The following is a 230,686-nucleotide window of genomic DNA, read 5'->3' on the forward strand; positions in this document are numbered from 1 at the left end:
GTTCTGGCAGATCGATGAAATAGTACCCGTTCTCGATCTCGTACTGTGTCTTACCTAGAACAACACAGCAACGGAGCACGAAATCATCATGGGTTATTGCTCGCCGGCCCGATTCATCCGCTTGACTATCGACTGCACGAACTGCTGCGCCACCGGGGGAATCAGGCCGCCTAAGTTTTTTAGGGCTTCGTTCATGTCGTTTCTCTCCCAGGTGAGCCGGAGGAACTCTGTGCATTCAGCAAAGCCAGCGTGTTCGTCCAAGTACTCGATCGGCAGGTCGCTAAGCAACGAAGTCAATTCATAAATCTCATCTATGGAAACGTCAGCGGCGGCCACGATGAACACCGCGCGATCTTTTTCGGGAGTCAGGAAAAGCTTCACAAGGTAATCGCCGATCGATCCGATGTGATCGGTCAGCTTTTTCAAGCGGTTTCTGGTCAGTTTCGGGATCTGAACTCGTTTATTTCCGAGCGTTACAACATCCTTCTTAGCGAAGTTAAACATCTTCGATCATTCCTCTCAAGGAAATAGAAAAAAGGAGAAGGCGCCTGCCTCCCCCTTTGCTTTGATTCGTATAATTAGACCGTAACGGCGATGTCGCCCCAGGTATAGAGTAAACCTTTCGGAGTTGCTTTCAGAGACGGATAAGCCGCAGCTGAAATAGGGAAACGGCGATTGTTATCGAGGCCGTAAAACGCGTTCAAATCAAATTTAATGCCAACCGACTCGATATAGATGTACTGACTGGGATCAGAGACGCCTTGCGGCATAATAACTGCTCGCTTACGGGGCAATCTTTTGCCGGCCAATCCTGTTACTTGATATTTAACTTTAGTCGGATCGGTTGCATTCTGAACCTTCAAGGCGTTCGGGTTATATTTCAGCACTTTCTCAAAGTCCATATCCGGCGTTTCGAAGTTGATCGCTCCGGTCGTACCTGTAGTGAAAGAATCGACCGCTGCAGTGCCCGTTTGATCCGTTGTTGGCTCGTAATAGGTTGTCGTGGTAGTAAAAGTGATACCACCTTGTGTTTGGTCGATTGTGATAGCGTCAGCTTCTTCCTGACCGTTCTCATCAATACCCCAAACGAAGATCCCCGGGCCAGCATAAATCGCGATATCGTCCATTGATTATTCCTCCTTCGTATAAAACATAAAATTTGTCGAAAACGTTGGTCTATCTGCATCATCGAGACCGAGTGAAATCGGCGATGGTTGTGCGGCGGTGCTGGAGATTACCCAAGCAGATCCGGCTTGATAGTTCACTCGGCGGTGCAGATGTTTAATAAGCTTTTTCCCTAGCGCTTCGGTCGCGGCCATGTTAGCCGGCAGCGTCTTGTAAGACTTTCCTTTGATGATCACCTGGAATGTCGGCCGTTCCGTTGGTACATACTCGTGGGGAGCATACCCGCCGGTACCGAAGACGAAGAGGCAAGGGAGTTTATTCTCCGGGATTTCTGCCGGGAGAAAGTTGGGATCCGGATAAACGGTGAAGCCCGCGCCAGTAAGATAGGTGATCAGATCATTTGCAAGCATAACGTTATCCCTCCAATACCTTCGAAAGCTCCTCGAGGATATGCTGCTCGTTCATCTTCAAGGCGTTCTCCAGGAACTTTTTCCCCGGCATGTAGCCGTTGTAAGCTCCCTTGCTGATTGTCTTTTCACCCGGGGTAAGCTCCACCAACCGGCCGTTCTTTGTCTTGCGGAAGCCCTCATGCTGCACGACAGCATAATCGTCAACCTCCGGGCTTGCCCCGAGGTCAATGTACATACCAGCAATGGACCGTTTCACCTCACCAACGACCAACGCGGCCTCCAGGTCGCCGGTGTCGATCGGAGCGAGCCGTTTCGCATCAGCAATAACCTTCAAGGCCAACCTAGTGAGGGTTTCATCCAGCCGGCGATCCAAGTCCTTCTCCAGCCTGTCCAAGCGATTGACCATCGCCTCAATACCTTCTAGGCTGAAGCTAAATATTTTGCGGCCGCCCATAGACGACGACCTCCTTCACATCGTCGGTGCCAAGATACTTCCGAACCTCGATATGAGCGATTTCGCAGCGGATCGTCACGCCAAGCTTATTGACGTAAACGATGTAATCATCGAAGCCTACAGCATTGAGACCTGGGAGATAGATCGTATAAGCGATCTGGACTTCCTCACCGCGGCCATTGCGGATGAGACGCTGCTCCTCGATAACCTTGGTCGATTTTTCGGTAGGCGAAGGCGGCAGTGGGCGTCCCCAGTCGTCCACCTCAGAATGCCAATGGACCACTTTTGCCGGATAACCGAAGATGCTCATATAAGACACCCGCCAAACTGCTGCTGTGCGGTCTGCTCCGCCTCTTCTGCCGCGATCTCATCAGCCGTAGGCCCGAGCAACTCCCGCACGTCAGGAGCAACCGCAGGCCGCTCGCCGTCCTTATAGGAGACAGATTCACCGTTGTCCGTGATCGTTTTGACGTTATGCTTCAGGTACTTGAGCGCTGGGTCGATGCCCTGTAGCTCCCAGACCGCCTGAAAAGCAACGATCGAAACGGCCATAGGGCTGATTTCCGGGTACCAGCGAGCGAGATTCCGTTCTGCCTGAACGACGGCCACGGCCTGCTTCTGCTCACTCGCCCGGTCCCAGGCATCGGTGTCCAACATGTTTGCGGCGATCCAATCAGCCACTTCTTGACGATCCATCAGCGATCACCTACTTTTGCTCTTTGGCTGCGATCTCCGCGGTCAGCGTTTCAGCGTCCTTCTCATCAGCCCCATCGATTCCGAGTTCGGCGGCCTTTTTCCGGAGGGCTTTCAGTTGCTTCTCAGCGTCCTTCCTGGCTTTTTCCTCGACTGCTTTACGCTCAGCTTCCTCCGCTTCAGCCTTTGCTTTAGCCGCTGCCGCTTCTTCTGCTGAGATCTGCTCATGTGTCTTTTCGACTTTGATGCCGGCGCTGATTTTGACGATACGCTCGCCCTCTGCCTCTTCAACATCATTGATGACTTCATTCGGGCCGTACCATTTACCACCGTATTTCACGGTACCAGTTACCTTAATGTCCACGCTTACCACCCTTTCAATAATGATAAGCGCCCCGAAGGGCGCCTCTGTTAGATAACCGTTGCCGAAATGACACTGTCAGCGTACGGGAATACTGGGAACGCCAGGTTAACGCCCACCGTACGCACGCGCAGCGGATGCCGACTTGCAACGTCACGGAAGACGAAAATCCCATTATCCCCGGAACCAACGCTGTCGTAACCGCCCATCAGTTCCTCCGTCGTCGTAGCCCAGAGGTAGTTGCCCAGCGGGTCGGACGGAAGCATCACAAAGCGATCAACTGGCGCCATGCGGACGTTTGTGAACGCCAGCTTTCCGCTGGAGAGAGTATCGTTTTCGACGCGCGCCTGCGTATCGTAGGCCACGATGCGAGGAAGCTCCAGCGAATCGGTCACAGCGTCCAACTGCGTCTTTGTAAGCTGAGGAGGATTTGCGCTACCGGACGGATCGCCGTGGTAAGCAATTCTGACGGACTTGTTCTGCAGCAAGAGTGCAATGATTTTTTGCGTCGTGAACGCCCGCGTCAGTTTGACACCGCGGTCAGATTGGATTTCGTACCAGGTCTGCATATCAGCAAGAGGTGTCGAGTTTTCCGTATCCGACCACTTGTCCGTACCGGACAGCACCGGCTTTTGCTCGGACGTGTAGCCGTAGTCGACGGAGAGTCTGACATCTCCCTCGGCGTAGGATACAGCTCCGGTCGATACGGCCTGCATAGCGATCCACTCACGCCGAGCGTTGATGGAATCGACAGCATATTTGGCATCGTCAAGTTGATCCCGGATGATCGATTGGATCTCTTGCTGCCGGAGGCCTTGGCTACGGCCAGCGATCAGCAGCAGGCGGATCAGTTTCTCATCCATCCAACGGCCGCGCTGGATTTTCGGGATTTCCACCCGGTCACCCTTCACCCCTTCACGGGAGCCGTACCGTGTTTCGGTACCAAGCTCTGCAATTTGCGCCATAACCGGCAAGCGAGAGGAGGATTTGATCACGTCAACCGTGAGCTCGTCCGTCTGGCGTGCTGGGAACAGCAGGTTCTGCCAGTAGTCGTTCGGGACGGTGAGGTTCGACGCGTACGTCAGCAGCTCTTCTCCGGAAAGTGCATCCTCCAGCATGCTGATTTCATCTGGATCCGCAAACGTTTGGAGATTCAACTTATAGCGAAATTTTTGCGTAGTCATGATATCGTATCAGTCCTTTCGAAATGAATTATTGTCGATTAGGCAAAAGTGATTCCCGGCATCTTCCCCTTGAGCGTTGCATCAACGGCAATCGGGAGACGTGCAGTAATGACCTTGGCGACCTCGTATCCGCCCACCACGGCGTCGCCATCTTTCACGTTGACGGTACGCTTAATGATCACCGTCGGGTTCTGGCTGCCGTCGGTGCCATCGGACTTATATGGCACGTACTTGCCGGTCGCAGTCACCTTCGCCATCGGCATTCCCTTCTTGATGATCTTGTCCCCGTTGACATCGGCGGTGATCGCCGTGGAATCAATCGTGATCCCATTCGTTACCTCGCGGACAACTTCGAGCGATGCCAGGATTTCATAGTCGTCCTGGACTTCAAATAGCGGTTTCGGTTGCAAACGCATGATTCATTTCCTCCTTATTTGCGGCCCCACGGGTCATTGGCAGACACGGCGTGAGTACCTTCCTTTTTGGCCAAATCGGCCATGCGTTCCAGCGCTTTCTTCTTGTCGTCAGGGGAGCCACCGCCCCGTACATCCGCCCCAAAAGAACCGCCGCTTTGCTTTCCTTTGAGCAGATGCGGCTTCTTCTTGGCCAACGCTTCGAGGGCTTCCTTCACACCCTCCAACTCTCCCTTATCGTTCTCTTTGACAGCGGTCAGGTCGGCCAGCGCGCGGGCATCCTCCCAATCGGCAAACCCGAGTTCATTCGCCAAAACCTTCACCTCGGCATTAAGCAGGCGATTGAAGGTCTTCTGGTTCTGTTCCTTCTCACGCTCCTTGATTCGCTCGTCGAGCAACTTCTCGACTTCTGCAGGATCAAGTGAATCCTTTTTGTCGCTTCCCTTGTCCTTTTTCATGGCGGCCTGCATGGCTTCGACCGAGTCAAATCCCAATTCCTTGGCCAGCGCCTTCTTAGCATCTTTTTCAGCCCGAGATAGGCGCGATTGTACAGCTGCGTCTAGTTCTGCCTGTGTGAAGGTCTTCCCTTTATTCGGATCAGGATCTTGGTTAGGATTAGGATCCGGATTAGGGTTTGGATCTTCAGCAAACAGTTGCAGATTCAACTTCAAGGGAAACCGTCTTGCGATATATTCGTACATCTTTTTTCCTCCTATTTTACGTCCGGGTGGACATCCTCGAGTGCAGTTTTGCGTCATGCCACGGTTTGGACAAAAGAAAATGCCGCTCGTGTGAGCGACAATTTAGGTGAGTTTGGTAACCAGTGATTTCCATTGGGCATATAACTATAACAAATAATTCCGAAAGAAGGGGCTTAAATGATTACTGAAATCGAAGATCTAAGCACACCAGTTAGTAGACAACAAAACGTTTCGTTACAACAAGTATTAAAATGGGCTAAGTATTATAATGATAACCCTCAGCTAAGGGACGCTCTCATCCAGGAACAACAATCAGGTCGAAATCCTCGTGTTCCAATAGAAGTAGATCCGCCCCATCCATTTTCGAACAACTTGAATTTTCAAATCAGACAACTTCCTGACCTCAGCATGTGTTTATTTAAATGGACTCTTGCGGTAATAATTTTCCCTGGAATTGGCAATCAGGCAGTAGCAATAAATATCGTTGGTTTTTCAGGGGTCCCCACTACTACACATGTTCATGCTTACTTAGGGACGGTTGGCGGCCCAACTCCTACTCAACCTCAACCAATACACATATCTCGTTTAGCATTTGTAAATCCATGTTAGTTTTTTTCGACCGCCTACTTTGGCGGTCGTTATTTCGCTATCATCTACTTCTTAGTCGGAACTGTTTTTTCCAATCTTGATAGTTCGAAGTATTTCGAGCCTTGTGAAATGAAAACCGTCTCAAATCAGGCAAATCAGAAATTAATGTCTTATACCTAATCCATTGCTTCCGCGTCTCGTTCTTCCGGGCCTTGTCTCGCTGGATCTCGTTGTACCTTTGGATGTTTGCCTCCGTCCGGTTGTCGGTAAACGGACGATTAGAAGCGGCAACCATACGCTCCACCTCGTCTGCCGGCTGGTACTCCTCGATCCATGCCGACAGGGAATGAACGCAGTGCGAGTGATACGGTGGCCGAACATCCAACCTCGGGAAGCGCGGGTGCGTACCGCTGATCGAATACACACGGCCCTGGTACTTAGCACAATATTCGCAGGTGATACCCACGTAATTCACGTAAACCAGGTCGAGACCGTTCTGCACGATCATGTTTTCAGCCCCGGTGACATGTGCCTTTCGAAGATTGTACTGCACCACGCCGTTCATATACTTGTCAGCCGGGATCCGGGCACCGTTCTTGGCCACGATCCCCGTGATCTCCTGTTGCGTTAGCCGCGCAACCGCTTCTTTCGTCGCCTGTCGCCGGTTGACACCTTCGGTGAGCATCCGTTCCGTCGCCTCGCGAACGGCATCCTCCACTCGACGCTTTGCGTCCTGGGACATGTTATCCGTCGCCTCAAGGATCCGTAAGAAGGAATCATCCATGATCGCCTGTACGGCCTGCTGGTGGATAAGAGGCTCCAGTACGGTATTGATTTGCTCGTCTGGCACGCCCTGGGCCCGCATGCTGTCCGCCGCCTCCCCGACGCCCTCCTTGTAGGCCTCTACCAGCAGCTCGGCCATACTTTGCGCGGCACCATCGGTTAGGCCGGCGAGGATCTCGTCGATTTGCTGCAGTAGTTTCTCTTTCCGGCGCCGCGAATTACTCCCGGATTCGAGCAATCGTATCAGCTCTAACAGTTTCTCTCCGGCTCTTGTGTACAGAGCAATCAGCTTTTCAGCGTCCGCCATTAGCTACCACCCAAATTTACCCGCGGCGGCTGCGCGAAAGTCGGGTTCATCGTGCTAGCCGCCTGCTCGTCCAGAATCTTCTGAACCTCTTCTTCAATCGCTTCTTCCGACCAGTCAGGATGAATGCGTCGCACCGTGGTCTCAAGCGATTGAACGCCGCCAGAATACTTCTCGATTTCCTCGGTATCCTTCTCGCTGTCTGCCTTCGGTAGCATGTCGCGCCATTCAATAACCGGATTAGACACCTTGAGGCCGCCGGTTCCGAGTGCGTTTTCCAAGAGCATGCACTTCCGGATCGCGTCCTTCAGGGCCGCATCGAACTTATCCTTGATCGCCTCGGCCTTGATAACCGATTGAATCCAGAGATAAAGCAGTGCAACGCCGGAGTCTCCCTTTCCTTCCTCGAGACCAGCCGCCTGCGGAGATGTTTTGCTTATGGCCAGCATGTACTTGATAAGCCGGGCGACGTGCTCAAAGCTCTGCTGTACCTTAGCATCCCAGGTGATGTATTGCGGAACTGCGCCCGTTTTATCGTCGAATGAAACAACCTCCAAATCAGCGTTTCGGACGAAGCGTCCACCATAATCCCGCTGGTTCTGGTTGGCCACAGTGTCCCAAAGGGCCCGTGGGATCGCAAGCTTCGGCTTTCCATGCTTCTCGAACACGATTGAATCTCGCGTGATCGTCCAGTTGATTTCCTCCTGCAGCCCGTCGATATTCCGCAGCGCCGATCGCCCCCGGGGATAAACCAGCGTCTCGTCGTTGGTAACGGCACCACAGAGCAACTCCTTTACGCCTTGGAACTCGGCATCTTCCGGAATGTCCAGCTCGTGAGCCGCGGCGTAATCCTTGATGTCGATTTCATCCATCACGGTATCGGCTTCCATTCCGTACACGATCTGCTTGACGGTCAGACCGTTAGCGTCGAGTCGCTGCCGCTCTACCCGGAGGAACCGCTGTTTCCTCGTTTCCTCGCCCCATTCCTCGATCCAGGCGATGTCGGCGCCGCGGCCGTCGGTGTGCGGGAAGTACAGATCACCAAGCACCCACTCGAACCAAACCGCCCCAGTGGAATCACGGCGCGCTCGGTATGCGATCCGCCCATCTACCTGATGTTGTGTTACCGCCGCCCAAATCTTCTCATTCGGCTTGCTGGCTTCTACCAAGCTGGCAACAAACTCAAGTTCCGGGCCCGTCTCCGAGTCGGCTGAAATATTGCCAAGCGAACGGTTAAGGAGATCCGCAGGGACCTCAGCGACCAGGCTGCTGAAGTTGACCACGATGTACTGATTGTCGGGGCTAACCACCTTCTCAGCGCGTCGCCAAGATCGAATTCCGACTCTCCTGTGAACCACTCGTTTCTCCTGTGTAACCTGTCTGGCCCGCGGGAAGATCTCGGCGTGATCTCCGTCATACAGCAGCCGGTAATACTGCATCGCTTCAACCTCTTGGTCAAAAGGAGGAGGTGGAAAGCTCTTTTTCGTATAAACGATCGTCAGGTTCATCACCTTCTTTCAAAGCAAATAAAATGCCGCTAACTATCCAGCCGTTAGCGTTCCATCGGGAGCAACCGAGAATTTTTCCCCAGCATCACTCATGAGAATAATCGTCCCGCATTCAATCTCTTCCTCGAAGTCGTTCCGGGTTCTGACAAAGCGATCTGCAGCGTACACTTGCTTGCCGTTTATATTTACAGTTTCACTGGCTACGAAGTAAGCTGCTTCATTATTTGAAGAGAATATCGTCATCGCGTCAGAATAGCTATCGATTGTGACAATAGGATTTCCCTCGTAATCGTACACGGCGAAGGTTGTTTGTTTCTGGATCATGATCACCTCTCCTTTCTTACCAGCCCGCAGGCCGCTGATTCGTGTATTGCATCTCTGGACGCCGCAAAGGCTCTGCCGCATACCGCAGCGCAGCCATAGCATCATCCATGAAGTTTACTGGCTCGTCCAGGTAAAGCCCCGTCTTCTTGTCTTTCCGCCACGACCACTGCTGGATTTCCTTTATCGTATTGACGCAATCCGGATGAATGTGTATCTTCCGTTGCTTCAGGTAATCGATCTGCGCCTGCACGCTGCCTGGCTCTTTGACTACTGCCGTCGCGTTGTACCCAGCGTTCTGCCACATCTGGATGCGATCGGGCTCCGCGGAGTCGCAATACATGGAAAGATACTTGCTTAATCCCTTGCGGTCGGCAATCTCAATGATCTGATCCGTCGGCAGCTCATGAACGTAAATCTCGTCGCAAATAAAAAACTCACCATCTTTGACGCCGACGGTGAGGATCGCATTCGCATGGTTAAAGCCGAAATCTTGTCCGTGATGCATGGAATCAAACATCTCGAAGGACGTATCAAAGTCATGAATGACGAAGTTCTTGAATATCAGGCCGCCCAGCTCGCCCCATTCACCTTCACCATAGATCGCATACCCTTCTGGGTCCTCGATTTTCCGGCGCTCCATCCGGCGGAAATAAGCCGGGTCAATGAACCGGTTGGTTCGGTAGGTGGAATGGTGTGTCAGAACGTCCGGGCTTTCCCTGTCAAAGTACTTCCGCTTGATCCAGTGCTGGGCAGATACCGGGTTAAAGGTGAATGTGATCTGATAATAGAGATTCGGATTCAACAGCACGCCGCGCAGCCGGTCATCGAGGATATCGATGTCCGATTCCTGCAGCTCCGTTGCTTCCTCAACCCAGATCCAAACCAACTTGCCATGATTGAAGGTGATTGACTTTACCTTTTCACGGTCTCGCACATCGTTCATGCCGCGGAAGATGATTTCATTGCCCGTGACTTTGCTTTTGATGTTGAAAGGCGACCGAGTAATTTCCCAATATTCTTCTGCCCGTTCCCCGTAAATGCGATTGATCGCGCCGGTGAGCTCCGCAAAGGTACTATTCCGGTTCGTCTCGTTAACCTTACGAACGCAAAGAAGGTTCGCGCCGGCATATTTTGGATCACCGAGCTTCAGGATGTAGTCCTGGGCAATGTTGACCGACTTGCCGGAGCCCGCGCTACCGCGGAGCGCACGATAACGGCGCCGCGTGCGGTTAACCTCTCGGAAATGGCTGTTGAACTGGACCTTTACAGCTGCTGCCGCACTCATGATGCATCATCCTCTTCGCTGTCATCTCCGTAGTCGACAACGATATGAAGCGGCTCTTTGCCGGCAGAGTCTTTTTTCAACTTATCTGCCTCGGCGGATGCCTTCTCGACTTCGACCTTCGTCTTCTCGATGTTAAGCTGCATCTGCTCCAGCTTCAGGCGACGCTCGTCATCCTCGTTAGCCAGTTCAATGAATTGCTTGATGGAGCTGCGCAACTCGGCCATTGCCCGGGTCTGAGCCGTGAGGAACGTAGCGTGACGGTCCCAAGAGAATTGAAACTCGTATTCTTCCTCGGTGACGACCTGTTCAAACGAGTTCCTATCCTCCGTGCTGGTATCTACTATCTCGTATTTGCTTTTCTTGAGTTCTTTGATCATTTCATTTTTGGATTCAACGAACATAATCTGCTGGGCTGAAATGATGGCCGTATACTGGATCATGATCTGATCCCAAAGCATGTCGATCGGTGAACGCTCGGCGATCTGCTCCATGATTTCCAGAGTGCGTTCAGGGAGGAACTTTCTAAAGAACCCATGCGTCACGGCGTGATCGTTCTTGAATGGGCCGCCCGGGCCGCCGCGGTTACCGACGGCGTTTTTGTTGCCTGGTGGAGCTCCACCACGATTGCCAACCGCGTTTTTATTCCCCTTCGGCGCGCCGTACCTTTGTTGTACAACATTTGGTTTCGTCTGTTGTACAACGTTCTCGCTCGATTGTTGTACAACATTCCAATTGTCCCGCTGTTTCCAGACAGCGACCTTCTTTTCGTCAACGTCCAACAACTCAGCGATCTGCCGGTTTGTTATGTCACCGCCGTGTTCCAACCATATCTCCATGGCTCGATCACGATTTGGATCCCTCGCTCTTGGCATTACATCATCACCGCCTCCCAACAAAAAAAGAGCCCAGAGGCTCTTTTAAAACTTACTCGTACTATCAATCATCCGTTTATGATACTCTGGATCTTCTTCTTCGACATCGTATATTACAGTTCTATCAATATAAGGGGCTAACCAATCATAATCGTAGTTATCGGTCCAACTAGCAAGAAACATTTTCTTTGTTGTTCTTCTCTTCAGATCGTCCATTATTCTTTCCTTGCTGTTACTTCTACAAATAGAATCAATCGGATATATCACCGAATAATCCACATTAACGGGTGTTTTACGCCAAGATGTTGTGTTTATCGAGTCAATATATATCGTATGGTTGCCTATTTCATATCCCGTTCCTGTTTTATACGTTGTTGCATGATCTTCAAGGATAGTTCCTAAATTCCTCATACTGTTAACCCTCAACAAGATAGTGGAAGGCCCTTTAAGTTGCGCTAGCGTTTGTAAGGCAAGGACGTGCTTTTGATACTGATGTGTTCCAATGATTAATACGCCCGACTCTTTAGAATTAACAAAATCCACAAGTGACGTTATCGCTTTTTGTCGAGTATTCATTAAGTATCACCTCAAACTATTAAATTCGACCATTAGAGGCAATATCCCTTTTTTCCCTGAGTTGAGTTGGTTTTGCTAATAGGTAATGTTTCAATTCATCGCCACACGCACAGAACGGCACCGTCCTAACGTTTTCTGGCGCAGTCGCTGTAACCACGCTCACCAGAACATATGTGCTTGTTAGGCAAAATAAAAAGCACCCGAAGGTGCTAAAAAAGCTTCTCAACAGTATTCCAAACTGTGGTTGCATAGTTGATCAACTTTGTTATGGTCTCAACGTTACCTTTAAACTCAGTAGCTTTCTTCATAATCTTTCGATATTTGCTTTCAGCCTCTGCTTTTGACTTAGATTTGCTAATGCTCAATATCTCAACAATGATCTCAAAAATCTCATCTTGCTTATCGTTACCCTGTTGGATTAACCCTAGCATCTCTGGAAGAACAGCAGTGTTTTTTGCAGTTTGCTCAGTAGCTTCTAATAGCCTTATTTCCCTTTCTTCTTTCCTTCTGTTTTTTTCTTCAATGGATCGACTGACCTCATGTATCATTCTTTCTGTAGCTCTGACTTGATCGTTTATCCCGCTTAAGGCATTTTTAAACAAATCGTCACTCATGTTTGTCCCCCTTGGTTCTAGTCACTAATTCAAACCTAATTTTTTTAAGGCCCACACTTTTGCCATTTCAGCAGTTACCGTTGCTAACACTGTGAATGGAACAGTCGAGAGGTTTTTACCTAACGATTTTTTCACTTTTTCCCAAGCATCGCTATCTCTTATTGAATCCAACAATTCGTGTCCAGCCCAAGTTAAAGAGTAGGGAAAGTATCTTTCAACCAAATCATCTAGATTGGGTGGAGGGGACAAAGATTCGATATATCCAGCCTCGTCCAATAATTTTACATGATAAAAGAAAATATCATCTTCAACACCATCGAACCATGAGTTCAAATAAGTTCTGTTATACCTATCTCCGTCATAACCCAAATTCTCGGTTTCCAGTAATAGGCGACGTATTAAGTCCATATCTCTCTTCACGAAGACTCCCCCCTTTGTCTTCACAATTCGACATCAGGAAGATTTCCCCTGCTTCGCGCAACACTGCTTCGAACAAAATTGTTTTGTCCCTGTCCAAGTTCCCCAAATGCATGTTTTACATTTCTCAGGCTGCTTAGGCCTCCGAATAGGGATCAATGGTTTATTACTCTTCCCGGCCATGGCGCCGTTCACCTCGATTCCTTGGCGGAAGTTCCGATCTGCCATAAGTCGTCCTGACCAACCAATTGATAATTTTCACGATCGCCCAGCTCCATTTCGGCAAAATAAAAAAGCCGCCCAGAAATGAGCGACTTTCGATTATGTATTGAGTTATTACGAGCAAAGAGATCAGTTCGATCATTGCGTCCGCGCGCGGCCGCCGCAAAAACGCTTCGCTCTTTGCTTAAAAGATAACGTACTTAGTTACTAGAGAGGAATGACAAGACCATTTTAACGATCTGCCGAAATTGAGGTCAAAGGACCAAATTATCAATTACAGCCGATTTTTCCGAAAAATATCAGTTAATCTTGAATTTCCTCACTTTTTCGATACAAAGCCCCCCGCCACTTTAACCTACGTATAACGTAAGCCGGTTATGACAGAGGGCCGTCACCATCATCCCCTCGCAATAGAAAGTTTGCACACAATATATTGCGATTCAGGGACATTAGCTGGGAGTGCGCATCTGGCAAGAAGAGTTACGCCCCGGTTGTAAACGCCGCATTCATGCGGCCGTGCGTGTCATTCTCGCCCGATTTCCACAAATTCATGTTACCACTTATATTTGCTCAATAGATGCTCAACTTGGGTTCATGTTGTGGTCAGTTTGTGGTCAAAAATCAGTTTTCAATCCAGCTCTCATCCCAAATAATATAGCCTGCACCTACACTTAAAGTGCTACCAGATTCAAATACGACTTTAAATTCTGTTTCTCCGTTGGTTACAATCTCATTTGATAGCACCTTTCCATCTTCAACCTTACCAGTTGAAACAGATGCACCTTTTGAATCCAAAATGGTGTAGTTAGCCTTTCTATCAATATGATCTTCATTGTCCTTGTAACCAATCAACACCCCAATACGCTTGGTCCCTGATGGAACTGCAAATGCGAAATCTTGCTTTGCCACGTTCACTTCGTTTACAACAAACGCTTCTTTATACTGCGTTTCTCCGAACAATAATTCTTCCTTATTCCGTGTAACACCGCTGTTTGCGTAATTCTTAATATGCTTCACTGTTTGATCGCTGAAAGCTCTTCTTTGACCTGGTTCAAGTTGACTACCTTCTTGATCTTTGGAGACATTAATGACAATTTGCTGCTTAGATTGGTCAAATGATACTTCCGCGCCGGTAGCCTCTGCCACAGCCCGAAGAGGAACGTATGTAGTGCCTTGATAGCTAATAGGAACCGCCTTATTCCCGTTTGCATCTTTTGGAACCCAGGCAGATCCGTTCAACAAAAACGAGATCCCGTGATTCAAGTTGGCTTGGATGCGTTCAAGAGTCGATGCTGCTGATGCCCCTGCTGAATAAGATAGCAACACCATACTGAATAATCCGATTGTAATTAACCATTTTTTCATTTTAAACCACCGTTCCCTTCTATTCGACATATTATGTATTTCATACTTTATGATATAATGGTTGTAAAAATAATACAATATATCTAATTTAGACCTTTTATGAGGGAGGAGATTTCATTGCAGGCACTTACGACTGATTTGGAACTGCTTTATGCTGCACTTACTCAGATGGATGTTAAAGTATGTTATGAAGGTGTCATTCAGGAGATTGGTATCATTGATAAGGTGACTCCAATTAGTATCCGTTTAAAATCACAGAGTGAACGTGCCTATTTTATCAGAGTAGGCTATTCTTTTTTTGTAGCCTAATACATAAAAAAAGCCACTCAAAGTGAGTGACCATTTTGTCAAAAAATGCTAATTACAGCTAACTTAATCAATCTTCTACTTCAAAAATAAATTTCAAACGATGTTGAAGTAATTTATCGGTTTTACTAATTTGCTGATCGCAAACAAAGGATTTAAACTCTTCATAATAGTATGGAACATTCCATTGCTGTGCTATTTCCTTAATTAAGTTATTTATAAGATGACACCAGTTCCACTGTGATTCCGATATTTTTTTTGATGGAATAGGAAAGAAAAAATTAGAACCAGATATTCTTTCTAGAATTAAAGTTCTTAGTGTTTCGTCTGTTATATAGTATAACGACTCTTTAAATTGTTTTACAAATGACTTGAAATATGTTTCTTTATTATATTCAATATCTATATGATTCAATAATTCCATACAGTATTTGTGTTTTATAGTTTCATTGATCTGTTTAATTAGTTTCGCTATTCGCTCGTTAGAAAACCTATGATATATTGTAATCTCGTGCTCATATAAACTTTTTGTAACATCAAGCTTTATTAAATTACTATTTTCAAGTAATTTTACAATATCGTCGTCATTTATGCCAAAATCAATAGACAAAACTTCACACCAGTCAAATGTATTTGATATTTTATTGATAATATATTCCAAATTTTCATCACCATTTAAGCTTGTTATTTGATTTTTAGTATTTTCAATGGTAGCAATAATCTCAGGCTCTGATGAATAAAAATTATGTGGCTCTTCTTTATTTGCACTAATGGAAGTAATTAAACTTAATAACTCATTTTTGTTATAAGTGCCTGTTTCATACCACTTTTTTATATGAAGAAGTAAACTAGTACTCATTACATTGTCAAGCGAATTTTTTAATATATATCGATTAAGGTATTCAACAACTCCACTTTCGCCTGCAAATTGAATGGCTCTTCTCATTGCAGCATTTTGGTCATTAGGGTCGTTATTCATCAGCTTCATTTCACAGTTATGCTCAACGATAAAAAAAACTGAAGCAAAGCACATTCGATAAAGATCAGACTTTGTGAACAGATCGCTAAAAATATCTTCCCCCAGAGTTTTTATCACTTCTTTTATGAATAGGCTTGTTTTTTCAAATGTTCTTAAATTACGAAATTGGAAGTCTTCAGCGAGAGGCTCTATAGTCGCCCACACTGATTCACCCAATATTTGAATTGGTGCTTCGTCGGCAAATTTCTCAATCTTATAGGAGCGATCAATAGCTTTTTCTTGATAACTCTGAAAAGTCTTCTCATCCTCTGGATCAAATTGCTCTAAAGCGGACACAAGGATAATCTTTACTTTTTCAATCTTGGAAAGGCTATCTACTATACCAAAAACTTCCCTTATATCCAGATTCCTGTGTTTTCGTTCCAAATCATCAAATACAATTATAAACTCATCTTTTCGATTCAGTTCCTTATCTAACGTTTTATGTAGGTTTTCAATTACTGGAATAGAAAGCGAAACACCATACACCGATACATCAAATTTCCCCATTTTTTCTCTAATTGTGTTCATAAATTTTTTAATATTTCCTCTCGGTGCTTTCTCAATAATACGAAAATAAATTTCTTGAATTATGCTGTTAACATCTTTTTTTCCAAACAATGAAACGTAACATGAATTTTCATAATTTTCCAATGTATCTGTTATGTATTTTGTCTTTCCGATTCCCCAATTTCCATTAATTAATATCTTTTTATAGGTAGAATCTTTAAATTGATTTAGAATATTTGGTATTTCATTTGCTTTCATATATTCGCCCCCAATATTTTTTTAACACGAACATGGTAACACATTTAAAAGTACAGCAATAATAGAAAAAAATCACCGTAATTTATGCTATAGATGCAGAAAATACGGTGATTTTTGTTTTTAATAAACAGTATTGTCTTGCTCGAAAAATCCCATCAGCTTTAGCGTGTTCGCGATGCTCTCCTCCCCCTCCTCGATCCGCCGGCGAATCGTGCTATCGCTCATACTGCGCCGGAAGAAGAGTAGGGTTTCCTTGGCCGAATATCCTTTAAGGTACCGATAATCGACTGCAGCCTTCGCGTCAGGGTCCTGAATCAATGCCCACGCCCTCCGGATCTGGTTCGTGTAGAACTTATACTGCTTGTAGACCCAGCGTTGTTTCTCGACGAGAACTGCCGCATTCGCGGTCTTGTCTGCGTGCAGCTCATCCTGATCGATCCGGCGAGCCGCTTCCCCATCCACAGCGACTTGGCTCAATTCAGGCTCGTTCTCTTCAAAATCCCTCATCAATGAAACCATCTCTGTATATTTACCGAGAAGGAATTTGGTCCGCTGGATCTCAACTTCATTCGCCGAAGGAAAAAGTTCTTCTTGTCCCCATACCATTGTCATTCCCCTCATTCCCCTTTATGGTATAATGTCAAGAGGTATGGTTTTCCAATTAAGACCCCCGCGCCCGCCAAGGATTGGGGGTCTTTTCATTACCATTTCAGATATTTGCCCCACCGGCCCTGCCTAGGAGCTATAATTTGCGAAGCAAACTGGTTCCGAGGATCTGGAGGTTTCTCCGCTCCGATTCGGCGGATATGTTCAGCGACCTGCTCCGGCGTCCAATACTTCACATCAAGACCCTTGTCCAGCATCGAGATCACCCTCATCCTCTGAATCATCAGCATCTGGCCCCTCCCCGTACATTTCAGCGCACGCCTTGGAATCGGGGAACATAAACATGCAATCGTCACCTGTAACACAATAATATCTGTTTGTATCGGGATCGTACTTCCCAGCAGATTTACAAGCCATATTTATCACCCTCCCAATTCCAAATCCCCTGCTGCCCCTTTGCCGGGATCGGATCCGGCAGATGGCGGACGTCGGCGAGCTCCCAAGCGAAACGGCCACTGTCGTACCATCCGAAATGGAATTCATTATCAAATATGTTGAAATGGGTTTTGCGTGTTTCCGATTCCAACAAAACCATGCCGCCTAGCACATCTCGTTTTACCTCGAAACATTCCTTCAGTTCTGCCACGGCCACCACCGCCCCGGTAGGCAGATTGTTCGCCGTATAACCGTGCTTGGCTAATGTTGATTTGAAAGGCTCCAACTCGCAGGCATTCCGGTCTACCTTCTTGCCGGCATGGATCGCGAGCGGGCCGCGGTGCTTCGTGGCCCATCCTCTCGTTTCATACTTCTTCTCCCCGATGGCGATCAGCGTCGCCCAAGGTTGGAGGATCGTTATGGCTTTCATTCCGTCGTCACCTCTTTCTTAGCCCAGATGGCAAATGATTTAAGTGGAAGCACTCTCTCCTTGCCTACATTAGGGGCTTTACCATTAACTTGAAGATACCGGACGCCAGTATAGCTGATCGTACCAGCTATGTCGTAGTGTCTGACTTGCTCCCCCATGGCGATGACTTTGCGGACGCTTCTCCCTGTCTTGTTTTGATAGGTCATACCAACCTGGATTCCAGACTCCTTCATCGTGTACATCCTCCCCTTAGGTTATTGGAAAAACAGAATTCAATCTCTCAATCTCATGCTTTTTGATGATCCGAAAGTAACCAATCAACGCAGCGTCATGTTGCTCTCTGATTCCCTCCGAGAATAGCCCGCAGAGATGAAGCATCAGCTCGATGTCGGCCCGGTTGTTAGCGAGCAGGTAGAGCCTTATCTTGCCGTCACGTCCAGTGTTCCATTTAATCCGAGGGATTTCCGGTATCATGATTTTTCAACCACCCGCAGCATCCGCGGCCCTGGTCCCTTTGATACGTATCCTTTCTTGACCAGTTGCTCCAACAAGTTAAAGGCGGTTGATGAAGATTGTAGTCCTAGGTTTTCACCGATCTCCCTAACTGTCGGAGGATAGCCGTTTTGGGCCACGAATGATTTTATGATTTCAAGCGCCTCAGTTTGGCGCTGGCTAAGTGGTTTGTCGTTCATTCTGTCACCTCCCAACATTTTCAGATTCTCATTGATTAAAGAAACAGGTATACTACTATCTGTCGACTCAAACCGATAAGTACGAAGCCTGTGGTTGTCAAGTACGACCTAGATGGTGGAGAAAAAATATCATATAAGAGTTCTGACAACTGAAGAGGCGCTGCAGCCCTCTTCTTTTTACTTTGTCAACCCCTATCTCCAAACCGCACTCCGCGACCGCCACTTTACCCCCCTACCCTATCCATAAAAAAATATGTGATATACTCCCCTTAATCTTATTAAAGGAGGGGAAAAACGAATGAGTAAAACGTATATCCATGTGGATGATGAGGTTATTGAAAGGGTTAAATTTGGTGTTGAAATGAAAGATCCAGATGCAATTTTAGCTAAGCAATGGGCTGATGAATTCTACTTAGAAAAAGGTAATTACTCAGGTATTGATGGCCATTTAAGCTCGAAGTTTGTAAAGAACAGAAACCCGGACGCTGTAAGAAAATTTGTTAATTTGAAGTAAACCACTGTGCGCCGTTAATTCGGTGCACGTTTCTTTTTCACACAGAGAATTCTAACTGACCAGCCCCCACCGCTTGCTTGTACCTTTCAAAAGTAAGGTTCATTCCGGATCCCACGCACATTTCCGGCAGATTCGCCCGAACCAGCGCCGCCGCGAATGGCGGAGGAACTGCATTTCCGCATCTTGCAACCTGGGCGCTTTTCGGATACCGGACACCGTCCGCATCCACGTCGATGATGTAGTTCGGAGGGAAGCCTTGGGCGGCGAAAAGCTCGTGAGGCTCCAGCATCCGCATGCCGATGTCAACGATCTGATAGTCGATGCCCTCGATCGTAACAAGGCCGAACCGGTCTTTGGTGGTGATCGTGTGCAGCGGCTCATCGAGCTGCTTGCCGTTGTCAGCCGAACCATAATACTTGAGCAAAAACGCTCTGACCTCTCCGACATGCAGCCCGCCTGCGGTAATCGTTGGCATGGGCTCCGTTACTGGCTGGCCATCCTGGCATGTACCCCGTAGTTTGACCAGGTGCGATGTTACCAGCCCGCTCTTTCCTCCGCCCCCGGCGGTCACTGTTCCGAGTGGTTCGCCCACGGAACTGCCAACCGACTCCCCGAAATGACGTACTACGTGAGCAGCTACAAGGCCATATCTATTGCTGGTATCCTGCGTCAGTAATGGCCGATCCATCGTTTGCCCGCGGGCGCTGTCGTCGTAAGAGTGGTACTGCGTCAAGAAGGCTGTAACCATACCTAGCGCATGGGCGGCTCCTGCCGGGCGACTCGCTCCCGCACCGGATGTTACCGTGTGAAGTGGATCAGAAACCGGATGCCCCGTTGCTCCCCCACGGAATTTCGTAATATGTGGAGTGATTAGCATATGGTGGCCCCCCGTCGTCACCGTACATAGCGGTTCCTCCGCGGTGCTTCCTGGGTGACGCGTATTATTGACGCCTAGCACCGGCGTAACCAGCAGATGTTCTGCTTTGGTTGTGATAGTAGTCAAAGGGTCGTCCAGCTCGTACTGCAACCTGTCTCCGCCGAACCCTGTCTGGCCAATCCGAACCACAAAAGGCTGCGGATTGTCGATTACGAAACGTTGTATTCCCCGTGCGATTCGGCGCATCGTGTTCTCGGCCAAAGGCCGGACTCGCTCGAAGATGCTCGGGCATGGTATCGACCAGTCGATGATCTCCGCTGCCGTTCTCCAAGGTTTGAGCTTCCCGGATTTGACATCCTCGCCCTCCGGATCTCCGTGCGTTGGCTCCGGCCAGACAATCGGTCGGTCATCGCGGCGAGCGACGAGAAAGAACCGTTTGCGGATCGTCGGAGCGCCGTAATCGCAGGCCCGAAGCTCCCGCCAGTCGACCTGGTATCCTTGCCGACGCAGCGCGTTCACGAAGCTGTTGAACGTCCGCCCCTTCTGCTTGGGGTCGGGCCATTGTTTCCCATCGGCTCCGACAACCAGCGGCCCCCACGTCTTGAACTCCTCGACGTTCTCTAGCATGATAACGCGTGGCCGCACCGTCGCCGCCCATCGGAGCGCAACCCAAGCGAGCCCGCGAATCTTCTTTTCGACCGGTTTCCCGCCCTTGGCCTTGCTGAAGTGTTTGCAGTCCGGGCTCAGCCAGACCAATCCAACCGGACGACCGCGGGTGACTTCCCTTGTATCAACATCCCAAACGCTTTCACAGTGGTGGTCCGTTTCTGGGTGATTAGCCCGATGCATGGCGATCGCTGCGGGGTCGTGGTTGATGGCGATGTCTACGCTACTGCCGGTTGCCAATTCGATTCCTGTACTAGCCCCGCCTCCGCCGGCGAAATTATCTATGATAAGCTCTCTCAAACATTACACCCCCACAGACTGAAGATTCGCAGCTTCTGTATCACCCATCGTTATTGTCGCCATACCATCCCATGTCTCCCGAATCTCGAGTGCCTTCGCTTTGACGGCAGCAGCTTGCTTCGGCTGTAACTCGATAGCCATGGCCTCTTCATAATGTTGTGCTGCTTTGGCGTAGGCTCGGGAGTGGATGAAATTCATCCAGTTCCAAAACCTTTCATTCGACATGGATTTGACCTTTTGAAAAGCCCGGCGCCGTTCTTGCTCGGTCATTATTAGTCACCCTTTCACGTAAGATCACGTACCAACTTCTTGCCATGCAATTGAAGCAGTCCACCTACCGGGCATTCCCGGTTACAATATCCGTCGATTTTTGAAAAGACTGAGCCATGAATGCGGTTAAGCTCTGCGCGCTGCTTGCACTTTTCGCAGTAAAGAAGAATATCATCGATTGATCTTACCACTTGTAATCTCACATTCATGGCAGAAACTCCTTTCAAATAAGATCATATGTTTGGTCAAACGGCCGAGCTGGGCTCATCCAGATCTCCTTCTACGGGGATGGACAACTGTTCCACTCCAAACCCGCAACCAGGGCACCGGAATTCATTTGTTTCCGCTTGTTCCATGTCTCGGCCGCATTCAATACAAACTAGGATCATCCAGCTCGCTCCGGAGCGACCTCCATAAGCTCGACCTCAACACGAGGTTTATGCTTATCAACTGCGAAGTCATGTGTGATCCGCCCAATATGCTTCCACCCATCATTACCGATGACCCCTGCCTCCTTCAGACCGTCTAAGATGAATTTCTGCCCGGCCATGATGTTATCTTTGTCCGTTCGGCGGTCTCTGCGATACCAGGTTATAGAGATGTCTACTCTTTTACATTCCGGAAGACGTCTTGCGACTAAGGTAACAAGCAGCGTGTTATCCTGCTTCATTTTTCGGTAACCATTCCAGTGCGTTTTTGCCGCGTCGATGATTTGATTCATGGTCGGTAGTTCGCCGGGAATAACGATTTTCATAGAGCATCCCCTCCCTCTTTGACTCGCCAAATAGCATGTACACCTCTCCGATTTGCCGACCGTTATCGTCATAGACGATGTCCCAAGGAACATCCTGATAATATGGATCCACCAAAGCTTCACTGCGCATGCCGGCCGCCCCCGATCGTGAGCGTCTTCTCGAATTCCTTCATGCCATCCTTGATCTCTGCCAGCGGTGTCGACGGAAATTTATCCAGCAGCTCGGGGAGGTTCGGCCAGCGCCCGGCGCGCATGTAGACGTGCCGCATGTACTCGTAAACGCTCCATTTACTCCATGGACTACTCATGCGCCCCACCGGAGCCGTCGGACCTGCCCCTTTTCCTTACTCACGACCACCATTTGGCTTCCGTCATCCCGTTCAACGAGCCAGTTGTCAGGCTTCAATTTCTGCCTGCCCAGCTCCACTTTTTGCTTCCGTGTCGGCTTTCTAAGCTGCTTCATCCCCGTTTCCTCCCCTCACGCCCAGCGGCGTTTGTGAATATCCGTTACATTCTGAGGCGGCGGCCCCGGATCACTATGCCCCCGGTCGTAATTTACGAACTTGTTGAAGTTTTTCATGAACACCAGCTCCACGGTCCCAACCGGTCCGTTCCGCTGCTTGGCAATGATGATCTCGATAATGTTCTTCTTCTCGGACTCAGCATTGTAGTAGTCATCCCGGTATAGGAAGGCTACGATGTCGGCATCCTGCTCAATTGCACCAGATTCACGGAGGTCTGACATCATCGGTCGCTTGTCCTGCCGCTGCTCGACACCGCGGCTGAGTTGGGAAAGCGCGATTACCGGAACGTCCAGCTCCCTGGCAAGATGTTTCAACGTCCGGGAAATCTCAGACACTTCCTGTTGCCGATTCTCCGATCCGCGGCCCTTACCGCCGGTGCTGGCGATCAACTGCAGATAATCGATAACGACCAGGCCGAGCCCACACTGCTTCTTTAGCCTCCGGCATTTAGCGCGTATGTCATGGACCGTTATACCCGGAGAATCATCGATTCGGATGTTTGTTTCCCCCAGCACGCCCGCAGCAACAGACATCTTGCTCCAATCATCATCGTTCATGTCACCCATCCTCAGCCGGCTGGCTTCGAGGTTTCCTTCAGCGCTAATCATCCGGGCAACGAGCGACGGGGCAGACATTTCAAGGCTGAAGATCGCTACGGGTTCATCGCTTCGGACCGCCACGTTCTGGGCAATGTTCAGGGCGAAAGCCGTTTTACCGACCGATGGCCGGGCCGCGACGATGATCAAGTCGCTTTTCTGCAACCCTCCGAGCATCTTGTCCAGGTCTGTGTATCCAGTTTTAATTCCCGTGATTTCGCCCCTTTTGAACGCATCGGCCTTGATCTCAGTCGTTTCGACAACTTCTACTAGCACATCATTGATCCGCTTAAAATCCTGCGGAGGGGCAGCCTGATCTGTCAATTTTGCGGTCGAAACCTGCATCTCTGTCAACAGCGCCTGGACGTTTTCCCCAGAGGACGCTGCCGCGATCTGCGTTTGAGCTGCATGAATGATCTCCCGTAGCAGGTACTTATTCTTCACCGCAGCGACGTAACTCTCGACGTTCTCTGCCGTAGGTACCGAATGAGCCAGTCGTGACAAGTAGCTCACGCCGCCGACATCCTCCAACTCGCCGTGATCCTTAAGCCGCGATGTCAATGTCACCAGGTCGATCGGTTCACCTTCGCCTGCGAGCTCCATCATTCTTCGGAAAATGATCTGGTGGCCGGCGTGATAAAAGACTTCCGGCTGCAGGCCTTCCGCGTACTCAATTGCTTCCGGCTTGATGAGAACAGCACCGATTACCGAGCACTCAGCCGCCAGATCATGAGGTAGATCAGCAAATTGGTCGACCGAGTTTTGCATAGATGGCCTCCTTCCAGCCCGGCGGCGGCGGACAGGCGTTTTTCGCGGCCTCCTCCCGCGCAGCAAAGTATTCGGCCGTCGCCGCCTTCATCCGGTCACGTTCGATCTGTTCACCTAGGCTCCCGCGGATCTCCGCAATGTTTGGCGGATACTTGCTCGTCCGGATGTGTTCCTCGACATTCCTAGATGCAATCTCGTAAGGCAGATCGTGAAGGTACTTAAAGTGGCGATCAATACTCTCATCGCTTGTATCGAAGTTTGGGTAATTCTCCTTGATTGCTATGAGCAGCTCAATAACTTCTGCTCTATCCATGCTGGCGCTCCTCCTTTGCTCGTCTTCGGAGTTTTTCTAACTCTTGCTGAAGCTTGGTCATTCGCTTCGGATGCTCTGGAGCTCCCGGGGCGACTCCAGCCATCAGTTGACTGGTAGTTTGGGAGTTAACCCAGGCTTCTTCGATTCCGTCCACGTAGTACAAAAAGCTGGTCGGGTACTTAAAACTTTCACCCTCCCGTTCACGCTTTGCCTGAAGCAGGCTCTCCATAGTTCGGATGGTAAAGGGTACCGGCATCCCCCCGGCGACCATCTTACCCATGGCTTCGCGCTCTTTTGGCTTAACATGGAAATCTAATTTTTTGTTGAGTTCGCAGTAAGCGTTCAAAATGGAAATCATTCCATCTGCCTGAGGATCAGGTTCACCTTGTTCAGGCCAATCCTCAGGAGTAGTAGTGATAGTAGTAAGATTTTTAATATCTTTTAGATCAGACATTTCTGTCCGATCACTGATTGATTTTTGCTCATGATCGGACAAATTTGTCTTATCACTTGCTGACTGATCGGACATATTTGTCTTATCATTTTTTAGTGATAGGACATTTTTGTCCGTCCACTTCTTTGAATTTCGAACTGATAGGATTAAACCGCGTGCAGCTCTGGTCACTCGTATGTACTCATGTTGTTCTAATGCATCCAACCAGCGGCTGACGGTCTTGTTATTAACCCCGAAATACTCTGCTATCTCAGACAACTTCATTGGCCGACCACCTAGGACACTGCCCCAGACCGTCCCCTCCTCCTCGAGCTCCTTCGTTGTGGAGCTGATGCACCAGAGGAAAAGCCAAATCGCGCTGCCTATTTTCTTGTAGTGTTCTGGCTCGAGTAATCCGGAATACATCGGAAAAGGGTAACTGCCTTCGGGCATTCGCTCATCCCCTAAACTTGCTTTCTATCGTCTCGCAAATAAACGATGGGATACTTCACTCGGACTACAGTCCATCCCGGATAAGCCCGAGCAAAGTAAGCCCGCGTCTCCCGTTGGAACGCTTCCGGATCCGACTTCATCAGCCGCCAAATCCGGTCACACATCATGCTTTGAAGCATCTTCCCTTGATCATCGATCATCGGTTAGCTACCATAACCATCTTGCCGGTGGTCTCTTGAATTTCCCGTTTAAACCTAGCGGCATCTGAGTTTCCGTCGGATAGATGTAGAAGCCAAATCTCTTCGACCCTACTGATGTCGTTGGCCTTGAGAAAGTCTTTGACGTGCTCAAGACCGAAGTGAGATCGTAAGAGCCGCTTCTTCTGCGCCGGATGCAACTGGCCGTCGGCCACGCGCTGATTCACGATGTCCAGCGAGTAATTTGCTTCCACCATGATGTGAGTTAGGCCAGCGAAGCGGTAGCGGCAATAATAGGTGTCCGTCAGGAATACCAGCTTGTCCCCCGCGGTATTCGCCAGGATAAAACCTAGCGGCTCTGCGGCATCGTGCTCAATCTCGAACGGCCGTATGGACCATGTACCGATTTCAAATTGCTGATGTGCCTTAATTGGCTTCAAGCGATGACCAGCGAGCCCCAGGGCGTTCGCCGTGCCTTGACTGGTATAGATGGGTATCCCAGCCTTCATCACGTCCTTAGCTGCCTTGCTGTGGTCCCCGTGCTCGTGACTGATCAGACAACCCGCAATGTCCGACATCCGGAACTTCAGCTCCCGCTGAAGTGATTTATAAGGGAACCCAGCCTCCAGCAGGAGAGCGGTACGCCCGTCCGTGATCCGGTAGGCGTTGCCCGCGCTGCTGGAGCCGAGGCACTTGATATCGATCATTAGAAGTCAGGCTCTTCGGCGCCCGCCGGCGGAATGTCATCCGGGTTTATCTCGAATTCCATTTCACCCTGCCCATCCTGTTCCACTTTCGGCTTGGATGAATGTTGTTCCGGTTCCAGTTCGGGCTCGTTGGAAGCAGGAGGCGTAATGTCGATGACGTTTTTATTGGCATTGGCGTTGATTTCCCGTTCAACTTCCGACTCAACAAAGTCGCTCTCCATCTGTTTCAGGCGCAAATAATCGTCGTCGATCTTCTGGCTATCAATGGTGATGTCGCTGTGGGCAGCTCGGTAAACGGTTTTCCAACACATTTTCTCGTACCAGCCTTCAACGGTTTCGGTTCCGACCTTCTTACCGTTCTCCCACTTATCCTTTTCACCACCCCAGAATTCGGGGCTGGCATGATCCGGTTTCCGCTTCTCGATATCTTTGATTGTCATCATCACCAGCTTGTTTTTTTCAGGGTTCTTTGTGTAGGAATGGTAGTAGAAGCCGCCAAGGATTTTCCCCCGATCAAACGGGTTTTTGATCTCAAATTCATATCCTTCGTACGGATGGTTCGCATCCTTTTTGATGGGTGCGAAATAATCATTAGAGTATACAAGTTCTACCGTTACATGGTCCGGAACATCCAAGCCATACTTGACCGATTTAAGCTCAAGTCCGCGGTATCCCTCAATGAAGCCGATGTCATACTTACCGAGAGAGTTGTTTTTGAATGGAATCAGGTTAATATGGTTCGGTTGCGAAGGATCGAACCCGATTCTCGCGTAGGCCACAACATCTCTGGCCAGCTTGTCCATATTGACGTTTGCCCATGTCACCGGCAGCGGGTCACGGTACTTCTCCGACTTCTTCAGCCGCTTTTCTTCGGTAGTCTTAAGCACGGAATCCAGGGCAATGAAGTAATTCTGAGCAAGGCGCTTCTGGAAGTTCGTAAGAGCCACTTCACCGACGCTGGAACCAAACTCCGCAATAACTTTGGCCATAAATCGTTCGGATTGCGTTGGTTCCTTCTTGGCAAGCGCTCCTTGATTTGTGGTTGTCAATTAAATCGCCTCCTGCATGGTTTTGTTTTGCGTAACGACTCGAAGCCTCTTGTCTGGCTCAGACACGATCAGTCGGATCACCTGAGCATCCGTATCGATCAACTGGGTAACGGCTTCAGCGTTGTCAATAAAGATTGGAGCCGAGAAGCCATAGTGCTCAGACAGCGTGTTGATGATGTCCAGGCCGACGTTGATCCGGGCCGCATTGTTGAGCCCTCCATCGTACGGAACTCCGTTATAAAGCGTGTCGCAGAGTTCCTTCAGTCCACCGTTTATCTGTTCTTCAAACAGCCGGAAACGAGCATATTTGAATTTAGAATTGATCTTGGAGTCGAGCAAGGCCACCTTGGAGCGAGTGAACTCTTCGGTTAGGAAAAGCTCCTCCTGCAAGCGTTCATATTCGGCAGCGAGACTTCTCTCCTGCCCTTCGAGCTCAGCTATTCGATTCTCAGACTCTTTGTAGGCAACAAATTTATATCTGTCTAGTTCCATCTCACGGAGTCGACTCTCCAGTTCGGAAACCTCTCTTTCCAAACGAGTTACTTCCCCTTGAGCGGATTCTTTGAGCCGAGCGATTTCATCTTGAATCGATGCTTTCTCGCGAAGGAGTTCTTGGTACCCGGGATCAGATTTCGGATCCTGAATGCCTGACCGAAGCTGATCAAGCTCTTGCTCGGCAGCGGCCAGTTTACTTTGGCAATCGGTTAGTTGATCGTTAAGCCGTTCAATTTCTTGACTCAGCCGCTCATTCTCGGTTTGCAGCCGGATAATCTCTTCCTTAGCGGCCCTCCCGCGAATACTGACCTGTTCAAGCCGCTGAGCTTTATCCCGGTTAAACGATGCCTCTGCCTTCGCTTGAGCCTCCTGGACCTGCTCGGATGGAAGAGCTTGACCGCAGGCTGGGCAATTTTCGTCATGATGTTGCCCTTCTAACACTTTGCCATTGATTTCCGTCCACTCGGCGCGGAGCCGATCTGCCTCTCGGCTCTTCAGATCGATGCTCTGCTCATTTTGCTGGACCTGATATCGCTTACCGTCAATTTGGCGTCGAACCACATCGAAGTCCTTCTGGAACAAGCTAACCTCATTACGTTTGGATGCAACATGATCTAGGGCGGCCGACTGTAACCTGCCCTGAATAGCCAATAGTTCTGTCTCGATCTCCTGGAGCCGCTTCTCCTTTACTGCCGTTTCTCCGCCGTGTTTAATGCGAAGAATCTCCTCTTCCTTGGCCTTGATTTCCGATCGAAGCTTTGCAATTTGACCATCAAGCTGATTCTCATCCAAACCATGGATATCCGGCTGATTCCGTTGAGCTTCGTCGATTCGGTCAGGAATACGCTCGATCTCCTTGTTGATTTCTCTGCAACGATTTCTAACAAATTCCTTATGTTTCTCGATATCTCGTTCTCCCAAGATGACCGGCAGCTGGCTGAGCGCCGGATTAGAATGAATAACTTCAGCGTCCGTAACATCACCACAGATTTCGAGCAGCACCTTCCGGCGTTCTTCCTTTTTAAGCTGTTCATTAAAATATGAAGGGCTGGTCAGGAGACGGAAGAGATCCTCTTTAATGAGGGAATCCACTTCGGCTTGATACTCGGAAAGCTTTACGGGCACGCCGTCAACGTAGTAATCTGTGGAGTGTCCTTCGAATGAATCCGTAACAGATCCGCGCTTCTTGGTCCACTTTTCGGAGTAGACTCGCCGGAATGTCCGGCGGCGTCCGTTGACCAGGATGTCCGCTTCCACTTCATGCTCCAGCTTGTGCCGAAGTACCTTTCCAGCAGAGTCCAACTCCTTGATTTCAAACTTTTGCTCTGTGCGGTTGGCGCTATCCTTTCCGAACAAGAGCCAGATAAATGCATCAAATATCGTCGTTTTTCCCGTGCCATTGTCCCCGTAGATGTCAACATTACCGCCATTTGTAGTTAAGCCAAAGTCACGAAAACCTTTAAAGTTGCGTGCGCCCAAACGCTCCAGAATGATACTGTTCAAGCGATTCCCTCCTCAATGTAATGATTGATTTCATGGTTTAAGATGGATTGCTGGTCCGGCGTTTCCGGGTAGCGGATCCCGTACAGGTAAGTCCGCAGGGCATATTCGATCTCGGCCAGATGTTCATTTGTCGCGATTAATTGCAAGCTGCCGAATGTACCGCGGATACAAAGAGCTGGGGAGCAGTATGGTTTTTCTGGATTAACCTCTACAGCCACGTTCTGATCCGTCACATCCACGGAATAAGCACTGCCCATCTGAATCCCTCCCTCTTGTTTGATTCGCCCCATTTTGATACGATAAGGGCAAGTGAATTTGTTAAGTACCAGATACGACCTGTTCCCGCAGGTCGTTTTCTTTTTCATCGTGAACTGCGATTGCCTTCCAATCCACGATGACTGGGCAGTTCTCGATGCTGGAGATTGGGTTATCGTTTTCATCCAAGACCAAAAACTCCGAGAAATCGTCATTACAGAACTGCTTGATCTCAATGACCTCCCGACCTTCGATCTCCGTCCCGACTTCAAAAACCCGAGTCGGATTGCTGACTACTGTCAGCCGCTGAATCACCTGCTGCATGGCTTGTCCTCCTCTCTTTTGGATTGATGCGTTCAGCCGCATCTCACCGCCTACGAAACGGGAGTAGGTTATGAAACCGTCCCGTAGGCAGTGAGACGGGGCCGAAACCCTGTCTATTCCTTGCTATTCAATCTCTTCTCTAGTCGCCCATTCAGATACGCCGTCTTGATCAGATGAGCGATCGTGCCACTCGTATCCTTTTCCCAGCCGTTAAGCCACTCAATGGTCCGCAGCTCCTTGTCCGTCAATTTTCGGCCAATCAGGCGCTCAATGTTGTCCTGGTTGATCAAGCCGTTCCCTCCTTGCGTTTCCGGCGTTCATCAGATAAAATAGACGATAAGAGACTCATTAGACGTGATCTCAACCGAAGCGTCCGGCCTGCCCGCCGGGCGCTTTTTTGTGCTTTCAGATCGGCTTTGTTCAAACGGATCATCATTTTGAGGTAAGCGATGTTGTTCTGGAGCTTATCCGCTGACACGCTTTCTGGATTCCGTCGGATCGTCCGAAGGTTACGAGCTGCGTTACGCGCTACGAACCGCGCTTCTTCTTCCAATGTCATGTTGGTTTCCATTACAATCCCTCATTTCATATATTTTTTGGCCTTCAGCTCCGAGCGATGTTCTCGCCATGCTCCAAAGTAAGAGAAGCAATATTCCCGGCATAAGACCGTCACATAATGCATCAGCGCTGTTATGGCTTCGATGCTCTCCATAATGGCTGCCTTGATCCTAAGCAGCTCCTGCTGCCCCAGTTGCTCCCTAGTCTTGGTGATCGGTGCCCGTTGCAAAGCCTCCTGTGCTTCTCCGATTTCCTCCAAAACCTTGATATGAACGCTCGTCCTATGTAAATCAACACCGTTTAGCCATGGGACGAATGCCCCGTCCGTTATCTCTCCAGCTGCTGCAATGTAGAGCCTACCGTCATCGTAGTGCTGTGCCGCCGCTTTCATTACCGGCTCCGTCGGTTTACGGCTACCTTTGAGGATTTTACCTATAAGCGATCCATCAACATGAGCTGCCTTCCCCGCCTTAGCCAGGGTATCCCCGGTTTGATCAAGCACCTCTTCGAGTGCTGTTGAAAAATGTCCAACTGCCAATTTACATTTACCTCCTTTGTCCAATTAAGAGGGATGCTTTTGGACATGGGGCTGTTGTAATATGGTTTTGTGAGAAACAACATTCCCCATGTCATCCCCTCATCCGCCGGCGGCCGGTACCGCCCCGGCGGGTTTCTTCTATTCTCTTAATTCCTTCCCGGGCATCCCGCAGGATCCGCTTCCGTTCCAACTGTGATAGAGCACCAGGATTAACCGAATAGTGTGGCAATGATACATCTAAGGCTTCTTCCATCGATAATCCCTTGACCATTGCCCGCGTAACTATCGCGGCGATCAACCCAGAACGAGAGCTTTGCCGCATCCATCTGAATCGCATCCCATCACCCCCGAGATTTAAGCCATTCGTAGAACTCCCATTTCAAACACCGGATGCCATCTCCCTTTTTACGAGAACCATCCAAATGCGGGAAGGTAGGATCGTTTGCCGCGAATGTCAGTGTTGGTCTCGACCATCCCATCAGTTCAAGAATGTGTTTTGATTGAAGAACTTCTGGATATTGCGATGATTGCAGTTCCTTCAGTTCTTTCTCTAACTTTTCATTACGCTCGGCCAGTTCGGCGGCCAGCCTTAATGCTTCAGCCAGTGTAGAAGGTGTTTTTAGCGCTCTTGCCATGATCTCCCTCCTATTCAAATTTCACGAGTACGTACCGGCTACGGCTTGGTTCGTGGCTACAATAATCAAGTACCCAGCCCTCTCTCAGTAGTTGGTTGACCTCAGCAGCGTCCTTCGTTTCGCGGATCTCCTTGATGTCTTGCAGGTTGTGGTCCACCGTGTGACCTCCCTTCGTGTTGTACCTCCTAAAATCTGTTAGAATGAGATTGTCCAGATCACATCGCAGAAAGGAGGAAATGAAATGATTGATGATTTATACAAAGTGACCTTCAAATGTGAAGAATGTGAATCGGTTATAAAAGTTGATTTCAACAGCTTGATTAAGGCAAAAACATTGGTCTGTCCTGGGTGTTCATCGCACTTGCCTGATGAAGCCCTTAGCCATTTAAGTAAAGGCCTTCAGCACTTCAAATCAGCAGTACAAGCGCTTAACTTAAATCAAGAAGCTACCGGTGATAGCCAATGGACATTCTCATTAGAAATTGATTACATCACCAACCGCTAGGTCGTTCAGGACTTTTTGTATTCCCTGTCTGAGTAAGAGGGTTAATGCCATCGAGAGTTTCAATTGCCTTGGAGATAGCCACCACGATCTCCGGGGCAATTGGATCTCGACTCAGCTCCTTGACCAGTGCTTCTATTACCGCCTTCATTGCTTCATCCCGCTTTTCCACCTATCCCACCTCCTTCCGTGCAAATCGAGTAGTTTCCGTCATCAACTTCGCGTACTGCGTAGCGACTGGGCAAAAAAATTTCTTCTCTTGGTACCTTATATAGATTAGCAATCTTTTCGGCACGATCAGAATCAACCTGCCTTTGTCCATTTTCAATCTGAGACAAATAGCCAACCGGTATTTCAAGTTCTTTTGCTGCGCCTCCAAGACTATATCCGGCTGATTTTCTCGCTAGTTTGATAAGGTTGACCACCTCTCTCACCTCCATAAACTATTCGATTTGTGAAGCTACCCATATATTACATCGCGTTTCGCGAAGTGTCAACGCATTTTGCGAAGTTTTCTATTTTTTATTTTTCAATATGCAAAGTGCAAAGTATAATGATTTTAGGTGATTAATATGTTCAGTGGGTCTCGACTGCGCAAATTGCGCAAAGATAGTGGTCTTACGATGAAGGATTTTGGGGCGAAGTTTAGCTTAGCCGAATCCACGATCTCTGGGTATGAGAACGGAAGTCGCAATCCTGATTTGGAGACAATCGATAAGTTTGCAACATTCTTCAATGTTTCTGTCGATTACTTAATGGGACGTACAATTGTGCCAACTGTAATTGATGAAAACAGTTTGTCCTTTTTTGGCGGGCCGGAGAAATACACGCCGGACGAGATCGCTGAAATGGAGGCTGCTTTGGAGCGATACCGTGAGATGAAACGGAGAGCTGCAGAAGCAGCTGCAAAGGAAAAGGACCAAAATAAATAACAAGTTCTCCAACCGATGGTGAAAATTTCTAAGGTGGTAGTATGAAGAAATGCCCTTAGTGGCATGGCGTTAACTAGGCAATAAATTCGAGCCCAGAGCGGCTCTAATTTTCTATCCATAAACCGAACATACATTCCTCATAAGGAGGTTAATACCATGATTCGTATCGGTGTATTTAACGGAAGCGGTAGCCGAGAAAAACCACAGCCGATGATCATCAAATCAGAAGGTCCACCACCAGATTCAAGCATTGTGAGCTTTGTCGCATCGAGTCAGGACAAGCCCAATGGCAAGAACTCATAACTTTATAATCAAGCCGGAAACGGCTTTTCTTTTCCACCATAAACAGAACATACATTCCTATCACAGAGGTGCTTGCTCATGAAATTTTCCCATTATCATGAAACCGTACTCGAGCAATGGATTAATGATCAGTATCGATCTAACCACATAAAATCCCCAGAAGATCTCGATATCGTCCGCATTGCTGAAATGTTTGGTGTTGGACTGAACTTCGACTCGTGCAAATCCTTCTCAGACAATAACGAAGGTGTCATCATCCTCGATAAGCGAGAAAGTATAATTCGCTCTCGAATGGTATTCTTTCATGAGCTTTGCCACGTGCTTCGACACGTTGGGGATCAGCGCAAGATGCCGGATCTATTCAGGGATGCTCAGGAGGCCGATGCAAACGTATTTCTCCTCTACGCCTCGATGCCATTTTACATGATAAATAAACTCAACCTGCCGGTACACCAAAACGACGTCATTGACTTTCTCGCTTCAACCTTTGACGTGCCTATGAAGCTGGCGAAGGAACGTCTGGAGCAAATTCAACGCCGGGAGTTTCAAGGGATCATGATGGCTGCTGCGAAGCAACACGGCCTACGGAAACATACCGAGTCGGCCGGCACCACCCCGCCTCCTGAAACGAAAATCTATGCTTATTACGATCCAACCGGTGAATTCGACGCTCCCTCTCAGTTGATCGTAGAGGTTGATACCGAAACGATGCTGAACCATGACGAAATCATTTTTGCACCTGACGGACCATTCGAACGCATTGAAGAGAACCAGTTGGATGTTTTCGATGATAGCAAACCTGTCCTTTTCGCCGACATGATCGTCCGGGACGATAAAATCGGCGTACGATTGAGTAATCTGGCGGCAAGGTACCGGAACGCGGTTCATAAGTTTGTGATTCAAAAGAAAGAGATCGAGGAAGTCTTGCACTTCCATGGTGCATTTTAGGAGGAGGCTGTATGAAAGGACGTACTTTTAAAAGAGGATCGACCTGGACATTTGTAGTTGACATCCCTCCTGATCCTGTAACCGGTGCACGTAGACAAAAGAAAAAGGGTGGATTCCCAACTCAACAAGCAGCCGAGTACGCTTGCGCAGAGCTGATCGCTTCGATGAGCAAGAACACCTATGTACCGGATAACAACATTACAATTAAAGAACTTCTGGTGACATGGCTTGAAGAATACGCAAAACCTAATTACAAACCAACAGTGTATGATGTCGAGTCTACCATCGTAAACAAGCGGATCATCCCGGTCATTGGGAAGCAACGGGTGCAGCAAATCAAGCCTTTGACAATCGCTCGTTTCTACAATGACTTATCCAAAAAATATTCACCAGACTATGTAAGGCATATACACGCAATCCTAAGGAAAGCTTTCCGATTGGCGAGTAAGTGGGAGATGATTTCAACAAACCCAATCGAGAAGGTAGAAGCTCCAAAATTACGGAAAACCGAGATGAAAATCTGGACGATGGAGCAGTGCATGCACTTTCTAAATATTGCTGAAGGGCATGTTCATTATATCGTCTACTCATTAGCCATCCACACAGGGATGAGAAAAGGCGAAATACTCGGGTTAAGGTGGAAGGATATAAATATGGAGGGGAAGTCGTTAACGATCCAACAGACAGTAAACTGGACACCTTCAGAGGGTATTATTATTCAGGATACCAAGACAGCCAGCTCAACGAGAAGGATCTCAATCGGTTCCCTTCTCATAAATGACCTGGAACAGCAGAAAGAGGTCATAGAGGCAAACAAAGAGCGGTTCGGCAACAAGTATCAGGATAACGACCTAGTTTGCTGCTACGAGAACGGGGAACCGATTAAACCTCGTCGTATTACTGAAACATTTGCCTACCTAACAAATAAATCCGGGTTACCTAAAATTCGTTTTCACGATCTCCGTCATTCTCACGCATCTATGCTTCTGAATAATGGAGTTAATCCGAAAATTGGGGCTGAACGACTCGGTCATAGCAGTGTTCAAATTTATCTTGATCGTTACTCGCACCTTCTTCCGGATATGCAACGCGATGCTGTCGACCTGGTCGAAGAAAAGATGAAAAGTATCAAAAATCCTGTGGATAAACCAACTTCGTGACCATTTGAGTGACCAAAACAGTATTTCTTCCTCTTCCCAAACTTGCCCCCTACCGCTCAACTAACCCCGAACAAAGCAAAAACCCCTTGATAATCAAGGGGTTTCGCGCATATGGGCCCTACAGGACTCGAACCTGTGACCAATCGGTTATGAGCCGACCGCTCTAACCAACTGAGCTAAGGGCCCGGGTAAAACTTGGATTGCGGGGGCAGGATTTGAACCTGCGGCCTTCGGGTTATGAGCCCGACGAGCTACCGGGCTGCTCCACCCCGCGTCAGTAAATAGCGACAATTAATAATATACACGATTCCCACAGGGCGCGTCAAGCCGTAAGTTATGGAATAAAACGCACGCCGTATTTGCCCTTACGGGAGCGAAAAATTTCGATTTGCCGCATGTCGTCAAAACCGTAGATCCAGCCGTCTTGCTCCAATCTTCGAGCCAGGCAGCCGGCTTGGAATTTGGTTCTGTACAATTTATTGAAATAGACCCAACGCATGACTGAATCGTCCATCCTTTCGTCAATTAGAGCAATTTGTCCTTGCCTATAGAATACCCAACCTTAACAAAAAAAGCCGCCGGATTCCGTCCGGCGGCCCTTGATTGGTCTGGTAATTTTTACACGGTTTGAATTCCGCGGCTTAACCTTTATAAACGGCTCCGTCCGCGGAAGCCCCTTCCTGAGGAACATACGGTGTGCCATCCTCCTGGAATTGGGTTTTCGGGTTGTTTTTAATCTCCAACAACATCTTGTTCCCCTTCTCTTCCCATTCCTTGAGCGCTTCCGCCGGGGTTTTCTTATTCTCCAGTACCTCCTGGAAGTACTTACGTCCGCTGTCGTTCACGCTGTACAGACCCGGTTTTTCGCTCATCAACTTATCCTGCTTCGGATCGGTTGGCGGCGTCGGCTTCAGCATATAAAATGCTTGAATGTTATAATCCAAGCCCATTTTCGGTTGGATGTACGATTTGCGGGCCAGCATTTCATAGGAGTTGCTGCGGGATTTCAGCTTCGCCCAATCCGCGCCGTTAATAAATTTAATGAAGTCCCAAGCGGTTTCGGCGTTTGGAGCCGTGCTGTTAATCGAAAACGTATTACTCAGCCAGATATTCCCCCCAACGCCCGGTTTTTCGGGATGAACCGGAACGGTTACGATGTCCCAATCCACGGGGTTGAAGTTTTTGATTTTCGAAGCGTTGTTGTTTGCGTCGGTAATTTCATTAACGTAGTAGTTCTCGCCGATCGTCATCGCCGCTCTACCGGAGAGGAATAAATCGCTGGTTACCGGATTCCATTCCCCATCCATCATCCCACTGTTGCTGTCTGGGATAATTTTGTCCTTGGCCAGCTTGCTGATCGTTTCCCAAACCTTGGTCCATTGCGGTGTATTCACCGTCATCGTCTCGGCTTTGTCGTCAAAGGTTTTGAGCTGCAGCGCGCTGACGTAGTTGTTCTGCATATCCCAGAACGGATCGCTTCCGAGGTACCGGTTAAACGCAAAGCCGTAAACCCGGTCCTTCCCTTCCCCTTTGGCCAAGCGGCGAGCCAGATTAAAGATATCGTCCCAAGTCATGTTATCGGTAGGCGGCTCCACTCCGGCATCCGTAAAGATCTTCTTGTTATAATACAGAGCGGAGGAAGAGAACGAAGGTGTTAACGCGTACAGGCTGCCTTCCCCAAGATCCTTGATCCCGTCAAGCACAGCCGGTACAAAATCCGACGTATCGAATTTATCCTCTTGGATCATCGGATCAAGCTGTTTCACCATATTCTCCTTGATCAGTTGATTTAATACGGTAGTGTCGGTCACCACCACGTCCACCGGATTGCTGCCGGTCATGATTTTCTTCATGCTTTCCAGGTAATCCGGCTGCACGTATGGCTGCGAGCTGTCCTGGTAACGGTATTGACTTTGGTCGATGGCCGGTACGATCTCGATTCGGATATTCTGGTGTGTGAATTCGTACACATCGGTATATTGTTGGCGGAAATAAGAATCGTCGTATCCCCCGTACAGAACGCCGATACGCAGCACTTTCTCCTGATCAGGGTCTGCCGCCTTGCTGCCGTTACAGCCGGCCAACAAGCCCAACGACAGCGTAGCCGCTAACGCTACGGATAATAATTTTTTAAACCTCATGATGTTTCCCCCTCTAATGATTTAGGTGCTGTAATAATGATTTTCTCCCCGTCAAACTCCATGCTCGCCCGTCCGTTGATCCCGACGGATTCCAGATATTCCTTCGGAACCTGTAAACGTCCGACGCGGTCAACCACAACAAAAGCTTCGTGAACCTCCTGCAAGCCTCCGGCACCAAGCTCCGCAGCCGCCAAATCCAGATTCGGATTACGCTTCAAGAACTCGGTGCTCGTTAATCCGTCACGGATGGCGACCACACGGTCTACCTTTCCAGCCAACGTCAAATCGTGCGTGACGATAACAACGGTGATGCCCAGCTCCCGGTTCACCTGCCGAAAGATTTGCATGATCTGGTCAGAGGTGGCCGTGTCCACCGAACCTGTTGGTTCGTCGGCCAGCAGGAGCTTCGGGCGGTTGGACAGCGAGATGGCAATCGCAACCCGCTGCTGCTCCCCGCCGGAGAGCTGATGCAGCTTGTTGTGCATCCGCTCCTTCAAGCCAACCCGCTCCAGTAGTTCTTTCGCATACGCTCGGTCCAACTTCCCGGTGAGCAGCATCGGCATTTCCACATTTTCCAGTGCCGTCAAGTACGGAAGCAGGTTGCGGGCGTTGTTCTGCCAAACGAAGCCGACGGTGTTGCGCTTGTATTCCACCAGCTGGTCATCGCGGATCTTGAGCAGATCCCAGCCCCCGACGTTAACCTGGCCGGCCGATGGGCGATCCAGCCCGCCGAGGATATTCAGCAGCGTGGATTTGCCGCTGCCGCTGTTGCCGATAATCGCCATCATCTCGCCTTGTTCAACGGTCAAGTTCAAGCCTTGGAGCGCCACAACTTCGATATCTTCGGATTTGAAAATCTTGACAAGTCCTTCGCAATGAATCATCCCTTAGCGCTCCTCTCCCATTTTTACCGCCTGATGCACGCGGAGGCGTCGGATTTGCCAGAAGAGCAAGCCCGCTCCCATCAGGAGCATCACAAACACCACGACATAGAGCTGAAGCGTGTCCTGGTTATCGAACACGATCCGGAACGGCGGCACTTGCGTCGTCACGTTATCGGCCGTTTGCAGGAACGGCAGATACAGCTTGCCGGCAATCTTTCCGATCACGATTCCCAGCACGATCGATAAGCCTGCTGTCAAGATTTGCTCGGCCAGCAGCATAAACGTCAATTGCTTGCGGGATAAGCCCATCGCCCGCAAAATCCCGAATTGGACAACCCGGCCGGACAAATTGAAAAACCAATACAACACGTAGCCGATCAGCGATACGATCACCGAAACGAGGAAGCCAAGACTCAATATTCCAAAGACCCCGCCCCGGGTTGGGTGCTTGCTTTGCGCCGCCAGTTCGCTGCGCACATCGTCAACCGAATAAAGATCGATTCCTTCCTCCGCCAGCTTGGTGATCAGCGGTGCCACCTTGGCACCCGGTTTCATTTTCAGCCACACCTCGTAAGGAATGAGCGGAACCTGATCGTAGATATAATCTAAATTCGCGATAATAAACGGTGTCTGGTCTGGATATTGGCTAGGCCAATACGGCAAAATCCCGTACACCGCAAATTCCACCGTTTGCTCGCCTAATGCTACCGTAAACACATCGCCCGGCTTCAATTTGTATTTCTCCGCCAGGGTAGACGGTACCAGAGCTGCGCTTTCATTCATCCCAAGAAAGTTCAAATAATTGTACGGATGCGTTGGGAACAGGTCGTTGCGGAACCAGGCGACTTTAGCAAAATCGACGTTGTCGATCCCCATCACGTTGCCTTGCCCTGCTGAGCGGCCGGAGACAATGATATTCCCCTTCGTCTGCAGTACGCGCGCCGCATGTTCGACCCCCTCCAGCTTCCGGAAGATCTCGAACGGAGGTTCGGAATAAATCAGTTTGGATGGCGTTGGATTTTGCCCGCCGCCTCCCGAACCGCCTCCGGGTGCTCCACCCGGGTTCCCACCGCCGCCCGGTGCTCCCGAGCCGCCGCCTTGGCCTTGGCCGGAGCCTCCTTGCGAAGGACGGGTGATCTCTGGAGTGCCTTCCCACACCGTCTTCATGATCACGTCTGAGCCGTATTTGTACAGCGTTCGTTCCGTCGAGTTCAAATCGATGGTCCGGGCCGCGGAGGCGTTATAAACGCCAAGGCCCAGCGTCAGAACGAGCAGGATCATCAGCGGATAATAGGACGACGACGATCTGGACAGTTGCGTCAAGCTTAGGTAGTACGGAACCGGCAGCCACTTTTTGCCGATCCAGCCGATCAGCTTCAGCAGCCATGGGAACACCCGCAGGAAAAACAACCCGATCGAGAAGATCGCCAGCGCCGGAACGAAGAACAGGAACGGCTGAACCTGCAGTTCATCCGTAGTCATCCCTGTCTGGAACGTCAGCATCTGCCGCTGATTAAACAAGTAGTAGCCGTAACCCGCGATCCCCATCAAGACGATATCCAGGAACCAACGTTGCCAGAACGGCGCCCGATCGGAGCGCGCTTGCTTCTGCTTGGTCTTGACGATCGAGGACCGGGCGAACGAAACCGCCGGCAGCAACGTCGCCAAGATGGCGATGATCACCGCCGCCGCTCCTAACGCCAATGCGTCGAAATTGAATCCCACCGGAATGGACTTCCGATTCACGAAGGTCAGGAAGCCGTCCGCCGAGCCAATGCTCTTGGACATAAACCAACCCAGTAAAGGACCCGCGATTAAGGCGATTATGCCTAGGATCAAGCTTTCAAAGAAATAGATCAAGATGATCTGGTTCGTGGAAGCCCCGCGGCTGCGAAGCACAGCGATGTCGCTCTGCTGCTTGTCAAGCGCTTGGCGGGCGTTCATGACGATATAATAGAAAACCATGGCAATCATCGGTGCCGCTAAGGTAAACAGCAGCGTCTGCATTTGCAAGCTTTGCTTGCGGAAATCATTCAGCAGACTGCCGAAGGAAACATCCACTTTCGTGTCTTTGAGCTTCTGGTATAACTCCACGTTCAGCCGCTCCAGCGTATCCGACAGCGGCGACAGCTGACTCGTCTTGATCTCGCCGAGATCAAAGGCGTAATACCAGCTGGAATTATGCAGCGGAATCGATAATCCATTCAGCAGTTGTTCGTTAAAGACTTGGTCCGAGACGTAGAAGTTGTTCATCATCCCTTCAAAGCCTTGGTACCAATACGGATCATTCTCGTTCGACGGCTGGAAGGTGCCGACGATCTTCACTTTGAGCGTCACGTCGACTCCGCTGTATACCGGATACTCCATCACGTCGCCAACATGCAGATCCTGGCGGTACATCGCCTCTTCCAGCATCAGTGCTTCCAGCGTATCGCCGTTAGCTTGATCGGAATATTGCTGGCCGCCGGAGATGGAGATATGATCCTTCAAACCACTCATGGACACGATTGACATCGTCCGAGTCCGACTCGCATCCACTTTGGTTGGATCCTCCGGGAACACTTCTGTACTGCGGATCGACCGCGTATTCACGTAGGCGTCATACGGGAAGCCGATTTTTGCCGGAACTTCGTCTACGATATATTGATTGACGGCGGTCAGAGCGCCCGCATCCGTCTTCGTGCCGCCCGGTGCCTGGTAGCTCATGATCAATGAGCCTGCGGGAAGCCCCTCGCTTTCGGCCTTCAGCGTGGTCGCGACGACCCGTTTCAGCGACCCGTCGGAATACATCGGGATGCTGACCGTAAACGAGACGGCGACGATCAGGCCCAGTAAAGTACTCAACGTCAGCCATTTCGTGTTCCACATTTTGCGGAACAGCAAGCGTAATAAAGGTACTCCCATTAACGACCCACTACTTTCTGCCCCGGCGTGAGTCCTTTAACGATTTCCACATCGGTTGAGGTTTGCAAGCCGACTTCAACATCGGCTTCGCGTTTCGAGCCGTCCTCCTCCACAACCTGGACGTAAGTCCGAGAACCAATGGTCCGCAGCGCGGAAATCGGAATCAATACGGCGTTCTCCTTACGTTGGGTCACGATCGAAACGCTAAGCGGGCGGCCACGTTCAACACCCTCCGGCCATTTGTCCAGCTGGACAATCAGATACTTATCGATCGTATCTTTCTCCGGAGCGTTGCCACCGTTGCCATTCCCGTTATCGGACGAACTGGTCTCGACCGGCATCACTTTGACTTTACCTTCGAACACGCCGGCCGCATTGATGTCGACCTTCGCCTTCATGCCAACGGCGACCTTCGACAAATCCTCCTTGGCAAACTGAGCCGCCACCACTAGCGATGACGTATCGGACAGTACGGCTACCGTGTCATAAGCTTTGATGGCCGCACCTTTCTGGGCGGTGACGGAAACGACCGTGCCGGAGAACGGTGCGCGCAAGGTGCCGTCCGCAATCGTTTTCTCCAAATCCTCGAGCGCTTGGCGCTGTTCCTCAAAGACGATAGAGGCCTCCTCAAATTCGATGGGGTCCTTCTCGTCCTTCGTCCGCAACAGCTCTTTCATCGAGATTTCCTGTTTGCGGAACTCCAGCTTCTTCTTACGCAAGTCCTTCTGCAGGTCCTCTACATCCAGCTGAATGAGAGCATCGCCCTGTTTGACCTTGTCTCCCGCCTTCACCATCACTTCTTTGACGTGCAGATTATCCTCCGTAAAAAATAACGGTTCCTCCCGCTGGCTCATGATCTTGCCAACCGCGCTGACGTTGATCTCGATCGTCTCTGTGCGCACCTCGTACTCCGGCTTCTTCGAGATCGTCGGCGGCGTGATCACCGGCAGGTCTTCCTCCGCCTCTTCATCCGGCAGCAGGGCGCAGCCCGTGGATACCGTCAAAGCCAGGCATACGGACAAGATGCCCAGCGTTCGGATCAGCCTAACCTTCCCCCTTTTAGTTGATAAATTTGCCATCCACCATTTCGTAAACATGGTCCGCTACCTCCAGGATTGTAGGATCGTGTGTCGTCATACAGATCGTCACGCGTTCGGTCTGTATGATGTTCTTGAATACTGCCATGACTTGTGCTCCCATTTGCGAATCGAGATTGGCCGTTGGTTCGTCCGCCAGCAACAGCTTCGGACGGTGAGCGATCGCTTTGGCGATGGCCACCCGCTGCTGTTCCCCCCCGGACAGCTCAAACGGACGGTGAAACATGCGTTTCCCCAACCCTACGAGCTCCAGACAGTGCGTAACGCGCTTCTTCCATTCCTGGGGCGGAACGCCCGCCATCCGCAAGGACAGCTCAACATTCTCCCAAGCAGACAACAGCGGAAGCAAGGCGTAAGCTTGGAAAATAAAGCCGATCTGATCCCGCCTCAGCAACGTCCGCTTATCATCGTTCAGCTCATGCAGCGCCTGGCCGCGGAACCATATCTCACCCGACGTCGGTTGGTCCAATCCGCCGAGCATGTTGAGCAGCGTCGTTTTACCCGAGCCGGAGCGCCCTTTGAGCATCACCAGCTGGCCGGAAAGCACTTCCATGTCGATTCCCTTCAAAACCTGGATTTCTCCTCCGCCGACCGGAAACGAACGGCGAACCTCTTTGACCGACAGGATCGGTCCGGTCTCCTTCTCCGGTTCCTCCTCTTGCGCACGGGCTGCAATGACCTCGACGGCTGCATCCTCTAAGACCGTCTTCTCTGCAGCGGCAGCGGCTTCCGCTTCCGCCTCAAGGACCGGAGTTTCCGCTCCGGACGGAACTTCGACTTTTTCTTTTTTGCGAAGCCATCGCATCATCGTGTATCGTTCTCCCATTTCCCTAATTTGTGATTCTGCCTCTTCTTGGTCGTCTTGGCCTTGTCTAGCAATTCATTTACGTCTTGCATTATAAACGAAATACTATGGCAAAAAGTTACAACGGAATTAACGAATTCGTTCTTTTTCTTTCCAGATTTTAAGCGCTGATGATAGGTTACAATCCTGTTAGAATTAAGGAGAATTCTACTAGAATCGGCAAGGAGAACTACTTCATGAAAAAAATGATTCCCACTCTGCTCGCAGCCTCGCTGCTGCTCGTTACCGCCGTCTTCCGGCTAGAGCCGGCCGCCGCTGACAAAATGCCGTTTACCGACATCGCGTCCAGCTACGCCAAAGACGCCATTATTCGCTTAAATGCCAACAATGTGATGAAAGGAACGTCCGAAACTTTGTTTTCTCCCACCCGCTCGATTACGAGAGCGGAATTTATGACCACGTTAACGCGAATCTTTCATGTAGAACCGTCAGCATCCGCCGTCCCCGCCTATCGCGACGTACCGAAAAGCGCCTGGTATTACGGCACGATCCAGGCAGCGACCGAGCTGGGACTGACCGAAGGGCTGGGCGACGGGATTTTCAAGCCCAATCAGCCGCTAACACGTCAGGAGGCCGCCTCTTGGCTGGTTCGGGCGCTGAAACAAACCGCCACAGGCGGTACAACCTCCGTGTATAAAGATGAGGCGATGATCGCCGCCTGGGCCAAGCCCTCGATCCGCTCAATCACAGAGCTGGGCCTCATGCAGGGCAATGACGGGCGATTTTATCCGACGCAGCCGATTACCCGTCAGGAGACGGCTGTGATCCTGGACCGCCTGCTTCAGGACAACCGCTGGACCGATGCGATTGCCGCCAGCGCCACTCCCGCTCCGATCCAAATCGGCTGGCAGTTTGGTCAATCGACCGAAGCCTATCAGAAGTCCATTCTACAATCGAGTGTGAACGTGCTGGCACCAAGATGGTATTTTCTCGAGAAAACCGGCAAGATTTCTGACTCCAGCGTACCTTCCCTCATGACCTGGGCCAAAAATAACAGCAAACAGGTTTGGGTCATGGTAGGCAACCGGTTCGACCAGGAAACGACCCACAAGCTGCTCGCCTCCACCTCGCTGTCTTCGGATGCGATCCAGAGCCTGAAGTCTTACGTCCAAAAGTATGGGCTGCACGGCATCAACGTCGATTTCGAAAATGTCGCCGCATCCGATCGGGACTTATTTACCGCATTTATCGCCAAGCTGGCTAAAGAGCTTCATACCGTCTCCGCAGTGTTGTCCGTCGATCTTCCGCCGGATCTCGGCAGTGACTGGTCGGATGCCTACAATTATGCCGAATTGGCCAAGAGCGCCGATTATTTGGTCATCATGACCTACGATGAGCATTGGAGCGGCTACACCGCCGGTTCCGTCGCCTCGCTCGGTTGGGTCGAGAGCCATCTCGGCAAGCTGCTCGCCAAAGTTTCGGCGGACCAGCTGATCCTCGGGATGCCGCTGTATACGCGGGATTGGACCCTCAGCGCCAGCGGAGCCACGGTATCGTCGGAGGATCTCACGCTCCCCGAGCAGAATAACCGAGTCAGCCAATACGGCGGAACACCCAAATGGAATGCAGCGGCAGGCCAATACACGATGGAATACCGCAAGAACGGGACGCAGCATAAGATTTGGCTGGAGGATGCCCGCTCCCTTTCCGCGAAATACCGAGCAGGGGCCAAATACGGTGTGGCCGGGTACGCCTACTGGCATATCGGCGGAGACTCGCCGGACGTCTGGACCAGCTTGAAGAATGCCGTGAAATATGAAGGGTATTCGTTTAAGTAAAAAAGAGACCACCCATGAAGAAGCGATCCCGCTTCTCATCGGTGGTCTTTTCGCGTGTGGAGTTATTTAAGGGAATTAGCGATTTCGACGATTTCGCGGTCCCCGTACAAAGGCACAAATTCGCCGCCTTCAACCTTGTTGGCCAGCAATGCGTAAGTTAGTCCGTCCTGCCGCCAATACAGCCCGCTGAAAAACTCGCCCCCTTGCAGCCAGGTTGGCGTGCCGTTTTCCAGGTCAGGGCCCCGCGTTCCTTCCGGATCGGAAGTCTCCTGCGAGTTCGAGATGCTTAGCATCACCTGCATCCCTAACGTTTCGTTGGCATACACCATATGGAGTAAATCGAACGGCGCCTCGATAAAAGCGGCCGCTTTGTGAGTCACCTCAAACGACAAAGCCGGCTGCTTCACAGGAAAAGGAGCTTGCTGAATCAACTGGTCAAAAGGTGTCTTTTCCTCCCCCTCGTGCCACTCGGGCCCTCCATCCGTGATCGTTAAACCGGCCAAGTCGGGAACATCTGCGGAAGTTGGCGGCACGGTTATTTGTGGACCATTGCTACACCCGGTCATGGCGATCACAAAAACCAGAAAAAATCCTGTAATCAACCGATTCACGAAGGTCACCCCATTTAGATTCATTGACGTTTGCTTACTCGCGCTACTCACCTATTAGTCGGAATTATACAGGAAACCTGTAAAAAAAACAGCCTTCTCTCTATGAGATAGGCTGCTTCATGTTCTTGATTCGGTTTACGCGTTGCCAAACGATGCCGGATCCTTCCGCCAAGACTGCAGGAGCTCCAGGTCTTCCGACTGGATGTCGCCGCGCTTCACGGCTACATCGATCAGTGCCGAATAATTGGACAAGGTCCGCAGCGGGATACCCGCATCGGCAAACGCCTGGACCGCTTTATCCAACTGGTAACTGAAGATCGCCAGCACAGCCAGAGGCTCCGCCCCGGCGTCGCGTACAGCTTGCGCCGCCTTGATCGAGCTGCCGCCAGTGGAGATCAAATCCTCGATAACAACCACCTTTTGCCCTGGTTTGATCAAGCCTTCGATTTGATTCTCTTTGCCGTGTCCTTTGGCCTTGTCGCGAATATAAGCCATCGGCAGGCCCAGCTTCTGCGAGGTGAACGCGGCGTGCGGGATGCCGGCGGTTGCTGTTCCGGCAATTACCTCGGCTTCCGGGTACGCTTTGCGGATCAAGTCCGCAAACGATTCAGCGATCAAATCGCGGATTTCCGGATACGACATCGTAAGCCGGTTGTCGCAATAGATCGGAGATTTGATGCCCGAGGTCCAGGTGAACGGCTGATGTGGCCGGAGCGCTACCGCTCCGATGTCCAGCAGGTTTCCCGCGATTTGCGCTTCTACTGATGGTGTATTTGTCATGACTACATCATCTCCTTAATAATCGATTCCGCCGCTTCACGCGGATTGGGGGCTGCGATGATCGGCCGTGCAACAACGATATAGTCCGTGCCTTGCGCCATCGCCTCGCCGGGGGTTAACGTACGCGACTGATCGCCTTGCGGGCTGTTCGCCGGGCGAATCCCCGGCGTTACCGTCAGGAAGGCTTGTCCACACTGCGTCTTAATCGCCGTCACTTCAAGCGGTGAGGCGACAACGCCATCCAGTCCGGCTTGACGGGCCAGCTCCGCGTAGTGAACGACGGAGCTTTTCACTTCACCCGGGATGCCGATCTCCTCGTTCATTACCCGCTGGCTTGTGCTCGTCAGTTGCGTCACTGCGATGATTTTTGGCATCGTCAGCGCACGGTTGCTCTCCAGTGCCGCCAACGCGCCCTCTCGGGCCGCTTTCATCATGTCCAGCCCGCCTGCCGCATGTACGTTAAACAGATCCACACCTAGCTTCGTGACGCTGTTCGCCCCGCCTTTGACCGTATTCGGAATGTCGTGCATCTTCACGTCTAGAAAAACGGAGTAGCCCCGCTGCTTCAACTCGCGGATCAAATCCGGACCAGCCGCATAAAACAGCTGCAGCCCCACCTTCATATAGCAAGGAATCCCTTCCAGCTCCTTCAGCAGCTTCCGCGCCTGATCCGCATCGGGGAAGTCCAGGCCGACGATCAGTTTCCCGGCCGCTTCTTCAAACGAACGCAAATCCGCTCTCCTCCAATCATGCTTGCGGCTCCGAAGCATAATGCTTCCGAGCCGCCGCGTTAAGTGTATTTACTCGAAGTCCACTAACGGACCTGATAGACTCTAGTTGCCCATTTCCGGCTATTTCCCCCTGTAACGGACCCCATGGACCTTATCTAGCCTTCATGGAGCCCATTCAGCTGCTATGATGCGAAATAAGGTCTCCTCGGTCCGTCAGACTCGGAACAACGCTCATGCCCCGATCCATAACGTCTCTGGTGTCCGTTACGTGAGCGCCTGCGATTAAAGCGCGGGCATCGCTTGGGAGGAGAAGTTGATGGTCTCCAGCATCTCCAGCAGCGCGCGGACCGTATCCAGCGAGGTCATGCAGACGACGCCGTTCTCCACCGCTTCCCGGCGGATGCGGAAGCCGTCGCGTTCCGGTTCCTTCCCTTTGGTCAGCGTATTAATAACGAAGTGAGCTTCGCCGTTCCGGATCAGATCCAGGATGTTCGGCACGCCTTCCGACAGTTTGTAGACCGTCGTCACGTGAATGCCCGCCTCGATCAGCGCGGAAGCCGTGCCGTCCGTCGCGATGATCTTGTAGCCCAGGCGGTAGAAGCCGCGTAGCAGGTCAACCGCCTCCTGCTTATCCTTGTCGGCCACCGTAGCGATGATCGCACCGGTCGAAGGGATTTTCATCCCCGCACCGATCAGGCCTTTGTACAGCGCTTTGGCATATTGCGGATCGCGTCCCATTACCTCGCCGGTCGATTTCATTTCCGGTCCAAGCGTCGGCTCAACGCGGCGCAACTTCGCGAAGGAGAAGACCGGTACCTTCACCGCAACTTGGTTGCTTTCCGGCCACAGACCATCTTTGTACCCCAGATCGCTTAGCTTTGTGCCGAGGATACATTGGGTCGCCACATTCGCCATCGGAATGTTGGTCACTTTGCTCAGGAACGGTACCGTACGCGAGGACCGCGGGTTCACCTCGATAACGAACACTTCATTGTTGTAGATAACGAACTGAATGTTCACCAGGCCCACCGTTTTCAGCTCACGGGCGATTTTGATCGTGATTTCAACGATCTTCTCCTTCAGCTCTGCCGACAGGTGCTGCGGTGGATACACCGCAATCGAATCGCCGGAGTGTACGCCTGCGCGCTCGATGTGCTCCATAATACCGGGGATCAGCACCGTCTCTCCGTCGCAAATCGCGTCGACTTCCACTTCTTTGCCCAGCATGTAGCGGTCGATCAGTACGGGATGCTGCGGATTGATATTCACCGCTTCCTCCATGTAGCGAAGCAATTCCTTGTCGGAGTAGACGATCTCCATCGCCCGGCCCCCGAGCACGTAGGAAGGTCTGACCAGTACTGGATAGCCAAGGGACTGAGCCGTGCCCACTGCTTCCTCCACCGAAGTGACTGTGCTGCCTTTCGGCTGCGCGATGTCAAGCTTCGACAGAAGTGCTTCAAACTTCTTGCGATCCTCCGCTTCGTCGATACTTTCGAGCGAAGTGCCGAGGATGCGCACGCCTGCCGCTTGCAACGGCGCCGCCAGGTTAATCGCCGTTTGACCGCCGAATTGCACGATGACGCCTACCGGCTTCTCCTCTTCGATCACGTTCATCACGTCCTCGAAGAACAGCGGCTCGAAGTACAGGCGGTCCGATGTATTAAAGTCAGTGGATACCGTCTCCGGATTGTTGTTGATGATCACCGCTTCGTAGCCGGCTTTTTGAATAGCCCAGACCGCATGCACCGTCGAGTAGTCGAACTCGATCCCTTGCCCGATCCGGATTGGCCCGGAGCCCAACACGACGATCTTCTCCTTGTCGGTTTGGACAACCTCGTTTTCCGTTTCATACGTTGAGTAGTAGTACGGCGTGGAGGCTTCGAACTCGGCTGCGCAGGTGTCGACCATTTTGTACACCGGCTTCAACCCGTGCTCCTTACGGAAGCTTCTCACCTCGGCTTCGGTCCGGTGGGTGCCGGACGGCTGCCCGTCAGCGCGCAGCTCGGCGATCGCCCGATCGGTGAAGCCTAGGCGCTTCGCTTCATACAGCGTGTCATAGGAAAAGAACTCTTCTCCAGCGATCGTTTTTTCGAATTCCACCAGGCGTTCGATTTTGTCGAGGAACCACCAGTCGATCCCGGTCAAGTCATGGATTTGCTGAAGCTTGTAGCCGCGGCGGAACGCTTCGGCAATCAGGAACAACCGCTCGTCGTCCGCCTTAGTCAGCCGGTTGTTCAGCGTTTCATCGTCGATCTTCTCCGCACCTTTCAGGTACAGGCGATGCGTGCCGATTTCCAGCGACCGAACCGCTTTGTGGATCGACGCTTCAAACGTCCGCCCGATGGCCATCACCTCGCCGGTCGCTTTCATCTGCGTACCCAGCTTACGGTTCGCGTGGACGAACTTATCGAACGGCCAGCGCGGGATTTTGCTGACGATGTAGTCCAGCGTTGGTTCAAAGCAAGCGTAAGTCTGCCCGGTTACCGGGTTGACGATTTCGTCGAGCGTGTATCCCAGCGCGATTTTGGCCGCCATCTTCGCAATCGGGTACCCCGTCGCTTTTGACGCAAGTGCCGAAGAGCGGCTGACCCGCGGGTTAACTTCGATGACGTAGTATTGGAAGCTTTGCGGATCGAGCGCGAACTGTACGTTGCAGCCGCCTTCGATGTTCAGCGCCCGGATGATCTTCAGTGAAGCCGAACGCAGCATCTGATATTCGCGGTCGGAGAGCGTTTGGCTTGGCGCCACGACGATGCTGTCCCCGGTATGTACGCCCACCGGGTCAAAGTTCTCCATGTTGCAGACCACGATGCAGTTGTCATTGGCATCGCGCATCACTTCATATTCAACTTCCTTCAACCCGGCGATCGATTTCTCGATCAAGCATTGGCCGATTGGGCTATAGCGAATGCCGGACGCTACCGTCTCGCGCAGTTCCTCTTCCGTGGCACAGATCCCGCCGCCGGTGCCGCCCAGCGTATACGCCGGACGCACGATCACCGGATATCCGATCTCATCGGCGAATTGCAGCGCTTCATCCACCGTCGTGATGATAGTGCTTTCCGGCACCGGCTGCTCCAGCTCGCGCATCAGCTCGCGGAACAAATCGCGGTCCTCCGCTTTTTCGATGGAAGTCAGCTGCGTCCCGAGCAGCTTCACGTTTTCGCGTTCCAGCACACCCGCACGGGCCAGCTCAACCGCCATGTTCAGGCCGGTTTGCCCGCCGAGCGTTGGCAGCAAGCCGTCCGGCCGCTCCTGTCGGATGATTTGCGTCACGAATTCCAGGGTAATCGGTTCGATGTAAACCTTGTCGGCCATGTTGGTATCGGTCATGATTGTCGCCGGGTTGCTGTTGATCAGCACCACTTCGACGCCTTCTTCTTTCAGCGCCTGGCAGGCTTGCGTTCCGGCGTAATCGAACTCAGCTGCCTGGCCGATCACGATCGGTCCAGAGCCGATGACGAGGATTTTCTTTAGGTCTTTGTTGATCGGCATGGGTTTACAGTTCTCCTTTCGCAGCGGCCATCAGTTCGGCTTGGCGGGGCTTTTGCGGGTTCTGCCGCTTGTGCTCGCGGATCATCTCGATGAAGCGGTCAAACAAGTAGCTGTTGTCATAAGGTCCCGGAGCCGCCTCCGGATGGTATTGCACCGAAAAAGCCGGGTATTTCTTATGTTTTAATCCTTCGATCGTTTTATCGTTGTTGTTAATATGCGTCACTTCCAGCTCCGTGCCGGCGATAGACGCTTCGTTTACGGTGTAGCCGTGGTTTTGCGATGTAATGTAGCAACGGCCGGAGTCTAGCTCCTTCACGGGGTGGTTGCCCCCGCGATGGCCGAATTTCAACTTTTCTGTATCAGCGCCGCAGGCCAGGGCAAACAGCTGATGGCCCAAGCAAATCCCAAAAATCGGATACTCCCCAAGCAGCTCGGCGATCATCTTCGCCGCGTACGGAACGTCTTTCGGGTCCCCCGGTCCATTGGACAGCTGGATACCGTCCGGATGCAGGCGGCGAATCTCGTCCGCCGTCGTGTCATGCGGCACGATCACCACATCGCAGTCACGTTTGTTCAGCTCGCGCAGAATCCCGCTTTTGGCCCCGAAGTCCACTAGCACGATCCGTTCTTTGGATCCCGGGCTGCTATAGACATGGTGCGTCGAGGTTTGCGCCACTTGGTTGCGCAGCTCGGCGATGCTGGTAGCCAGCATCATTTCCTTCAATTCATCCACCGACTTGGTCGAGGTGGTCAGAATTCCTCTCATCGTTCCCTGATGCCGGATAAGGCGTGTCAGCATGCGCGTATCGATGTCGGTAATACCGGGAATGCCGTATTCTTTAAGCAGGTCGCCTAAATTGTATTGAGCCCGCCAGTTACTTGGAGTTGGTTCATAGCGGCGAACCACGAAGCCATGAATCGATGGTGCGATGGATTCGAAGTCGTCGCGCGAAATGCCGTAATTCCCGATCAGCGGATACGTCATGGTGACGATTTGCCCGCAGTAGGAAGGATCGGACAGAACCTCTTGGTATCCCGTAATTCCCGTATTAAAAACGACTTCGCCGGTCTTCTCGCCTTCCGCCCCAAATGAGGTTCCGGTGAACAGCGTGCCGTCTTCCAACAATAGTCTTGCCTGCATCCTGCAGCACTCCTTTATCCATAAGCTAAAAATACTATATTCACATCCGCCCATTAATGGGCTAGTTCAATCGTATCGTTCCACACCAGTTTGCCTTTAACGAGGGTTGCCACAGGCCAGCCCTTCAGCTTCCACCCGGTAAACGGAGTATTGCGTCCTTTCGAAGCAAAAGCAGTCGGATCCACCGTCCGTTCTGCGTTGAGATCAACGATCGTCAGGTCGGCCGGAGTCCCCGGAACCAGACGCCCCGCTTCCAAGCCAAACACGCGAGCTGGATCCGCCGTCATCCGCTGCACCAGCATCGCCAGGCTCCAGCGGCCTGTAGCGACGAATTTCGTATACAGCAGCGGGAAGGCCGTCTCGAATCCCACGATGCCAAACGGTGCCAGCTGCAAGCCTTTCGCTTTCTCCTCTTCACTGTGCGGGGCATGGTCGGTTACGAGGATGTCGATCGTTCCGTCCTCCAGCGCGGCGATGCAGGCTTCCACATCCCGGCGGGAGCGCAGCGGCGGATTCATTTTCCAGTTGGCGTCCAGACCGGGAATGTCCTCTTCGGATAAGACCAGATGGTGCGGGCACACCTCCGCGGTGACGTTGATGCCGATTTGCTTCGCCTGACGGATCAGCCGGATCGATTGCTCCGTGCTCACGTGACAGACGTGGTAGTGAACCCCGGTCGCTTCCGCCAGCAAAATATCCCGCCCAACATGAATCGCTTCCGATTCGTTGGGGATTCCCTTTAAGCCGTGCTTGCGGGCAAACTCCCCTTCGGCCACCGGCGCGCCTTCCACCAGCGAGTTGTCCTCGCAGTGGGCGATCACCGGCATTCCCAGCGATGCGGCCTGGCGCATCGCATCCTTCATCATCTGCGCGTTTTGCACGCCAACGCCGTCGTCAGTGAATCCGATGGCGCCGGCCTCTTTCAAAGCGGCGAAGTCCGTCAACTCGCGTCCAAGCTCACTTTTCGTGATCGCCGCATAAGGCAACACGTTCACCAGCCCGGCTTCTTCGGCCTTTTGCTTCACGAACCGGATGGTTTCCGGATTATCGGTCACCGGCCGGGTGTTCGGCATGCAGGCGATCGTGGTGAATCCCCCTTGAGCTGCCGAGCGTGAGCCGGTTTCAATCGTCTCTTTATGCTCGAATCCGGGCTCCCGTAAATGAACATGCATATCGATAAATCCCGGCGTAACCAGTCTGCCGCCTGCATCGATGACTTGCGCCCCGTCCGCGGCGATCGGCTGTTCGTCTTGCCCTGCTTTCTCGACCTTAGCGATGATTCCGTCCTCGATTGTAATTTGAGATAACTCCTGTTCCCCTAATTCATTTAAGATATGGGCATTGATGATGACCAGCCGCATTGTTTAATCTCCCCCCGCTGATTGAAGTTCGTACCGAAAACTCTCGTCCGCCAACTTTCCGCAGCCACTCTCTAACCGGCTACGGTTTACAGCAAAGCGCGTTCCATGACCGCCATGCGGATCGGAACCCCGTTTTGCATCTGCTTGAAGATCCGGGATTGTGAGTGCTCCACCACCGCATCGTCGATCTCCACGCCCCGGTTCACCGGAGCCGGATGCATGATCAGCGCGTGCGGTGCAAGGGCCGCAGCCCGCTCTTCCGTTAAGCCATATTGCAGGCGATATTCTTCGGCCGACTTAATCAGCCCGCCGACGTGACGTTCCAGCTGCACGCGCAGCATCATGACCACATCAGCGCAAAGCGCCTCGTCCATCGGAACGTAAGACGCATAGGCGCTTAGCTCCGGGGCTTGCATATTGTCCGGCGCGCAGAGCTTCACTTCGGCACCGAATTTTTGCAGCGCCCACAGATTGGAACGTGCAACCCGGCTATGCTTGATATCCCCGATGATCGATACCTTCAGTCCGCCGAGTTCTCCAAAATGCTGTTTCATCGTATATAGATCCAGCAGCGCTTGCGTCGGATGCTCGTTATTGCCGTCCCCGGCATTCACCAGCGGCACCGAAACCCGCTTGGCCAGCTCCTCCAGCATGCCGATCGGCTTCAGCCGGATGACGCCGGCGTCGATGCCCATCGATTCCAGCGTGCGGACCGTGTCGTAAATCGACTCGCCCTTCTCGACGCTGGAGGCGGCGGCTGCGAAGTTCAGCACCTGAGCACCCAGCCGTTTCTCCGCCATCTCGAACGAGAAGCGGGTGCGCGTACTGTTTTCGAAAAACATATTCGCGACGAAATGCTCCTTCAGCACCGGAATCATCTTCTCTTCTCTCGCGTCCCAGTAGGCGGCCCGGTCGAGAATCGCGGAGATTTCCGCTGCGCTTAAATCCTTCAGCCCGAGGAGGCTGCGTTCCTTCACTGCGGTTGCGGTCAGCGCCATCTTAGTTCCCCTCCCGTGCTTGCAGGATGCGAACCAGATCGGTGCCGTCGTGCTCCGTCAAGAGCACTTCAATTTCTTCCGCCCGCGAGGTCGGTACGTTTTTGCCGATGTAGTCGGCCCGGATCGGCAGCTCCCGGTGTCCCCGGTCGGCAAGCACCGCCAGTTGAATCGACTCCGGACGACCGCAATCCATGATCGCGTCCATCGCTGCCCGGATCGTGCGGCCCGTATAGAGCACATCGTCGAACAGGATGACTTTCTTGCCTTGAATCGAGACCGGGAAGGTGGCCTTGGCGGCCCCTTGGGCTGCCTCCTCTTTTTTATCATCGCGATAGTTCGTTACGTCCAGCTCGCCCCATGGAATGGAGGTTCCTTCAATGCTCTCCAGGCGTTCGGCCAGCCGCTTTGCGAGGTAAACCCCTCTTGTTTTGATGCCGGCCAGCACACATCCTTCGATCCCTTTGTTACGTTCCAAAATTTCATGCGCAATTCTCGTTAGTGCCCTCCGAATCGCTGTTTCGTCCATTATGATATGACTTTCGTTGCTCACAGCCTGCGACCTCCTTAAGGGATAGGGTCACCTTGCATCGGTCCGTGATAGGCGCATAAAAAAACTCCTTGCCGGAAATCCAGGCAAGGAGTCTTTAGTCACAGTTCACCCATGACTATCATGTAGGTCTTGGACATAGAGGACCGCCGCAAATATGCGTAGTCCGCCCAATTCCCCATTCACGTTACCTTGCCAGCCTCACGGGACTGAATTAAAGGTGCTTATGGTTTACATGAATTATGACAGAATGAAATTAGCCTGTCAAGACACCCTGCCCAGTTCCTTTTTCCCCGATGCTGAGGTTCCTTCCATCTCCCGAGTGGAAGCCTGCTGTGTTGTTGATGTTTATAATTATACATACTATGTTATATTTATTCAACCGTTAGTTTTCCCGGCTTATCCCTGGCTGTAGCGGGTTGATCGGTACCCAGCCCCATCCCTTATCACTGTATAAACGCCCTAACATTCTGAATATTTAACCGAGACTCTAGGTGATAGGTGATGGATGACGGCGAGGCCATAATGCAGGAACAGAGGCATGCGGACGTAAGGATGAAGGGACGAGGGGGCTTAGGGGCTTGGGAGGGAGTGGACGAGGGGACGTGATCTAACGCTGATCAGAAACGCTATTCGGGGAAAAATGGGGCCTTCGGCGACGTAACGCTTACAGGAGAGCTTATTTGCGATTTTCCGGTGCAAATCAGGTTGGTTTTGCCTAAATAAGACTGCTGGCAAGCGTTAGAATTAATAATCTGTGATTTTTGCCCATATAAGCTTTCTGGCAAGCGTTAGATCATAAAGCAGCATTGGTACCGGAACTGGCACATGTACTAGCGCGGGCACTTTAAATAGCAACAGTAGCAATAGCAACAGAAACATACAATAGCAACAGTAACGCACAATAGCAACAGTAACGCACAATAGCAACAGTAACGCACAATAGCAACCGAAACGCACAATAGCAATAGTAACTGTAACAGTATCAACAGCAACCTCATACCAACAACGAGCAGCACCAGCAATGCTAACGCCTACTGCAACATCAACATCAACAACAGCAACTAAAGCAACAGCAGCAGCAACAGCAACAGCAACAGCAGCAGCAACAGCACCATCGCCACCTACACACACTCCAATAACAACAGCTGCACCACCAACCCCAGCATCACCACATCACCACCAAACCACCAACACACCACAGCAGCATTCACGAACCACATCATCCACCCCAAACAAAAAAACACCCCTTGGGATCACCCAAGAGGCGTTAAGGTAAAATTCTGCTGTTAGAAAATAAACTTCAAATCGCCAAGACGGCGTTTGATTTCGGAAATGACGCGGTGTTCCTCGTCCTCCCCGTCGGCAATAAACGTCACGGAGAAACGGACGAAACGGCCGGCATCATCCCACGGTACAGTGGAAATAAGCTTCTCCCGGATCAGGAACTGCGAGAAGTCTTCGGCTGTCGTAAATGTGGGTCCGCCTTCCACGCCCTTCGGCGCTTCGACGTAGAGGAAGAAGGATCCCTTCGGCTTCTTCGCCTTAAAGCCCAAATCGTTGAGGGCGTTTACCAGCAGCTCGTGGCGGCGCGAATATTTCGCGGCGATCCGCTCCGTAATTTCCGGATGAGCGAGCCCGTAAGCCGCCGCTTTCTGAATCGCGATGAATTGACCGGAATCATTGTTGTCCTTCACATCGCTAAACGCCTTAACGATCAGTGGATTGCCGGCCACAAACCCAATTCTCCACCCCGTCATGTTGTACGACTTCGACAGCGAGTGCAGCTCCACGCCAACGTCCTTCGCCCCTGGAACAGACAGGAAGCTCAACGGCTTCAGTCCGTCATAAGTCAGCGCGGCATACGGTGCATCATGGACGATAACCACTTCATATTTCTTCGCCCAATCCACCACTTTGCCAAAAAACTCCTTCGTCGCGCTCGCGCCCGTCGGATTATTCGGGTAATTCAAATACATCAGCTTCGCCTTGCGTGCGACCTCTTCCGGAATCGCATCCAAATCTGGCAGGAAGTCGTTCTTCTCCGTCAACGGAACCGTATATACTTCACCGCCCAGATACTTCGTATGCGTACCGATGATCGGGTATCCTGGCACAGTCATGATCGTGATATCGCCGGGATTGATGAAGCAGGAAGGCAGCATGGCGATCGCCGGCTTGGAGCCGATCGAGTGCACCACTTCTGTATCCGGATCAATGCCTTCGACGCCAAATACATCATGAAGGTACTTTGCCGCCGCTTCCTTGAACTCGGCGATGCCGTTGTCGGCGTACCCGCGGTTCTCGCGTTTCGCCGCTTCCTCCGCCAGCTTGGCCACAATGCCGGCATCCGCCATATCGTCCGGTTCGCCGACGCCCATGTCGATCAGCTCGATATCCGGAAAATCCTTCTTCGCCGCCGCTTTGGCACGTTTGATTTTCTCGAATTTATAAATAGCGGTGTCTTTGCCGTAATTCGCCCCGCCAATGCGCTCCGCAAATTGCTGTTGAATATAAGTTTCCTGTCCATTCAGCGTACTCATCTTAAACGTCCATCTCCTTCGTATTCATGAAAAAATCCATTCTCGAATGGTTCGAACTCGCACTTTAAATATGCAGGAATTCGGCCCATTTAGAGAATGGATTAATCACCCGATCGTTTGTACTTTTTGATCAAGCTGTCTCCTGGAGATGAACATTTCACACATGGTTTCAACCGACGATCCTCAAGATCTCATCGGTTTCTCAACGATTGGAGCACATCTTCCATATTCGCCGGGATCGGTGCACTAAACTCCAAATACCGCCCATCTTCCGGGTGATCAAACCCCAGTACGGCGGCATGCAGCGCTTGTCCGTCCATTTTGATCCCTTTGCTGCGTCCATACAGCGGGTCTCCTACCAGCGGATGGCCGATAAACTTCATATGGACGCGGATTTGATGCGTTCGTCCGGTTTCCAGCTTCAGCTCAAGCAGCGTATAATCGCCAAACCGCTCGACGACCTGGAAGTGAGTGACCGCATGTTTGCTGTTCCGTTCGATCACCGTATACATTTTGCGGTCATGGGGATCGCGGCCGATCGGCGCATCCACCGTGCCTTGGTCATGGCTAACATTGCCGTGCACCAGAGCATAGTATTTGCGCGTCACGCTATGCGCCTTCAGCTGAGCTGCCAACGAAGCGTGTGCCTTATCGTTCTTAGCAGCCATGATCAATCCCGACGTGTCCTTGTCGATACGATGCACGATCCCGGGGCGAAGCTCGCCGTTGATCCCGGACAGGTCCTTACAGTGGAACATCAAGGCGTTGACCAGCGTCCCCGAGGCATGCCCGGGAGCGGGATGGACAACCATGCCGCGCGGCTTATTCACGACGATCACATCGCCGTCTTCATAATAAATATCGAGCGGAATGGCCTCCGGCACGATTTCCGTCGGCTCTGCCTCCGGGATCACCAGCATAACCCGGTCGCCGTCCGCCAGCTTGTAGTTCGCTTTAACCGGCGCGTCATTGACGACCAGGTTCCCCGCTTCAATCCACAGCTGAATCTGGCTGCGGGATACCTCTTCCCCCAGCTGCATTTTTGCATATTTATCGATTCGCTCCTTCGCGTCGGCCGGTCCGGCCACCCACTCAAGCTTCTCATCCTCAAAATCCTCTAGCGTTTGATCCAAACTCATACGTTTTCCTCATGCTCCTGATGGGCTGCGGCCTGCTTCTCCCGACGAAGCTCCAGCAGCGAATCCAAAATGATCAGCGCGACACCTACAACAATGCAAGAATCGGCTACGTTAAAAATCGGGAACGTGTACGAACCGAAATTAAACATCAGAAAATCAACGACTTCGCCGCTAACGGCACGATCCAGAAAATTGCCGATCGCTCCGCCAAGCACCAGGGACAACGCCACCGGCAGCATCTTGTTTGGCTGTTTTCTCACTTTAAGCAAATACCAGACGATCCCAACCACCACGACCGTAGTCACCACGATAAAAAACCAGCGTTGATCCTGCAAAATGCCAAACGCCGCGCCGCGGTTCCGGTGGGAGGTTATCAGGAAGAAGTCGCCGATCACCGGGATCTGTTCCCCAATCGTTAGTCCAGTTGCAATCCAGTATTTCGTGCCTTGATCGACCAGAAAAACGATTAATGCAATCAAAAAATATACCACGCGGTCCGTCACCTCGTTTTTCATTTCCCGCCCGTACAAAAGCGGCAGGATATTCCTCTACTAAGCCTTGTATATTGTAGCACAGCCGGAAATGGCCCGTCCATGCGCGAAAGGATTTTCCTTAGGTATTTCGTCATGGTTCTGCACAAAATACCGCTAGAAGAGACGTTACAAATCACCGCTCTAGATGCAGGAAGGAAGGAGCAACCACATGCCGCATTTGACGAAAGCCCAGCTCGCGGAGCTTACCGCGAAACTGCAGGAAACCAAGTCCACTTTAACCGAACAGTTGACGGACAATGACCATTATGGGATGAATGAATCCATGCGCGATAACACCAATGAGCTAAGCCCAATCGATAATCACCCCGGGGACCTCGGTTCCGAAGTGTACGAGCGGGGAAAAGACCTGGCGCTGGCCGAGCATCATGAGTTGCATTTAGCCCGGGTGGAGGATGCGCTCGAACGGATCGAGGACGGCAGTTACGGCTACTGCGCAACCTGCGGCAAGCCAATCAGCTTTGAACGGCTCCGCGCGATTCCAGAAACGGCGTATTGCAAGGATCACAGCCCGCAAACGTTCGTTTCCGCCAAACGGCCGATCGAGGAGATCTTCTTGTCCCCTCCGTTTGGCCGCACAAGCCTGGATGAACGCGAAGACCAAAACGGTTTTGACGGTGAAGACGCTTGGCAAATCGTTGAGAGCTATGGCACTTCAAATTCACCGGCGATGGCCGAGGATCGGGAAATCGATGATTACAACGATATGGAAATCGAAGCGTCCGATGAGCTTGACGGGTTTGTCGAGCCTTACGAGTCTTTTGTTGCCACCGATATCTATGGCAAAAACGTCTGCTTTTACCGTAACGGAGTTTACCGGAAACATATGAGTGCCACGGAGCATTTGGATAGCGAGGATTCGCTCGGAACCGGCCCTAATACGTATTAAGCTCCAGCTGTCTTTGCACGATTCGGACGATGTCCGCGATATAATCGCCGATGATCGGAAGGTTCAGCGCACCCAAGCCCTGCAGGATGTAGATGATCGTTGCCGCAAAAAACGTAAAGCCAATCGCCACCCCCACGCCCCGGGCCGTACCGGATAACAGGTTCAACCAAATTAAGCGCCATGGGCGGTTTAGCAATTCGGTGTACTCGGCGATCCGCGATTTTTCCAACTGCCTGGTCCAGTTTAGGGTTAGGCGGTATACGGCGTTCATCTGCTCCTCCGGCGTTTCCGGCAAGGGCTCTGCCGCAGGTTCGGGCGCCGGTTTTCGACGAGTCATTTACACCCCATCCTTTGCTCCCCAGAGTATCCTAAAACACAAACGAGCCCGTTCTCCCTGAAAGGAGACCGCAGGCTCGTTTGCTTCAATTGCTACTATTATGACCTTCCTGGAAAAGCTCCATTCAGGCGTTTACGCGTCAATCGAAATCCCAATCGATTTGCTGCCGAGATCCACCGTTTCTGCAGACCCCTGCGGTTTGCCGAAGGCGACGTCGGTGATCAAGACGTTCTCGCGCAGCACATGTTCAAACGCGGTGATGGCCGCTTTTAGCTCATCGTCAACATCCAAGGTGAGGTGCACCCGTTTCTCGATCGGCAGATCCAGCTTTTTGCGGGTATCTTGCACCGCGCGGACGACTTCACGCACCCAGCCTTCTTGCTCCAGCTCCGGCGTGATATCGGTGTTCAGTGCAACGGTTAAGCCGTAACCGGAAGCGGAAGCATAACCCGGTTTCGCTTGTTTCTCCACCAGCAGTTCGTCAGCGGTAACCGTCAGCTCTTCACCTTCCGGCGAGGTCACAGTAAATTGACCTTGCTCCACGATCGCCCGGGTTTGCTCCGGTGCCAGATTTTTCAGGTATCCTTGCAGGAAACCAACGTTTTTGCCGTATTTCTTGCCGGCGACCTTCAGATTCATCTTCAGCGTGAAATCAACAAATCCGCTGTCGCTCGTCTCGATGTCGATCGCTTTAACGTTGATCTCTTCCTTGATGATTTCTTCATATTCGCCCACCGCGAATTCCCGGTCCATGGAGACGATCAGGCTGGACAGCGGTTGACGCGTTTTGATGCCGCTCTCGTTCCGGACGTTGCGGGCCAGCTCCACGATTTGCCGCGCGCTCTCCATATCTTGTTCCAGGGCCAGATCGATGAGCGACTCATCCGCTTGCGGATAATCGGCCAAGTGCACGCTCTCCCCGCCGCCCAGGTTGGTGAAAATATCCTCGGCGATCATCGGCGCAAACGGGGCGATCAGCTTCGATACCGTCAGCAGCACGTGTGTTAACGTCTGGTAGGCGGACAATTTGTCGTCGTTCAGTCCGCTGCCCCAGAAGCGGTCGCGGGAACGGCGGATATACCAGTTGCTCAGCTCGTCGATAAACCCTTCGATCGCTTGCGAGGAATTGACGAAATCATTTACCGCCAGGCCTTTATCCACTGCCGGAATCAAGCTGTTCAAACGGGACAGGATCCAGCGGTCCAGCTTGTTCTCCGAAGGACGGTACGCGTGGTCCTCCGGCTTATAACCGTCGATGCCGGCGTAGAGCGTCAGGAACGCATGGGTGTTCACCAACGTATCGACCACTTTGGACTTGGCTTCAGCTACGATCCCCTTGGAGAAGCGTTTGCTGTTCCAAGGCGCGCTGTCCGACAAAAGCGCCCAGCGGAACGCGTCCGTGCCAAACTCGTTGATGATTTCCCAAGGATCGATGACATTCCCCTTAGATTTAGACATCTTCTGTCCGTTCTCGTCCAACACGTGACCGGTGGCGATGACGGCTTTATACGGCGCTTTACCGGTGAACAGCGTGGACACGGCCAGCAAGCTGTAGAACCAGCCGCGCGTTTGGTCGATCCCTTCGCAGATCATGTCCGCCGGGAATTGCTCTGCAAACTTCTCCTGGTTCTCGAACGGATAATGATGCTGGGCAAACGGCATCGAACCGCTGTCGAACCAGACGTCGATCACTTCGCTCGTCCGTTCCATTACACCGCCTTCGCAATGCGGGCAATGGACCTTCACTTCGTCGACGTACGGCTTATGCAGCTCCAGATCCTCGCTGACCTGACCTACCGCATGCTCCCGCAGCTCGGCGATGCTATGCGGCGCGAACTGCCCGCCGCAATCCGGGCAAACCCACACGTTCAGCGGCGTCCCCCAATAGCGGTTCCGGCTGATATTCCAGTCAACCAGCTCTTCGAGGAACTTCCCGAAGCGGCCTTCACGGACATGCCCTGGATACCAGTCCACGGAGTTGTTGTTGGCGATCAGCTGATCCTTCACTGCAGTGGTTTCGATAAACCAGCTCTCCATCGCATAGTAGAGCAGCGGAGATTTACAACGCCAGCAGAACGGATAACTGTGCTCGTATTTCTCTTTGCTGTACAGCGTGCCTTGCTCCGACAGCATCTTCACGATATCAAGGTCGCAATCCTTCACGAAGCGGCCGGCAAAATCCGTCACCACGTCCGTATAACGGCCTTGGCCGTTAACGACGCTGACGAAGGTGATGCCGTTCTCGCGGCAGACGCGGTAGTCGTCTTCCCCGTGCGCCGGTGCCATGTGAACGATCCCTGTACCACTGGCATCGGTAACGAACGAGGCGCCCACAATCACGTTGACGTTCTCAGCCTGGATATAGGTGAACGGCGGCGTATAGGTTTTGCCTACGAACTCCGAACCTTTGTGCGTCGACAAGACCGTGTAATCGCCTTTCATGACTTTTTCAACCAAATTCTTGGCCACGATATATACGCCGTCTTCCTGCTGCACACGGGCATATTCCATATCCGGATTCACAGCCAGAGCCACGTGGGACGGCAGCGTCCAAGGTGTGGTCGTCCAAGCCAGCACATATTCACCGGTGTCGTTCAGCTTAAACTTCGCCGTGGCGCTGAGATCCTTCACGTCCTCATATCCTTGGGCGACTTCGTGGGAGCTAAGCGACGTTTGGCAGCAAGGGCAATACGGGCTGACGCGATGACCGCGGTACAGCAGGCCTTTGTCATGGATCGTCGCCAGGATGTTCCACACGCTTTCGATGTAGCTGTTGTTCAGCGTGATGTACGGATCGTCGAGATCCACCCAATATGCAATTGCTTCGGTAAATTCACGCCATTGCTTTTCATATCCAAACACGCTGTCTTTACACTTTTTCACGAATTCCTCAATGCCGTATTTCTCGATCTCCTGCTTGCCGGAAATGCCAAGCTCCTTCTCCACGCCCAGCTCAACCGGCAATCCATGCGTATCCCAGCCGGCTTTGCGGACAACGCGATAGCCTTTCATCGTTTGGTAGCGGCCGACGAAATCCTTGATAACGCGTCCCAGCACGTGTCCGATATGCGGTAAACCGTTGGCCGTTGGCGGTCCTTCGAAGAAGACGTAGTTCGGCCGGCCTGCCCGATTTTCGATACTCCGCTTAAACGTATTTTCGCGACTCCATTTGTCCAGAATCCGCAGGTCGCGCGTACGCGCATTTTCTTTGACGTCAACTTTCTTCATGCTTCTCTTCCTTTCTTTGATTCAACCTGAAAAATAAAAAAGCCCCGCCCCTAAAAGGGACGAGACTTGTGCTCGCGTTACCACCCTTGTTTCATGCACTTCAAACGCAGCCGCCGTTTGGACGAGGCCGCAAATGGGCATGACACCTTGATCCCATACGCTTCATATGGGGTCGGTGTAACGGCCGACAACCGGCAAGGCTTACTAAGTCGGATTATGATCACGAGGCAGACCAAGTAGATGATTCGGCACCGAATCTTGAATTCAACCAACCTTCTCGGTGCTGAAAATCCGATTTCAAGAAGAGTTCAGCCTTGCTTCTCCGGGAGGATCTTCCGTCCGCGCATTGAACATTGGCTTTCAGCAGGATGCCAACTCTCTGGGGAACAAAAATCGCGGCGTACTGGTTCCCATCATCAAATGATTCCATTATGCAAGTACAATATGTAAATAGTTATATCGCATTGCCTTCCCCGTGTCAATATAATGCCCCAAACCGGGGATATCACGCTACGCCCGGATTTCTTTTTTTCGGGATGTCAGTTATCCCCCACCTGAGTACGTTTTCCCCTCCTCTGTATCTTCGCCTGCTCTTTTATAATGAAAGGGATATCATTTGATGCGAGAAGGAGCGAGCAAACCGATGGAGACCCTCTGGCAAGGAAAATGGATCTGGCATTCCGGCGAATCCAGCCCGCGCAACGAGTGGCGTTGTTTTCGCAAAACGTTGATGTGGCCGAAAGAAAACGGCGGACAGGCGAGGTTGAAGCTCACGGCGGATTCCCGGTACGTGCTGTACGTGAATGGACAACGGGTAGGGCAAGGCCCTCCGCGATCCTGGCCGTTTCGGTTAGCCTATGACGAATACGAAATCGGACATCTGTTAAGACCGGGGCAAACGAACGTGATCGCCGTCATGGTGATGCATTTTGGGATCAGCAACTTCTATTACCTGCGAGGACGTGGCGGACTACTGGCCCAATTGGAGCTTGGAGACCCTTCTTCTGACCAAGGCACAGACCTCCCCCCTACAGACACCAACTCCGCTCAAGGACAGGTGGTGGTAGCGACCGACTACACCTGGATCACTGCGGCCCTTGCGGGCCACGACCCGCGCTCCCCGCGAATGTCCTGTCAGCATGCTTTTGCTGAAAGAATCGACGCCCGGCTCTGGGACGACAACTGGATTCAACCGGATTACCAGCCGGGACCGGAGTGGCAGCCAGCCGCCGTGATCGGCCCAGCGGGATGCGAGCCATGGGGAATGCCGGTCCCGCGGGACATTCCTTATTTGACGGAAGAGCCCGTTTATCCTCGGCGCGTTGAACAGCTCCGCAAAGTCACACCGGTTCAATTTACCGCGGCGATTGATCTGCGCAATCATTTTTTTGAAGAGAGCACTGATACGGCGAACCCGGCCGAATTCCTTGGGTTCCTCGCCACCGTGGTTCGCTGTCGGCAGAAATGCACGGCTACGCTGGGGCTGGTCGATGTCGGCGGGACGTTCCGCGGCTGCAGTCTGGACGGGGTTTGGTATGAGGAGAAGGCGCTGACGGGCGAAGCCCCCGAACGTTTCCTTCGCCTTGAGCTGGAGCCGGGCGACCATTTTTTGCTGATCGATGTCAGCGGCGGGACGCATGGGGGTGGGTATCATTTTGCTGTGGATGCGAAGGAGCCGCTGGAGTTCCTGTCTCCCCTTTTGTTAACGCAGGCGAACAACCTTCATCACACTCGGGAAGCTGATACGTCCGCCTTTGTGACCCTCGGCCCCTTTGATGGCGGGATTCGTTACGACCACAAGCCGAGTCCCCCGATGAATAACGCCCATCCGGACTATCTGCAAGCCAAAGAAATTTCGGATGCAGGGGGACTCCTGCCGTTTGCCCCATGGCTCCGGCCCGTTCCGGATGCGCTGGTCAGCCAGGAAGACGTCTTTATCCTCTCCGTTTGGAAAAGACAAGAAACTCCCCTGTCCATACCAAATACGCTTCAACAAGCGGTGATTCCCAGCTTCGAGCTGGCGGAGGTCCCCTGGTATCCCGACGCGGATACCGAATTCGTGATTGATTTTGGCAAAGAGCTGTCGGGATATTTAGAGTTCGAGGTTGAAGCGCCGGAAGGGGCAATCCTCGATTTTTACGGATTCGAGTTTATGCATGAAGGCCAACGCCAGGATACCTATGGATTGGACCATACGCTCCGATACATCTGTGCCGGCGGACGCCAAAAGTATACGTCTCCTGTACGTAGAGGCTTGCGTTACTGCCAGGTTACCGTACGAAATGCAGCGCATCCCGTGCGCATTCGAGCCATTCGAATGCTGCAAAGCAACTACCCGATCGCCGAGATCGGGCAGTTCCATTCCTCGGATCCGCGCTTAAACGACATCTGGCAAATCAGTCAACATACGACGCGGCTCTGCATGGAAGATACCTTCGTCGACTGTCCGATGTACGAGCAGACATTTTGGGTTGGGGATGCCCGAAATGAAGCGCTGGTCAACTACTATTTGTTTGGGGCCGACCCAATCGTGGAACGGTGCCTGCGACTCGTGCCCGGTTCCAAGTTTCAGACCCCGTTTTACGCCAACCAGGTACCCAGCGGATGGAACAGCGTGATCCCGAACTGGACCTTTTTCTGGATTATCGCCTGCTTGGAGCTGTACCGCCAAAATGGGGACAAAACTTTTGCAACGGAGATCTTCCCCCACATCGAATACACGCTTCAGCATTATTTAGAGCGGCTCAATACCCAAGGATTGCTGCACATCCGCAGCTGGAATCTGCTCGATTGGGCCCCGCTGGACCAGCCAAACGACGGCATCGTATCGCACCAGAACATGTTCCTGGTCAAAGCGCTGTCATCTGCCGCTGCGTTGGCGTCAGCCCTCGGCCATGACGAGGCCGAAGCGTTTTATACCGACCAGGCAAACCGCTTGACGATCGCCATCAATACGCATTTATGGTCGGAAGAAAAACACGCCTACCTCGATTGTATCCATACCGACGGGCGGCGTTCTGACATTTTCAGCATCCAAACGCAAGTGGTGGCCTTCTTATGCGGGATCCCTGAGCAGACCGACCCACCGATCAACGCGCAGCCCCAGTCCGATCCTGCCGCAGCAGCCGCAGCAGCTCATGCTTCAAGCAGAAGCCGGCTTGCGATCGTTCAAAATACCATTCGACGGCCGCCCAGCTCCTTCGTGCAAATCGGCAGCCCGTTTATGTCCTTCTTCTATTACGAGGCGCTAGCGAAGTTAAGCGAATGGGATGTCATGATCGAGGATATGCGCCATCAATACGGGCAGATGATCGATTGGGGGGCTACGACCTGCTGGGAAATGTACCCGAACTTCACGGAAAATCGGGCGAACCCCAATCTGCTGACGCGCAGCCATTGTCACGCCTGGTCCGCAGGCCCGGCCTACTTCCTGGGCGCTTACGTCCTTGGTGTGCGTAGCCTTGAACCCGGTTGGAGCCGAGTCCTCGTGGCTCCGCAGCCTTGCGGGGGATTATCCTGGGCGCGCGGCACGGTTCCCGTTCCGGGAGGCGGCAGAATCGATATCTCCTGGCGCTTGGAGTCCCCGAGTTCCGGAGACGCACTTGCGGGAGACGGACCATCGCCACCTGCCACCGCCCGGATGCATCTGCGCGTCGTGTCCCCGGACGGGATCGATGTCGTGATTCAGCCGCCGGGAGAGGTTGATGCCGTGGTCGAGCATATTCGTTTGGCCCCAGGCGCCGTTCTTTCAAACTAGCATGTCCCCAGGCAGGCTTAGCGCGTTCGTTTGTAATTGACCCTGCCAGGACCAGCCGCCTATAATAGGGGCAAGCGCAGGGAAGGAGGGATTTCGGTTGTCTTTATACCGAGGGGAGAAGGTATTGGAAGGTACCGCCTTTTTTACGGAATCCACCCCCTTTTTCTTTAACCGGGCCGAGGAGACGTTTGATCTGCAGATGCACAGCCATCGATTTGTGGAAATCGTGCTTGTGGCCGACGGGGAAGGGTTTCATTATATCGATGATGAGGTTGTTCGCGTCGCGAAAAACGATTTGTTTCTGCTCCCCGCCGGGGCCAGGCATGTTTTTCGCCCGAGCCACGCAGGCCTGCATCAGCCCTTGATCGTATACAATTGCTTGTATGAGCCGGGGAAGCTTCGCTCCTGTCTGGAGTGCCTCCCGGGATTCGAGGAGCTGCCCCATTCCAGGCACTGCCTGTTTGGAGAAGCCCCCATGAGGTGGTTGCACTTGAAGGATAGCGGCGGCCAATGGAGCACCTGGTTTCGTAAAGCTTACCGTGAATACTCGGAAAGAAATCCAGGTTATCTTCTTCAGCTATACGGTCTGTTTATCGAGCTGGCGGTCATGCTGGAGCGGCGGCTCGATCAAGCGAACTCCCGTCCCGCCGCCGCTCCGGAAAACCGGGCCATGGAGGAGGTCGTCCGCCAAATCGACGTCTCTTTTCATACTCCTTTAACCGCCCGCAGCTTTGCGATCGCCAGCCATGTCAGCGAACGCCATTTTCATCGATTGTTCCGACAATACGCAGGCTGCACGTTTAACGAATACGTCCAAAAGAGAAGAATTGAAGCGAGCCGCGAGCTGCTTGCCTCCTCCAGACTTCCTGTCAAGGAGATCATGCAGACCGTCGGTTATGCGGACAAAAAGCATTTCCTGTCTCTCTTCAGGCATATGACCGGCGTCTCTCCTTCCGAATATCGCCGGCAGATCTCGCGACTGGATCCGCTTGATGGAGTCAAATAACAAAACGCCATTTGGCACTCCTTTACGGAAGCCAAATGGCGTTGTTTGTGATTAATACAGTTCTTGTACCTCTTGCCCTTTATCCGCCACGCGTTCGCGGTTCTCCAAGGTATCCCAGCTGTCGCTGCTAAGCAAATCCAGCTGCGCTTCCACCAGTGTCCGGAACCGAGCGCGGTAGATGGACGCCTGCTTCTTGAGCTCTTCCACTTCCATGGCGATCTTGCGCGATTTGGCCAGCGATTCGTTGACGATCCGGTCGGCGTTCTTCTCCGCTTCCTTCACGATCAACTGAGCTTCCTTCTTCGCGTTGTTCTTCACTTCATCGGCCGCTTCCTGCGCAACGATAATCGTCTTGCTGAGCGTTTCTTCGATATTGGCGAAATGATCCAGTTTCTCCTGTAAAGTCAACAGTTGGTTATGTAGCTCCTTGTTCTCCCGGATCACGATCTCGTAGTCCTTGATCACTTGGTCGAGAAACTCGTTGACTTCATCTTCGTCGTAACCGCGAATACGTCTGGAAAACTCTTTGTTATGTATATCCAGCGGCGTTAATGGCATGATCCCCACCTCCTAGAAATTTCGAAACTTCCCTTGAACGGGAAGACGTGGTCAATTCAATTACGAGATACATTAGGAAACAGTTCGAACTATCTTATTCGACAAGAATCCGCCATCTCCTGCAAAACGCCTCACACAAATTTACCGATTTTGACACGATGTCTGCCCTTTTTGGTCAAGCCGCCTGCCTCGAGCACTTTAAACCGACCGAAGCCTTGCAGCGCAACCACGTCGCCTGCCTTCAGCGGGGTGGAGGGATCCTCTTCCGTTCTCCAGTTCACCCGGCAGCGACCCGCTTTGATCGGTATCAGCACTTTGCTGCGGCTTAATCGGAAAACATCGCTGACGATTCCATCCAATCGCAAGGAAGCCACCGTCAATTCCTGCGGCTCCAGCTCCTTCTCCATCGTTCTTAGCTCACTTAGGTTCAGCAGGTCGGTGAGGACGCTGACGCGATGCACCTGATGAAGGTTCATCTGCAGGAAGGGGGCAATCTCTTCCGCGACAATCACATGGCACCCGTCCTCGCGGACATGGATGTCTCCAATCTTATCGCGTTTGAGACCCAGTCCCAATATCGCCCCCAAATAGTCGCCGTGCTGCAGGGCTAAAAACTTCTGGTCTCCCGAGGTGATATCGAGTACTTTCAACCCCATCGATTCTTGGCCGAGATCCCGGTAATCCGGAGCAATTAACGCCCGTTGCCGTTCCGCGCCTTCATAGCCGCCGTCCAGCCGGAGTTGCGTATCCGGGTGCCGATTGGCCAAAGACTCCAGGATATAACACTGCCGCGGATCCAGGAAGTCGCTTAGCTTGACCTCATGATAATCCCCGGCATTAACTACCCATTCCCAGGCCCGGTCGACGAACGGCCGTTCCTCCGGTTTAAAATGTTCATAGAACTCCACCTTCATTTCTAATACCCGAAGATATAGTGCAGAACGCTCATTAATCCGAAGGCCGCCAAGCGGAGTACGAACAGGGCAATAATCGGAGAAATGTCGATCATCCCCATGATCGGTGGGATAAACCGCCGGAAAGGAGCCAAATAAGGTTCAACCAGCTTGCCGAGTAACTCGCCGATGAAACTTTCACGGGCATTGGGCACCCATGACATCAAAATATAAACCAGGATCATATAAAAATAAATATTGTATAGCAACCCCACGATGGAATCGATATAGCCTACCAAGCTGTCATCACCTCATTTTGTTGTAATCGGAATCCTCCGTTAAAATCTCTGTGATGGACCCTTGAATCTCCACGGTATCCGGCGTGCACAGAAAGATATTCGCGCCAACTTTGGAAATGCTGCCGCTTAACGCGTAAATGGTTCCGCTCAGGAAATCGATGATGCGCATCGCCTGATCATTGCGAACCCGTTGCAAATTCACGACGACCGACCGATGGGAACGCAGATGGTCAGCGATTTCCTGCGCTTCCTCATAGGAGCGAGGTTCGTAGAGGATCACCTTGACATTCTTCTGGGAGTGAATGCTGACCACGTTGTTTCCTCTCTGATTTTTACGGGATTCAAAGCTTGGGGTTTCAATTTCCGCATCCTCTTGGCCGGAAAACCGTTCGCGTTCCACAATCTCTTCTTCCTCCTGCAAGCCCAGAAAGTTCATAAACCGGTTCATTACTCCCATTACGTCAAGTCCCCTTTCCCCACTAAAATCGTTCCAAGGCGTACCCAGGTTGCCCCTTCCTCAATCGCCACTTCAAAATCTCCCGACATGCCCATCGACAATTCTGTCAAGGGCTCCTCGGTAATCGCCAGGGCGTTGAGTTGATCGCGCAACTCGCGCAACCGGCGAAATACGGGCCTTGTCCGTTCCGCCTCCTCCTCAATGGGGGCCATCGTCATCAGCCCGACGATCTTAATATGCTTCAATTCCGCGATTTGCCGCAGAACATCCGCCGCCGTCTCCGGCGATATTCCCTGCTTGGACACTTCGCCGGATACATTCACCTGCATAAATGCAGTCACGCTCGTTCCCAGCGCCGCCGCCCGCTTCTCCAACTCCCGGGCTAGCGACAGCCGGTCCAACGAATGAATATATTGAAATTTCCCGATGACGTCCTTGACCTTATTGCTCTGCAAATGTCCGATAAAATGCCAGGTCCCTTGCCCGCCAAGCGCTTCCCATTTGGGAACGGCTACTTGCGGGCGGTTCTCGCCGATATGCTCGATGCCATGCTCCAGGACATTACGCGTATCTTCAGCCGACACATATTTCGTTACGGCGACGACATGGACCTCTTCGCGCTTCCTTCCGCTCCGCTCGCAAGCCGCAATAATCCGCTCTTCCACGTGCTGTATTCGTTCCTTCAGCGACACGGGAAGGATCACCTCTCTTTTATGCCTATCCAGCTTGCCATTCTCCCTGTGACACCATTTTGCGCCCGGTAGGAGTAGAAAACCTCCGGATGGCAGCTTGTACACCACGTTGTACATTCGATATGAGTCGGCAATATTCCTGCTTTAATCATAATGATTCGATTGATTTCTTTCAAGTTCAGCATCGTTTTTCCTGCATGTTCTGACGCGGATGCATAAGACTTCTCCCCCGTGAGCTCCTCCTCAGAGGACAACGCCTCACGAACCTTCACCATCACCTTCTCATCCACCTCGTAGCAGCAACCCCCGATGCTCGGGCCGATCGCGGTGCGAATCTCGCTCCGCTGGCAGCCGAACTCGCGCTCCATCGTTTGAATCATCTCCGCTGCGATTAGGCGGACTGTACCTTTCCAGCCGGCATGGGCCAACCCGACGACGCCCTTGCCGGGATCCGCGAAATACAGCGGGACGCAATCGGCATAAAACGAAGTCAGCAGCACTCCCGGCACGTTCGTCACCAGCCCGTCCGTTTCCTGAAAGGCACTGCTGCGATCCAGATATCCCTTGCCGCGATCTTCGGCACGCACCACGGCAACGGCATTGCCGTGAACCTGCTCACCGCAGGTCCAGGCATCGGGAGCAAAACCCAGCGCTTCGGCTAACCGGCGCCGGTTCTCCAAGACATGCTGTGGATCGTCGCCCACATGATAAGCCAGATTCAAGCGATCATACGGCGGCTCGCTAATCCCGCCTGATCTTCCGGTAAAACCAACGCTGATTCCCGGAATTAAATCCAACCACGGAGCTAGCTCGAACCGTTCCACCTGTTCATCTTTAGCATTCCTTACAAACGGTTCCATCATCCATCTCCTTCGCAACCCTGCATTTCCTTCAAGTCTACCATAAATCGACGCGCTGCCGCTTATGGATTCTAGCTCCGCCGTTCCGCCCGCCCGTCCCGGTCGATATACACGGTTGTATCATAGGCCGTCTGCACTCGGTTTTCGCGCAGCTCCTCCATTTTGACCAAAACGACATCCGATCCGATCTTCACGATATTTTTCCAAGGGATAATCAAATCGCTGCCGCTGCCGAATAACCCCATGAATTTCGCCCCAACGGGGACCACAATCGCCTCGATGACCCCTTGTCTCAAATCCAGCTCCAGGTCGCTGATATGCCCGAGCCGTTTCCCATCCACGACATTGATGACGTCTTTCGTTTGGAAATCGGATATTTTCATACTCGCCCTCACCACATTGTCCATGGTTTTACCGCCCCCGTCCCGTGTAATTCCTCCGTCCCTTTACTATATGTGCGTAGGAATCGGCGCATGCGCCCTTGGCCACAGGAAAAGAAACGCCCGCCCGACCGACCACCAACGCAAAAAAAGAACCGCCCTTCCGAAATCCGTTGGATTTCCGGAAGAAGCCGTCCTTTTTTAATCCTGCTCGATTTTTCGTTTTTATTTCCCCAGCGCCCCGGCAGCTGCACTTTCGCCGCCCAGACGTCCGGAGGTAAAGGAATACCCAATGCCTACCCCGTTGCCAACGTAGGTGTCGTTAAACAGCACGCCTTCGGATTCAAGTCCAACCGCATAAAGTCCTTTGACCGGTACGCGTTTGTCGTTTAAGACTTGGAATTTAGGGTTTACGAGCAAGCCGCCAACCGAACCCAGGTTGTTGATCTCGGCAATGATCGCATAATAAGGGCCGTCGCCCATCGGAAGCAAGTAGTCTTTGGATTTGCCAAACTCTGTGTCTACACCGGTTTTCGTCGCTTGCGTATATTTGTTGTAAGCTTCCTTAAACACCTCTACGTCCATCCCGGCGTTTTTGGCTAATTCCTCGATCGTGTTGCCTTTATACCCATCCCCGTTTTTCACCATCGAATCAAAGACGGATACGACGTTCTTCCATGGGGTATCCAGCTTAAATTGATTGGTGAAATCTGCGTAAAATTCCGGAGGAAGGCCTGGCAGCCCCGGCGCTTTAACGCCGTTCATGCCCTTGGCTTCCAAAGCTTTCAATTGCGATTGCGATACGATAACCAGATGGTAAGGCCCGTTAAACGCACTCGTATTTGCCGCCGCAACTGCCGTTAAGGTAGCTGTCTCATCTCTGAAGCGGGCTCCCGATGGGCCCACGTTCATCAAAGTCGGCAGGTAGCTCAGCATCATCGGATAGCTGGCTTCAAAAGAGGAATATTGCTTCTTCAGATTGCTGGTCCCTCTGGCCAACGTCTGATGCAGCATTTGTCCGCCGAAGTTGTCCGGCACCTTCGCACCTACCGCCCAGGACATTTTCAGGCCTTCGCCAATGTTCTGTGCGAGTCCGCCATTAACCCCCTCAAAGCCAAAAGCTTCTTTAACCATTTCCTTGTTTCCTGCATATCCGCCCGTGGCCATTACAACGCTTTTGGCGCTGATTTCCAGCGTTGTTCCGTCCGCTTTTTCCGCTACGACGCCGGTTACAGCTCCTTTAGCGTCCGTCATCAGTTTCTTGGCGGTGGTTTCGGTAATCACCTTGCCGCCGTTCTTCTCTACGGAAGCCGCCAGCATCTTGCGAAGGGTTTGTTCACGGGTATTATAGGCCGGCAGCACATGAAGCTGTTCCCCGCCAAAGTTCATATAAGTCGTGACATACCCTTTGTTCTTCAGCCAATCGTACGTCTCCCCGGATTTCGTAACGTATTGGCGAACCGCCGCTGCATCCACTCTCCAGTGATTATTTACGATCCAATTGGAGATTTCCTGTTCCACGTTCACCTTTAATCCATCGGCTACCGCGGCGGAAGAGTTATAAAATTTACCCGCCCAAGACAAGTTGCTGGCACCGCCGATCACACCGGTTTTCTCGATGATCACGACTTTGGCGCCCTTGTCCGCTGCCGTCACCGCAGCTGAGACACCGGAAGCTCCGGCCCCAACAACAACGACATCCGCTTGGAGCTTTTCCGTTTTACCAACGCCAGGCTTCTTGACGCTAACTGATTTCAAAGCATTCACATCGCCGCCCGCTTTTTTCACGGCATTCTCTACCGCTTTCAGCATGGCATCGCTGGATACGCTTGCTCCGCTGACCGCGTCAATCGCTAACGATTGATTCGCCAGGATTTGCTCCTTGATTTTGTTCAGCGCGGAATCACCGAGACCTTCGGTTTCCGTTTGGCTGACGATTTTGATGTCCTTGATCCGATCCGCTTGCTCCATCGTCACTTGCACTTTGATAACGCCGTCTTTGCCTTCGGCTTCCCCGGTATACGTCCCCGCTTTAAAAGCTGAGGCCGCCGCTACCGTCGAAGAGCTGCTTCCCAGCTTCCCGGATTGCCACCCCCAGCCGAACATCGACGCAACCAGTACGATGCAGATGGAAAACATGAGCATTTTGTTAAATCGTTTGCTGCGCATTCCCTCTTCTCCCCTTACTGCATATTAAGCCTATTTTGTGATTATTTTCACATAAAACCACAAACAAGGCCTCATCAGAAGCATAAACCTTGGTGCGGCACCAAGGTCAATAGGATTCCTCGATCGGGATATGTATTTCCAAGAACGAACGTTTTGTTCCTTCGTGATTTTCGGTCAACATCAACCGCCCGGATACTGCACCTGAGATCGTATAGCGGTGCTCATGGATGTAATTCAGCATAAATCGGAGAGCCTCTTTGGAAAAATGCTCGTTCTGCGGTGATAAAATCACGGACGACACACAACGGGATGGCGGGATATACTCCAAATGCTCGTCCAACGCAATTCCGAGCTGACGTACCTCGTCTTCGGAAATTGACAAGCCCCAGCTGTAGTCCAATGGGTCCTCCTCAGATTCGATGGATTCCCGCTCAATCCGGAAGCAATAAAACGAGTAGGGCAGCACCTCCATTAAAGCATTAATTGTGCCTTCCAAGCCTTTCGTGTTCAGCAGGTTGTTTTTCTCCGTTTGCTTCAATCGGTAGAGTCCCGGCCGGTCGCCCAGCGTGCAGCGGTAGAGCCGTCCCTCCAAGCTTTGGACTTCCCGGCTCAGTTCATCCAGCTTATGCAACAGCATCGTGCTTTTGCGAATCTCTTCCTCCAACTCCTGCTTGCTATGCTCCATTTTGTTGAGAATGTCATCCAATGAAGCATTTTGAATCAAACCGGCTACATCCTGCAACGGAATCTTCAAGCTTCGATACCACCGGCTCATCAACAGGTCCCGGGCGTCCAGGTCGTTAAAATAGCGGTAGCTGTTATGACGGTCCTTGACCGGCTTCACGATATCGTGCTTCTCGTATAGCCTCAGCGTATCCCGGGTGATGCCGAGCAGCGAAGAAAACTCTCCTATGCAATACTTCATCAATCTTCCCCCCGCATATCTCAAGTCGCAAGCCTATCGCACACTTCTATCATACCGAGGCTGGATGGATTCATGATATGGAAATGTTCACAACAAAAAAAGGTCCCCGCAGGGACCAAACTTACGACTTCACATGCTTTTGCATTTGTAAAATGGCGGATTTCTCGAGCCGGGATACTTGTGCCTGAGAGATCCCGATTTCATCGGCGACCTCCATCTGCGTTTTTCCTTCGAAAAACCGCATGGACAAGATCATCTTCTCGCGGCGGCCCAACCGCTGCATCGCTTCGCGCAAAGCGATTTCCTCAATCCAGGACACATCCTTGTTCTTATCGTCGCTGATTTGGTCCATCACATAGATCGGATCGCCGCCGTCATGATAAATCGGTTCAAATAACGATACCGGGTCCTGAATCGCGTCGAGGGCAAAGACGACATCCTCCTTCGGCAAGCCTAAGGCCTCGGAGATTTCGAATATCGTAGGTTCCCGCGAGTTCTGGTTGGTCAGGTTGTCCCGCATTTGCAATGCCTTGTAGGCGATATCGCGCAGGCTGCGGGAGACTCGGATCGGGTTGTTGTCCCGCAGGTAACGCCGAATTTCCCCGATAATCATCGGCACGGCGTAAGTGGAGAATTTGACGTTTTGCGATAAATCGAAATTATCGATGGCTTTCATGAGTCCGATGCAGCCAACCTGGAACAGGTCGTCCACATACTCCCCCCGATTGTTGAACCGCTGGATGACGCTCAGCACGAGTCTCAGATTGCCATTTACTAACTTTTCTCTGGCTGATCTTACGTGGTCCTGCTGCAACGAGTGGAACAATTCACGCATTTCCGCATTGGTTAGAACGGGCAATTTTGCGGTATCGACACCGCAAATTTCGACTTTGTTTCGGGTCATCGTGTCTAAACCTCCCAAGGAGAAACTAATGAACAGTATCTCCCGGGACTGTATTTTTATTCCGCAACCCTCTGTCCATGACGAAGCAAAATCACAAAGCCGATTCGACATCGAATCTTGCAATTCAGTCGGTCGCTCTGTTGCTCACGTACCTCATGTACATGGTTAGAACATCGCATTTAGACCATCTTGTTAAATTCCTTGCGCAGTCGTTTGATGATCCGCTTCTCCAGGCGCGAGATGTAGGATTGCGAAATCCCCAACAGATCGGCCACATCCTTTTGCGTCTTTTCGTCGCCGTCCACCAGCCCGAACCGCAGCTCCATAATCATGCGTTCCCGTTCGGTTAATTTGTCGAGCGCTTTGTGCAGCAGCTTGCGGTCCACCTGTTCTTCAATGTTCCGGTAGATCGTATCATTCTCCGTGCCCAACACGTCGGAGAGCAGCAGCTCGTTGCCGTCCCAATCGATATTCAACGGTTCATCAAAGCTCACCTCGGTACGGATCTTGCTGTTACGGCGCAGGTACATCAGGATTTCATTTTCAATACAACGGGAAGCATAGGTCGCCAGCTTAATCTTCTTCTCCGGGTCAAAAGTGTTCACCGCCTTGATCAGCCCGATCGCCCCGATGGACACCAGATCCTCGATGTTGATTCCAGTGTTCTCGAACTTTCTGGCGATATACACAACGAGCCGCAGGTTGCGCTCGATCAGCATGGCCCGAATCGCCGAATCGCCGCTGGGCAGCCGCTGCAGCAAATATTCTTCCTCTTCCCGCGTCAAGGGAGGGGGCAGCGCTTCGCTCCCGCCGATATAGTAGATTTCTTCGCTTTTTAGCCCAAAAAGAAACAGCAGCCGGTAATACTGCAGCTGCAGCATCATTTTCCACTTTACATGCATGGTTTTGTATCCTCCTAAGTTACGTTCCCGTTTTACTGATGAGGTCTGTGCCTTCCTTCGCCTCCGCCGTCTCTACGAGCGCGGGATGAACAATCGCGCGATAGGTACCTTCCGTCGATAATCGCCCCCCGTCCAAGCCGATCAACACCCGGGACGAACGGTATTCCCGTCCCTCCAGACGGACCGTCACCTCGTCGGGCTTCAGCGCCAGCATGAACTGGGTGCCTTTGTTAATCCCCCGGTATGGAACGAGCCGCAGCCGCTCCGGCCAAGGAAAATCCCCCGCCTCCGTGAGCTCCAGGATGAGGTTGTCCGCACGCTCGTCGGCCAGCTTCCCCCGATAGGACGGGGGGAGAACCTGCTCCCACAGCGAAGCTTCCATCACCGTCACCGGGAGTCGGCTAAGCGGATCAGATAATTGATTGCCCGTATCGATGAGTCCCCTGCAGGTAATCGTCGTATCGCCGACGCGCACCTCCAGCTCTGCCAAAAAGGAGTGAATCCGCTCCTGACGCTGCCGTGCGTCCATCACCCGCTTGAACCCATACAAGACGGCAAAAAAACAAACCAGGATAAACAATGCTCCGATTTTGAGCGAAAACGACAGCCCGCCGGATGCCGAATACCAAATCCCGCTCCAGATTTCTCCGGAGTCCTGAAGCAAATAATGCACACCCAGAATCCCGCCGGCCGCCGCAAAATTGACAATATAAAAAGCTCCCATATTCCGTAAGTAGTTTTGTAAACTTCCAAATCCAAACGCGATCCACAACATCGCGACAGAGAATAGAAACTTCACGAGAAACGTGTACAGAAACGAGAGCTCCGGCAAAAACATCATGACGACGTACATCGCTCCGACTCCCGCCGACAGGGCCAGCCGCCAGAGGATGATTTTTTGCTTCCGCATCCGAGCCGTAGCCAGGAGCAAGCTTGCATCGATCAATAGGTTCATCAAGAATAGGAGATCGATATAGACAACCAACGGCATTCACCTGCCTGGGTAGATGGTTATCAGTATAAAGAGAACAAACGAGAAAGTCTGTCTAAAATTGAAAGTAGAATGCCACTATTTTTGTCGACATAGCTGGAGAGATTCGCGTCCGCGGGGCATAGAAAAAAGACCTTGTCCTATACTCGGGACAAGGTCTTGGGGAAGACGTTTAAAAGACTTATAACCTATTCGTTGTTGTTCCGCGAACGGTTACGAAGAAACGTCGGAATATCCAGTTGGTCGCCGCTAGGCTGGTTGCCAAACGGTCTCAGCGTGGAAGTCGAACTCGGACGGGACTCCTGCGGTTCCGGAGTACCGGGCGCAGATGCCGTAGGCTTGCGGTTCGGCAACGGCTTGTTCTCGAAGCCAGTGGCGATGACCGTCACCTTGATCTCTTCCTTCATGTTCTCGTCGATGATCGCACCAAAGATCATGTTCACTTCCGGATCGGATGCGGAAATCACGATCTCTGCGGCTTCATTGACTTCATACAGCGACAGGTTCCCCCCGCCGGTAATGTTCATAATCACGCCGCGCGCGCCTTCGATCGATGTCTCCAGCAGCGGGCTCATAATCGCTTTGCGTGCCGCTTCGGCCGCACGATTCTCGCCGGTCGCCAGACCGATGCCCATCAGGGCGGATCCGCGTTCGGTCATAATCGTCTTCACATCGGCAAAGTCGAGGTTGATCAGACCCGGCACGGCGATCAAGTCGGAAATGCCTTGTACCGCCTGACGCAATACGTTATCCGCTTCGCGGAACGCTTCCAGCATCGGCGTCTTCTTGTCTACGATCTCAAGCAAGCGGTCATTCGGGATCACGATCAGCGTGTCGACCTTTTCCTTCAACGCTTCGATGCCCAGCTCCGCTTGCGAAGAACGTTTACGTCCTTCGAAGGTAAACGGACGGGTTACGACGCCAACCGTCAGCGCACCGCATTCTCTGGCGATCTCGGCGATGACTGGAGCTGCGCCAGTCCCAGTGCCGCCGCCCATACCGGCGGTAACGAACACCATATCCGCGCCTTTCAACGTATTCGCGATCAAATCGCGGGATTCTTCCGCCGCTTTCTTGCCGACTTCCGGATTTGCACCGGCGCCAAGACCGCGGGTCAGCTTGTCCCCGATTTGCAATTTATGTTCGGACTTGGCCAAATGCAGCGCTTGAGCGTCCGTGTTGACCGTAATAAACTCCACGCCCTTCACGCCGTTCTCGATCATCCGGTTTACCGCGTTGCTTCCGCCGCCGCCAACTCCGATCACCTTGATTTGTGCCAAGCTCTCCATTTCGAAATCAAATTCCAACATACTCTTCCATCTCCCCCTCAATATGCATGGATGGCCCGTGCATCATTCCTATACCACTATATAAATTCGCTAAACAAGTTCTTGAGTCGTTCCATCAAACCGGTTTTACGGACGGTTTCCTGCGGGCTCGGAGCTTTGCTCCGGTTCGCATTCTTCTTGGGACTAGATCCGCTGCGAATGCGCAGGCTCTTAATTACCTTATGCAAGATCCCTACGCCGCCGGTATAAGCAGGATCGCGAACGCCGATGAAATCTGGCACAGCAATCCGTACGGAAGCTTCCAGCTCCTGCTGGGCAATCTTGAGCAAGCCCGGCATGGACACCGTTCCGCCAACGAGGATATATCCCCCCGGCTGCTCGCTGTAACCAAGACGTTTCACTTCCTGGCGAATCAGCTGAAAAATCTCCTGCACGCGAGGCTCCGCAATGGCGGCCAGATCCTCCTGCGTAAACTCCTTGTCCACATTGCTTCCGATCCGCGTCACCTTGAAGGTGACATCCGACGCCGCGTCCTCGATGGCCGCGCAGCCGTATTTCAGCTTCGCTTTCTCCGCGTGGTCCGTCAACGTCCGCAAACCGTAGGCAATGTCGTTCGTTATAAATTCTCCCCCAATCGGAAGCGTGGATGTCGCTACGATCGTGCCGCTTTCGAATACAGCGATCGTCGTGGAACCTGCACCGATGTCTACCAGAACGGATCCCATCGTTTTCTCGTCTTTGGACAATGCCAATTGTCCGGAAGCAAGCGACAGCAATACCAAATCCCGAACCTTCAGTCCAGCCTTCTCCACACAGCGAAGCAAATTATGAATCGCCGTTTTGGCTCCGGTAACGATCGTCGCTTCAACTTCAAGACGAACACCGATCATCCCCCGCGGGTCCGAAATCCCTTCCAGCCCGTCCACAATATACTGCTTGGCCACCACATCGATAATTTCGCGTTCCGGCGGCAGCGCGATAACCTCGGCTGCCTTAAGGACACGTTCGATGTCCTCTTCGCCGATTTCCCGGTCTTCGTTTTGTACGGCTACAACCCCGTGGCTCGTTTGGAGTCCGATATGATTTCCCGAAATGCCGACATACACTTCCGATATTTGAATATCTACCATCCGTTCCGCATGATCCACAGCGCTGCGAATCGATTGCACCGTCTGGTCAATATCTACAATCGCGCCTTTTCGAATTCCTTCCGAGTCGGCAGATCCAACCCCAATAATATTAAAGGTTCCATTACTAATTTCCCCAATAATAGCACGAACTTTGGATGTACCGATGTCCAAACTAACAATGATGTCATTGTTGCTCAAGCCCCTGGCACCTCCTATTTCCCCATCAAAATATACTTACCGTGTTAGATGCACTAACTACTAATTCAACGCCATTTAACCTTTCCCTCTTTTTTCTACAAATTTTTTGACTTCCAAGTTTTACATCCAATAGGCAGGAAGTACTTGACCCTACGGAATTAGATCCTGGCCATATCTGCAAAATTAGAAGAAAAAAGAGGGAGAACGTCAACTAGCCCATAAAATGTATTTTAACATTGTTTTTCAATCATGAGTAGTATCATTTTGTCCGCCTTCTTCGTTCTCCGCCGCGGAGTACGGAACATAAGAATCGGCATCCAGCATCGTCAGCTTACCAGGGTCCTGTGTTTGCAGAATTTCGTTCATGTATTCGGCCTTTTTGGCCAGGAGCGAAATGGCCGAAATGATTTCAAATTTGGACCTCGTATACAGCTTGATCCTGTCCGGATAGGACATCGTCGGCGAAGGGACGATCTCGGAAATGTCAGCGGTCAGCTCGTCCGGAATTTGCGACAGCGTTCGGCATAGTTTGACCAAGCTGGCATCATCCGCTTTCCAACCGGTTAAGATCGGCTTGTCCACCGGCATTGAACCGCCCTTAAGCTCGATCCGCGTTCCGTTGGCAAGCAAACCTTGCAGCTTTCCGTCCTCTGTCAACTCGTAGGCCGCGATCGGATATTCCTCGATATGCACCTTCACGCTGCCGGGAAACGTCTTGTCCACCGTCGCCTGCTTCACCGAAGGAACGTCTTCTACCTTACGGGCAATTTGATTCGCGCTGACGGCGAAAAAGGGGGACCCGACTTGAAGACCGGTGACTTCCAAAAGCTCCGTCTCGGTAGTATACGTATTACCTTCGAACGTAATCACGGAGATTTTACTAAGGGATGAGCGAAAAAAAAGGACGCACAGCAACGCGAGGAACAGCAGGATGAGAACGGTTTTGATTTTCCGGCCGCTTTTTTTCTTGGGCGCGGGTTCTTTTAAGACGGGTACATTTGCTTTTGGCATGTCATTTCTCCGCAACTTTCTGAATAAGTATTACAAAGCCTATTATCCCCTCCGGGGGAGGGGACAAAAGTTTAGGGCTATAACCGATGAAGGTTCGCGGTACAGCCAGCCTTGCGACTTAGGCAAGATCCAGCTGCCGTAAGGCCGGAGACTCGCGTCTAACCGCGCCACCCAGACGCTGAAACATGGTTTCGATCCGATCGTAACCGCGGTCGATATGATGAACCTGCTCGACCACCGTTTGGCCTTGAGCCGCCAAACCAGCGATGACTAACGCCGCCCCTGCACGCAGGTCGGTCGCTTCCACGGTCGCACCGTAAAGGCGAGGGACCCCGCGAATAAATGCGGAATTCAGGTCAACTGTAATATCGGCTCCCATGCGGACAAGCTCATCAACATGCTTAAACCGGCCTTCGAATACGGTCTCTTTCATAACGCTAAGTCCGTCTGCCAGAGATAGCAGCACCATGACTTGGGACTGCAAATCGGTAGGAAATGACGGATAAGGTGAGGTCACGATCCGTTCCACCGCTTTGGGACGGCCTGCACTGCTCAACGTTATTATATCATCCGTAACTCCGATTTGAACACCAGCCCGCTTCAGCACATGCAGCAGAGAAACCAGATGCGAAGGGTTGCTGTGGGTAAGGGTGACGCTGCCGCGGGTGGCGGCGACGGCGATCAGCGCGGTTCCTGCAACGATACGGTCCGGGATAATCTCGTAATCGCAAGGGATGAGGCGTTCCACTCCTCTGACCGTAATCGTGTCGGTGCCGGCGCCGATAATGCTTGCGCCCATGGCATTCAAGAAGTTCTGCAGGTCCTGAATCTCCGGCTCCCGCGCCGCGTTGGTAATAATCGTGGTTCCTTCGGCCAGCGCAGCCGCCATCATAATGTTCTCCGTTGCGCCTACGCTGGGGAAATCCAGATGGATGTCGGCGCCGACCAGCTTGCTGGCTCTGCACCAAATTTGCTGATCGTACTCCTCAATTTTCGCACCTAAAGCTTCAAGTCCCTTCAAATGCAGATCGATTTTCCGTTCCCCGATCGCACAGCCGCCCGGCTGATAAATGCACACTTCCCCAAAACGGGCAAGCAGCGGCCCCATCAAAAAAATGGAGGAGCGCATCTGTTTCATTAAATCTTCCGGCACATGGCTGGAATCCGCTCCCGACGTATCAACGGTTACCGTATCTCCCAAATGGACGGCTCTGCAGCCCAGTCGACCGAGGATACCTAACATGACATCAATATCGAGCAGGCGGGGGACATTTCGAAGTTGCACTTTGCCTTCCGCCAGCATCGATGCAGCCAGGATCGGCAGTGCGGCATTTTTCGCTCCATGGATACGAATGGTTCCTGATAGGGGTTTCCCGCCTTCGATCACCAATTTGTCCAATGTATCACCTCCGAGTTTACCGTTCACCCACGAAGAAGACCTCCGGCACCAGCGCCACTTCAAATTTGCTTTGAACGGCGGCCTTGACTTGCTCCATGAGCGCAAGAACGTCCTCTGCTGTCGCTTGCCCGGTATTGACGATGAAATTGGCGTGCAGCGTGGATACTTCGGCCCCGCCGACCTTTGTCCCTTTGAGTCCCGCCGCTTCGACCAGCCTTGCGGCATGATCCCCGGGCGGGTTGCGAAATACGCTGCCTGCGCAGGGCTGCGTCAGCGGCTGCGTTTTGCGGCGGCGATCCTTATACGCCGCCATAGCCGCCGCGACTTCCAGCCGGTCACCCGCGGCCAGCGAAAAACATGCCTGTGCCACGATCCCTCGCTGTTCATGCAGGACGGAATGCCGGTAGGCAAACTTCATATCCTCCGCTGTGTACGTGACCAATTCACCTGTCTCCAGAACAATGTCAGCGGATTTAAATATACGTGACACATCGGACCCGTGGGCACCGGCATTCATATAGACCGCGCCGCCAACCGTTCCCGGAATTCCTCCGGCAAATTCCAGCCCGGTTAATCCCGCTTTGCCTGCCATGATGCTGAGTCTGACGATCGATGCGCCGCCTCCGGCACGAACTTCCGCACCGTCGAAAGCGATTTGCTCCAGCTCACCGCCCAACCGGATGACGCAGCCCCGGATGCCCTTATCGGAAACCAGCAGGTTGGAGCCTTTTCCAATCGTCATCCACGGAATGCCCTCGGCGTGGAGCAAGCGCATCAGCTCCGCCAGCTGCCGGGTGGTTGTCGGAACGACCATTACGTCCGCCGGGCCGCCGATTTTCCAGGTTGTATACTTCGACATCGGCTCATCCGGCAAGACCTCCAAAGCCTCCAGTCCGGTTAATTGTGATATCCACTGCTGCATCGTATAACCCTCCTTGACTTGTATGGCGGAATTCCTTCGGCCTGTTCCAAATCGGCAGCCGGATGACTGCCGGAGCCCGGGTCCTGCGGGGTTTATCGTCCTGCCCCGCTTGGTTGTCACGATTTATAGAGTATCTTATGCCTCCCTCACGGAGAGTGTGACAATCGCCCAGATCCCGGAACCGTGGTTGTCCGCCGCTCGTTGCGGTTGTTAGCGGTGTTGCGTCAGTCTCCGCATTTCCTCTACGACGAGGTGAGCGGAATCCGGTTTACCCAACGCGCGTGAAGCGGTTGACATGGAGCTGTGCCGCGGCAAATCGTTCATAACGCGTTCAATCGACGCATATAGGCTTCTCCCCGTCAGCTCCGGCTCCAGAATCACCTCGGCCGCGCCGGCGCCTTCCAGCGTGCGAGCGTTCTTTTCCTGGTGATTGTTGGTCACGTTGGGAGACGGAATCAGGATCGAAGGAATTCCAAGTGCGGTGATTTCCGCCAAAAAAGAAGCCCCGGCACGGTTCACGATCAGCGAGGTGCAGGCCAGTACCTCCGGCATGTTGTGCACATAAGGAAGCACCTGCAAATTAGCAGGCAGCTCGCCCGCCTTCGCCGAAATCGCCTCCACCGTCGAGGCATAATAGCTGTCCCCGGTCACGTATACAAATTTCAAATGCTCCGATTCCTTCAGCAGCGGAGCCATTTCAACCATCGCTTCGTTGATCGCTTTGGCGCCTCGGCTGCCTCCGACCACCAGCACGACGGAGCTGGACTCCGGCAAACCCAAGGTTTCAAAGCCCTTCCGTTTGTTGGCTGCGCAGACGGTGGTTGCCCGGGGGTTCCCCGTGTAAACGACGTTACGAGCCGCAGGAAAAGCCGTGCCCGAGTCTTCGAAGCTGACGGCCACCGTCGACACATATTTGCTTAAGAACCGGTTAGTCAGTCCCGGAATCGCATTCTGTTCATGAATGATGCTGGGAATGCCCAGCTTGGCCGCAGCATAAACAACCGGACCACATACGTAGCCGCCCGTTCCGATGACGACATCGGGCTTAAACTCTTTCAGCAGCTTCTTGGAAGTTTGCACTCCCTTAAGAAAACGCATGACCGTTCTCACATTATCAAACGACAGCTTCCGGCGGAAGCCGGTAATATCAATCGCTTTAAACGGAATCCCCTGCTTGGGGACAAGCGAGCTCTCCAGCCCGCGCTTGCCGCCGATGTATAGAAACTCAGAGCCGGGGAATTCTTCAGCGCATTGGCTGGCGACGGCTAACGCCGGGTAGATATGTCCCCCGGTTCCGCCGCCGCTAAGTACGACGCGCATATGCTCACCTCGCGTAACGGGATAAATTCAGTAATATACCTAGTGCAGTCAGCATCAGCGTCAGCGATGATCCCCCATAGCTGATCAGCGGCAAGGTAATACCGGTGACCGGCATCAGGCCGATGACGACGCCGATATTGATCACGACCTGCACGCCAACCATCCCTACGATGCCGACAGCCAGCAAGCTGCCAAACGTATCCTCGATGGTCATCGCCACGCGCATGCCCCGCCACACCAGGATCAAAAACAATAACAGGACTAAAAGTCCGCCGATAAAGCCTAATTCCTCCGCCAGGATCGAGAAAATAAAGTCGGTTTGCGGCTCCGGGACATAACTGTATTTTTGCCGGCTCATGCCAAGTCCCAAGCCCGCCAAGCCCCCTGGACCGATGGCATACAGCGATTGGATAATCTGATACCCCGCCCCCAGCGGATCGGACCATGGATCTAGGAAGGCCGTGATCCGTTGCAGCCGATAAGGCGCCGCCAGAATCAAGCCAACGAAGCCCAGCGCCCCCACCGCGGCCAATCCGGCCAAGTGCCGAATTCGAGCGCCTGCGGTAAACACGATCAGCAGGGAGGCCCCTAGCATGACCGTACCCGTCCCTAAATCGGGCTGTAGCATGATCAAACCAAAGGCCAGTCCGATCACGCCTAACGGCGGCAGCAACCCTTTGGTAAAGTTCGTGATCTTGTAATCTTCTTTGCTAAGCCAGTAGGATAGAAACAAAATCATGCCCAGCTTCATGAACTCGGACGGCTGGATGCCAAAGGAGCTGATCCCCAGCCAGCTGCGCGCCCCGCCGCGTACGACCCCGATCCCGGGGATCAGCACGATAACGAGCAGTACAAAACATAGGACCAGCCCGATTTTAGCGTATTTCCGTAGCAGCCGATAATCCAAATTCATCATCAGAACCATTGCGATTAATCCTAGCACGGCAAATAGCAGCTGTCTTTTGACAAAATAGAAAGAATCGCCGTAATCATGGAAAGCGAGTACCGAACCCGCGCTGTATACCATCACGATTCCAATCGCCAGCAATCCGAGAATGCTGGCCGCCAGCCAAAAATCCGGCGCCGTACGGCTCTTGCCCATCGTGGATGCCACCTCTTGACAGAAAGTAGGGGCTTTTCCACCCCCCTACTTAAAGGGTATGCACCGCCTCTTTAAAAATGCGTCCACGCTCTTCATAGGAAGGGAACATATCCCAGCTGGCGCAAGCCGGCGAGAGCAGAACCACATCTCCCGGCTCCGCCACACCGGCAGCCTCCTTCAGCGCGGTACGCAGCGTATCCGCGGCGCTGTCCACAGTATCGACCAGCACGATGTGCGATAGACCCGCCAGTTCGGCAACTCTAGCGATTTTTTCTTTCGTCTGACCCAGCGCCACCACGGCCTTCACCTTCTCTTTGAAAACCGGCAGCAGCTCCATATAATCCGAGCCGCGGTCCAAGCCGCCGGCGATCAGCACGATTGGCGCGTGCAGCGCGCCTAGGGCCATCACCGTTGCTTTGGAATTGGTCGCTTTGGAGTTGTTGTAGTAGGCGACCCCTTGCTTCTCGTCGACGTATTCCAACCGATGCTCCACGCCGCGGAAGGTCCGCAGCGGCTCGGCAAGCGCCTCGGGCGCGGCTCCCGCCGTAATCGCTGCGGCAACCGCCGCAAGCGCGTTCTCGACGTTAAAGCGGCCCGGCAGGGCGAGGTCAGCGATGTCGACGATCCCGCGCGACTCGCCGTCAGCTCCGCGATACATGATCCGGCGGGCCAACCCGTCCTCGACATCTGGAACGTACGCCGGCTCGACGTAAACGCCCTCCGTCTGTAATTCCTCGGTCATGGAGAAGGGGATAAGCTTCGCTTTTATGTAGGGCACAAGTTCCCGGCAGACCGGATCGTCCCAATTGATAACGGCGCGATCGGTTTCCCGTTGGTTCGCAAACAGCTTGGCTTTTGAGGAGATGTAATCCTCCATCGTCCCATGGTAATCCAGATGCGTCTCCGCTACATTCAGCAGGCAAGCCACCTCCGGGCGGAACGCCCGAGTGCCCTTCAGCTGAAAGCTGCTCAGCTCGGCAACCAGCCAGTTGCCCGCATCCGCCTCCTCGGCGGCTTCACACAACGGAGTGCCGATATTGCCGGCGACAATCGGTCTCATCCCGGCGGCCTCCAGCATGTTGCCGATCCAAGTTGTCGTCGTGGTTTTGCCGTTGGAGCCGGTGATCCCAATCATCGGAGCCGGACTGAGTAGATAGGCTACCTCAACCTCAGTTACGACCTCAATGCCAAGCTCAAGCGCGTGAGCTACAGGAGGAGCGGTATACGGGATTCCGGGGTTTTTAACGACCAGCGAGACGCCTTCATGGATCAGCCCGTCCGGGTGACCACCGCATACAACAGAAATTCCCAAAGCCTCCAATTCGGATGCTTCGGGACACTGTTCTCTTTCCTTCTTATCGTTGACCGTGATGACGGCTCCGTAACGATGCAGGGTTTTGGCGACCTGAACGCCGCTTCTCGCCAAACCGAGAACGACAACCTGACGCCCCCGGTATTCTTCTGGATGATTCATCTTTTACAACCCCTTGTTCAAGTAAAGTCCAATGACCGCCAACACCAGTCCAACCGACCAAAATGTAACGACGACCCGCCATTCCGACCATCCGGACAACTCGAAGTGATGGTGAATGGGGCTCATTTTAAATACCCGCTTGCCGCGTGTCTTAAAAGAAACCACCTGAATGACGACGGACAGCATTTCGATGACAAAAATTCCGCCGATGACCAGGAACAGCAGCTCGGTTTTGGTCACGATGGCGATCGCGCCGATCGCTCCGCCGATGCCCAGTGAACCGGTATCGCCCATAAACACCTTGGCCGGGTGAGCATTAAACACGAGAAAGCCCAACACAGCGCCGATCATGGCCGCTGCGCAAACCGCGGACGGCAGCGAGGTCACCTGCATTGCGATCACCGCAAAAGCGCCCAAGGCAATTGCGCTGACGCCGGACAACAAACCGTCTACCCCGTCGGTAAAATTCACCGCATTGGTGACTGCCATCATCATTATGACAATAAACGGATAGTAGAACCACGGCCCCCAATCAAATGCAAATTGTGTTCCAGGAACGCTTATCGCCGTGCTGTGTCCTTCAGAAATTAGCAAAGTGCACATGATCCCGGAGAACAACAGTTGTCCGATCAGTTTTTGTCTGGGCGTGAGTCCCAATGACCGTTTGAACACGATTTTGATGTAATCGTCGAGAAATCCAACCAGTCCAAAGCCAAGCGTAGCGACCAGTAGGACGTAAAAGTCGGTATTCACGACCGAAAATTTCAGAAAGGCCAGCGTAAACGCCAATAGGATAATAATGCCGCCCATCGTTGGCGTTCCTGCCTTTTTCAAATGGCTTTGCGGACCCTCGCCGCGAATTTGCTGGCCGAATTTCAGCCGTCTCAGCAGCGGTATCACCAGCGGAGCCGAGATGACCGCCAGAATAAAGGAAACTCCGATCGTTAACAAGATAAGTCCAAAATCCATGGGATCCCCCCCTTTCGCCGGTATTAGTGTGTCAGCTTGCTAGTTTTGATCGCTTCGACGACTTCTTCGAGTTTCATGCCTCGGGAAGCCTTAACCAAGACGACGTCCTGCGGATGCAGCAGCGAAACCAGCTTGCGGATCAGTTCAGACTTATCAGTATATGCGTAAATGTTATCCGGGTCCATCTGTTTCTTGGCCCCTTCGGCGATGTGGCGGGCGAGCGGTCCGCAGGTCAACAGCAGGTCAACCGTCCCCGGCGTCAGACCCTCTCCAATTCCGCGGTGATACTCCTCCTCGGAAGCGCCCAGCTCCAGCATATCGCCTAGTACGGCGACCTTCTTTCGGTATCCTTTCATATGCGCCAAAACGCCGATCGCCGCCTTCATCGAAGTCGGGCTGGCGTTATACGCGTCGTTCAGGATCGTAATGCCGCTTTGGCCGGTAACGACCTCAATGCGCATGCCGGTTAACTCCACCTTGCCGAAGCCTTCGCGGATCGCGGCCTCGCTCACCCCGTAATGACGGGCGACCGTCAGGGCCGCCAGCGCGTTGGATACGTTATGTTCACCCAGGAGCGGCAGTTCTAACGGCTCGCCTTCACTGCCATGGGGCGTAAACAACGTTAAATGATCCGTGAACAGGATGCCGGTAGGATACGCGTCATTGTCCGGACGGAGACCAAACGTTGCCGTTTGCAGCCCTTCCGGCTTCGCGGTAGACGGCTCGGCCAACACCTGAGGAATCAGGGGTTCGTCCCCATTATAGATGAACAGTCCCCCCGGCTTCATACCTGCAAGAATCTCCAGCTTGGCCCTAGTGATCTCCTCGCGCGAACCCAGTTGCAGCAAATGCGATTCGCCAATATTGGTGATCACCGCCGTTTCCGGTTCACCCAGCTTCGAGAGCAATTCAATCTCATGTCGGCCGCTCATCCCCATCTCGAGCACGGCGATTTCCGTATCCTCCGGCATGGCCAAGATCGTCAACGGAAGGCCGATATGGTTGTTAAAATTCCCTTTGGTTTTATGCACGTTATAAGTTGTAGACAAAAGAGCGTAAACCAAGTCCTTGGTCGTCGTTTTGCCGTTGCTCCCGGTGATGCCAACGACCTTGGCCCCCGATTCGGCCAGGTACGATTTGGCCAGCGCCTGCAGCGCAATTAGCGTATCGTCCACGAGTACGGCCGGACCCGGCGGCGTTCCCTTCGATCGTGCCCACAGGCAAGCGCCTGCCCCCGCCTGCAGGCAGTCCGCGGCAAAATCATGGCCGTCGAACCGTTCTCCCGCCAGCGGCACAAACAAGCAGCCTTCCGTGATTTGTCGGGAGTCCGTCACCACACCCTGTACCCGAATGCTGGCATCGGCCGCTTCCCGAATCTGTCCGCCGCACATCGCGGCAATTTCCGCTAAGTTTCTTTTGATCACTTTGCCAAACCCCTTATCGCTTCTTTTGCTACGATTCGATCGTCAAAATCGAGCACTTTGGATCCGATCAATTGATAGGTCTCATGGCCTTTCCCCGCAATCAATACTACATCCTCACGGCTTGCCATTTCAATAGCCTTTTGGATGGCCTCGCGGCGGTCGACGATGAGCTCGTAACGCGCCGAATCCACTCCGTCGTCAATCAGTCCTTGCTCGATATCCTTTAGGATCGCATCCGGATCTTCAGTCCGCGGATTGTCGGAGGTGACGATCACCTGTTGCGAATATTTCGCGGCAATCCGTCCCATAATCGGCCGTTTCGTACGATCTCGGTCCCCGCCGCAGCCAAATACGCAAATGACGCGGCCCTTCGCAAATTCATTCACCGTGCGCAGCACATTCTCCAAGCCATCCGGGGTATGGGCGTAATCGACGATCACGGCGAAATCCTGACCTTCGTCCACCGCTTCCACCCGGCCTTCAACGCCTTTCACCGACTCCAGGCTGGCCTTGATCCGCTCCAGAGAAATGCCTTCCAGCAACGCCGCCGAAATGGCCGCCAGGGCGTTGTAGACATTAAACTTGCCAACCATTCGCAAGGAGATATCCGCACTCCCGCGGAACGTATCGACGTGGAACGACGTCCCCCGGGCGGTAATGGAGATGTTCGAGGCCCGTACGTCCGCATCTTCCTCCACACCGTAGAAAATCACCTCAGCCGCCGTCTGTTTGGCAAAAAAGGCGCTTGCCGGGTCGTCGGCGTTCAGGACCGCATAGCTGCGTTCCTCCGGATTCTCGGCATACGTATTGCCCAGCCGGGAGAAAAACAACCCTTTGGCCCCGCGGTAATCCTCCATCGTTTTATGATAATCCAGATGATCCTGGGTCAAGTTCGTAAATACGGCCGTACGGAAGCGGGTACCTTTCACGCGTCCCTGATCCAGGGCATGGGAAGACACCTCCATTACGCAATACGCTCCGCCGCCTTGGACCATGTCATGCAAATATTTCTGCAGCTCAAGCGATTCCGGCGTTGTCCCCGACATCGGATAGGTCTGCCCGGCGAACCTACGCTGGATCGTGCCGATCAAGCCCGTTTCCCGGCCTTGGTCCTGCAGAATCCGCTCGATTAGATAGGTTGTGGTCGTCTTGCCGTTGGTGCCGGTCACGCCAATCACCTTCAACCGCGAGCTTGGTGCTGCAAAGAAGACCCCTCCGAGTACAGCCATCGCCAGCCGGCTATCCTTCACCTTGATCTGCGGCAAGGCGACGTCGTTCAGCCACCGTTCCACCACAAGCGCAGCCGCGCCTTGCGCTGCGGCCTGACTTGCATAGTCATGACCATCCACCGTATGGCCGGGAAGGCAGATAAACAAATCCCCTGCCTCCACCTTGCGCGAATCGATCGCGATCCCTGTACAGGACGTTTCCCCATCCCCTTGTATCTGCGAAGCCATTAAATAAGTTGCCAGTTCCTTAAGCAGCATAGGTTACCCCTCCGTCTTTCAACTACGTGCTCTATGCGTTGATTTGTACTTCTAACTGAAATTTCAATTCCATCAACTTAAGAGCTAACACTTACTTATATTATCACCAAAAATTGCTCAGTTCAGGAATATTATTCACTTGTGATCGGATTATGATCGTGTTGTTGTTCTGCATCGGCTTCGCTGCCCATGTAGATGCGGATAGTCGAACCCTTCTCCACCCGCGAGCCCGCTTTCGGGGCTTGATTGATGACCACGTTACCGGCGCCGGATCTCGCCAGGTTGAAGTTCATGTTCAGATCCTCATAGATCTCCTGCGTCGTGTGCCCAATCAGGTCCGGCACCGTAACGATCGGCGTCTCCCCGTATTTGTACTTCTTGGCCACTTGCTGCTGACGCGGCGGAACCTTCATATATTCCAGTGCATCCTCCATGATGTTGCGTACGATCGGTGCAGCCACCACGCCGCCGAACTGAATCCCCTGCGGGTTATCAACCGCAGTGTACACGACGATTTGGGGGTCATCTGCCGGAGCGAAGCCGATAAACGAAACGATATGTTCATTTTGCGAGTACCGTCCGTTCACGACCTTTTGGGCGGTCCCGGTTTTGCCGCCAACCCGGTAACCGTCGATGAACGCATTGCCGCCTGTCCCGTTGGCGACGACGCTTTCCAGCGCCGTGCGGATCTGCTTGGAGGTCTCCTCCGAGATGACCTGCCGCACCAGCTGCGGCTTCGTCTCGGATACCACCTCGCCCGTCTCCGCATTCGTCCACGCCTTGGCCACGAAGGGCTTAAACAGCTTGCCGCCGTTAATCGCCGCAGACACCGCGGTAATCTGCTGGATCGGAGTGACCGAGACGCCCTGCCCAAACGAGGTTGTCGCCAGCTCAACCGGTCCTACTTGAGGCAGTTTAAACAAAATCCCGTTTTCTTCTCCGTTCAGGTCGATGCCGGTTTTGCTGCCAAACCCGAAGTTCTTGATGTATTGGAACAGCGTTTCTTTGCCCAATCGTTGGCCCAAGGCCACGAACCCGGGGTTACAGGAGTTCTCCACGACCTGCAGGAACGTTTGGCTGCCATGTCCGCCTTTCTTCCAGCAGCGGAGCGTTGCCCCGCCCACCTTGACGTATCCGGGATCGAAAAACCGGTCATTCAGTAAATCAACCTTCTTCTCTTCCAGTGCTGCCGCCAGCGTAATGATCTTGAAGGTAGATCCTGGCTCGTATGTCATCCATATCGGAAGATTTCGGTTATAGACCGCCGAGTCGTACTCTTGGTAGGCTCCCGGCTCGTACCCCGGTCTGGCGGCCATGCCCAGGATTTCCCCCGTCTTCGGATTCATCGCGATCGTCAGTGCGGAATCGGCCTGCAGCCGGTCCATAGCCTGATCCAGCTCGCGTTCAATGATGCTTTGGATCGTCTTGTCGATCGTCAGCGTCAGATTCAAGCCGTCCTTCGGCTCCACGTACTTCTCCGAGGAGCCCGGCATCAGACGCCCGCCGGCATCGGACAAATAAGACACGCTCCCGTTCATGCCGCTGAGCAGGCTGTCGTATTTGCTTTCCACACCGGTGAGCCCTTGGTTGTACCCGCCGGTGAAGCCCAGAATATGTGCTGCCAGCCCCCCAAAGGGGTAATAACGCTTGTTGTCTTCGGCGACAACAATACCCGGAAGAGCCAAATCACGAATTTGCTGCGCTTTTTCCATCGTAATTTTGCGTCCGCCGGGTTGCAGCCTGACTATGGATTGTCTCTTGGTGATCGACTTCAGAACCGATTCCTCGGTCATCCCCAGGAGCGGCGCCAGGCTTTTGGCTGTCTGTTCCGGGTTCTTGATCTGTACCGGAATAGCCATCACCGTTGGCGTCGTAATATTATAAGCGAGCACGTTGCCGTTGCGGTCGCTGATTTCACCGCGTTTTGCCGAATATGGGATATTCCGCCGCCAGGAATCCTCCGCTTTGGCGGATAATTCGGCGCCTTTTCCGATTTGCACATAGGCAAGACGTACGGCTAGCGCCGCAAACAGCAAACACAACACCATTAACAGCCAGAACAGTCTTCGTCTGACGGTAAACTTGGATACTTTCACAGGTCGCCCCCCTAACCCATCCTGAAACCTCATCATGATTGTACTCATCACATGACTATTCAGGACAACCAGGGGTTAGAACAAGCTATGGCGAGTCCTGGGTGGGATCCTCCCCTGTATTCTCGCCCTTTTCCCCGCTAGTACCGGCATCGTCCGCCTGTCCGTCGTCGGAGGGAGCTTCTTCCTTGTCGGGCGGTTCCAAAGTAAGGATCACGCGCCTTCCTCCATTCTCGGTGACAACTTCCTGCGAGACGACGTATCCTTCTCCTTTCGCCGTCACCGGAATCTGCAGCACCGACAACAACTCCATGGCGTCGCGCAGCGATTCGCCTTGCAGGTTCGGCACATTGATGTCCGATCCCTTCTCCGTGAGGAGGTAAACGAATTGCCCGGCTTTTAGCGTACTGCCCGCCTTCGGGAATTGGGAGAGGATTTCAGTCCCCTTCCCGTAAGTCGCGTAGGAAATGTGGCTTGCCGCCAGCTTATCCTTGGCTTGCTGCACCGGCAGTCCGCCTACATCAGGCACCTTTGGTCCCGTAGCCGTCACTTTCGACGACTGGGTGTCTGCCGAGCCGCCTTCGAATTTCTTCGGTACGCCCATGTACTGCAGCGTTTGATTGACGATCTTCTTGAATATCGGTGCGGCTGCGGTCCCCCCGCCCAACTCGGAATCCTTTGGTTCGTCAATCAGGACGATAACCGCGATCTTCGGATCATCCACCGGCGCATAACCGATAAACGAAACGACCTGCTTCGTATAATCATATTGTCCGTTTACTACCTTTACCGCGGTCCCCGTCTTGCCGGCCACTCGGTAACCGTCGATGTACGCGTGCCGTCCGGTCCCAATCTTTTGGTCCGAAACAACCTGCTCCAAGTAGTTGCCAACTTCCTTCGCTTTGTCCGCGGTGAGGATCTGTTGAACGACCTTGGGTTTGGTTTCCTGCGTCTCTCCGGTCTGCGGATCCGAAATGGATTTTACGATATGGGGCTCCATCAGCTTACCGCCGTTGGCGATCGCTGATACCGCGACAATTTGCTGCAACGGCGTAACGAGCAGCTTGCCGTGACCATAAGCCATCGCCGCAAAGTCGGCTTGCTGCACCGGATCCACAATCCCTTTGGATTCACCCGGCAGCTCGATGCCGGTCTTTTTCCCGAATCCGAATTGGTCTACGTAGGTCTTCAGCCGTTCCGGTCCGAGCATTTCATAGCCCAGCTTGACGAAGGCGACGTTACTGGAGCGCTTGACGCCCTCCAAATAACTAATCTCACCCCAGCCGGCACGCTTCAAGTCATGGATCGTTTGCCCCGGCACCCGGATGCTGCCGGATTTGTATGTGGCGTTCGGGTTGAACAATCCGTCCTGCACCGCTCCGGCTAAGGTCACGATTTTAAAGGTGGAACCTGGTTCGTAGACCGATTTGATCGCATGGTTATAAAAGTTTTTCTGGTCGACATCCGCCCAATATTCATTGGGATTGTATGTAGGCATATTCGCCATGCCGAGAATTTCCATCGTATTTGGATCGGCCGCAATCACCGTCATACTGATCGGTTGCAACTGATCGTAGGATTCCTTCATCGCCTGCTCGATATAATACTGAATCGTATAATCGATTGTAAGCTTCAGGTTGCTCCCGTCTTTCGGCGGGTTATAGATTTCGCTTGCCTTCGGGATTTCGATCCCACGGCCGTCGCGCTTGTACTCGATCGACCCGTCAACGCCTTTGAGTTGCTCGTCAAAGGAGGCTTCGAGTCCGGAGACGGCTTTGCCTTCGCGGTCAAGGTATCCCAAGACGTGGGAGGCGATGCTTTCATGCGGATAATACCGTTTCTGATCCTTGATCAAATAAATGCCGACGTCCTGCATGTCTTGATGCTTCTCCTTCAGTTCACCGATGAAAGCTTGCACCTGGTCCTTTAAGTCCTGGTCGATTTTCCAGCCTTCATTGCGAACTTCCCGCTGCGTAAAAAACTCGCCGGATTCCTTTTTGGCGTTCACAATGGATCTCAGCTCGCCTTCGTCTTTCCCGAGAACTTTGCCAAGCCCTTCAACCACCTCGTCCTGAAGGCCGTATTTGTTAATGATCTCAGGATTAACGGCTACTGTGTAGGCCGGGGCATCCACCGCAAGCATGTCGCCGTTCCGGTCGGTGATCATCCCCCGCGTCGCCGGCAGCGCCTTTTTGGTCGACCACAGTTCCTCGGCATGCGACTGCCAAAAGCTCGCCTGCACCACCTGTAACCAAAACACTCTACCCATCAATACAGCAAAAAAGAGGGTAATACATCCCCCTATCAGCAGTGTTCGAAGCTTTATTCGTTTGATCATGGCAAAACCTCTTTAGACTTTATTTCTTGGCGGTAGCTACGCCATCCGCCGTCGAATCCGTTTCATTCCCATCGCCGAGCCCATTATTCTCCTGGGTTCCCGCCGGAACCTTCACGTGGAACCCTTCCACTTCCGGTTGGACGTAACCGAGCTCCGCCGCCTTTTGCGGAATCTGCTCCTCCAGCTTTTCCTTCTGGATCGTTAATTCCTTCACTTCAGCGTTCATCGTTTGAATGTCCGTATTCAAATTAAACATTTGGCGCTTAATGTTGTAAAGTGACACATTTTGCCATAACAATCCGCCCATCACCGCCACACAGAACAGAACCGTCATCATGTACAAGAGCTTCTCTCGAACCGGAAGCGACGAACGGCGAGTGACCACCTTCGTTGTTTCCCGATAACGCTGCGATGGATAGCTGCGTTCCGCTTGCTTCTCCTTGACTGCCAGATTCCCACGCGTATATGCCATTTACGATTCCTCCACACCGGTTTGCAATTTCTCCGCCACGCGCAATTTCGCCGAGCGGGCCCGCGGATTCTCGTCCAGTTCCCGTTCCGACGGGACTAACGGTTTCCGATTAATCAATTTTAGCGAACCTTTGCCGCCACACACGCACATTGGAAAGTCCGGCGGGCAAGTACACTTCTCCACATAGCTGGCAAAAATCTGCTTGCAGATTCGATCCTCCAATGAATGGAAGGTGATGACCGACACCCGGCCCTCCGGGGCTAAACAGCGGATCGCCGCATGCAGCCCGTCTTCAAAAGCGCCCAATTCGTCGTTGACCGCAATACGCAGCGCTTGAAAGCTGCGTTTGGCCGGATGCCCCCCGGTCCGTCTGGCGGCCGCCGGAATCCCTTCCTTGATCAGCTCCACGAGCTGACCCGTGGATTCGATCGGCTCCTGCACGCGCCGTTCCGCAATGACCTTGGCGATTCGCCTGGAGAACTTCTCCTCTCCGTATTGGAACAAAATCCGAGCAATTTCGCGTTCCGGCCACGTATTGATGATCTCCCGCGCCGTCAGCGACGCCGATTGATCCATCCGCATGTCCAGCGGTGCATCCGCGTTGTAGCTGAACCCCCGCTCCCCTTCATCAAATTGGGGAGAGGAAACGCCAAGGTCGAACAATACGCCGTCCACTTGGGGAATCCCGTTAAGCTGCGGCACCCCCTCGATCTCCAGCAGTTTTTGCTCGATATAGCGAAAATTGCTTTTTACCAAAGTTAACTTGTCCGCATAGGCTGCGAGCCGCTCCTTGGCATTGTCCAGCGCCCAGTCGTCCTGGTCGAAAGCGATGAGCCTTCCCCCCGGACCTAGCTTGGACAAGATCACCGAGCTGTGACCGCCGCCCCCTAGCGTACAATCCACATAAATGCCGTCCGGCTTGATGCGCAGCCCTTCTGTCGCTTCTTCTTTGAGTACCGTGATGTGATGGAACAAGACTTACGCCCCCAAACCTGAATTCATTTTCAAGAAGTTGTTTTGAATACGGACTTAAAGATCGAAATTGAAATCGACCAGTTTCTCCGCAATTTCGTTAAACGTATCCTCCGACTGCTGGAAGTATTGCTCCCACGTGTCTTTGCTCCAGATTTCTACCCGGTTCGACACGCCGAGAACAACGCAATCCTTCTCCAGCTTGGCATACTGCCTTAAAGTACCTGGCAAGTTTACCCTTCCCTGTTTATCCCATTCGCATTCCGTCGCTCCCGAGAAAAAGAAGCGCGTAAACGCGCGGGCGTCGGATTTCATCAGTGGCAAAGCTTTCAGCTTCTGCTCCAGAACCTCCCACTCCTGCATCGGATAAACGAAAAGGCACTGGTCCAAGCCGCGGGTAACAACAAAAGAGCTGCCGAGGAGATCACGAAACTTAGCCGGTATAATAATCCGGCCTTTATCGTCAATGCTATGTTGGAATTCCCCCATAAACATTGGTGACTCACTCCTTACCTCTTTCCCCCACTTTACACCACTTTACACCACTGTGATATGTAACTATTCCACATTAGAGGGGAAAATCCTTCTAATGTTCATAATTTTTTTTGACTGGGGTTGGCTTGACTTGCAAAGGGTGGGGCCAGCAATCGCCAAATCACGACAAAAAGGACTATCCCGGCAGATCATTCTGCATGAGATAGTCCCTTTTTCTGAATCCACGGTACAAGCTACCGTTAATCGACCGCATACCGCGATGCTGCTAAAAATCAGTTCCCGGCGCAAGCCCTAAAGGCCAAACGCTTCGAAATTAGTGCTCCTGCCAGCTATCGAGGTAAGTACGTTGCTCGTCGGACAACGCATCGATGTTGACGCCTAGGCTTTCCAGCTTAAAGCGAGCCACTTGCTCGTCCAGCTCGTAAGGTACGTTAACTACCGTTTTACCGATTTCCTTGTAACGGTCATTCACATATTTCAAGGACAAGGCTTGCAGTGCAAACGTCATGTCCATGATTTCCGCCGGATGCCCGTCGCCTGCGGCCAAATTGACCAAACGGCCTTCCGCGAGCAGATACATTTTGCGTCCGTCCTTCAACTGGTATTCCTCGATATTGCGGCGCACCGTGCGGACCGATACGGAACGTTCTGCGAGTTCCGGCTTGTTCACTTCCACATCAAAGTGGCCGGCATTGGACAGAATCGCGCCGTCCTTCATCACATCATAATGCTCGCCGCGAATAACGTCGCGGTTGCCGGTTACGGTGACGAAGAAATCGCCGACTTTGGCCGCTTCCAGCATCGGCATCACTTGGAAGCCGTCCATCACCGCTTCCACCGCCTTGATTGCATCCACTTCCGTTACGACGACATTGGCGCCAAGGCCTTTGGCCCGCATCGCTACGCCTTTACCGCACCAGCCGTAACCAACCACCACGACGGTTTTGCCGGCTACGACCAGGTTCGTCGTCCGGTTAATTCCGTCCCACACCGATTGGCCGGTACCGTAGCGGTTGTCGAACAAGTATTTGCAATACGCGTCATTCACCGCTACCATCGGGAATTTCAGCTGCCCTTCCTTGTCCATCGCTTTCAAGCGCAAAATACCGGTGGTCGTCTCTTCGGCGCCGCCCCGCACATTCTCCAACAAATCCTGACGTTCAGAATGCAGGATCGTAACCAAGTCGCCGCCATCATCGATGATCAGGTCCGGCTTGGTTTCCAATGCCTTAACCAACAGCGCCTTATATTCTTCCGGCTCAGGATTATATTTGGCATAAACAGTGACTCCATCTTCAACCAAAGCGGCGCAGACGTCATCTTGCGTCGACAGCGGATTGCTACCGGTAATCGTCACCTCAGCCCCGCCCGCTTGCACAACTTTCGCCAAATAGGCCGTTTTGGCCTCCAAATGCAGCGAAATGGTCACTTTCAGCCCTTTAAAAGGCTGTTCAGCCTCAAATTGCTTACGAATCCGGTTCAGTACCGGCATATGGGCTTCTACCCAATCAATCTTCAAATGGCCCTCCGGCGCAAGCTTCAAATCGGTAACGATGCTGTTCTGAATCGCTTTCGAACTCATATACGTCTCCTCCTATAAATAAATAATTCGGTGTTTGCCAGTCAATTCATAAGGAATATCCATCAGGCCATCGATCCAATCCATCCCAAACCGGTTCAAAGCATCAAAGAGGTTATAAACTCGCTCCTGCGGCTTGTTCAAGGGGAACAACGACAATTGAATCCGATCAAAATGACGCAGGCCGGTGGCATGGATCTGCTCCAGCGCTTCCTTCGCCTTGCCGCGTAAGTACTCGATTTGGTGGAGAATCTTCTCCCGGTTCACCGCCCCGATTCGCGCCAGGCCGCTTTGGAGCTCGGTCAACTCCACAAGGAGCGGATCGTACAGCTCCCCAAACGCAGCTACAACTTCACCAAACCGCATATCTACCTGCATTCGTTCCTGTGCGGCAAGCCAGGCTTCGCGTTTGCTCTGAAAGATTTCTGCGTCCTTAACGTCATTCCAGCTAAGCTGGTATTTGCTCATATATTTTTGCACGGTCCCATCAACCACGGTAAAAGCTTCCCGCGGCAGCAGTAAAGGCATTCTTAGCCCCAGTTTATGGAACGCCTTACGAGTTAACCCCCAGTAGGCAATTTCACCAGGTCCTAGCACCGAGCCGAGGACGGGCAGCAAGCTGTCCTGCATCAACGGACGAGTTAACACATTATTGCTGAACCGCTCGGGGTGCTCCCGCAATTCGGCCAGCAGTTCATCCGCCGTAAAGGATACTTTGCCCTTTCGATCTTCGAACCGGCCCTCCCGCTTAAATAGCAGCAAACGTTCTCGCTCGCCTATGTAAAACAAATTGGCTCCGCCTTCAGCCACTTCCGCAGAAGGTTCGTAGCCCAGCCCCGCCATCTCATGCACCGTTTCGTGATAAGCCGATTCCAGCTCGTCATTGTGCCGAATCATTTGCTCAAACACCGGCATCTCCAGCCGGCGCAGCTCCGGATCCGACGAATCTAGCAGCACCAAACCGTACTTTCCAAATAAGGCCCCGATCAATTTGGCAAAACAGGCCGTCAGGTTATCCGTTTCCGCGGACGAGCTTCGTACCATTTCCAAAATAGCAGCCTTATGCTCGCTGTCGGGCAGTAGCTGCTCTAACTCGGATACGGCCTTGTTCCAAGCCTCGGCCGTCACCTTTGTGAAGCTAACCGGCAGCCGGTCCATCGCCCCTCGGTGCATACGTATCCGTTGCACCTGCAGCTCCGGCGCCAAGACATAGGCATGATTGACCTCATCCCAGTCGTGATCCTCGCCGGCAATCCAGAAGACTGGCACAACCGGGCGGTTTAGCCGGGCCGAAGCGGACTTTGCCGCTTTAAGAATCGTTACGGCTTTATAGACCACAAGCAGCGGCCCGGTGAACAACCCGCTTTGCTGCCCGCCGACAACCACCGCCGTACCGTTGATTTCCAGCTGGTCGATGGCCACCCGGACGGCCGGGTTGGGGTTATACATCCGGTTATACTCACGAAGCCGGGCAGCCAAGGCTTTCCGATCCACACGCGTCTGTTCCGTTTGATCCAGCCACGCGGCCCGTTCCGTCCAGCTATCGTCCTTCCCCGGGTCGCTCTCATATAATTGCTCAACCGCAGAGAACTGGTTGATATACACTTCAGCCAGCGGCCCCGCGAAGGATAGTTGCTCTTGAACCACATTCATCAGGTAGCATCCTCCTGTCTGCTTCAAAACCTTCCTTGATTGTACCGGATGTCCTGCTGCTCCGTCAAAGAAATCCTTACTTTTGCCGAACTTCTTACTTTCCGTAACTAATGGGCATAAAAAACTCCCGCAACCGTCACTTCCGGCTGCGGGAGTTCGCAGGATCAATTAGCCTTTTTTCGGCATAGAGACGAAATGTCCTTTGGACACTTCAACCAGCTCGGAGTTGTCCAAATCGAACAATCCGCCGCTAGCTGCGCCCTCTTTGCCGATCGGACCGCTTGCGGTATCCTCCAGCAGGATCCGCTTCTTGTTGGCCTCAACCTCCGGATCCGGAATCGGAATCGCGGATAAGAGCGTTTTGGTATATGGATGCATCGGGTTGGCGTACAGCTCTTCGCTATCGGCCATCTCCACGATTCGGCCCAGGTACATGACAGCAACACGGTCACTGATATGCTTCACCATGGACAAGTCATGCGCGATAAACAGATACGTTAATCCCAAACGATCCTGAAGATCCTCAAGCAGGTTAACAACCTGTGCTTGAATGGATACGTCCAACGCCGAGATCGGTTCATCGCAGATGATAAACTTCGGATTCACCGCAAGTGCGCGAGCAATCCCGATCCGTTGACGTTGACCGCCGGAGAACTCATGCGGATAACGGGTCGCGTGGTCCGGGTTTAAGCCAACCATATCAAGCAGCTCTTCAACGCGTTTCTTACGTTCCGCGTGGGAGCCTGCCAAGCCATGGATATCCAGCGCTTCACCGATGATATCCGTTACGGTGAACCGCGGATTCAACGAGGCATACGGATCTTGGAAGATCATCTGCATGTCGCGGCGCATCGCTTTCATTTTTTTCGGCGACAATTGATTGATGTCCACGCCGTTAAAACGAACGCTGCCGGCCGTTGGCTCGTACAAACGAAGAATCGTACGGCCTGCGGTCGATTTACCGCAGCCCGATTCGCCAACGAGGCCAAGCGTTTCACCTTCGGCGATCGAGAAGCTGATGTCGTTAACGGCTTTCAATACATTGCCGCCGCCAACGTTAAAGTATTTTTTCAAACCTTCGACTTCAATCAAGGTTTTGCCTTTGCTCATGACGACTGTACCTCCTTGGCCATCGGATGAAGATCCCAGCAGCGGGCCGTATGTGTTTCGCTAAATACGGTTGCGCTTGGATCGATGCGTTCGCAAATCTTCATCGCCTGGTCGCAGCGAGCGGCGAAAGGACAACCCAGCGGCGGCTTAATCAAATCCGGCGGTGTGCCGATAATCGGAATAAGCGGTTCGCCTTTCTTTTGGTCCAAACGAGGCATCGAACGCAGCAAGCCTTTGGTGTAAGGATGCTGCGGGTTTTTGAAGATCTCCCATTTCGTTCCGGTTTCCACCACTTCACCGGCATACATTACGATAACGCGATCACACATGCCGGCTACGACACCAAGGTCATGGGTGATCAAAATGATGGAGGTTCCAAGCCGGGATTGCATCTCTTTCATCACGTCCATGATTTGAGCCTGGATCGTCACGTCGAGCGCCGTCGTTGGTTCGTCCGCAATCAGCAGCGAAGGCCGGCAAGCCAGCGCAATGGCGATCATCACGCGCTGCCGCATCCCCCCGGAGAATTCGTGTGGATATTGGTTAAAGCGGGCTTCTGCATTCTTGATGCCTACAAGCTTCAGCATTTCGACAGCCTGTTTCTTCGCTTCGCCCGCTGACATTTTCTGATGTTTGATTAATACTTCAGTAATTTGTCGGCCTACTTTGATCGTAGGATTCAAGGAGGTCATCGGGTCCTGAAATATCATGCCAATATCTTTCCCGCGGATCGATTCCATTTGCTTGTCGCTTTTCTTCAACAGGTCTTGCCCTTGGAAAATAATTTCACCTTGTTTAATGATGGAAGGAGGGGACGGAATCAGGCGCATAATCGTTTGGGCCGTGACACTTTTGCCGCTGCCGGATTCGCCGACGATCGCCACCGTTTCACCTTTCCCCACTTCAAAGTTCATGCCGCGGACGGCCTTCACTTCTCCACCTTTGACTTGGAAGGAAACATGCAAATCTTTGACTTGTAAAATCGGCTCCATACATTCCACCTCCTATTTCTTCAATTTAGGATCCAGCGCGTCGCGAAGGCCGTCGCCGAAAATGTTAAACGAAAGCATGGTCAAGCTGATCAAAATGGCTGGGAACAGCATCCGCCATGGATAATACAACCAACCGGTCAACGCGTCGCTGATCATCGAACCCAGCGAAGCAACCGGAGCTTGTACGCCGAGACCAAGGAAGCTCAAGAACGCTTCGGCAAAAATCGCGTTCGGAACGGACAACGTTACCGTAACGATGATTGGACCTACCGCATTGGGCAACAGGTGGCGGAACAACAGGCGTCCATGGCCTGCGCCCATCGAACGGGAAGCCAACACGTACTCGCGATTTTTTAACTGCATGATTTCACCGCGGACGATCCACGACATGTTAATCCAGCCGGTAATCGTTAGTGCCAGGATAATCGTTCCCAAACTTGGCTCCATCACGACCAGCAAAAGAATCGTAACGAGCAGGTAAGGAATGGAGTACAAAATCTCGGAAAACTTATTCATAATTTCATCGACGCGGCCGCCAAAGTAACCCATGATACCGCCGTAAATAACGCCGATCAAAAGGTCGATACACGCTGCTGCCAAGCCGACAATCAGGGAAATGCGCGCCCCCATCCAAGTCCGGATGAACATGTCGCGTCCAAGATCATCCGTGCCAAACCAGTGTGTAGAAGATGGTGCTTTGTTCGTATATAGCAGATCGTTTGAATAATAGTTATAGCCGTAAATCTTGCCGATGAGCCAAGGAGCGATAATCGCAGTTAGCGTAATCAACCCCAAGATGATCAAAGCCGTCATCGCCAGCTTATTGCTGCGAAGCCGTTGCCAAGCGTCACGCCAAGCTGAAATACTTTCGCGTTGAATCACTTCGGCTTCTTTCTCGTCCGTGCCGATTTTGCGGAAATCTTCTGCCGTCAGATCGACCGGAGTCGGCATCACTTTGATTGGATTCGAATCCATGCGCATTATCCCTCCTTCCCTTTTGAAAGCTTAATTCTCGGATCCACGACCACATAGAGGATATCCGTGATAAACCGAGCCAACATCAGCAACACGCCATAGAAGATCGTAATCCCCATAATCAGCGGATAATCGCGGACGCTGATCGCTTGCACGAACTGTTTACCGATACCGCCGATCCCAAAAATTTGTTCAATAACCACGGAACCGGTAACAATATTTGCCGTCATCGGTCCCATATACGTGATGACCGGCATAATGCCGTTGCGGATCACGTGGCGGAACAGGATCGCCATCCAGCCTAGACCTTTGGCCTTGGCGGTTTTGATGTAATCGGCATGCAGGACCTCCAGCATGCTTGAACGGGTCAAACGTGCTATAAACGCAATCGGTTGCGCGGTTAGAGCCGCTACCGGTAACACATAGTACAACGGTCCCTTAAAGCCCATCGTCGGTAGCCAGTGCAGCTTTGATGCGAATACATATTGCAGCAAAGAGGCTACGACGAAGCTAGGCACCGCGATGCCCAGCACCGCTAACACCATCGCCACATTATCAATTAATTTGCGATGATACAGCGCTGCCAACATTCCAAGCAGTACCCCGACTATTAACGCAACGATGATCGCAACGACACCCAACTTCAAAGACGCCGAGAAAGTTTGGCTAATGATGTTGGATACATCTTGGTTGATCTGTTTCATCGAAATCCCCAAGTTGCCCTGTGCAATCTCACCCAGATATTTCAGATACTGCTGATAAACGGGCTTATCGAGTCCCATCTGTTCATATAGCCGCTCCTTAATCGCAGGAGGTACCTGTTTTTCCGAAGTGAGGGGATCCCCCGGAATGGCCTTCATCAGAAAAAAGGTCGCCGAAATGAGAATAAACAGCGAAACTAACATGTAGAAAAACTTATTGGCGATATAACGCACCATGCCCGTTCACACCTCCTTCTTTTAAATTTCGACATATATCGATTTTAGGTGAAAAAAACCACTTTGTCTATTCCATATAATTGCATAAAGACGAAATGCTTGGAAGAAGAGAACACACAAAAAAAACGGGATATATATGGAATACCCACATATATATCCCGAGATTTCTATGCGATTAACATGACTTATTTACGTGCATCCGTAATATAAGCGCGGCTGTAATCTACAGCACCGCTGAAGTCAAGTACTACGCCTTTCAACCACGGTTTCGAAGCCGAAACGTTCGTGTAGTAGTAAAGCGGCATCAGGACTTGGTTGTCCTTGATCAGGATTTCTTCAGCTCTTGCGAAGTTTGCATCGCGTTTTGCCATATCGTCGCTGGTTTTCGCTTCTTGAATCAACTTGTCATATTCTTCGTTCGAGAAACCAGTATCGTTGTTGCCGCCGCCCGTTACCCACATATCCATGTAAGTCATCGGATCGTTGTAGTCTGCACTCCAACCTGCACGAGCTACTTGGTAGTTCAGGTTTTGACGGTTTTCGATAAATACGGCCCATTCTTGGTTTTCCGTCTTCACGTCAACACCAAGGTTTTTCTTCCACATGTCAGCAACCGCCAAAGCGATTTTCTTGTGCGCTTCACTGGAGTTGTAGATCAAAGTGATTTCAGGCAGTTTGGTGTAACCTTCTTCTTGCATCCCTTGTTCCAGAAGCTTCTTCGCTTCTTCCAAGTTTTCCGTGAAGTAATCGTCTTTGTGCTCGTTACGATATTCGTCGTTCAGACCTTTGATACCCGGAGGTACAAAACCAAACGCTGGAACTTGGCCGCCAAGCGTTACGTTGTCTACGATCGCTTGACGATCAACAGCCATCGAGAATGCTCTGCGGATATTCACGTTGTCGAACGGTTTAGCTGTTACGTTAAATTCATAGTAGTAAGTACTCGAAATCCCTTTGATCTCCAATTCGTCTTTCAATTGATCTTTCAGAATCGGAATTTGGTCGGTTGGGATTTCACCGTTTGGATGTCCAGCGCGATCCAATTCGTTGTTTTGGTACGATGCCAGCTCCGTCGCACTGCTGTTAACCAGGGACATGCTGATTTTGCTCAGCTTAATGTTGGCTTTATCCCAATAGTTTTCGTTCTTGGTTACTTCGATCGTTTGGCCTTTCACCCAGTTCGTCAAGGTGAATGCACCGTTCACGATCATTTTGCTTTGATCAACCGCCCATTTCTCATCATCCTTAACGGATTGGTGAACTGGGTAGAAGGTATAGAAGGAAGTCAGACCCAGGAAATAAGGAGTTGGGGCAACCAATTCCACTTCCAGAGTGTAATCGTCAACAGCTTTCACGCCAACTTGGCTGAAGTCCGTGATTTTTCCTTCATTATATTCTTGTGCATTCTTAAAGTAATACAACTGGTAAGCGTAAGGAGCAGCAGGATTTGTATTCGGGCTCAGGACACGTTCCCAAGCGAATAAGAAATCGTTCGCCGTAACAGGGTCGCCATTGCTCCATTTTGCGTCTTTACGCAGGTGGAACGTATATTTCGTTCCATCGATGTCCCAGCTTTCAGCTGCTGCGGGGATAACTTGACCAGATTCGTCCTGGCGCGTAAGACCTTCATACATCAATTTCAGAACGGTGTTGGCTTGGCTGTCTTGAGCTTGAGCCGGGTCGAATGTTGGTGGCTCCGCGCTCAGGTTAATTCTAAGCGTTTGATCTGCGGCCAATTTCTCTTCACCGCTGTTGCCACTGTCGGAAGCTGTATTGCCTCCGTTAGCTGCGCCGTTATTGGCAGCGCCATTGTTCCCGCCGTTCGAACCGCATGCGGCAAGCAAAGTGCCGACTGCAAGAACGAGCGTCAGAAGAAGCAAAAGACTTTTACTCTTCTTCATCTAGCAATATCCCCCTTAAAATGTTTTGGTATATGTTTTTAGATTATACAACCAGCGGTCAAAAAAATCCAACATAAAATTAAAGATTTTTCGCGCGATTTGCTAAATTTAGCGCTATTCCTTAACAAAATAGTCCAATATACAATATTGACTTTTGTTTTCCTTAACAATTAACCCAGGATGTCATTGATTTATTCGGTATTTCACCTTTAGCCCTAGTTTGGTCTATGCTGCTGTAATATATGTAATGAAGCTGATCAAAAATAACAAGACATAAGCAACACCGGTTGCCGCAAACGCCAGGCGCCAGACTACGCGCAGCAGTTTACGCCCGTCAACCTTCCCCTTCAGCCGAGTTTGCGCGCCGCCGATCAAACCTCCAACAACCAACAGAATAATGAGGATCAAATAAAAGCCAAAGGTTGAATGGAACACATTGTTGAACAACGCAGAAACCGACAAGATCAAAAACAGCGTCGTCACGTCCATTGCCAGTTTCAACGCTGCTTTTTTATCCCGCTTCATTTGATAATGAATAAAATAAATCAGCCCAAAAGGAATGATCGGTACCATGGCTAACACGATAAAGGAAGAGACCAACGCTTCCAAAGCCTCACCTCCGCATCAAATTGAAAATCAAAAAGCTGACTTGCAAAGTAAGTAACTATATTTTTATATCCATGTTAGGTTATAAAGCTCGGACCAAGCGCCAAACCGTTTCATGCCCTGGAGCAGGAACTCCTTTGCCGCGCGCCATCTCGACTAGATTCCCATTGATATAATCGATTTCCGTAGGCAACCCCCGCTGTACATCATTCAGCATGGAAGAGATATTTGACGAAGTGGATTGGCAGACCGCAACGATTTGATCATACATGTCCTTATCATAGGGAATGCCATAGGCATCATAGACCGCTGTGCCTTCCTCACATAACTGGCGAAGCAGGTCGAGCCGCTCTTCGGTCTCCAGCAATTGCCCGTTCGACACCCGCCAAATGGCTGTCAACGGGTTGATGGTGGCATTGATCAGCAGCTTCCTATAGATCTCCCTTCCGATGTCTTTCGACAAAAGCGCGGTAAATCCTGCTATCTCAAGCATTTTCACCAAAGTTTCTCCATCCTTGTCTTGTCCGACCGAGTTGCTCTTTCCAATTTGCGTTGTCCCTTGACCCGCTCGGCTTACGTGATATTCGTTCATCCGTTTGGCCCCTTCGGTTGTGATTGCCGTATAAGTTGGCACACCAGGAAGGGCACTGTTTATGAGTTCCAAATGCCCCACCCCATTTTGAAAGCATACGATCTTCGCGTCCGGGCCCACGAGACGACCTACGGAACTGAGAAGCTCCGCATTAAGATGCCTTTGCTTTGTAGTCATCAACACCCAATCGGCCCCCTTAATCCTCTCGGTTCCACCACTTTCTTCCATATAATAGGCTTCGAATCGACTTCCTTCAATCGTCGTCGAGGTACCGTTTGGTTCATCCAAATGAATTCCTTCTTGCTTCAGTAATGCAGCTTGCTCCGGAGTCCTTGTCCAAAAACGCACGCAAGCCCCGGAGGCAATCAACTTCCCGCCGAATAGCAGCCCTAGCGCCCCCGCCCCGATAATGTCAAAATACAATGTGGTTTCACGTCCTTTCCTTCCTTCTATTCCTTTTATACCAAACCCTCCCCCTAAAACACAAAACTCCTGCCATCATGGCAGGAGTTTTGCTTTGCATATCGTCCCTCTTCCATATAATCCACTTACTCAATCCGTTCCAAATTTCCGTTTGCGTCCATTTTGAATCTCGATTTGCTTTCCTCGTCCTCTTCGTTCAAAAAAGCCAACCGTCTCGCGCGATCCATAATTTGAATTAACGCCTTATAATCGTCATTGACGACCCGGTAGTCGGTTTGCACCTCACTAACCTGTGCCGATAACCGCTCGTTTTCCTCGCGAAGCGTGGCAAGCTCCTCTTCTTTCTCGCGTAGTTCCTTCTCCAGCGATTTCATTTGGCGATTGGTTTCCTGAACCGTGTTTTTCCATCCACGTAAAAAACGAATCACCGCATCGATGGAAATCGTCTCTTCCGTAACTCCATCGCTGCGATAGCCACCGTCGTCCATTTCGACGGAAGCGAGCGAGGCGATGCCGGATCCCGCGGTTAGCGGGGTTTGTTTTTTCATATAATTCCGTTTCTGTCTTTGGGCTTTGGCGATGCTGATGGCCGCTTCGTATTTCTTCCGGACGCAGCTATTCCAACGGAAACCGCAGGCCGCCGCCGTTCTGCCGATTCGTTCTCCGACCTCTTCGAAAGCGTTTAATTGGGTGCTGCCCTCCCGGATATGCCGAAGAGTTACCTCGGCCAGAATCAAATCATCTTCTGCGCTCCATGCATCTTGTCTCACAGCTGTCATGCTATAAAAACCTCCTAACGACATCCTAGTCTAACCGTCTTCCAACCGGCGGTCTCCGGCAGGCGTATGGGTAAAATGCTTCTTACTCCATTTCTATGCCTCTCATAGAGTTCATAGAATCTATTTGATACTAAAATGTATTTCCAAAATCAGGGGTCTCCATACATGACACTCACGGAAACGAATAACGCAAGCAGATATCGGCAGATACTACCGTTACATATATCACAGCATTCCTGGCATAATTAGGTTAAATCTTGACTTTTCGTTTACACTTTTCGGCCTAACGGGTATAATGGGTAGAGAAATGGAAGGTTCGTTGATACATAAGAAAGGGGGATTACCTCGTGGCACGCATGTTTCGCGTCCTTGGCTTCTTCACTTTGGCTATTGGGCTTATGGCCTTTGCGGGCGATCTAACGGAGATGGCTTTGCTGTTCTTTTTGCAAACCGCCTTTTTCGTTCTATTCGGCTATTTGAAGTTTACCGAGAGAACCTATATCCTGCTGTTCTGGGGATACATGATCGTTGCATTTACCGGGTTCAGCTACTGGACGATCTTCAAAATGGGTTTGCCCCTCTAATCCCAAAAGTTCATAAGATTTCAAAAAGGCGTATCGGCCTGTGGCCGAAACGCCTTTTTTCGTGATCTCTGCTATTTCCGAACCTGTTATCATATATATAGTACAACCACTGACGGGAGAGGATCGTTGTTGAAGAAACGCATCATATCACTCTGTCTATTGCTGTCGCTAACTGCTCTCCAACTCGCCGGTATTCCGGCCGCCGCTAAACCGTTCACTGCCGAAGAACAGCAGATCCTGGAGCAAAGCTTGTCGATTCAGGAAATCGACCGGGAAATCGAACGGATCGAAACCCGCCAGCAAGAAACAGAGCAGAGCCTCCGCGAGCTGCAAGGACAGCTGATTGAGAAAAATGAACAAATTCGCGTTAGCCGGGAGCAAGCCGGTTTTAGGCTGCGCGCTTACTATATGGGGGAACGGGAAAATTTGCTGTACGCTTTGCTTAGCGTAAACAGCCTCAAGGATTTTTTTACCGTATTGGACTATTATCAGCTCATTATGGATCGGGATCGTACGATCTTAAACCATTACAAGGCAGAGTATACCGAATTGACGCGCACCAAACAGAAGCTGGACAACACCTCCACTGAGCTCGCGCGTATGAAGGAGGAACTTCAACTCCAGCGCAGTCGCGTCGCCGCGCTTCAGCAAAGTGTTGATGAATCGCTTGGACTGAGCAGCGATCCCGAGAAGCTGAAGGCCCTGATCCAAGAGCTTACGGCTTATTGGGAGAACGTAGGTCTATATGAGCTTCGCAAATATTTTCAGGCGCTTAGTTCAGCGATGTCGCAGTTTCCCGACTTTTTGCAGCAGAACAAGAACAGCCTGGTCGCGGAAAAAGGCGGGTATCGCTTGGAGATCCGGGAAGAAGAGTTAAATGCGTTTCTCTATAGCAAAAGCGAGCTGCTGAAGGACATGAGCTTTCGCTTCGAAAAGGACAAAATCATTGCGCAAGGCAGCCGGGAGGGCTTGGAGCTGGAGGTCGAAGGGCACTACACGGTGGAGCAAGAACCGGAAAACTCAATCGTTTTTCACGTAGACCGTCTGCTGTTTAATGGATTGGCATTGCCGGACACGACGCGGGCCGAGCTGGAACGGGATTTCGATCTCGGATTTTATCCCAAAAAAATCGTCCCCTTCGTAGAAGCCACCGATGCGGCCATCTCCGTGGGAACGTTGACGGTGAAATTGAAATTAACTTTGTAGGAAGCAAACCGCGTTACGGGCTGAGTTCGGCCAACCGACTGCGGTATTGCTTCGCGTTGATCGCCCCGCTCAAATAATCGTAAGTAAGCGGCGCAAAGGATTCAAGCTGTTCAGGCAGCGCCGGACTTGCCGGCAGTGCCGCACCGGAGCCAGCGGCCAGCGAAGCCGGAATCCAATTCGGCAGTTGATTGGGAGCAGCCTCGTAGTAAATGGTTTTTATTACAGGTAAATGTCGAGTAGCCTCCTGCCAGCGCATCTGATTTAGGGCGGATGTCATTTCCGAAATCCACAATCCGGCTGCTTCGGCGTTGGACGTCTGCGAAGAGACGGCATAACTGCGGCCTTGAATCCAGGCCGACGCCAAATTCGGCTGCACCTCCGGCATCCACACCTTAATTTGAGGATGCGAATGCTTTCGCGCCTCCGATGCCCGGATCATCAGCATGGCCAATTGGCCATCATTCAGCTTGCTCCAAGCATCCACTCCAGCTGCCCCTGCATCCAGAAGCCACGGATGGAGCTGTTCCAGCTGTTGCAAGGAGAGCGGCATATTGTCCTTTAGGGCGTAAAAAGCCCCCCCTGCCCCCGGCTTCCAGCCTCCTCCGATTTGCCAAAGCAGCGTGGCCGCCGCATACGGGTCGCGGTAATCCAAGCCCAGAAGGTAGGGCTGAGGACGTTGTTTTTTGAAAGCGGAGAACAGGATGCTCCAATCGTCCACCGAAGTTGGCGGACGCTCCAGTCCTAGTTGCTTCAGCTTGGCCGTATCATAGAGAAGGACATATGGATCTACATCCAGCGGAACTCCCCAAACATACCCATTCCATTCGTTCGGGATCAAGGAAGCGCTTAACACTTCTCCGGACAAAGAGCCGGAGTAATATCCCTCCGTAGGCAGCAAGTAGCCGTCGGCGGCAAAGCGACGTATCCAGACATTGTCCAGCAGCAGGACGTCCGGGGATTCCCCCAGCTTCATGAGTTGGCGCTGAAAAGAAGCGTAACTCTCTTCCGCCGGCACATTCACCAACTCCACCTCCACCGGATGGATCGCCATAAACTGACGATTCATTTCCTCCAGGCGGCGGAAATCGGACTCGTCCATTTGCACCGCCACTTGAAGATGTCCGGTCTCCTGCGAGGTCTGCGCTTCGGGCGGCGTTACCGGCTGGCTTTCCCTGCCGTCTTCCGGGCGAACCAACGTCGTTTCTTCGCTAGGGGACAGATTAATTAAAGCGAGTAGAAGAATCGCAAAAAGCACCCAATGATTTTTTCGCTTCACGCCTGTTCTTCCTCTCCACGATTTAGGAGCGCAAGTTAATAAACATTCCGATACTTCGTATTGTAGCAAATCGCCGAAGGTGTTGTCCCGTAAAAAAATGTATATGTAGGGGCGGAGGTCACCGGTTGAAGTAAACCTTTTCAGAGCGATGGGGGGCCGCCGGGTGAAATGTTCTTACGATCGCTGCTGCTCGCGTGCAAAACCGTTCCACCCTAACGGACCTGAGCGCCGTTATTTGCTCATTTCCCGGGTATTTCCCATTCTAACGGAACCACGAGCCGTTATTTGATCCAAAATGGTACTCGTCACGCCAAAAGTGTCGCAATAAGGTCATCTTGGTTCGTTAGCGCTCCAAGTCACCCTTTCTCCACCAAATAACGCCTCTCAGGTCTGTTAGCACTCCAAGTTACCTCGAAAAATAGCCCGTTGAATCAAGCAGTAACTAACTCACTGGGGCCAACAAACTAACTTGTGCACTTGCGGTCGTTGATCCCCCCACCCACCGTTTCATTCCTCCCTAACGGACCTGAGGGCCGTTATTTGCTCATTTCCCGGCTATTTCCCTTTCTAACGGAACTACGAGCCGTTATTTGATCCAAAATGGTACTCGTCACGCCGAAAGTGTCACAATAAGGTCATCTAGGTCCGTTAGCGCTCCAAGTCACCCTTTCTCCACCAAATAACGCCTCTCAGGTCCGTTAGCACTCCAAGTTACCTCAAAAAATAGCCCGTTGAATCAAACAGTAACTAAATCACTGGGGCCAACAAAAAAACTAACTTGTGCACTTGCGGTCGTTGATCCCCCCACCCACTGTTTCATTCCTTCCTAACGGACCTGAGCGCCGTTATTTACTCATTTCCCGGCTATTTCCCATTCTAACGGAACCACGAGCCGTTATTTGGACCAAAATGGTACTCGTCACGCCGAAAGTGTCGCAATAAGGTCATCTAGGTCCGTTAGTGCTCCAAGTCACCCTTTCTTCACCAAATAACGTCTCTCAGGTCCGTTAGCACTCAAGTTACCTCAAAAAATAGCCCGTTGAATCAAGCAGTAACTAACTCACTGGGGCCAACAAACTAACTTGTGCACTTGCGGTCGCTGATCCCCCCACCCACCGTTTCATTCCTTCCTAACGGACCTGAGCGCCGTTATTTGCTCATTTCCCGGGTATTTCCCATTCTAACGGAACTACGAGCCGTTATTTGTTCCAAAATGGTACTCGTCACACCAAAAGTGTCGCAATAAGGTCATCTAGGTCCGTTAGCGCTCCAAGTCACCCTTTCTCCACCAAATAACGCCTCTCGAGTCCGTTAGCACTCCAAGTTACCTCGAAAAATAGCCCGTTGAATCAAGCAGTAACTAACTCACTGGGGCCAACAAACTAACTTGTGCACTTGCGGTCGTTGATCCCCCCACCCACCGTTTCATTCCTCCCTAACGGACCTGAGCGCCGTTATTCGTTCATTTCCCGGGTATTTCCCATTCTAACGGATCTACGAGCCGTTATTTGATCCAAAATGGTACTCGTCACGCCGAAAGTGTCGCAATAAGGTCATCTAGGTCCGTTAGCGCTCCAAGTCACCCTTTCTCCACCAAATAACGCCTCTCGAGTCCGTTAGCACTCACGCAAACCCTAAAATAGCCCGGCGGATCAAGTTAAACCGATTCGCCGGGCCTTCTACTATTATTTTTCTCGCGATGGACGAGTGGCAACCTCGGCCAGCGCCTTCCCGCTTCAGGAAAGCAAGTAACGAACCGGAGGAAGTTTACGTCCGCATTTGGGAGCCGGTTGTCTTCCTTCTATCTCATCATTGGACAACCGGCGGACAAGAGCGGGCCGAGGTCGTTACTTGCTTCCGATGAATCTGCTGCAAAAGGGGTTCCCGCGACGGACGAGTGGCAAGCCTCAACCAGCGCCTTCCCGCAACAAGTAACGAACCGGAGGAAGTTAACGTCCGCATTTTGGAGAGGTCGTTACTTGCTTCTGATGACTCAGCTACACCGGTTTCCCGCCACGGTGCCCGCCCGCCCGAGTCCAACGCGAGTTCGCCCTCTTACAACAGGTCCGCCGCCAGCTGCGCCAGCTTCGAACGCTCGCCTTTCTCGAGCGTGATGTGGCCGCTCAAGCCCTGGTCGCGGAAGCGTTCGACCAGGCTGGTCAACCCATTGCTGGAAGCATCCAGGTACGGGTGATCGATTTGCTCTGGATCACCCACCAGCACGATCTTACTGCCTTCCCCGACGCGGGACACGATCGTCTTGACCTCATGGCGCGATAGGTTCTGCGCTTCGTCCACGATAATGAATTGTCCCGGGATGGATCGGCCGCGAATGTAGGTAAGAGCCTCCACCTGAATGCTGCCGAGCCCCATCAGGATCTTTTCAATGTCACCGGATTTCTTCGTATCAAACAGGAACTCCAGATTATCGTAAATCGGTTGCATCCAGGGGCGTAGCTTCTCTTCTTTTTCACCGGGCAGATAGCCGATATCCTTCCCCATAGGGACAACGGGCCGGGCAATCAACAGCTTCTTGTATCTGTGTTCATCCTCGACTTTCAACAGGCCCGCAGCCAATGCGAGCAGCGTCTTGCCGGTTCCGGCTTTGCCTGTGATCGTCACCAGCGGAATCTCATCGTTCAGCAACAATTCCAAGGCCATACGCTGTTGGGCGTTTCGGGCGCTGATCCCCCAAACCGGCTCGTTACTAAGATACAGCGGCTCCAAGCGAGTGGCATCCTCGTTCACCTTCAGCAAGGCGGATTTGCCGGTGCCCATCTCGTCTTTCAGAATCACAAACTCATGAGGATAAAGGGAGTAATTAAGCCCCAACGGCTTGATCGGCAAAAAACGATACGTATAAAATTCGTCGATCACCGATGGGTGAACCTTAATGGTTGAGTAACCTCCGTACAGGTCGCTGGGGCCAACGGTCCGGTCCGACAGATAATCTTCGGCGTGCACCCCTAGTACGTCGGCTTTGATCCGGACAAGCACATCCTTGCTGACCAGGATCACCGGGCGCGGTGACTCCAGCCCCGCCTGCTCCAGATGATAGTTCAGGGCCACCGCAAGAATCCGGTTATCGTTGGTAACCTCTCCAAACATCTCTTGGACTTTAACGAAGCTACGGTGGTTTAATTCCACCTTGATCCGCCCGCCACCCTCAAGCGGCACCCCGTCATGGAGATGACCCTTTTCCCGCAGTCCATCCAGCAAGCGCGATACGCCCCGAGCGTTCCGGCCGATTTCGTCGGCATTGCGCTTTTTCGTGTCGATTTCCTCCAGAACGACAGCTGGAATGACCACATCATGCTCGTCAAAGGCAAAAACAGCCCCCGGATCATGCAGCAATACATTGGTATCCAAAACGAAGATTTTCTTCACCATTATCCCCTCCACCGCGGTCATTGCAGCCTAATGAGATTCGTACATATTTTTTTCCGTCCCGGGAAATCTAAAATCGATATATGAACTCCGGTACTGGAATGGAAGAGATCAATTCCGAAAGGACGGATCGAACATGCGAATATGGCTGTGTTTGTTAGTGACGGCTTCCCTGCTTACAAGCTGCGGAACTGGTTCTGAAAAGGCATCACCCTCTCCAAATAATCAAACGGGGAATACGCCTCGAGCCCAAAGCGTGGACCCTTACGCCACAACCGGTACGAACGGCAATAAGGCAATGTCGGACCGTGACAGACAAATGTATTTGGAACAGCTTGTGAAACAGGTTCCCGGCGTCAAAGGCGCACACTGCGTGATTATGGGCAAAACCGCCATCGTGGGGATTGATGTGGACAACCGCCTTGAGCGCGCAAGGGTTGGGAGCATTAAATATACGGTAGCTGAAGCGCTTCGAAAAGATCCGCATGGGGTCGGTGCCATCGTCACCGCCGATATGGATTTGAACCAGCGGATCACCGAGATCGGCAAGAAAATCCGAGATGGCCGGCCGGTTTCGGGCTTCGCCACCGAGTTGGCCGATATTATCGGGCGAATCGTACCGCAGCTACCTAACGATACCCGGCCACCGGAAGGCGTAAACCCGAAACAAATGCAGATCGCCCCTGGCGGCGACACGTCACGGCAAAACCTGCGTTAAACCTGTTTGTCCCAAGATGGAAAAAAAGCCTAGCGATCAACTCGCTAGGCTTTTTTCATGGCTTCAAACACTTGACGATCCAGCATGTCCGCAGCACGCTGGTCATAAACTTTCGCATATTCCGGCGGAGATACCAGTTGCGCGCCGTAGAACAACGCGTTCCGTACCGCATCGATTTGAACATCGAAGCAGCACATATTAAACGGAACTCCGTCCAGCGGATCCTGTACGACGGAAGCCCGGCCATTGATGGCGTAGATTGTCTCCTGGCCAAAGACCGTCACGGTAACCCGCGGATTGGCCTTCAAATTGCCGACCAATCGGGAGCGATGATCCAACGCCAGCCGCAGCTTTGAATGATCTACGGCATACACCCAAGAGATCGCACTGGATGTGGGTCCGCCGGACTCCTGATCCACCGTATTCAGCAAGACAAACGTTTCGGACTGGAAAATCGAATAAAGCGAATCGGACAATTGGGTAACGACCTCAGACATATCGACCAGCCCTCCTGTACGGCATTGCATGGGATTTCTGCTCAGACGCTTCAGCTATCCTGTAAGTTAATTGTATTATAGCATGCGGTAAAACTTGCCTTCAATCGTCAGTTGACCGGCTAGTTTTGCCCTTGTCCGCTGCTCTCCGGTTGTGTGTCAGGCGTCTGGATACCGGCGATCTGATTCTTTAAGGCCTGCTTTGCCGCCACCAGTTCGTCCTGATGCAAATAAACATACGGGCTCTTCCAATCGCCGGTGACCGGCATGAAATCCACGTTCTCTTTGGAAATGCTCCAATAAGTCTGAATCATGTTTTTCATCTGCTGGGATTCCAGGTCGGTCTCCATATTTTTGCCAACCGATTCAATTACTTTACCGGCGCCCATCACGCCGTTCAGCGATTTCGCCTGGTCGATCAGGGCATGCAGCACCTCATTTTGCCGGCGGTTGCGGTCGAAATCATCCGATCCCTTCGTTTGCGGCTTACAGTTCGATTTGCGGTACCGCACAAACCCTAATGCATCTTCCCCGTTTAGGTGCTGGGCCCCTTTTTTGAGGTTGATATTCGTGCCGTCAGCCGTATCGCGGTAACACATATTCGCATCGACATTCACATCGACGCCGCCCAGTGCGTCCACTACATCACGGAACCCTTGGAAATTCAGTACCGTCACATAATCGATATCGATATCAAAAAACTTGCTCATCATCGTTTTCATTTCCTGCTTGGCGGAAGTCCCCGTTTTCTTCTCGGCCGCCAGGAAATTCGGATAAAACGCATTGATCTTGTTCGTCTTATACCCGTTCATTTCCAGCTTCGTGTCCCGTGGGAGGGACACAACGGTGGCGGACTTCGTTTCCGGGTTCATCGCGATCACCATCATCACATCACTCAGATGCGTGCCGGTCTGCGGGCGATAGTCCGTGCCGAGCAGCAGCATCGTAATCGGCTTCACCTTAGCTGATTTCTCCGGCGCCACTTCGTCTTGGGTCCCGGTCGCATCAATCACCTGATCCGCGGTATAGAACAAATACCCTGCATAAAGGCCAATCCCAATCACGCCGATAATCATCAACGTCAGGACAAATTTGAAAAACTTTTTAATGCCGCTGGATTTCTTCTTTGGAGCCGGACCCTTTTTCGAACCTTTTGTCGAGCCTCTTTGGCCTTTCCCCCGTGGAGGTAAGCCGCTGTGGTTAGAACTCATGAACTCAAACACCTTATTTCGTATAAAAATGTTGTCGCATCCATAAAGACGTACCGGATTTCGAAAAAGTTACCGATGAAGGCGGGAGCCAAATTATACCGACTTATCCTCCGCCGGAGGCCCCGCCTTTTTCTCCTTATTCCGTCGTCCCTCGACAAAGTAACGAATTCGCACCATAAGCATCAGAACGACGGCCACCAGAAGACATTGAATGATCGGCAGCTTGTCGATTTGAAAAATGAGCAGCAGGAACGAACCCAGCGCCATGAGGAGGTACAGGATAATCTCCTTAAAGAGCGGCAGCTTCTGCTGTGCACGAAATACTTTATTGTAAACGAAAACGATCAGCACGAAGATCAGCACGTAGGAAATCACCGGATGCTCCGCAAACCAAGTCTGCATAGCGAACCCCTCCTTCAAATGGCAACATTACCTCTATTATAAGTTGGCTTCCGACATTTTGCGATGTTTTTCCGCCCGTTCGCGTTCGTTCTTGTTCAAGATTTTCTTGCGCAGACGAACCGATTTTGGCGTAACTTCGCAATATTCATCATCGTTCAGATATTCCAGAGCCTGCTCCAACGAGAAGAGCCGCGGCGTTTTCATCTTCACCGTCTCGTCCTTCGTAGCCGAGCGGACGTTGGTCAACTGCTTTTCTTTACAGATGTTAACGACGATATCGTTATCGCGGGTATGCTCCCCAACGATCATGCCCTCGTAAATTTCGGTCCCCGGCTCCACGAACAAAATACCGCGATCCTCGATCGACAAAATTCCGTACAGCGTGGAGACGCCGTTTTCACTCGAGACCAACACGCCTTCATGACGTCCGCCGACCTGGCCGCCTACGAAAGGACCATAGCTGTCAAATGCGTGGTTCATCACGCCATAACCGCGGGTCAACGTCAGGAAGTGGGTCGTATACCCGATCAGACCGCGAGCTGGAATCAAGAATTCCAAACGAACCTGTCCGTTGCCGTTGTTGATCATGTTCACCATTTCCGCTTTGCGGGAACCTAGGCTTTCCATTACCGCGCCCATGCTTTCTTCAGGCACGTCGATCAGCAGCCGTTCGATCGGTTCCATTTTCATGCCGTCGATCTCACGAACGATGACTTCCGGTTTGGAAACCTGAAGCTCATAGCCTTCACGGCGCATGTTTTCGATCAGGATGCCCAGATGTAGTTCACCACGTCCAGACACGATAAACGCATCCGGGCTGTCGGTTTCTTCGACGCGCAAGGAAACGTCGGTTTCCAGCTCCTTGAACAAGCGCTCGCGTAGTTTACGGGAAGTAACCCATTTCCCTTCGCGTCCAGCAAACGGGCTGTTATTAACGAGGAATGTCATCTGCAATGTTGGCTCATCGATTTTCAATACCGGCAAAGCTTCCGGCTGATTTGGATCGGCGATCGTCTCCCCGATATTGATGTCCTTGATCCCGGCAATGGCAACAATGTCGCCGGCACCGGCTTCTTCGATTTCTACGCGGCGCAGGCCTTGGAAGCCAAACAGCTTCTCGATACGGGCGGTTTTCTTGCCGCCGTCGCGCGTCATCACCGCCACGGATTGGCCTTGACGGATGATCCCGCGATTTACCCGGCCGATGGCAATCCGGCCCAAGTATTCGTTATAGTCCATCAGCGTGACGAGGAATTGCAGCGGCTCGTCTACTTTCTCCGTAGGCGCTGGGATATGGTCGATGATCGTTTCGTACAACGCCATCATGTTGTCGTCTTGTTTCTCTGGATCCAGACTGGACGTACCGTTTAATGCCGAAGCGTAAACTACTGGGAATTCCAACTGATCGTCGCTGGCTTCCAACTCGATGAACAGGTCAAGGACCTCATCGATGACTTCCGCCGGGCGTGCAGCCGGACGGTCGATTTTGTTCACCACGACGATCGGCGTCAGGTGATGCTCCAGCGCTTTACGCAGTACGAATTTCGTCTGCGGCATGCAACCTTCATACGCATCAACAACGAGCAGTACGCCGTCGACCATTTTCATAATCCGTTCCACTTCCCCGCCGAAGTCGGCGTGTCCCGGAGTATCCACGATGTTAATCAGATAATCCTTGTACGTAATGGCGGTATTTTTCGCCAAAATGGTAATTCCGCGTTCCCGCTCCAAATCGTTGGAGTCCATGGCCCGCTCTTGAACGGCCTCATTTTCCCGGAAAATCCCGGATTGCTGCAGCAACTTGTCGACGAGCGTTGTTTTCCCGTGGTCGACGTGGGCAATAATCGCAATATTGCGAATTTCGTTTCTTTCATGCATAGGTTGATCTCCATATCCTTTCGTCTCTATAGAATGAGATGTTTATAATAAAGTTTGCACTTCGAACGGTTATTAGTCGACAGGAGTGCAGCCTCATTGAACCACAAAACAAAGCGTCGACTTAAATGCCGACGCTTGACATATCCCTTATATTATACGTGAAATTTTGAATATTTCAAGAACTATCCCTGCTCACCAAGATCTGCGGCGATTTCCGCGGGCCGCGATCAGCCAGATCCCGGCAATAATCAGCAGCGCAGCCAAGAAATACACAATAGAGGAAGCGAACAAAGTCCAACCGAGCAAAAGGATGGATATCGCCCCGAGAATCATGGCAGCGATGAATATTCCGTTCTGGCGCTGGGGCGAGAAGTAGCCGTATTCGAACAGGCCGATGGCCAGACCGAGGAAGAAGAGCGGCCAAGTGTATTTCAGCGTTTGCCATCCCCCGATAACCCCGGTGAAAAACACGAGGCTGTAGACGACCAGAATGCCGCCGGGAAGCAGTAATTCGGCAGGGCCTTTCCGCCAAAAATGCCATACATGCAGCACGATCCCCGGGATCAGCAGAAGCAGCGGCCAAAGCGCCCTTCCAAGAAAGCTGAATACCCCTAATTTTCCGAGCAGGATAATCACTCCGGCAGCGAGAATCAAGACGCCAGTCGTCAGCTTGTTGTTGTCGGACATATCCATCACACACCTTCCAGAAGACAATGAGGGACAAGACGTAGCAAATTACGACATCCCCTTCTCTTCCAGTTTATATGAATTCCGCCCAAAAAACCACTCGGCCTAAGTCGGGGCCTCCATCTTTTTTTTCGGAGCGTGTGGATGGAACTGCCGAAGCGGTTAACCGCGCCTAGCGTTATATTTTCGCAGCCAGCCGAACATAATAACGACCGCGGCGGTCAACGCAGGTACGGCGTGTGCCAATTGGGGAACGGCTGCCGCCAGCGCCGGGCCAAGCTGCGGATCCTGCAGCAGCATATCCCCGGCGGTGTAGCCGAGAATGCCTGCGCCGGCATAAATGAGGATCGGCAAGCGCTGCAGCCAATCGGCGATCAGGTTGCTGCCCCACACCACGATCGGAATACTGATAGCGATGCCGATCACCAGGATGGACACATCCCCCTTTGCGAGCGCCGCAATCGCCAATACATTATCCAGGCTCATGATAAAATCGGCGGCAAGAATGGTCTGCACCGCCTTCCACATCGAGCCTGCGCCAGCCACGCGGGAATGCTCCTCCTGCGGCAACAGCAGCTTAAAGGCGATCGCGGCCAACAGCACGCCTCCCGCCGCATGAATAAACGGTATTTTCAGCAGAATGACGGCCACCCAGGTCAAAATGCAGCGAAGCAGCACGGCTCCCAATGCTCCCCACCATACAGCGCGCTTGCGCTGATGCAGCGGCAGGTTCTTGCTGGCCATCGCTATAACAACGGCGTTGTCGCCGCTGAGCACTAAATTGATGATTAAAATTTCCGACAATAGCAGCAATTGTTCCAAGCTCATCCCTCCCCTACAACTTGTATGAGGAAGAGAGCCAAGCTATGCCACTTTACAAAAACAACTCTGGACAAATGAATCCTTTTAGCGATTTAATACGTATATACGTCTATAGAGGAAGTGACATAACGTGGACTTATTTAGTGCTGCTTTTTTTCTCGCCCTAATCAACATCATTTTTATCGATCTTATTTTGGCGGGTGACAATGCGATCGTCATTGGGATGGCAGCCCGAAAGCTGCCTCGCACGGTTCAGAAGAAGGCGATTCTTTACGGAACGGCCGGTGCCGTACTGCTGCGAATCGCTGCGACCCTCATCGTCGTCTGGCTGCTGAACATCCCTTGGTTGCTGGCCGTCGGCGGCTTGATGTTAGTCTTTATCGCTTATAAGGTGCTGGCGGATGAAGGCGGACATGATAACATCGAAGCTAAGGATAAGTTATGGCCTGCCATTCGCACCATTATCATCGCCGATGCGGCGATGGGGCTCGACAACGTTATCGCGGTTGCAGGAGCTTCCAAGCAACATACGGTGTTGGTCGTGATCGGCTTACTGATCAGCGTCCCGATCGTGGTTTGGGGAAGCACTTTGTTTATTAAGCTGTTGGACAAGTTCCCTTGGATCGCTTATGTTGGCGCTGCGGTCTTGGCTTACACGGCCGCCAATATGATTACCGAGGAACGCCATTTCCTGCATTTCTTTGAAGAGAATCCGGTGCTTCGTTATCTGCTGATTGCGATTGTCGTCGCCGGCGTGCTGCTGGCGGGCTATATGAAGAAGCGTCAACACCGCAAGGAAACGGAAAGCCATCAGACCCACCCCGCAACTCACTAAACGCAGCAAAAACCCGCCTGGTGCCATCAAAAATGGCCTGGGCGGGTTTTATTATCTGCTCTAAAACCAATTTTCCTGTACAACCTGGTCTTCCGCCGACTCCCGCCGGACGATGCGGCGTCCGGGTCGGATGACGATCGTCTCCGTATCCTCCACCGCTTTGCTGATCATTTGGTCCAAATCTTCCATCGATCGCTCCACGTTCTCCAACACATGCAGGTTAGGGTTCGTTGCCGGAGACTTTGGTACAAACAAGGTGCAGCAATCCTCGTAAGGCAAAATCGACAAGTCATACGTGCCGATCTGCTGCGCCATCGCAATGATATCCACCTTGTCGGTCATCACGAGCGGCCGCAGCAGCGGTAGATCCGTGACTCTTCCAATCGCATTCATGCTGGATAAAGTTTGACTGGCCACTTGCCCCAGACTATCTCCCGTAACCAGAGCCAAGGCGCCATTCCGTTCGGCCAGCTTGGTAGCGATGCGCAGCATCGATCTCCGCATGAGGGTGATGATCAGGTTCTCCTGACCGGATTGCGCCAGCTTCGTTTGAATCTCGGTGAAAGGGACGAGATGCATCTTGATGGAGCCTGCAAACTGTGCCAATACGGTGGCCAGGTCAATGACTTTTTGCTCGGCTTTTTTGCTCGTAAACGGATAGCTGTGGAAATGAACGCATTCGATTTCCAAGCCGCGCCGCAGTGCTGACCAACCGGCGACAGGACTGTCAATCCCCCCGGACAAGAGCAGCATGGCTTTGCCGTTTGTACCTAGCGGGAAACCTCCCGCTCCAGGAATTACTTCGCAGAACAAATAGGTGCCCTGCTCCCGAATCTCCACGCGCAGGTCCAATTCGGGATCATGAACGTCCACCTTGAGCTCAGGGCAGGCGTTCAGGATTGGAGTGCTGACCAGCTTGTTCATTTCCTGCGTCGAATGGGGGAACGGCTTCCACACTCGGCGGGAGCTGACTTTAAACCTTGTGCCCGGAGCGACTTTCATCTGTTCAACGAAATCGACCGCGATCCGGAGGATATCCTCCAGCCGAGAGGGTGCAACCTTAATGGGAGAAATCGAAGTCACGCCAAACACGTTCTTCATCGCCGCGATGATCGGAGCCATCGGCTCCCCGTTTAATGCAATATAAATCCGCCCGTATTCCTTGATAATCTCAGCGCGGGGGTACGGGTACAGCAGCGCTTTGACGTGCTTATGGGCCACCTTTTCGAAACGCGAACGGTTCCGCCCCTTGAGGGAAATTTCTCCGAAACGGAGCAACAGCATATCATATTCCAGCATCTAAAGTTCTCTCTCCTATCGTAAAGCCTGCAGCCGCTTGACCGATTGCCTCAATGCGGCGAGCAGGGCGTCTATGTCTCGCTCTTCATGTTCGTCGCCCAGACTAATCCGAATGCCCGAGGAAGCGACTTCCTTGGATTTGCCCATGGCTAGCAGCACGCGGCTCGGTTCGCTCCGCTTGGACGAGCAGGCCGAGCGGGTGGATACGAAAAATCCGTCCTCCTCCAGCATGTGTAACAACGCTTCCGCCTTCATACCGGGATAGGAGAAATGCACGATGTGCGGGGCGCCCTGCGCAGGCGAGTTCACCGTCAGCTCTGGCAGCTCCGCAAGCCCTCGGGTTAACCGCTCCCGCAAGCGGAGCAGCTTGGTTGATCTGGCTTCTCGGCCTTCCGCCGCCAAGCGTAGGGCTTTAGAGAAGGCCACGATATAAGGGATGTTCTCCGTACCCGAGCGGTAACCTCCCTCCTGACCGCCGCCGGCCAGCAGCGGCGCAAGCTGTAAACCTTCGCGGACGTACAGCAGCCCCACCCCTTTAGGCCCCCTTAGTTTATGCGCAGACAGGCTATATAAATCAATGCCGCTGTCCGCCAAGGAGATCGGCAGCTTTCCGAAGCCCTGAACGCCGTCCACATGGAACAGGACCCGAGGGGCAGCCGCTTTAAGCAACCGGCCGATTTCCTCCACCGGCTGCACGGTCCCGGTTTCGTTGTTGACATGCATCACCGACACGAGCACGGTGTCCGGACGTAGCGCTTCCCGCACCTGTTCGGCGGTTACGCACCCGTCTTCATCAACCGGAAGGATGGTGGCTTCCCAGCCCCATACGGCCATTTGCTTTACGCTCTCGAGTACGGAGGGATGCTCCGTGGAGGTCGTGATCAAATGCTTGCCGCGCCCGGCATAATGAAGAGCAGCGCCTTTAATCGCCAGATTGTTGCTCTCCGTCGCCCCGCCGGTAAATACGATTTCCCGCGGCCGGACTTTAAGCGCCGCTGCGCTGACTTCCCTTGCTTTATCCAGCAGCTTGGCGCTCTCCTCACCTAATCGGTGCAGCGAGGATGGGTTCCCGTAATGCCGCACCATCACTTCCGCTACGGTCTTTGCAACGTCCTCATAGGGCGGCGTCGTCGCAGCATGATCGAAATAAATCATCTCTTCACCTCATTCAAAAAAGACCAAAAGAAAAACGCGTATATCCGAAACAACCGCGAGTCGGAGCGTTTTTCATTTGATCTTTCAAATCGTGTGCCACTTGCGATATAAATAAATCGATTAAGCCTCGAATTTCGCTTGTGCTCTCATAATCTTGGCAATATAACCTTGTGTCTCCTGCGGCAGAAGATGGAATTTCTCCATCAGCTGCTCATCGCTGCCGATGCCAAGCCGCTGCAATCTTCCCGGACCGGCATTGTACGCTGCCAGCGCCGTCTTAACGTCCCCGCCGTAACGGTTGATCTGGTACGACAAATATTTGGTGCCTCCGTCAATGTTCTGCACCGGATCAAACGGATCGCTGACCCCTAACCCTCTCGCCGTGCCGTCCATCAGTTGCATCAGACCTTTGGCGCCGGCCGAGGATACCGCCTTCGGATTAAACGAAGACTCCGTGGCGATAACCGCTTTGATCAGGCTTTCCGGAACCCCGTATCTGGCGCTAGCCTGGGAGATCAAAGACTGCAAATCCGAAGGGCCTTCCGCCCCAAACTCGGGGTAATTTCCAGCCGTCCCTGTCGCAGGGACCGAACCATCATCCGGAAGCAGCTGCGCAAACAGCCCATCCCACGTATCCGTATCGTTTACACCGGCAGAATACAGGTATCCTTGAAGGGATTCCATTAAAGAACGCGTATCGGAACCAACCGTATCGGAATACACCACCTGATCCTGTTCGGCCAACATCATTTCCTGCAGCAATATGTCAAACAACGAGCCGTCCGTCTCGCTGGAAGCCCGCTGCGCCGACGTCCCTTGCAAGTCCAATGGGTTTAAGGACTGCAGCTTGATTATCTGTCCCATCGTTCGCGGATCGATTTGCATGCCTTCTAAGCTCCTCTTTGGGGAAATAACAAGTTATAACAAGTTCAATGCCTATATTTTACACGTTATCCGCGCCTCGTTCCACCCTTTTTCGATAAAAGCTGCAAAAAGGGAAACAGGCTAACGTCCCTAAGATGACGTTAGCCTGATTGTATAACGTTCATAATTTCGTCGCCGATCGCCGCCAGCGGCGCCGGATTAGCGAGTAAACGGCATGAGTACGAAGTAACTTAACGTCGACACGATCCCCAGGCCAATGGCCCAAGCCCCGGACGTTTTATTGCCTTGGCTGTAGGCGTAGAAGCCCATTACGGCCGCAAGCGGACCCAAAATAATCGACCACATAAACAGCGAAGCGATCCCCAAGCCGACGCCAACGTAACCTACCGTACGTCCGGCCGTATTCGCCCTATCGGCACGTTCAACCTCACGGGTTCCTTCGGCTCGTTCGCCACGGACCACGTTGCCGCTGAACGTTCCTGCAGGCGTGACCTCAGCCGCGTACTCCTCCCGGTGCTCGCGGTCAACTTTGCGCGGATAATCGGTGCGGCTTTTGTCGGATGAGGTTTTTTTCGGTTTGTCTGCTTTGGTATCCGTCATCAAAAGCACCTCCGTTTCAGTATTGTTTTCCTTACGACGATTTCGATTTCGGCTTGAACGTATGACAGCAGGTAGCGGCGGACGACGGGGCGGTGTCTCGGTGTTCCGTATCAAATGTTTCTCCGGCGAATTCCGCCGAATAGCGGCTGTTCGCGTGCTGATCGACATCGATCATAATGACATCGGCGTTGCACACGTTTTTTTCGCCCCAATAGGTGCAGTTGGATACGCTACATTTGACCATGGGTTTTTCCCCATTTGGCATGTTGATCACCTCGCATATCATTTTCTCCTCGCCCCCATCCCCTTATGCAGCAAGCGATTAGCAAATGGTTCCCAAAAGAAAAAGATGCCGGAATCCCAGCATCTTGTTTGCATTTTTATTTGGCGGAACGGTTTAATCGCAGTTGGGTCAAATAGTCGCTTTCATAATACGTCAGGTCGTCGCGCAGTTCCTCAAAAACCCCCGTGATATCCAACACGATATCGCGCGCCGCGCGGATCGGCTTCTTGCGGAACCGAATGGCGTCCTGCCCGGTATAAGCATATCTCCCGTCTTCGGAGTAGCTTTCATTTTTAGGATAGAAGAAGTTATTCACGCAGTCATGATACACATGGTACAGCACTTTCTCAGCAGCTTCCTCGTCAAAGGTTCCGCGGCGAAGGGCGACGCCCAATTTCTCATAGCAAACCTCACTGAACACGAGCAGATGCCGCAGATCCGATAAAAATCCCTGGTAAAACAATGCTCTGTCTTCGTCTTGGCCTTCCATTAGCTGCGGCAGCGAATGCTGATTCAAAAACGTTTCAAGCTTCCCGGCCGCACGTTTGAGTTTCTCCCGGGTGGTCTCACATAACTGCCTGATGTTATTGGCTTGTGGCATGCGAACAATTCTCCTTCACCTGTAATGATCGGTATAGTCATTAACGAAATTATCGTAACACAATTTACCTGAATGCGGTATCCCTCAAGGAATAAAAACGGGGACATCACCTCACGCTATGGCTATCGACATAATCAAAGGAGGTTAACCGATGAAATGGCGCAGATGGGCCGCTCTGGGATTGACCGGGGCAGCTGCGGTGGCTGCGGTTTCGCTTCTTTTCCCTTCCTCGGATAATGACAAGGCCGCTCCGCGGAATACGGTAAATCGGCTTTCCGTACCGCAGCCGGCGGAGGAGCAAAAACTGAAGCAAAGCATGCTAAAACGCGACATGACCGCAACCGAACGCTTGTCCCGCATGGACGCAAGGGGTCACCTTCGCTCCCTGGCTGCCGACTTTTCCCGGAGCACGGGGGGCAAGCTGCCCGGATCCGCGCAGGATTTGCAAAAGGACCACAAGCAGTTCCAAGCGATCCTGTGGTATGATGCCGCAACCGGGCAAACCAAGCAATTTCGGCGAGAAGACTTCAAGCCGGATCCGGCTGTGAAGAAGCAACTAAATACTTATTTAGGTTATGCCAAAAAAGCGCTGAACAAATCCACGGCCTACGAGTCCCCCTCCTTTCCGGAGAAGCAGCCGAAGTACTTTGTTGCCGCCGAGCCGGCCAAGGGAAAGAAGCAAGGGATTATTGCGGTAATGGACGTCGGAATATTGGGGCGGGTCCAGGATCACCAGCACAAAAATCTGCGTTTGATTCCCTACCCGAAGGAAGGCAAATTCAAAATCGAATCGGTGCATGCAGATACGCTAAAGGACATCACGGTAAAAACGGGACATGACAACGAAAAAGCAAGCCATTATTACGAAAACGAAATCGTCGTCACGTTCCAAAATAAGCCGGGTCCCGAGCAAATGAAGCAAATCCTGGCGGATATTTCTGGCACGCCGCCGCGTAAATTGAACAGCACCTACATCTTCCGCTCGGATACGATGGATATGAAACAGCTACGCCAATATTTTCAGAACAAATGGCAGCCGAAGTACATCGAGCCGCATTATTTGTATCTGACCAATGAAACCGGAGGAAGTTACTGGGACGATCCGGGGAGCTTCTTCAATGATGACGATACGACCCAAACCGAAGATACGCCGGAAATTCCTAACGATATGTTGTTCTCCGAGTATCAATGGAATCTGCCGATCATCGAAACAAACCGCGGTTGGCAATTGTCCAAAGGCAGCAACGATGTGATCGTTGGTGTTGTCGACACCGGCGTAGACCTGAAACACCCCGATTTGCAAGGCCGTTTGCTGAAGGGCTATAACGTCATTGAACCAGACAAGGAACCCAGCGACGACGTTGGACACGGCACCCATGTAGCCGGCATTATTTCCGCCAACGTTAACAACGGCGAAGGCATCGCGGGGATGATGTGGGGCGGCAAAATTTTGCCGGTAAAGGCACTGGATAAATCCGGTTCCGGCACGACATATTCCGTGGCCCAAGGCATCATTTGGGCAACCGACCACGGCGCCAAGGTCATTAATATGAGCCTCGGCAACTACGCCGATGCCCAATTCCTGCATGAAGCGATCAAATACGCCTATGAGCGGGATGTGGTGCTGATCGCGGCGACGGGTAACGACAATACCGAACGTCCAGGGTATCCGGCGGCTTATCCTGAGGTGTTGTCGGTATCGGCTACAGACTACAACCTGCAGAAAGCCTCCTTCTCCAACTACGGCGATTACATTGACGTCATGGCGCCGGGCGAAAGCATCGCCAGCACCTACCCGGATAATCAATACGCAGCGTTGTCCGGTACGTCGATGGCCAGCCCGCACGTCGCGGCCCTGGCCGCCTTGATTCGATCGGTGAATCCGGAGCTGAAAAACACCGAGGTTATGGACATCATCCGGAAAAACGTCATCGATCTCGGAGATACCGGGCGCGACAAATATTACGGATTCGGGCAAATCGACGTGTATGCCGCGCTCCAGGCGGCCGGGGGCGGCGCAGCTCCGCTTCAATTCTGGCCGCAGTCGATCCAACGTAAAATGGATCGGGCCGTAGACCGCGCGAAATAACGCTTAATTAAACCAAAAGCCTCCGCATCGCCGGAATTAAATTCCAAGCGATGCGGAGGCTTTATCCATAGATTAGATCATGTTCCCTTTAGTGCTGAAAGTTTGCCGTAAGCCGGGTTCTGTACTCGTTGCGGTAGAACGGGAACTACCCTCCCGCCTTGAGCGACAATCATCTATCTAGGCCGCACATTACTGGGCGGCTCCAGCAACCAACCCGAACGCGCCTCGGGCAAAGGCCGCTTCGCGAAGAAGCTGCGTTCCATTAGGTCTTGCTCCAGGTGGGGTTTACCAGGAACGAAGTCACCAGCGTTCCTCGGGGTCTCTTACACCTCGGTTCCATCCTTGCCTGTGCACGCCTTGCGGCGGCCATCGGCGGTCCATTTCTGTGGCACTATCCTTCAGCTCGCGCTGACTGGACGTTATCCAGCACCCTGCCCTATGGAGCCCGGACTTTCCTCCCGCGGCTCTTCAGCCGCCGGCGATTGTCTGTCAAACTTTCGAAAGGCAACACTTGATAGTATACAGGCATTGCTGCCCGCTGACAAGAGCGATTTGACGGTAAACCTGACGTATCCTGCCAGCTTTGGAGACCTTTGCTTCCGTTCTCCCTGGCGCCTTTACATAAACGTAAACGGCTCGGTGTTCACTTGAGAAATGTGTACGCGAGTTGCGTATTTATCCTCGGTCAGCTTTTCGGTCAGCCAGGCAGCTACCCGAGGCTTCATAATCTTCTCCGCATTATGTCCCGGGTCCACGATCGCTACCCCGGCCATCCAGGCATCCTGCGCGGTATGGTAATCCACGTCTCCAGTCACGAGCACATCCGCCCCGCGAAACTGGGCGTTTTTCCAATACCGTCCGCCCGATCCGCCCAGCACTGCCGCTTTGCGAATCGGCCGATCCAGATCGCCGACGACCCGAACCGTCGGCACCTCCAACCGCTCTTTGACGCGCTGCACGAAGTCCCGCAGCGTCACGGGTTCCGTCAGCTTTCCAACCCGTCCCAAGCCGAAGGTGCGTCCCTTCAAGTCCATCGGGTACAGGTCGTAAGCAACCTCTTCGTAAGGATGCTGCTTCAGCATCGCCTGAATGACTTTACTGCGTTGGCTATGCGATACGATCGTTTCGATGCGCACCTCTTCCACGCGCTCCAGCTTCCCTTCGGTACCGATAAACGGATCGGTGCCTTCCCCCGGTTTAAACGTTCCGTACCCTTCGAGGTTGAAGCTGCAATGGCTGTAGTTGCCGATATGGCCGGCACCCGCGTTCAACATCGCTTTCAGCACCGGCTCGTGGTGCTCCTTCGGGACGAACACGACCAGCTTATAAAGATGGTCCGTATGAACATCTTCAAGCGAACCCGAGCTTTCGATTCCGAGCGCATCCGCCATCCAGTCGTTCATCCCGCCGTCCGTGACATCGAGGTTCGTATGGGCGATATAAACGGCGATATCGTTTTTGATCAGCTTCTCATATACCTTCCCCATTGGCGTATCGCTTTGCAAATGAGGCAGCGGACGATAAATAATGGCATGATGGGCGACGATCAGGTCCACTTCCAAGGAGATGGCCTCATCCACCACTTCCTCGTTGACGTCCAACGCCACCAGCACGTTTCGAATCTCCTTCTGCAAACTGCCCAGCTGGAGTCCGATTTTGTCCCCTTCCATCGCGACATGCTTGGGAGCCAGCTGCTCCACGTATTGCACTACCGTTTGTCCTTTGGCAAACATGCCAGCACCTCCTCGATCTGTTCCGACAGCCGGGCGAGCTCGGCTTCCTTCTGTCGGGACGCTTCCAATGTCGACGATGCAACCGAACGCCGGATTCCCTCCAGCTTGCGCAGCTCCGATTCCCATTTGGCGAAAAAGACTTCGTTTGGAGCCGTCGTTAATCTCGGCCCCATCAAAAGCTGCAGCTCGCGGGTTAAACACACCTGACTGCCGGGTAACGTGCGTTCACGATAAAGCTCCGCGTTCCGCTCCCTTACATCCGGCCGGGCTTCGGCCATCATCGCTTCGTAAATTTTGCCGTCTCCCCCCAGGATGGCCTCTTCGGCTAAATCCCAATCGTGCTCAAGCACCCACCGGCGGACAAATCCCCCGCCGACGTTTGGCTGCAGCACGAGCCGCTGGACACCGGCCAGCTTCGCTTGGCCTTCGTCCAAAATCGAGACGATCAGCGCCCCGCCCATGCCGGCAATCGTGATCGCGTCCACTTCGCCGGGGGCGATGACGGCCAGCCCGTCCCCTTTACGGACGGAGATGCGCCCGGCTTCCCCCGCCTCGGCAACTTGGCGGCGCGCCGCCTCCAGCGGGCCATCGTTCACTTCGCCGGCGACGGCGAAGGTCGCCCGAATAAGAGAGAGAGGGGCAACAGCGCGTGGTCCGAGCCGATATCGGCGAACCGGCACCCGGACGGTAGCCAATTGGCAAGAAGCTGCAATCTAGCTGATAATTTCATGAAGTTATCCACACCACCCATTTTTTACGTAGTCCAAACAATAGAAGAAACGCCATTCCAATTTTTAAAAGTAGCAGCGCCGGCATCGCAGGCATCTCGACGTCCCGCAACAGAAAAGCATCGGCTTCCGGCATAAACCATAACGAGACGGAAACGGCGAAAAATACGGGAGCCAGCGCTTTAATCCGATGATACCCCAACCAGCTTAGCCAGAAAAAGATCGCAGCCAGAGGGAGCCAAAAAATCTGAAGCATCCCCCAGGATGCACTCGGGTTCGTTTGCCCGAGCAAGAAGGCATAGAGCAGCATGCCGCAGGCAAATCCGCAGTAGCTGATGATGCCGAACCGCAGCGCATACCCCAAGACAAGCCAGACGAACCCGCAAAAGGCGATCAGCAGCGTGGTTGCGATACCCGGCGGCCAACCCTGGATGGCGATGATCCAACTTCCGAAGCCCAGCAAAAGCAAGCTGCCCAATCCTGTTATCGACATGGAGAACAGCGGCTTATTACGCCGATGATAGGCCGCCAGGGCATAACATCCCGCGGACAAGAACAGCGTCACGGCGATTTGCAAACCCCAGGGAAAAACGTTAAAATAAAAAACAATAAAGAAAAAGAAGGAAATTATTCCAAATGAAAGGGACCAAAACTTCAGGCTTCCTTGTTGAATCAAAGTATTCAGCGAGAAGCCTGAGCGGGATGACGATCCTTCGGCTGGGTCCTCTTTATATAGGTTTTCCAGGAAATCGCAATATTGCTCAGGCAGCAGCCGACTCCTCCGCCAATGATCGATTTCCTTCAAGATGATCCTGCGTTTCTCCTGATCCAACAGAACACCTTCTCCCAAGTGGTATGTACGATGTCAAGTTGTGCATGTTGTGCAGTGCAAGTTGTGCAGATTGCAGGTGCAGCCCGACCTTCCGCGGCCCGCTAACGGACACCAGAGACGTTAATCGTCTGGCTCCTGAGTGGTTGCGCATTTTAACGGACTGAGGAGACCTTATTGGGGGATGAAGCGGTCAAAAAGCTAGCATCCGAGCCAAATAAGGCCTCTTGAGTCCGTTACAGCGGGAAATCGCCGGGAAATCCGCGAATAAGGTCTTTACGGTCCGTTACGGTCCGTTACGGTCAGTTCCCGTCAGTTCCCGTCCGTTACCCGCCGTTCAACAAAAATGACCTTGCTGCTGGCTGCAGAAGGTCAAAGTTGCAGGCGGTTCCGCCTATTCGAGGAAGTCCTTCAGCCGCTTACTACGGCTAGGATGACGCAGCTTGCGGAGCGCTTTTGCTTCGATTTGCCGGATTCTCTCCCGCGTAACCCCAAAGACTTTCCCCACTTCTTCAAGGGTGCGCGTGCGTCCGTCATCGAGTCCAAACCGCAAGCGGAGCACGTTCTCCTCACGTTCCGTGAGCGTGTCCAGCACGTCCTCCAGCTGTTCTTTGAGCAGCTCGTAAGCCGCTGCGTCCGCTGGGGCCAAGGCCTCCTGATCTTCGATAAAGTCACCGAGATGGGAATCGTCTTCTTCCCCGATCGGGGTTTCCAGCGAAACCGGCTCTTGGGCGATCTTCATAATCTCCCGGACCTTCTCCACGCTAAGCTCCATCTCGGCAGCGATTTCCTCCGGCGCGGGTTCGCGTCCCAGCTCTTGCAGCAGCTGCCGGGATACCCGAATCAGCTTGTTGATCGTTTCAACCATATGAACCGGGATTCGAATCGTTCGGGCCTGGTCGGCAATCGCCCGGGTGATGGCCTGACGAATCCACCAGGTGGCGTAAGTACTGAACTTAAAGCCTTTCTTGTGGTCAAACTTCTCCACGGCTTTGATCAAACCCATATTTCCTTCCTGGATTAAGTCCAGGAACAGCATCCCACGGCCGACATATCGCTTGGCAATACTGACGACCAAACGCAGGTTAGCTTCGGCCAAGCGGCGCTTCGCCTCTTCATCCCCGTTTTCGATCCGTTTGGCCAGCTCCATTTCGTCGTCCGCCGACAGCAGCGGGACGCGTCCAATTTCTTTCAGGTACATCCGTACCGGGTCGTTGATCTTGATACCCGGAGGAAGCGAGAGATCGTCATCATAGTTGAAATCGTCGCCGTCATGCGAGCCCTCTCCATCACCACGCCGGTGATCTTCGTCGCCGTCGCCTGTCACATCGATGCCCAGATCGGCCAATTGTTCAAAAAACTCGTCCATTTGCTCGGGATCCTGATCGAAAGGCGAAAGCTTCTCCATAATTTCTTTATAAGTTAAGGATGACCTTTTCTTCCCTTGTTCGATCAATTGATCCCGCACCTGATCCAGCGTCAATTCCGTTTCTAGTTCAGTATGTTGGTCATTCGTCATATCTGGCTCCCTCCTCCCTAGAAACATCATCGAAAGTCCGTTCGTCTTACTGTCTCTCTAGGGCAATAATCTCACTTGCAATTTGCGCCGCACGCATAAAATCTCCGGCTCGTTCGGCCGATACCATTTCCTCTTTCTTGCGTTTGATCTGCTCAAGCTGCGGCACCTTCTGAATTTCGCGGATACAATCATCCAGCTCTTGCGTCGTCCATTCAGCCGGCGTATCCATCATAGCGATCGATATAACCGTCTGCTCCAACCGCTCATCCTGTAACGAGGAAATGAAACGGCTAGCATCCGGGGTTTTCCCTTGTGCATAATAGGCGTATAGATAAGCGGCAATCGCCACATGATCTTCGATGTTAAAGTTCGTCCCTAGGCGTTCGCCCACATAGCGGGACACCTCTTCGTCCTGCAGCATGAAAGAGAGCAGTCTTCGTTCTGCCGCATGAAAAGCGGGCAGCAACGTCGGCATGGATGCCTGCCCTTTTTTATGCCTACCATTATTCCACCTTTCGGGCTTATTATCCCCGGCATCTGCCTTTTTTTGCATAACCGTTCTCAGTTCGTTGCATTCCTGCTTCAAGCTGTCGAACGAGACCTGCAAATCGGCGGAAAGTTCCTTCAAATAGATCTCACGTTCGCTTGGGGAAGAGAGCGCCGCAATAATCGGCATCGCCTCTTTGATATACGCGATCTTTCCGTCTTCTTCTAGCAGTATATGGTTTTTTCTCAGATATATAAGCCTAAATTTGACGGAAGAAACCGCCCCATCCAAAACCTGATGCCGGAACCGCTCGGCACCGTACTTCTGAATAAACTCGTCGGGATCCAGACCTTCGCTGAGCAATGCAATTTTCACTTGAAAAAAGCCGGCGCCTTCGAGAATCGGTATGCTCTTCAATGCGGCAGCTTGTCCGGCAGAATCGCCGTCATAGCAAACTAGCACTTCGTCGGCCAATCCCCGCAAGATAGCCGCATGACTCTCCGTCAAAGCGGTCCCCATGGTGGCCACACCGTTATGAACCCCGGCTTCCCAAGCGCTGATCACGTCGCCGTAACCTTCGAATAGGACGACTTGACCCGTCTTGCGGATCTCGTTCTTCGCTTGATGCAAATTGTAGAGAACTCGGCTTTTGGTAAACAGCTTACTTTCCGGCGAGTTCAAATATTTCGGTTGTCCATCGCCAAGCACTCTTCCCGCAAACGCGATCACTTTGCCGCTTCGGTTATACAAAGGGAAAATGACCCGGTCGCGGAATCGGTCCACGAATCCGGAACCGTCCTGCCTGGACGATAGTAATCCACCCTTCTCCATCGCTTCCAGATTAAATGATCTTTTGTCCAAAAACTGGACGAGCGTATCCCATCTGGCGGGTGCGTAACCAATCTGGAACGTATCGATGGCTTTGTCGGTAAAGCCGCGGGATTTCAAATATTCCATCGCCGGCTTGCCGTGCTCCGTATTCTTCAGCAAATAATGATAAAGCTTGGAGGACCATTCATGGGCCTGCAGCAGCTCTTCCAACTCCTGGTTACGTGGGGAATCCCCGTAACCCCTCCCCTTATCCTCATAAGGGATATGCGCCTCTTCCGCCATGACTCGGACAGCTTCGGGAAAAGTTAATCCTTCGATTTCCATCCTGAATTTGATGGCATTTCCACCTTTGCCGCAGCCATAACAATGGAAGATCTGGCGTTCGGGTGTGACCGTAAACGATGGGGTTTTCTCCGAATGGAACGGGCATAACCCCTTCATGTACTTCCCCTGTTTCGTTAGATGAACGTGCTTGCTGACCGTGTCGACGATATCATGCTGACGCAGAACCGCCTCGATGACTTCCTCCGGAATGCCACGCCCGGTACTCATCCAAATCACCTTCATCTTTCACGCGTGAGAATCGTAAAATGTCAAAATCACCGACATTTCGATGTTCTCGGGTGACACGTAAATAGTAATTCGCTAAAACTATACATTCTCCTGCAAACGCGACAAAAGTTTTGACAATGCGTCTGCAAACCGCTCGCGGTCTTCGCCGGTAAACGGCTTGGGACCTTTGCTGTGATGACCGGCCCGCCTTGCTTTCGCTTGGTGATGGCGGCGCTCCAGTAAATAATCGATATTCCCGGCATGGTAGACGTCGCCGCGCGGGGATAAACCGTAACAGGCTCTTGCGATCACCAATGCCGCCAGACCGTAGTCCTGAGTCACAACGATATCGCCTTTCATCACATGGGCGGCGATATACAGATCCGCGCTTTGCCCGCTGCGATCCACCTGAACGACTTCTACTCCCGGCTCCGGATGTAATACATGATCATATGAAGCCACCATTACCACCGGTACGCCGAACCTGCCGCCAATCTCGGCAATTTCCGCCTTGACCGGACAGGAATCCCCGTCGACCACGATCCGCATCCTCCATGCCTCCATGTAATACAATATAACCGTGATTCGGCCCAGCCTAAACAAAGGAATCGCCGAATCTTAGCGTTTTTTGCCGATAAGCGATGGAAGGCTGACAGCAAGTCTTGTGCTTGCTGTCAGCCACACCTTTGTTTTACTTCTTTATTATGCCCAAACCAGTTTCCCGAAATCGGCAAACGCTTGGAGATCTTCATCGATGGCGGCTAACAGGGCTAAACGATTCGTCCGAACCGCATCGTCCTCCGCCATAACCATCACAGCATCAAAGAAGACTGTAATCGCTTCTCTTAAACCGCTGATTAACTCCAGTGCACCAGCCGCATCACGCGAAGCCAGCGTATCCCGGTACTTCTCCGAAACCGAACGCCAAGCCTCATACAGCGCTTGTTCCGCCGGTTCGTTTAACAGATCGGAACGAACCTTCTCTCCCGTAGCTTTCGCCGCCAGGTTGCTCACCCGTCCAAACGATTCGACGGTTGATTTGAAATCTTCCTTCCCGTTTACCGCATCCATCAACGCCTTGCCGCGGGCTACCGATGAGACGACATCGTCATATCCGGCAGACAGAACGGCATCCACAACGTCGTAACGCAGATTCTCGTCCGAAAGCGTCTTTCTCACGCGGAGTCCGAAGAATTCCATCAGGTCCTTCAAGACCTCTTCTTCACTGCGTTTGAGTCCGCGGAATTGTTGATGGGTTTCCAGTGCCAGTTTAAAAATATCGGTGAGCGAAACGGACAGCTGGTGCTCGACGATGATCTGCACGATACCCGCCGCTTGACGACGCAATCCGTACGGATCCTGCGAGCCGGTGGGAATGATCCCGATCGAGAAACACCCGGCGATCGTGTCGATTTTGTCGGCGATGCTGACGATCGAACCAACGGCCGAAGCCGGTACGGCATCATCGGCAAACCGCGGCTGATAATGCTCAAATACACCTTTCGCCACCGCTTCGGGTTCGCCTGCTTTGCGGGCATAATCCTCCCCCATAACCCCTTGCAATTCAGGGAATTCATAAACCATTTGCGTTACCAGGTCGAACTTGCAAATTTCCGCCGTACGTGCGGCAGCTTCCGCTGTTCCGGTATCGGTGCCAAGCATCGTTGCCAGCTTCTCCGTGTTGCGGCGAATGCGGCGCACCTTATCCCCGATCGTGCCGAGTTCTTCATGGAACACGATGCTTTCCAGCTTGGACAACGCGTCCTTGATCGCCAGCTTCTGATCTTCCTCATAGAAGAATTTCGCGTCGGACAAGCGAGCACGAAGCACCTTCTCGTTGCCGCGAGCGATGACGTCCAGCGAAGTGTTATTGCCGTTACGCACCGTTACAAAGTAAGGAAGCAGGTTGCCTTGCTCGTTCAGCACCGGGAAATACCGCTGGTGCTCACGCATCGAGGTGATCAGTACCTCCTGCGGAATGTTCAGGAACGATTCCTCGAACGTTCCGAATAGGACGGTTGGCGTTTCCACCAGGAACAGGACTTCCTCCAGCAAATCTTCCTTCACGGCGATATGCCAGCCTTTTTCTTTAGCCAAAGCATCGATTTGGTTCTGGATCAAGGTCTGACGCTCATTGACGTCTGCGATGACGTGTTGGGCACGCAGCGTTTCTACGTAAGCCGCCGGCTCTGTAATCACCGTTTCGGTTCCAAGGAACCGATGTCCCCGCGTAACGTTGCTGGACTTCACGCCAGCGATTTCCAGATCGATCACGTCTTTGCCAAACAACGCTACCATCCAGCGAATCGGGCGCACGAATTTAAATTCGTAATTCCCCCAACGCATGTTCTTCGGAAAATTCATCGCCTGCAAAATGCCCAACAATCCCTCAGCAACCAGGCTTGACGTCTCTACGCCGATCCGGCTCTTGCTCACGTACACATACTCGGTGCCGCCAACCTCGCGGAACGTAAACTGCTCCGGACTCGCTCCCTGGCTGCGGGCAAACCCCAGCGCCGCTTTGCTCCATTCGCCGTTTTCGTCAAGGGCGATTTTGCGCGAAGGCCCTTTGACCTCTTCATGCACGTCCTCTTGCTTCTCCGCCACGTCTTTGACGAGAATGGCCAAGCGACGTGGCGTTGCATAAGCTTCCACCGCTCCGTGTTGAATTACAGATTCCTCCAGCCACTTCACCGTACGCTCCTTCAATTGCTCCGTCGCGCTGCGGATGAACCGGGCCGGCATTTCCTCCAAACCGATCTCAAACAATAGATCCTTAGCCACGTGCGGCACCCCCTTTCTGAAGCATCGGGAAGCCAAGCTTCTCGCGTTCCTCCAAGTAAGTCGCGGCAACCTGGCGTGCCAAATTCCGCACCCGCGTGATATATCCCGTTCGTTCGGTGACGCTGATCGCGCCGCGGGCATCCAGCAGGTTAAACGTATGCGAGCATTTCAGGACATAGTCGTAAGCCGGGTACACCAGGTGCTGCTCCATCGCTTTGTTTGCTTCCTGCTCGTACATGTTGAATAGCGTAAACAGCATTTTCACGTCGGAGATTTCAAACGTGTATTTGGAATGCTCATATTCCGCTTGATGAAAAACATCGCCGTACGACGTCCCGTCCACCCATTCGAGATCAAATACATTCTCTTTGTCTTGGATATAAGAGGCCAGGCGCTCCATCCCGTAGGTGATTTCCACGGCGACCGGATTCGTTTCGATCCCGCCGACCTGCTGGAAGTACGTAAACTGCGTCACTTCCATGCCGTCCAGCCAAACTTCCCAGCCGAGGCCCCAAGCGCCTAAGCCCGGATGCTCCCAGTTATCTTCGACGAAGCGGATGTCATGCTCCAGCGGGTTGATGCCCAGCCGATTTAAGCTCTCCAGGTAAATCTCCTGGATATTATCCGGCGACGGCTTCATGATGACTTGGAATTGGTGATGCTGGTACAGTCGGTTTGGGTTCTCCCCATAACGGCCGTCCGCCGGGCGCCGGGAAGGCTCAACGTAAGCTACGTTCCACGGCTCAGGGCCAATCGAACGCAAGAACGTCATCGGGTTCAGCGTCCCCGCCCCTTTTTCCACATCATACGGCTGCACGACGATACAATTCTGTTCTGCCCAGAACTGCTGCAGCGTCAAAATCATTTGTTGAAAGTTAATACTCATTGGCGAACCTCATCTCCTAACCTTCAGGTTTGTTCAGCAAGCATGGACTAGTAGGCAATAATAAAAAGCTCCCGCCTCTACGCCTGCTGTCAGACGTAGGGACGAGAGCTGTAAGTTCCCGCGGTTCCACCCTACTTGATTTACCGTAGCCGCCTATCGGTGACCCTTGCCGGTAAATCCGCTTTTCACGATCGGTTCATGCTCCCGGGCTGCCGTTTCACAAGACCGTCTATCCGGGCTCTCACCACCCCCGGTCGCTTGATCAACCCGTAGATTCTTGTTGGGCTGACTTCATAGACCACGCCTCGTTACTCTTCCCGTTCAACGCACAGAAATTCTTTTATATATTAACTAATTTTATCTTGTTCGTCAAATTTCATACTTGTCCAGCTGGTCAAGAAAATGACGCGATTTCAGCTTAACGCCTAACTGCATATCCATAAAGGCGCGCATTACGGTCTTTAGCTCCCGCTTCGTCTCTTCTTTGACCTCCACGTTCCCGAGCCGGCGCAGGTCCATCTTTTCGAAAAGCATCAGTAGTTTGAGAACCCCCGGCGACACCTGCATGGCGGCAGGATCCTGATGACGGCAGGTACGGCACAACCTTCCGCCCAGCCTCGGGCTAACATAAGTCGAATCATCGACTCGGCCACAGGAGACGCAACTCTCAATCGAAGGACCGTAACCGGCGGCCTGCAAGATTTTCATCTCAAACAGATGGATGACGATCTGCGGATCTTTGCCGGAGGACAGCCCTTCAAGGCAAGCCTTCAGTTGGGTATACCAGAAGCTGCCGACCTCCTCATCCTGCAGCGTCTTATCGAGCAACTCGCAGGCATAGGAGGCATAGGCCGCCAAAAAAAGATCCTCACGCAAAGAAAAGTGAGACTCGATCATCTCACCCTGGTTTAAGGTGCCCAAACCGCCGTTTTGGCGGAAGAACACGTATTCTCCATGTGTAAAAAGCTGCGTCAGGGCCGCGTGGCGGCTCTTGACCTTCTTTGCGCCGCGCACCAGTACCCCGATTTTTCCGCTTGTTTCGGTGCATAATGTAATAATTTTATTGCCTTCCCCATAATCCATGCTGCGGATGACGATTCCTTCCACTCTGTAGAGCATTTCATTTCCCCCAAACTCGCCTCTCCCGCCAACCTCGGTATTACTCGGCTTCTTCCTCTACGATCAGCTCTTCGGCAGCCGCAGCCTCCTCCTCATACGGGTCGCTGGCTTCCTTATAAAGCAAGTAAGCATCGACATCTCCAGTCATCGCAAAATACTTCCACGAAAAATCTCGCATTCGTATTCACCCTTTCTTCGGAAATGACGCCTGCATCTTCAAAGATAGGATGTGCGCATGAACGGGATCTATGCGTTGCAATAACTCCCAGTATAAAAGGAGGGTCATAACGTCGACCTTCTCGGTGCTGCAGCCGACTTTTTCAACTTAATTTGAAAGAATACCTTAAACGTCCTTATGGAATCCGAGATCCTTCAGGATCCGATCTTGGTTGCGCCAGTCTTTCTTCACCTTGACCCATAACTCGAGAAAAATCTTCGAACCCAGGAGGTTCTCGATGTCTTGCCGTGCCAGCTTGCCTACTTCTTTCAGCAGGGCCCCCTGCTTACCGATAATGATCCCTTTCTGGGAATCACGCTCAACGAAAATCACCGCGGAAATGTACACCACACCGTTCTCCTGCACGCGCATGTCCTCAATCGTAACGGCGATAGAGTGCGGTACCTCCTCGCGGGTCAGATGCAGAATTTTCTCGCGGATCAATTCGGCGCAGACGAACTGTTCCGGATGGTCGGTGACCTGATCCTCCGGATAATACTGCGGGCCTTCCGGGAGGTATTTGCCGATTTGCTCCAGCAGCGTGTTCACGTTGTTGCCGAGCATCGCCGAAATCGGCACGATTTCGCTGAATGGGTGAAGCTTGCTGTACTCCTCGATCAGCGGCAGTAGTTGCTCCGGCGCCACGCGGTCGATTTTGTTCAGCACCAGGATGACCGGCGTGCGCAAATCCTTCAGCCGCTCGATAATAAAGCGGTCCCCGCCGCCCAGCCCCTCCGCGGCATCCACAAGGAACAACACCGCTTCGACTTCGCCAAGCGTGTTCAACGCTGTCGTGTTCATATAGTCGCCAAGCTTCGATTGGCGTTTATGGATCCCCGGTGTATCCAGAAACACGATCTGCATCTCTTCCGAGGTATAAACGCCGTGAATTTTATTCCGCGTCGTTTGCGGTTTATCGGACATAATGGCGATCTTCTGCCCAATGATGTGGTTCATCAGCGTGGATTTGCCCACATTCGGCCGTCCAACAATCGCCACGAAGCCGGATTTGAATTTTGCTTTTGCCATAATAGAGTTCCTTTCGTCATGACCGGGTCAGTTCCTCTGACCGTTTCGTCGGTTGTTGTTGGTTCTGTTGCCCGTTTTGCTGGGAGGCTATACAAGGGTAACATGGGCTCGACCTCGGCGTTGCTCCATGTTGCATCCGTTGGTTCGAGCGCCTTAAGTGGTTCTTTGCGCTTCCGTTCCGTTGGAGCTCGAGCGTCTCTGTGGCTCATTGCGCTAACGCTCCGTTGGCTCTTGAGCGTCTCTGTAGCTCATTGCGCTACCGCTCCGTTGGCTCTTGAGCGTCTCTGTGGCTCATTGCGCTACCGCTCCGTTGGCTCTTGAGCGTCTCAGTGGCTCATTGCGCTACCGCTCCGTTGGCTCTCGAGCGTCTCTGTGGCTCATTGCACCTCCGGTCCGTTGGCTCGAACCTCCGCTGATCCTTGCCGGTATCCCACAAACTATATCTAACGGACCGTAATGACCTTATTGGTCCATTTCCCGGCTATTTCCCGTTCTAACGGACTCCAGGTACCTTATTTCCACTTCACAGCAGCCATTTGTTGCTTTTCGTCCGAAATAACGTCTCCTGAGTCCGTTAGAATGCGCTCGCACTCCTATGCAGAACAATAACGTCTCTGGTGTCCGTTAGCACACGCTCTCTCGACCGAGTCCAAGATTCGTCGGAGCGGAGCGTACGTTTTGGGTACGTGAGCACCGGAAGGCCCGGCTGAATCCAAGATTCGACGTCGAATCCGCATCAGCGCCCCCACTTCGTGATCCAAGGCCGACTTTTTGAACTACCGCTTCCAATAAAGGTTCAAAAAGGCGGGTTTGCAGCACCGAGAAGGTTGGATGAAGCTAGGGTCTGAGGAGCGGAGCGTACGTTTTGGGTACGTGAGCACCGGAAGGCCCGGCTGAATCCAAGATTCGACGTCGAATCCACATCAGTGCCCTCACTTCGTGATCCAAAGCCGCCTTTTTGAACTACAGCTTCTCGTCCAGATTGGAGGGGGCGAAGGCGTAGGGAAGCAACTCCCGCACCGTCGTTTGGCGGATGTCGCCTTTGAGGTTGCCCAGGATCACGGGCATGTCCGGACCGCACAGCTCCAGCAGCACCTGACGGCAAACGCCGCAGGGCGCAACCGGCTCCTCCGTATCGGCCACGACGGCGATCGCTTGAAAGCTCCCGGGCCGATGGCCGTCAGCGACCGCCCGAAACATTGCGGTACGTTCCGCGCAGTTCCCCGGGGTGTACGCCGCATTTTCCACGTTGCAGCCACGATGAACATGGCCTTGGCTGTCGAGCAGCGCAGCGCCGACACCAAATTCCGAGTACGGAATATAAGCCGCTTTGCGGGCTTCGATGGCTTCTTGCATTAACTGTCCGTAATCCATATTCCTATCATCTCCTTAATAAAGGCAAAATAAGTACGGGAATGCGGTGCAAACCCTCCGACACACCCGACACACCTCAGGCTTGAACCTAAGCTGCCTTAACGAAATCCCAACCAGCTCATCACCGGTTCGTAGAAGATCAAAACCCCGATCGCTATGGCAAAAACCGCTGCGACCAGCACGGCCCCGGCCGCGGCATCCTTGGCGATTTTGCCAAGACGATGCCACTCCGGGGCTGCGAGATCAACGACGGCTTCGATCGCCGTATTGACAAGCTCAAGCGAGATGACCAAGGCGATAATGAGCAACAGCAAGGCTATGTCTCTTACGGGAAGGGACAATGCAATCGCTGCAGCAATCACAATAACGGCCGCCACGCAATGGAACCGCAAATGACGTTGGGTCTTATACGAGGTGACGATCCCCTCCAGTGCGTAACGAAAGGACGAAAACCCGCGTCGAGACGGCTTCATCAGCGAACAAGCCCCACCTCGGCAAGCGCCGCTTCCTGTTTGCCCATCATTTCCGCTTCGCTGGCGGCGTCTTGATGATCGTAACCCAGCAGATGTAAAAAGCCATGCACAAACAGAAATCCGATTTCCCGCTCCAGCGAATGACCGTATTCCTCACTTTGGGCTTTCGCGCGGTCGACCGAGATGATAATATCCCCAAGCACGTCGGTCAAATCGTCCAGCTCCTCGTCTTCTTCGAGCTCATAGACGATTTCCGGCTCCTCCTCCAGCGATTCGTTCATCGCAAATGACAGCACATCCGTCGGTCGGTCGATGCCACGATAATCGCGGTTAAGCTCGTGGATTGCTTCATCGTCCACAAACGTCAGCGCAACTTCCCCCTCGGTTATGCCCTCCGCTTGTCCTGCGATTTGCAGCACCCGTTCCAAAAGATCGATCAGTTCCTGCCCGACCTCGATTTTATCCTGCTCATTGCTCCAAGCCAGCTGTAGGCCCATTAACATTTTGCCCCCTGTCCTTCTCCTCGTTCTCTTTACTCTTCTTCACTTCCTCCGGATATTCAATCCGCGAGTGGAAGATTCCCATAACCGTTTCCTTCAACGTTTGCGCGATCAAATCCAGCTCCCGCATCGTCAGGTCACATTCGTTAAACTGATGATCGTCCAACCGGCTTTTGATGATCTTCTCGATCATCGATTCGACCTGCTCAACCGTTGGTTTTCGCAGCGAACGCACCGCCGCCTCAACGCTGTCGGCAATCCCAACCACGGCCGCTTCCTTCGATTGAGCTTTAGGCCCGGGATAACGGAAATCCTCTTCGGTGAAATCCGGCTCCACCCCTTGTTCTTCCGCTAAACGCAGCGCCTTGTGATAAAAATAGTGCAAAAACGTCGTTCCGTGATGCTGCTCGGCGATATCGCGTATCGGCTTCGGCAGCTTATACTCCTTCTGCATCTCGACCCCGTCCCGGGCATGGGCGATAATAATCGATTTGCTCAGCTTCGGATCGATAAAATCATGGGGGTTTTCCATATTGTTCTGATTTTCGATAAAATAGCTTGGCCGTTTCGTTTTCCCGATGTCATGATAATAAGAGCCAACGCGGCAAAGCAGCCCGTTTGCGCCGATCGCTTCAGCCGCCGCTTCCGACAGATTGCCAACCATGACGCTGTGATGGTACGTCCCTGGCGTCTCCGTCAGCAGCTTGCGCAGCAGCGGATGGTTTGGGTTCGATAGTTCCACCAGCTTCAGCGCCGAAAGAATCCCGAAGGTAACCTCGAAGAAAGGCATCAGACCGATGACCAAAATCGTCGTCACCAAGCCACCGGCAACTGAAAAACCAAGCGCATACAACGTGCTGTCTTGCGTCCAATCTTGGTTATCGATCAACTGCAGCGTAAAGATGGATAAAGCGCCAAACAAGCAGATCATAATCCCCGCTTTAAGCAGCGTGGAGCGCTGGCTGGCCCGATGGATGGCGAAAATCGCCGCAATCGAAGTCACCAACGCGAAGAACCCAAACTGAAAATCAAAGATCTCGCTCTGCCGTTGATTCAAGATGATGCTCGCCAGAATGGAAAACAAAATGGAACATATGTATGCGAGCGGAAGATCCAGCAGCAGCGTAATCAGCATTGCGCCGGTGGCGATCGGAGCCAAATACCCGAGATATGACTGCTGCTCCGTTTGCAGGATATTGATGACATGCATCGATACGATCGTGATGAAAATAATCAGCATCAGCATGACAAACTGCGCGTTATTGTACTTGAACCGGCTAGCGCCTTCCGATTGGCGGATAAACAACATCAGCCCGGCTGCCATCAGCAAAGACAGCAAAACGAGCCCAATTTGCGGCGAATAATTGACCTCATCCTTCAGCAGGCCATTTTTCTCCAGCAGGGTGTACATTTCCTGGGTAATTCTCTCGCCCTTTTGGACGAGCACGTCCCCTTGCTTGATATAAACGGTTGGCGTATTTTCGCGTGCTTCTACCTTAGCCGTCTTAGTTGCTTCCTCATCGTAGAACTTGTTGGCGGTAATCGACAAGCGGGCCAGCTCCTGCACAACTTCACGTGCGGTCCGTTTGCTCAGGGAACTGGTGCTGACCATCTCGGCGACTTTTGCCCGCGCGGTCTGAGCCTCAACAATCGGGTCCGCCGTCAATCGAGCGACAATATCCGCGGCGACCGGCTTCATCTCATTGATGTCCTCCGATGTTAAGCGGGGGATCTTGATGAACGTTTCTTCCGAGATATGATATTGCTGCTCATCAACGCGTTGGGTCACTTCCTCAAACAGCGTTGCCGAATAAACGCTAGAGTTCCGGTTGTTCATAATGAAGTTCTGCACGTAGTCTTTGACCCGTTGCGGCAGTTCTTCCCGGTAAATCTTGATTTTATCGTCTTCCGATACCTGATCGTCCTGATTTAAACGAAAAATCCGGTCGAGCATTTGCGCGACTAACGTTTCATTGCGGAGCGGGAGGATGGTGAATACTTGTCCCACCTTCTCAGCCGCCTCTTCCTGCGCCTTCAGCGTCGCCTTCGTATCGGGAATGTCCATCGGCGCCATAATTTCCTTGTCGCTGGGCATGCCTACCGCAATGTCATACGTTTCGGGAAGCAGTTTGGGCGCCAGGCTGACGTAAAACATAACGACAAGCACCGCAAACAGAACATAACGCACGCCGGTGCTATGTTTCCATCCCGTAATTCTGGATTGAAACGCGCTTCTCTTTTGCTGATCGTTATTTGTCATAATAGACAGCCCTCCTGAACATGGTAAACCCTGAAGCGGCTAGGAAGCTTACCCTTGGTTTTCGGCAGCGCGGTCATACGCCACAATAATCTTCTGCACGAGCGAGTGGCGAACGACATCAGACTCGGCAAATTGCACGAACCCAATCTCATCAATCCCGCTTAATATCGCCTTTGCTTCTACCAACCCGGACTTCTTCCCTTTGGGAAGATCGATTTGCGTCACATCCCCGGTGATCACCATCTTGGACCCGAAACCCAGCCGAGTCAAGAACATTTTCATTTGCTCCGGCGTCGTGTTTTGCGCTTCATCCAAAATAATAAAGGAATCGTCCAACGTCCGTCCCCGCATGTAGGCAAGCGGCGCGATCTCGATCAATCCGCGCTCCAACGCCTTGGCGGTTTGTTCCGGCCCCATCACATCATACAGCGCATCATATAGAGGACGCAGATAAGGATCTACCTTCTCCTGCAGATCGCCCGGGAGGAACCCCAAGCTTTCCCCGGCTTCAACCGCCGGACGGGTCAAAATAATCCGTTTGACCGAGCCTTCCTTCAGCGCGGTAATCGCGAGTACCACAGCCAAATACGTTTTGCCTGTCCCAGCCGGGCCGACGCCAAAGACAACATCACGTTTCTTAATCGTCGTCACGTAATGCTTCTGACCTATGGTCTTGACCCGTATCGGCTTGCCGCGATAGGTGATGGCAATTTCGCCTTTATATAAATCAAGCAGTTGATCGGCACGAAAGTCCTTGGCCAAATCGATGGCATAGAGGACGTCCCGTTCGGTTAATATGTATCCGTTCCGGATTAGTTCGAGCAACACTTCAAACAGCTGCTCTACCTTCTCCGCCTCACGTTGTTCGCCGCGGATGGTAATCTCCGATTCCCGCAATACAATGCTTGCTGGCATATGCTGTTCAATCAATTTCAGAAACGCGTCCTGAGGTCCAAATAAAGAGAGCCCTTCAGCCGCACTGTGCAGCGGTAATTTGATGTTCACCAGTTGTTCCGACAAATAGCCTCATTCTCCTTGATCTTGTACTATCGGCACTTCTTCCGCAATGTTCTGCTCTACTTCGAAATGCACTTTTATATAAACTTTACCATTGTCCGCCTTCTCATGCAAAATTTTTTGATCCATAATGACGCTGTCCGTGCCGTATTTCGCCAGAATATCGCGTTTGGCCCGCTCGATTCCCTCCTGTTTGGCTTGCTCCTCCGTCCGTTTCAACTCGAGTACCGTCGTTTCCATGACCTTCTCGGTCATCCAACCGATCGGAAGTTTCCAACTGCGCCACGTCAACGGATCCTGATCCACCATCGTCTCCGACTCCCGATAGGTAACTTTGCCATAACCGGTCAGTTGAATAGCCGTATTGCCGAAAAATAAATATCCCCGCTGCTTACGCTCTCCCGTGTACACCTTCTGCTTATAAACTAGCGGCACCTGAATGTTATACTCGTGCCAAACAATGCCGCGGATGTTCGCCTCCGGCACGATCGGTTTCCCGCCCTGAAATCCCGAGACCAGCACTTGCCCTTTCTTCACCCGGTCATTCTTGCCAACCTCCGGCTGACCTTTCTCCGCATAGATGTGCGTGATCACAGCATCATGCTTGCTGACCAGATGGCTTGGACTAACCAACTTCTGATCCTTGGGTTTCGTCGACTCCACCACTTGGATCGTAATTCGAGTCCCCGTACGGGTGACGCCAACCCAGGACGTACCCGGAAGCTTGCGGGTTAACTCCGCAGAGAGCTTGTCCTGATCCGGCAAGCGAAAAATCCATTGAAACGGGTAGATGCCCTCCTGTTTCGCGACTTGGAGCACGTCTTGGGCGGCGATCTCCTCATTTCCTTTCACCTCGACGTCCCAAACCAACGAGGTTAAGCAAAAAATCGCCGCAATAAACAAAGCGAAGCCGGCGATAAACCCTTTTCTTTTCCATACCCGGGCCATCACAAACGGCAACCCAGCCCGCCCCCGGACCGACATCCGGCAGCCTGTCCGTTTCAACAACGGCCGCAGACGAAAAAAATCGGCTAACGCGAGCTTCATATTCATTTGCCCTCCGGGCAAGGGCTGGACATCCCAGATGTCGATGCCCTGTCGGGACAGCTCGTTCACGAGCTGTTCAATCGATCCTCCGCGGACCGTGATGGTAACGATGCCTCTCAACTGGCTTAAGGCCGGTGATCTCACGTTTCATTCCTCCGTTCCACGATATTTAATGCCGAAGATTCGGCCTTCCACAACCACTTCTTCCGGCATAATGGCTTTAATGACCAGGCCGCTTCCCTCAACTTCCAGCGTTCCTTGACTTAGCGCCAAATGCAGCGCCTCGGGAGAGAAGTGGACGACGCCCCGATGATTTTCTATATACAGCTGCTGACCTCCAATTAAGGTGAGCCTCGGCAAATCGAATACAAGGTCGCTGGGCAGATCGAGCGCATCGACCGTCCATTTGCGAATTTTGCGGACAAACCGGCTCATATGAGGCAATCCTCCTTCCCCTACTGTACAAATTATGCGGTCCCATTGGGATTTATGAGAAAGGAAGGATAACAAAAAGCCAAGGCGGCTCAGGCAAGCCACCTTGGCTTTCATAAGGGGAATAAAATGAAAAAACACCTTCTACGAATGACTTCATAGAAGGTGTTTGTCTCTCGAAGTTATGGCAAAAGCTGTTGAACCGTCTGGTTTACGAGTTTGCCGTCTGCCCGGCCTTTGACCTTAGGCATCAGCGCACTCATCACTTTCCCGATTTCGGCTTTCGAAGAAGCACCGGTTTCCTGGATGGTCTGCTGTACAATGACTTTAATTTCTTCTTCGCTTAGCTGTTCGGGAAGGTACTCAGCAAGGATCTCCGCTTCCGCTTTCACTTGCTCGGCAAGATCGTCACGACCCGCTTTCTCAAATTCTTGGAGGGCATCTTTGCGCTGTTTGATTTCACGACTTAGGATATCAAGCACTTCATTATCGTTCAAAGTTCTTTTCAAATCTATTTCAAGATTCTTGATCGTAGCACGAACCATTCGAATGGTGGAGAGCTTGAACTTGTCTTGACTCTTCATCGCTTGCTTCATATCTTCGTTCAATCGCTCGCTAAGATTCATCGCTGATTAAATCCTCCTAAAACTTTCTCTTACGAGCAGCCTCGGACTTTTTCTTGCGCTTTACGCTTGGCTTTTCATAATGCTTACGTTTCTTCACCTCAGCCAATACTCCATCTTTCGCGATGGAACGTTTAAAGCGACGAAGTGCAGCATCAATTGTCTCGTTTTTGCGAACTTTAGTTTCAGACACCAGTTTTCCCTCCCTCCGACCAGACCGTCCAAGAGCATAACACGGTTCATCAAACTTCATTATAGGGGAAAGAGAAATAGGGTGTCAACCTGAGCGCCCGCATTTTTCTCTTCCAATTTCTAATAAGGAGTTTTACAGCGCATGCGAGTCCGAGGATTGGACCAACGCACCTAGCTTAGCGCCCCCGATCAGGTGGTAATGCAGATGCGCCACCGCTTGTCCGCTGTCGGGCCCGCAGTTGTTAATCAGCCGATATCCGCTCTCTGCTACGCCCAGTTGTTTCGCGGTCTCCTGCGCGATTCGATGCATCTCGCCGATCAGAGCGAAATCCTCGGAAGCCACCTCATTCATGGATGCGATATGCTTCTTAGGAATGACCAGTACATGCACCGGTGCAGCCGGTTGAATATCGTGAAATACGAGAACGCGGTCATCCTCGTATACCTTGTTCGACGGAATCGATCCTTCTACGATTTTGCAAAACAAACAGTTGTCCATCGTAAAGCCCCCTCATCGTATTCGTTGCTAAATTCCATGATACCGAAAATAGGCAAAAAAAAGAAGCACCCTGCCGCCTCAAAAAATGAGTTGGCTTCACGCACGGACGTATTGGACGGAAAATGCAACGTTCTCTGTCACCAATACGTCCGGCGGGGTGCTTGCAAATATGATGTCGGCTAACTGTAGTATAACAGCAGGTTGATACTGTTACTGTGATGTACATCACGAGATGAAATGTTATTTTTATATTTAGGCGGAGGTGGAGGGCCGCATCTTACAGCCGCTCCAACTCTATGCGGGAGCCGGCACCTCCGCTTTCCGCAGGGATCACGACCAGCTTGCGCGCCAGCCGCGACCGCAGCTCGGCCACATGGCTAATAATACCCACCGAAAGGTGATCGTGATGCAAATGCTCCAGCGAAGTGATCACCGTGTCCAGTAACTCGGGATCCAGCGTACCAAAGCCTTCGTCCAGGAAAAAGAACTGCAGGGGGTATTGGCCGCGCAGCTGAATCTGTGCCGACAAGGCCAATGCCAACGCCAGCGAAGCCAGGAACGTCTCACCGCCCGACAGCGTCGCCACCGGGCGCTTCACCCCGCCGCTCGCATCGTCGCGGATCACAAATCCGCCGCCGGAATCGGTCTCCAGCGCGTACCGCTGCTTCGTCAAGAAGCGCAGGCGTTGAGAAGCGGCATGGCTGACGTTCATGAGCTGCTCCTCCGCTACGTACTCAACAAACGCATTGCCGCGCAGCGCCGATTGCAGCTTGGCGAGCAAGCCGGCTTCCCGTTCCAGCTGACCGCGAACCGTCTCCAGCTCCTGCCAGCGGACGTGACGGACCTGCAGGTCCTCCCAATCCCGCTCGGCGCGGGCCTTCTGCTGCAGGGCCGCCTCATCTTGTTCTTTAGCTGCGGTTAACGCGCTCTCGCTAAGCTGCCATTCCTCCTCGCTGACCGTTTGTCCCGCCAGCTTGGCATCCAGCTCGCTCAGGCCGATCACCAGCTCCTGCTCTCGGCTGCGGTGGCTCTGCACCTTAGCAGCGATCGAGTCCCCTTCTCCCGGCGCGAGCAGGTTGTCCAGCACGGAGGGTTCCTCCTCAAACGGCGAGGCGTTTAATGCCTGAAGCCAGCGGGCTTGATGCTCCGCTTCCTGTTCGCGCGCCGATGCAGCAGCTTGACCCGCAAGCGCCTCGGCCTTGGCCAGCTCATGACTGCGGGCGGCGGATTCCGTCTGCAGTGCCCGACTTTGCTCCGCCTGTTGCCGAAGGGTTGTCAGCTTCTCCCGAGCTTCCGCAAGCAGCTCATCCACTGGACGTTCCCCGGCCAAGGCGTGCAGCCTCTCCTGCTTCTCGCGCAGCTGTTCCTGTTTCCCCTGCTCCTGGACCTCCCATTGCACCAGCGTTTTGTCCAACTCGATTAATTCTGCGGCCAACGCTTGAAGCTTGGCCGTCTTCTCCTCGATAAACGGCACGCTGACCGCCAGCCGGCCCCGCAGGTCTTCCGCCAGCCGATCCTTGGCGGCAAATGACTCTATTTGCCGGGCGGGTTCTTCCGGCGTGAGGCTCGGGTAGCGCTCGGCCCATTCGCGCCGTTGGGCTGCGAGAGCCTCGCGGTGTTGCGCGCTGCGCGCAGCCGCCTGCTCGAGGAGCCCATTGGCGGCGGCCATGGCCGCTTCGGCAGCGGCCCGCTGCGTCTGCAACGCTGCCAGCGCGCTTTGCGGCGACACGGCCGCTGCTTGCTCCAGCGCCTCGGCGGAGGCGTTGCCGAGCCCTTGCTGCTCGGCGGCGACCTCCCCTCGGCGCTGCTCGTTGGCTCGCACCTTGCGGGTCAGCTTCTGCCCCAAGTGGTCGCCGTATTTCTCCAGATGGAACAACCGCTGCAGCATCGCCCGGCGATCCGCCCCCTTCAGAGAGAGAAATTCGGCGAATTTGCCCTGGGGTAACACAACCGCGCGGGTGAAATCATCCATCTTGAGGCCCAGCTTCTGTTCAACGCAGCGCGTCACATCCGCGAGCTTGTCGGCGACGACCTTTTCCCCTTCAGGTTGGATCTCGATAAAGCGGCTGATCGTATTGCTGACCGACAGCTCGCCCTGGCGCTTAAAGCGCCGCTCCACCCGGTAGCGCTCCGTTCCGGCGGCGGAGTTCAGCTCGAACGTAAACGCCACGAGCAACGTATCTTCCGAATGGTTCATGATCCCTTGGGTTCCGCCCGAGGCTCGTCCAACCTTGCCATAAAGGGCTAACGTTATCGCGTCCAGTATCGTCGATTTCCCGCTGCCCGTCGGCCCGAAGATCCCAAACAAGCCCGTTTCACACAGCTCGGTAAAATCGATCGTCTGGGGCTCGCGGTAGCTTTGCAGCCCGGCTAATTTCAGCGTAATCGGCTTCATCGGTTGTCCCCCTCTACCCGCGCCTCATCGTCCGCTGCTTCGTCCTCTTCCTCCGAGACAAGCGACATAAACAGCTCGACCATCTCCTCCTCCGGCTCAGCTCCGCCGGTTTGCCGCTGGTAAAACTTGCGGAACAGCTCATGCACCGGCACGCTTGCACGGGACACCTGTTCCTCCTCCAGCTCCCGCCCAGGATACACCGGCCGGATATGCACGATGCCTTCATGGGCTTTGCGCAGCGCCTGAATATCACCCAGCGACATCGCTTCGCTGAGGCTGATTTCGAGGTCGATAAACGCGCTTGCGTCCCGGCCCTCCTCCAGCCAGCGATACGCCTCCGCCAGTCCGCCGCGACAGCTCCAGCGAACCAATGGCCGCCCGCTGCTCAGAAACAGCTCCTCCAAGACCGGCTCCTTCCCAGGTGCCACATCCAGCAACATCACCGATTTGGCTTGCCCCGCCTCGGAAAAAGAATACGCCAGCGGCGACCCGCTATACCGCGTCAAACCGCCGCCTTTCACCGCCTGAGGCCGATGCAGGTGGCCCAGCGCTGTATATTGCGCGCCGACGTCCAATGCGGAAGGATCTACGGTATAAGCGCCGCCGACCTGGATCGGCCGTTCGGAGTCGGACTCCACGCCGCCCAGCACATAGATATGGCTCATCGCGAGATTTACCGTGTCCGGGCGAAACGCACCGGCCAGCTGGCGCATCAGCAGCCCCACCTTAGCGCTGTACGCGAGCCGCAGCTCGGATTCGTCCGCGTCGCCGGCGAGAAGCTCAGACAGCCGGGCTTCCGACGGATACGGCAATGCGGCGATCACCGCAGTTTCCCCGGTGCGGGCAACAGGAACGCGGATTGCCTCCGGGACCGGTAACCCTACCAGCGAGATCCCCCGGCGCGCAACCAGCGGCGATACCGCCGCCACCCGCTCGGGCTGATCATGGTTGCCGGCGATCACCGCCAAATGGCAGCCGGTCTCCGTCAGCCGCGCCGCCGCCTCGTAGAACATCCCCTCCGCTGCAGCCGGCGGATTGACGCTGTCATAGACGTCGCCGGCCATCAGGATAAGATCAACCTGCTGCTCCTTCACCATCGTCACCAGCTCGTCCAGGAACGCCTCCTGCTCCGCGAGCCGGCTGCGCCCCTCCAGCGTGCGCCCCAAATGCCAATCCCCCGTATGTAATATGCGCATCCGTTTCCCCCCCTTGATCCCGGCAAGATGCGCCGGCGTTCAACATCCGTAGTTTCATAGATTCATGGCTTCATAGACTCATGTCTCATAGACTCGTATAGACACTTAGACACATTAACTCATAGACTCTTCAGAGCCTCAATTCGCCCATAGCTCACACTTCGTTCTCTCCCAGAAAGAAATAGAGTGATATTGTATCGCTATTCCTGCAAATCCAGGCTTTTTCGCCAAAATAGGATGATCAAATCACGTTATCCCCCTGAAAACAACCCGATCGGTCGATTTAGGTGGGGAATAAGACGATTTTATATCGCTATATTTGCTTAATCGCCAGAAATGCCCAAAATAAGAATATCAAATCACTCTATCTACTAAGGAGAGTTGTCTTACAGCTTCACCGCCTGGCCACCGTCAAAGAAGTAAAGCCACTTCTCGTCGACCGCAGATCCGGTGATGTCTTCGACCGCCTTGGCGTACAGCTCCAGCTGAAACCGGTACGATTCCGCCAGCGCCGCCGTACCGCCGCGATGCTCCAGCACCCGGTCGCTTTTGTAGTCGAGCAGGTACACTTTGCCGCCCACGGCGAACAAGCAGTCTACGATCCCCTGGATCAGCACGGTTTCTCCGTCCAGTTCCCGAATGACGGCGCTTGATCCTGGCGCGCCGGACTCCAATGCCTCCAAACCTCCAAGCTGCGGCGAAGCCTCCGCAGCGGGCAGCCCGTAGCTGAACGGCATTTCCCGCTTCACCCAGTCCGCCTGCCGCAGCAGCTCGCCGAGCGGGCTCGTCAGCAGCCTGGCGATGTTCTCGGCATCGATGGCCGCGGCTTGCTCGGCGGTCATTATCCGCCGCTCAACCAGCCCGGATAATGTCGCTTGAACCACCGCGATGCCCGGCTCCGCGTCAAACGGCAGATGCTGCATCAGCGTATGGTACGCCACCCCGCGTTCAGTTGGAGTCAGCTTGCGCTGCTCCATAAACCGCGGCCGCCGCAAATGCAGCTTCAACTCCGGCGGCTCTTCCGACTCCGCTTGCTCCCGTTCGCGCGCCAGTTCCGCTTCGGCGAAGACGTCGCGCGCCGGCTCCTCTTGCTGTGACAGCAGCGCCTTCATCTCCGTCACCGACGTTTTGGCCGCGATCCGGCTTGCCGCCGCGTACGGATACGTCCAGCTGAGCCGGGACTCCACTGCGGCCTTCAGCGCTGTGGCCTCCGCGTCGTCCGCCTCCGCCGACAGGACCGCTACCGGCCGCCCGGACACCAGCGCCTGGATTTGCGCCGGGTCCACCGCTGCAGCCTCCGCGGTCGCTGCCACCTCCGCTCCGCCGGTCTGTCCCGCCGCACGTGCGGAAATAAATCCAACGTTCCACTCGGACGGGCTGTCCGCTAACACGGCAGGTCCAACTTCCGGAAGCCCGGCGAATAACCGCAGCCCCCTCAGGCTTGGATGGCGAATCAACGCCGGTCCGATCCAGTCGAGATAACAGCGGCCGCGCGCCAGCAAGTAATCCGGCAGCGGCAGGCCATCCGCCTCAAGCGCACCGCCCCAGGTTTCGACGGATTTGGCGAGGTTTTTGACCGAAGAGACAAGCACAAGCTTGTCCTTCGGCCGGGTTAATGCCACGTACAAGACACGCATCTCCTCCGCCAGCAGCTCCATTTGCGCCCGCCGCCGGATCGCCAGATTCGGCAGCGTTGGGTAGCTGACCCGTGTGTTCGCATCGACGAACTTTGGACCAAAGCCCATCTCTTTATGCATCAGGAACGGTGCGTTTAAATCCTGCCGATTAAATGGCTTGGATAACCCCGCCACGAACACGACTGGAAACTCCAAGCCTTTACTCTTATGGATCGTCATAATGCGAACGCCGTCGCCTTGCTCCCCGGCATCACCGGGAGCTCCAAGGTCGCTGCCGTTCTCGCGCAGCCGGGTGACGTAACGCAGGAAGCGGAACAACCCCGGGGCGGAAGACGATACTTCGTATTGTCTGGCCCGGTCCAGCAGCGCCTGGAGGTTGCTTTGCCGCTGGGTTCCGCTCGGCAAGCCGCCAACCCATTCCAGATAACCGGTCTCCCGGTAGATCTCCCGGATCAGGTCGCCCAGCTGCCCGACTCGGGCCATGCTGCGCCAAGCCTCCAACTGCCGCAAGAACGCCTGCAGCTTCTGCGCCAGTGGATCCTCGTCCGAGGAGCCGACCGGTTCTGCCGCCGGGTGTATTGCCAAGGCTTCCTCTCCCTCGTCGCCCCGACGGTCTCCCGAGGATGCTTCCACATTCCCTGCTGCCGCCCGAGCAAGCACCGCCTCATAGTAGCGGCCGCCCGAAGAAGCGAGGCGGATCTCCGCCAGCTCCTCCTCGGAGAAATCGTACAGCGGAGAGCGCAGCACCGCCGCCAGCGGGATGTCCTGCAGCGGGTTGTCGATTACCTGCAGAAGCGATAACATCGTCTCGACCTCGGACGCCTGAAAATACCCCTGGCTCAACTCCCCGTACGCCGGGATCCCTTCCACCCGGAGCTCCTCGATCATGGCCGGGGCCCAGGTCAACGTCGAGCGCAGCAAAATCACCATATCCCGGAAAGCAACCGGGCGCATCGCCTGCAGCTGTTTGTCGTAAATGCGCAGCGGTTCGCCGCCTTCGCCCAGCATGCCGCGGATGCGGGCCGCGATCGCGCGGGCTTCCAGCCGCACCGCTTCGATTAACGCCGCCTCATCTTCCTCGTCCCCGCCGTCGCCTTCCGAGAGCTCGCTGTCCCCGCGATCCGACGTGTCTGAACCATTGCCTGAACCCTTGTCCCGGTCGATCAGCAGCAATTCCGGACGATAATCCTCCGTCTCCTCCAGCGGAAAGCCTTCCCCATACACTAGCTCGGCGCGGGGATCGTATGAAATTTCCGCTACACTTTCGTTCATGATTTGCCGGAACAACAAATTCACCGCATCGACGACTTCGCGCCGGCTGCGGAAGTTCCGCGCCAAATCGATGCGCAGCCCGCTCCCGTCAAAATCGTCGCCATACGTCCGATATTTCTCCAGGAACAATCCCGGCTCAGCTAGTCGGAAGCGATAGATGCTCTGCTTCACGTCGCCGACCATAAACCGGTTGCCGGGGTTCTCCCGGGCGATCAACCGCACGATCGTCTCCTGTACCGTGTTGGTATCCTGGTATTCGTCCAGCAGCACCTCATCAAATTGCTGGCGATATTCCATGGCGGCGTCGGACGGCCTGAGCTCGCCCGGCTCCGAATCCGGATGCCGCAGGATCTGCAGGCAGTAATGCTCCAAGTCGGAGAAATCGAGCCAGCCCTTGGATACTTTTTGCAGCCGGTAACATTCCCCGAAGTCGCTCACCAGTTCGGACAATGCGCCAAGCAGCGGAGCCATGTCATGCATCTCCCGCAAAAACGCCTCCGCCGGACGGCCGTACAGCTGCGTGCGCAGATCGGTAACCGTCTTCTTCGCCTCCTCGCGCAGTGCTTTAACCCGCTCCTGCACCTCCGGATCCGTTTGGTCTTTCTTCACCGGCTTCAGCTTGCCGAAGCTTGCCCCCAGAAACACATCATACAGCGAAGCCCAAGCCCCGCCGGCCACCGCTTCCTGCAAGGTACGGACAACGTTCAGGTCCTCCTCCAGCGTCACGGCGTACGGCTCGGGTCCTCCCGGGGATAGCGCCAACGCCTTCGCTTGGGACAGCAGGCTGACGGCGCCTCCCAGCGCCAATGACGTGTCCGCAAGCAGGCTTTGCACCCAGGCGCTCTTCTCCAGGGCGTCCAGGTCCGCAGCCAAAAACGCCGACGAAGCTTCCCGCAGCCAATGATCCGGCCAAGGATGGCTGCGCGAGAAATCGTACAGCCGCTGGACCAGCGTAAAGACCGCCGCATCGCTGCGCTCTCCTCCAAACAGGTCAACCAGCTTGAAAAACGGACTGTCCGCCGGTTCGCTGCCGTATTTTTCCTCCAGCAGCTCCTCCAGCACTTCCTGCCGCAGCAGTGCCGTTTCGCTTTCCGAGGCGATGCGGAAGCCCGGATCCAGCGGGATCAGCGTGTAGTAACGCTGGATGACCTCCATGCAAAACGAGTGAAGTGTCGTGATCGAAGCGCGACCCAACATCGCCAATTGACGGTTTAAGTACTCGTTGCCCGGATCCTTGGCGAGCTCCTTTTCCAGCGCTTCCGTGATCCGCCCCCGCATTTCCGCGGCAGCGGCTTTGGTGAACGTGGCCACCAGCAGCCGGTCCACGCTCAGCGGTTGCTCGCGATCCGTCAGCTTGCGGATGATCCGCTCGACGAGCACCGCCGTTTTGCCGGAGCCAGCTGCCGCCGCCACCAGCATATCGCCGCCGGACAGGGCGATCGCGCGCCATTGGTCGTCGCTCCAATAACTGCCCGCCGGTTTAGGTTTCATCGTGATCGTCATGAGGGGTTCGCTTCCTTTCCGCTCTCCTGTCCGAGGAGCTGCCAAATTTCATTTTTGCCCGGTTTGCCCAACACATGGTACGCATTGCCGTCCAGCGATTCCTCGAACCGGCACACCGGTTTGTACGGACAAAACGTACAAGCCGTCTCCATGCCCAGCCGGTAAGGGGCGATCTGCACGTCACCGTCCGTGATGCGTGTGCCGATCTCGGTGATCGTCTGCCGCACGGAGCCCAGCAGGGTATCCCACTGCTCCGGTGTCGCCACGGACGCACTGCTGTAAAAGCCGCCGTCCGCCTTGATCGCGACGGGGATAATCTCCGAATAACCTTTTTCCAGCTGGGCATCCATTTTCGCAATCACATCCCGGTCCGCCAACAGCAGGCCTTTCATCTTGAATCGTTTCAACAGCTCCTGCTGCGCCTGCTCCGCACTCATGCCGTTGCTGCTCTGCAGCAGCGGGTTATGCACATGGAAGTACAGCGTGCCCGCGGGAAGCGCAGGCTGACCAAGCCAGGCTTCCGCGGAGGTGAGCAAGACGTCCAGGTACGTGAGCATTTGCAGCGATAAGCCGTAATACACCTCATGCAGCTTTAGATCGGTCTGGCTCGATTTATAGTCGATGACCCGGAGCAGCAAGCCTTGCTCTCCTTCCGCCATATCAACCCGGTCGATCCGACCGACGATTTCCATCACGCAGCCGTTCGGTAGCTCGAACGTCAGCGGAGGCAACGGCCGCCCCGGTCCAAAATCCAGCTCCAGGCCAACCGGTTCAAAGCTGCCGCGGCGCGCTTGCTCGCCAAGGATCAGCGAAGCCCGTCCAACGATGGCTTTGAGCTTGCGGGAGATGTACCCATAACGCTTGGAGCTTAACAGGATTTCTCCTTGCAGCTTTGGCGCAAGCTCATCAACCGCCGCATTGGCCGCTTGAATCGCTTCCTCCGGCGTAAGGCTGCCCCAGCTCCGGTTCTGAGACTTGAAGGTGATCGCCATCTGGCTGAGCGCGGCATGGAACAGTTGCCCGATATCCGGTGCCTGCAGCCGATAGAGTTGTCTTTCCTTCAGCTTCAATCCGTGAGAAGCGAAATGCGCAAACGGGCAAGCCGAAAATTGCTCCATCCGCGATACGCTCGACCGCAGCCGCTTGCCGTACAAGCGGCGGCTGGTCGCCGGCGTCAAGCCGCGCACGCGGTTTCGGTAATCCAGCGAGGTGAGCAACCGCGCTGCTTTGCCTTCCCATTCCGGCCTCGTCTTGTACCATTCCAGCACATGCCACCACAGCGGAGAAATCGATTCGCCCGCTTTCCACAGGCGCAGCTGACCGATTAAAGCATGAAGCGCCGGGCCGGGACGCGAGACATATTCGAATGGCGAAGCCAACGATTCGTCAGCAGCGCTGTTGACCGATCCGGGCGCTAAGGCAAGCGGACGCTCCGTAAGTCCCGGGTAGATCCGCTTCACGTGCCGAATCACCTCGGACGGCAGAAGCGTGCCCCCCTCTCCATCCGCGGCCGGATAGCTGAGCCATAACGAACGGCTGGCTCCCGACAGCGCCTCGTATACGAGGAAGCGCTCATCTAGCAGCTTGCGGGCCAGCCCCGGCGCCAGCTCCAGGCCAAGCTCTGCCAGGCGCTGCCGCTCCTGCTCGCTAAGCACGCCTTCCTCCTGCAGATTGGCCGGCATGATCCCTTCGTTGATGCCCAGCAGGAACAGATGCTTGACCTGCCCCGAACGCGTCCGCTCCGTGCTCCCGATCAGCACCTGGTCCAGCGAAGGCGGCACGAGTGATACCTTCAACTCCTTAAGCCCGGTCTCCAGCACGCCGGCAAACAGCTCCAGCTCCAGCGGCTCGTCCCCCATCATTTCCACGATCTGGTCCAACACGTCCAGCACCGCGCCCCATAATTGCCGATGCTCCATCGCCTGACGCGGCTTGCCTTCGCGTACCATTTGATGTGCCAGCACATCCAGACGTTGGGGCGCCTCCACGCTTTCCAGCAGGTGATATACTGCAGCACACATGTCCGCAGCGTTCTTCGCCTTGCGAATCTCCTTCTCGAACGCCGACAAGGGACCTGCAATCGCCGCGCGGCACCGCTCCAAAAGCTTGAGCTGCTCCAAGGCTTTCGCCGATGCCGCCGTTTGATCGTCCAGCTCAAGCGACAGGCTGGGCGCCGACTTCCAAGGACGACCGTCAAACCAACGGTAGCCTTGAATGCCGCTGGCGAGCGCGTAGTTCTCCAGCATATCCATATGTCCGCGCGTTAAGCTGCCGTCCAGTGGCAGAAGAAATTCACTTTTTACGCAGCGGAAGACATCCTCGTATTTCCAAAACCCAAGCACGACGTCGAGCGCCGCCCGGGTAAACTCAATCATCGGGTGATACAGCATGCTTGTCTTCTGGTCCAAAAAATAAGGGATCCCGTAGGCCTCCATCGTCGGAGCCAGCAGTTCTTCGTAATCCCCCAAATTACGTACCAGCAGCGCCATATCCCGCCAGCGCGTTCCTTCTTCCCGGGCCAGGCGCACCATCTCGCGTGCCGCCCCCTCGACCTCGGCCCGCCGGCTAGCAGCTCGGCACAAGGAGAGGGCTTGCTCCAGATCCTGCGGCGGCTGGGCTTGCGGCCATGGCGCACGCCGCTCGTAAGCCGACTCCAGGTACGACAGCGTCTCGCTCGCTTGAAACCGTGGAAACGGACGCTCCTCCAGTAGCTCCGCCGGTTGCACCTCGATCCCCGCCTCCACGGCCAGTTGGCTCAATTTAAGGAAAGCCGACGCAGGAGTATGGAACAGATTTAATTCGTGCGGCAGCTTCCCGTCGCCGTAAATCCGGTCCACCGTCAGTGAGACGGTAACGTTCGCCGCTGCTTTAAGCAGCGCGATAATAGCCGTATACTCCTGCGGCGTAAACGTATGGAATCCGTCAATCCAAATCTCCGCCCCCCGCAGATAGGCCGATTCCGCCGCCCCCTGCGCCAGCTTGACCACATGGTCCTCGTTGTCGATATACAAACGGGATAGCTCCTCGTCAAACTCGGCGAACAGCAAGCTGAGGTCGTGCATTTTATCCTTTAATAAAGGGGACTCCCCTTCGGTTTGCTCCAAAAGCCGATAATGCTCCTGCAAAGCCGGGAAATCCACGTTATATTTCTTCATTTCCGTATACAGTCCGGCGATTCGGTCGATTAACCCCAACTGGTCCCCGCCGTGACCAAATAGCTTGAGCTCGTCCTTACGGCGGCGCATGAGCTTGTACAGCAGCATTTTTTTGCCTTCGTCATCGATCGGGACCAGCGCCGCTCCGCCGGTTTCCTGCATGACGCGCAGCGCCAAACGGCGAAACCCCAGCACCTGTGTGCGGACGGTCCCGCGCAGCCCCGGGGCGGTGGCGATCCGTTGTTCGATTTGAAACGTGCCTTGCTCCGGAGTTAAGAGGATGAGCGGTGGACCGGTGGGATGCTCTCGTAACGCGGCGGTCACCCGGTCGAGAATCAGGCTGGTTTTGCCGCTGCCGGAGCGGCCAAGTATGAACCGTAAAGACATGAAAGTACCTCCTACAACGGACAATTCGTTAGTTTCCAGTATAGCATAAATACGATCAAACATTCGCATGTAAAAAACAGCCTAGCTCCGCGCAAGCTCGCGAAACAAGGCTGTAGGTTGAGTATTTTCCAGTTAGATCGTTGGCTGTTGACCGTTTTTCTTGTAGTTCTCCATCCATTCCGGATGAGCCGGGATGTTTCGGACGAATTCGAGCAATTGGCTTAAACCCGATTTGATATCCCCCTGCGCAAAAGCTTCCGTCATCTTGCCATACGTTTCAGGATGGACAAACTCCATCAGCTTCGCCGCTGCCACGTAGTCCTCGGGAGCTCCTGCGGGACGATCCGGGATCGTGACTTTAACCGCTTCATGCGTTATATCGGCTGCGATTCGGCGAGCTTCCTCGCTGATTTCCAGCAAATCCCGGTGAACTTCCGGGCGTGGCAGATGTCCCTCGGCCTGGTATAACTTCGGCTTTTCCAACGGTTGGGACGAGTTATACAGATTCGGATAAGAGGTAGCGATTTTCCCGCTGATCACGTTCATGTTCACCATCTCCCTTTCATTATTCCTTATATCTATACCTATCGGTAGAAATCAGGAAAAATGTTACATCCATAGTCCGTCGTTCCCAGCCTCAAAGTGCGTCTTTGCTCCGCACCTCAAAGATCGCGAATTTCAGATAATGTCCTTCATCCACGCCAAGGATTTGCGGATGGTCTTTGCCGGCCGCCCGCCATTCGACCAAACGCAGCACCTTGTCCGCATCCTCGGCTGCCTCCAGAATGGTCTCCAGGAACAGATCCGGACGCATATGGTAGGAGCAGCTGGCCGTAACCAAATAACCGCCTTCGTTCACCAGCTTCATGCCGTGCAGGTTGATGTCTTTGTAGCCGCGGCAAGCGCCCTTGACCGCCGATTTCGTCTTGGCAAACGCCGGCGGATCCAGGATCACGACATCCCAGGTCCGACCGCCCCCGGCCGTCAGCGGCACGGAGGTATCGACCTTGGCATCTTGCACCGCTCGGCGCAACCGCTCTTCCGTCCCCTTCACTTGAGTCCGCAGGTAGTCAAACGCATCGGCTACGACAAATTCGACGCGATCCGTAAACCCATTCAGCTCGACATTCCGTTTCGCGCTTTCGATCGCATGCTCGGAGATGTCCAGGCAGGTGACCTTTTTGGCCCCGTATTGGCAGGCATGTAAGGTAAAGCTTCCGGTATGCGAAAAGCATTCCAACACGGTTGCCCCATCCCAATACGGGAAGGTAACCTCTTTGCCGTTTCGGTTAACCGGGGCCCGCCGTATGCCGCCGTCATCTGTCGGAAGCTCCTGCAGGGCAATGCCGCTGCGCCCTCCCCAACCGGTCATCAAAGGCTTGATGGACGCCCGATTTTCCCGCTGGTCGAAGAAATAACCCGTCTTTTGCCCCTGCTCGATATCCACTTCGATCTGGAGCCCGTTCTCCGACACGATGACATGGCGCGGCGGCTGGCCGAAGATCGGCCCCTTCACCTGCTCCAAGCCTTCCATTTCGCGTATGGATACGTCGCTGCGTTCATAGATGCCCACAGGATGCAGGACTTCCGCCAACGCCTCGACGATCTGCTCCCGGCAACGGTCCATGCCCAGCGTTAGCAGTTGCACCACCAGAACGTCCCCAAACTTGTCCACGATTAGCCCGGGCAAAAAGTCAGCCTCCCCGTAAACCAGCCGATAGGACTCTTCTTTCACAAACCGTTCCCGGTGCTTCAAACATTCTGTAAACCGCTGCACAAAAAAAGCGGTGTCCATCGCTGCCAGCGGCGTATACGACACTACGCGGACGGTAATCTGCGAGGCCGGGTTGTAGTACCCCGTAGCGAGGTAACGGTGGCGGTGGTCGACGATTTCAACCAAAGCGCCCGACTCTATTTCCCCTTCTACGCTTTCTATTTCGTTTTTGAAGATCCAAGGATGTCCTTTCTCTAGCCTTTTTTTACGGCTACGTTGCAGTATGACTCTTGCCACTCGATCCTTCACTCCTCTTCGAAAAATATAATCCCAGGCGACCAAGCCGCCTTTACGGCGTGGACGGTGCCCCAGCTTTGCTAGCATGGAAGTTGTCCGACCGTCATATATGTAACTTGTACGTAATTAGCTTTACTTTTTGTGGAAAGGGGGGCGCCGATCTGTTTCAAGACATCTTGTTTCCGGTGACGTTTGGGTTCGCCCTGTTCCTGTTTGGCATGAAAGTGATGGAAGCTGCCCTGCACGCCTGGGCCGGCCCCAGGTTGATCGGCTTTCTTCACCAAACGACGCGGACACCTTGGACCGGCCTGCTGTCGAGTACGCTGATCACGGCGGTCCTGCAGAGCAGCACGGCCGTGACGGTGATGACAATCGGTCTTGTGAATGCCCGCTTGTTGTCCTATGCGCGAACGCTGGGCATCATTTTGGGAGGCAATATCGGAACCTGCCTGACCACGGAGCTGCTTGCCCTTAATATAGCCAAGCTTGGGGTTCCCATGCTCATCGTTTCCATTGGGGGGTGGGCAGCTGCCGTACTTGGTGCCGAGATGCTCCCGGACTATATCAAACGCCGTATGTCTTGGCTGTTGCCTTTGCAGTTCGGCGCCTTAGCGTTAGCCGGCTTCAGCCTGGTCATGATCGCGATCCGCTTCATGCAGTCCATTGGTCCGGCGTTGGAGGAGCGCGGCGTGATCTCCTGGCTGCTGCAGCATGCCACCGGCAGCTGGCTATGGGGCGCCTTCGCCGGCGCGATCCTGACGGCGATCATTCACAGCAGCGCCGCGGTTGTCGCCATGACGATGGGCCTCGCCGCCAGCGGCGCCCTGCCGGTGGAATTCGGGATCGCCATGGTCATCGGCTCCAACGTCGGCACCTGCGTGACGGCAGTCATCGCCGCGATTGGCGGCACCCGGCCGGGCCGGTTCGTCGCCTGGTCGCACGTAACGCTTAACGTGCTGGGGGCGGCGTTGTTCCTGCCGTTGGTTCCGCTGCTGCAAGCGGCGGCCACCTGGTTGACCGGCGATCTCTCCGCGCAGATCGCCCATACACAAACGATTTTTAACGTCGTTTGCTCCTTGCTGGCGCTGCCGTTCTGCTATTTGCCGATCTGGTCCCGGCTGGATCGGTCCGGGGAGGATCATCTCGCCAGCCCGCTCCTTCCAAATCCGAAAGTACTAAAATAGCTGCAGGAATGCAGTTATTTTTATGACAAAGTAGCTATTTTTCCTAAATAGCTGCAAAAATGCAGTTATTTTCGCCGATATCCTCCGATTTCTCAAATACCGTAGAAAATAACTGCACTCTTGCACTTATTTCAGACTATTGGGCGATTTCCGCAGAAATAACTGCATTTTAGCATCTATTTTCCGCCGCCGGCTTTCGGCTTTCAGCTCTCAGGCTCGATGCCCAGCATTTGCAGCGCTTTTTCTAAAATGAAGTCGTTGTTGTCGTATCCGGCCTTACGCTGCTGACGCCAAGCTTCCTGCGGCTCGTACCAGGACACGCTGCGGATCTCCTCCAGTTGAGGACGGAGGGCGCCGCTTTGCCATTCGACCAGGTAGTAATGGACTTCCTTGTCGACGCTCCCTAGTTTGGGATGATGGTAAGTATAAGCGATGATATCGATCAATTTATCGATCCGGCCCACAATGCCGGTTTCCTCCAAAATTTCACGCAGCGCCGTTTGCTCCACGGTTTCCCCCGGTTCCCTCTTCCCCTTCGGAAACGATATTTTGCCGTAACGGTCGGTAATGAGCTGCACTTGCAGCCGCCCGTCTTGGATGCGATAGACGACGCCTCCAGCAGAGATTTCTTTGAATGGCATTCTGGCTGTACCTCCTTAAAATTACTCAACCGGGACTCAACCCTCCCAAACCCTCCCTTACCGTAAGGGAGGGCCCCCAAGGGCCCGCTGCCCTTGGGGATCCCGCAAACTGAACGAACGTTTGAGGGGCTGAGGCGCTCCCTAGGCGCTCTCCCCTGCGGGGATTCGCTGACTTTGGTGCGTGGAACGCTTTTCCCCCTTCGGGTCCGTCTTACTTTTCGTGCTCCTGGGTTACCTGGCTGAAACCTGAAGAACGTGGGATCGACTGCGGCGCTCGACGTTGGTGCGTGGATCACCTCTTGGTGTACCTGAGTTACCTGCCGCTGTTCCCTTCGGGAATACGCATGTTACTTTGAGTGTTACTTGTTAATTATAGGCTCAGCGCACTCATCCTTCCAATTGCTCCTTATGTAACAACAAGGATTTCAACCCCAATGGGTGAAATCCTTGACTGATGCCCAGTGCGGGCGGGAAGTATTAGGCTAAGGCTTGCGAGGCTTCGTCCAGGACGCGCACCAACTGGCCTTCGCTGGTGTTGACGTCGGCTTGGGTCAGCTTGACGCGGCACATTTTACCGGTCAGGTCTGGAGTGCCCGGGAAGCGGATTTGCAGATAGTTGTCGCTGAAGCCCGTCACGAAGCCGTCTCCGGCAGTGCCTTTCTCATCTTTCTCCGGGATGACGTCCAGCACCTGGCCGACGAATTTCTCGGCATAGGCGAGCTGCATTTGCTCGGACAACTCGATCAGCTCATGCACGCGGGCATGCTTCACTTCCTCGTCCACCTGGTCCTCCATCCGCGCGGCCGGTGTACCGCTCCGCTTGGAATAAGGGAACACGTGCATTTCCGAGAAGCCGATGCGTTTGATCGCTTCGAAGCCTTCGCGGAACAGCTCGTCGGTTTCCCCCGGGAAGCCAACGATGATGTCGGTCGTAATCGCAACGTCCGGCATGAAATCGCGGATCATTTTGATTTTATGCTCAAACTCTTCGATTGTGTACTTTCTTCTCATCCGCTTCAGCACTTCGTTGCTGCCGGCTTGCAGCGGAATATGGAAGTGGCGGCACATTTTCGAGGAGTTCTTCAACACCTCAAGCATCCGCTCGTCGATCTGGCTTGCTTCAATCGAGCTGATGCGGATGCGGCCAAGGCCTTCCACTTTGTCCAAATCCCACAGGAGATCGGATAAGCGATAGTTGTCCAGATCGTCCCCGTATCCGCCGGTATGAATGCCGGTCAGAACGATTTCCTTATAGCCCGCGGCAACCAATTGGCGCGCTTGCTGGATCACGCTTTGCGGATCACGGCTGCGCGACAAGCCGCGCGACCATGGAATAATGCAGAAGGTGCAGAAATTGTTGCAGCCCTCTTGGATTTTTAGAAAAGCGCGGGTATGGTCGGCGAAATTCGGCACGTCCAGCTCTTCGAACTCCCGCGTTTTCATGATATTGCGTACGGCGTTAATCGGCTTGCGCTGCTCTTGGAGCTGCTTCACGTAAGGGATAATCTTATCCCGATCTTGCGTCCCGATAACCAGATCCACGCCGGGGATGTCCAAAATCTCCGCCGGCGATGTTTGCGCATAACAGCCGGTTACCGCAACAATGGCGTCCGGATTGCGGCGAACGGCACGACGAATGATCTGACGGCTCTTCTTGTCGCCGGTATTGGTCACAGTACAGGTATTGATCAAATAAACGTCGGCAGCCGATTGCTCGAAATCAACCTGTTCGTAGCCTTCGTTTTTAAACAGCTGCCAAATGGCTTCGGTATCATAGAAATTAACTTTACAGCCCAAGGTGTAAAAGGCGACGGTTGGCATCGCTCAATTCCCCCCCATTTCTCCGGATTCATACATGATGCAGGTCAGGGCGGCCATGGCGGCCGTTTCGGTGCGCAGTATACGCCGGCCCAAACCGACGGATACCGCACCTGCGGCTTCGGCTTCCCGCACTTCCGCTTCGGTGAAGCCGCCTTCCGGCCCGACCAGAACGGCGACCTTCACCGTCTTCTCGGGTGTCAACCCGGCAACGAACGGCTTCAGCACATCTCGCAGCTGCTGGCCGTTCTCTTTTTCATAACATAAACATACCAAATCGTAGGCCGGTAATGCCGCAAGCAACTCGTCCCATTTGACCGACAGCTCGACGGTTGGGATTTGACTGCGATGCGCTTGCTCGGCAGCTTCTTTAGCGATTTTTTGCCAGCGGGCGAGCCGCTTCTCTTCCTTCTTGCTATCGTATTGGACGACGGTACGTTCAGATAAGAAGGGGAGGAACGCGGCTGCGCCGATTTCCGTGCACTTCTGGATGACGGTTTCCATCTTGTCGCCTTTCGGCAAGCTCTGGGCCACGGTCACCTGCAGCCACGGTTCTCCGGACGCCGCCAGTTCTTCTATAATTGCCGCCGTTACTTGCTGCGGCTCAATGGATGTAATCTCCGCGAGGACTTCCCGGGAAACCCCGTCGCTCACGATCAACTTATCGCCGGGTTTGGAACGCATCACCCTGCCGATATGGCGGGCATCCTCGCCGACAATCGTCACTTCCCGATCGCCGAATTGCACGGGTTCCACAAAATAACGCTGCATGTTCTTATCATCCTCATCGTTCACTCAAGCTTCAAAATCACCAAACTACATCATACAACTTTTGATACCCTGTTTCCAGTCTTACTTCCCGCCTTAGGCTCCAAACATCGCTAGAAAAAGATGGGCGAACTGGATGTAGATCGTCTCGGCCGCGTTATACAACGGTGTGATCGTATACCGCTGCAGTTCCGGGACAATCAGAATGACCAGGAAGATCAGCACCGACCATTGCTCGTATTGCTGCAGCTTACCCAGCATGCGGCGCGGTACGATATCCTCCAGGATGCGATAGCCGTCAAGCGGCGGCAGAGGAATCAAATTAAAGAAGAATAAGAAAAAGTTCATGATGGTAAACAGATTAAAAAAGATCAGTACGGCTTGAAACAACTTCTCGTTCGTAATGGCATCCAATACGCCGAACTGGGCCAACATCACGTAAACCAACGTACCGAGAACGCCCAGCAGCAAGTTGCTGAGCGGTCCGGCTGCCGATACGACCACGCCCATTAGACGAGGTTTGCTGAAGTTGTCGCGGTTAACCGGAACCGGTCGAGCCCAGCCGAAGCCGGCGATCAGGAGCAAAATGATCCCGAACAAATCAAAATGAACGGCCGGATTCAGCGTAACACGACCCAACAGCTTGGCCGTCGGGTCCCCAAATTTATTGGCGAAGTAAGCATGCGAAAATTCATGTATTGTAAAAGCGATCACCAGCGTGATCAAATAAAAAGGAAGCTGGTCCAACGGGACTCGCAATATTCGGTCTAACCAATCCATAAATGATTACCTCTTTCTCGCCACAAAAGCGACCCAATCCTCTTCCCGGGCCGTCCGTTCCACTTCGAACCCCGCGGCAATCAGCGCTTCTTGTACGGCTTCTTCTTTGTTCTTATAGATGCCCGATGCGATATAATAACCGCCGGGTGCAAGGGCTTGGTACACATCCTCGATAAACAGCAAAATGATCTCGGCCAGAATGTTGGCGACAACCACTCTCACAGGCAATTTCACCTGGACTCCGGCACTGCCTTCGCCTTTAAGGACGGACAACAGATCGCTTTCCACGACCTGGATCTGATCTTCCAAACCGTTCAGACGCGTGTTCTCCGTGGCGCTGGAGACAGCAACCGGATCCAAATCCAACGCCAGCACCTTGGAAGCGCCAAGCCGGCAAGCTCCGATCGCCAGAATTCCCGATCCGGTGCCAACGTCGATGACCTCGTCCCCTTCACGAATGATGCTCTCAAGGGTACGCAAGCACAAAGACGTCGTTGGATGCGTGCCCGTGCCAAACGCCATGCCGGGATCCAGCTCGATGATTTGCTCCCCCGGCGATTGAGGCTGATAATCCTCCCAAGTGGGTTTGATCGTCAGCTTTTCCGATACCCGCAGCGGTTTGAAGTATTGCTTCCAATTGTTGGCCCAGTCGTCTTCGCTTACGTCCCGCACGCTGATCTCCGCAGCCCCCGGATCGATGTCATAACCCTTGAGTTCCTCGATGCGCGTCCGGACTTCGGCCAACACTTCCTCAATATTTAATCCTTCCGGAAAATAACCGCTGATTTTGGCTTCCCCTTCCGGAATGTCATTCGGCGGAATTTCAAACCATTGTCCAAGGGAAGTATCCCGGGGTTTATCGTTATCGACGTGCTCTTCGATGGTCACTCCGCCTGCTCCTGCTTCATGCAGGAAGTTCGAAACCATCTCCACCGCTTCTTCCGTCGTATGTATAGTTATTTCCTTCCAAATCATCGTATGATTTCCTCCTTGACTTACATGCATAAGTTTTATTGTACTATAGAATAAAGAACGTGACAAAACAAAACAGGGGCCCCCGTTAAGGTTCCCCCGCCTGATGATACCGTTACAGTTTATATTGACCTTGCTGGCGTGCGTCCGCACGTTCACTGCGTTCCAGCGCTTCCCAATCCTCTTGATCGGCCAGATCCTCGGAAAACTCCACGTCGTTGTTGTGTCCGATTGGCAGATTTTTTCCGTTGGCCGAAATCCGTTTTGTTCGCCGATCCTCCTGGCTTTGACTCATTTCCTCATTCATCTCCTTCTACTTTAGTGTCCTGTTTATCCAATGGGTCATCCCAACTCGCTAAATCAAACCGCCCGCCTCTTCAATGATGCGTAGCGCCTGATGATGAATCGATTCGTCAACGACGGCGGTCAGCAAGATATCATGGCCGGTCGGCCCGCCTTGTCCTCCGTGGCTGAGTCCGCTGGCCGCCGGATCCGCTGCCGCCAGAATCCCTGCCGAACGGTTCGTGATCGCTGCATCCTGGGTAATAGCCGCTAAGCTGGAGATGCTTCCCGTAACCGGGTTCATCGGATCGTACCCCTCGCCGGCATACCGGCTGAAACGGTCGATCGACAGATCCTCCACCCGCAGCGCGCTCAACTTGCGAGCCACCCCTTCCGCTTCCTCCGGGCTTTTGAAATAGGCCAAGATATTCTTTTCAGCCATTCTTCTTCCCTGCCTTTCGTTTACACTTCAATGAAACTGTACCCTTCACAGCCCATTCTTTCGTAGGATGTAAACTTAGGCGGAGCTTTATGCAAATTTTACCCCCGGCCATTTACTTTAAATTTGAAACGTCCTCCAGGGTTGTCCGTATTACTTGATTGGGAACAGAACATACTTACTTGCATAGGAGGGGTTAAACACCATGTTAAAAAGAGTCATGCTGCTCATGATGGCCTTCACTGTATTTTTCACCTTTACCGCACCTGACTTTGCTGACGCAAGACGCGGCGGGGGATTTAAATCCGGCCCTCGGACCTACAAGCCTGCCCCGAAGAAGCCGGCGCAAAGCGAATATCAGAATACGACAGGGAATCGGACGGGAGCTACGACAGGCACCCCAACGACAAACCGCGGATTTTTTAGCGGCGGCAGCTTTATGCGGGGGATGATGATCGGCGGATTTGCCGGCCTATTATTCGGCGGCTTGTTTGGCAGTATGGGCTTCTTCGGCAATTTGCTGGGGTTAGCCGTGAACCTGCTGGCGATCTACTTGATTATTATCGCGGTCACAGCCCTGTACCGTCGATTCAAAAAGCAGCCGCGCCATGACGATTATCGCGGCGGAGGCCGATACTAAGCTATGATTCTGGGGATGGATGAAATCATCAATGCGATTTGCCTGCATACCGCTGAGCGGACGGGCGTTCGCCCCACCGATGTGACAGTGGAGCTCAGTTGGGACGAGGATACCGGATATACCGGCGAGGTTTGGGTCAACGGTCGCAGTCGATATATCGTTGAATCCAACATCATGGAAGCCATCCTGGTGTACGTTCATCGCGAATATGGGAAGCGGGTGTTCCGGGAGGATATCCGGCTGATGCTGGAGGATGAAATTCTCGCAGAGATTCAAAATGCATAGCAAAAAAGCGCGGCCGAGGACTTGAATCCTCGGCTCGCGCTTTTTAATAGGGACTAGTCCCCGCGAAACGCCCGTTTCATCCGATCAAAAAACGATTGCTCATGCTCGTGCGTCTGCTCGCCGTCCAGCGAAGCAAATTGGCGCAGCAGCTCCTTTTGCTCGTCGCTGAGCTTGCTTGGCGTCACGATGACCACTTTGACGTGCTGATCCCCCTGGCCGATCCCGCGCAAGCGCGGAACCCCTTTCCCCTTCAAACGGAAATAGGTCCCCGTTTGCGTTCCGGCCGGAATTTTCAGCTTCACCTTCTCGGTCAGCGTTGGAATTTCAATTTCATCCCCCAACGCGGCCTGGGCGAACGTCAACGGTACTTCGCAGTAAATATCATCGCCTTCGCGTTCGAAGAAATCATGCGATTTCACGCGGATAACGATGTACAGATCCCCGGCTGGTCCGCCGCGCAATCCGCCTTCACCTTCGCCGGTCATCCGCAGTTGAGCCCCGTCATCCACCCCTGCCGGAATCCGGACATGGATTTTACGCTGTTTTTTCACTTTGCCGCTGCCGGCGCAGGTTGGACATTTCTCCTTAATGATTTGTCCTTTGCCGCCGCAGTTGCTACAAGCTCGCCGGTTCACCATACGGCCAAACGGCGTATTCTGTACAACCTCCTGTTGTCCGGTACCATGGCACACGGAACAGGTGACCGGCTTTGTTCCAGGTTTGGCCCCGGTGCCAAAGCAAGTGTCACAGTTTTCCGTACGCGGAATCGTGATGTCTGTTTCTTTCCCAAACACCGCTTCTTTAAATTCGATGGTCATCGTATATTGCAAATCGTTACCGCGCTGCGGCGCGTTCGGATCACGCCGCCCGCCGCCGCCTCCGAAGAACATATCAAAGATATCGCCAAAGCCGCCAAAATCCCCGCCGGAGAAGCCGCCGCCCATGCCCTGATTCGGATCGACATGGCCGTACTGATCATATCGCGACCGTTTCCCCGGATCACTCAGGACGTCGTAGGCTTCCTTGACCTCTTTAAATTTCGCTTCCGCATCCTCCGCTTTATTGACGTCCGGGTGATATTGCCGGGCCAGCTTGCGGTAAGCTTTTTTGATTTCCTCTTCGGATGCGTTTTTTCCGAGGCCCAGCACCTCGTAGTAATCGCGTTTCTCTGCCATTCTTCCACCCCCGTCTGTCATCTTTTCATCACGAAGCAAATCGAGAAGCTAACTCGACTTCGAATCTTGAATTCAGTTGGGCCTTCCGTTGCTCACGTACCCCTATGTACGCTCCGCTACTCAGTCCCAACTTCATCCAACCTTCTCGGTGCTTAAAACCTGACTTCCCTTTTCATCTCGAAGCAAATCGAGAAGCTGACTCGACTTCGAATCTTGAATTCAGTTGGGCCTTCCGTTGCTCACGTACCCCTATGTACGCTCCGCTACTCAGTCCCAACTTCATCCAACCTTCTCGGTGCTTAAAACCTAGCCTATCAGTCATCTTATGATCATGGCAAAAGGAAAGTCAAAGTGCGGAAGCAGCCCGCACTTTGACCTTCCCGGTTACCAAAGTTTATTCACCAGACTTAGGCAGCTCTGTGAGCCATCTTAGCTTTGTTTCTTGTCTTCGTCAACCACTTCGTAGTCGGCATCCACCACGTTGTCGCGAGGTTGACCGCCGGCAGCATCGGCTGCACCTTCTGCTCCCGCCGCTTGCGAAGCCTGCTCATACAGCTTCACGGACAATTGTTGAACGATTTCGGTCAATTTCTCCGAAGCCGCATTGATTTGCTCCAGATCATCGCTTTCCAGCGCTTTCTTCAGCTCTTCCTTGGCCGCATTGGCTTTGTCGGTTTCGGCCGCGTCGACCTTGTCGCCCAGTTCTTTCAACGTTTTATCAACGCTGTAGATCAATTGGTCACCGTTGTTTTTCGCTTCAACCAACTCTTTGCGTTTCTTGTCTTCTTCTGCATGCAGCTCGGCATCCTTCATCATCTTCTCAACTTCCTCATCACTCAAGCCGCTGGAGGAAGTGATCGTGATTTTTTGACTCTTGCCGGTGCCTTTATCCGTTGCTGATACGTTTACGATCCCGTTCGCATCGATGTCGAAGGTAACTTCGATTTGCGGTACGCCGCGTGGTGCCAAAGGAATATCTCCCAGCATAAAGCGTCCCAGCGTCTTGTTACCGGCCGCCATCTCCCGTTCCCCTTGCAGGACGTGGATTTCTACACTTGGCTGGTTATCAGCATAGGTGGAGAATACCTGCGATTTACTTGTTGGAATTGTCGTATTCCGTTCAATCATCTTCGTAAATACGCCGCCGGCCGTTTCGATCCCCAGCGAAAGCGGAGTAACGTCGAGCAATACAACGTCTTTGACGTCGCCGGTCAGCACGCCTGCTTGCACGGCAGCGCCAAGCGCTACGACTTCGTCCGGGTTCACGCCTTTGTGCGGTTCTTTGCCTGTCAATTTCTTGATCGCTTCCTGAACGGCTGGAATCCGCGTGGAACCGCCGACTAGAACGATCCGATCGATATCCGCAGGTGTCATCCCTGCATCGCTTAATGCGCGGCGAGTTGGGCCCAACGTGCGTTCTACGAGGTCTGCCGTCAGTTCTTCGAATTTCGCCCGGGTCAGGTTCACCTCAAGGTGTTGAGGCACGCCGTCTACGACGGTGATGAACGGCAGGGAGATCGTCGTGGTCAACACGCCGGACAGTTCTTTTTTCGCTTTCTCTGCGGCATCCTTCAAACGTTGCACCGCCGCTTTATCCTTGCTCAGATCAATCCCTTGATCTTTCTTGAACTCAGCTACCAGGTGATCGATGATCTTCTGGTCGAAGTCGTCGCCGCCAAGATGGTTGTCCCCGCTGGTCGCTTTTACTTCGAAGAAGCCGTCGCCCAGCTCGAGGATCGAAACGTCAAACGTCCCGCCGCCGAGGTCATACACGAGAATCGTTTGATCTTCGGCTTTTTCCAAGCCATAAGCCAGTGCAGCTGCCGTTGGTTCGTTGACGATCCGCAGCACTTCAAGGCCCGCGATTTTCCCGGCATCCTTGGTTGCTTGACGTTGGCTGTCGTTAAAATAAGCCGGAACCGTGATAACCGCTTGTGTAACCGGTTGGCCCAAATACGCTTCTGCATCGGATTTCAGCTTCTGCAAAATGATTGCGGAAATCTCCTGCGGCGTAAATTCCTTGCCATCGATCGTTTCCTTATGGTTTGTCCCCATATGCCGTTTGATCGAAATGATCGTACGGTCCGGATTGGTGATCGCTTGACGTTTCGCCGTTTCCCCAACGATCCGTTCGCCGTCTTTCTTAAAACCTACAACGGATGGAGTCGTACGCGCCCCTTCCGGGTTTGGAATGACAACCGCTTCGCCGCCCTCCATTACTGCTACGCAGGAGTTAGTTGTTCCTAAGTCGATACCGATTACTTTGCTCATTACGTTATGTCCTCCTTAATAGGTTGAATCATCTAAATCCACAAAACTTGCTAAGTATGATTAGCCGCTGACTTTGACCATCGCCGGGCGCAGCACTTTATCTTTCAAAAGATACCCCTTCTGCACAACTTCCACGACGATACCCTCTTCATGCTCATCGGATTCCACCTGCATAATCGCCTGATGGAACTCCGGATTAAACGGCTGGCCTTCCGCTTCCATCGGCGTCAGCCCTTCTGCTTTAAGTACACCTTCCAGTTGGCGGAAAATCATTTCTACACCCTTCGCGTAGGAACTAGCGTCCGCGCTCTCCCCTGCCGAGCCCAGCGCCCGTTCAAAGTTGTCGATGACCGGCAACAGCTCGGTGATCAATTTGGCGGAAGCGTATTTCCCCAGCTCTTCCTTCTCCTTCACCGTACGGCGCCGAAAATTATCGAAATCGGCTTGCGTTCTTAGCAGCCGCTGCTGGTATTCCTCACTCTCCGCGCGCAGCTTCTCCAATTCGGCGGAAGCTCCGACATCGTTCCCGGCTTCGGCTGCAACCTCTTCCGCAGCCCCTTGGGTTTCCTCAACGACTTCCTCCTGCCTCGCTTCGGATTCTGACGTTTGTTGCAGATCCTCTTGCACGTTATCGTTCATGTTCATTTCTTCCTCTGCATTATGATTGATGTTGTCTTGAATCGACTGTGATTCCTTCAAGAAACTCGCCTCCTTAACATGCGGTTAAACGAATCGTTCATGCATGTTGTTACATCCGGGCTAGAAATTTGCTCATATCCTTCGATAAAATCTCCAAAATCCGGATCACCCGGGCGTATTCCATCCGCGTTGGTCCCAAAATACCGATCGTCCCCACGGCTTCACCTTCCAATTGATAGGTTGCCGTGATGAGACTGCAGTTGGCGAAGGCTTCATGCCCGTTCTCAGTCCCGATGCGCACCTGAATCCCGGAACCAGCCGCCGAGGAGATCATCTTCGTCAAGGTTGGCGTCTCCTCCAGTAAATCCAGAATACTCTTCACCTTGTCGACATCACGGAACTCCGGTTGCGTCAGCATGTTCGTCGCTCCGCTCAAGAAGAGGCGCTGCCCGTCCGAGCCTGCGTCAAACGCTTGATCCAACACTTTCATCAGCTCTTCGAAATGCTCGATATGCCGTTGCATCTCCCGACCAATCTCGTTATACAAGGCTGACTTTAGCTTGTAAATCGGCACGCCGGTGAGCCTGCGGTTCAACAGGTTGACCACTTGCTCCATTTCCGACACGGACAAGCCGGCCGGAATCGTCACCGTCTTGTTCTCCACCTGCCCCGTATTCGTCACGACGATGGCCACCGCCGTCGTCTCATTCAGCGGTAAGAGCTGAAAATGGCGCAAAGACGTATGAAAAACTTCCGGCCCCAGCAGGATGGAAGTGTAGTTGGTCATTTGGGAAAGAATCGTCCCGGCATGTTGAATCACTTGTTCGGTTGCGTTCAACTTCTCCGCAAAAAACGCTTTAAACGTCGTCAATTCTTCGTTAGTCAGCAGGTTTAGCGGCGTCAGGTGATCCACATAGTAGCGGTAGCCCTTATGGGAAGGAATCCGTCCCGCCGACGTATGTGGCTGCTCCAAAAAACCGAGCTCCTCCAAATCAGCCATTTCATTTCGAATCGTCGCCGGGCTGTACCCGACATCGCCCCGTTTGGAAATGCTTCGGGATCCCACAGGCTCCGCCGAACGAATATAGTCGTCCACAATCGCAGTTAAGATCATTCTTTGGCGTTCCGTCAACATGGCAATCCCTCCTGAGTTTACTCGGTTTTCCGTTTCGTTAGCACTCAATGTCGTAGAGTGCTAATCACTAATACAAAAATACCAAACCGACCTGACGATTGTCAAGTCAGTCCAGTATCTTGAGAACCGCGATTTCGTCGCAGCAATGCTGCTTCGCGCAATTTACGCAGTCGGTCCATACTTTCTCCGGAAAGATCTCTTTGTTCACGACCGCAAACCCGTTTTTAACGAAAAAGGAAACCTCATACGTGAGCGCCATCACCTTGGGGATCGCTTGTCTCCGCGCCTCTTCCACCAGTTGTTCAACGAGCATGGAACCAAGCCCTTTCCCCTTGTGGCCTTCGGCAATCCCCAGCGAGCGGATTTCAACCAATTCATCCCCCAGCTTGCACAGCGATCCGCAGCCGACAACCTCGCCGTCCACTTCCGCAACGACGAATTCCTGGATCTGGCGCTCCAGCACCGTCCGCGAACGCGGGAGCATAATTCCTCGCCGGGCATATCCTTCAATCATATTATATAACGGCTCAACGTCCGCTAAATTCGCCTGTCTACACACGGCCACCGCTGGCATGCTGCTTTCCCCCTCGATCACAAATAATATGAATAAATATACATTACATAGTATAAAACTTCAAGAAAAATGTTTCACGGCCATGTCACCTTCAAAGTATATTCAGCGGAATGCAAAAAAGCAGCTTAGCCACTTCGTAAAAAGAAGCGCTAGCTGCTTAATCGCTAGATTCTTATTCAGTTAATACACCGATAAACTCGGCAAACACTTCATTACCGAACAACACGCCTTGCTTGCTCAGCCGATACCCCTCATCATCGCTGTGAGGCTCCAGTAAACCGACATCCAACATTTTGCCGAGCGGCCGGGCAAACACTTCGTCCAGCTCTTCGGCAAATTGCTTCCGGAAATCCGCCTTGCGGATGCCATCCAGCACTCGAAGTCCCACCATCACGAAGTCCTCCATCGCCTCTTCCCGCGACACGCCAAACTGCTCCAATCGAGGGAGTCCCGCCTTCGCTGCTTCTACGTAAGGATTTACGCCTTTAATGTTAACGTGGCGCTGGCGGCCGACATACCCATGGGCACCGGCGCCCAAGCCGTAATAATCCTCGTTCTTCCAATACGTGATGTTATGTCGGCTAGCCAAGCCGGGTTTGGCGAAATTGCTGATTTCGTATTGCTTGTAGCCGGCCTGTTCCATTCGCTCCATCAGCAGCAGGTACATGTTTAGCTCCTCCTCTTCGCTCGGAAGCGGAAGCTGGTTCTTGTGATACAGCGTATGGAACAGCGTGTTCTCCTCAACCTTCAGACTGTAAATCGAATAATGCGGCAGTCCGAGTTCAAGTGCCCGCGATACGCTGTAATCCAGCATATCCACCGTCTGGTTCGGAAGGCCAAACATCAAGTCGATGGATAGATTGTCGAGCCCAACCGCCCGTGCATTCTCTAAACTCCGATAAACATCGTCCGTGTTATGGATCCGGCCGATGCCGCTGAGCAATTCGTTCTGGAATGCCTGCACGCCAAAGCTAACCCGGTTGACGCCGCCGTCTTTCATGACAGTCAGCTTGTCCCGATCCGTTGTTCCCGGATTGGCCTCCATCGTAAATTCGATGTCGCTCGCCCAATGCGGGAAGTGACGCCGGACCGAGGCCAGGAAAAACTCCATCTCCTGCGGAGTTAGCACGGTAGGCGTCCCGCCGCCAACAAAAATGCTGCGAATCTCGCCTGGCGGCGTTTCCTGAACCGTCAGCTCCATCTCCCGATCCAAGGCATGTAAATAATCCATCACGGGTTGATCTTTTAACACATATGAGTTGAAATCGCAGTAAAAGCACTTGTTGGTGCAAAACGGGATATGAATATATACAGCATGCGGTGCGCCGGATGGTCCGGATGACGTTATGCCGTTGCCCGCTGCCGGGTGATGGATCGGCATTCCCTGCCCCGATCGATTCCTAGTTTGGTCCATGGTCATGCCCACCTCCAGGTTTCTCTATAATAGTAGAAAGGAAAGCCAGACGGCTTTCCTTCGTCAATAGACCTGCTTCTTATTTGTCGTCGATTTTCAGTACCGCCATAAACGCTTCCTGCGGCACCTCAACGTTACCGACTTGCTTCATCCGCTTCTTGCCTTCCTTTTGCTTCTCCAGCAATTTGCGTTTCCGCGAGATGTCGCCACCGTAACACTTGGCAAGGACGTTCTTGCGCATCGCCTTCACAGTCTCGCGAGCGATAACCTTCTGCCCAATCGAGGCTTGAATCGGTACTTCAAACATTTGACGTGGAATCAACTCGCGCAGCTTCTCACAAATGATCCGGCCGCGGTGGTACGCACGGTCGCGGTGCACGATAAAGGACAAGGCGTCGACCTGTTCGCCGTTCAGGAGAATATCCATCTTCACGAGGTTCGATTGACGGTAACCCGACAGCTCATAATCGAAGGAAGCATACCCCTTCGTGCTTGATTTCAACTGATCGAAGAAGTCATATACGATCTCCGACAATGGCACCTGGTACGTAATCGTTACCCGCGTTGTATCGAGGTATTCCATATTCACGAACTCGCCGCGTTTGCTTTGACAGAGTTCCATGACAGTACCCACATAATCATTAGGTACGATAATCGCCGCCTTGACGTAAGGCTCCTCCACGTGGTCGATTTTGCCGACCTCCGGATAGTTCGACGGATTATCGATGGAAATCGTCTCGCCATTCGTCAGCGTAACTTTGTAAATAACGCTTGGCGCCGTCGTAATCAACGGGATGTTAAATTCCCGTTCGATCCGCTCTTGAATCACGTCCATATGCAAGAGTCCCAAGAAACCGCAGCGGAAGCCAAAGCCCAACGCGCTTGAGGTTTCCGGTTCAAAGCTCAGCGAAGCATCGTTCAGCTGCAGCTTCTCCAGCGCTTCGCGCAGATCGTTGTAGTCCGACGTTTCGATCGGATACAAACCGCAGTAGACCATCGGGTTGATCTTCCGGTAACCCGGCAGCGGTTCAGACGTAGGATTCTTCGCATCGGTCACCGTATCCCCGACGCGCGTATCGCCCACCGTCTTGATGCCGGCAACGATAAAGCCAACATCGCCAACGTTAAGCTCGTCCACAATCGTCATCCGCGGTTTGAACGCACCGACCTCGATAACCTCAAACGTTTTGTCCGTCGCCATCATTTTGATTTTTGAGCCGGCTTTGATCTTGCCGTCAATCACGCGCACATAAACGATAACGCCTTTGTAAGGGTCATAATGCGAGTCGAAAATCAGCGCCTTCAACGGCTGATCCGGATCTCCGGTTGGTGCAGGCACCTTCTGCACGACCTGCTCCAGAATCTCCTTGATCCCGATCCCGGCTTTGGCGGAGGCGTGAACCGCTTCGCTGGCATCCAGGCCGATCACGTCCTCGATCTCCTGCTTCACCCGGTCGGGATCCGCACTGGGAAGGTCGATTTTGTTGATGACTGGCAAAATCTCCAGGTTGTTATCGAGCGCCAGATAAACGTTAGCTAACGTTTGGGCCTCGATCCCTTGAGCCGCGTCAACCACCAGCAAAGCGCCTTCGCAAGCCGCCAAGCTGCGGGAGACTTCATAGGTGAAGTCGACGTGTCCCGGCGTATCGATCAGGTTCAGCAAATACTCCTCGCCGTCGTCGGCGCGATAGGTCAGACGAACCGCCTGGAGTTTGATGGTGATTCCGCGTTCGCGTTCCAGATCCATCTGGTCGAGGACCTGCTCCTGCATTTCCCGAGAGGTCAGCGCGCCGGTATACTCCAGAATCCGGTCGGCCAAAGTTGATTTGCCATGGTCTATATGTGCAATAATACAGAAATTGCGAATTTTCGCTTGTCTAGCCTTGATATCTGTCATCCTTACCCCCACCACAAATCATCGAAGTATTACAATCAATTTATTATATCAGTTGAAGGGGCAAGCAGCAATCACAGCGAGTGATTTTCCGTTTACAATGTCCCACTCATTGAAAAAATGATTTTAATCAAAGTCTGCTTTGCACGAAGAGCAAATATACTGATGCACCACCAGGAGGCACAACGCAGTATGCCTACACTAAGGACTGATAGCTTGGGGCACCTGTCCGACCTGGAGTCGAAATCCCGCAGCAAACGAGCTGCCAGGAGAGACCATCTCTTGGCAGCTCGTTTGTTTGAGTTTAATTCTTTTCCGCGGCCTTCCGTCGTGGCTCGGCCGTGGAATCTCGGTACACCGTTTCGACGGTGATCATGATCTTCTCTTGCGGGGCGTCCGGATGGACAAGCCGGTCCATCAGCTTTCTCACCGCCCGCTGGCCAAGATCCTCCTTCGGGACGTTGATGGTGGTGATGGCCGGGGTGTGCCGGGCCGCATCGTCGATATTGTCAAACCCGCTGACCGCGATGTCGCCGGGCACGTGGAGGCCGATCGCGCTCAGGACAGAGCACGCATGCATCGCGATGGAGTCGTTCGCGCATACGATCGCGGTTGGGAGCGTCCCCGCCGCTTTTCGCTGCTCCAGCCACCCCTGCAGATCGTCTCCGTAAGCCCCGGTGTCGATACCCTCCAGCTGCAGCATCGGATCCTCCGGGGACTGCGGCGTTAAGCCGTTCTCCTCCAAGGCGCTGCGGAAGCCGCTCCAACGGTCCCGGAAGCTGCGGGAAAACGCCGAATTTCCCAAGAAATGCAATTCCCGATGTCCCAGGCCGATCAAATGATTGGTCAGGCGGGCCATGCCGTCCACGTTATTCGCGAAGATCGTGTCGCTAGGAATGAGCGGGTCCTCATGATCGACCAGCACGATCGGCAGTCCGATCCGGTGTACTTCCAGCAGGAATGGGGTGGCGATCTGCCCCACCCCAATCATTCCCAGAATCCCGTCCGGATTCAGGATGTTCATAAAGTTGTCTCCCCGGGGCTCGGACACGATAATCATCCCCAAACCCTGCGCTTCGAGCTCCCGGGAGATGCCCTCCAGCAGCCTGCCCCAATACAGCGATTCCTTGTTCTGAAACCGGATATTGGGCATCAGCACCAACACCGACTGCTTCCCGGCCGGCGCTGGCAAAGCGGTTCCCGAAGGGATGACGTTCTTGACGTAGCCGTTCTTCTGATTAAAATACCCAAGCTGGGAGGCAGCTTGAATGACCCGCTCCCGGGTCTGCTCGTTCACCCCTCCCTTACCGGATAACGCTTTGGATACGACGAATTTCGAAACGCCCAAATGATCGGCGATTTGCTGCATCGTGATTTTCTTCAAGGAATCTAACCTCCGAAATAACGGATACCGAACGGATTCATAACAAGATAACAACAGTATAACAAATCCGCTATTCGTTATAAACCGTTATTTCATTCGCCGGGACCAAACCAGGAGGCAACCCAATGAATGCTTTTCTGCGACGCCTGCTGCAGCAGATGGGCCGCCTTGTCGGCAAATCGATCGATGGCCGGAGGCGAAGGTGGCGGCATCAACAAGTCGGCTGGCGTTTGCATCACCTGGGTGCCCGCCGTCGGGGCGGTTGAACCGTCGTTTGCCGTTGTGTTTGGCGCAGCTGTCCCGGCTGGGTTGGAGCCGTAACCGGGAGTGAGACCGTACCCATCTGTCGTCCCCTGCGGCACGACGTTGCCTTGGTTCGTTGACCAGACGGGGGTGGAGCCGGCAATCCAACCGTTACTGTACTGCTGCGGCTGTTGCGGCTGTTGCGGCTGTTGCTGTTGCTGTTGCGGATAGGGATACATCATGGATTGTCCGTTATTCCCTACCATCGTCCCTCCGGTTTGAAAGCCGGGACCAAATACCGAAGTTGTTCCGCTTTCGGAGAGCTGCATGCCCAGCGTAACCCCCGCTGCCAGCATCAGGCCGTATACCATGGTTTTGCGCAGCATTTTTGCCATGTCCATCCCCCGTTACTTCATTGAATTCAAATCAAGATTTCTTGCTTGTATCCCCGGATTTCGGTGAGCCGTTGGTTGCACCCTTGCTCGCGTTGCCCGTCTTGGTTGTGCTGCTCGTGCCTTTGCTAGTGCCGCTAGCGCCCTTGCTTGTACTGCTCGTGCCTTTGGTTGTGCTGTTCACACCGCCATTCGCGATGCCGTTTGTACTGCTCTTCGTCAGCTTGCCCGCTTTCTCCGCATCCTGGCTTTCCCAATACAGATCGGCCAGGATCCCGGCCAACACCTTCGCGGTGCGCTCCAGCTCCTCTGCACTGTTGTCGATACCGCCGATTTCGATCAGGACGCTGTTCGGTGACAAGGACTGGTTGTATTCCCCGTTCCCTTGGGAAGACGTCTTGCCCCAGATCCCTCTGGAAATCCCGGGATAAGCCTTCTCCAGCCGATCATGGATCGAGCTGGCGAATCTCTCATTTTCGCGCCAATTCTCGTTGCCGTGCCCGATAATGAAATACACCTGGGCGTAATTCACGCCGTCGATGGTGGTGGTCGTTTTATCGTGGCGCTGCGAGTCGCGGTGAATATCGATAAAATATTGCAGCTTGCCATTTTCGGCCATCGCTTGCTTTACGGTCTCTCGTGAATATTTATATGAGTAGTTATAGTTGTAATTGCTCACCTTGGCCGCATAATTTTCAAACGAGTGCAGGGCGGCGACCCCTTTACGTTCCAGCTCTTTCGCCAATGCCTCGCCAACCAGGCCTACGTTCTTCTTGTCTTCCGCCGAGCTTGGATTATCGACATTGGTGCCCAGCACCGGATTATAGGATTCTTGCGGATGCGAATGATAGATCATCACGATGTTTTTGTTGCCTGGCTTAATGGAGGATTCCCCTGGGTCTCCGGACGAGCCGTCCGTCTTCCCGGGCTCCTGCGCCGGAGGCTGCGCTCCGCCCGGATCCCCGCCTGCTCCAGGGTCCACGCCTTCACCGCCCTCATCAGCATCCGGCTCGGGGTGATCCGGTGCGCTGCCGTCCGCTCCCGCACCCGGACGATAGTCCTCGGGGGCTTGGGCGATGCCGTTGCCGGAGCCGGTGCGCAGCAGGATCGGGCTGTTGGCGCCTAGACCCGGAACTTCGCGGGCTACCAGGCTTTTCGGATCGGACGGATTCACGTCCGTCAACAGTTGAAAGACGAAGTTCGTCATCTGTCGCCCCGAAATGGCCGGCGTCTGCTTCTCGCTAGCCACATGCGGCAGCTCCATGCCCACCATATCCATAAAGAATCCGCTCGACAGCGAGGCTGCCAGCCCCTTCATCGAAGAGACCGGGGAAGTATTTAAGCTTTTCTCGGCGATGCCCAGCACCCCCAGCATGATGAAAAAGATCACCGACATGACCGACAACAGCAGAAATGTGCGTCCCAGCGCCAACACGTGAAGCAGATTCCGTCTCATTTTTCCTAGATTCCAAGCCTTGAATTTCATATGCATGTCCTCCTCCAGCCGCTTTCAAACTATATTCCAAATCTATGAACCTAGTTCACGGGCTAGAACCTCGAATTCTCACAAAAAAAAGAAATCCGCTAGATTCGCGGATTTCCTGGAGATTCGGGAGAAGGAACGGGATGCGGTGATACGGTGTTAATGCGTGTAGGACGCCACGTTATCCGGCGTTACCGCCTCGTGCAGCGAGATATTTAAGCCGCTGGCGATCACGTTGGCCACGTCTTCAATAAATTCGTCGATTTCCTTCGGCGTGACGATCAGATCATGACCCAGCGGTTCGAGGACCTCTTTAACGAGGCCCAGCCGCTCACTTTCGCTCAGGTCGTTCAGCATGCCCATGATCTGTTGAGTGGGGGCGTTGTCGTCGTCGCTCTCCTGATTGAAATGGCTTTTCATCAAATCAAATACATTATTCACGATCGTGGATGCATAGCACACCGTAGGGACGCCTATGGCGATACAAGGCACGCCCAAAATTTCCTTGGTCAGCCCTCGGCGCTTATTGCCAATCCCTGAGCCGGGATGGATGCCGATGTCTGCGATCTGGATCGTCGTATTCACCCGCTCCAACGAGCGCGAGGCCAACGCATCGATGGCGATGATCAGATCCGGCCGCGTGCGCTCCACGATCCCCTGTACCACCTCGCTGGATTCGATGCCGGTGATCCCCAGCACCCCGGGGGCAATCGCACTGACCTCGCGATAACCCGGGGCCACCTGGTCCGGCGTTAGCTCGAAGTAATGGCGCGTGACCATCACATTTTCCACCACCAGCGGTCCTAGCGCATCCGGCGTAACGTTCCAGTTGCCCAGGCCGACGATCAACGTCTTCGCCCCCGGTCCGATGCCGATTTTATTTAAAAATGCGGTAAACTCTTTGGCGAACGCGGCGGCAACCTTCTCCTGCAGCTCGGTATCCTGGTTCCGGAGACCGGGAACCTCCAGCGTCACATAATGCCCCTGGATCCGTCCGATTTGACGCGAAGCCGCCTCATTGGTGACATCCAGCCGGGTGACTTTGATCCCGTCTTGCTCCTCGACCTGCTCATTGAGTCCGGGAACCGGGCCGCCATGGGCCGTTTCCGCGATTTCCTTCGATTCCACGGCCAAGTCGGTGCGTACGGAATATTCCCGCAAGTCCAAATTCATGCCATATGACCTCCATTTCCTCTGATTGCCTTTATTGTGCGGGAGAGGGAATGCGTTTATGCATGCCTTCGTTTCAGGCTGGAAAACTTGCGCGAAATCGAGAGATTCGGTATGATGAATTTATTGCTTTTTGCTATCTTGCGTGATAAAATATTTTAAGTTGTGAATCATCTGGGTTGATATATGCTTTACAGGAGGTGAATGCAATGCCTAACATTAAATCCGCAATCAAACGCGTAAAGACGAGCGACAAACGCCGCGCGCTGAACGCTTCGCAAAAATCCGCCCTGCGTACGGCTGTGAAAACTGCCGACACCGCTTTGGCGAACAACGAAGTTGATGCAGCTAAAGCTGCTTTCGTGGCTGCAACGAAAAAATTGGACAAAGCCGTTACCAAAGGTTTGATCCACAAAAATGCAGCTGCCCGTAAGAAATCCCGCTTGGCTAAAAAATTGAACGAACTTACTAAAGCGTAAGCTTCGTTAATAATAATGAAGTTTTTCTTCAACTAAGCTCAAAAAGACCTGGACGATTTATCGTTCAGGTCTTTTTGGTTGTGGGGCCGGTTGGGCGTTGCCGCTTAGCCGCTTAGGCTAGGCCCCCAGTTTTAGCAGAAACAGCTCCAGCCCCAAGATTTTATCGATCTTCCCGCTTTTCATGCGGTAATCCAGCTCGGCCAGTTCGGACAAAATGGCCTTCAGTCGGCCCGCCTCAAACTTACGAGCTTGGTCGCCGGCTAGCTTCACGACGTACGGGTGCAAGCTCAGTTGCGAAGCGATCTGCTGCTGCGAGTAGCTCTGGCGTCCAAGCTCCTTCACCTGCAGCATGATCCGGAACTGGCGGGCGATCAGCGCCGCGATCTTGATCGGCTCCTCGCGTTGCTTCAACAGCTCGTAGAAAATGCCAAGCGCCTGCTCCAGCCGAATCGCGGCGATATGCTCCACCATCACGAACACGTTTTGCTCTGTGGTGCGGGCTACCAGTTGCTCGACCGCCGAGGTATCGATCATACCGCCGGCTCCGGCGTACAAGCAAAGCTTGTCCACTTCCGCAGCCAACGAAGCCATCTGTACGCCGCTCGCCGCAATCAACGCCTCCGCGGCGTCACGCCCGATGCGGCAGCCGCGTTTCTCCACCTCTTGCACGACCCACTGCACCAGCTCCCCGCCGCCCAGCGGCATAAAGGACAACACCGTACCAGCGGCTTTGATCGCTTTGACGACCTTTTTCCGCTCGTCCAGCTTCTCGCCGTTCGCGACAAACACAATCACACTATGCTCCGCCGGATTACCGATGTACGCCAGCAGCGCCTCCACCTTATGCTCGATCTTGCCGCCTTCCTTGCCGCCGGCGACAAGCAGGGCGGAATCGCGTACCACGATCAGCTTCCGCTCCACGAGGAATGGCATCGTCTCCGCCTCCTCAACCACCACCTCAATTGGCGTCTCCGCCAAATCAAAGGTCGCAAGAGCAAAATCCTTTTGATCCTTGTCCACCAGCCGTTCCTGAAGCAGGCCTACGAACTCCTGAATCTGATACTTCTCCGTGCCGTAACAAACGTATAACGGGGAGATCCGCCCCTGTTTAATGTCTTTAATCGCTTGCTTTGCGTCCATCTGTGATCTTCCTTCCGTCTTCATTGCCTCTCTCCATCATACTTAAATTTCGCTCATTCGTCCAAACCCGGTTTATTGTGGTTCAGTCGAAATCCCGTAAAGTAACTTGAGGTCTCAGTAGGGGGCGTGTACGGATGTTTGTGCGACGGGGATACAGTGGGGGGGGCGGATGCTGTGCGGCGGATATGTGGTGGGGGGCGGATGCTGTGTGCCCTAAGGTAACGTAACGGACCGTACAGCCCTTATTTGCACATTTCCCAGCTATTTCCCGCTGTAACGGACACCAGAGACCTTATTAGGCGCTTCCGACACCCTTTGAGCTGGATTTGGCCAGAATAAGGTCTCCTCGGTCCGTAAGAATCGGATGAACATTCGAGACGTGTAAATAACGGCTCTGGAGTCCGTTAGCTTGCGGGGACACTAGGTAAAGTTCCCCTGAAGTAACGTAACGGACCGTACAGCCCTTATTTGCACATTTCCCGGCTATTTCCCGCTGTAACAGACACCAGAGACCTTATTAGGCGCTTCCGGCACCCATTGAGCTGGATTTGTCCAAAATAAGGTCTCCTCGGTCCGTTAGAATCGGATGAACATTCGAGACGTGTAAATAACGGCTCTGGAGTCCGTTAGCTGCGGGGTTACTAGGTAAAGTTCCCCTAAGGTATCGTAACGGACCGTACAGCCCTTATTTGCACATTTCCCGGATATTTCCCGCTGTAACGGACACCAGAGACCTTATTAGGCGCTTCCAACACCCTTTGAGCTGGATTTGTCCAAAATAAGGTCTCCTCGGTCCGTTAGAATCGGATGAGCATTCGAGACGTGTAAATAACGGCTCTGGAGTCCGTTAGCCTGCGGGGATGCCAGGAATGTGAGCAGCGCAAGGCCCGGCCGAATTCAAGGTTCGACGTCGAGAAGCCACCATTGACTATGCTGCTTCGTGATCCCAAACCGACCTTTTAAACAACCGCCTCCAATAAAGGTTTAAAAAGTCGGGTTGAGAGCACCAAGAAGGTTGGATGAAGCTTAGGGACTGAGTAGCGGAGCGTAGCCGGAGGCTACGTGAGCAACGCAAGGCCCGGCTGAATTCAAGATTCGACGTCGATTCCACTTCCCCGAGAGCGCTTCGTGATCGCAAACCGAATTTTTAAACAACCGCTATAAATGCAACAGAGGGACCTCTGCCTCTTGGCGAAAGATCCCTCTGTCCCGGAACATCTATATAAACGCGGGCCGAAAAGCTCTAGAAACTCTCCCGCCCGCGGTCATACGACGATCAGGGGTCCAAACCGCTATCTCTACTATACATATAACCTATTCCATATCTCCTGAAAAGGTGCCTGCTGCATGTTCAAAAAACCGCCCATTTTTGTCCGCTCGTGGTTCTCTTTTAGGGCTGAGTTCCTTTGGCAGCATCTGCGGCTGCCTGCTCGGCATTGATCGTACGAACCGCAGGGGTCCCTTCGATATCGATCTCGTACGTAAATACATGGCCTTCCTCCGACCAAGCACCGTCAACCCAATTGCCGTCGATCGTCTGATCAGCTACCTGCTTCCGATCCGGAGCCTCGAGACTGTACACCAGCAGATGACCGTCCTTCAACTCGGCTTCAAATTTCCCGTCCGGCGAAGTCCAGCTGTTAAAGTTCGCAATCCCCATCTTCTGACTCGGATCCTCAAAAGTCAATTGTCGTTCTATGAGTTCATCCTCAGAACCATCCGGAGCTACCGTATCGGCAAGAGGATCCGACGAATTATCCGCCCCCTGCGATGTCGATCCCTGAGTAGGTGCGCCACTGTTATTTGCCGATGGCGGCATCGCCGGGTCTCCCATCGGATCGTTCTTCCCGGTCTCCGGCTTGCTTGGCGCTTTGGCATCCACATCCGGCTTCGTCGCCGGAGCACCGGCGTCTGGGGAGCTCCCAGGAGCGGTCCGATCCTCAAGGCCGCCGGAATCCGAACCTTCGCTTGGAGGGCCTTCTTCTTTAGGCGCCACACCATCCCGCTCTCCGATTTCAAGGCCACCGGCATTGCTGCCGTCCGAAAACAGCCGGGCGTTTCCCGCTGCATCGCCGGCCGAATCCGCAGCCGAAGAGTCCTCGCCCACGGAATCCGAAGCCATCGAGTTCATGGCGATTTCGGCATCCGATACGGTGCGTGGTTCATATTGATAAATGAACACGCCTAGAATCAGAGCCGCGGCAACCCCAAGCGACCCGTACCGGTAAATCCGGCTCCGGCGCACTCCAGGGTCCGCTTCCTGACGTCGCGAGCTGCGTCGGCTAGGCAGCGCACGGCCTGCTGGACCGGGATCCGCGTCGACATGCACCGCCGTCATCGGCAGGATCGTCTCCTCGGCTGTGCTGCCGCCTTCACGGCGAGCTCGGTCGATCTCGTCCAACTGCGGAAGGATCGCGTCCACGAGGCTATAGTTCGGAACCACCTTCGGCAACTCCTCCAATTGCGCGGACAGCTTGTTTAACAGCTCAAACGTTTCGGCGCATTCCTCGCAACTGCGAATATGTTCAAAGAGCAGAAAACTTTCCTCTTCGTTTAAGTCATGGTCTAGATAACGATGCATCCATTCCACCGCCTCCGGGCACTTCATCCTGATACACCACCCTTCTGATAATCTTGGAGTAAATGCTGCAGCTGTTGCCTAGCCCTGAATAAATAGGATTTCACCGTATTCAGCGGCAAATTCAAGCTGTCAGCAATTTCGTTATACGAAAAATCCTGCAAATACCTCAGCACAACCACCGACCGATGATGTTCCGGCAATTGTTCGATCGCGCTGCGGATGTCTTCGGCCAAATAGCCCGACATGACTTCCCGTTCAACGCTATCATTCCCCTGAAACACCATTTCGTGCTCCTCGATCGATACGGTTGGCTTATTCCTACGAAATTTGTCGATACAGATGTTGGTCACGATCCGTTGAACCCAGGTTTTGAACTGTGCTTTTTCCTCATAAGAATTAATTTTGGTATAAATGCGAATGAGAGCTTCTTGAGCAGCGTCATGCGCATCCTGCTCATTGTTCAAAATGTAAAAGGCCGTCCGGTACACATGTTGTTCTATTTCTCGCAATAGGGTGATTAGAGCGTCGCGATCGCCCGTTTGAGCGGCTCTGATGAGTCCCTGCTCTACCACTAAGGCTCCCCCTTCCTTGCATCCTTACAGACGCTAACGTCCGACAAGATGTTGCAATGTTGTTACTATTTTTTAAAAATAATTTGGAGTCCATCCTTCAGATCAATATCCAAGCTGTTCTCGTACGGAATCCTTTGAATCTCACCTAAGAATACCAAAAAAAACGGGCCTCGTCATTCGAGTCGTTTTTCCAGTAAAAATATAAAAAGCTGGCTCGGCAGATGGCACGGATTCCAGCGTTTTATCTTAGATCTATTAAGTTGTCTGACGCTCGATGATTTTGGACGGCAAAGTGATTCCCTTGTTGACGAACGAATCCGCAGGATTTTCCATGCGATCTAACAATAAATTAAACGCCTCGGCCCCCAACAAAACGGGGTTTAAATCGATGCAACTGATCGCAGGAGACACCTTGTCCAGATACGGTGCGTTATTGAAACACAGGATGCCGATCTCTTCAGGCACCTTCTTCCCTCGGATATGGCAGTATTTTAAGGCGCTAAGGGACATGATGCTCTCCATCGTGATGATTGAATCAAAAGGCAGTCCCGTTTGATCCGCTTGCAGCAGAGCCTCCATCACCTCGTCCTCTTCATCCCCGCTGTAAATGATATAGTCCGAAGAAGGTCGAATCCCCTTCTCTTCTACTGCCCGTTGATAACCGTGAATGCGATCATAGATCACATCCTGCTTCAAGTTAGGCGTAAGGAATAGAATTTGGCGATAGCCTTTATCCAGCAAATACTTTGTCGCTGTATAACTATCTCGTACGTTATCATTATGTACCGATAGCACGTTATGGGAGAGGTTGTTCCCAATCATAACAAATGGGATTTGCTTCACCTGCATGCTATTTAGCAAGTAATCCTTATCCGCCGAACGAATACTTGTAAAAATAAACCCGTCCGCCTGCTTTTGCCGATAGAGTTTCAGGCATTTCTCCATCTGTTCCTCAATGGTGTGAAAGAAAGCAAATTGCAGATTATAGTTCTGCAGTTTCGCCGCTTCCGAAACCCCGAACAATACATCGCTAAAGAATGCATTCCCGAGAATTTCCTTAGGATTTCGAGCAATTGAAAAACAAACCGTCCGGGATTTGTTTGAAGAGAGGGATTGGGCATTAATATTGGGAACATACTTGAGCTCTTCCATCGCAAGCAGTACGCGTTTCTTAATTTCTTCGGTCGTGTTGCCCTTATTCGTAATCACCCTGGAAACGGTAGCAGGTGATACTCCAGCCTTAAGAGCAACATCTCTAATCGTTGCGATTTTCATTCACCTCTACTGAAAGAATAGGATCCGGGACTTATAAATGCATTTATTTTACTATATTTTCCGATTCATCACCAGTTATCTTTCCATATTAACCGTAGATACACCCGGAAGTGTATGAATTTTCTCCAACAAATCAAACAGGGAGGTTTTTTTAGGGACAAGAAAGGTCAATTTGATCTGATACTTCGTCATGTTTACTGCTTTAATATCTAAATCTAAGCCGGTGAAAAAAGCGTAAAGCTCCTCCGTTTGAGGGGAGTCCGGCAGGATGTCCATTTTAAGTGTAAGTTCTTTGCTGGAGGTCATGAAGCGGTGCTCTACCTTGTTCAGCACTTTGAGCGAAATGAAGACGATACAACATGTAATCACTGCCGGGTAATAGAAGCCCGCTCCTACAGCTAAACCGATGGCCGCCATCACCCATAAGGTTGCTGCGGTGGTTAATCCTTTAATCGATGCCCCTTTCTGCATGATGGTACCTGCTCCCAAAAAGCCAATTCCGCTAATCACTTGAGCTGCCAGTCTCGCCGGATCACTGCGAACGGAAGGTTCTTCGAGAAATTGGGTGAATCCGTAGATCGATAACAGCATAATTAACGTCGAGCCCACGCAAACCAGGATGTTGGTTCTCAAACCGGCCGCATGGCGATTCATTTCTCTTTCATATCCAATAATTCCGCCCAAAAAAAGCGATAACAACAGGCGCCCGATCAGTTCTAGTATTCCAATATGCCAAGGACTCGCGATTGCCATTAATCGTTGCACTTCCTTTTAGGTAAAAATAAGCCCGGCAAAAAAGTTACTCCTGCCGGGCATCCACCAAACGAAATTATCCCTTTGAGGCACCCGCCGTTAAGCCGCTGATGAGATACCGCTGGAAGAAAAGAAACACGGTTGCAATCGGCACCGCGATCAGAATCGAACCTGCGGCAAACCGCGTGAAGTTTTGACCGAACTCCTGATTCACCAGGTTAAACAACCCAAGCGCCAATGTATAGTTTTCTGGACTTCGGATGACGATCCGCGGCAGGAGGAAATCCATAAACGGAGCCATAAAGTTAAACAAAGCTACTACAGCGATAATCGGAACGGCAAGAGGTAAAATGATTTGCACAAAGACACGTACATGACCGGCACCGTCAATTTTTGCCGCCTCATCCAAGTCTCTTGGAATCGTATCAAAGAACCCTTTAACCAAGAAGGCATGGGTGGGAATGGACGTGCCGACATAAACCAAAATTAACCCCACCAGCGAGTCAAGCAAACCAACCAAGCTGAGCAAAATATAGATCGCAACCATCCCCATCAGCACGGGAAAGATCTTGATGAGCATCAGGACGTAAAGACCGTTTTTTCGGCCTACAAAGTGATATCGGGAAAAAGCATAAGCGATAAATAAAGTCACGGCTAACGAAAGAACAGTTTTGGCGCTAGCTACGATCAACGTATTTTTGTACCACAAGAGATAGTTGCTATCCTCATTGGTAAACAGCCAGCGATAATGTTCGAAGGAAGCATTTTTCGGAATGATCGTTGCGCTGTACATGCTGGTTCCCGGATTCAAAGAGATCCCAAACACCCAGATTAGAGGGTATACGATGACCAGAAACATCACGAAGATCACCAGATAAATCCCCGCTACTTCAAGTTTGGACTTCAGCTTTCCACTCATCCGTCAATTCCTCCTTCCTTGAACGAACGGGTACGCTTGAATTGGAAAAAGGCGATGCCCGCGACGATAACGCCAAGCATAATGGAAATGACAGCAGCCATATTATAATTCAGCGTATCGAAGGTTAACTTGTACACCCAGGAGATAATAATGTCTGTAGACCCTGCGGTTTGCCCGCGAACCGGCGGTCCACCCTGATTAAATAAATAAATTAGGTTGAAATTATTGAAATTGCCGGTATATTGCATGATCAATAAGGGCGCGGAGGCAAATAAGACGTGAGGCAGCGTGATATTCCTAAATCGTTGCCATCGGCTAGCTCCGTCCACCTCTGCCGCCTCATACCAATCCTCGGAAATACTTTGCAGCACCCCGGTGAATAACGCAAAGATATAAGCGAACCCCAGCCAAACCTCAACGAAGATAATCGCGATTTTCGTCCATAATGGATCCGTTAACCATGGGATGTTTAACCCTAACGGGGCTAGCAGTTGATTGTTCACGGCCCCAAATTGGTCGTTAAACATCGCCGCAAACGTCAAGATCGAAACGAATCCGGGCACGGCCCACGGCAAGATTAGAATGGTGCGGATCAATTTCTTGTACTTCACCCGCTTGTCGTTGACGATCACGGCCAAGAAGAGGCCTAAACTGATTTGCAAGGTGGTCGCAACTAAGGTCCATACAACGGTCCACGATAACACTGAAAAGAAGGTTTTCCGCCATACCGGGACGGAGAAAACATTCAAAAAGTTCTCAACCCCCACCCAGCTAAGCAAAAATTTCGGCGGTGAATTGTAGATATTGTAATTCGTAAAGGCTAGTGCCACCATAAACAGGAGCGGCAAAATGAGTACAAAAACGATCATAAATAACCCTGGGGCTACTAAGGCATAAGGAAATCCTTTGTCCCAGGCATTGTTGAACCCTTCCCGCAGGGTAGTTTTTCTCCACCCGTTGCTGATGCGCTCCGCATCCTTCTTGGCGTCTACCAGATTGATCCAATATACCCCTAAGGCAAAAACGGTTAAAATCACTGACACAATCCCTTGAATCAGCAGCCTTCTGGAATCGTCCACCCCTTCCAGCGTCCCCAAGGTAACTAATCCCCAGAAACCGATGTTAAGGAAATTGCCAAACACAATGAAAAACGCCGCGATGATTCCAAAAAACAAAACACCTTTGAAATATCTTCGATTATAGATTTGTCCTAGTCCGGGAATGATGGACAGCAGCATTGCGATACGTGGACTGTGGGAATTGCCGGCATTCCGGTCCCTCACTTGCTTCCCATTCAATAAATAGACCTCCCTGCTGACGGGTGAAAATCAGGCGGAAGAGGATCACTCCTCCCCCGCCTTGTCCCCGGTTTATTTCGCAGATGCATTGTTGATGTTGATCTGCTCCTTGATTTGCTCTACCGCTTCGTTAAGCACCTCTTGCGCATCGTTTCCTTGTGACAGGAAAACAAAAGCGTTCTTCATCGGCTCCCAAGTTTGTGAGATCTCAGGGTTGTTTGGTGTAGGTGTTGCGTACTTGCTTTGTTCTGCAACCGCCGAGAAATACGGGTCCTTCGTAATCAAGTCACTGGTTAAAATCCCCAGAGTCGCCGGTACTTCACCAGCTACACGGAAGTGATTTTCCAGGGAAGCTTGATTGGTCATGAACAACGCCAGTTTCTTCGCCCATTCTTTATTTTTGGAGAACGGAGACAAAACCCAACCCTTAATCCCCAAGAAGGAAGGTGGACGGTTACCGTTATCCAATTTTGGAATCGGTGCAACGCCCAAATCATCCTTTAACGCATCGGCATAGTTCATCAAGGATGCAGGCACCGAGATGACGGCCCCCACTTTCCCTTCTTTAAACAGACCGTCCATAACGTCGCCGGTAATCGACTTCGGCAAGTAATTCTTTTCAAACCAGGATTGGATTAAATTCGCGCCTTTCACAGAGCCTTCGTTGTTGAGGCCGATATCGTCAATGTTATATCCCGTGCTCTTGTCGTAACCGAAAATATACCCGCCGTTTCCTTGCATAAACATGTTGGTATAGTAGAAGTTCGTTCCGTCGATCAGGAAGCCGTATTTGTTGTCGGACGGATTCGTAAAGGTAGAAGTAAATTGCTCCAGGTCGCTCCAGCTTTCAGGTTGCTCCGGAAGCAGCTTTTTGTTATAAAACAGCACCGCAGTCTCAACGACCATCGGCAGGTTGTAGATCTTGCCGTCAATCGTCACCGCTTGGATCGCTTCTTCCGAATAGTTCTTTAACGTTTCTTCATCCAGGTCAAACGGCTCGGCCAAGCCTTGCAGCACGTTTTTCCCCATCGAGTTATGCGTTGCCCACCAAAGGTCAGGGCCCCGGCCAGCAGGTCCGTCAAGTGAAAACGTTTTCGACTGTTCGCGTGCATTCACCGGCACAACTTCCACTTCAATTCCGTTCTCTGCGGTAAATCTGCTTGTAATCGTACGAATGGAAGCCAGCTCTTTTTCCGAATCGTTCGCCCAAATCACCAGCTTTTCAGGCTTTGCTTCCTCAGTATTGCCCTGTGCGGCCGTATTCGAATTCGAGGTTCCGGCATTTTCGGTCCCTTGTGCCGTATCGCGTTTCGGACCACAAGCCGTAAGCGTTATCAAAAGAGTGCAAATAAGGATGAAACCAATGGATTTTTTAAACATGGATATCCCCCTAAAGTTTTTTAATCAGATACATGCGGACCTAGATGGTCGGTATGTACTTTCGCGGACAAGCAGGTCCCGACTTCGTTCAGTACGTACTCCACTACACCGGCGTTATATACCGGAATGGTGCAACCCGGGTGGGCAATTTGCTTTAAGTCCGCCGTCGATTGACCATGCCCGAAAACAACGATGTGCTCATCAGTTCCCAGGTAAGGAGCAATCTCCGCATCAAAGAAAATTTGAACCCGAGCTCTGACGTCCCCATAGGTTTCCGGCCAGACCGGCCACCAAGGTTGACTTTGATCGTGAGAATGCAGAAATTCGGTGTTTGGGAAATCACTTGTCACTTTCTGACAATCCTCCCAAGGGTAATCGCGATAATCGGTCCAGTCTCCATGGAAAATCTCAGACATCTGCGGGACTAAAATAATCGGCATTTTCTTACGATTTGCCAAAGGCGTCGCTGTCAAAACAGCACGCTTTAACGGACTGCAAAAGATAGCTTTAATCGGGATGTTATCGAAAAACCCTGGAATTTGCTCGGCCTGCCACGCGCCAATATCGGATAGGCCGCAATTGGCCCCTCCTCCTTTGCCTACATTCATCGTAGATTGGGAGTGCCTGATGACGTATAGATGCAAAAACGTTTCTCTCCTCTCTCTTAGGGTGTGCCGGTCTTTCCTATTTTCATTTCGCATCCAGCAAACGAAGATGTTCCGTTTGATTGATGGCCAGCACCTCCACCTGATCTCCTACCAATTGAAAAGCGTTAATCCCCGTGTTGCTTTGAGCAAATTGAACCCTTGAGATGTCCGCAATATGCAGTAGCTCGCGAATAAGAAAATTAATCAGCATCCCATGAGAAAACAGAACGAGGTTGTCTTCAGAGAAACTGCGAATTCGCTGAATGACGGATTTCGCTCGCTTCTGAACCAGATCATGATTCTCCTCTCCAGGGCACCGCCAACCTGATTCCGAGATTTCTTCCGGCAATAAGGTGTTTTGTACAATCTTTTGGAGTTCCGTACGTGACCGACCGTGGAAAGATGGTCCTTCACGATATTCGTATAAGTCCATCCAAACCTCAACAGGGACAGACATCAACTCCGAAAGTGGCTTTGCGGTTTCCATGGCCCGGACTAATGGGCTGGATACAATTTTCGTAATCGATTGCTTACATAATAATAGTGCGGCCGTTTGGGATTGCACATTGCCAAACCGCGTCAATGGTGAATCCGGCATATCTTGATCTAAATGCAGGTTCCCTAAGGATTCGCCGTGACGTACCACAAATAATTTCATCCTACCTCCATCTGCTAGATTCGCTCCTGATCAGTTGATGATGACTTCAGAATTTCATGAAATTAACTGAAACAAATAAGAATTATTCTGATACCGGTTTCAGGTTTATTTAATCACGTTTCACTGATTGTGTAAAGGTTTTTTTTCGTGACCACAGCTGTCCCCCTTGCACTTTCATTTGAATCCCCCCGTGCAAATCCGTTCGATAAATGAGGCTGCCTATTCGTTCTAGACGTCCCACCACCTCTTGATTCGGATGGCCGTAAGAGTTGGATTGTCCTACGGAAATTACTGAAACAACCGGGTTCAACTCGCTTAACCATTGTTCCGAAGTTGAGGTTTTGCTGCCGTGATGGGCAACTTTCAAAACATCAATCCGGGTCGATAAGAGACCTGCCCGATCCGATCCAGATTGCTTAATCTCACCGATAAGGCTCTTTTCTGCTGAAACATCCATATCTCCCGTAAATACAAATGAAACTCCATCCATGACGAGCTGAAACACGATAGAAAGATGGTTTTGGTTTTTCATGATTGAAACACGATCTGAAACAATTGATGGGTTTGGAGCCAAAAAAGTCAGCTTGGTTCTCTCATCCGGATCAAGAGTCATCCCTGCAAAGGCCGAGTAGATAGGGATGTTGTTGGCTATCGCCGTCTCCATCAGCGCCGTCATCGTCTTCGACTCCGCCAGACTGCCGTTGATCAGCACCGCCTCGACGGGGAACGAATCCAGCACCGCCTGCAGCCCGCCGATATGATCCTGGTCCCCGTGCGACAAAATCACCGCATCCAAGCGGTGAATCCCCCGCTTTTTGAGCAGGGGAACGACCGTTTTGGCCCCCACCTCAAAAGGTTCGCGCCGCTCCCGCCAAGCGTCCTTCGCTTTGCGAAACGACACCGTCCCCCCGCCGTCCACCAGCAAATGTTTGCCGGAAGGTGTCGTGATCAAGGCGCTATCGCCTTGGCCAACGTCGATGAACTCGATGTAGCCTGTCCCTTTCCGGTAGGCTGACTGATAACCGGAGAGGAGCAGCAGCACCATGCCTACAGCTGCGGTCAAGCGCAGGAGGTCACGTCGCCTAGCCCACACCCACTGGCCCAGTTTATAGGCAAGCGCCCGGTCGAACTGCAACCGTCCCTTACCGCCAAATCTCAAGATGCGCTTGTGCCTAGGGTTGGAAGCCGCTGCTGCTAACGGTCTCAGAGGAACCGTCTCCTCCTCTTGCCACCTTTCGGCTATCGCTTCGGCAGCGATACGTTCCCGTCTTTTTCCCCAATAGAGCAGGAGATAGCCCCCGGCATAAAATGCCGCCACCCAAAACAGCGACGGCGATTTCCAATAAGTCATAAAGCCGCTGCGTTCGCCAAGCCAGCTTGTCGCCTCAAATGTCGCCGTATTCAGCCAACGTACCGGAAGGGCCGCCCATACACCGATCCGAACCGACAGGAAGCTTAGCAGCAGCGCCCCTGTCCCCAGTGGAAGCGCCAGTGTGCCGATGACTGGAACCAGCAGCAAATTGGCCGGAATGGACAAGAAGGAAAACTGGTTGAAGTAAACGATCGTTAGTGGAAAAGACACCAGCTGAGCCGCCAGCGTGATCGCTACAGCGTTCCCTGTCTTTCCCGGTAACCCGCGGAAATATGGAGCCAGCAGCGGCACAAACACGATGAGCCCCGCCGTCACGGCAAACGAGAGCTGGAAGCTGACGTTCAGCAGATAGTACGGGTCCCAAAACAACATCAGCAATGCAACGGCGGCTAAGACGTTCAGGCTGTCCTTCAGCAGTCCACGCCTCAGCAAGTATAACCCCAGCATCGTCATCAGCCCGGACCGGATGACCGACGGGGAGAAGCCGGTGAGCAGCATGTAACCCGGCACGAAGAGCAACGCTACCGTGATTGCGGTCTCCCGCGTCAAACGGCACAGACGCAGCAATCCCAGGACGAGCGCCACATTTATCGCGACATGGCTGCCGGAGATAGCGAGAATATGCGTGAGCCCAAGCTGCGTAAACTCCGCGTATTTATCCGGGTCCAGCTCATCCTGCAGGCCGATCAGCAGCCCCTTCATATAACCGGCTTGCCACCCCGGAAACAACCGCTCAATCCGCTCGCCAAGGCGGTCGCGCAGCGCGTCGACAACTCCCAACGCAGCGGCGGTCCCGCGGGTGGGTTGACCCGACTGAAGTGCGGACGCGCCCGGCACCTTAACCAGCCAATGAATCCGCTGCAAATGTAAGTACCGGCGGTAATCAAACGCGCCGAAATTACGAGCAGGCGGAGGCGATTCCAGCGTTCCGCCAAGCGTAACCCAAAGACCGCGCCGCCAGGATGCGGCCGTATGCTGTTCGCTTGGAGACGCCAGCCGCAGTTGGACGGCGACCTTTTCTCCGCCCGGGATCTCCTGCATCGCCGACGCTCTCCCCCCTGCCAACTTCAGCGACACGCGGCTGGCCTTCAGTGTAAAATCCGCTCGATCGCCATCCACCTTTACCGTGGACACGATCGTTCCCTCCAAACGGACGGATTGTCCATCAAGCGGCTGCGCCTCTTCCTTGTCAGGGCTTGTCTCCGCCGCCAGCGCCCCGATTCTGCTCACATTTCCCGCTTCATGATACAGCCAGTAGCCGCCTCCAATTAAGAAAGCCAGCCATACCAAGGCGATACTCCGCCAAGACTGACGCCAAATCATTACGACAGCCGGGCATACCAGCGATAACCCCAGCGTAAACAACCAAAAACGCCAGCCGGTGTAAGACGCCGCCAAGCCGCTGCCGGCCATCCAGCCGCAGGCGATCGCGATTAACGGTCTCCGGTTCACGGGAACCCCCTCCTTGTTCCGAAAAAGCAAAAAAACACCTCACCCGCCCTAAGGCGAATGAGGTGCTTCCGCATTCGATACTGTATCGTTCTTATTCAGTTACTCTTCCACGTGCGCGATCGTTTCCTGCGGCGGCTGATAGCCTTCCAGACGGCGGAAGGTGATTCCTTTTTGCGCCATCATCGCGGTCACTTTGCCGGTATCCTTCGGATAGGGCCGATGAAACACGATTTCCGTAATACCGCTGTTGGCTAGCATGTTCGCGCAAGTCCAGCACGGCTCGTCCGTGACGTAAACGCTGGACCCTTCCCGATCGATCCGGTCCGTGAATAACAGCAGGTTCTGCTCGGCATGAATGGTGCGGACGCAGCGCTGCTTCTTCACCATTTTTTCCTGGCCGTCTTCGACCACAAGCTCGTACTCTTCCGCGATCATACAGCCGGCCTCCGAGCAGTCCGGGACGCCGGAAGGGGCTCCGTTATAGGCGGTGCCCAGCAGCTTCTTGCCCTGAACCAGCACAGCGCCGACATGACGGCGGTTGCAGCGCGACCGCGTTGATACCATATAAGCGATATCCATGAAATACGTATCCCAGTCTTTGCGTTTGTCCGGATTCATCCCATTATCCCCCTCACAACTAGCTTTCGATCACACAGGCTTACAGCCCGATGTAAGGCTTCATTTTCTCCAACATTTTGTCTCCGATCCCTTTGACCTGGGTCAACTCTTCAATGGAGGTAAATGCGCCATGCGTATTGCGGTAATCCAGGATCGCCTGGGCTTTCTTCTCGCCGATCCCGGGAATCTCCTGCAGCTCGGCTAGTCCAGCCCGATTGATGCTGATCTTACCGGTTTCTACGGACTTGACGAGATCCCCGGCCTTATCCGTTGGGCTCGCGGTTGGGGATGCGGTGCCTACCGCTCCGGGCGCGGTTCCGCTACTCCCTGCTTCCGCAGCAGCTAAAGCCGGATTCCCTCCGGCTGTTGATGCCGTCGTTCCCGGACTGCCACCTGCTGCCGCTTCCCCAGTCGGGGCATTCACGACGCCAGAGCCTTTCCCCGCCGCGTTTTCCTCGGCCAACAGTGCCTGAACTTCGGCATTTACCGGCGTCCAGCCCTCGATCCCCACGGGCGGGCGAGCCCCTGTCGCTAGCAGCATCAACCCGGCGCCGATCGCAGCCGAAACGATCGCCGTTAATACGAGTTCCCTTCGCATCTGTAATCCACTCCCCTATGAAACATCTTAAAGGAATCCAACGATAGTCATGAAGATCCAATCAAGCTGCATACATATTTATACAGGTGAAGTAGAAACGGCAGAAGTCGGTTCGCGCTCCAGTCAAACTAACCGTTTATCTCACGTAAACGAAATGCGATCCACCTTATTGTTTTACCAAGATAGTGCGTTAAGCACGGAAAGGGGAAGCCGGATGAAAGTCGCCTTCATCGGTACCGGATCCATGGGAAGCCTGCTCATCGACGCATTTTTGCGTTCCGGCGCGCTGCTCCCGCATAACATTTGTGCCAGCAACCGCTCTCCCTACAAAACCAAATGGCTGGTTCAGCGCCATCCGGGTCTGCTGGTGTACGGCAGCAATGCCGAAGCCGCGCAGGGAAGCAAAATCGTCTTCTTGTGCGTCAAACCCCTGGATTACCCCGATGTTATCGCGGAACTCCGGGACGTGCTCGACGACAAACAAATCGTCGTGTCGATTACCAGCCCCGTTCAGATTGAAACTTTAGAAGAAGCTCTTCCCTCGAAAATCGCCAAGATCATTCCCAGCGTTACGCATTCCGTTCACAGCGGCGCTTCGCTCTGCATCTACGGCAAGCGGGTTCGTCCTGAAGACCGGCTGCTGCTGGAGCAGCTGATGTCCTCGATCAGCAAACCGATTACCCTCAAAGAAAGCGAAACCCGGATCGCATCGGATCTATCCAGCTGTGGACCGGCTTTCGTTGCGTATATGCTCCAGCTGTGGGCCGAGTCGGCCGCCGAGCGGACGGGAATCGGGTATGACGAAGCGATTGTGCTTGGCTCGGAAATGCTGCTGGGCACCGGAAAATTACTGACCGATGGCGGCCTGAGTCCGGAGGAGCTGATCGAGCGGGTTGCCGTTCCCGGAGGAGTTACCGCCGAAGGTATCGCCGTGCTCGACTCCGGTCTGCGCGGAGTTTTTGCCCGTCTGATTGAAACGACGCACCGCAAATATGACGACGATATCGGCAAGCTGCATGTGCTGTTTCACCCGGAGATTCCGGACACCTTGCCGCCGTCCGCAGATATTGCACCATCAGATTCGGAAAGGGAAGGCCCCCTTTCCGGCGTCAAACCGCCGGACGGATCGGGGGCAACCTCCATCTCCTGACCCAACTGCCACCCCCTCGGGTGGAAAAACTTATCCGACGACGATATTTACCAGCTTGCCTGGAACGGCAATCACTTTGCGAATCGTCTTCCCGGCCACCGCCTGCTGCACGTTCGGCAGGCTTAAGCTATGTTCCTGCATCGCTGCTTGATCCAGGTCCTTGGAAATCTTCGTGCGGTCTACGATTTTCCCGTTCACCTGCACGACGATTTCAACTTCGGCTTCCACCGTCCAAGCCTCGTCGTATGCCGGCCACTTCTCATACGTAATCGTATCGGCATGGCCAAGACGCTCCCACAGCTCTTCCGCCAAATGCGGTGCCAGCGGGGACAGCAGCTGTACGAAATTCTCAGCCGCTGCTTTCGGGACGGCGTCCGTCTTGTAAGCTTCGTTGACGAAAATCATCAGTTGGCTGATCGCTGTGTTAAAGCGCAGGTTCTCAAAATCTTCGGTCACTTTCTTAACCGTTTTGTGCCAAGTGCGTTTAAATTCGTCGCTTCCCCCGTCCGCCGTAATCTTCGGATTCAGGCTGCCGTCTTCGGCTACGAACAGACGCCATACGCGGGACAGGAAGCGGTGAATGCCTTCCACGCCGCTGGCATTCCATGGTTTGGTTGCTTCCAGCGGTCCCATAAACATTTCATAAACACGCAGCGTGTCCGCTCCATATTCGTTTACGATCTCATCCGGATTGATGACGTTGCCGCGGGATTTACTCATCTTCTCATTGTTAGTGCCGAGGATCATCCCTTGGTTCACCAGCTTATGGAAGGGTTCCTTCGTCGATACGACTCCAAGATCGTACAGCACTTTGTGCCAGAACCGGGCGTAGAGCAGATGAAGCACCGCGTGCTCGGCCCCGCCGATGTACAGGTCAACCGGCAGCCATTCCTGCTGCTTCTCTTTCGAGCACAGCTCTTTGTCGTTGTGTGGATCGATATAACGAAGGTAATACCAGCAGCTGCCGGCCCATTGCGGCATCGTGTTCGTCTCGCGACGGGCTGGCTTCCCGGTTTCCGGATCCACGGTGTTCACCCATTCGGTCACGTTCGCCAGCGGCGATTCCCCCGTGCCCGACGGTTTGATGGCGTCGACATCCGGCAGAACAAGCGGAAGCTGATCTTCCGGCACCGGCTTCATCGTGCCGTCTTCCAGATGCAGAATCGGAATCGGCTCGCCCCAATACCGTTGACGGCTGAACAACCAGTCGCGCAGGCGATATGTCACCTTGCCGCGGCCTTTGCCGTTCTCCTCCAGCCAGGAGATCATTTTCTTGATGCCCTCTTCTTTGCCTAATCCATTTAAGAAGCCGGAGTTGACGTGAGTACCGTCACCAGTATAGGCTTCCTTCGTTACATCGCCGCCTTCAACCACCTCAATGATCGGCAGATCAAACTGCTTGGCGAATTCGTAGTCGCGCTCATCGTGCCCCGGTACCGCCATAATCGCGCCGGTTCCGTAGCCCGCCAGCACATAGTCGGCAATCCAGATCGGCAGCTTCGCGCCGTTCACCGGGTTGATCGCGTAAGCGCCGGTAAATACCCCGGTTTTCTCCTTTGCCAAATCGGTACGCTCCAGGTCGCTCTTGCGTGCAGCTTGATCTTGATAAGCTTGAACCGCGTCACGCTGGGCATCAGTTGTGATCGCTTGGACCAGTTCATGCTCCGGCGCAAGCACCGCATAGGTGGCCCCAAACAGCGTATCCGGGCGCGTCGTAAAGACGGTCAGGGACGCGTCATATCCTTCGATCTCGAACACGACCTCGGCCCCTTCGGATTTGCCAATCCAGTTGCGTTGCATATCCTTGATGCTTTCCGACCAGTCCAGCTCCTCAAGGTCTTCGAGCAGCCGTTCGGCATATTCAGTAATTTTCAGCACCCATTGGCGCATCGGCTTGCGGATGACCGGATGGCCGCCGCGCTCACTCTTGCCGTCGATGACCTCTTCGTTCGCCAATACCGTTCCCAGCGCCGGGCACCAGTTCACCGGAACTTCGGCCACATAGGCCAGTCCTTTTTTATACAACTGGATAAAAATCCACTGCGTCCACTTGTAATAATCCGGATCGGTCGTGCTGATCTCGCGGTCCCAATCGTAGGAGAAGCCCAGCGATTTGATCTGGCGACGGAAATTGTTGATATTCTTGACCGTGATATCACGCGGATGTTCGCCCGTGTCGAGCGCATGCTGCTCCGCTGGCAAGCCGAAAGCGTCCCAACCCATCGGATGCAGCACGTTGTAACCGCGCATCCGTTTAAAACGGGAGACGATATCCGTGGCCGTATAGCCTTCCGGATGGCCTACGTGGAGGCCCGCCCCCGAAGGATAAGGGAACATGTCGAGCGCATAAAATTTCGGTTTACCCGATTCTTCCCGTGTTTTAAAGGTGTGATGCTCATCCCAGAAAGCCTGCCACTTTGGTTCGATGGCCTGGGCTCGGTAAACGTCATGGGGCACGTTGTGGTCCGCCATAATTCAAAATCCTCCTTGAACAACCAAGTATTTTCTAATTTTCTTCAACTACCATGTAAAATAAAAAAACCTCCCGATCCATAGCGTATGATCGCTAGGGACGAGAGGAAATTTCCCGTGGTACCACCCTAGTTAGCATCGGACATGCTTTGTCCTAGCTCCCTTTGCACCCTTAACGCGGGCAAAACGATGATGATTTGCGCATCATTACTCCAAGGCGAGTTCATCTGCATTCCCCAACCGGCTTGCACCCGACGCCGGCTCTCTGGATGGCGGAATCCCAAATTACTATTCCTCTTCAAAGTTCCACAATATAGAATTGGATTATCAACCATTATATAAATAATGCCACGGATCGTCAATGCCGGTTTGCTCATCCCCCGTTCGCAATTTTTTCACCGGTTGACCTCTTTACAGTTTCACTTAAAAGTGTATAATTTATTAATGTTTCCCCCAAAAATAATATTACTGCTAACGAGACGTGGCTCAGCTTGGTAGAGCGCTTGCTTCGGGAGCAAGAGGTCGCAGGTTCAAATCCTGTCGTCTCGATTCCGCTAATTACAGACAACAACCTATTGGATCTTTTCCAAAGGGGGTTGTCTTTTTCATGTTTATGTTCGAATCAAAGCATCAAAGTGTATCGGAAAACAACACCGATTTGCAAAATTATGGTATAATTGGACAAGCAATAGAATAGGCTTCAAGGGCGGTCGGCTAATCTCCCGGAAGGGAGGCGATGCCATGGAAGTTTATCAAGCATTGACGCTAATGATTTCATTCGCGACTTTAATTGTCCTGATACTTTCATTCCATAAACGCAAATAGACCGCCCTCGCCAAAGGTAAACGGTCTATTTGTCACTATTCCGTTATTGCCACCGCCCTTAAAAGCGGCTATTGCGCTGGAGTCGTGTTCGACGCACGGCTCCTTTTGGCTATAGTATACAGCATAATGTTGACTTTGTCATACGCCATCTTACATTTTGTCACCACCCTCGTATCTAACACTATTGTTTATATAAGGAGTTAGTTAATCATGGAAGTCATATTATTTTTATTTATCCTTCTTGCTTTGCTAAATATCTTTTTCCCTCGAATCTCTTGGTACATCAGCTATGGCTGGAAAATCAAAGGCGATGTTGAACCTAGTGATGCTTATCTGCTTATGACAAGAATAGGCAGCATTATAGCCCTGATTCTGCTGTACTTTTTCTGGTCTAGCTTCCCCTAACCTAAGGACAGTCTTCTATTAATAATTTTAGGGATGCCCCAACAAGCCTTTAACGGCTCTTGAGACATCCCCTACTATGTTCATCGGTTCCTTAAAAAATCGTAGGCACCATCCCCCCATCCATACGGATGGGCGAGCCTCTGAATGCCGAGGCATAAGGGCTGCATAAGAACACCGCTAGTCGGCCGATTTCAAAAGGGCGGATAAAACGCTGCAGCTCGGAATGCGCCAGGTTGGCGGCCATGAAAGTTTTCTCCTTGTCCGCAAACGTCATGCTCTCCGGATACATGTGCTCAATGATTTGCTGCACCTTTTCGGAAAGCGTAGGCCCCGGCATGATCGTATTCGTGGTAACCTCCGTTCCCGCCGTCAGTTTGGACAGGCTTTTAGAGAGCGACAATAACATGGATTTCGTCATCGCGTACTGAGGCATTTGCCCTGCGGGCATAACCGCTTCTTCGCTGGCCATAAACAGGATTCGGCCAAAGTTATTTTTCAACATCTGGGGCAAATAGAACTTGGTTAACGCGTTTGCGGCAAGAACGTTGGTCCGAAAATAATTCTCCCAAACCTCATCGCTTATATCCTCATAAGACATAATTTCATAGATCCCCATATTATGAATCAAAATATCCACCTCGGGATATTGCTCAAACAAAGCATTCCTATGCTGCGGGTCCACCAAATCTGCGGGAGCACCCAGCGGCGAAGTTGTCGGGCACTCCTGCTTTAACTCCTTCACCGTGCGTTCAACCTCTTCCGGGTCCCGGCCATTTACCAGTACATTTGCACCTTCCCGCGCAAGCTCGAAAGCAATGGCTCTCCCTATCCCCTTCGTCGACCCCGTAACTAACGCCGTTTTGTTCCCTAATCCCATATCCATGGATGCATGTCTCCTTCTGCTGTATTCACGACAAACCGGCAGGTGTTCAAAATCCACCCCTCCGATGTCTGGATAGAGATTATGTTACGGGGTCAGAAGTATTTGGTAACTAGCGTACAGCGACAAAATTCTTGGATCGGGCGCCACCCTCCTTCAGGTTGTTCTTCTCCCAAATTGAGCGGACCGCCAGTTTGAAGGTGTATCTCCCTCCCAGAGCCGGAAAGCGCGGTAAAAAGAGTTCTGGTCCTCATATCCAACCAAAAAAGCGACCTCTTTAATATTCAACTCCGGATTCGCCAAATACTCCCGGGCTTGTTCGTGCCGAGCCTGGTTCAGCAGTTGCTTGAACGTAGTGCCTTCGTCGGTCAATCGACGCTGCAAGGTACGGCCGCTCATTCCCAACTCGTTGGCTACAAAGCGAATGTCCAGATGTCCTTCACCCAAGCTGCGTTTGAGCGTCCGGCGGACCGCCGCAGAGACCAAGCTCGAGTGATTCTCTTCTATGGATTGATCCAAAACAGGGGTCAACATCTCCAACAGCTCCTGGTTATATGAAACAAACGGCCGATCCAAATCCCTTTGATGCAACGTCAACCGGTTTCGGGTTGAAGCGGTGGTGACCCGGCAGCCGAAATAAGCTTCCAATACCTCTACGTTGCCTACGGCACTGGAAAATTCTACGGCACAGGCACTGAGAGGCTGTCCGGTTCCCCGACGTCCAAGCTCAAGGAGAAAGACCATCGTGGTTCCGATCAGGACGGAAGGGCCGGAAGGCTCATCCGGTCCACGGTTCAGTTCTAAAGTACAGGATGTCCCCACTTCGGTAATCAGTAAGGTTTCCGGAGGGCACATCGTTTTATATCGCGCCATTCCGTGCAACGCCTCACGGTAATTACGGGCATGATAGGTTGCTAAAACGCTAGGCGGGTAGTGATCCGAATCAAATGTGGCGGCAAGCTTAATCATACTTTCGGCCGTATCCCCCATCAGGTCGGCATAGCTTTGCCATATCCGAAAATATTGCTCTGTGGTGACGGCGAGCGGATCTGTTAATCGAGTGAGCGGCACCCGGGCCCGGCTAGCAATCTCATAAGGATCGATGCCTAATCGCTGCACCCCAGACCATAAGCCAGGCGGGACGGTGATGCGTTCAACATTCATCAGTTAAAACTCTCCTTCGCTCTGCTTCACTAGGGTTCAAGGTTATGTTCAGTAGTATATAACAAGAAAGCAGCCTCCAGGGAGACTGCTTTCGCAAGTTACGATATTTTAAGCTCCGCTTTCGTCTGGAAACGGCCACGCTCCTTAATCGGAAGCGGCAATCCCAGCTTCTGCAGCTCGGTGTAGATCCAATCCGCATGGTACTCGTAGACGGTTTCGATTTTGTACTGCTGCTCTTCATTACGATTTCCTGCACCCGCTGAATCGCTTCGTTCATGCTCGGTGTCGACCAATAACTGTTGATGCTCGGTAAGCAGCTGCTGCAAAATCACCAAATGCTCATAGATATGGCGATAGGATTCAATTTCTTTGCCGATTTGCTCCATCGATTCGCTTAGGTCTCGAGTCAGATGAAATTCCTCTTTGCAAAGCTGATAATATTTCTCCAAACAACTCAGCTCCGCACGAAAGCTTTGCAAATCGACGGCTTCCCGACATGTCGTGATTTGACCGAACAAATCGGCCATCCGTTTGGCAACAGCTTTACGCGCCTTTTCCAAATCCGCTTCATGTTTCGGGGGAAAGACGACCAAATTGACGATAACGGCAACGGCAATCCCAATCAGTGTGTCCGTGATCCGGTTAATTCCATAAAATATCGGACTTTCGCCGGGCTGAAGATTTAACATAATGGCTAAAAAAACGATACAACCGATGGAGATCGACTTGTTCCATTTCAGCAAATTGCAGACATAGATCACGACGATGACACCCAAGGCGCAATACACCGCGTTTCCCGGCTCAATCATGGCAAAACCCGCACCCACGATCGCCCCAACAAAAGTCCCCATCGTCCGGTGTTTCCCGGCCGTAAATGAGTTGGTGACCGAATTTTCCATTGAAATGATCGTTGCGATCGCTGCGTAAAAAGGATATTCCAGGCGCATTAACGCTGCAACGATAACACACAAACAGATGGCTAGCCCCGTCTTAAGATTGCGCAAACCAATCGTCCATTTCAACCTCATCACTCCCCAATCAAGCTCCGACCGTATTATAAAGGATGTGTTTGATTCTCCTCAATTTAATTAAACATCACAGATCGGGTATTTTTGCAATAAATCGTGACATTTCCATGAAACTTTCTTGGAAGCATCAACTCCTCAACCTCCTGTTGTAATTATCTGGATCCCCGTGTATAGTAAACATGACAATTTCAAAAGGAATTAACACTAGGGGTGCCGTAAGGCTGAGACGAATCGGAAGATTCGGACCCTTTGAACCTGAATGGGGTAATACCTGCGTAGGGAAGTGGAGCGTTCAGTGAACATCAATCGGATATCGTCCGTTTAGGCAGATTTCTTCCGTTTTCTGAACTTAGCCCCCTCCTCGCGGAGGGGGCTTTTTTGGCTTTTCATCCTGCACTTGTAGGAGGTACCTATGATAAACCGAAATTTCACACAAACTGCGCCGGAGCTCCATCTGATCTCCACCTCCCCCATGGACATTCCTAAACTTCTTAGCGTGTCGTTGGCGGCCCTTCCCTACTTGGACTACATTCATGTGCGGGATAAACAGCTCACAGCAAAAGACCAGCTGGAAGTTATTCAACGGATGTTAGAATCAGGGATTCCGCTAGGCAAAATCGTTGTGAACGACCGCTTGGACGTCGCCCTAGCCACCCGAGTCGCGAACCTTCACTTAGCCGGACATAGTCTTCCGGTAGACGCCGCTCGTCCGTTAGCCGGAGGAATCCGCTTGGGCAGGTCGGTTCATTCGGTGGAAGAAGCGGTGAAGGCTGCGGCAGATGGAGCGGATTATTGCCTCTTCGGACATGTGTACGATTCATCCAGCAAACCCGGACTTCCCGGCCGGGGACTCGCCATGTTAACGGCTACGGCTAACGCTTGCCCGGTTCCCGTGATGGCGATTGGAGGCATCCATCCGGAGCAAACCGGAGAGATCATCCGCTGCGGGGCTCAGGGGATCGCCGTCATCACCGGGCTCTTTCAAGCACCGGACCCGGCGGAAGAAGCCTATGCTTACCGCAAAGCAATGCAGGCCGCATGGCTGGAAAGGAGGTGAACCACGTGCAGGTTCGTCTGAATGGGAATGAGACGAGGTTAAACGAAGGCAGCCTCACACTTGCAGATCTATTAGCCCAGCCTCCATGGCGAGACCGAAAGCTGCTAGTAGAACTCAACGGCACGGTTGTGAGAAAAGAAGACTACACTGTTACCCCTTTATCTGAAGGGGATCGCATTGAGCTAGTCCATTTTGTAGGAGGAGGTTGATCCGCGTGCAGGACTTATTCCATATTGGCGGCAAGGCTTTGTCCAGCCGTTTATTTATCGGTACCGGCAAATATAACCGCAACACCTTAATTCCCGAAGTGATCGAACGTTCAGGAGCAGAAGTCATTACCGTCGCGTTAAGAAGAGTGAATCCCGACTGGGAAGAGGAAAATCTGCTGCATCACATCCCTTCACACATGACGCTGCTACCGAACACCTCCGGCGCGCGTAACGCGGAAGAAGCGATCCGTATCGCCAGGCTGGCTAGAGCAGCAGACCTGGGGAATTGGATCAAGCTGGAGGTCATCCAGGATCAGCGATATCTGCTGCCCGACAACCTGGAGACGATCAAAGCGACCGAAGTGCTGGCCGCCGAAGGGTTCGTTGTCCTTCCCTATATGAGCCCGGATTTATCGGCGGCGCTCCGGTTAAGGGAGGCTGGGGCCGCTGCCGTCATGCCGCTTGGTTCACCGATCGGCAGCAACCGCGGATTGCGGACGAAGGAGCTGATCCAAATCCTGATCGAGGAAGCGGGATTGCCGGTGATCGTGGACGCCGGTATCGGCAAGCCGTCTGAAGCGGCGGAAGCGATGGAAATGGGGGCGGCGGCGGTCCTCTTGAACACCGCGATTGCAACCGCCCGAGATCCGCTTGGCATGGCCGAAGCGTTCCGCGCAGCCGTAGCTGCGGGCCGATTAGCTCATTTGGCCGGACTGGGGCCCGTGGAGCAAAACGCCGTGGCCTCCTCTCCGCTGACGGGCTTTCTGGATGAAGTGGGGGCCGAGGCATGAGCTTTTATGACATCCTGCAGACATGGGAAGCGTTCCCCTTTCAGCTACGGCTGCAAGGATATCGCGAAGTGGACGTACAGCGGGCGCTAGGCAAACCCAAGCTGGATGCGGAGGATCTGCTAGCCTTGCTGTCGCCTGCGGCCGGAAACCATCTGGAGGAAATGGCCCAGCGAGCCCGGCGCATCACCCAAAGCCAGTTCGGGAACGTGATCCAGCTGTTTACCCCGATGTACGTTTCCGATTATTGCGTAAACCACTGCGAGTATTGCAGCTTTAGCTCGATCTATGATTTTCCGCGAAAAAAGTTAGATATGCAGGAGGTCGACCGGGAGGCCGCTGCGATTGCAGCGACCGGCATCCGTCATATCCTGCTGTTAACCGGCGAATCCCGCAAAGATTCTCCGGTCGAATACTTAAGGGACTGCGTAAAGGTGCTGCGCAAACATTTTGCTTCGATTGGCATTGAAGTGAACCCGATGTCCGTCAGCGAATACCAAGAGCTGGGCACAGCAGGTGTAGATAGCTTAACGGTATTTCAGGAGGTTTATCATCGCGAAACGTATGCCAATCTCCATGTAAAAGGCCCCAAGCGCAATTATCGAAATCGGCTTGAGGCCCCGGAGCGCGGCTGCGAAGCTGGCTACCGCTCCGTGAATATCGGCGCATTGCTTGGCTTGTACGATTGGAGACGAGAGGCGTTTATCGCAGCTATGCACGCCGATTATTTACAAACCCGCTATCCCGGTTGTGAGATCAGCCTGTCGATTCCCCGATTCCGCCCTTATCTGGGGGATTTCCAACCGGATTCGGAGGTGACCGATCGGGCATTGGTGCAGGTCCTGCTCGCCTATCGTCTTTTTCTGCCTCGGGCCGGGATCACTTTGTCCAGCCGGGAGCCTGCCCGATTACGCGACAAGCTGGTCCATCTCGGAGTCACCAAAATGTCGGCTGGGGTATCCACCGCCGTTGGAGGTCACTCCCAAGAGGGAGGAACCCCGCAATTCGAAATTTCCGATGAACGCAGCGTATCCGAAATTCGCGAGATGCTTTACCGGAATGGATTGCAGCCAGTGTTTAAGGATTGGGATATCCTGGTCCCCAATTAATTCCGCAAACGATCCTAAAACAAGCCGGACCCTTCCCTGCATACAGGGACGGGTCCGGCTCTTCTCTATTTGCGAAAAATAGACGCCATCCATTCCACCAACGGGTTCCACATCTTCGGGTATTCCTGGTGGATCAGGTCTCTCACCTGGTTGGCCTGAACACCGGTAAAGTCACCGTTAGGGATGGTGAGTGAATAGGCTCCGCTGACGGCATCGCCGATGGCGATATGCCCGCTGGCATACCCCCCGATGGCAATCCTCGATGCGATAGCCATGCCGCCAATCGAATACACCCCAACGGCCAGGCCGCCAGATGCCAGCACGCCAACGGCGGCTCCGCCTGCCGCAATGAAACCTGCCGCAAAGCCGCCCAGCGCCAGAATCAAAGCTATAGCAATCGCTGCTAAGCTGATCAGCCCCGCGGCTACCACGCCCAGGCATAAACCTCCAAGCGCGATGAGCCCCAGCGATAAGACACCGATGGAAATATTGCCGATGGCGACGATGCCTTTGGCGACGTATATACCGCGCCCTACATTGATGTGCAGGAGCGGAACGCCAAACCAGGTTGCTTTACTTTTATATTCGTAGTGATACCGATAACGGGTCGCCGCAAGCCAATTGGGTTCCAGAGGTAACTGCTCACGCTGTTCCGCCGGCTCCCCCCGGACCAAATGATCCATGCTGACCTGAAACAGCTCGCATAAAGCGATCATTTTCTCCGTTTCCGGGTACGACTGACCCGATTCCCACTTTGAAACGGCTTGCCGCGATACGCCGATCGCTTCCGCCAGATTTTCCTGGGACATTCCTTTTTGTTTCCGATAGTTCTGCAGCTTCTCTGCAAAATCCATATGCATCACCCCGCCTCCATCATAGCTGCTCCTCCGTCCCCGAACCATCAAGTGAAGCTGGCAATCTGTCAACCACAGGTTGCGATTGGCTTAATTACAGGCTTATTGCTCGGGAAATGATCGATCTCCCCCAGTATAAACCAGCTGGCGAATCGGTTCCGTGAGATTTCTCAGCAGAGATGAGATAGAAAGCAAGTAGGAAGTTAACGTTTCGGCAACCGCCGGAACGCCAGTAACAGGAGCAGCAGCATCCCAACGTAACCAAAGATCGGATACAGATACGTTAACAAGGAGGCAAAACCGGCTTGGCTAATCAAAAAGCAAGCAAGCAAAACGGCGAACAAGGTTGCGTTTTTCGGGACTTTGTAGAGGCTTTGCAATTGTCTTGTGACCCCAAATACGTTTCCGATCAGCGTCGTGAAGATTTCGCCGTAAATTACCAGCAAGAACAGAACGTGCAGAAACGGTCCTAAATCATGGACGATTTCAGCCATCGGAATATCGTAGCCCAGCATCTCGGGCATCCGGGAATTCATAGCGAAATGGTAGATCAGCAGCATCGCTCCAAGTCCGATCCCCCCCCAGATCCCTCCCCATTTCAAGATGCTCTCCTCTCGAACCTCGCTGCCCAACGGAACCATTACCGCCTGGATAAAAGCAAAATTTAAGGCCGCATAAATAAACGGACTTAACACCCAGTGGTAATCTCCCAACTGCTGAAGCTGCCAATGATTTAAGCCGAGCAGTCCTTCCGGCTCAATCGCCCGGAACGCAATCAAGCTTGTAAACAGAAGAATCATCGGCACGACAAGCGCATTTACAATCACGATGCCGTTCATTTCCTTGGTCATAACCAGGTAGCTTAACCCGATGCTGATCACGATCCCTAGTTGATATGGAAGCTGAAGCTGTTCGGCGAATATCGATCCGGTGCCGGACAACATGACGGCGGTCACCCCTAGTAGAATCAACAGCGTCAGAAGATTGGCAACTTTACCGAATACGCGGCCAAACAGGTGATCGTTAAATTCCTGGTACGAAAAGGCTTGAATGCGATGGGCGTATAGCATCATTTTGGTCCCCAACCACATAAATAGTAAAGTGGACACAATAATGCCTACCGTTCCCACCGTGCCGTACAGCGTAAAAAACTGCATGATCGATTGTCCCGACGCAAAACCCGCGCCCACGACCGTACCGATGTAGGTTACGGCAATTTGAAAAATTTTGACCCATCGATCATTCATATATCCTCCATAATTGCCATTTTTTATATCCCGCATTTTCATCCTATGTCCAAGCCTTTCCTTCTATTCCCGAAATAAAAAAGAGGAATCTTCCGCCGAAATGCAGTACATTTAGGAGGGTATTCTATCTCAAACGACGCGGAGTGAAGCACGTGAAATCGTTCTATCAAAACTGGAAACTGGATCCCGAGCTTCCGATGGACATCTACCGAAGCACGAACATTACGTTCTATCCCCATTTCCACGCCGAGATTGAGTTTATCTATGTCGTATCGGGAGCGATTCGGATCGGCGTAAACGAAGAAAGCCGCCTGCTCCGACAAGGCGACATGGTGATTTGCAGCAGCAACGACATTCATTACTTCGACAGTCGAGGATTGGAGTCGGAAATTATCATTTTGATCTGCAAACCGGAATGGATCACGATGTCCAAGAGCTGGCCGGTCGACTTCCGGTTCGCCTCCCCTTATATCTCGGCGGATACTCCGGGGCTGAACATGGTTAAAATCATATTGGACGAGCTGATCCAAGAGAGGGATGAAAGACAACCCGGTTACCCGTTGCTGCTGAAAGCCGGGATTGCCAGGCTGTACGGCGGCTTGCAAAGGTACGCGGACACTTTGCCGATGGATCGTTCCAGCAAGGAGAAATACGAATCCCGCCGGGCACGGATGCAGCAAATTTTGTCCTATATCGAGGACCATTACCAGGAGGATCTCAATGTGGTGGTGATGGCGGAGCATTTTTCGATGGAGCCTTCGCATTTCAGCCGATCCTTCAAAGCCGCTATCGGCATGAATTTTAAAACCTACCTCAACACGGTACGGGTGTTAAGCGCCGAGCATCAGCTGTTAAACAGCGACCTCAGCATCATGGAAATCGCCTTGGAGTGCGGGTTCAGCAGCATTCGTACGTTTAATCGCGTATTTAAGGAACTGCGGGGCTACACCCCGTCCAGCCTGCGCCGTCCAGAAAGCTAAAAAACGCATATTTTGTCCAGGTTTCCACATAAACTGGCGAGAGAAATCCAGGGAACCACTTTATAATGATTCTTGAAATGAGTGCAACTAACCTATCCGCGAAACGGAGGAATTCGATGAACTCGCTGCGTGTCGGAATGATCGGTTACAAATTTATGGGCAAAGCCCACAGCAACGCCTATCGGGCGCTGCCGATGTTTTTTCCCGGTGCTTTAAAGCCGGAGATGGCTGTATTGTGCGGCCGCAACGAGCAAGCGGTGCAAGAGGCCGCAGATCACCTGGGCTGGCGCGAAATCGTCACGGATTGGCGGGAGCTCGTCGCCAGGGAGGATATCGACCTGATCGACATCAACGCCCCCAGCGACGCTCACAAAGAAATCGCACTGGCAGCGGCTCGGGCGGGCAAGCATATTTTTTGCGAGAAACCGTTAGCGCTTACATTAAAAGATGCCCGAGAGATGCTTGCGGCGGCTGAAGAAGCCGGTGTCGCCCATATGGTTGGCTTCAACTATCGCTTCTCCCCGGCCGTCCAACTGGCCAAGAAGCTCGTACAAAGCGGTCGGCTGGGTAAGATCTACCATTTCCGAGCCTGGTTCCTGCAGGACTGGATCCTTGATCCGTCCTTCCCGCTCGTCTGGCGTTTGCAAAAGGACGTTGCCGGGTCCGGGTCTCACGGCGATTTGGGTGCGCATCTGATCGACCTCGCCCACTATTTGGTTGGGGACATCCAGGAAGTAATCGGCATGAGCGAGACGTTCATTAAGGAACGGCCGCTGGCCGAGAAGATGACGGGCCTTAGCGCCAAGAGCAACGCGGATGCGCCCAAAGGACCGGTCACGGTCGACGACGCCACGCTGTTCTTGGCTCGGTTTGCGAACGGTGCGCTGGGCAGCTTTGAAGCGACGCGGTTTGCCGCGGGCCACCGCTCGACCAATGCTTTTGAAATCAACGGCAGCCTGGGCAGCGTGAAATTCGACTTCGAGCGGATGAACGAGCTTGAGGTGTACTTCACCTCCGATGAGGCGGATGTCCAGGGGTTCCGGCGCGTGCTGGCGACCGATCCGGCGCACGCTTACGCCGAAGCCTGGTGGCCGCCAGGGCACACGATTGGCTTCGAGCACACGTTTACGCACGAGATACTTGAGCTGACGTCGGCGATTCGCGAGGGCCGCCAGCCAGTGCCAAGCTTCCGCGAGGGCGTGCAATGCCAGGCCGTGCTGGAAGCGGTAGAGCGCTCAGTCGCAGAACGGCGTTGGGTCGATATTTCGGAGATGTGAGGCGCTTCGGGGCCTGCGGCGTTGTGTGACCGTTCCGGGGAGCCCTGTCGGGGGTGGCTTGCCGGGTGCTACTTTCCGGACGTCCCTGAGCCGGCGACCCTCGTTCGGCATTCTAACGGACCACAGCGACCTTATTTGCTGATTTCCCGTTGATTTCCCATTGTAACGGACCCCAGTGACCTTATTGGGCTCATATTGCGAACAATCGGTTTGTTTGGACCCAAATAAGGTCGCCTCCGTCCGTTAGAATTCGCTACGACTCAAACGGAGATCAATAACGACTCTGGTGTCCGTTAGCTCACCTTTAAAATGTTTCCAGAGGAAACATACCTTATAAAGAGAGAAGGATAATCGAACATGAAAAAAGCATTAATCGTTTGGGGCGGCTGGGATGGACATGAACCGGAGCAGGTTGCCGGTATCTTTGCCCGCGTCCTGCGGGAGCATGCATTTGAAGTCGAGGTTTCCGACACCCTGGAAGCCTATGCCGATGCGGAGAAGTTGCTTGGACTGGATTTGATCGTGCCGGTATGGACGATGGGAACCATCGCTCAGGAGCTGGTGAATAACGTGTCGGCCGCGGTGCAGGCCGGAACCGGTTTGGCCGGCTGCCATGGCGGGATGTGCGATTCGTTCCGCAACAACGTGGATTGGCAGTTTATGACCGGCGGGCAATGGGTCGCCCACCCGGGCAACGACGGCGTGGATTACAAAGTCGAAATCATCGCCAATTCCAGTCCGCTCGTGGAAGGCATCGAAGACTTCCGTGTCCAAACGGAGCAATATTATCTGCATGTGGATCCTGCGGTAGAGGTACTCGCCACTACTCGCTTCCCAGTCGTCGATGGCCCTCACCGCCTGAACAGACCGGTGGATATGCCGGTCGTCTGGACGAAGCGCTGGGGAACCGGACGCGTGTATTATAATTCGTTGGGGCATCATGCTGACATCGTTGACCTGCCCCCAGTGAAGGAAATGATGACCCGAGGCATGCTCTGGGCCGCAGAAGGCAAACGGCTGGCCCTGGAGTCGCAAGGCGGCGAGGTGCGGAGCCAGAACCACTATACGGGCATGGGGGACAGCCAATAATGGACAAAATCAAGGTAGGAATAATCGGCTGCGGTAAAATCAGCGGGATCTACATGGAAAACTGCGCAAAGTTCGAAGCGCTGGATCTTGTGGCCTGCGCTGACCTCGACGTGAACCGGGCGCGGGAGCAGGCCAAGCAATATAACGTTCCCCGGGCTTGCTCGGTAGACGAGCTGCTGCAGGATCCCGACATCCAGATCGTGATCAACCTGACGATTCCGGCGGCACATGCCGAAGTTTGCCTGAAAGCGCTAGAAGCTGGCAAACATGTTTACGTGGAGAAGCCGCTGGCCGTGACGCGTGAGGAGGGATTGGCCGTCCTCGAAGCCGCACGCAAGCACGGGCTGATGGTTGGCAGCGCGCCGGAGACATTTTTTGGCGCCGGGATCCAGACGGCGTTGAAGCTGATCCAGGACGGAGTCATCGGCCGGCCCGTCTCTGCCGCGGCGTTTATGATGAGCCGCGGCCATGAGTTCTGGCATCCGGACCCGGAGTTTTATTATGCCAAAGGCGGCGGACCGATGTTTGATATGGGCCCCTATTATTTGACAGCCCTCATCCAATTGCTGGGCCCGATCAAACGGATCGCCGGCATGACCGGCAAAGCGCTGGAACAGCGTACGATCACCAGCGAGAAGAAGTACGGGCAAACGATCGAGGTCGAGGTGCCTACGCACGTCTCGGGCACGCTGCAATTTGCGCAAGGGGCGATTGCTACGCTAACGACCAGCTTTGATATTTTCGGCGGAAGCTCGCTGCCCCCGATCGAAATTCACGGGACCGAAGGCACCTTGCTCGTGCCCGATCCCAATTCCTTCGGCGGTCCGGTGAAGCTCCGCCGGACCGGCGAGGAGGCCTGGACCGAGGTGCCCCTGCTTCCGGGCTACGCTGAGAATAGCCGCGGCATCGGACCGGCCGACATGGCCAGCGCCTTGCTGCACGATCGGCCGCATCGCGCCAGCGGCGAGCTTGCCTATCACGTGCTGGAAGCGATGTGGGGCTTCCACGATGCCTCCGACGCGGGCACCTTCTACGAGATGCAAAGCACTTGCACCCCGCCCGCTGCATTGCCGCTGGATCTGGAGCCATATCAGCTCGACTAGCCGGATACTTACCCGCGCATAACCCAAAACACCCCTGATCTCTCAAGATCGGGGGTGTTTTGCGATCGCTTAGCCTAATTCGGATTTCTGCAGCACCTTCAATACCCGTTCCGCCGTTACCGGCTTCAGCAGATAATCCAACGCACTCCGCTCAAAAGCCTCTGCCGCATACGTATCATAGCCGGTGACAAACACGATATCCATAGCCTCGTCGAGCTCCTGAAGCAGACCCGAAAATGTCATACCACTGATTTCCGGCATGGAAATATCGAGAAAGGCGATATCGATCGGGTGAGACTTCGCGTATTCATAGGCCTCGCCAGGGACAAGAAAGGAGCGGCATTCGCCAACCTTCCCGCTTTCCCTCAGAATTCTCGATAATCGCTTGATGGATAATTCCTCATCATCCACGATCATGATTCGCAGCATGTGTGATCCCCCCCGTCCCAACGCTTGACCTCACCGCGGGAATCAAGAAGGAAATCGTCGTCCCCTGCCCCGGCGTGCTGGCGATTTGCAGGTCCTCCCCATAGAGCAGTCTGAGCCGTTGACTGATATTCCATAACCCGACCCCTTTCCGGTTCGTATCCCTCCCGCGAAGTTCCTCCAGCTTGTCCTCACGGATCCCTACCCCGTCATCCATAACGTAAAAATAGACTCCCGTATCCGGCAACTCTTTGGCCGCTAACTTGACCATTCCGCCTTGAAGCTTAGACATCACACCGTGCCGGATCGCATTCTCCACCAACGGCTGCAATACGAGCGGGGGAATCCGCAGCCCCGGATCGGCCTGCACCTCATATTCCACTTGCAGACGCGAGCCGAAGCGCGCTTGTTCGATATGCACATAGGCGGCGACCAGCTTCAGCTCGTTCTCCAACGTTGACAGCGAATCCAGCTGCTTAAAGTCAAAACTGCCTCGCAAATATTGGGACAGCTGCACTGTCAGTTCTTCCGCCTGTTCCGGGTCCTCCAGACATAGCTCAGCGATCGAATTCAGTGCATTGTACAAAAAGTGCGGGTTGATCTGCGACCGCAGGAAAGCTATTTCCGCATCCTTGGCCAGGTTAACGGAGGTTTTTAATTGAATCAAATTACGAACGCGTGCCAGCAGCTCCTCACTTTCAAACGGCATCCCAACAAAGTCATTCGCCCCATATTCAACAGATAATCTCATTTCATCCTCACGGTTCCGGGACGTCAAGACAAGCACCGGCAGTTCTACCGGGGATAATCGTTCACGAAGGGTGCGAAGCACCTCGTACCCGCTTAAATCCGGCAATGCGATGTCCAAGATTACCAGGAAAAAGGAATGGGCCTTAGCGAGTTCCTCTAGCGCAAGCTTTCCTCGGTTCACCGTAACCACCGCATGACCTTCCTGCTTTAACAGATTTCGAATGGACTGTTGGTTGGCAAAATCATTCTCCACGACTAAAATCGTTTCTTTGCCGGTTCCCGATACATACTGCGGGTATTCCACATCCAAACGGCCTCCCTGATCGCTTGGCTTCAATCGGTTATCCAGATGCACCGGCTGATCCGCGAGGGGCAGAGTAAAGACAAATGCCAAGCTCTGCCGATCCAGAAATTCCGTGTAAAGCGTTCCACCATGCAATTCGATCAGTTGCTTTGTCACGCTCAGGCCCAGTCCAGCACCACTTTCGAGAGGAGAACCGGAAGCCGCTAACCGCTCTAAAGAGGAGAACAAATCCTCCGGCAAATCGACCGGCTTTCCCAGCGCGTGAATATGGATTGTAACCCGGACAAGCCCGCCGATTGGCTCGCCTTGAATCTCGATGTCGCCTTGCTCCGCAAACTGGCTTGCCCCCCCAATTAATTGATGCAGGATTTGCAGCAGCCGGTTGCTATCGGCATACACCGGCGGAAAATCCTCCGGGATCTGGTTCACCCATTCTATCCGATTTCCGCTAAGTAAAAATCGATGGACCTGAATCACCGCAGCCACATGATCCCCTAAATTCAGAGCGGTGCGGAACAACCGGATATCGCCGTGCTTCATTTTGGAATAATCCAGCAGCTCATTAACCAAATAAGTCAGCCTCCGGCCGCTGTTTAACACGATGTTCAAATTCCAAGCCTGGGTCTGGTTGACCGGCCCTTCCACGCCTTTAAGCAGCGTATCCGCGATGTTTACGATAGCATGAAGTGGTTTTTTTAGCTCATGGGAGGTACTGGCCAAGAAGTCGTCCTTGATCCGGTCCAAGCGAATCAGCTGGTTTTTCATCCGGTCGACCGTTTGATAGGCCTCGAAAAACTTAAGCACAACCTGAACCACCATAATCAAGTTAAACAATACGAGATAAAATTGTTGGACCCATAACGTCTCTTTCCAGGAAAGGGCAAACAAAATCGTATCCAGCGAATACAGATTGATCGTAAGGATGGACAAGAACAGCAACAGCGATGGAAGCTGCTTCTCCTGCTGGCTGTTAATATAGATTGCGGCCGATTTGTACAACAGCCAGAAGCTCATCAGTTGGTAGATCAGCACGACGTAAGCCTGATACGGGTTATACATACGAATGGGCAGGACCGCGACGGCGACAGCAAATAGAGTTAACACGCCGATAACGCCCAGCAGTGCTCGCAGAGGAATGATGCGGTTTTGCAGCTTGTAGAAGAAGAGCGCCACAAAAATGAAACATCCCATAGTCACGATGTCTTTTATTTTGTACAACATTTCAAACGAAAGATCAGGAAGGAGGAGCGTAAGCGTCCTTTCGCCGGACAAGCCGTGATAAACGGAAAATAACAGGCAGATGCAGGCTGCCAAGAGCAAAGAGCTGTCCTTCTTCCGATATTTCGCCGCTACCGCATAACTGATGAAGAAAATGAGCGCCAACACGGCAAGTACAGCCAACGTGCTGAATTCCCTGGCCAGGTTGATTTTCAGGAAATGATCCATGGGCGCTTGCGGGCCAAAGTAGAGCGAAAACGGGATGCCGGAATTAATATAATCGAAGTTGGCAACCTGAACGATGATTTCAACCTCGCCCCGCTCGAGTGAAACCTGCGCGCTTTGCGGAATGTTCCCCGCTTCGTACGATTCCGCGCGTAAGCCAGGCGTCCCATCTTCGATCAGCTCGCGGCCGTTAACGTAAATCGTGCTGGCAAAACGGATATTTGTCTTCTTCAAGGTATAGATTCCACTATCCGGCAGATGCTTCAGAATAAGCCGGTATGTTGCCGCGCCGTAGGCGGGGAGATTGTAAGCGCCGACGGTCTTGACGTTCCAAGACCCCGGCACCGTTAAATAGGCATCCGGTAATCGTTTGGACGCTTGACGAAAATCATCCGGAACCAACAGCTGATCCCAATAAAATTCCCATTCCCCGTCCAGCTTGATTTTTTCCTGTTGGTCCGGGTCCCAACCCGCCAGATCCAGAACCCCGTGGCGAGCCTCCATCGTCTGGATCCGTGCTTCGCGGCCGTGTAGCATCGAGAAAGGGATAACCGACAGGAGTACGAAGCCTAGCAATATTAAGATTGTGATCCGCTTTAGCACGGGGACAACTCCTTCTTTTCACCGAAAAACTCAAGTGTCTACCATTTTATAGGCTTAGTAGGCAAGATGACAACACTAATATATGGAAGGAAAGGATCGGCATTCTGCCAAAACACGCATAGTCCAAACTCTGCACGCCATATAGATGAACAGTGATCACGGAGAGGAATGGGAACCGATGGTGGAGAGAAAACAACGTCCCTTTATTTTTGTGACGATCAGGGCATCGACGATTCGAAAGATCATTATTCTGGATTTTATCGCCGGAACCGGGCTTTACTACCTCATCAAGCTGGCAACCGCCAGCGTGCTGTTGGGCACGATGGGCAGCGCCGTGGGGACCGAGGTCATGAAGCGAATTCCCGTGACGAGGATGTTCCAACTAAATCAAGGGATCTCCCCTGTGAAAAAAGGCTGATCGCCGTATACACGACGATCAGCCTTTTAAATGAGCGGGTCCACCCGCCGACGCGTTACAACACCGCCGACGCGCCGCCGTCGATGTTCACCGCCGTGCCGGTCACATACGACGCCGCCTCGGACACCAAGAAGGTGATAACTTTCGCCGCCTCCTCCGTCTGGCCGATCCGGCCAAGCGGGATGCCGTGGCGCGGGTCGGTTGCAAACTGCTCCCACGTGAGCTCGGATGCGGCTTGGCGCCATTTTCGCTCGATTTGGTCGCTGCGGACCAACCCGATGCACACCGCATTCACGCGGATGCGATCGGCTGCCAAATCCTTGCTCATCGCCTTCGTCAAGGCCAGGCCCGCCGCCCGGCTGACCGATGTCGGCAATGAAGAGGCACCAGGTGCCTTGCCGCCGATGGCGGTGACGTTTAGAATCGCTCCGCCCCCCGCTTCACGCAGATGAGGCAGTGCGGCCCGGGAGAAATTCACCGCGCCAAGCAGCTTCAGATCCAAATCCGCGCCCCAAGCTTCGGCCTCAACCTTCTCGAACGGAGCTGCCGCCGACGTGCCGGCATTGTTCACGAGAATATCGAGGCCGCCAAAATGCTCGGCCGCCTGCTCCACTGCCCGACGCGCAGCCTCACCCGAAGCGACATCGGCGACGAGGACAAGCGCTTCGACTCCCGTCTTCGCACGGATGGCCTCCGCCGCTTCCCGCAGCGCCCCCTCATTCCGCGCAACGAGGGCCACTTGAGCACCTTCCGAAGCCAACGTGAGGGCGGTTGCCAGACCAATCCCCTTGCTGCCTCCGGTGATGATCGCCCGCTTCCCTTGCAGTCCAAGATCCACGTGAATCCCTCCTCGACGTTTTTTTACTACAAAGAATTTAGTCGACCCAGCTACGTTTTAGGATAACCCTTTTGCCTTGAGATACTCGGCTTTATAAGCAGCGGCCTTCTGGGCGATCAACGACAGATCTTTGCGCTTCATCGCTTCGTTGGTCAAATCCGAGCCGATCCCGACGGCCACTGCCCCGGCTTGGATCCATTCGCCGAGATTCGCCAGGGAGACCCCGCCGGTTGGCATGATATTCGCCTGCGGCAACGGCCCCTTGATCGCCTTGATCATCGACGGATCGTACAAGTTGCCCGGGAATAGCTTCACGATATCCGCTCCCAGCTCCAGCGCCTCCTGGATTTCCTTGATCGTCATACATCCGGGCATGACCGGAATGCGGTAGCGGTTACATAACGTCACCGTATCGCGGTTTAAGGACGGCCCTACCACGAACTGAGCGCCGCTTAAGATCGCAGCCCGCGCCGTTTCCGGATCCAGTACCGTCCCTACGCCGATGATGGCATAACGGGATTCGTCCTGCGTGTCCCAACTGTATTTGCGAGCCAATTCCTCAATCGCCCGCAGCGCAAACGGAATCGTCATCGTCACTTCGATGACTTTAATGCCGCCGGCAATGGCCTGCTCGGCCATTTGCACGACTTCCTCCGGGGTTTCTCCGCGCAGGACGGCCACTACGCCCTCTTGCACGATTTTTTGCACAAGCTGAAGCTTCTTCATACCTTAACCCTCTTTCCCCTAAACGTTTGTTCTTTACCCCTTACCATGAAAAAGAATAGGACTCCAAATCAACCCGCTCGCCGTTTATCCGCCGATCCCCCGCAAGCCCGGGGCCTTCTACGCTTAGCCGAAGCTGAGCCTCCTCGGCATAGGAGGTGTACGAAACACCGATCCTTCCGGCTCTGTCGCCGACTGTGAATTGAGGTGCTCGGGACATCAGGGCCGATACGAAATCCTCCAGATCGGAGACCCCCCGCTCGTTGGCTTCCGGTTCACCGATCGCCTCCACCACAACGCCAACGCTACGTCCTTCCACCTCAACCTGGAGATAACCGTCCCGTTCCCGCACCTGATAAGTACTTGACGGATACACGGCAAAATACGCCTCTTCAACCTTTCCGAATATACCATTCGCTGCAAACCGCCATTCTCCTTCCGGAAGCACGCCGATGACCCGTCCAGGCACCTCTTCCGGCAGCGAGTAAACCGCCACCACGGCGTTCCGATGATACAACACTTCCGTCCATTCGCTTTGATGGCGCGGGTCATGATCTGAAGGCTCATACCCTTTCCCCGGATGAAAAAAGTAGAGCTGGTTGCCTTTCTCCCCTCGGACCGGTAAGCTGTACAGCCAGCGCAGCTGCTCGTTGTCGAATTCCTCGACTCTCTCCCACAGCCCCCCTACCGCAAAGCAGTGAGACAGATAAGCATAAGCATGCAGCCGTTGCTTCACGCCGCTGATCTCCTTGAGGATGGCCACCTTGGACTCGGCAGGCTTGCCCCGCTCCAACGCCCGCAGCCGGGCTGACGCAGGAGCCTCATAGAATAGAAGCCCGGCATACTCGGTGCGCGGCATCGCCTCCGGCAGCTCAAAATCGCCAAATTGCACATAATCGTGCAGCACATTCGCATCCCGTGGCGCATCATGCGGCCAACCGCGGGCGTGGGCCCCCACCCATGCTCCCTTGAAATAATAGTTAGCCCGAATAGTCCATAGAAGATCTAACATCTCAGACAGCTCGGCCTTCGCCTCGGCATCGTCCATCAGCGCCCAAGCGCAGGTGAATGCCTGAATCCAATGCCAGAACCACGGTAATGCGCCGTATTCGCCCATGCCCTCCAGTCGAAGATGGGCCAGCGTATGCCGCAGGCACTCCCTTCCGTCCGCAAACAACGCCGCATCTTCGTATCGCTGCCCGAAGATCAGCTTCGCTGCCGTGTATTTCGCCTCATGATGGTTGTACTCCCGTAAAGGCTTGCGATAGAAGCCGCTCCGATAGATCTGGGACAAAGCGTCCTCGAAGCGTTCGGCTAACTCTGGGCTCAGCTCTTTCCCGTAGATTCGCACGAAGTAGACCATCAAGCTGCCCATGAGCTCGACCGGCAGGACATGCGGTGCGGCCTGTTCCGGTGTCGGATATAACCCCAGCGGCCAATGACCATACGTCGGGCTGGACGCCTCCCGATCCTGGAGTTGAAGCACGCGCAGCAGCACCTTCTCGGCTAACAACCGGCCTTCCGCACGATCAAACGTCGGCGTTTCGTCCGGATCTACGGCAGCGGCAAATAAATAAGAGGCGTAATAATAATTGTCCCGGATATCGCCATGAAACCACAGCCCGCTGTCCAGGAGCGGCTGCCGCCAAGCGATCATTGCAGCTTTGCGGACGATTTCCTTCATTCTCGCTTGATAAAGATTCATCCAAAGTACCCCTTCCCCCACATCCTACCACGGTTCCCACGGCCGCTAAAGCCGGTGAATCCACGATTTCCTACGGTAAACTTCCGATTCCCGGCATCTTCAACCTTTTGGGTGCGCCCTCTTGCCAAATGAACCAAAATGGATTAATGTGAACGTATATGAACATTATACACCAAAACGAACGTGAAAAGGAGAGATTTTACATGGAACGTCGTTTCGCTTCGCATCCCAACGAGGTCAAGCAATTTGATACGGATCGATTGCGCAAGGAATTTCATATTCCCACCTTATTTACGCCGGATCGCCTAGAGCTGGTGCTGACGCACGAAGACCGGCTGATTATCGGCGGTGCGGCTCCGGTGCATCAAGAGGTCAAGCTGGAAACGGATCTCAAGGAGCTGGGCGTCGCTTATTTCCTCGAACGGCGCGAGCTTGGCGCCATTAATGTTGGCGGGCCCGGATCGATCGTCGTCGACGGTACGGAGTACGAACTGAACAACAAAGATTGCTTGTACGTGGGCAAAGGCGTTCGTGAAGTGATTTTCCGGAGCAAGGATGCGGCCAAACCGGCGAAATTCTATCTAAACTCGGCTCCGGCGCATAAGGAATTCCCTACGGCCAAAACAACGCTGGCGGAAGCGGAATCCGGGGCGCTGGGCTCCATCGAAAATTCCAACGAACGGACCATCCACCGGTTTATTCACGAGAACGGCCTTCAAAGCTCCCAGCTCGTGATGGGGATGACCCAGCTCAAGACCGGCAACATGTGGAACACGATGCCTGCCCATGTGCATCCGCGCCGGATGGAAGCTTATATGTATTTCGACTTGGCGGACGACGCCGTTGTTTTCCATCTCATGGGCGAACCTAACGAAACCCGGCATATCGTCATGCGCAACGAGCAGGCCGTCATCTCGCCAAGCTGGTCGATTCACAGCGGGGTAGGAACCAGCAATTATACGTTTATTTGGGGCATGGCCGGCGACAACAAGGCTTACGCGGACATGGACGCGGTTCCCATGAAAGACTTGATATAAGAAAGAGTGAAGGCAAGCATGAATCCAATTCGACGTTATGAAAAAATCATGGAGGTTCTGCTGACGCAGCAGGAAGTGACGGTGGCGGAATTAAGCGAGAACCTAGGCGTGACCGGCAAGACGATCCGGGAGGACCTCGCCAAGCTGGAGGAGCAAGGACTGCTGGTACGCGTACACGGTGGAGCCATGCTCGCTCAAAGCGATCAGTACGGAATCCTGCCGTCCAAAGAACCGCTGACCAAACATGCCGAGGAAAAAAGCGAAATCGCGCGCCTCGCCATAGATCACATTCAGGATGGCGATATTCTCGCCCTGGACGGCGGCAGCACCACGCTGGAAATCGCCCGGCGGCTGGAGAACCGTCCGCTGACGGTCGTCACCAACGACGTGTACATCATCAGCGAGTTGGCGCCCAAAGACCAGATCCGGCTCGTCGTACCGGGCGGTTACCGCGTCCGCAATATGCTGGCGGGTCCAGAATCAGCAGCGTACGTGCGGCAGTTGAACATCCAGAAAGCCTTTATTTCGGCAACCGGTATCCACCCCGATCACGGGCTGTCGATTTATACCGGCGATTTGATCGACTTCAAGCGGGCCTTAATCGAGACGTCCCGCGAAGTCATCGCCGTCATGAACCATCAGAAGTTTGGGCAGACGGCGCTCCGCACCTTCGCTTCGCTCAGTGAAATCTCGCGGATCATTACCGATCGCGGTATCCCCGCCGAGTCTGCAGAGCCTTACGAGCGCGCCGGCATAACGATCGAATATGCGGACAAGAAGTAACGATATTGAAGGAGGAGCAACTCTCATGAAAATGTTTGACTTAACGGGTAAAACCGCCCTCGTCACCGGTGCAGCCGGCGGACTTGGACAGGGCATCGCTGTCGGATTGGCCGAAGCGGGTGCCAACGTCGTTTGCGCCTCGCTGGGCAGCAGCTCGGAGACGGTAAGTAAAATTACGGCTTTGGGCCGGAAGGCTTCGGAAATCGTGGTGGACCTCAGCGATCACAGCATACTGCAGGAGACCTTTGACGAAGCGCTGAAGCTTACGGGAGCGGTCGATATACTGGTGAATAACGCCGGGATCATTCGTCGCACACCCGCCAAGGACCACAGCGAGAAGGATTGGCTTGACGTGATCAACATTAACCTGAACACGGTATTCCTGTTATCGCAAATCGCCGGTCGCCACATGATCGAACGCGGCAGCGGCAAAATGATCAACATCTGCTCGATGCTATCGTATCAAGGCGGAATCAACGTTCCCGGGTATACTGCGAGCAAGCATGGGGTTGCCGGCTTGACCAAGGCTTTCGCCAACGAATGGGCTTCCTCCGGCTTGCAAGTGAACGGGATCGCTCCCGGCTACATGGCCACGGATAACACGGCGCCCATTCGCTCCGACGAGAACCGCAAAGCTTCGATCACGGACCGGATTCCTGCCGGCCGTTGGGGAACGCCGGAGGACGTGAAGGGTCCTGCCGTCTTCCTCGCCTCCGCGGCCTCGGATTATTTGAACGGCCATATCCTCTGCGTTGATGGAGGATGGATGGCGCGTTAATCGCCGCCCTTCGGCTTGGATGACGTACGTCTTACGCTCGTTGTCCCTGCAAGGACCTCATAGACAATCGCACCCTTATATGAAATGTTGCCTGCCTTTTCGGCAGGCTTTTTTTTGCGTGAGAGAATTTCGTTATCTTGCTTTTCCTTTCGCTTCCCGTGGCATCAATATCAAGGGCAAGGTATACTAAGGCTGGAGGTGAAGCCATGACCACCGGTTCCGAGTACCCAACCGATCAAACCCCAAACGAAGGCCAGTGGCAAGCGATCCTCGCCAACGAGGCAACGCAGGACGGCCGTTTCTTCTATGCGGTGGTCAGCACGGGCATTTTCTGTCGCCCCTCCTGCAAATCAAGGCCGCCCAAGCGGGAGAACGTCCGAGTCTTCGCCAATGCCGAGCAAGCCAGAGCCGCCGGTTTTCGTCCCTGCAAACGGTGCAGGCCGGAGGGACAACGCCTGCCGGACCGGGAGTGGGCCGAGCAGATCGCAAATTATATCGATCGTCACTACCGGGATAAGATGACCCTGGAGATGTTGGCCGAAGGGTGCCACGGCAGCCCATACCATCTGCAGCGAACGTTTAAACGGGTCATGCAGATAACCCCTACGGAATATCTGGGGCGGCGTCGCATCGAAGAGGCGAAACGCGCATTGGCCGAATCGCAGCGGACCGTCGCCGACATCGCCGGGGATGTGGGCATCGGCAGCTCCGCCTATTTGATTACCCTGTTCAAGAAAATCACCGGCCTCACGCCGAACGAATATCGCAAAAAACAAACGGATGGGCAAATCTAAGTCTGCCCTTGACAGACCGTTATCCCATTTCATCCGGAGGTGTTTGCTCCATGTCAACTACCCAGCCCCTATCCTTGTATTGGTCCCGGCTCTCTGAACCAACCTGGAGCTTGTATCTCGCCGCTACCGACAATGGCTTGGCATTTGTTGGCTCGTTTGACGGTTCGGTTGATGAACTGACTGCGTGGGCGAGCCGCAAGTTCCCTGGCAGCCCGTTATCGCAGGATGACCGCCGGCTGGCTCCTTATGCCGCCGAGCTGGCGGCCTATCTGCGCGGCGAGCTCCAGCGCTTCACCCTTCCTATGGACCTGCAAGGGACTCCGTTCCAGCAGGCGGTGTGGCAAGCGTTGCGCTCAATTCCTTTCGGGCAGACCTGTTCATACTCCGACATTGCCGTAACGATCCGCAAGCCGTCTGCCGTCCGTGCCGTCGGTACAGCGATTGGGGCGAATCCGCTGCTGATCACCATTCCATGCCATCGCGTGATCGGCAAGAACGGGACGCTCACCGGCTACCGCGGCGGTTTGGAGATGAAGACC

At 53.1% G+C, this 230,686-nt stretch carries 226 protein-coding genes, 3 tRNA genes, 1 other RNA gene, 1 pseudogene, 1 riboswitch and 2 other annotated features (2 of these 234 running past the window's edge); of the genes and pseudogenes, 39 read left to right on the forward strand and 192 right to left on the reverse strand.

From position 1 onward, the window contains the following. From BN3277_RS14960 to BN3277_RS15010, 11 genes are all read right to left on the reverse strand, one after another. A protein-coding gene (locus BN3277_RS14960) for a hypothetical protein (RefSeq protein WP_059043936.1) crosses the window boundary here: on the reverse strand, window positions 1-79 show its 5' portion. 203 nt of this gene lie to the left of the window's left edge; only the first 79 of its 282 coding nucleotides appear in the window; the start codon lies at window positions 77-79; its stop codon lies beyond the left edge, outside the window. A 14-nt stretch (window positions 80-93) separates the two neighbouring features. Further along, entirely contained in the window at window positions 94-504 is a 411-nt protein-coding gene (locus BN3277_RS14965) for a hypothetical protein (protein ID WP_059043938.1), read from the reverse strand. Between the two features lie 74 nt (window positions 505-578). Further along, window positions 579-1,127, reverse strand: coding sequence for a hypothetical protein (locus BN3277_RS14970; RefSeq protein ID WP_059043940.1), 549 nt, complete (start codon window positions 1,125-1,127; stop codon window positions 579-581). Window positions 1,128-1,130: 3 nt separating this feature from the next. Further along, a complete protein-coding gene (locus tag BN3277_RS14975; RefSeq protein ID WP_059043942.1) occupies window positions 1,131-1,535 on the reverse strand; it encodes a minor capsid protein in 405 nt (134 codons plus the stop codon). A gap of 4 nt (window positions 1,536-1,539) precedes the next feature. Beyond that, on the reverse strand, window positions 1,540-1,989 hold the full coding sequence (locus BN3277_RS14980; protein ID WP_059043944.1) for an HK97 gp10 family phage protein: 450 nt from the start codon (window positions 1,987-1,989) through the stop codon (window positions 1,540-1,542). Continuing rightward, the gene (locus BN3277_RS14985; protein ID WP_059043946.1) at window positions 1,967-2,299 is read right to left on the reverse strand and encodes a hypothetical protein; all 333 of its coding nucleotides are present in this window, start codon (window positions 2,297-2,299) and stop codon (window positions 1,967-1,969) included. Before BN3277_RS14985 ends, BN3277_RS14980 begins: the two co-directional genes overlap by 23 nt. Further along, a complete protein-coding gene (locus tag BN3277_RS14990; protein ID WP_059043948.1) occupies window positions 2,296-2,685 on the reverse strand; it encodes a hypothetical protein in 390 nt (129 codons plus the stop codon). Before BN3277_RS14990 ends, BN3277_RS14985 begins: the two co-directional genes overlap by 4 nt. Window positions 2,686-2,695: 10 nt before the next feature. Beyond that, window positions 2,696-3,046 carry a hypothetical protein gene (locus BN3277_RS14995; protein ID WP_059043950.1) on the reverse strand — a complete coding sequence of 117 codons (351 nt, stop codon included), beginning with the start codon at window positions 3,044-3,046 and terminating at the stop codon, window positions 2,696-2,698. A gap of 47 nt (window positions 3,047-3,093) precedes the next feature. Further along, window positions 3,094-4,227: a major capsid protein gene (locus BN3277_RS15000; RefSeq protein ID WP_059043952.1), complete on the reverse strand. Its 1,134-nt coding sequence runs from the start codon at window positions 4,225-4,227 to the stop codon at window positions 3,094-3,096. A 38-nt stretch (window positions 4,228-4,265) separates the two neighbouring features. Continuing rightward, window positions 4,266-4,643, reverse strand: coding sequence for a head decoration protein (locus BN3277_RS15005; RefSeq protein WP_059043955.1), 378 nt, complete (start codon window positions 4,641-4,643; stop codon window positions 4,266-4,268). 14 nt (window positions 4,644-4,657) lie between these two features. Then, complete coding sequence (locus BN3277_RS15010; RefSeq protein WP_059043957.1) at window positions 4,658-5,341, reverse strand: hypothetical protein; 684 nt, start codon at window positions 5,339-5,341, stop codon at window positions 4,658-4,660. Between the two features lie 177 nt (window positions 5,342-5,518). Here BN3277_RS15010 and BN3277_RS25535 point away from each other — a divergent pair, with 177 nt between their 5' ends. After that, window positions 5,519-5,950, forward strand: a complete 432-nt coding sequence (locus tag BN3277_RS25535; protein ID WP_148501052.1) for a hypothetical protein — start codon at window positions 5,519-5,521, stop codon at window positions 5,948-5,950. 40 nt (window positions 5,951-5,990) lie between these two features. Here the strand turns inward: BN3277_RS25535 and BN3277_RS15015 are convergent, their stop codons facing one another. From BN3277_RS15015 to BN3277_RS15060, 9 genes are all read right to left on the reverse strand, one after another. Next, entirely contained in the window at window positions 5,991-7,019 is a 1,029-nt protein-coding gene (locus BN3277_RS15015; RefSeq protein WP_059043960.1) for a phage minor capsid protein, read from the reverse strand. Next, window positions 7,019-8,455, reverse strand: a complete 1,437-nt coding sequence (locus tag BN3277_RS15020) for a phage portal protein (RefSeq protein WP_232436431.1) — start codon at window positions 8,453-8,455, stop codon at window positions 7,019-7,021. Before BN3277_RS15020 ends, BN3277_RS15015 begins: the two co-directional genes overlap by 1 nt. Before the next feature lie 102 nt (window positions 8,456-8,557). Further along, entirely contained in the window at window positions 8,558-8,848 is a 291-nt protein-coding gene (locus BN3277_RS15025) for a hypothetical protein (RefSeq protein WP_059043963.1), read from the reverse strand. Window positions 8,849-8,864: 16 nt separating this feature from the next. Further along, window positions 8,865-10,133, reverse strand: coding sequence for a PBSX family phage terminase large subunit (locus tag BN3277_RS15030; RefSeq protein WP_059043965.1), 1,269 nt, complete (start codon window positions 10,131-10,133; stop codon window positions 8,865-8,867). After that, a complete protein-coding gene (gene terS, locus BN3277_RS15035; RefSeq protein WP_059043967.1) occupies window positions 10,130-11,005 on the reverse strand; it encodes a phage terminase small subunit in 876 nt (291 codons plus the stop codon). The genes BN3277_RS15030 and terS overlap by 4 nt, the downstream gene beginning before the upstream one ends. Before the next feature lie 45 nt (window positions 11,006-11,050). Further along, window positions 11,051-11,581, reverse strand: a complete 531-nt coding sequence (locus tag BN3277_RS15040; protein WP_059043969.1) for a hypothetical protein — start codon at window positions 11,579-11,581, stop codon at window positions 11,051-11,053. A gap of 209 nt (window positions 11,582-11,790) precedes the next feature. Next, complete coding sequence (locus BN3277_RS15045) at window positions 11,791-12,195, reverse strand: hypothetical protein (RefSeq protein ID WP_059043971.1); 405 nt, start codon at window positions 12,193-12,195, stop codon at window positions 11,791-11,793. A 24-nt stretch (window positions 12,196-12,219) separates the two neighbouring features. Further along, complete coding sequence (locus BN3277_RS15050; RefSeq protein ID WP_059043974.1) at window positions 12,220-12,615, reverse strand: DUF2513 domain-containing protein; 396 nt, start codon at window positions 12,613-12,615, stop codon at window positions 12,220-12,222. 840 nt (window positions 12,616-13,455) lie between these two features. Continuing rightward, the gene (locus tag BN3277_RS15060) at window positions 13,456-14,199 is read right to left on the reverse strand and encodes a stalk domain-containing protein (RefSeq protein ID WP_232436433.1); all 744 of its coding nucleotides are present in this window, start codon (window positions 14,197-14,199) and stop codon (window positions 13,456-13,458) included. A gap of 117 nt (window positions 14,200-14,316) precedes the next feature. Here BN3277_RS15060 and BN3277_RS15065 point away from each other — a divergent pair, with 117 nt between their 5' ends. Then, the gene (locus BN3277_RS15065; protein ID WP_059043979.1) at window positions 14,317-14,508 is read left to right on the forward strand and encodes a hypothetical protein; all 192 of its coding nucleotides are present in this window, start codon (window positions 14,317-14,319) and stop codon (window positions 14,506-14,508) included. Between the two features lie 67 nt (window positions 14,509-14,575). Here the strand turns inward: BN3277_RS15065 and BN3277_RS15070 are convergent, their stop codons facing one another. From BN3277_RS15070 to BN3277_RS15100, 7 genes are all read right to left on the reverse strand, one after another. After that, window positions 14,576-16,291 (reverse strand): P-loop NTPase fold protein, encoded by a 1,716-nt coding sequence (locus BN3277_RS15070; RefSeq protein WP_059043982.1) that lies wholly within the window; start codon window positions 16,289-16,291, stop codon window positions 14,576-14,578. 120 nt (window positions 16,292-16,411) lie between these two features. Then, window positions 16,412-16,903 (reverse strand): hypothetical protein, encoded by a 492-nt coding sequence (locus BN3277_RS15075; RefSeq protein ID WP_059043984.1) that lies wholly within the window; start codon window positions 16,901-16,903, stop codon window positions 16,412-16,414. Between the two features lie 89 nt (window positions 16,904-16,992). Further along, window positions 16,993-17,181: a hypothetical protein gene (locus BN3277_RS25540; protein WP_148501054.1), complete on the reverse strand. Its 189-nt coding sequence runs from the start codon at window positions 17,179-17,181 to the stop codon at window positions 16,993-16,995. A gap of 122 nt (window positions 17,182-17,303) precedes the next feature. Then, complete coding sequence (locus BN3277_RS15085; RefSeq protein WP_059043988.1) at window positions 17,304-17,762, reverse strand: ASCH domain-containing protein; 459 nt, start codon at window positions 17,760-17,762, stop codon at window positions 17,304-17,306. Continuing rightward, window positions 17,759-17,995 (reverse strand): hypothetical protein, encoded by a 237-nt coding sequence (locus BN3277_RS15090; RefSeq protein ID WP_059043990.1) that lies wholly within the window; start codon window positions 17,993-17,995, stop codon window positions 17,759-17,761. The genes BN3277_RS15085 and BN3277_RS15090 overlap by 4 nt, the downstream gene beginning before the upstream one ends. Before the next feature lie 16 nt (window positions 17,996-18,011). Then, a complete protein-coding gene (locus tag BN3277_RS15095) occupies window positions 18,012-18,236 on the reverse strand; it encodes a hypothetical protein (protein WP_059043992.1) in 225 nt (74 codons plus the stop codon). Then, window positions 18,233-18,454 carry a LexA family protein gene (locus tag BN3277_RS15100; RefSeq protein ID WP_059043995.1) on the reverse strand — a complete coding sequence of 74 codons (222 nt, stop codon included), beginning with the start codon at window positions 18,452-18,454 and terminating at the stop codon, window positions 18,233-18,235. The genes BN3277_RS15095 and BN3277_RS15100 overlap by 4 nt, the downstream gene beginning before the upstream one ends. A gap of 298 nt (window positions 18,455-18,752) precedes the next feature. Here BN3277_RS15100 and BN3277_RS15105 point away from each other — a divergent pair, with 298 nt between their 5' ends. Next, entirely contained in the window at window positions 18,753-18,968 is a 216-nt protein-coding gene (locus BN3277_RS15105) for a hypothetical protein (protein WP_059043997.1), read from the forward strand. Between the two features lie 37 nt (window positions 18,969-19,005). Here BN3277_RS15105 and BN3277_RS15110 read toward each other — a convergent pair whose 3' ends face one another. From BN3277_RS15110 to BN3277_RS15180, 19 genes are all read right to left on the reverse strand, one after another. Beyond that, window positions 19,006-20,811: a DNA cytosine methyltransferase gene (locus BN3277_RS15110; protein ID WP_059043999.1), complete on the reverse strand. Its 1,806-nt coding sequence runs from the start codon at window positions 20,809-20,811 to the stop codon at window positions 19,006-19,008. A gap of 3 nt (window positions 20,812-20,814) precedes the next feature. Then, window positions 20,815-21,081: a hypothetical protein gene (locus BN3277_RS15115; protein WP_059044000.1), complete on the reverse strand. Its 267-nt coding sequence runs from the start codon at window positions 21,079-21,081 to the stop codon at window positions 20,815-20,817. Window positions 21,082-21,095: 14 nt separating this feature from the next. Further along, window positions 21,096-21,290, reverse strand: coding sequence for a zinc-finger domain-containing protein (locus BN3277_RS26430; RefSeq protein ID WP_082691466.1), 195 nt, complete (start codon window positions 21,288-21,290; stop codon window positions 21,096-21,098). A gap of 176 nt (window positions 21,291-21,466) precedes the next feature. After that, window positions 21,467-21,835 carry a RusA family crossover junction endodeoxyribonuclease gene (locus tag BN3277_RS15120; protein ID WP_059044002.1) on the reverse strand — a complete coding sequence of 123 codons (369 nt, stop codon included), beginning with the start codon at window positions 21,833-21,835 and terminating at the stop codon, window positions 21,467-21,469. A gap of 119 nt (window positions 21,836-21,954) precedes the next feature. After that, a complete protein-coding gene (locus tag BN3277_RS25545; RefSeq protein WP_148501056.1) occupies window positions 21,955-22,143 on the reverse strand; it encodes a hypothetical protein in 189 nt (62 codons plus the stop codon). Then, window positions 22,140-22,298 (reverse strand): DUF6906 family protein, encoded by a 159-nt coding sequence (locus BN3277_RS25795; RefSeq protein ID WP_148501058.1) that lies wholly within the window; start codon window positions 22,296-22,298, stop codon window positions 22,140-22,142. Before BN3277_RS25795 ends, BN3277_RS25545 begins: the two co-directional genes overlap by 4 nt. A 15-nt stretch (window positions 22,299-22,313) precedes the next feature. Then, window positions 22,314-23,723, reverse strand: a complete 1,410-nt coding sequence (dnaB, locus tag BN3277_RS15125) for a replicative DNA helicase (RefSeq protein ID WP_059044003.1) — start codon at window positions 23,721-23,723, stop codon at window positions 22,314-22,316. After that, window positions 23,695-24,036 (reverse strand): replicative helicase loader/inhibitor, encoded by a 342-nt coding sequence (locus BN3277_RS15130; protein ID WP_059044004.1) that lies wholly within the window; start codon window positions 24,034-24,036, stop codon window positions 23,695-23,697. Before BN3277_RS15130 ends, dnaB begins: the two co-directional genes overlap by 29 nt. Next, the gene (locus BN3277_RS15135; RefSeq protein WP_232436434.1) at window positions 24,029-24,754 is read right to left on the reverse strand and encodes a MarR family transcriptional regulator; all 726 of its coding nucleotides are present in this window, start codon (window positions 24,752-24,754) and stop codon (window positions 24,029-24,031) included. Before BN3277_RS15135 ends, BN3277_RS15130 begins: the two co-directional genes overlap by 8 nt. A 179-nt stretch (window positions 24,755-24,933) precedes the next feature. Then, complete coding sequence (locus BN3277_RS15140; protein ID WP_059044006.1) at window positions 24,934-25,122, reverse strand: hypothetical protein; 189 nt, start codon at window positions 25,120-25,122, stop codon at window positions 24,934-24,936. Then, entirely contained in the window at window positions 25,119-25,826 is a 708-nt protein-coding gene (locus tag BN3277_RS15145; protein ID WP_059044007.1) for an MBL fold metallo-hydrolase, read from the reverse strand. Before BN3277_RS15145 ends, BN3277_RS15140 begins: the two co-directional genes overlap by 4 nt. Next, window positions 25,826-26,815 carry a recombinase RecT gene (locus tag BN3277_RS15150; RefSeq protein ID WP_082691506.1) on the reverse strand — a complete coding sequence of 330 codons (990 nt, stop codon included), beginning with the start codon at window positions 26,813-26,815 and terminating at the stop codon, window positions 25,826-25,828. The genes BN3277_RS15145 and BN3277_RS15150 overlap by 1 nt, the downstream gene beginning before the upstream one ends. A 60-nt stretch (window positions 26,816-26,875) precedes the next feature. After that, complete coding sequence (locus tag BN3277_RS15155; RefSeq protein ID WP_082691467.1) at window positions 26,876-28,873, reverse strand: AAA family ATPase; 1,998 nt, start codon at window positions 28,871-28,873, stop codon at window positions 26,876-26,878. After that, on the reverse strand, window positions 28,870-29,130 hold the full coding sequence (locus tag BN3277_RS15160) for a hypothetical protein (protein ID WP_059044009.1): 261 nt from the start codon (window positions 29,128-29,130) through the stop codon (window positions 28,870-28,872). The genes BN3277_RS15155 and BN3277_RS15160 overlap by 4 nt, the downstream gene beginning before the upstream one ends. A gap of 61 nt (window positions 29,131-29,191) precedes the next feature. After that, window positions 29,192-29,452, reverse strand: coding sequence for a hypothetical protein (locus BN3277_RS15165; RefSeq protein ID WP_059044010.1), 261 nt, complete (start codon window positions 29,450-29,452; stop codon window positions 29,192-29,194). Window positions 29,453-29,565: 113 nt separating this feature from the next. Continuing rightward, complete coding sequence (locus BN3277_RS25550) at window positions 29,566-29,742, reverse strand: hypothetical protein (protein WP_157688721.1); 177 nt, start codon at window positions 29,740-29,742, stop codon at window positions 29,566-29,568. Next, the gene (locus BN3277_RS15170) at window positions 29,739-30,023 is read right to left on the reverse strand and encodes a hypothetical protein (RefSeq protein WP_059044011.1); all 285 of its coding nucleotides are present in this window, start codon (window positions 30,021-30,023) and stop codon (window positions 29,739-29,741) included. Before BN3277_RS15170 ends, BN3277_RS25550 begins: the two co-directional genes overlap by 4 nt. A 9-nt stretch (window positions 30,024-30,032) precedes the next feature. Beyond that, window positions 30,033-30,548: a hypothetical protein gene (locus BN3277_RS15175; RefSeq protein ID WP_059044013.1), complete on the reverse strand. Its 516-nt coding sequence runs from the start codon at window positions 30,546-30,548 to the stop codon at window positions 30,033-30,035. Window positions 30,549-30,889: 341 nt separating this feature from the next. Further along, entirely contained in the window at window positions 30,890-31,183 is a 294-nt protein-coding gene (locus BN3277_RS15180) for a hypothetical protein (protein ID WP_059044015.1), read from the reverse strand. A 241-nt stretch (window positions 31,184-31,424) separates the two neighbouring features. Here BN3277_RS15180 and BN3277_RS15185 point away from each other — a divergent pair, with 241 nt between their 5' ends. Next, window positions 31,425-31,688, forward strand: coding sequence for a hypothetical protein (locus tag BN3277_RS15185; RefSeq protein WP_059044018.1), 264 nt, complete (start codon window positions 31,425-31,427; stop codon window positions 31,686-31,688). On the opposite strand, the gene BN3277_RS15190 is transcribed toward BN3277_RS15185, so the two are convergent. Both BN3277_RS15190 and BN3277_RS15195 read right to left on the reverse strand, forming a co-directional pair. Next, window positions 31,675-31,857, reverse strand: coding sequence for a hypothetical protein (locus BN3277_RS15190; protein ID WP_059044020.1), 183 nt, complete (start codon window positions 31,855-31,857; stop codon window positions 31,675-31,677). The genes BN3277_RS15185 and BN3277_RS15190 overlap by 14 nt on opposite strands. Continuing rightward, window positions 31,841-32,110, reverse strand: coding sequence for a helix-turn-helix domain-containing protein (locus BN3277_RS15195; protein ID WP_232436435.1), 270 nt, complete (start codon window positions 32,108-32,110; stop codon window positions 31,841-31,843). The genes BN3277_RS15190 and BN3277_RS15195 overlap by 17 nt, the downstream gene beginning before the upstream one ends. Window positions 32,111-32,257: 147 nt before the next feature. Here BN3277_RS15195 and BN3277_RS15200 point away from each other — a divergent pair, with 147 nt between their 5' ends. From BN3277_RS15200 to BN3277_RS15210, 4 genes are all read left to right on the forward strand, one after another. Further along, complete coding sequence (locus tag BN3277_RS15200; RefSeq protein WP_082691469.1) at window positions 32,258-32,617, forward strand: helix-turn-helix domain-containing protein; 360 nt, start codon at window positions 32,258-32,260, stop codon at window positions 32,615-32,617. Window positions 32,618-32,773: 156 nt separating this feature from the next. Then, window positions 32,774-32,920, forward strand: coding sequence for a hypothetical protein (locus BN3277_RS25555; protein ID WP_157688723.1), 147 nt, complete (start codon window positions 32,774-32,776; stop codon window positions 32,918-32,920). A 78-nt stretch (window positions 32,921-32,998) separates the two neighbouring features. After that, window positions 32,999-33,868 carry an ImmA/IrrE family metallo-endopeptidase gene (locus tag BN3277_RS15205; protein WP_059044024.1) on the forward strand — a complete coding sequence of 290 codons (870 nt, stop codon included), beginning with the start codon at window positions 32,999-33,001 and terminating at the stop codon, window positions 33,866-33,868. Window positions 33,869-33,879: 11 nt separating this feature from the next. Continuing rightward, entirely contained in the window at window positions 33,880-35,028 is a 1,149-nt protein-coding gene (locus BN3277_RS15210; RefSeq protein WP_059044026.1) for a site-specific integrase, read from the forward strand. 112 nt (window positions 35,029-35,140) lie between these two features. Here the strand turns inward: BN3277_RS15210 and BN3277_RS15215 are convergent. The 8 genes from BN3277_RS15215 to BN3277_RS15245 form a co-directional block, all read right to left on the reverse strand. Continuing rightward, a tRNA-Ile gene (locus tag BN3277_RS15215) sits at window positions 35,141-35,214 on the reverse strand. 14 nt (window positions 35,215-35,228) lie between these two features. After that, window positions 35,229-35,302: transfer RNA gene (locus BN3277_RS15220), tRNA-Met, on the reverse strand. A 60-nt stretch (window positions 35,303-35,362) separates the two neighbouring features. Next, entirely contained in the window at window positions 35,363-35,527 is a 165-nt protein-coding gene (locus tag BN3277_RS25800; protein ID WP_009225643.1) for a hypothetical protein, read from the reverse strand. A 142-nt stretch (window positions 35,528-35,669) separates the two neighbouring features. After that, window positions 35,670-37,169, reverse strand: coding sequence for an ABC transporter substrate-binding protein (locus tag BN3277_RS15225; protein ID WP_059044027.1), 1,500 nt, complete (start codon window positions 37,167-37,169; stop codon window positions 35,670-35,672). Next, a complete protein-coding gene (locus BN3277_RS15230; protein ID WP_059044028.1) occupies window positions 37,166-38,053 on the reverse strand; it encodes an ABC transporter ATP-binding protein in 888 nt (295 codons plus the stop codon). The genes BN3277_RS15225 and BN3277_RS15230 overlap by 4 nt, the downstream gene beginning before the upstream one ends. 3 nt (window positions 38,054-38,056) lie before the next feature. Next, window positions 38,057-40,957, reverse strand: a complete 2,901-nt coding sequence (locus BN3277_RS15235; protein ID WP_059044029.1) for an ABC transporter permease — start codon at window positions 40,955-40,957, stop codon at window positions 38,057-38,059. Further along, window positions 40,957-42,054 carry an efflux RND transporter periplasmic adaptor subunit gene (locus tag BN3277_RS15240; RefSeq protein ID WP_059044031.1) on the reverse strand — a complete coding sequence of 366 codons (1,098 nt, stop codon included), beginning with the start codon at window positions 42,052-42,054 and terminating at the stop codon, window positions 40,957-40,959. The genes BN3277_RS15235 and BN3277_RS15240 overlap by 1 nt, the downstream gene beginning before the upstream one ends. Beyond that, window positions 42,017-42,862, reverse strand: a complete 846-nt coding sequence (locus BN3277_RS15245; RefSeq protein ID WP_082691470.1) for an ABC transporter ATP-binding protein — start codon at window positions 42,860-42,862, stop codon at window positions 42,017-42,019. Before BN3277_RS15245 ends, BN3277_RS15240 begins: the two co-directional genes overlap by 38 nt. Window positions 42,863-43,095: 233 nt before the next feature. Between BN3277_RS15245 and BN3277_RS15250 the strand changes: the two genes are divergently transcribed. After that, the gene (locus tag BN3277_RS15250) at window positions 43,096-44,697 is read left to right on the forward strand and encodes an S-layer homology domain-containing protein (RefSeq protein WP_059044033.1); all 1,602 of its coding nucleotides are present in this window, start codon (window positions 43,096-43,098) and stop codon (window positions 44,695-44,697) included. Window positions 44,698-44,759: 62 nt separating this feature from the next. Here BN3277_RS15250 and BN3277_RS15255 read toward each other — a convergent pair whose 3' ends face one another. The 12 genes from BN3277_RS15255 to lspA all read right to left on the reverse strand — a co-directional run bounded on the left by BN3277_RS15255 (window position 44,760) and on the right by lspA (window position 58,534). Next, window positions 44,760-45,308: a hypothetical protein gene (locus tag BN3277_RS15255; RefSeq protein WP_148501060.1), complete on the reverse strand. Its 549-nt coding sequence runs from the start codon at window positions 45,306-45,308 to the stop codon at window positions 44,760-44,762. A 135-nt stretch (window positions 45,309-45,443) separates the two neighbouring features. Next, window positions 45,444-46,088, reverse strand: coding sequence for an orotate phosphoribosyltransferase (gene pyrE / locus BN3277_RS15260; protein ID WP_059044037.1), 645 nt, complete (start codon window positions 46,086-46,088; stop codon window positions 45,444-45,446). A 2-nt stretch (window positions 46,089-46,090) separates the two neighbouring features. Further along, on the reverse strand, window positions 46,091-46,858 hold the full coding sequence (pyrF, locus tag BN3277_RS15265; protein WP_059044040.1) for an orotidine-5'-phosphate decarboxylase: 768 nt from the start codon (window positions 46,856-46,858) through the stop codon (window positions 46,091-46,093). 243 nt (window positions 46,859-47,101) lie between these two features. After that, entirely contained in the window at window positions 47,102-50,314 is a 3,213-nt protein-coding gene (gene carB / locus BN3277_RS15270; protein ID WP_059044042.1) for a carbamoyl-phosphate synthase large subunit, read from the reverse strand. Between the two features lie 4 nt (window positions 50,315-50,318). Next, window positions 50,319-51,455: a glutamine-hydrolyzing carbamoyl-phosphate synthase small subunit gene (gene carA / locus BN3277_RS15275; RefSeq protein WP_059044044.1), complete on the reverse strand. Its 1,137-nt coding sequence runs from the start codon at window positions 51,453-51,455 to the stop codon at window positions 50,319-50,321. Between the two features lie 53 nt (window positions 51,456-51,508). Beyond that, on the reverse strand, window positions 51,509-52,816 hold the full coding sequence (locus BN3277_RS15280; protein WP_059044046.1) for a dihydroorotase: 1,308 nt from the start codon (window positions 52,814-52,816) through the stop codon (window positions 51,509-51,511). An 86-nt stretch (window positions 52,817-52,902) separates the two neighbouring features. Then, window positions 52,903-53,814, reverse strand: a complete 912-nt coding sequence (locus BN3277_RS15285; protein ID WP_059044048.1) for an aspartate carbamoyltransferase catalytic subunit — start codon at window positions 53,812-53,814, stop codon at window positions 52,903-52,905. Window position 53,815: 1 nt separating this feature from the next. Next, the gene (pyrR, locus tag BN3277_RS15290) at window positions 53,816-54,364 is read right to left on the reverse strand and encodes a bifunctional pyr operon transcriptional regulator/uracil phosphoribosyltransferase PyrR (protein WP_059044050.1); all 549 of its coding nucleotides are present in this window, start codon (window positions 54,362-54,364) and stop codon (window positions 53,816-53,818) included. 744 nt (window positions 54,365-55,108) lie between these two features. Beyond that, a complete protein-coding gene (locus BN3277_RS25560) occupies window positions 55,109-55,495 on the reverse strand; it encodes a hypothetical protein (protein ID WP_148501062.1) in 387 nt (128 codons plus the stop codon). Window positions 55,496-55,650: 155 nt separating this feature from the next. Continuing rightward, complete coding sequence (locus BN3277_RS15295; protein ID WP_059044052.1) at window positions 55,651-56,904, reverse strand: LL-diaminopimelate aminotransferase; 1,254 nt, start codon at window positions 56,902-56,904, stop codon at window positions 55,651-55,653. A gap of 191 nt (window positions 56,905-57,095) precedes the next feature. Continuing rightward, a complete protein-coding gene (locus tag BN3277_RS15300) occupies window positions 57,096-58,043 on the reverse strand; it encodes an RluA family pseudouridine synthase (protein WP_059044054.1) in 948 nt (315 codons plus the stop codon). Further along, the gene (gene lspA / locus BN3277_RS15305; RefSeq protein WP_059044841.1) at window positions 58,040-58,534 is read right to left on the reverse strand and encodes a signal peptidase II; all 495 of its coding nucleotides are present in this window, start codon (window positions 58,532-58,534) and stop codon (window positions 58,040-58,042) included. Before lspA ends, BN3277_RS15300 begins: the two co-directional genes overlap by 4 nt. Before the next feature lie 211 nt (window positions 58,535-58,745). Here lspA and BN3277_RS15310 point away from each other — a divergent pair, with 211 nt between their 5' ends. Next, on the forward strand, window positions 58,746-59,483 hold the full coding sequence (locus BN3277_RS15310) for a TraR/DksA C4-type zinc finger protein (RefSeq protein ID WP_059044057.1): 738 nt from the start codon (window positions 58,746-58,748) through the stop codon (window positions 59,481-59,483). On the opposite strand, the gene BN3277_RS15315 is transcribed toward BN3277_RS15310, so the two are convergent. Both BN3277_RS15315 and ileS read right to left on the reverse strand, forming a co-directional pair. Further along, a complete protein-coding gene (locus tag BN3277_RS15315) occupies window positions 59,470-59,820 on the reverse strand; it encodes a DUF5665 domain-containing protein (RefSeq protein WP_059044058.1) in 351 nt (116 codons plus the stop codon). The genes BN3277_RS15310 and BN3277_RS15315 overlap by 14 nt on opposite strands. Before the next feature lie 132 nt (window positions 59,821-59,952). Beyond that, window positions 59,953-63,048, reverse strand: a complete 3,096-nt coding sequence (ileS, locus tag BN3277_RS15320) for an isoleucine--tRNA ligase (protein WP_059044059.1) — start codon at window positions 63,046-63,048, stop codon at window positions 59,953-59,955. 52 nt (window positions 63,049-63,100) lie between these two features. Next, window positions 63,101-63,474, reverse strand: a binding site (T-box leader). A gap of 217 nt (window positions 63,475-63,691) precedes the next feature. On the opposite strand from ileS, the gene BN3277_RS15325 reads away from it, so the two are divergent. Both BN3277_RS15325 and BN3277_RS15330 read left to right on the forward strand, forming a co-directional pair. After that, window positions 63,692-66,805 carry a family 78 glycoside hydrolase catalytic domain gene (locus BN3277_RS15325; RefSeq protein WP_059044060.1) on the forward strand — a complete coding sequence of 1,038 codons (3,114 nt, stop codon included), beginning with the start codon at window positions 63,692-63,694 and terminating at the stop codon, window positions 66,803-66,805. Between the two features lie 97 nt (window positions 66,806-66,902). Then, complete coding sequence (locus tag BN3277_RS15330) at window positions 66,903-67,811, forward strand: AraC family transcriptional regulator (RefSeq protein WP_059044061.1); 909 nt, start codon at window positions 66,903-66,905, stop codon at window positions 67,809-67,811. A gap of 51 nt (window positions 67,812-67,862) precedes the next feature. On the opposite strand, the gene BN3277_RS15335 is transcribed toward BN3277_RS15330, so the two are convergent. The 38 genes from BN3277_RS15335 to BN3277_RS15525 all read right to left on the reverse strand — a co-directional run bounded on the left by BN3277_RS15335 (window position 67,863) and on the right by BN3277_RS15525 (window position 109,484). After that, the gene (locus BN3277_RS15335; protein WP_059044062.1) at window positions 67,863-68,369 is read right to left on the reverse strand and encodes a DivIVA domain-containing protein; all 507 of its coding nucleotides are present in this window, start codon (window positions 68,367-68,369) and stop codon (window positions 67,863-67,865) included. A 131-nt stretch (window positions 68,370-68,500) separates the two neighbouring features. Further along, the gene (locus BN3277_RS15340; RefSeq protein WP_059044063.1) at window positions 68,501-69,283 is read right to left on the reverse strand and encodes a YlmH family RNA-binding protein; all 783 of its coding nucleotides are present in this window, start codon (window positions 69,281-69,283) and stop codon (window positions 68,501-68,503) included. Window positions 69,284-69,285: 2 nt separating this feature from the next. Then, window positions 69,286-69,561: a YggT family protein gene (locus BN3277_RS15345; RefSeq protein ID WP_082691471.1), complete on the reverse strand. Its 276-nt coding sequence runs from the start codon at window positions 69,559-69,561 to the stop codon at window positions 69,286-69,288. Window positions 69,562-69,568: 7 nt separating this feature from the next. Continuing rightward, window positions 69,569-70,018 carry a cell division protein SepF gene (locus tag BN3277_RS15350; RefSeq protein WP_059044064.1) on the reverse strand — a complete coding sequence of 150 codons (450 nt, stop codon included), beginning with the start codon at window positions 70,016-70,018 and terminating at the stop codon, window positions 69,569-69,571. Beyond that, window positions 70,018-70,710 carry a YggS family pyridoxal phosphate-dependent enzyme gene (locus tag BN3277_RS15355; protein ID WP_059044065.1) on the reverse strand — a complete coding sequence of 231 codons (693 nt, stop codon included), beginning with the start codon at window positions 70,708-70,710 and terminating at the stop codon, window positions 70,018-70,020. The genes BN3277_RS15350 and BN3277_RS15355 overlap by 1 nt, the downstream gene beginning before the upstream one ends. Window positions 70,711-70,718: 8 nt before the next feature. Then, window positions 70,719-71,570, reverse strand: coding sequence for a peptidoglycan editing factor PgeF (pgeF, locus tag BN3277_RS15360; protein ID WP_187380081.1), 852 nt, complete (start codon window positions 71,568-71,570; stop codon window positions 70,719-70,721). Between the two features lie 71 nt (window positions 71,571-71,641). Beyond that, window positions 71,642-71,977, reverse strand: a complete 336-nt coding sequence (locus BN3277_RS15365) for a YlmC/YmxH family sporulation protein (RefSeq protein ID WP_059044066.1) — start codon at window positions 71,975-71,977, stop codon at window positions 71,642-71,644. A gap of 198 nt (window positions 71,978-72,175) precedes the next feature. Next, window positions 72,176-74,119: an FAD-binding protein gene (locus tag BN3277_RS15370; protein WP_059044067.1), complete on the reverse strand. Its 1,944-nt coding sequence runs from the start codon at window positions 74,117-74,119 to the stop codon at window positions 72,176-72,178. Window positions 74,120-74,225: 106 nt separating this feature from the next. Next, window positions 74,226-75,044: a MerR family transcriptional regulator gene (locus BN3277_RS15375; protein ID WP_059044068.1), complete on the reverse strand. Its 819-nt coding sequence runs from the start codon at window positions 75,042-75,044 to the stop codon at window positions 74,226-74,228. A 121-nt stretch (window positions 75,045-75,165) separates the two neighbouring features. After that, window positions 75,166-75,948 carry an RNA polymerase sporulation sigma factor SigG gene (gene sigG / locus BN3277_RS15380; protein ID WP_036621413.1) on the reverse strand — a complete coding sequence of 261 codons (783 nt, stop codon included), beginning with the start codon at window positions 75,946-75,948 and terminating at the stop codon, window positions 75,166-75,168. A 179-nt stretch (window positions 75,949-76,127) separates the two neighbouring features. Continuing rightward, window positions 76,128-76,850: an RNA polymerase sporulation sigma factor SigE gene (gene sigE / locus BN3277_RS15385; protein WP_009225609.1), complete on the reverse strand. Its 723-nt coding sequence runs from the start codon at window positions 76,848-76,850 to the stop codon at window positions 76,128-76,130. 19 nt (window positions 76,851-76,869) lie between these two features. Further along, window positions 76,870-77,841 (reverse strand): sigma-E processing peptidase SpoIIGA, encoded by a 972-nt coding sequence (gene spoIIGA / locus BN3277_RS15390; RefSeq protein ID WP_059044069.1) that lies wholly within the window; start codon window positions 77,839-77,841, stop codon window positions 76,870-76,872. Window positions 77,842-78,029: 188 nt separating this feature from the next. After that, window positions 78,030-79,151 carry a cell division protein FtsZ gene (gene ftsZ / locus BN3277_RS15395; RefSeq protein ID WP_059044070.1) on the reverse strand — a complete coding sequence of 374 codons (1,122 nt, stop codon included), beginning with the start codon at window positions 79,149-79,151 and terminating at the stop codon, window positions 78,030-78,032. A 56-nt stretch (window positions 79,152-79,207) separates the two neighbouring features. Further along, on the reverse strand, window positions 79,208-80,458 hold the full coding sequence (gene ftsA, locus BN3277_RS15400) for a cell division protein FtsA (protein ID WP_059044071.1): 1,251 nt from the start codon (window positions 80,456-80,458) through the stop codon (window positions 79,208-79,210). 243 nt (window positions 80,459-80,701) lie between these two features. Then, on the reverse strand, window positions 80,702-81,469 hold the full coding sequence (locus BN3277_RS15405; protein ID WP_059044073.1) for a cell division protein FtsQ/DivIB: 768 nt from the start codon (window positions 81,467-81,469) through the stop codon (window positions 80,702-80,704). Window positions 81,470-81,587: 118 nt separating this feature from the next. Continuing rightward, window positions 81,588-82,868, reverse strand: a complete 1,281-nt coding sequence (murA, locus tag BN3277_RS15410) for a UDP-N-acetylglucosamine 1-carboxyvinyltransferase (RefSeq protein ID WP_059044075.1) — start codon at window positions 82,866-82,868, stop codon at window positions 81,588-81,590. A 16-nt stretch (window positions 82,869-82,884) separates the two neighbouring features. After that, the gene (murB, locus tag BN3277_RS15415; RefSeq protein WP_059044077.1) at window positions 82,885-83,790 is read right to left on the reverse strand and encodes a UDP-N-acetylmuramate dehydrogenase; all 906 of its coding nucleotides are present in this window, start codon (window positions 83,788-83,790) and stop codon (window positions 82,885-82,887) included. Window positions 83,791-84,000: 210 nt separating this feature from the next. After that, a complete protein-coding gene (gene murG / locus BN3277_RS15420) occupies window positions 84,001-85,110 on the reverse strand; it encodes an undecaprenyldiphospho-muramoylpentapeptide beta-N-acetylglucosaminyltransferase (protein ID WP_059044079.1) in 1,110 nt (369 codons plus the stop codon). 4 nt (window positions 85,111-85,114) lie between these two features. Further along, entirely contained in the window at window positions 85,115-86,212 is a 1,098-nt protein-coding gene (gene spoVE, locus BN3277_RS15425) for a stage V sporulation protein E (protein WP_059044080.1), read from the reverse strand. A 49-nt stretch (window positions 86,213-86,261) separates the two neighbouring features. Further along, complete coding sequence (murD, locus tag BN3277_RS15430) at window positions 86,262-87,686, reverse strand: UDP-N-acetylmuramoyl-L-alanine--D-glutamate ligase (RefSeq protein ID WP_059044083.1); 1,425 nt, start codon at window positions 87,684-87,686, stop codon at window positions 86,262-86,264. 3 nt (window positions 87,687-87,689) lie between these two features. Further along, complete coding sequence (gene mraY, locus BN3277_RS15435) at window positions 87,690-88,655, reverse strand: phospho-N-acetylmuramoyl-pentapeptide-transferase (protein ID WP_059044085.1); 966 nt, start codon at window positions 88,653-88,655, stop codon at window positions 87,690-87,692. Between the two features lie 23 nt (window positions 88,656-88,678). Then, the gene (locus tag BN3277_RS15440) at window positions 88,679-90,079 is read right to left on the reverse strand and encodes a UDP-N-acetylmuramoyl-tripeptide--D-alanyl-D-alanine ligase (RefSeq protein ID WP_187380083.1); all 1,401 of its coding nucleotides are present in this window, start codon (window positions 90,077-90,079) and stop codon (window positions 88,679-88,681) included. Continuing rightward, window positions 90,076-91,566, reverse strand: a complete 1,491-nt coding sequence (locus BN3277_RS15445; protein WP_059044087.1) for a UDP-N-acetylmuramoyl-L-alanyl-D-glutamate--2,6-diaminopimelate ligase — start codon at window positions 91,564-91,566, stop codon at window positions 90,076-90,078. Before BN3277_RS15445 ends, BN3277_RS15440 begins: the two co-directional genes overlap by 4 nt. Before the next feature lie 131 nt (window positions 91,567-91,697). Next, window positions 91,698-93,662 carry a stage V sporulation protein D gene (locus tag BN3277_RS15450; RefSeq protein ID WP_059044089.1) on the reverse strand — a complete coding sequence of 655 codons (1,965 nt, stop codon included), beginning with the start codon at window positions 93,660-93,662 and terminating at the stop codon, window positions 91,698-91,700. An 85-nt stretch (window positions 93,663-93,747) separates the two neighbouring features. Next, the gene (locus BN3277_RS15455; RefSeq protein WP_059044090.1) at window positions 93,748-95,997 is read right to left on the reverse strand and encodes a penicillin-binding transpeptidase domain-containing protein; all 2,250 of its coding nucleotides are present in this window, start codon (window positions 95,995-95,997) and stop codon (window positions 93,748-93,750) included. A gap of 19 nt (window positions 95,998-96,016) precedes the next feature. Beyond that, window positions 96,017-96,469 (reverse strand): hypothetical protein, encoded by a 453-nt coding sequence (locus BN3277_RS15460; protein ID WP_059044093.1) that lies wholly within the window; start codon window positions 96,467-96,469, stop codon window positions 96,017-96,019. Next, the gene (gene rsmH / locus BN3277_RS15465; protein WP_059044094.1) at window positions 96,470-97,444 is read right to left on the reverse strand and encodes a 16S rRNA (cytosine(1402)-N(4))-methyltransferase RsmH; all 975 of its coding nucleotides are present in this window, start codon (window positions 97,442-97,444) and stop codon (window positions 96,470-96,472) included. 54 nt (window positions 97,445-97,498) lie between these two features. Then, window positions 97,499-97,936 (reverse strand): division/cell wall cluster transcriptional repressor MraZ, encoded by a 438-nt coding sequence (gene mraZ / locus BN3277_RS15470; protein ID WP_059044096.1) that lies wholly within the window; start codon window positions 97,934-97,936, stop codon window positions 97,499-97,501. Between the two features lie 313 nt (window positions 97,937-98,249). Continuing rightward, complete coding sequence (locus BN3277_RS15480) at window positions 98,250-99,518, reverse strand: adenosylhomocysteinase (protein WP_059044099.1); 1,269 nt, start codon at window positions 99,516-99,518, stop codon at window positions 98,250-98,252. A 12-nt stretch (window positions 99,519-99,530) separates the two neighbouring features. Beyond that, window positions 99,531-101,168, reverse strand: coding sequence for a bacillithiol biosynthesis cysteine-adding enzyme BshC (bshC, locus tag BN3277_RS15485; RefSeq protein ID WP_059044100.1), 1,638 nt, complete (start codon window positions 101,166-101,168; stop codon window positions 99,531-99,533). A 168-nt stretch (window positions 101,169-101,336) separates the two neighbouring features. Next, entirely contained in the window at window positions 101,337-102,278 is a 942-nt protein-coding gene (locus tag BN3277_RS15490; RefSeq protein ID WP_059044102.1) for an ABC transporter ATP-binding protein, read from the reverse strand. Next, a complete protein-coding gene (locus BN3277_RS15495) occupies window positions 102,275-103,270 on the reverse strand; it encodes an ABC transporter ATP-binding protein (protein ID WP_059044104.1) in 996 nt (331 codons plus the stop codon). The genes BN3277_RS15490 and BN3277_RS15495 overlap by 4 nt, the downstream gene beginning before the upstream one ends. 12 nt (window positions 103,271-103,282) lie before the next feature. Continuing rightward, entirely contained in the window at window positions 103,283-104,245 is a 963-nt protein-coding gene (locus BN3277_RS15500; RefSeq protein WP_059044849.1) for an ABC transporter permease, read from the reverse strand. A gap of 5 nt (window positions 104,246-104,250) precedes the next feature. Further along, the gene (locus tag BN3277_RS15505; RefSeq protein ID WP_059044106.1) at window positions 104,251-105,183 is read right to left on the reverse strand and encodes an ABC transporter permease; all 933 of its coding nucleotides are present in this window, start codon (window positions 105,181-105,183) and stop codon (window positions 104,251-104,253) included. A 185-nt stretch (window positions 105,184-105,368) separates the two neighbouring features. Beyond that, window positions 105,369-107,084 carry a peptide ABC transporter substrate-binding protein gene (locus BN3277_RS15510; RefSeq protein WP_059044108.1) on the reverse strand — a complete coding sequence of 572 codons (1,716 nt, stop codon included), beginning with the start codon at window positions 107,082-107,084 and terminating at the stop codon, window positions 105,369-105,371. Between the two features lie 225 nt (window positions 107,085-107,309). After that, window positions 107,310-107,693 carry a DUF3397 domain-containing protein gene (locus BN3277_RS15515; protein WP_059044110.1) on the reverse strand — a complete coding sequence of 128 codons (384 nt, stop codon included), beginning with the start codon at window positions 107,691-107,693 and terminating at the stop codon, window positions 107,310-107,312. A 79-nt stretch (window positions 107,694-107,772) separates the two neighbouring features. Further along, a complete protein-coding gene (locus BN3277_RS15520) occupies window positions 107,773-108,705 on the reverse strand; it encodes a ketopantoate reductase family protein (RefSeq protein WP_059044112.1) in 933 nt (310 codons plus the stop codon). A 125-nt stretch (window positions 108,706-108,830) separates the two neighbouring features. Then, window positions 108,831-109,484: an RsfA family transcriptional regulator gene (locus tag BN3277_RS15525; RefSeq protein ID WP_059044114.1), complete on the reverse strand. Its 654-nt coding sequence runs from the start codon at window positions 109,482-109,484 to the stop codon at window positions 108,831-108,833. Between the two features lie 347 nt (window positions 109,485-109,831). On the opposite strand from BN3277_RS15525, the gene BN3277_RS15530 reads away from it, so the two are divergent. Both BN3277_RS15530 and BN3277_RS15535 read left to right on the forward strand, forming a co-directional pair. Next, window positions 109,832-110,068 (forward strand): DUF2626 family protein, encoded by a 237-nt coding sequence (locus BN3277_RS15530; RefSeq protein ID WP_059044116.1) that lies wholly within the window; start codon window positions 109,832-109,834, stop codon window positions 110,066-110,068. A gap of 129 nt (window positions 110,069-110,197) precedes the next feature. Further along, complete coding sequence (locus BN3277_RS15535; protein ID WP_232436437.1) at window positions 110,198-111,274, forward strand: coiled-coil domain-containing protein; 1,077 nt, start codon at window positions 110,198-110,200, stop codon at window positions 111,272-111,274. Between the two features lie 13 nt (window positions 111,275-111,287). On the opposite strand, the gene BN3277_RS15540 is transcribed toward BN3277_RS15535, so the two are convergent. Together BN3277_RS15540 and BN3277_RS15545 are read right to left on the reverse strand one after the other, a co-directional pair. Further along, a complete protein-coding gene (locus BN3277_RS15540) occupies window positions 111,288-112,550 on the reverse strand; it encodes an extracellular solute-binding protein (RefSeq protein WP_059044120.1) in 1,263 nt (420 codons plus the stop codon). 2,055 nt (window positions 112,551-114,605) lie between these two features. Further along, entirely contained in the window at window positions 114,606-115,937 is a 1,332-nt protein-coding gene (locus tag BN3277_RS15545; protein ID WP_059044850.1) for a PhoH family protein, read from the reverse strand. Window positions 115,938-116,073: 136 nt separating this feature from the next. On the opposite strand from BN3277_RS15545, the gene BN3277_RS15550 reads away from it, so the two are divergent. Then, window positions 116,074-116,655, forward strand: a complete 582-nt coding sequence (locus BN3277_RS15550) for a YhcN/YlaJ family sporulation lipoprotein (RefSeq protein WP_059044122.1) — start codon at window positions 116,074-116,076, stop codon at window positions 116,653-116,655. A 44-nt stretch (window positions 116,656-116,699) separates the two neighbouring features. Here the strand turns inward: BN3277_RS15550 and BN3277_RS15555 are convergent, their stop codons facing one another. The 6 genes from BN3277_RS15555 to BN3277_RS15580 form a co-directional block, all read right to left on the reverse strand. Then, window positions 116,700-117,152 carry a pyridoxamine 5'-phosphate oxidase family protein gene (locus BN3277_RS15555; protein WP_059044124.1) on the reverse strand — a complete coding sequence of 151 codons (453 nt, stop codon included), beginning with the start codon at window positions 117,150-117,152 and terminating at the stop codon, window positions 116,700-116,702. Window positions 117,153-117,271: 119 nt separating this feature from the next. Then, on the reverse strand, window positions 117,272-118,360 hold the full coding sequence (locus tag BN3277_RS15560) for an LCP family protein (RefSeq protein ID WP_059044126.1): 1,089 nt from the start codon (window positions 118,358-118,360) through the stop codon (window positions 117,272-117,274). Window positions 118,361-118,453: 93 nt separating this feature from the next. After that, on the reverse strand, window positions 118,454-118,762 hold the full coding sequence (locus tag BN3277_RS15565; RefSeq protein ID WP_059044128.1) for a YlaH-like family protein: 309 nt from the start codon (window positions 118,760-118,762) through the stop codon (window positions 118,454-118,456). Window positions 118,763-118,798: 36 nt separating this feature from the next. Further along, window positions 118,799-120,640, reverse strand: coding sequence for a translational GTPase TypA (gene typA / locus BN3277_RS15570; protein WP_059044130.1), 1,842 nt, complete (start codon window positions 120,638-120,640; stop codon window positions 118,799-118,801). 192 nt (window positions 120,641-120,832) lie between these two features. Further along, the gene (locus BN3277_RS15575; protein WP_082691473.1) at window positions 120,833-121,333 is read right to left on the reverse strand and encodes a hypothetical protein; all 501 of its coding nucleotides are present in this window, start codon (window positions 121,331-121,333) and stop codon (window positions 120,833-120,835) included. Window positions 121,334-121,489: 156 nt separating this feature from the next. Further along, window positions 121,490-122,149 (reverse strand): TerC family protein, encoded by a 660-nt coding sequence (locus BN3277_RS15580; RefSeq protein ID WP_059044132.1) that lies wholly within the window; start codon window positions 122,147-122,149, stop codon window positions 121,490-121,492. 130 nt (window positions 122,150-122,279) lie between these two features. Between BN3277_RS15580 and BN3277_RS15585 the strand changes: the two genes are divergently transcribed. Beyond that, window positions 122,280-122,984 carry a TerC family protein gene (locus tag BN3277_RS15585; RefSeq protein ID WP_059044134.1) on the forward strand — a complete coding sequence of 235 codons (705 nt, stop codon included), beginning with the start codon at window positions 122,280-122,282 and terminating at the stop codon, window positions 122,982-122,984. Between the two features lie 60 nt (window positions 122,985-123,044). Here BN3277_RS15585 and thiI read toward each other — a convergent pair whose 3' ends face one another. From thiI to BN3277_RS15615, 6 genes are all read right to left on the reverse strand, one after another. Then, entirely contained in the window at window positions 123,045-124,280 is a 1,236-nt protein-coding gene (thiI, locus tag BN3277_RS15590; RefSeq protein WP_059044852.1) for a tRNA uracil 4-sulfurtransferase ThiI, read from the reverse strand. 18 nt (window positions 124,281-124,298) lie between these two features. Next, on the reverse strand, window positions 124,299-125,438 hold the full coding sequence (locus BN3277_RS15595; RefSeq protein WP_059044136.1) for a cysteine desulfurase family protein: 1,140 nt from the start codon (window positions 125,436-125,438) through the stop codon (window positions 124,299-124,301). Window positions 125,439-125,558: 120 nt separating this feature from the next. After that, window positions 125,559-126,323, reverse strand: coding sequence for a lytic transglycosylase domain-containing protein (locus tag BN3277_RS15600; protein ID WP_059044138.1), 765 nt, complete (start codon window positions 126,321-126,323; stop codon window positions 125,559-125,561). Between the two features lie 198 nt (window positions 126,324-126,521). Then, window positions 126,522-126,923, reverse strand: coding sequence for a hypothetical protein (locus BN3277_RS15605; RefSeq protein WP_059044139.1), 402 nt, complete (start codon window positions 126,921-126,923; stop codon window positions 126,522-126,524). Window positions 126,924-126,954: 31 nt separating this feature from the next. After that, window positions 126,955-127,167 (reverse strand): DUF1540 domain-containing protein, encoded by a 213-nt coding sequence (locus BN3277_RS15610; protein ID WP_089153370.1) that lies wholly within the window; start codon window positions 127,165-127,167, stop codon window positions 126,955-126,957. Between the two features lie 136 nt (window positions 127,168-127,303). Next, window positions 127,304-127,807, reverse strand: a complete 504-nt coding sequence (locus BN3277_RS15615) for a YpuI family protein (RefSeq protein WP_059044142.1) — start codon at window positions 127,805-127,807, stop codon at window positions 127,304-127,306. A gap of 151 nt (window positions 127,808-127,958) precedes the next feature. Here BN3277_RS15615 and BN3277_RS15620 point away from each other — a divergent pair, with 151 nt between their 5' ends. Continuing rightward, on the forward strand, window positions 127,959-129,896 hold the full coding sequence (locus tag BN3277_RS15620; RefSeq protein WP_059044144.1) for a S8 family peptidase: 1,938 nt from the start codon (window positions 127,959-127,961) through the stop codon (window positions 129,894-129,896). A gap of 93 nt (window positions 129,897-129,989) precedes the next feature. On the opposite strand, the gene rnpB is transcribed toward BN3277_RS15620, so the two are convergent. The 28 genes and pseudogenes from rnpB to BN3277_RS15750 form a co-directional block, all read right to left on the reverse strand. Then, an RNA gene (gene rnpB, locus BN3277_RS17510) (RNase P RNA component class A) lies at window positions 129,990-130,394 on the reverse strand. A gap of 119 nt (window positions 130,395-130,513) precedes the next feature. After that, complete coding sequence (locus tag BN3277_RS15625) at window positions 130,514-131,629, reverse strand: Nif3-like dinuclear metal center hexameric protein (protein WP_059044147.1); 1,116 nt, start codon at window positions 131,627-131,629, stop codon at window positions 130,514-130,516. Further along, window positions 131,605-132,359, reverse strand: a pseudogene (locus BN3277_RS15630) (tRNA (adenine(22)-N(1))-methyltransferase). The gene BN3277_RS15625 and the pseudogene BN3277_RS15630 overlap by 25 nt, the downstream one beginning before the upstream one ends. Continuing rightward, window positions 132,356-133,189: a hypothetical protein gene (locus BN3277_RS15635; protein WP_059044148.1), complete on the reverse strand. Its 834-nt coding sequence runs from the start codon at window positions 133,187-133,189 to the stop codon at window positions 132,356-132,358. The pseudogene BN3277_RS15630 and the gene BN3277_RS15635 overlap by 4 nt, the downstream one beginning before the upstream one ends. A gap of 391 nt (window positions 133,190-133,580) precedes the next feature. Further along, complete coding sequence (gene rpoD, locus BN3277_RS15640; protein WP_059044151.1) at window positions 133,581-134,705, reverse strand: RNA polymerase sigma factor RpoD; 1,125 nt, start codon at window positions 134,703-134,705, stop codon at window positions 133,581-133,583. 46 nt (window positions 134,706-134,751) lie between these two features. Beyond that, a complete protein-coding gene (dnaG, locus tag BN3277_RS15645) occupies window positions 134,752-136,575 on the reverse strand; it encodes a DNA primase (RefSeq protein ID WP_059044153.1) in 1,824 nt (607 codons plus the stop codon). A gap of 99 nt (window positions 136,576-136,674) precedes the next feature. After that, on the reverse strand, window positions 136,675-137,124 hold the full coding sequence (locus BN3277_RS15650) for a YaiI/YqxD family protein (RefSeq protein WP_232436438.1): 450 nt from the start codon (window positions 137,122-137,124) through the stop codon (window positions 136,675-136,677). A gap of 153 nt (window positions 137,125-137,277) precedes the next feature. After that, window positions 137,278-139,359, reverse strand: a complete 2,082-nt coding sequence (gene glyS / locus BN3277_RS15655) for a glycine--tRNA ligase subunit beta (RefSeq protein ID WP_059044155.1) — start codon at window positions 139,357-139,359, stop codon at window positions 137,278-137,280. Further along, the gene (gene glyQ / locus BN3277_RS15660) at window positions 139,352-140,239 is read right to left on the reverse strand and encodes a glycine--tRNA ligase subunit alpha (RefSeq protein WP_059044857.1); all 888 of its coding nucleotides are present in this window, start codon (window positions 140,237-140,239) and stop codon (window positions 139,352-139,354) included. Before glyQ ends, glyS begins: the two co-directional genes overlap by 8 nt. Before the next feature lie 375 nt (window positions 140,240-140,614). Further along, window positions 140,615-141,364, reverse strand: coding sequence for a DNA repair protein RecO (recO, locus tag BN3277_RS15665; protein WP_059044158.1), 750 nt, complete (start codon window positions 141,362-141,364; stop codon window positions 140,615-140,617). Window positions 141,365-141,404: 40 nt separating this feature from the next. After that, on the reverse strand, window positions 141,405-141,542 hold the full coding sequence (locus BN3277_RS25125; RefSeq protein WP_082691474.1) for a YqzL family protein: 138 nt from the start codon (window positions 141,540-141,542) through the stop codon (window positions 141,405-141,407). A gap of 165 nt (window positions 141,543-141,707) precedes the next feature. Continuing rightward, window positions 141,708-142,610, reverse strand: a complete 903-nt coding sequence (gene era / locus BN3277_RS15670; RefSeq protein WP_059044160.1) for a GTPase Era — start codon at window positions 142,608-142,610, stop codon at window positions 141,708-141,710. Window positions 142,611-143,573: 963 nt separating this feature from the next. Next, a complete protein-coding gene (cdd, locus tag BN3277_RS15675) occupies window positions 143,574-143,984 on the reverse strand; it encodes a cytidine deaminase (RefSeq protein WP_059044162.1) in 411 nt (136 codons plus the stop codon). Window positions 143,985-144,082: 98 nt separating this feature from the next. Next, window positions 144,083-144,457 (reverse strand): diacylglycerol kinase family protein, encoded by a 375-nt coding sequence (locus tag BN3277_RS15680; RefSeq protein ID WP_059044164.1) that lies wholly within the window; start codon window positions 144,455-144,457, stop codon window positions 144,083-144,085. Then, window positions 144,457-144,954 carry an rRNA maturation RNase YbeY gene (ybeY, locus tag BN3277_RS15685; RefSeq protein WP_059044166.1) on the reverse strand — a complete coding sequence of 166 codons (498 nt, stop codon included), beginning with the start codon at window positions 144,952-144,954 and terminating at the stop codon, window positions 144,457-144,459. Before ybeY ends, BN3277_RS15680 begins: the two co-directional genes overlap by 1 nt. Then, window positions 144,926-147,217, reverse strand: a complete 2,292-nt coding sequence (locus tag BN3277_RS15690) for an HD family phosphohydrolase (protein WP_059044168.1) — start codon at window positions 147,215-147,217, stop codon at window positions 144,926-144,928. The genes ybeY and BN3277_RS15690 overlap by 29 nt, the downstream gene beginning before the upstream one ends. A gap of 48 nt (window positions 147,218-147,265) precedes the next feature. After that, window positions 147,266-148,237, reverse strand: coding sequence for a PhoH family protein (locus tag BN3277_RS15695; RefSeq protein WP_059044170.1), 972 nt, complete (start codon window positions 148,235-148,237; stop codon window positions 147,266-147,268). 6 nt (window positions 148,238-148,243) lie between these two features. After that, a complete protein-coding gene (yqfD, locus tag BN3277_RS15700; protein ID WP_059044173.1) occupies window positions 148,244-149,425 on the reverse strand; it encodes a sporulation protein YqfD in 1,182 nt (393 codons plus the stop codon). 3 nt (window positions 149,426-149,428) lie between these two features. Then, entirely contained in the window at window positions 149,429-149,716 is a 288-nt protein-coding gene (gene yqfC / locus BN3277_RS15705) for a sporulation protein YqfC (protein WP_059044175.1), read from the reverse strand. Window positions 149,717-149,895: 179 nt separating this feature from the next. Further along, a complete protein-coding gene (locus BN3277_RS15710; RefSeq protein WP_059044176.1) occupies window positions 149,896-150,339 on the reverse strand; it encodes a GatB/YqeY domain-containing protein in 444 nt (147 codons plus the stop codon). Between the two features lie 16 nt (window positions 150,340-150,355). After that, window positions 150,356-150,529, reverse strand: a complete 174-nt coding sequence (gene rpsU, locus BN3277_RS15715; RefSeq protein WP_005547957.1) for a 30S ribosomal protein S21 — start codon at window positions 150,527-150,529, stop codon at window positions 150,356-150,358. 132 nt (window positions 150,530-150,661) lie between these two features. Beyond that, window positions 150,662-151,027 carry a histidine triad nucleotide-binding protein gene (locus tag BN3277_RS15720; protein WP_059044178.1) on the reverse strand — a complete coding sequence of 122 codons (366 nt, stop codon included), beginning with the start codon at window positions 151,025-151,027 and terminating at the stop codon, window positions 150,662-150,664. A 277-nt stretch (window positions 151,028-151,304) separates the two neighbouring features. Further along, window positions 151,305-153,422, reverse strand: a complete 2,118-nt coding sequence (locus BN3277_RS15725; protein ID WP_059044180.1) for an AAA family ATPase — start codon at window positions 153,420-153,422, stop codon at window positions 151,305-151,307. Next, window positions 153,419-154,618, reverse strand: coding sequence for an exonuclease SbcCD subunit D (locus BN3277_RS15730; RefSeq protein WP_059044182.1), 1,200 nt, complete (start codon window positions 154,616-154,618; stop codon window positions 153,419-153,421). Before BN3277_RS15730 ends, BN3277_RS15725 begins: the two co-directional genes overlap by 4 nt. A gap of 386 nt (window positions 154,619-155,004) precedes the next feature. Beyond that, window positions 155,005-159,030 carry a helicase-exonuclease AddAB subunit AddA gene (addA, locus tag BN3277_RS15735; RefSeq protein WP_059044184.1) on the reverse strand — a complete coding sequence of 1,342 codons (4,026 nt, stop codon included), beginning with the start codon at window positions 159,028-159,030 and terminating at the stop codon, window positions 155,005-155,007. Next, entirely contained in the window at window positions 159,027-162,572 is a 3,546-nt protein-coding gene (addB, locus tag BN3277_RS15740; protein WP_059044185.1) for a helicase-exonuclease AddAB subunit AddB, read from the reverse strand. Before addB ends, addA begins: the two co-directional genes overlap by 4 nt. Window positions 162,573-162,704: 132 nt before the next feature. Then, window positions 162,705-163,118, reverse strand: a complete 414-nt coding sequence (locus tag BN3277_RS15745; protein WP_059044187.1) for a hypothetical protein — start codon at window positions 163,116-163,118, stop codon at window positions 162,705-162,707. Window positions 163,119-163,209: 91 nt separating this feature from the next. After that, a complete protein-coding gene (locus tag BN3277_RS15750) occupies window positions 163,210-164,583 on the reverse strand; it encodes a class I SAM-dependent rRNA methyltransferase (RefSeq protein WP_059044190.1) in 1,374 nt (457 codons plus the stop codon). Between the two features lie 161 nt (window positions 164,584-164,744). Here BN3277_RS15750 and BN3277_RS15755 point away from each other — a divergent pair, with 161 nt between their 5' ends. Next, window positions 164,745-165,767, forward strand: coding sequence for a Na/Pi cotransporter family protein (locus tag BN3277_RS15755; protein WP_059044860.1), 1,023 nt, complete (start codon window positions 164,745-164,747; stop codon window positions 165,765-165,767). A gap of 203 nt (window positions 165,768-165,970) precedes the next feature. Here BN3277_RS15755 and BN3277_RS15760 read toward each other — a convergent pair whose 3' ends face one another. The 7 genes from BN3277_RS15760 to BN3277_RS15790 form a co-directional block, all read right to left on the reverse strand. After that, entirely contained in the window at window positions 165,971-166,408 is a 438-nt protein-coding gene (locus BN3277_RS15760; protein ID WP_059044192.1) for an NUDIX hydrolase, read from the reverse strand. Window positions 166,409-166,885: 477 nt separating this feature from the next. Continuing rightward, window positions 166,886-168,229, reverse strand: coding sequence for a tRNA (N(6)-L-threonylcarbamoyladenosine(37)-C(2))-methylthiotransferase MtaB (mtaB, locus tag BN3277_RS15765; protein ID WP_059044194.1), 1,344 nt, complete (start codon window positions 168,227-168,229; stop codon window positions 166,886-166,888). Between the two features lie 3 nt (window positions 168,230-168,232). Further along, window positions 168,233-168,997 carry a 16S rRNA (uracil(1498)-N(3))-methyltransferase gene (locus BN3277_RS15770; protein WP_059044196.1) on the reverse strand — a complete coding sequence of 255 codons (765 nt, stop codon included), beginning with the start codon at window positions 168,995-168,997 and terminating at the stop codon, window positions 168,233-168,235. A 93-nt stretch (window positions 168,998-169,090) separates the two neighbouring features. After that, the gene (locus BN3277_RS15775; protein WP_059044198.1) at window positions 169,091-169,774 is read right to left on the reverse strand and encodes a site-2 protease family protein; all 684 of its coding nucleotides are present in this window, start codon (window positions 169,772-169,774) and stop codon (window positions 169,091-169,093) included. Window positions 169,775-169,780: 6 nt separating this feature from the next. Then, window positions 169,781-170,749, reverse strand: a complete 969-nt coding sequence (gene prmA / locus BN3277_RS15780; protein WP_059044200.1) for a 50S ribosomal protein L11 methyltransferase — start codon at window positions 170,747-170,749, stop codon at window positions 169,781-169,783. A gap of 112 nt (window positions 170,750-170,861) precedes the next feature. Further along, window positions 170,862-171,041: a YfhD family protein gene (locus tag BN3277_RS15785; RefSeq protein WP_059044202.1), complete on the reverse strand. Its 180-nt coding sequence runs from the start codon at window positions 171,039-171,041 to the stop codon at window positions 170,862-170,864. A 60-nt stretch (window positions 171,042-171,101) separates the two neighbouring features. Further along, entirely contained in the window at window positions 171,102-171,470 is a 369-nt protein-coding gene (locus BN3277_RS15790; protein WP_059044204.1) for a hypothetical protein, read from the reverse strand. A gap of 202 nt (window positions 171,471-171,672) precedes the next feature. Here BN3277_RS15790 and BN3277_RS15795 point away from each other — a divergent pair, with 202 nt between their 5' ends. Beyond that, entirely contained in the window at window positions 171,673-172,107 is a 435-nt protein-coding gene (locus BN3277_RS15795) for a hypothetical protein (RefSeq protein WP_059044206.1), read from the forward strand. 3 nt (window positions 172,108-172,110) lie between these two features. Beyond that, window positions 172,111-172,392 (forward strand): YxcD family protein, encoded by a 282-nt coding sequence (locus BN3277_RS15800; RefSeq protein ID WP_059044207.1) that lies wholly within the window; start codon window positions 172,111-172,113, stop codon window positions 172,390-172,392. Between the two features lie 53 nt (window positions 172,393-172,445). Here the strand turns inward: BN3277_RS15800 and dnaJ are convergent, their stop codons facing one another. The 11 genes from dnaJ to gpr all read right to left on the reverse strand — a co-directional run bounded on the left by dnaJ (window position 172,446) and on the right by gpr (window position 186,169). Beyond that, on the reverse strand, window positions 172,446-173,567 hold the full coding sequence (dnaJ, locus tag BN3277_RS15805) for a molecular chaperone DnaJ (protein WP_059044209.1): 1,122 nt from the start codon (window positions 173,565-173,567) through the stop codon (window positions 172,446-172,448). 429 nt (window positions 173,568-173,996) lie between these two features. Next, entirely contained in the window at window positions 173,997-175,838 is a 1,842-nt protein-coding gene (gene dnaK, locus BN3277_RS15810; RefSeq protein ID WP_059044212.1) for a molecular chaperone DnaK, read from the reverse strand. Between the two features lie 60 nt (window positions 175,839-175,898). Beyond that, window positions 175,899-176,483, reverse strand: a complete 585-nt coding sequence (gene grpE, locus BN3277_RS15815; protein ID WP_059044862.1) for a nucleotide exchange factor GrpE — start codon at window positions 176,481-176,483, stop codon at window positions 175,899-175,901. A gap of 103 nt (window positions 176,484-176,586) precedes the next feature. Next, window positions 176,587-177,612: a heat-inducible transcriptional repressor HrcA gene (gene hrcA / locus BN3277_RS15820; protein ID WP_059044214.1), complete on the reverse strand. Its 1,026-nt coding sequence runs from the start codon at window positions 177,610-177,612 to the stop codon at window positions 176,587-176,589. Window positions 177,613-177,718: 106 nt separating this feature from the next. Beyond that, window positions 177,719-178,186 carry an N-acetyltransferase gene (locus BN3277_RS15825; protein WP_059044216.1) on the reverse strand — a complete coding sequence of 156 codons (468 nt, stop codon included), beginning with the start codon at window positions 178,184-178,186 and terminating at the stop codon, window positions 177,719-177,721. 172 nt (window positions 178,187-178,358) lie between these two features. Then, window positions 178,359-179,567 (reverse strand): radical SAM family heme chaperone HemW, encoded by a 1,209-nt coding sequence (gene hemW / locus BN3277_RS15830; protein WP_059044864.1) that lies wholly within the window; start codon window positions 179,565-179,567, stop codon window positions 178,359-178,361. A 112-nt stretch (window positions 179,568-179,679) separates the two neighbouring features. Next, complete coding sequence (lepA, locus tag BN3277_RS15835; RefSeq protein WP_059044218.1) at window positions 179,680-181,497, reverse strand: translation elongation factor 4; 1,818 nt, start codon at window positions 181,495-181,497, stop codon at window positions 179,680-179,682. Window positions 181,498-181,798: 301 nt separating this feature from the next. Then, window positions 181,799-182,878, reverse strand: coding sequence for a LacI family DNA-binding transcriptional regulator (locus BN3277_RS15840; protein WP_187380084.1), 1,080 nt, complete (start codon window positions 182,876-182,878; stop codon window positions 181,799-181,801). A 92-nt stretch (window positions 182,879-182,970) separates the two neighbouring features. Then, window positions 182,971-183,516 (reverse strand): hypothetical protein, encoded by a 546-nt coding sequence (locus BN3277_RS15845; RefSeq protein ID WP_059044220.1) that lies wholly within the window; start codon window positions 183,514-183,516, stop codon window positions 182,971-182,973. A gap of 31 nt (window positions 183,517-183,547) precedes the next feature. Then, a complete protein-coding gene (locus tag BN3277_RS15850; RefSeq protein WP_059044222.1) occupies window positions 183,548-184,999 on the reverse strand; it encodes a stage II sporulation protein P in 1,452 nt (483 codons plus the stop codon). A gap of 156 nt (window positions 185,000-185,155) precedes the next feature. After that, window positions 185,156-186,169, reverse strand: coding sequence for a GPR endopeptidase (gene gpr / locus BN3277_RS15855; protein WP_059044224.1), 1,014 nt, complete (start codon window positions 186,167-186,169; stop codon window positions 185,156-185,158). A gap of 206 nt (window positions 186,170-186,375) precedes the next feature. Between gpr and rpsT the strand changes: the two genes are divergently transcribed. Continuing rightward, a complete protein-coding gene (rpsT, locus tag BN3277_RS15860; RefSeq protein ID WP_059044226.1) occupies window positions 186,376-186,645 on the forward strand; it encodes a 30S ribosomal protein S20 in 270 nt (89 codons plus the stop codon). Window positions 186,646-186,762: 117 nt separating this feature from the next. Here the strand turns inward: rpsT and holA are convergent, their stop codons facing one another. The 13 genes from holA to BN3277_RS15925 form a co-directional block, all read right to left on the reverse strand. After that, a complete protein-coding gene (gene holA, locus BN3277_RS15865; protein WP_059044228.1) occupies window positions 186,763-187,785 on the reverse strand; it encodes a DNA polymerase III subunit delta in 1,023 nt (340 codons plus the stop codon). Window positions 187,786-189,175: 1,390 nt separating this feature from the next. Next, window positions 189,176-190,393: an anti-sigma factor family protein gene (locus tag BN3277_RS15870; RefSeq protein WP_059044230.1), complete on the reverse strand. Its 1,218-nt coding sequence runs from the start codon at window positions 190,391-190,393 to the stop codon at window positions 189,176-189,178. Further along, on the reverse strand, window positions 190,390-190,938 hold the full coding sequence (locus BN3277_RS15875) for an RNA polymerase sigma factor (protein ID WP_059044233.1): 549 nt from the start codon (window positions 190,936-190,938) through the stop codon (window positions 190,390-190,392). Before BN3277_RS15875 ends, BN3277_RS15870 begins: the two co-directional genes overlap by 4 nt. Before the next feature lie 255 nt (window positions 190,939-191,193). Continuing rightward, a complete protein-coding gene (locus BN3277_RS15880) occupies window positions 191,194-192,213 on the reverse strand; it encodes a LacI family DNA-binding transcriptional regulator (protein ID WP_082691476.1) in 1,020 nt (339 codons plus the stop codon). A gap of 75 nt (window positions 192,214-192,288) precedes the next feature. Next, window positions 192,289-192,966: an MgtC/SapB family protein gene (locus tag BN3277_RS15885; protein ID WP_082691477.1), complete on the reverse strand. Its 678-nt coding sequence runs from the start codon at window positions 192,964-192,966 to the stop codon at window positions 192,289-192,291. 76 nt (window positions 192,967-193,042) lie between these two features. Next, on the reverse strand, window positions 193,043-193,885 hold the full coding sequence (locus BN3277_RS15890) for a sugar ABC transporter permease (RefSeq protein WP_059044237.1): 843 nt from the start codon (window positions 193,883-193,885) through the stop codon (window positions 193,043-193,045). Beyond that, the gene (locus BN3277_RS15895; protein WP_222860917.1) at window positions 193,882-195,183 is read right to left on the reverse strand and encodes a sugar ABC transporter permease; all 1,302 of its coding nucleotides are present in this window, start codon (window positions 195,181-195,183) and stop codon (window positions 193,882-193,884) included. Before BN3277_RS15895 ends, BN3277_RS15890 begins: the two co-directional genes overlap by 4 nt. A gap of 72 nt (window positions 195,184-195,255) precedes the next feature. Then, window positions 195,256-196,563 carry an extracellular solute-binding protein gene (locus tag BN3277_RS15900; protein ID WP_059044238.1) on the reverse strand — a complete coding sequence of 436 codons (1,308 nt, stop codon included), beginning with the start codon at window positions 196,561-196,563 and terminating at the stop codon, window positions 195,256-195,258. Between the two features lie 20 nt (window positions 196,564-196,583). Next, complete coding sequence (locus tag BN3277_RS15905; protein WP_262362882.1) at window positions 196,584-197,264, reverse strand: histidine phosphatase family protein; 681 nt, start codon at window positions 197,262-197,264, stop codon at window positions 196,584-196,586. After that, the gene (locus BN3277_RS15910; protein WP_059044242.1) at window positions 197,254-197,868 is read right to left on the reverse strand and encodes a histidine phosphatase family protein; all 615 of its coding nucleotides are present in this window, start codon (window positions 197,866-197,868) and stop codon (window positions 197,254-197,256) included. The genes BN3277_RS15905 and BN3277_RS15910 overlap by 11 nt, the downstream gene beginning before the upstream one ends. Before the next feature lie 109 nt (window positions 197,869-197,977). Continuing rightward, window positions 197,978-200,692 carry a ComEC/Rec2 family competence protein gene (locus BN3277_RS15915; RefSeq protein WP_059044244.1) on the reverse strand — a complete coding sequence of 905 codons (2,715 nt, stop codon included), beginning with the start codon at window positions 200,690-200,692 and terminating at the stop codon, window positions 197,978-197,980. A gap of 99 nt (window positions 200,693-200,791) precedes the next feature. After that, complete coding sequence (locus BN3277_RS15920) at window positions 200,792-201,310, reverse strand: deoxycytidylate deaminase (RefSeq protein ID WP_016311414.1); 519 nt, start codon at window positions 201,308-201,310, stop codon at window positions 200,792-200,794. 40 nt (window positions 201,311-201,350) lie between these two features. Continuing rightward, window positions 201,351-201,908: a ComEA family DNA-binding protein gene (locus tag BN3277_RS15925; protein ID WP_059044246.1), complete on the reverse strand. Its 558-nt coding sequence runs from the start codon at window positions 201,906-201,908 to the stop codon at window positions 201,351-201,353. A gap of 214 nt (window positions 201,909-202,122) precedes the next feature. On the opposite strand from BN3277_RS15925, the gene comER reads away from it, so the two are divergent. Further along, a complete protein-coding gene (gene comER / locus BN3277_RS15930) occupies window positions 202,123-203,058 on the forward strand; it encodes a late competence protein ComER (protein WP_059044248.1) in 936 nt (311 codons plus the stop codon). A gap of 30 nt (window positions 203,059-203,088) precedes the next feature. On the opposite strand, the gene leuS is transcribed toward comER, so the two are convergent. Then, a complete protein-coding gene (gene leuS, locus BN3277_RS15935; RefSeq protein WP_059044250.1) occupies window positions 203,089-205,530 on the reverse strand; it encodes a leucine--tRNA ligase in 2,442 nt (813 codons plus the stop codon). Window positions 205,531-205,623: 93 nt separating this feature from the next. Next, window positions 205,624-205,841, reverse strand: a binding site (T-box leader). A gap of 164 nt (window positions 205,842-206,005) precedes the next feature. Between leuS and BN3277_RS15940 the strand changes: the two genes are divergently transcribed. The 3 genes from BN3277_RS15940 to BN3277_RS15945 all read left to right on the forward strand — a co-directional run bounded on the left by BN3277_RS15940 (window position 206,006) and on the right by BN3277_RS15945 (window position 206,760). Beyond that, window positions 206,006-206,079, forward strand: a tRNA-Pro gene (locus BN3277_RS15940). Between the two features lie 192 nt (window positions 206,080-206,271). Next, window positions 206,272-206,355 (forward strand): putative holin-like toxin, encoded by an 84-nt coding sequence (locus tag BN3277_RS26070; protein ID WP_221928479.1) that lies wholly within the window; start codon window positions 206,272-206,274, stop codon window positions 206,353-206,355. A 210-nt stretch (window positions 206,356-206,565) separates the two neighbouring features. After that, window positions 206,566-206,760, forward strand: coding sequence for a DUF6199 family natural product biosynthesis protein (locus BN3277_RS15945; RefSeq protein ID WP_059044252.1), 195 nt, complete (start codon window positions 206,566-206,568; stop codon window positions 206,758-206,760). A 91-nt stretch (window positions 206,761-206,851) separates the two neighbouring features. Here the strand turns inward: BN3277_RS15945 and BN3277_RS15950 are convergent, their stop codons facing one another. The 3 genes from BN3277_RS15950 to BN3277_RS15960 all read right to left on the reverse strand — a co-directional run bounded on the left by BN3277_RS15950 (window position 206,852) and on the right by BN3277_RS15960 (window position 209,826). Then, window positions 206,852-207,643: an SDR family NAD(P)-dependent oxidoreductase gene (locus tag BN3277_RS15950; protein WP_059044254.1), complete on the reverse strand. Its 792-nt coding sequence runs from the start codon at window positions 207,641-207,643 to the stop codon at window positions 206,852-206,854. Window positions 207,644-207,796: 153 nt separating this feature from the next. Beyond that, on the reverse strand, window positions 207,797-208,804 hold the full coding sequence (locus tag BN3277_RS15955; RefSeq protein WP_059044256.1) for an AraC family transcriptional regulator: 1,008 nt from the start codon (window positions 208,802-208,804) through the stop codon (window positions 207,797-207,799). A 98-nt stretch (window positions 208,805-208,902) separates the two neighbouring features. Beyond that, window positions 208,903-209,826, reverse strand: coding sequence for an FUSC family protein (locus BN3277_RS15960; RefSeq protein ID WP_059044258.1), 924 nt, complete (start codon window positions 209,824-209,826; stop codon window positions 208,903-208,905). Between the two features lie 202 nt (window positions 209,827-210,028). After that, window positions 210,029-210,131: riboswitch (TPP riboswitch) on the forward strand. A 113-nt stretch (window positions 210,132-210,244) separates the two neighbouring features. Between BN3277_RS15960 and BN3277_RS15965 the strand changes: the two genes are divergently transcribed. Genes BN3277_RS15965 through thiH form a run of 4 tightly spaced genes read left to right on the forward strand, consistent with a single transcriptional unit; the run spans window position 210,245 to window position 212,995 of the window. Beyond that, the gene (locus tag BN3277_RS15965; protein WP_059044260.1) at window positions 210,245-210,889 is read left to right on the forward strand and encodes a thiamine phosphate synthase; all 645 of its coding nucleotides are present in this window, start codon (window positions 210,245-210,247) and stop codon (window positions 210,887-210,889) included. Then, on the forward strand, window positions 210,871-211,098 hold the full coding sequence (thiS, locus tag BN3277_RS15970) for a sulfur carrier protein ThiS (RefSeq protein ID WP_232436440.1): 228 nt from the start codon (window positions 210,871-210,873) through the stop codon (window positions 211,096-211,098). Before BN3277_RS15965 ends, thiS begins: the two co-directional genes overlap by 19 nt. A 5-nt stretch (window positions 211,099-211,103) precedes the next feature. After that, window positions 211,104-211,889: a thiazole synthase gene (locus BN3277_RS15975; protein ID WP_059044873.1), complete on the forward strand. Its 786-nt coding sequence runs from the start codon at window positions 211,104-211,106 to the stop codon at window positions 211,887-211,889. Beyond that, on the forward strand, window positions 211,886-212,995 hold the full coding sequence (thiH, locus tag BN3277_RS15980) for a 2-iminoacetate synthase ThiH (protein ID WP_059044262.1): 1,110 nt from the start codon (window positions 211,886-211,888) through the stop codon (window positions 212,993-212,995). The genes BN3277_RS15975 and thiH overlap by 4 nt, the downstream gene beginning before the upstream one ends. 65 nt (window positions 212,996-213,060) lie before the next feature. On the opposite strand, the gene BN3277_RS15985 is transcribed toward thiH, so the two are convergent. Then, a complete protein-coding gene (locus BN3277_RS15985; protein ID WP_198342959.1) occupies window positions 213,061-213,855 on the reverse strand; it encodes a helix-turn-helix domain-containing protein in 795 nt (264 codons plus the stop codon). 197 nt (window positions 213,856-214,052) lie between these two features. Further along, window positions 214,053-215,096, reverse strand: coding sequence for a YkvI family membrane protein (locus BN3277_RS15990; protein WP_059044877.1), 1,044 nt, complete (start codon window positions 215,094-215,096; stop codon window positions 214,053-214,055). 152 nt (window positions 215,097-215,248) lie between these two features. Here BN3277_RS15990 and BN3277_RS15995 point away from each other — a divergent pair, with 152 nt between their 5' ends. The 4 genes from BN3277_RS15995 (at window position 215,249) to BN3277_RS16010 (ending at window position 219,545) form a co-directional block, all read left to right on the forward strand. Continuing rightward, window positions 215,249-216,076 (forward strand): AraC family transcriptional regulator, encoded by an 828-nt coding sequence (locus BN3277_RS15995; protein WP_059044879.1) that lies wholly within the window; start codon window positions 215,249-215,251, stop codon window positions 216,074-216,076. Between the two features lie 116 nt (window positions 216,077-216,192). After that, complete coding sequence (locus tag BN3277_RS16000; protein ID WP_059044263.1) at window positions 216,193-217,353, forward strand: Gfo/Idh/MocA family protein; 1,161 nt, start codon at window positions 216,193-216,195, stop codon at window positions 217,351-217,353. Window positions 217,354-217,710: 357 nt separating this feature from the next. Further along, entirely contained in the window at window positions 217,711-218,442 is a 732-nt protein-coding gene (locus BN3277_RS16005) for a ThuA domain-containing protein (protein ID WP_059044266.1), read from the forward strand. Continuing rightward, window positions 218,442-219,545 carry a Gfo/Idh/MocA family protein gene (locus BN3277_RS16010; protein WP_059044268.1) on the forward strand — a complete coding sequence of 368 codons (1,104 nt, stop codon included), beginning with the start codon at window positions 218,442-218,444 and terminating at the stop codon, window positions 219,543-219,545. Before BN3277_RS16005 ends, BN3277_RS16010 begins: the two co-directional genes overlap by 1 nt. Before the next feature lie 69 nt (window positions 219,546-219,614). On the opposite strand, the gene BN3277_RS16015 is transcribed toward BN3277_RS16010, so the two are convergent. Both BN3277_RS16015 and BN3277_RS16020 read right to left on the reverse strand, forming a co-directional pair. Continuing rightward, window positions 219,615-219,974, reverse strand: a complete 360-nt coding sequence (locus BN3277_RS16015) for a LytR/AlgR family response regulator transcription factor (protein WP_059044269.1) — start codon at window positions 219,972-219,974, stop codon at window positions 219,615-219,617. Then, window positions 219,949-223,071 carry an ATP-binding protein gene (locus BN3277_RS16020; protein WP_059044271.1) on the reverse strand — a complete coding sequence of 1,041 codons (3,123 nt, stop codon included), beginning with the start codon at window positions 223,069-223,071 and terminating at the stop codon, window positions 219,949-219,951. Before BN3277_RS16020 ends, BN3277_RS16015 begins: the two co-directional genes overlap by 26 nt. A 178-nt stretch (window positions 223,072-223,249) precedes the next feature. Between BN3277_RS16020 and BN3277_RS16025 the strand changes: the two genes are divergently transcribed. Further along, window positions 223,250-223,489, forward strand: a complete 240-nt coding sequence (locus BN3277_RS16025) for a hypothetical protein (protein ID WP_059044273.1) — start codon at window positions 223,250-223,252, stop codon at window positions 223,487-223,489. A gap of 55 nt (window positions 223,490-223,544) precedes the next feature. On the opposite strand, the gene BN3277_RS16030 is transcribed toward BN3277_RS16025, so the two are convergent. From BN3277_RS16030 to BN3277_RS16040, 3 genes are read right to left on the reverse strand one after another with little or no spacing between them, the layout of a single operon-like run. Next, the gene (locus tag BN3277_RS16030) at window positions 223,545-224,327 is read right to left on the reverse strand and encodes an SDR family NAD(P)-dependent oxidoreductase (protein WP_059044275.1); all 783 of its coding nucleotides are present in this window, start codon (window positions 224,325-224,327) and stop codon (window positions 223,545-223,547) included. Window positions 224,328-224,384: 57 nt separating this feature from the next. Beyond that, the gene (locus tag BN3277_RS16035; RefSeq protein ID WP_059044277.1) at window positions 224,385-225,053 is read right to left on the reverse strand and encodes a bifunctional 2-keto-4-hydroxyglutarate aldolase/2-keto-3-deoxy-6-phosphogluconate aldolase; all 669 of its coding nucleotides are present in this window, start codon (window positions 225,051-225,053) and stop codon (window positions 224,385-224,387) included. 40 nt (window positions 225,054-225,093) lie between these two features. Beyond that, a complete protein-coding gene (locus BN3277_RS16040; RefSeq protein WP_059044279.1) occupies window positions 225,094-226,755 on the reverse strand; it encodes a hypothetical protein in 1,662 nt (553 codons plus the stop codon). A 203-nt stretch (window positions 226,756-226,958) separates the two neighbouring features. Between BN3277_RS16040 and kduI the strand changes: the two genes are divergently transcribed. The 5 genes from kduI to BN3277_RS16065 all read left to right on the forward strand — a co-directional run. Then, window positions 226,959-227,792, forward strand: a complete 834-nt coding sequence (kduI, locus tag BN3277_RS16045; protein WP_059044281.1) for a 5-dehydro-4-deoxy-D-glucuronate isomerase — start codon at window positions 226,959-226,961, stop codon at window positions 227,790-227,792. Between the two features lie 18 nt (window positions 227,793-227,810). After that, the gene (locus tag BN3277_RS16050) at window positions 227,811-228,575 is read left to right on the forward strand and encodes a DeoR/GlpR family DNA-binding transcription regulator (RefSeq protein ID WP_059044282.1); all 765 of its coding nucleotides are present in this window, start codon (window positions 227,811-227,813) and stop codon (window positions 228,573-228,575) included. A gap of 25 nt (window positions 228,576-228,600) precedes the next feature. Beyond that, complete coding sequence (gene kduD / locus BN3277_RS16055; protein ID WP_059044284.1) at window positions 228,601-229,353, forward strand: 2-dehydro-3-deoxy-D-gluconate 5-dehydrogenase KduD; 753 nt, start codon at window positions 228,601-228,603, stop codon at window positions 229,351-229,353. A 206-nt stretch (window positions 229,354-229,559) separates the two neighbouring features. Continuing rightward, a complete protein-coding gene (locus tag BN3277_RS16060; RefSeq protein ID WP_059044286.1) occupies window positions 229,560-230,147 on the forward strand; it encodes a bifunctional transcriptional activator/DNA repair enzyme AdaA in 588 nt (195 codons plus the stop codon). Between the two features lie 50 nt (window positions 230,148-230,197). Beyond that, window positions 230,198-230,686, forward strand: partial view of a methylated-DNA--[protein]-cysteine S-methyltransferase gene (locus BN3277_RS16065; RefSeq protein ID WP_059044289.1) — the 5' portion only. The gene runs 48 nt beyond the window's last position; the window shows 489 of its 537 coding nt (coding positions 1-489); it begins with the start codon at window positions 230,198-230,200; its stop codon lies beyond the right edge, outside the window.

The sequence above is a fragment of the Paenibacillus rubinfantis genome, from assembly GCF_001486505.1.
In the GTDB taxonomy this organism is placed as follows: Bacteria; Bacillota; Bacilli; order Paenibacillales; family Paenibacillaceae; genus Fontibacillus; species Fontibacillus rubinfantis.

What these genes read in the sequence shown, in the direction of transcription:
- BN3277_RS15825 (WP_059044216.1), bottom strand. Translation starts at nt 178,186, where the DNA reads ATGCCAGCGGTGGCCGTGTGTAGACAGGCGAATTTAGCGGACGTTGAG.
- BN3277_RS15150 (WP_082691506.1), bottom strand. Translation starts at nt 26,815, where the DNA reads ATGGCCAAAGTTATTGCGGAGTTTGGTTCCAGCGTCGGTGAAGTGGCT.
- BN3277_RS15505 (WP_059044106.1), bottom strand. Translation starts at nt 105,183, where the DNA reads ATGGTGCGTTATATCGCCAATAAGTTTTTCTACATGTTAGTTTCGCTG.
- BN3277_RS15285 (WP_059044048.1), bottom strand. Translation starts at nt 53,814, where the DNA reads ATGGCGCTGACCGCAACCGCAGTGAAGGAACGCAGCCTCCTCGGGCTG.
- BN3277_RS14975 (WP_059043942.1), bottom strand. Translation starts at nt 1,535, where the DNA reads ATGCTTGCAAATGATCTGATCACCTATCTTACTGGCGCGGGCTTCACC.
- BN3277_RS15625 (WP_059044147.1), bottom strand. Translation starts at nt 131,629, where the DNA reads ATGTTTGCCAAAGGACAAACGGTAGTGCAATACGTGGAGCAGCTGGCT.
- BN3277_RS15900 (WP_059044238.1), bottom strand. Translation starts at nt 196,563, where the DNA reads ATGTTTAAAAAATCCATTGGTTTCATCCTTATTTGCACTCTTTTGATA.
- hrcA (WP_059044214.1), bottom strand. Translation starts at nt 177,612, where the DNA reads ATGTTGACGGAACGCCAAAGAATGATCTTAACTGCGATTGTGGACGAC.
- BN3277_RS16050 (WP_059044282.1), top strand. Translation starts at nt 227,811, where the DNA reads ATGAATCCAATTCGACGTTATGAAAAAATCATGGAGGTTCTGCTGACG.
- spoVE (WP_059044080.1), bottom strand. Translation starts at nt 86,212, where the DNA reads ATGGGCAAGAGCCGTACGGCGCCGGATTTTTGGCTGGCGGCCAGCATT.
- BN3277_RS26430 (WP_082691466.1), bottom strand. Translation starts at nt 21,290, where the DNA reads ATGAATGTGAGATTACAAGTGGTAAGATCAATCGATGATATTCTTCTT.
- carB (WP_059044042.1), bottom strand. Translation starts at nt 50,314, where the DNA reads ATGCCGATCAACAAAGACCTAAAGAAAATCCTCGTCATCGGCTCTGGA.
- BN3277_RS15885 (WP_082691477.1), bottom strand. Translation starts at nt 192,966, where the DNA reads ATGGCAATCGCGAGTCCTTGGCATATTGGAATACTAGAACTGATCGGG.
- sigG (WP_036621413.1), bottom strand. Translation starts at nt 75,948, where the DNA reads ATGACCCGAAACAAAGTCGAAATTTGCGGTGTCGATACCGCAAAATTG.
- BN3277_RS16025 (WP_059044273.1), top strand. Translation starts at nt 223,250, where the DNA reads ATGGTGGAGAGAAAACAACGTCCCTTTATTTTTGTGACGATCAGGGCA.
- BN3277_RS15945 (WP_059044252.1), top strand. Translation starts at nt 206,566, where the DNA reads ATGGAAGTCATATTATTTTTATTTATCCTTCTTGCTTTGCTAAATATC.
- BN3277_RS15045 (WP_059043971.1), bottom strand. Translation starts at nt 12,195, where the DNA reads ATGAGTGACGATTTGTTTAAAAATGCCTTAAGCGGGATAAACGATCAA.
- BN3277_RS15985 (WP_198342959.1), bottom strand. Translation starts at nt 213,855, where the DNA reads ATGCATATGGATTTTGCAGAGAAGCTGCAGAACTATCGGAAACAAAAA.
- addB (WP_059044185.1), bottom strand. Translation starts at nt 162,572, where the DNA reads ATGTCTTTACGGTTCATACTTGGCCGCTCCGGCAGCGGCAAAACCAGC.
- BN3277_RS15085 (WP_059043988.1), bottom strand. Translation starts at nt 17,762, where the DNA reads ATGAAAGCCATAACGATCCTCCAACCTTGGGCGACGCTGATCGCCATC.
- BN3277_RS15295 (WP_059044052.1), bottom strand. Translation starts at nt 56,904, where the DNA reads ATGAGTACGCTGAATGGACAGGAAACTTATATTCAACAGCAATTTGCG.
- BN3277_RS15605 (WP_059044139.1), bottom strand. Translation starts at nt 126,923, where the DNA reads ATGACGGATACCAAAGCAGACAAACCGAAAAAAACCTCATCCGACAAA.
- BN3277_RS15920 (WP_016311414.1), bottom strand. Translation starts at nt 201,310, where the DNA reads ATGAATCCGGACAAACGCAAAGACTGGGATACGTATTTCATGGATATC.
- BN3277_RS15250 (WP_059044033.1), top strand. Translation starts at nt 43,096, where the DNA reads ATGAAAAAAATGATTCCCACTCTGCTCGCAGCCTCGCTGCTGCTCGTT.
- era (WP_059044160.1), bottom strand. Translation starts at nt 142,610, where the DNA reads ATGGCAAAAGCAAAATTCAAATCCGGCTTCGTGGCGATTGTTGGACGG.
- prmA (WP_059044200.1), bottom strand. Translation starts at nt 170,749, where the DNA reads ATGATTTGGAAGGAAATAACTATACATACGACGGAAGAAGCGGTGGAG.
- BN3277_RS15310 (WP_059044057.1), top strand. Translation starts at nt 58,746, where the DNA reads ATGCCGCATTTGACGAAAGCCCAGCTCGCGGAGCTTACCGCGAAACTG.
- BN3277_RS15235 (WP_059044029.1), bottom strand. Translation starts at nt 40,957, where the DNA reads ATGGGAGTACCTTTATTACGCTTGCTGTTCCGCAAAATGTGGAACACG.
- BN3277_RS15910 (WP_059044242.1), bottom strand. Translation starts at nt 197,868, where the DNA reads ATGAAATTATTTGTGGTACGTCACGGCGAATCCTTAGGGAACCTGCAT.
- BN3277_RS15795 (WP_059044206.1), top strand. Translation starts at nt 171,673, where the DNA reads ATGTTAAAAAGAGTCATGCTGCTCATGATGGCCTTCACTGTATTTTTC.
- BN3277_RS15710 (WP_059044176.1), bottom strand. Translation starts at nt 150,339, where the DNA reads ATGAATCTTAGCGAGCGATTGAACGAAGATATGAAGCAAGCGATGAAG.
- pgeF (WP_187380081.1), bottom strand. Translation starts at nt 71,570, where the DNA reads ATGGAACCGTTTGTAAGGAATGCTAAAGATGAACAGGTGGAACGGTTC.
- typA (WP_059044130.1), bottom strand. Translation starts at nt 120,640, where the DNA reads ATGCATGAAAGAAACGAAATTCGCAATATTGCGATTATTGCCCACGTC.
- BN3277_RS15725 (WP_059044180.1), bottom strand. Translation starts at nt 153,422, where the DNA reads ATGAAGCCGATTACGCTGAAATTAGCCGGGCTGCAAAGCTACCGCGAG.
- addA (WP_059044184.1), bottom strand. Translation starts at nt 159,030, where the DNA reads ATGACGATCACGATGAAACCTAAACCGGCGGGCAGTTATTGGAGCGAC.
- grpE (WP_059044862.1), bottom strand. Translation starts at nt 176,483, where the DNA reads ATGAACATGAACGATAACGTGCAAGAGGATCTGCAACAAACGTCAGAA.
- holA (WP_059044228.1), bottom strand. Translation starts at nt 187,785, where the DNA reads ATGGACGCAAAGCAAGCGATTAAAGACATTAAACAGGGGCGGATCTCC.
- BN3277_RS15090 (WP_059043990.1), bottom strand. Translation starts at nt 17,995, where the DNA reads ATGAAGGAGTCTGGAATCCAGGTTGGTATGACCTATCAAAACAAGACA.
- BN3277_RS15115 (WP_059044000.1), bottom strand. Translation starts at nt 21,081, where the DNA reads ATGACCGAGCAAGAACGGCGCCGGGCTTTTCAAAAGGTCAAATCCATG.
- thiH (WP_059044262.1), top strand. Translation starts at nt 211,886, where the DNA reads ATGAGCTTTTATGACATCCTGCAGACATGGGAAGCGTTCCCCTTTCAG.
- BN3277_RS15135 (WP_232436434.1), bottom strand. Translation starts at nt 24,754, where the DNA reads ATGAAGTTGTCTGAGATAGCAGAGTATTTCGGGGTTAATAACAAGACC.
- BN3277_RS15230 (WP_059044028.1), bottom strand. Translation starts at nt 38,053, where the DNA reads ATGATTCATTGCGAAGGACTTGTCAAGATTTTCAAATCCGAAGATATC.
- BN3277_RS16015 (WP_059044269.1), bottom strand. Translation starts at nt 219,974, where the DNA reads ATGCTGCGAATCATGATCGTGGATGATGAGGAATTATCCATCAAGCGA.
- BN3277_RS15495 (WP_059044104.1), bottom strand. Translation starts at nt 103,270, where the DNA reads ATGGAGCCGATTTTACAAGTCAAAGATTTGCATGTTTCCTTCCAAGTC.
- BN3277_RS15005 (WP_059043955.1), bottom strand. Translation starts at nt 4,643, where the DNA reads ATGCGTTTGCAACCGAAACCGCTATTTGAAGTCCAGGACGACTATGAA.
- BN3277_RS16035 (WP_059044277.1), bottom strand. Translation starts at nt 225,053, where the DNA reads ATGAAGAAGCTTCAGCTTGTGCAAAAAATCGTGCAAGAGGGCGTAGTG.
- BN3277_RS15000 (WP_059043952.1), bottom strand. Translation starts at nt 4,227, where the DNA reads ATGACTACGCAAAAATTTCGCTATAAGTTGAATCTCCAAACGTTTGCG.
- BN3277_RS16010 (WP_059044268.1), top strand. Translation starts at nt 218,442, where the DNA reads ATGGACAAAATCAAGGTAGGAATAATCGGCTGCGGTAAAATCAGCGGG.
- BN3277_RS15460 (WP_059044093.1), bottom strand. Translation starts at nt 96,469, where the DNA reads ATGGCATATACGCGTGGGAATCTGGCAGTCAAGGAGAAGCAAGCGGAA.
- BN3277_RS15185 (WP_059044018.1), top strand. Translation starts at nt 31,425, where the DNA reads ATGATTGATGATTTATACAAAGTGACCTTCAAATGTGAAGAATGTGAA.
- BN3277_RS14980 (WP_059043944.1), bottom strand. Translation starts at nt 1,989, where the DNA reads ATGGGCGGCCGCAAAATATTTAGCTTCAGCCTAGAAGGTATTGAGGCG.
- BN3277_RS14985 (WP_059043946.1), bottom strand. Translation starts at nt 2,299, where the DNA reads ATGAGCATCTTCGGTTATCCGGCAAAAGTGGTCCATTGGCATTCTGAG.
- BN3277_RS15965 (WP_059044260.1), top strand. Translation starts at nt 210,245, where the DNA reads ATGATAAACCGAAATTTCACACAAACTGCGCCGGAGCTCCATCTGATC.
- BN3277_RS15555 (WP_059044124.1), bottom strand. Translation starts at nt 117,152, where the DNA reads ATGTCTGAGGTCGTTACCCAATTGTCCGATTCGCTTTATTCGATTTTC.
- BN3277_RS15880 (WP_082691476.1), bottom strand. Translation starts at nt 192,213, where the DNA reads ATGAAAATCGCAACGATTAGAGATGTTGCTCTTAAGGCTGGAGTATCA.
- BN3277_RS15525 (WP_059044114.1), bottom strand. Translation starts at nt 109,484, where the DNA reads ATGACAGCTGTGAGACAAGATGCATGGAGCGCAGAAGATGATTTGATT.
- BN3277_RS15100 (WP_059043995.1), bottom strand. Translation starts at nt 18,454, where the DNA reads ATGAACGACAAACCACTTAGCCAGCGCCAAACTGAGGCGCTTGAAATC.
- BN3277_RS15680 (WP_059044164.1), bottom strand. Translation starts at nt 144,457, where the DNA reads ATGAAGCCGTCTCGACGCGGGTTTTCGTCCTTTCGTTACGCACTGGAG.
- BN3277_RS15620 (WP_059044144.1), top strand. Translation starts at nt 127,959, where the DNA reads ATGAAATGGCGCAGATGGGCCGCTCTGGGATTGACCGGGGCAGCTGCG.
- BN3277_RS15325 (WP_059044060.1), top strand. Translation starts at nt 63,692, where the DNA reads ATGGAGACCCTCTGGCAAGGAAAATGGATCTGGCATTCCGGCGAATCC.
- BN3277_RS15165 (WP_059044010.1), bottom strand. Translation starts at nt 29,452, where the DNA reads ATGCAGCAGGTGATTCAGCGGCTGACAGTAGTCAGCAATCCGACTCGG.
- BN3277_RS15610 (WP_089153370.1), bottom strand. Translation starts at nt 127,167, where the DNA reads ATGGTCAAATGTAGCGTATCCAACTGCACCTATTGGGGCGAAAAAAAC.
- BN3277_RS15990 (WP_059044877.1), bottom strand. Translation starts at nt 215,096, where the DNA reads ATGAATGATCGATGGGTCAAAATTTTTCAAATTGCCGTAACCTACATC.
- BN3277_RS14965 (WP_059043938.1), bottom strand. Translation starts at nt 504, where the DNA reads ATGTTTAACTTCGCTAAGAAGGATGTTGTAACGCTCGGAAATAAACGA.
- BN3277_RS15315 (WP_059044058.1), bottom strand. Translation starts at nt 59,820, where the DNA reads ATGACTCGTCGAAAACCGGCGCCCGAACCTGCGGCAGAGCCCTTGCCG.
- recO (WP_059044158.1), bottom strand. Translation starts at nt 141,364, where the DNA reads ATGCTCTACAGAGTGGAAGGAATCGTCATCCGCAGCATGGATTATGGG.
- carA (WP_059044044.1), bottom strand. Translation starts at nt 51,455, where the DNA reads ATGCAGGCAAGACTATTGTTGGAAGACGGCACGCTGTTCACCGGAACC.
- BN3277_RS16040 (WP_059044279.1), bottom strand. Translation starts at nt 226,755, where the DNA reads ATGAATCTTTATCAAGCGAGAATGAAGGAAATCGTCCGCAAAGCTGCA.
- BN3277_RS15180 (WP_059044015.1), bottom strand. Translation starts at nt 31,183, where the DNA reads ATGGCAAGAGCGCTAAAAACACCTTCTACACTGGCTGAAGCATTAAGG.
- BN3277_RS15745 (WP_059044187.1), bottom strand. Translation starts at nt 163,118, where the DNA reads ATGAACGTGATCAGCGGGAAAATCGCTACCTCTTATCCGAATCTGTAT.
- BN3277_RS15690 (WP_059044168.1), bottom strand. Translation starts at nt 147,217, where the DNA reads ATGACAAATAACGATCAGCAAAAGAGAAGCGCGTTTCAATCCAGAATT.
- BN3277_RS14970 (WP_059043940.1), bottom strand. Translation starts at nt 1,127, where the DNA reads ATGGACGATATCGCGATTTATGCTGGCCCGGGGATCTTCGTTTGGGGT.
- mtaB (WP_059044194.1), bottom strand. Translation starts at nt 168,229, where the DNA reads ATGCCAACCGTCGCCTTTTACACCTTGGGCTGTAAAGTTAATTTCTAT.
- BN3277_RS15140 (WP_059044006.1), bottom strand. Translation starts at nt 25,122, where the DNA reads ATGATCGATGATCAAGGGAAGATGCTTCAAAGCATGATGTGTGACCGG.
- BN3277_RS15870 (WP_059044230.1), bottom strand. Translation starts at nt 190,393, where the DNA reads ATGAAGTGCCCGGAGGCGGTGGAATGGATGCATCGTTATCTAGACCAT.
- BN3277_RS15565 (WP_059044128.1), bottom strand. Translation starts at nt 118,762, where the DNA reads ATGCAGACTTGGTTTGCGGAGCATCCGGTGATTTCCTACGTGCTGATC.
- BN3277_RS15030 (WP_059043965.1), bottom strand. Translation starts at nt 10,133, where the DNA reads ATGAGTGCGGCAGCAGCTGTAAAGGTCCAGTTCAACAGCCATTTCCGA.
- BN3277_RS16005 (WP_059044266.1), top strand. Translation starts at nt 217,711, where the DNA reads ATGAAAAAAGCATTAATCGTTTGGGGCGGCTGGGATGGACATGAACCG.
- BN3277_RS15490 (WP_059044102.1), bottom strand. Translation starts at nt 102,278, where the DNA reads ATGAGCAAAGGCAAAACCTTGATTGAAGTCGAAGGTTTGAAAAAATAC.
- BN3277_RS15335 (WP_059044062.1), bottom strand. Translation starts at nt 68,369, where the DNA reads ATGCCATTAACGCCGCTGGATATACATAACAAAGAGTTTTCCAGACGT.
- BN3277_RS15020 (WP_232436431.1), bottom strand. Translation starts at nt 8,455, where the DNA reads ATGCAGTATTACCGGCTGCTGTATGACGGAGATCACGCCGAGATCTTC.
- BN3277_RS15650 (WP_232436438.1), bottom strand. Translation starts at nt 137,124, where the DNA reads ATGCGGATCGTGGTCGACGGGGATTCCTGTCCGGTCAAGGCGGAAATT.
- BN3277_RS15145 (WP_059044007.1), bottom strand. Translation starts at nt 25,826, where the DNA reads ATGATCGATATCAAGTGCCTCGGCTCCAGCAGCGCGGGCAACGCCTAC.
- BN3277_RS15210 (WP_059044026.1), top strand. Translation starts at nt 33,880, where the DNA reads ATGAAAGGACGTACTTTTAAAAGAGGATCGACCTGGACATTTGTAGTT.
- BN3277_RS15850 (WP_059044222.1), bottom strand. Translation starts at nt 184,999, where the DNA reads ATGAAATTCAAGGCTTGGAATCTAGGAAAAATGAGACGGAATCTGCTT.
- dnaB (WP_059044003.1), bottom strand. Translation starts at nt 23,723, where the DNA reads ATGCAAAACTCGGTCGACCAATTTGCTGATCTACCTCATGATCTGGCG.
- BN3277_RS15075 (WP_059043984.1), bottom strand. Translation starts at nt 16,903, where the DNA reads ATGACAATGGTATGGGGACAAGAAGAACTTTTTCCTTCGGCGAATGAA.
- BN3277_RS15405 (WP_059044073.1), bottom strand. Translation starts at nt 81,469, where the DNA reads ATGCCAAAAGCAAATGTACCCGTCTTAAAAGAACCCGCGCCCAAGAAA.
- gpr (WP_059044224.1), bottom strand. Translation starts at nt 186,169, where the DNA reads ATGAATTTGGACTTGCGGGAATATTCCGTACGCACCGACTTGGCCGTG.
- BN3277_RS25555 (WP_157688723.1), top strand. Translation starts at nt 32,774, where the DNA reads ATGATTCGTATCGGTGTATTTAACGGAAGCGGTAGCCGAGAAAAACCA.
- BN3277_RS15350 (WP_059044064.1), bottom strand. Translation starts at nt 70,018, where the DNA reads ATGGGAGTAATGAACCGGTTTATGAACTTTCTGGGCTTGCAGGAGGAA.
- BN3277_RS15455 (WP_059044090.1), bottom strand. Translation starts at nt 95,997, where the DNA reads ATGATCAAACGAATAAAGCTTCGAACACTGCTGATAGGGGGATGTATT.
- kduI (WP_059044281.1), top strand. Translation starts at nt 226,959, where the DNA reads ATGGAACGTCGTTTCGCTTCGCATCCCAACGAGGTCAAGCAATTTGAT.
- BN3277_RS25795 (WP_148501058.1), bottom strand. Translation starts at nt 22,298, where the DNA reads ATGAAGCAGCTTAGAAAGCCGACACGGAAGCAAAAAGTGGAGCTGGGC.
- ftsZ (WP_059044070.1), bottom strand. Translation starts at nt 79,151, where the DNA reads ATGTTGGAATTTGATTTCGAAATGGAGAGCTTGGCACAAATCAAGGTG.
- BN3277_RS15575 (WP_082691473.1), bottom strand. Translation starts at nt 121,333, where the DNA reads ATGGATATGTCCGACAACAACAAGCTGACGACTGGCGTCTTGATTCTC.
- BN3277_RS15375 (WP_059044068.1), bottom strand. Translation starts at nt 75,044, where the DNA reads ATGAAGTATTGCATAGGAGAGTTTTCTTCGCTGCTCGGCATCACCCGG.
- BN3277_RS15800 (WP_059044207.1), top strand. Translation starts at nt 172,111, where the DNA reads ATGATTCTGGGGATGGATGAAATCATCAATGCGATTTGCCTGCATACC.
- BN3277_RS15095 (WP_059043992.1), bottom strand. Translation starts at nt 18,236, where the DNA reads ATGATACCGGAAATCCCTCGGATTAAATGGAACACTGGACGTGACGGC.
- terS (WP_059043967.1), bottom strand. Translation starts at nt 11,005, where the DNA reads ATGCCAAGAGCGAGGGATCCAAATCGTGATCGAGCCATGGAGATATGG.
- leuS (WP_059044250.1), bottom strand. Translation starts at nt 205,530, where the DNA reads ATGGCGGACCACAACGTGCCCCATGACGTTTACCGAGCCCAGGCCATC.
- cdd (WP_059044162.1), bottom strand. Translation starts at nt 143,984, where the DNA reads ATGGATTACGGACAGTTAATGCAAGAAGCCATCGAAGCCCGCAAAGCG.
- BN3277_RS15845 (WP_059044220.1), bottom strand. Translation starts at nt 183,516, where the DNA reads ATGGCAAAAATGCTGCGCAAAACCATGGTATACGGCCTGATGCTGGCA.
- BN3277_RS15060 (WP_232436433.1), bottom strand. Translation starts at nt 14,199, where the DNA reads ATGAAAAAATGGTTAATTACAATCGGATTATTCAGTATGGTGTTGCTA.
- hemW (WP_059044864.1), bottom strand. Translation starts at nt 179,567, where the DNA reads ATGCCGATCCATCACCCGGCAGCGGGCAACGGCATAACGTCATCCGGA.
- lepA (WP_059044218.1), bottom strand. Translation starts at nt 181,497, where the DNA reads ATGACAGATATCAAGGCTAGACAAGCGAAAATTCGCAATTTCTGTATT.
- BN3277_RS15500 (WP_059044849.1), bottom strand. Translation starts at nt 104,245, where the DNA reads ATGGATTCGAATCCAATCAAAGTGATGCCGACTCCGGTCGATCTGACG.
- BN3277_RS15510 (WP_059044108.1), bottom strand. Translation starts at nt 107,084, where the DNA reads ATGAAGAAGAGTAAAAGTCTTTTGCTTCTTCTGACGCTCGTTCTTGCA.
- yqfC (WP_059044175.1), bottom strand. Translation starts at nt 149,716, where the DNA reads ATGAGCCGGTTTGTCCGCAAAATTCGCAAATGGACGGTCGATGCGCTC.
- BN3277_RS15905 (WP_262362882.1), bottom strand. Translation starts at nt 197,264, where the DNA reads ATGCGAAATGAAAATAGGAAAGACCGGCACACCCTAAGAGAGAGGAGA.
- BN3277_RS15070 (WP_059043982.1), bottom strand. Translation starts at nt 16,291, where the DNA reads ATGAAAGCAAATGAAATACCAAATATTCTAAATCAATTTAAAGATTCT.
- ybeY (WP_059044166.1), bottom strand. Translation starts at nt 144,954, where the DNA reads ATGGGCCTACAGCTGGCTTGGAGCAATGAGCAGGATAAAATCGAGGTC.
- pyrE (WP_059044037.1), bottom strand. Translation starts at nt 46,088, where the DNA reads ATGACAAATACACCATCAGTAGAAGCGCAAATCGCGGGAAACCTGCTG.
- BN3277_RS15105 (WP_059043997.1), top strand. Translation starts at nt 18,753, where the DNA reads ATGAGTAAAACGTATATCCATGTGGATGATGAGGTTATTGAAAGGGTT.
- murD (WP_059044083.1), bottom strand. Translation starts at nt 87,686, where the DNA reads ATGAATCATCCAGAAGAATACCGGGGGCGTCAGGTTGTCGTTCTCGGT.
- BN3277_RS15370 (WP_059044067.1), bottom strand. Translation starts at nt 74,119, where the DNA reads ATGCGCAGCAAACGATTTAACAAAATGCTCATGTTTTCCATCTGCATC.
- comER (WP_059044248.1), top strand. Translation starts at nt 202,123, where the DNA reads ATGAAAGTCGCCTTCATCGGTACCGGATCCATGGGAAGCCTGCTCATC.
- BN3277_RS15775 (WP_059044198.1), bottom strand. Translation starts at nt 169,774, where the DNA reads ATGGATTGGTTAGACCGAATATTGCGAGTCCCGTTGGACCAGCTTCCT.
- BN3277_RS15130 (WP_059044004.1), bottom strand. Translation starts at nt 24,036, where the DNA reads ATGGATAGAGCAGAAGTTATTGAGCTGCTCATAGCAATCAAGGAGAAT.
- BN3277_RS15770 (WP_059044196.1), bottom strand. Translation starts at nt 168,997, where the DNA reads ATGCAGCGTTATTTTGTGGAACCCGTGCAATTCGGCGATCGGGAAGTG.
- kduD (WP_059044284.1), top strand. Translation starts at nt 228,601, where the DNA reads ATGAAAATGTTTGACTTAACGGGTAAAACCGCCCTCGTCACCGGTGCA.
- bshC (WP_059044100.1), bottom strand. Translation starts at nt 101,168, where the DNA reads ATGAATGTGGTTCAAGAGCAACTATCCTTCGCGGGGCCGCTGGCTGAA.
- BN3277_RS15245 (WP_082691470.1), bottom strand. Translation starts at nt 42,862, where the DNA reads ATGATGCGATGGCTTCGCAAAAAAGAAAAAGTCGAAGTTCCGTCCGGA.
- BN3277_RS25125 (WP_082691474.1), bottom strand. Translation starts at nt 141,542, where the DNA reads ATGCGAGATTTTTCGTGGAAGTATTTTGCGATGACTGGAGATGTCGAT.
- BN3277_RS15170 (WP_059044011.1), bottom strand. Translation starts at nt 30,023, where the DNA reads ATGGAAACCAACATGACATTGGAAGAAGAAGCGCGGTTCGTAGCGCGT.
- murB (WP_059044077.1), bottom strand. Translation starts at nt 83,790, where the DNA reads ATGCAGCAGTGGATATCACAATTAACCGGACTGGAGGCTTTGGAGGTC.
- BN3277_RS15550 (WP_059044122.1), top strand. Translation starts at nt 116,074, where the DNA reads ATGCGAATATGGCTGTGTTTGTTAGTGACGGCTTCCCTGCTTACAAGC.
- BN3277_RS15730 (WP_059044182.1), bottom strand. Translation starts at nt 154,618, where the DNA reads ATGCGCATATTACATACGGGGGATTGGCATTTGGGGCGCACGCTGGAG.
- murG (WP_059044079.1), bottom strand. Translation starts at nt 85,110, where the DNA reads ATGCGCGTCGTACTTAGCGGCGGCGGAACCGGGGGACATATCTACCCG.
- dnaG (WP_059044153.1), bottom strand. Translation starts at nt 136,575, where the DNA reads ATGAGTACCGGGCGTGGCATTCCGGAGGAAGTCATCGAGGCGGTTCTG.
- BN3277_RS25540 (WP_148501054.1), bottom strand. Translation starts at nt 17,181, where the DNA reads ATGATTCAGAGGATGAGGGTGATCTCGATGCTGGACAAGGGTCTTGAT.
- BN3277_RS25535 (WP_148501052.1), top strand. Translation starts at nt 5,519, where the DNA reads ATGATTACTGAAATCGAAGATCTAAGCACACCAGTTAGTAGACAACAA.
- BN3277_RS15160 (WP_059044009.1), bottom strand. Translation starts at nt 29,130, where the DNA reads ATGGGCAGTGCTTATTCCGTGGATGTGACGGATCAGAACGTGGCTGTA.
- BN3277_RS15040 (WP_059043969.1), bottom strand. Translation starts at nt 11,581, where the DNA reads ATGAATACTCGACAAAAAGCGATAACGTCACTTGTGGATTTTGTTAAT.
- BN3277_RS15600 (WP_059044138.1), bottom strand. Translation starts at nt 126,323, where the DNA reads ATGCAAATCGATCCGCGAACGATGGGACAGATAATCAAGCTGCAGTCC.
- BN3277_RS15200 (WP_082691469.1), top strand. Translation starts at nt 32,258, where the DNA reads ATGTTCAGTGGGTCTCGACTGCGCAAATTGCGCAAAGATAGTGGTCTT.
- BN3277_RS15120 (WP_059044002.1), bottom strand. Translation starts at nt 21,835, where the DNA reads ATGAAAATCGTTATTCCCGGCGAACTACCGACCATGAATCAAATCATC.
- BN3277_RS15790 (WP_059044204.1), bottom strand. Translation starts at nt 171,470, where the DNA reads ATGGCTGAAAAGAATATCTTGGCCTATTTCAAAAGCCCGGAGGAAGCG.
- BN3277_RS26070 (WP_221928479.1), top strand. Translation starts at nt 206,272, where the DNA reads ATGGAAGTTTATCAAGCATTGACGCTAATGATTTCATTCGCGACTTTA.
- mraZ (WP_059044096.1), bottom strand. Translation starts at nt 97,936, where the DNA reads ATGTTTATGGGGGAATTCCAACATAGCATTGACGATAAAGGCCGGATT.
- BN3277_RS15240 (WP_059044031.1), bottom strand. Translation starts at nt 42,054, where the DNA reads ATGTTTACGAAATGGTGGATGGCAAATTTATCAACTAAAAGGGGGAAG.
- BN3277_RS15615 (WP_059044142.1), bottom strand. Translation starts at nt 127,807, where the DNA reads ATGCCACAAGCCAATAACATCAGGCAGTTATGTGAGACCACCCGGGAG.
- thiS (WP_232436440.1), top strand. Translation starts at nt 210,871, where the DNA reads ATGGCTGGAAAGGAGGTGAACCACGTGCAGGTTCGTCTGAATGGGAAT.
- BN3277_RS15445 (WP_059044087.1), bottom strand. Translation starts at nt 91,566, where the DNA reads ATGCTGCTTAAGGAACTGGCAACTTATTTAATGGCTTCGCAGATACAA.
- BN3277_RS15955 (WP_059044256.1), bottom strand. Translation starts at nt 208,804, where the DNA reads ATGAATGTTGAACGCATCACCGTCCCGCCTGGCTTATGGTCTGGGGTG.
- BN3277_RS15720 (WP_059044178.1), bottom strand. Translation starts at nt 151,027, where the DNA reads ATGGACAACTGTTTGTTTTGCAAAATCGTAGAAGGATCGATTCCGTCG.
- BN3277_RS15480 (WP_059044099.1), bottom strand. Translation starts at nt 99,518, where the DNA reads ATGAGTTCGAAAGCGATTCAGAACAGCATCGTTACCGATTTGAAGCTT.
- BN3277_RS16060 (WP_059044286.1), top strand. Translation starts at nt 229,560, where the DNA reads ATGACCACCGGTTCCGAGTACCCAACCGATCAAACCCCAAACGAAGGC.
- BN3277_RS15365 (WP_059044066.1), bottom strand. Translation starts at nt 71,977, where the DNA reads ATGGACAATGTGGTGAGGGCGAGTATGAAAATATCCGATTTCCAAACG.
- BN3277_RS15205 (WP_059044024.1), top strand. Translation starts at nt 32,999, where the DNA reads ATGAAATTTTCCCATTATCATGAAACCGTACTCGAGCAATGGATTAAT.
- sigE (WP_009225609.1), bottom strand. Translation starts at nt 76,850, where the DNA reads ATGCATGTAAAGTGGAAAATGATGCTGCAGCTGCAGTATTACCGGCTG.
- pyrF (WP_059044040.1), bottom strand. Translation starts at nt 46,858, where the DNA reads ATGCTTCGGAGCCGCAAGCATGATTGGAGGAGAGCGGATTTGCGTTCG.
- ileS (WP_059044059.1), bottom strand. Translation starts at nt 63,048, where the DNA reads ATGAAGAAAGTTGACGTCAAAGAAAATGCGCGTACGCGCGACCTGCGG.
- BN3277_RS14990 (WP_059043948.1), bottom strand. Translation starts at nt 2,685, where the DNA reads ATGGATCGTCAAGAAGTGGCTGATTGGATCGCCGCAAACATGTTGGAC.
- rpsT (WP_059044226.1), top strand. Translation starts at nt 186,376, where the DNA reads ATGCCTAACATTAAATCCGCAATCAAACGCGTAAAGACGAGCGACAAA.
- BN3277_RS15595 (WP_059044136.1), bottom strand. Translation starts at nt 125,438, where the DNA reads ATGATTTATTTCGATCATGCTGCGACGACGCCGCCCTATGAGGACGTT.
- BN3277_RS25545 (WP_148501056.1), bottom strand. Translation starts at nt 22,143, where the DNA reads ATGAGTAGTCCATGGAGTAAATGGAGCGTTTACGAGTACATGCGGCAC.
- BN3277_RS15560 (WP_059044126.1), bottom strand. Translation starts at nt 118,360, where the DNA reads ATGAGTTCTAACCACAGCGGCTTACCTCCACGGGGGAAAGGCCAAAGA.
- BN3277_RS15760 (WP_059044192.1), bottom strand. Translation starts at nt 166,408, where the DNA reads ATGCCATTCAAAGAAATCTCTGCTGGAGGCGTCGTCTATCGCATCCAA.
- mraY (WP_059044085.1), bottom strand. Translation starts at nt 88,655, where the DNA reads ATGGATTTTGGACTTATCTTGTTAACGATCGGAGTTTCCTTTATTCTG.
- dnaK (WP_059044212.1), bottom strand. Translation starts at nt 175,838, where the DNA reads ATGAGCAAAGTAATCGGTATCGACTTAGGAACAACTAACTCCTGCGTA.
- BN3277_RS15015 (WP_059043960.1), bottom strand. Translation starts at nt 7,019, where the DNA reads ATGGCGGACGCTGAAAAGCTGATTGCTCTGTACACAAGAGCCGGAGAG.
- BN3277_RS15225 (WP_059044027.1), bottom strand. Translation starts at nt 37,169, where the DNA reads ATGAGGTTTAAAAAATTATTATCCGTAGCGTTAGCGGCTACGCTGTCG.
- BN3277_RS15950 (WP_059044254.1), bottom strand. Translation starts at nt 207,643, where the DNA reads ATGGATATGGGATTAGGGAACAAAACGGCGTTAGTTACGGGGTCGACG.
- BN3277_RS15890 (WP_059044237.1), bottom strand. Translation starts at nt 193,885, where the DNA reads ATGAGTGGAAAGCTGAAGTCCAAACTTGAAGTAGCGGGGATTTATCTG.
- dnaJ (WP_059044209.1), bottom strand. Translation starts at nt 173,567, where the DNA reads ATGGCAGAGAAACGCGATTACTACGAGGTGCTGGGCCTCGGAAAAAAC.
- BN3277_RS15300 (WP_059044054.1), bottom strand. Translation starts at nt 58,043, where the DNA reads ATGAGTTTGGATCAAACGCTAGAGGATTTTGAGGATGAGAAGCTTGAG.
- BN3277_RS15280 (WP_059044046.1), bottom strand. Translation starts at nt 52,816, where the DNA reads ATGCGGCTGGTCATCATCAATGCCCATATCTTAAATGAATTAGGGGAA.
- BN3277_RS15785 (WP_059044202.1), bottom strand. Translation starts at nt 171,041, where the DNA reads ATGAGTCAAAGCCAGGAGGATCGGCGAACAAAACGGATTTCGGCCAAC.
- BN3277_RS15340 (WP_059044063.1), bottom strand. Translation starts at nt 69,283, where the DNA reads ATGAAGGTGGAGTTCTATGAACATTTTAAACCGGAGGAACGGCCGTTC.
- BN3277_RS15925 (WP_059044246.1), bottom strand. Translation starts at nt 201,908, where the DNA reads ATGCGAAGGGAACTCGTATTAACGGCGATCGTTTCGGCTGCGATCGGC.
- rpoD (WP_059044151.1), bottom strand. Translation starts at nt 134,705, where the DNA reads ATGACGAATGACCAACATACTGAACTAGAAACGGAATTGACGCTGGAT.
- BN3277_RS25800 (WP_009225643.1), bottom strand. Translation starts at nt 35,527, where the DNA reads ATGCGTTGGGTCTATTTCAATAAATTGTACAGAACCAAATTCCAAGCC.
- BN3277_RS15025 (WP_059043963.1), bottom strand. Translation starts at nt 8,848, where the DNA reads ATGATCCAGAAACAAACAACCTTCGCCGTGTACGATTACGAGGGAAAT.
- BN3277_RS16000 (WP_059044263.1), top strand. Translation starts at nt 216,193, where the DNA reads ATGAACTCGCTGCGTGTCGGAATGATCGGTTACAAATTTATGGGCAAA.
- spoIIGA (WP_059044069.1), bottom strand. Translation starts at nt 77,841, where the DNA reads ATGCCGTTGGTTGTCTATATCGATCTCCTATTCTTGATGAACCTATTG.
- BN3277_RS15010 (WP_059043957.1), bottom strand. Translation starts at nt 5,341, where the DNA reads ATGTACGAATATATCGCAAGACGGTTTCCCTTGAAGTTGAATCTGCAA.